This is a genomic window from Aquirufa sp. TARAVU-A1A (assembly GCF_054558675.1).
In genome coordinates, this window is record NZ_JBPXKP010000002.1 from 229,960 (window position 1) to 428,010 (window position 198,051).

The 198,051-nt window shown below is 40.9% G+C and carries 155 protein-coding genes, 3 tRNA genes and 1 pseudogene (1 of these 159 only partly in view); 65 read left to right on the plus strand and 94 right to left on the minus strand.

Annotated features, from left to right (window positions below; all coding sequences use genetic code 11):
- The 6 genes from V7S75_RS03725 to acs all read left to right on the plus strand — a co-directional run.
- Positions 1 to 1,353, plus strand: partial view of a porin gene (locus V7S75_RS03725; RefSeq protein WP_459511477.1) — the 3' portion only. The gene continues 30 nt to the left of window position 1, outside the view; only the last 1,353 of its 1,383 coding nucleotides appear in the window; its start codon lies beyond the left edge, outside the window; it ends in the stop codon at positions 1,351 to 1,353.
- Positions 1,354 to 1,384: 31 nt separating this feature from the next.
- Positions 1,385 to 2,941, plus strand: a complete 1,557-nt coding sequence (locus tag V7S75_RS03730; protein WP_459511479.1) for an MFS transporter — start codon at positions 1,385 to 1,387, stop codon at positions 2,939 to 2,941.
- Positions 2,942 to 2,963: 22 nt separating this feature from the next.
- A complete protein-coding gene (locus V7S75_RS03735; RefSeq protein ID WP_316070235.1) occupies positions 2,964 to 3,182 on the plus strand; it encodes a DUF6814 family protein in 219 nt (72 codons plus the stop codon).
- Positions 3,183 to 3,440: 258 nt separating this feature from the next.
- Positions 3,441 to 6,011, plus strand: a complete 2,571-nt coding sequence (locus tag V7S75_RS03740; RefSeq protein ID WP_459511481.1) for an ATP-binding protein — start codon at positions 3,441 to 3,443, stop codon at positions 6,009 to 6,011.
- 1 nt (position 6,012) lies between these two features.
- Complete coding sequence (locus tag V7S75_RS03745) at positions 6,013 to 6,384, plus strand: response regulator transcription factor (protein ID WP_459511483.1); 372 nt, start codon at positions 6,013 to 6,015, stop codon at positions 6,382 to 6,384.
- A 12-nt stretch (positions 6,385 to 6,396) separates the two neighbouring features.
- The gene (gene acs / locus V7S75_RS03750) at positions 6,397 to 8,286 is read left to right on the plus strand and encodes an acetate--CoA ligase (RefSeq protein ID WP_459511485.1); all 1,890 of its coding nucleotides are present in this window, start codon (positions 6,397 to 6,399) and stop codon (positions 8,284 to 8,286) included.
- Positions 8,287 to 8,458: 172 nt separating this feature from the next.
- Here acs and V7S75_RS03755 read toward each other — a convergent pair whose 3' ends face one another.
- Together V7S75_RS03755 and V7S75_RS03760 are read right to left on the minus strand one after the other, a co-directional pair.
- Positions 8,459 to 10,132 carry a sodium/sugar symporter gene (locus V7S75_RS03755; RefSeq protein WP_459511487.1) on the minus strand — a complete coding sequence of 558 codons (1,674 nt, stop codon included), beginning with the start codon at positions 10,130 to 10,132 and terminating at the stop codon, positions 8,459 to 8,461.
- Positions 10,133 to 10,212: 80 nt separating this feature from the next.
- Positions 10,213 to 11,775 (minus strand): NFACT RNA binding domain-containing protein, encoded by a 1,563-nt coding sequence (locus V7S75_RS03760; protein WP_459511489.1) that lies wholly within the window; start codon positions 11,773 to 11,775, stop codon positions 10,213 to 10,215.
- Positions 11,776 to 11,798: 23 nt separating this feature from the next.
- Between V7S75_RS03760 and V7S75_RS03765 the strand changes: the two genes are divergently transcribed.
- The 5 genes from V7S75_RS03765 to V7S75_RS03785 all read left to right on the plus strand — a co-directional run bounded on the left by V7S75_RS03765 (position 11,799) and on the right by V7S75_RS03785 (position 15,318).
- The gene (locus V7S75_RS03765) at positions 11,799 to 12,392 is read left to right on the plus strand and encodes an IMPACT family protein (RefSeq protein WP_459511491.1); all 594 of its coding nucleotides are present in this window, start codon (positions 11,799 to 11,801) and stop codon (positions 12,390 to 12,392) included.
- A gap of 168 nt (positions 12,393 to 12,560) precedes the next feature.
- Entirely contained in the window at positions 12,561 to 12,734 is a 174-nt protein-coding gene (locus tag V7S75_RS03770) for a hypothetical protein (protein WP_459511730.1), read from the plus strand.
- A gap of 60 nt (positions 12,735 to 12,794) precedes the next feature.
- A complete protein-coding gene (locus V7S75_RS03775; RefSeq protein ID WP_459511493.1) occupies positions 12,795 to 12,950 on the plus strand; it encodes a DUF2442 domain-containing protein in 156 nt (51 codons plus the stop codon).
- Positions 12,951 to 13,021: 71 nt separating this feature from the next.
- Positions 13,022 to 13,849: a fumarylacetoacetate hydrolase family protein gene (locus V7S75_RS03780; RefSeq protein WP_459511495.1), complete on the plus strand. Its 828-nt coding sequence runs from the start codon at positions 13,022 to 13,024 to the stop codon at positions 13,847 to 13,849.
- Entirely contained in the window at positions 13,846 to 15,318 is a 1,473-nt protein-coding gene (locus V7S75_RS03785; RefSeq protein ID WP_459511497.1) for an aldehyde dehydrogenase (NADP(+)), read from the plus strand. Before V7S75_RS03780 ends, V7S75_RS03785 begins: the two co-directional genes overlap by 4 nt.
- Positions 15,319 to 15,449: 131 nt before the next feature.
- On the opposite strand, the gene clpB is transcribed toward V7S75_RS03785, so the two are convergent.
- On the minus strand, positions 15,450 to 18,050 hold the full coding sequence (clpB, locus tag V7S75_RS03790; protein ID WP_459511499.1) for an ATP-dependent chaperone ClpB: 2,601 nt from the start codon (positions 18,048 to 18,050) through the stop codon (positions 15,450 to 15,452).
- Between the two features lie 114 nt (positions 18,051 to 18,164).
- Positions 18,165 to 21,446 (minus strand): PAS domain S-box protein, encoded by a 3,282-nt coding sequence (locus V7S75_RS03795; RefSeq protein WP_459511501.1) that lies wholly within the window; start codon positions 21,444 to 21,446, stop codon positions 18,165 to 18,167.
- A 74-nt stretch (positions 21,447 to 21,520) separates the two neighbouring features.
- On the opposite strand from V7S75_RS03795, the gene rsmA reads away from it, so the two are divergent.
- The 4 genes from rsmA to V7S75_RS03815 all read left to right on the plus strand — a co-directional run bounded on the left by rsmA (position 21,521) and on the right by V7S75_RS03815 (position 24,533).
- Positions 21,521 to 22,303: a 16S rRNA (adenine(1518)-N(6)/adenine(1519)-N(6))-dimethyltransferase RsmA gene (rsmA, locus tag V7S75_RS03800; RefSeq protein ID WP_459511503.1), complete on the plus strand. Its 783-nt coding sequence runs from the start codon at positions 21,521 to 21,523 to the stop codon at positions 22,301 to 22,303.
- Positions 22,304 to 22,374: 71 nt separating this feature from the next.
- On the plus strand, positions 22,375 to 23,751 hold the full coding sequence (mgtE, locus tag V7S75_RS03805; protein ID WP_459511505.1) for a magnesium transporter: 1,377 nt from the start codon (positions 22,375 to 22,377) through the stop codon (positions 23,749 to 23,751).
- Between the two features lie 3 nt (positions 23,752 to 23,754).
- Positions 23,755 to 24,204, plus strand: a complete 450-nt coding sequence (gene dtd, locus V7S75_RS03810) for a D-aminoacyl-tRNA deacylase (protein ID WP_459511507.1) — start codon at positions 23,755 to 23,757, stop codon at positions 24,202 to 24,204.
- A gap of 2 nt (positions 24,205 to 24,206) precedes the next feature.
- Positions 24,207 to 24,533 (plus strand): nucleotide pyrophosphohydrolase, encoded by a 327-nt coding sequence (locus tag V7S75_RS03815; RefSeq protein WP_459511509.1) that lies wholly within the window; start codon positions 24,207 to 24,209, stop codon positions 24,531 to 24,533.
- A gap of 3 nt (positions 24,534 to 24,536) precedes the next feature.
- Here V7S75_RS03815 and V7S75_RS03820 read toward each other — a convergent pair whose 3' ends face one another.
- The 3 genes from V7S75_RS03820 to V7S75_RS03830 are packed head-to-tail and all read right to left on the minus strand — an operon-like array spanning position 24,537 to position 29,913.
- Positions 24,537 to 25,214 carry a hypothetical protein gene (locus tag V7S75_RS03820; RefSeq protein ID WP_459511511.1) on the minus strand — a complete coding sequence of 226 codons (678 nt, stop codon included), beginning with the start codon at positions 25,212 to 25,214 and terminating at the stop codon, positions 24,537 to 24,539.
- 1 nt (position 25,215) lies between these two features.
- On the minus strand, positions 25,216 to 26,895 hold the full coding sequence (locus tag V7S75_RS03825) for a TonB-dependent receptor (RefSeq protein WP_459511513.1): 1,680 nt from the start codon (positions 26,893 to 26,895) through the stop codon (positions 25,216 to 25,218).
- Positions 26,896 to 29,913 (minus strand): tetratricopeptide repeat protein, encoded by a 3,018-nt coding sequence (locus V7S75_RS03830; protein WP_459511515.1) that lies wholly within the window; start codon positions 29,911 to 29,913, stop codon positions 26,896 to 26,898.
- A 149-nt stretch (positions 29,914 to 30,062) separates the two neighbouring features.
- On the opposite strand from V7S75_RS03830, the gene V7S75_RS03835 reads away from it, so the two are divergent.
- Positions 30,063 to 30,500 carry an Lcl C-terminal domain-containing protein gene (locus V7S75_RS03835; RefSeq protein WP_459511517.1) on the plus strand — a complete coding sequence of 146 codons (438 nt, stop codon included), beginning with the start codon at positions 30,063 to 30,065 and terminating at the stop codon, positions 30,498 to 30,500.
- On the opposite strand, the gene V7S75_RS03840 is transcribed toward V7S75_RS03835, so the two are convergent.
- The 8 genes from V7S75_RS03840 to rpoN all read right to left on the minus strand — a co-directional run bounded on the left by V7S75_RS03840 (position 30,492) and on the right by rpoN (position 39,658).
- Complete coding sequence (locus V7S75_RS03840; RefSeq protein ID WP_459511519.1) at positions 30,492 to 31,535, minus strand: alkane 1-monooxygenase; 1,044 nt, start codon at positions 31,533 to 31,535, stop codon at positions 30,492 to 30,494. The two genes, V7S75_RS03835 and V7S75_RS03840, sit on opposite strands and share 9 nt — an antisense overlap.
- Before the next feature lie 32 nt (positions 31,536 to 31,567).
- Complete coding sequence (locus V7S75_RS03845; protein ID WP_459511521.1) at positions 31,568 to 32,725, minus strand: glycosyltransferase; 1,158 nt, start codon at positions 32,723 to 32,725, stop codon at positions 31,568 to 31,570.
- Between the two features lies 1 nt (position 32,726).
- Positions 32,727 to 33,629 carry a glycosyltransferase family 2 protein gene (locus V7S75_RS03850; protein WP_459511523.1) on the minus strand — a complete coding sequence of 301 codons (903 nt, stop codon included), beginning with the start codon at positions 33,627 to 33,629 and terminating at the stop codon, positions 32,727 to 32,729.
- A 57-nt stretch (positions 33,630 to 33,686) separates the two neighbouring features.
- On the minus strand, positions 33,687 to 35,597 hold the full coding sequence (locus tag V7S75_RS03855) for a hypothetical protein (protein WP_459511525.1): 1,911 nt from the start codon (positions 35,595 to 35,597) through the stop codon (positions 33,687 to 33,689).
- A 36-nt stretch (positions 35,598 to 35,633) separates the two neighbouring features.
- Complete coding sequence (locus tag V7S75_RS03860; protein WP_459511527.1) at positions 35,634 to 36,677, minus strand: acyltransferase family protein; 1,044 nt, start codon at positions 36,675 to 36,677, stop codon at positions 35,634 to 35,636.
- 76 nt (positions 36,678 to 36,753) lie between these two features.
- Positions 36,754 to 36,827 (minus strand) — tRNA-Arg (locus tag V7S75_RS03865).
- Positions 36,828 to 36,947: 120 nt separating this feature from the next.
- Positions 36,948 to 38,159, minus strand: coding sequence for a PQQ-dependent sugar dehydrogenase (locus V7S75_RS03870; RefSeq protein ID WP_459511529.1), 1,212 nt, complete (start codon positions 38,157 to 38,159; stop codon positions 36,948 to 36,950).
- Between the two features lie 59 nt (positions 38,160 to 38,218).
- Positions 38,219 to 39,658 (minus strand): RNA polymerase factor sigma-54, encoded by a 1,440-nt coding sequence (rpoN, locus tag V7S75_RS03875; protein ID WP_459511531.1) that lies wholly within the window; start codon positions 39,656 to 39,658, stop codon positions 38,219 to 38,221.
- 101 nt (positions 39,659 to 39,759) lie between these two features.
- Here rpoN and asnS point away from each other — a divergent pair, with 101 nt between their 5' ends.
- Genes asnS through V7S75_RS03900 form a run of 5 tightly spaced genes read left to right on the plus strand, consistent with a single transcriptional unit; the run spans position 39,760 to position 44,898 of the window.
- Positions 39,760 to 41,190 (plus strand): asparagine--tRNA ligase, encoded by a 1,431-nt coding sequence (asnS, locus tag V7S75_RS03880; protein WP_459511533.1) that lies wholly within the window; start codon positions 39,760 to 39,762, stop codon positions 41,188 to 41,190.
- Positions 41,190 to 41,564 carry a diacylglycerol kinase family protein gene (locus V7S75_RS03885; protein ID WP_459511535.1) on the plus strand — a complete coding sequence of 125 codons (375 nt, stop codon included), beginning with the start codon at positions 41,190 to 41,192 and terminating at the stop codon, positions 41,562 to 41,564. The genes asnS and V7S75_RS03885 overlap by 1 nt, the downstream gene beginning before the upstream one ends.
- A gap of 1 nt (position 41,565) precedes the next feature.
- On the plus strand, positions 41,566 to 42,225 hold the full coding sequence (locus tag V7S75_RS03890; RefSeq protein WP_377974917.1) for a DUF4290 domain-containing protein: 660 nt from the start codon (positions 41,566 to 41,568) through the stop codon (positions 42,223 to 42,225).
- Between the two features lie 5 nt (positions 42,226 to 42,230).
- On the plus strand, positions 42,231 to 43,538 hold the full coding sequence (gene murA, locus V7S75_RS03895) for a UDP-N-acetylglucosamine 1-carboxyvinyltransferase (protein WP_377974919.1): 1,308 nt from the start codon (positions 42,231 to 42,233) through the stop codon (positions 43,536 to 43,538).
- Position 43,539: 1 nt separating this feature from the next.
- Complete coding sequence (locus V7S75_RS03900) at positions 43,540 to 44,898, plus strand: MATE family efflux transporter (protein WP_459511538.1); 1,359 nt, start codon at positions 43,540 to 43,542, stop codon at positions 44,896 to 44,898.
- A 204-nt stretch (positions 44,899 to 45,102) separates the two neighbouring features.
- Here V7S75_RS03900 and V7S75_RS03905 read toward each other — a convergent pair whose 3' ends face one another.
- From V7S75_RS03905 to V7S75_RS03920, 4 genes are read right to left on the minus strand one after another with little or no spacing between them, the layout of a single operon-like run.
- Positions 45,103 to 46,284 (minus strand): hypothetical protein, encoded by a 1,182-nt coding sequence (locus V7S75_RS03905; RefSeq protein ID WP_459511540.1) that lies wholly within the window; start codon positions 46,282 to 46,284, stop codon positions 45,103 to 45,105.
- 2 nt (positions 46,285 to 46,286) lie between these two features.
- Positions 46,287 to 48,203, minus strand: coding sequence for a prenyltransferase/squalene oxidase repeat-containing protein (locus V7S75_RS03910; protein WP_459511542.1), 1,917 nt, complete (start codon positions 48,201 to 48,203; stop codon positions 46,287 to 46,289).
- 5 nt (positions 48,204 to 48,208) lie between these two features.
- Positions 48,209 to 49,402: a hypothetical protein gene (locus V7S75_RS03915; protein WP_459511544.1), complete on the minus strand. Its 1,194-nt coding sequence runs from the start codon at positions 49,400 to 49,402 to the stop codon at positions 48,209 to 48,211.
- Between the two features lie 58 nt (positions 49,403 to 49,460).
- Positions 49,461 to 49,628 carry a hypothetical protein gene (locus V7S75_RS03920; protein ID WP_459511546.1) on the minus strand — a complete coding sequence of 56 codons (168 nt, stop codon included), beginning with the start codon at positions 49,626 to 49,628 and terminating at the stop codon, positions 49,461 to 49,463.
- A 272-nt stretch (positions 49,629 to 49,900) separates the two neighbouring features.
- Between V7S75_RS03920 and V7S75_RS03925 the strand changes: the two genes are divergently transcribed.
- Positions 49,901 to 50,173, plus strand: a complete 273-nt coding sequence (locus V7S75_RS03925) for a hypothetical protein (protein WP_459511548.1) — start codon at positions 49,901 to 49,903, stop codon at positions 50,171 to 50,173.
- Positions 50,174 to 50,318: 145 nt separating this feature from the next.
- On the opposite strand, the gene V7S75_RS03930 is transcribed toward V7S75_RS03925, so the two are convergent.
- From V7S75_RS03930 to V7S75_RS03960, 7 genes are all read right to left on the minus strand, one after another.
- The gene (locus tag V7S75_RS03930) at positions 50,319 to 52,022 is read right to left on the minus strand and encodes an ATP-dependent nuclease (protein ID WP_459511550.1); all 1,704 of its coding nucleotides are present in this window, start codon (positions 52,020 to 52,022) and stop codon (positions 50,319 to 50,321) included.
- Positions 52,023 to 52,431: 409 nt separating this feature from the next.
- On the minus strand, positions 52,432 to 53,739 hold the full coding sequence (locus V7S75_RS03935) for a glycosyltransferase (RefSeq protein ID WP_459511552.1): 1,308 nt from the start codon (positions 53,737 to 53,739) through the stop codon (positions 52,432 to 52,434).
- Complete coding sequence (locus V7S75_RS03940; RefSeq protein WP_459511554.1) at positions 53,736 to 54,263, minus strand: hypothetical protein; 528 nt, start codon at positions 54,261 to 54,263, stop codon at positions 53,736 to 53,738. The genes V7S75_RS03935 and V7S75_RS03940 overlap by 4 nt, the downstream gene beginning before the upstream one ends.
- Positions 54,253 to 54,996 carry a hypothetical protein gene (locus V7S75_RS03945; RefSeq protein ID WP_459511556.1) on the minus strand — a complete coding sequence of 248 codons (744 nt, stop codon included), beginning with the start codon at positions 54,994 to 54,996 and terminating at the stop codon, positions 54,253 to 54,255. The genes V7S75_RS03940 and V7S75_RS03945 overlap by 11 nt, the downstream gene beginning before the upstream one ends.
- 669 nt (positions 54,997 to 55,665) lie before the next feature.
- On the minus strand, positions 55,666 to 56,349 hold the full coding sequence (locus tag V7S75_RS03950; protein WP_459511558.1) for an ATP-binding cassette domain-containing protein: 684 nt from the start codon (positions 56,347 to 56,349) through the stop codon (positions 55,666 to 55,668).
- Entirely contained in the window at positions 56,318 to 56,560 is a 243-nt protein-coding gene (locus tag V7S75_RS03955) for a hypothetical protein (protein WP_459511560.1), read from the minus strand. Before V7S75_RS03955 ends, V7S75_RS03950 begins: the two co-directional genes overlap by 32 nt.
- Before the next feature lie 166 nt (positions 56,561 to 56,726).
- Positions 56,727 to 56,936 carry a helix-turn-helix domain-containing protein gene (locus V7S75_RS03960; RefSeq protein ID WP_459511562.1) on the minus strand — a complete coding sequence of 70 codons (210 nt, stop codon included), beginning with the start codon at positions 56,934 to 56,936 and terminating at the stop codon, positions 56,727 to 56,729.
- 860 nt (positions 56,937 to 57,796) lie between these two features.
- Between V7S75_RS03960 and V7S75_RS03965 the strand changes: the two genes are divergently transcribed.
- On the plus strand, positions 57,797 to 58,420 hold the full coding sequence (locus V7S75_RS03965) for a hypothetical protein (RefSeq protein ID WP_459511564.1): 624 nt from the start codon (positions 57,797 to 57,799) through the stop codon (positions 58,418 to 58,420).
- 350 nt (positions 58,421 to 58,770) lie between these two features.
- Here V7S75_RS03965 and V7S75_RS03970 read toward each other — a convergent pair whose 3' ends face one another.
- The 5 genes from V7S75_RS03970 to V7S75_RS03990 form a co-directional block, all read right to left on the minus strand.
- The gene (locus V7S75_RS03970) at positions 58,771 to 62,070 is read right to left on the minus strand and encodes a tail fiber domain-containing protein (protein WP_459511566.1); all 3,300 of its coding nucleotides are present in this window, start codon (positions 62,068 to 62,070) and stop codon (positions 58,771 to 58,773) included.
- Between the two features lie 48 nt (positions 62,071 to 62,118).
- The gene (locus V7S75_RS03975; protein WP_459511568.1) at positions 62,119 to 62,655 is read right to left on the minus strand and encodes a T9SS type A sorting domain-containing protein; all 537 of its coding nucleotides are present in this window, start codon (positions 62,653 to 62,655) and stop codon (positions 62,119 to 62,121) included.
- A 10-nt stretch (positions 62,656 to 62,665) separates the two neighbouring features.
- Positions 62,666 to 63,319 carry a hypothetical protein gene (locus V7S75_RS03980; RefSeq protein WP_459511570.1) on the minus strand — a complete coding sequence of 218 codons (654 nt, stop codon included), beginning with the start codon at positions 63,317 to 63,319 and terminating at the stop codon, positions 62,666 to 62,668.
- A 1,507-nt stretch (positions 63,320 to 64,826) separates the two neighbouring features.
- On the minus strand, positions 64,827 to 65,741 hold the full coding sequence (locus V7S75_RS03985; RefSeq protein WP_459511572.1) for a PorP/SprF family type IX secretion system membrane protein: 915 nt from the start codon (positions 65,739 to 65,741) through the stop codon (positions 64,827 to 64,829).
- 32 nt (positions 65,742 to 65,773) lie between these two features.
- A complete protein-coding gene (locus tag V7S75_RS03990) occupies positions 65,774 to 70,015 on the minus strand; it encodes a T9SS type B sorting domain-containing protein (RefSeq protein ID WP_459511574.1) in 4,242 nt (1,413 codons plus the stop codon).
- Between the two features lie 1,375 nt (positions 70,016 to 71,390).
- On the opposite strand from V7S75_RS03990, the gene V7S75_RS03995 reads away from it, so the two are divergent.
- Positions 71,391 to 71,987: a helix-turn-helix domain-containing protein gene (locus V7S75_RS03995; RefSeq protein ID WP_459511576.1), complete on the plus strand. Its 597-nt coding sequence runs from the start codon at positions 71,391 to 71,393 to the stop codon at positions 71,985 to 71,987.
- Between the two features lie 775 nt (positions 71,988 to 72,762).
- Here V7S75_RS03995 and lpdA read toward each other — a convergent pair.
- The 5 genes from lpdA to V7S75_RS04020 all read right to left on the minus strand — a co-directional run bounded on the left by lpdA (position 72,763) and on the right by V7S75_RS04020 (position 80,653).
- On the minus strand, positions 72,763 to 74,169 hold the full coding sequence (gene lpdA / locus V7S75_RS04000; RefSeq protein WP_459511578.1) for a dihydrolipoyl dehydrogenase: 1,407 nt from the start codon (positions 74,167 to 74,169) through the stop codon (positions 72,763 to 72,765).
- 45 nt (positions 74,170 to 74,214) lie between these two features.
- Positions 74,215 to 75,738, minus strand: coding sequence for a 2-oxoglutarate dehydrogenase complex dihydrolipoyllysine-residue succinyltransferase (gene odhB, locus V7S75_RS04005; protein WP_459511579.1), 1,524 nt, complete (start codon positions 75,736 to 75,738; stop codon positions 74,215 to 74,217).
- Positions 75,739 to 75,747: 9 nt separating this feature from the next.
- The gene (locus V7S75_RS04010; RefSeq protein WP_459511581.1) at positions 75,748 to 78,471 is read right to left on the minus strand and encodes a 2-oxoglutarate dehydrogenase E1 component; all 2,724 of its coding nucleotides are present in this window, start codon (positions 78,469 to 78,471) and stop codon (positions 75,748 to 75,750) included.
- A 251-nt stretch (positions 78,472 to 78,722) separates the two neighbouring features.
- Positions 78,723 to 79,616: a type IX secretion system membrane protein PorP/SprF gene (locus tag V7S75_RS04015; protein ID WP_459511582.1), complete on the minus strand. Its 894-nt coding sequence runs from the start codon at positions 79,614 to 79,616 to the stop codon at positions 78,723 to 78,725.
- Between the two features lie 20 nt (positions 79,617 to 79,636).
- Positions 79,637 to 80,653, minus strand: a complete 1,017-nt coding sequence (locus V7S75_RS04020; protein ID WP_459511584.1) for a DUF3667 domain-containing protein — start codon at positions 80,651 to 80,653, stop codon at positions 79,637 to 79,639.
- A gap of 37 nt (positions 80,654 to 80,690) precedes the next feature.
- On the opposite strand from V7S75_RS04020, the gene htpG reads away from it, so the two are divergent.
- Complete coding sequence (htpG, locus tag V7S75_RS04025; RefSeq protein ID WP_459511586.1) at positions 80,691 to 82,505, plus strand: molecular chaperone HtpG; 1,815 nt, start codon at positions 80,691 to 80,693, stop codon at positions 82,503 to 82,505.
- Positions 82,506 to 82,650: 145 nt separating this feature from the next.
- On the opposite strand, the gene V7S75_RS04030 is transcribed toward htpG, so the two are convergent.
- Positions 82,651 to 83,250 (minus strand): T9SS type A sorting domain-containing protein, encoded by a 600-nt coding sequence (locus V7S75_RS04030; RefSeq protein ID WP_459511588.1) that lies wholly within the window; start codon positions 83,248 to 83,250, stop codon positions 82,651 to 82,653.
- A gap of 93 nt (positions 83,251 to 83,343) precedes the next feature.
- On the minus strand, positions 83,344 to 84,876 hold the full coding sequence (locus tag V7S75_RS04035) for an OstA-like protein (RefSeq protein WP_459511590.1): 1,533 nt from the start codon (positions 84,874 to 84,876) through the stop codon (positions 83,344 to 83,346).
- Between the two features lie 57 nt (positions 84,877 to 84,933).
- Between V7S75_RS04035 and tilS the strand changes: the two genes are divergently transcribed.
- Positions 84,934 to 86,265, plus strand: coding sequence for a tRNA lysidine(34) synthetase TilS (gene tilS / locus V7S75_RS04040; protein ID WP_459511591.1), 1,332 nt, complete (start codon positions 84,934 to 84,936; stop codon positions 86,263 to 86,265).
- Positions 86,266 to 86,393: 128 nt separating this feature from the next.
- Here tilS and porD read toward each other — a convergent pair whose 3' ends face one another.
- From porD to V7S75_RS04080, 8 genes are all read right to left on the minus strand, one after another.
- Entirely contained in the window at positions 86,394 to 87,302 is a 909-nt protein-coding gene (gene porD / locus V7S75_RS04045) for a type IX secretion system protein PorD (RefSeq protein WP_459511593.1), read from the minus strand.
- Positions 87,303 to 87,323: 21 nt separating this feature from the next.
- Complete coding sequence (locus V7S75_RS04050; RefSeq protein WP_459511731.1) at positions 87,324 to 87,641, minus strand: DNA-directed RNA polymerase subunit omega; 318 nt, start codon at positions 87,639 to 87,641, stop codon at positions 87,324 to 87,326.
- 61 nt (positions 87,642 to 87,702) lie between these two features.
- Complete coding sequence (locus V7S75_RS04055; RefSeq protein ID WP_459511595.1) at positions 87,703 to 88,593, minus strand: outer membrane protein assembly factor BamD; 891 nt, start codon at positions 88,591 to 88,593, stop codon at positions 87,703 to 87,705.
- Positions 88,594 to 88,611: 18 nt separating this feature from the next.
- On the minus strand, positions 88,612 to 90,366 hold the full coding sequence (locus V7S75_RS04060) for an ABC transporter ATP-binding protein (protein WP_459511597.1): 1,755 nt from the start codon (positions 90,364 to 90,366) through the stop codon (positions 88,612 to 88,614).
- Entirely contained in the window at positions 90,356 to 90,517 is a 162-nt protein-coding gene (locus V7S75_RS04065) for a FeoB-associated Cys-rich membrane protein (protein ID WP_315575735.1), read from the minus strand. Before V7S75_RS04065 ends, V7S75_RS04060 begins: the two co-directional genes overlap by 11 nt.
- A gap of 2 nt (positions 90,518 to 90,519) precedes the next feature.
- On the minus strand, positions 90,520 to 91,323 hold the full coding sequence (locus tag V7S75_RS04070; protein ID WP_459511599.1) for an inositol monophosphatase family protein: 804 nt from the start codon (positions 91,321 to 91,323) through the stop codon (positions 90,520 to 90,522).
- On the minus strand, positions 91,320 to 93,419 hold the full coding sequence (locus V7S75_RS04075) for a carboxy terminal-processing peptidase (RefSeq protein ID WP_459511601.1): 2,100 nt from the start codon (positions 93,417 to 93,419) through the stop codon (positions 91,320 to 91,322). Before V7S75_RS04075 ends, V7S75_RS04070 begins: the two co-directional genes overlap by 4 nt.
- A gap of 1 nt (position 93,420) precedes the next feature.
- The gene (locus V7S75_RS04080) at positions 93,421 to 94,173 is read right to left on the minus strand and encodes an FKBP-type peptidyl-prolyl cis-trans isomerase (protein WP_459511603.1); all 753 of its coding nucleotides are present in this window, start codon (positions 94,171 to 94,173) and stop codon (positions 93,421 to 93,423) included.
- A gap of 231 nt (positions 94,174 to 94,404) precedes the next feature.
- On the opposite strand from V7S75_RS04080, the gene atpA reads away from it, so the two are divergent.
- The 7 genes from atpA to V7S75_RS04115 all read left to right on the plus strand — a co-directional run bounded on the left by atpA (position 94,405) and on the right by V7S75_RS04115 (position 101,332).
- Positions 94,405 to 95,985, plus strand: coding sequence for a F0F1 ATP synthase subunit alpha (gene atpA / locus V7S75_RS04085; protein WP_459511604.1), 1,581 nt, complete (start codon positions 94,405 to 94,407; stop codon positions 95,983 to 95,985).
- A 12-nt stretch (positions 95,986 to 95,997) separates the two neighbouring features.
- Entirely contained in the window at positions 95,998 to 96,876 is an 879-nt protein-coding gene (gene atpG, locus V7S75_RS04090; RefSeq protein ID WP_459511606.1) for an ATP synthase F1 subunit gamma, read from the plus strand.
- A 6-nt stretch (positions 96,877 to 96,882) separates the two neighbouring features.
- Positions 96,883 to 97,698, plus strand: coding sequence for a DUF2911 domain-containing protein (locus V7S75_RS04095; RefSeq protein WP_459511607.1), 816 nt, complete (start codon positions 96,883 to 96,885; stop codon positions 97,696 to 97,698).
- A 60-nt stretch (positions 97,699 to 97,758) separates the two neighbouring features.
- Positions 97,759 to 99,036 carry a GTPase HflX gene (hflX, locus tag V7S75_RS04100; RefSeq protein ID WP_459511609.1) on the plus strand — a complete coding sequence of 426 codons (1,278 nt, stop codon included), beginning with the start codon at positions 97,759 to 97,761 and terminating at the stop codon, positions 99,034 to 99,036.
- 126 nt (positions 99,037 to 99,162) lie between these two features.
- Positions 99,163 to 99,747: a Crp/Fnr family transcriptional regulator gene (locus V7S75_RS04105; protein WP_459511611.1), complete on the plus strand. Its 585-nt coding sequence runs from the start codon at positions 99,163 to 99,165 to the stop codon at positions 99,745 to 99,747.
- Between the two features lie 163 nt (positions 99,748 to 99,910).
- Positions 99,911 to 99,982 (plus strand) — tRNA-Arg (locus V7S75_RS04110).
- Between the two features lie 225 nt (positions 99,983 to 100,207).
- Complete coding sequence (locus V7S75_RS04115; protein ID WP_459511613.1) at positions 100,208 to 101,332, plus strand: GNAT family N-acetyltransferase; 1,125 nt, start codon at positions 100,208 to 100,210, stop codon at positions 101,330 to 101,332.
- Here the strand turns inward: V7S75_RS04115 and V7S75_RS04120 are convergent.
- The 5 genes from V7S75_RS04120 to V7S75_RS04140 all read right to left on the minus strand — a co-directional run bounded on the left by V7S75_RS04120 (position 101,322) and on the right by V7S75_RS04140 (position 108,857).
- On the minus strand, positions 101,322 to 102,707 hold the full coding sequence (locus tag V7S75_RS04120) for a 3-oxoacid CoA-transferase (protein WP_459511615.1): 1,386 nt from the start codon (positions 102,705 to 102,707) through the stop codon (positions 101,322 to 101,324). The genes V7S75_RS04115 and V7S75_RS04120 overlap by 11 nt on opposite strands.
- Position 102,708: 1 nt before the next feature.
- On the minus strand, positions 102,709 to 105,804 hold the full coding sequence (locus V7S75_RS04125; RefSeq protein WP_459511616.1) for an efflux RND transporter permease subunit: 3,096 nt from the start codon (positions 105,802 to 105,804) through the stop codon (positions 102,709 to 102,711).
- Between the two features lie 11 nt (positions 105,805 to 105,815).
- Positions 105,816 to 106,820: an efflux RND transporter periplasmic adaptor subunit gene (locus tag V7S75_RS04130; RefSeq protein WP_459511618.1), complete on the minus strand. Its 1,005-nt coding sequence runs from the start codon at positions 106,818 to 106,820 to the stop codon at positions 105,816 to 105,818.
- On the minus strand, positions 106,817 to 108,076 hold the full coding sequence (locus V7S75_RS04135; RefSeq protein WP_459511620.1) for a TolC family protein: 1,260 nt from the start codon (positions 108,074 to 108,076) through the stop codon (positions 106,817 to 106,819). Before V7S75_RS04135 ends, V7S75_RS04130 begins: the two co-directional genes overlap by 4 nt.
- An 85-nt stretch (positions 108,077 to 108,161) precedes the next feature.
- Positions 108,162 to 108,857 carry a 6-phosphogluconolactonase gene (locus tag V7S75_RS04140; protein ID WP_459511622.1) on the minus strand — a complete coding sequence of 232 codons (696 nt, stop codon included), beginning with the start codon at positions 108,855 to 108,857 and terminating at the stop codon, positions 108,162 to 108,164.
- A gap of 120 nt (positions 108,858 to 108,977) precedes the next feature.
- Between V7S75_RS04140 and V7S75_RS04145 the strand changes: the two genes are divergently transcribed.
- Genes V7S75_RS04145 through V7S75_RS04170 form a run of 6 tightly spaced genes read left to right on the plus strand, consistent with a single transcriptional unit; the run spans position 108,978 to position 120,322 of the window.
- Positions 108,978 to 109,703, plus strand: a complete 726-nt coding sequence (locus tag V7S75_RS04145) for a hypothetical protein (protein WP_459511623.1) — start codon at positions 108,978 to 108,980, stop codon at positions 109,701 to 109,703.
- Between the two features lie 5 nt (positions 109,704 to 109,708).
- Positions 109,709 to 116,497: a beta strand repeat-containing protein gene (locus tag V7S75_RS04150; protein ID WP_459511625.1), complete on the plus strand. Its 6,789-nt coding sequence runs from the start codon at positions 109,709 to 109,711 to the stop codon at positions 116,495 to 116,497.
- Entirely contained in the window at positions 116,487 to 117,260 is a 774-nt protein-coding gene (locus tag V7S75_RS04155) for a fibrobacter succinogenes major paralogous domain-containing protein (RefSeq protein WP_459511626.1), read from the plus strand. Before V7S75_RS04150 ends, V7S75_RS04155 begins: the two co-directional genes overlap by 11 nt.
- A 40-nt stretch (positions 117,261 to 117,300) precedes the next feature.
- Complete coding sequence (locus V7S75_RS04160) at positions 117,301 to 118,380, plus strand: efflux RND transporter periplasmic adaptor subunit (protein WP_459511628.1); 1,080 nt, start codon at positions 117,301 to 117,303, stop codon at positions 118,378 to 118,380.
- On the plus strand, positions 118,380 to 119,633 hold the full coding sequence (locus V7S75_RS04165; protein ID WP_459511631.1) for an ABC transporter permease: 1,254 nt from the start codon (positions 118,380 to 118,382) through the stop codon (positions 119,631 to 119,633). Before V7S75_RS04160 ends, V7S75_RS04165 begins: the two co-directional genes overlap by 1 nt.
- A 2-nt stretch (positions 119,634 to 119,635) precedes the next feature.
- Positions 119,636 to 120,322 carry an ABC transporter ATP-binding protein gene (locus tag V7S75_RS04170; RefSeq protein WP_459511633.1) on the plus strand — a complete coding sequence of 229 codons (687 nt, stop codon included), beginning with the start codon at positions 119,636 to 119,638 and terminating at the stop codon, positions 120,320 to 120,322.
- Here V7S75_RS04170 and V7S75_RS04175 read toward each other — a convergent pair whose 3' ends face one another.
- The 15 genes from V7S75_RS04175 to V7S75_RS04245 form a co-directional block, all read right to left on the minus strand.
- On the minus strand, positions 120,323 to 120,838 hold the full coding sequence (locus V7S75_RS04175; protein ID WP_459511635.1) for a T9SS type A sorting domain-containing protein: 516 nt from the start codon (positions 120,836 to 120,838) through the stop codon (positions 120,323 to 120,325).
- Between the two features lie 38 nt (positions 120,839 to 120,876).
- Positions 120,877 to 121,884: an acyltransferase gene (locus V7S75_RS04180; protein WP_459511637.1), complete on the minus strand. Its 1,008-nt coding sequence runs from the start codon at positions 121,882 to 121,884 to the stop codon at positions 120,877 to 120,879.
- Positions 121,884 to 123,968 carry a xanthine dehydrogenase family protein molybdopterin-binding subunit gene (locus V7S75_RS04185; protein WP_459511638.1) on the minus strand — a complete coding sequence of 695 codons (2,085 nt, stop codon included), beginning with the start codon at positions 123,966 to 123,968 and terminating at the stop codon, positions 121,884 to 121,886. Before V7S75_RS04185 ends, V7S75_RS04180 begins: the two co-directional genes overlap by 1 nt.
- The gene (locus V7S75_RS04190; RefSeq protein WP_459511640.1) at positions 123,965 to 124,426 is read right to left on the minus strand and encodes a (2Fe-2S)-binding protein; all 462 of its coding nucleotides are present in this window, start codon (positions 124,424 to 124,426) and stop codon (positions 123,965 to 123,967) included. Before V7S75_RS04190 ends, V7S75_RS04185 begins: the two co-directional genes overlap by 4 nt.
- Positions 124,427 to 124,428: 2 nt before the next feature.
- Positions 124,429 to 126,987, minus strand: coding sequence for a 3-keto-disaccharide hydrolase (locus tag V7S75_RS04195; RefSeq protein WP_459511642.1), 2,559 nt, complete (start codon positions 126,985 to 126,987; stop codon positions 124,429 to 124,431).
- 5 nt (positions 126,988 to 126,992) lie between these two features.
- The gene (locus V7S75_RS04200) at positions 126,993 to 128,249 is read right to left on the minus strand and encodes a Gfo/Idh/MocA family oxidoreductase (RefSeq protein WP_459511643.1); all 1,257 of its coding nucleotides are present in this window, start codon (positions 128,247 to 128,249) and stop codon (positions 126,993 to 126,995) included.
- A 217-nt stretch (positions 128,250 to 128,466) separates the two neighbouring features.
- Positions 128,467 to 128,964, minus strand: a complete 498-nt coding sequence (locus V7S75_RS04205; RefSeq protein WP_459511645.1) for a LutC/YkgG family protein — start codon at positions 128,962 to 128,964, stop codon at positions 128,467 to 128,469.
- Positions 128,961 to 130,304 carry a lactate utilization protein B gene (locus V7S75_RS04210; protein WP_459511647.1) on the minus strand — a complete coding sequence of 448 codons (1,344 nt, stop codon included), beginning with the start codon at positions 130,302 to 130,304 and terminating at the stop codon, positions 128,961 to 128,963. The genes V7S75_RS04205 and V7S75_RS04210 overlap by 4 nt, the downstream gene beginning before the upstream one ends.
- Positions 130,297 to 131,010 (minus strand): (Fe-S)-binding protein, encoded by a 714-nt coding sequence (locus V7S75_RS04215; protein ID WP_459511649.1) that lies wholly within the window; start codon positions 131,008 to 131,010, stop codon positions 130,297 to 130,299. The genes V7S75_RS04210 and V7S75_RS04215 overlap by 8 nt, the downstream gene beginning before the upstream one ends.
- A 1-nt stretch (position 131,011) precedes the next feature.
- Positions 131,012 to 132,295: a carbohydrate kinase gene (locus V7S75_RS04220; RefSeq protein ID WP_459511651.1), complete on the minus strand. Its 1,284-nt coding sequence runs from the start codon at positions 132,293 to 132,295 to the stop codon at positions 131,012 to 131,014.
- A gap of 1 nt (position 132,296) precedes the next feature.
- A complete protein-coding gene (locus V7S75_RS04225; protein ID WP_459511652.1) occupies positions 132,297 to 133,556 on the minus strand; it encodes a TIM barrel protein in 1,260 nt (419 codons plus the stop codon).
- Positions 133,557 to 133,561: 5 nt separating this feature from the next.
- Positions 133,562 to 135,640 carry a bifunctional aldolase/short-chain dehydrogenase gene (locus tag V7S75_RS04230; protein ID WP_459511654.1) on the minus strand — a complete coding sequence of 693 codons (2,079 nt, stop codon included), beginning with the start codon at positions 135,638 to 135,640 and terminating at the stop codon, positions 133,562 to 133,564.
- A 56-nt stretch (positions 135,641 to 135,696) separates the two neighbouring features.
- Positions 135,697 to 138,027, minus strand: a complete 2,331-nt coding sequence (locus V7S75_RS04235; RefSeq protein WP_459511655.1) for an alpha-L-rhamnosidase-related protein — start codon at positions 138,025 to 138,027, stop codon at positions 135,697 to 135,699.
- Between the two features lie 134 nt (positions 138,028 to 138,161).
- The gene (locus V7S75_RS04240) at positions 138,162 to 139,484 is read right to left on the minus strand and encodes an amidohydrolase (RefSeq protein WP_459511656.1); all 1,323 of its coding nucleotides are present in this window, start codon (positions 139,482 to 139,484) and stop codon (positions 138,162 to 138,164) included.
- A gap of 105 nt (positions 139,485 to 139,589) precedes the next feature.
- Complete coding sequence (locus V7S75_RS04245) at positions 139,590 to 140,513, minus strand: sugar phosphate isomerase/epimerase family protein (RefSeq protein ID WP_459511658.1); 924 nt, start codon at positions 140,511 to 140,513, stop codon at positions 139,590 to 139,592.
- A 75-nt stretch (positions 140,514 to 140,588) separates the two neighbouring features.
- Here V7S75_RS04245 and V7S75_RS04250 point away from each other — a divergent pair, with 75 nt between their 5' ends.
- A complete protein-coding gene (locus tag V7S75_RS04250; RefSeq protein WP_459511659.1) occupies positions 140,589 to 141,833 on the plus strand; it encodes a replication-associated recombination protein A in 1,245 nt (414 codons plus the stop codon).
- On the opposite strand, the gene V7S75_RS04255 is transcribed toward V7S75_RS04250, so the two are convergent.
- Positions 141,808 to 142,461: a thiamine diphosphokinase gene (locus V7S75_RS04255; protein ID WP_459511660.1), complete on the minus strand. Its 654-nt coding sequence runs from the start codon at positions 142,459 to 142,461 to the stop codon at positions 141,808 to 141,810. The two genes, V7S75_RS04250 and V7S75_RS04255, sit on opposite strands and share 26 nt — an antisense overlap.
- Positions 142,461 to 142,934, minus strand: a complete 474-nt coding sequence (gene moaC, locus V7S75_RS04260; RefSeq protein ID WP_459511662.1) for a cyclic pyranopterin monophosphate synthase MoaC — start codon at positions 142,932 to 142,934, stop codon at positions 142,461 to 142,463. The genes V7S75_RS04255 and moaC overlap by 1 nt, the downstream gene beginning before the upstream one ends.
- 83 nt (positions 142,935 to 143,017) lie before the next feature.
- On the opposite strand from moaC, the gene V7S75_RS04265 reads away from it, so the two are divergent.
- From V7S75_RS04265 to V7S75_RS04285, 5 genes are read left to right on the plus strand one after another with little or no spacing between them, the layout of a single operon-like run.
- Positions 143,018 to 144,154, plus strand: a complete 1,137-nt coding sequence (locus V7S75_RS04265) for a molybdopterin molybdotransferase MoeA (protein ID WP_459511664.1) — start codon at positions 143,018 to 143,020, stop codon at positions 144,152 to 144,154.
- A 6-nt stretch (positions 144,155 to 144,160) separates the two neighbouring features.
- Positions 144,161 to 145,177 (plus strand): dipeptide epimerase, encoded by a 1,017-nt coding sequence (locus tag V7S75_RS04270; RefSeq protein WP_459511665.1) that lies wholly within the window; start codon positions 144,161 to 144,163, stop codon positions 145,175 to 145,177.
- Between the two features lies 1 nt (position 145,178).
- Entirely contained in the window at positions 145,179 to 146,174 is a 996-nt protein-coding gene (locus V7S75_RS04275) for a PLP-dependent aminotransferase family protein (RefSeq protein WP_459511666.1), read from the plus strand.
- On the plus strand, positions 146,161 to 147,402 hold the full coding sequence (locus V7S75_RS04280; RefSeq protein ID WP_459511667.1) for a serine hydrolase: 1,242 nt from the start codon (positions 146,161 to 146,163) through the stop codon (positions 147,400 to 147,402). Before V7S75_RS04275 ends, V7S75_RS04280 begins: the two co-directional genes overlap by 14 nt.
- On the plus strand, positions 147,392 to 148,321 hold the full coding sequence (locus V7S75_RS04285) for a C40 family peptidase (protein ID WP_459511668.1): 930 nt from the start codon (positions 147,392 to 147,394) through the stop codon (positions 148,319 to 148,321). The genes V7S75_RS04280 and V7S75_RS04285 overlap by 11 nt, the downstream gene beginning before the upstream one ends.
- Here the strand turns inward: V7S75_RS04285 and lgt are convergent.
- Both lgt and V7S75_RS04295 read right to left on the minus strand, forming a co-directional pair.
- Positions 148,318 to 149,145: a prolipoprotein diacylglyceryl transferase gene (lgt, locus tag V7S75_RS04290; protein ID WP_459511670.1), complete on the minus strand. Its 828-nt coding sequence runs from the start codon at positions 149,143 to 149,145 to the stop codon at positions 148,318 to 148,320. The two genes, V7S75_RS04285 and lgt, sit on opposite strands and share 4 nt — an antisense overlap.
- A 43-nt stretch (positions 149,146 to 149,188) precedes the next feature.
- Positions 149,189 to 149,338 carry a hypothetical protein gene (locus V7S75_RS04295; protein ID WP_459511671.1) on the minus strand — a complete coding sequence of 50 codons (150 nt, stop codon included), beginning with the start codon at positions 149,336 to 149,338 and terminating at the stop codon, positions 149,189 to 149,191.
- Positions 149,339 to 149,530: 192 nt separating this feature from the next.
- Here V7S75_RS04295 and V7S75_RS04300 point away from each other — a divergent pair, with 192 nt between their 5' ends.
- From V7S75_RS04300 to V7S75_RS04340, 9 genes are all read left to right on the plus strand, one after another.
- Positions 149,531 to 150,706, plus strand: coding sequence for a PepSY-like domain-containing protein (locus V7S75_RS04300; RefSeq protein ID WP_459511672.1), 1,176 nt, complete (start codon positions 149,531 to 149,533; stop codon positions 150,704 to 150,706).
- Positions 150,707 to 150,771: 65 nt separating this feature from the next.
- Positions 150,772 to 151,347 (plus strand): hypothetical protein, encoded by a 576-nt coding sequence (locus tag V7S75_RS04305; protein WP_459511673.1) that lies wholly within the window; start codon positions 150,772 to 150,774, stop codon positions 151,345 to 151,347.
- A 69-nt stretch (positions 151,348 to 151,416) separates the two neighbouring features.
- Complete coding sequence (locus V7S75_RS04310; RefSeq protein WP_459511674.1) at positions 151,417 to 152,160, plus strand: NIPSNAP family protein; 744 nt, start codon at positions 151,417 to 151,419, stop codon at positions 152,158 to 152,160.
- A gap of 47 nt (positions 152,161 to 152,207) precedes the next feature.
- The gene (locus tag V7S75_RS04315) at positions 152,208 to 153,146 is read left to right on the plus strand and encodes a glycoside hydrolase family protein (protein WP_459511675.1); all 939 of its coding nucleotides are present in this window, start codon (positions 152,208 to 152,210) and stop codon (positions 153,144 to 153,146) included.
- Positions 153,147 to 153,152: 6 nt separating this feature from the next.
- Positions 153,153 to 154,181: a glycosyltransferase family 2 protein gene (locus V7S75_RS04320; RefSeq protein WP_459511677.1), complete on the plus strand. Its 1,029-nt coding sequence runs from the start codon at positions 153,153 to 153,155 to the stop codon at positions 154,179 to 154,181.
- A gap of 67 nt (positions 154,182 to 154,248) precedes the next feature.
- Complete coding sequence (locus V7S75_RS04325) at positions 154,249 to 157,299, plus strand: PVC-type heme-binding CxxCH protein (protein WP_459511679.1); 3,051 nt, start codon at positions 154,249 to 154,251, stop codon at positions 157,297 to 157,299.
- Between the two features lie 2 nt (positions 157,300 to 157,301).
- Complete coding sequence (locus V7S75_RS04330; protein ID WP_459511681.1) at positions 157,302 to 158,195, plus strand: hydroxypyruvate isomerase family protein; 894 nt, start codon at positions 157,302 to 157,304, stop codon at positions 158,193 to 158,195.
- A gap of 52 nt (positions 158,196 to 158,247) precedes the next feature.
- Positions 158,248 to 158,535, plus strand: a complete 288-nt coding sequence (locus V7S75_RS04335) for an autorepressor SdpR family transcription factor (RefSeq protein WP_377975076.1) — start codon at positions 158,248 to 158,250, stop codon at positions 158,533 to 158,535.
- 45 nt (positions 158,536 to 158,580) lie between these two features.
- On the plus strand, positions 158,581 to 159,084 hold the full coding sequence (locus V7S75_RS04340; protein ID WP_459511683.1) for a hypothetical protein: 504 nt from the start codon (positions 158,581 to 158,583) through the stop codon (positions 159,082 to 159,084).
- Here V7S75_RS04340 and V7S75_RS04345 read toward each other — a convergent pair whose 3' ends face one another.
- The 3 genes from V7S75_RS04345 to V7S75_RS04355 are packed head-to-tail and all read right to left on the minus strand — an operon-like array spanning position 159,085 to position 161,901.
- Positions 159,085 to 160,344, minus strand: a complete 1,260-nt coding sequence (locus tag V7S75_RS04345) for an MFS transporter (RefSeq protein ID WP_459511685.1) — start codon at positions 160,342 to 160,344, stop codon at positions 159,085 to 159,087.
- Positions 160,332 to 161,087: a hypothetical protein gene (locus tag V7S75_RS04350; protein ID WP_459511687.1), complete on the minus strand. Its 756-nt coding sequence runs from the start codon at positions 161,085 to 161,087 to the stop codon at positions 160,332 to 160,334. Before V7S75_RS04350 ends, V7S75_RS04345 begins: the two co-directional genes overlap by 13 nt.
- Complete coding sequence (locus V7S75_RS04355; protein ID WP_459511689.1) at positions 161,074 to 161,901, minus strand: MOSC domain-containing protein; 828 nt, start codon at positions 161,899 to 161,901, stop codon at positions 161,074 to 161,076. Before V7S75_RS04355 ends, V7S75_RS04350 begins: the two co-directional genes overlap by 14 nt.
- Positions 161,902 to 161,937: 36 nt before the next feature.
- Here V7S75_RS04355 and V7S75_RS04360 point away from each other — a divergent pair, with 36 nt between their 5' ends.
- A complete protein-coding gene (locus V7S75_RS04360) occupies positions 161,938 to 163,323 on the plus strand; it encodes a TolC family protein (RefSeq protein ID WP_459511690.1) in 1,386 nt (461 codons plus the stop codon).
- On the opposite strand, the gene V7S75_RS04365 is transcribed toward V7S75_RS04360, so the two are convergent.
- Positions 163,318 to 165,102 carry an ABC transporter ATP-binding protein gene (locus tag V7S75_RS04365; RefSeq protein WP_459511692.1) on the minus strand — a complete coding sequence of 595 codons (1,785 nt, stop codon included), beginning with the start codon at positions 165,100 to 165,102 and terminating at the stop codon, positions 163,318 to 163,320. The two genes, V7S75_RS04360 and V7S75_RS04365, sit on opposite strands and share 6 nt — an antisense overlap.
- A 133-nt stretch (positions 165,103 to 165,235) precedes the next feature.
- Here V7S75_RS04365 and nusB point away from each other — a divergent pair, with 133 nt between their 5' ends.
- Genes nusB through V7S75_RS04395 form a run of 6 tightly spaced genes read left to right on the plus strand, consistent with a single transcriptional unit; the run spans position 165,236 to position 170,651 of the window.
- Entirely contained in the window at positions 165,236 to 166,357 is a 1,122-nt protein-coding gene (gene nusB, locus V7S75_RS04370; protein WP_459511693.1) for a transcription antitermination factor NusB, read from the plus strand.
- A 2-nt stretch (positions 166,358 to 166,359) separates the two neighbouring features.
- Positions 166,360 to 166,656, plus strand: a complete 297-nt coding sequence (locus tag V7S75_RS04375; protein ID WP_377975090.1) for a YtxH domain-containing protein — start codon at positions 166,360 to 166,362, stop codon at positions 166,654 to 166,656.
- Between the two features lies 1 nt (position 166,657).
- Complete coding sequence (locus V7S75_RS04380; protein WP_459511696.1) at positions 166,658 to 167,104, plus strand: DUF1573 domain-containing protein; 447 nt, start codon at positions 166,658 to 166,660, stop codon at positions 167,102 to 167,104.
- Positions 167,105 to 167,108: 4 nt separating this feature from the next.
- The gene (yajC, locus tag V7S75_RS04385) at positions 167,109 to 167,408 is read left to right on the plus strand and encodes a preprotein translocase subunit YajC (protein ID WP_459494271.1); all 300 of its coding nucleotides are present in this window, start codon (positions 167,109 to 167,111) and stop codon (positions 167,406 to 167,408) included.
- A 1-nt stretch (position 167,409) separates the two neighbouring features.
- A complete protein-coding gene (coaE, locus tag V7S75_RS04390; RefSeq protein ID WP_459511697.1) occupies positions 167,410 to 168,834 on the plus strand; it encodes a dephospho-CoA kinase in 1,425 nt (474 codons plus the stop codon).
- Positions 168,835 to 168,872: 38 nt separating this feature from the next.
- A complete protein-coding gene (locus V7S75_RS04395; protein ID WP_459511698.1) occupies positions 168,873 to 170,651 on the plus strand; it encodes a DNA polymerase III subunit gamma/tau in 1,779 nt (592 codons plus the stop codon).
- Between the two features lies 1 nt (position 170,652).
- Here V7S75_RS04395 and V7S75_RS04400 read toward each other — a convergent pair whose 3' ends face one another.
- The 11 genes from V7S75_RS04400 to V7S75_RS04450 form a co-directional block, all read right to left on the minus strand.
- A complete protein-coding gene (locus V7S75_RS04400; RefSeq protein WP_459511700.1) occupies positions 170,653 to 171,909 on the minus strand; it encodes a glutamate-5-semialdehyde dehydrogenase in 1,257 nt (418 codons plus the stop codon).
- 25 nt (positions 171,910 to 171,934) lie between these two features.
- Positions 171,935 to 173,590 (minus strand): CotH kinase family protein, encoded by a 1,656-nt coding sequence (locus tag V7S75_RS04405; RefSeq protein ID WP_459511701.1) that lies wholly within the window; start codon positions 173,588 to 173,590, stop codon positions 171,935 to 171,937.
- Positions 173,580 to 176,612 (minus strand): BamA/TamA family outer membrane protein, encoded by a 3,033-nt coding sequence (locus V7S75_RS04410; RefSeq protein ID WP_459511702.1) that lies wholly within the window; start codon positions 176,610 to 176,612, stop codon positions 173,580 to 173,582. Before V7S75_RS04410 ends, V7S75_RS04405 begins: the two co-directional genes overlap by 11 nt.
- 35 nt (positions 176,613 to 176,647) lie before the next feature.
- On the minus strand, positions 176,648 to 177,634 hold the full coding sequence (locus V7S75_RS04415) for an NAD(P)/FAD-dependent oxidoreductase (protein WP_459511704.1): 987 nt from the start codon (positions 177,632 to 177,634) through the stop codon (positions 176,648 to 176,650).
- Positions 177,621 to 178,307 carry a (d)CMP kinase gene (gene cmk, locus V7S75_RS04420; protein WP_459511705.1) on the minus strand — a complete coding sequence of 229 codons (687 nt, stop codon included), beginning with the start codon at positions 178,305 to 178,307 and terminating at the stop codon, positions 177,621 to 177,623. Before cmk ends, V7S75_RS04415 begins: the two co-directional genes overlap by 14 nt.
- On the minus strand, positions 178,300 to 179,022 hold the full coding sequence (locus V7S75_RS04425) for an alpha/beta fold hydrolase (RefSeq protein ID WP_459511707.1): 723 nt from the start codon (positions 179,020 to 179,022) through the stop codon (positions 178,300 to 178,302). Before V7S75_RS04425 ends, cmk begins: the two co-directional genes overlap by 8 nt.
- Before the next feature lies 1 nt (position 179,023).
- Entirely contained in the window at positions 179,024 to 179,539 is a 516-nt protein-coding gene (locus V7S75_RS04430) for a hypothetical protein (protein ID WP_459511709.1), read from the minus strand.
- A 1-nt stretch (position 179,540) separates the two neighbouring features.
- On the minus strand, positions 179,541 to 180,797 hold the full coding sequence (gene clpX / locus V7S75_RS04435) for an ATP-dependent Clp protease ATP-binding subunit ClpX (protein ID WP_459511710.1): 1,257 nt from the start codon (positions 180,795 to 180,797) through the stop codon (positions 179,541 to 179,543).
- Positions 180,798 to 180,800: 3 nt separating this feature from the next.
- A complete protein-coding gene (locus tag V7S75_RS04440; RefSeq protein WP_377975112.1) occupies positions 180,801 to 181,508 on the minus strand; it encodes a ClpP family protease in 708 nt (235 codons plus the stop codon).
- A 132-nt stretch (positions 181,509 to 181,640) separates the two neighbouring features.
- A complete protein-coding gene (locus V7S75_RS04445) occupies positions 181,641 to 182,981 on the minus strand; it encodes a trigger factor (RefSeq protein WP_459511711.1) in 1,341 nt (446 codons plus the stop codon).
- Between the two features lie 66 nt (positions 182,982 to 183,047).
- A tRNA-Leu gene (locus V7S75_RS04450) sits at positions 183,048 to 183,132 on the minus strand.
- 222 nt (positions 183,133 to 183,354) lie between these two features.
- Between V7S75_RS04450 and V7S75_RS04455 the strand changes: the two genes are divergently transcribed.
- Positions 183,355 to 185,043 carry a sodium:solute symporter family protein gene (locus V7S75_RS04455; RefSeq protein WP_459511713.1) on the plus strand — a complete coding sequence of 563 codons (1,689 nt, stop codon included), beginning with the start codon at positions 183,355 to 183,357 and terminating at the stop codon, positions 185,041 to 185,043.
- On the opposite strand, the gene V7S75_RS04460 is transcribed toward V7S75_RS04455, so the two are convergent.
- Together V7S75_RS04460 and V7S75_RS04465 are read right to left on the minus strand one after the other, a co-directional pair.
- The gene (locus V7S75_RS04460; RefSeq protein ID WP_459511714.1) at positions 185,015 to 185,590 is read right to left on the minus strand and encodes a peptidylprolyl isomerase; all 576 of its coding nucleotides are present in this window, start codon (positions 185,588 to 185,590) and stop codon (positions 185,015 to 185,017) included. The genes V7S75_RS04455 and V7S75_RS04460 overlap by 29 nt on opposite strands.
- 102 nt (positions 185,591 to 185,692) lie before the next feature.
- Entirely contained in the window at positions 185,693 to 186,901 is a 1,209-nt protein-coding gene (locus V7S75_RS04465; RefSeq protein WP_459511716.1) for an MFS transporter, read from the minus strand.
- Positions 186,902 to 187,171: 270 nt separating this feature from the next.
- Between V7S75_RS04465 and V7S75_RS04470 the strand changes: the two genes are divergently transcribed.
- The 3 genes from V7S75_RS04470 to V7S75_RS04480 are packed head-to-tail and all read left to right on the plus strand — an operon-like array spanning position 187,172 to position 190,528.
- A complete protein-coding gene (locus V7S75_RS04470; protein WP_459511732.1) occupies positions 187,172 to 188,311 on the plus strand; it encodes a Gfo/Idh/MocA family protein in 1,140 nt (379 codons plus the stop codon).
- A gap of 6 nt (positions 188,312 to 188,317) precedes the next feature.
- Entirely contained in the window at positions 188,318 to 189,463 is a 1,146-nt protein-coding gene (locus V7S75_RS04475) for a Gfo/Idh/MocA family protein (protein WP_459511718.1), read from the plus strand.
- Positions 189,464 to 189,475: 12 nt separating this feature from the next.
- The gene (locus tag V7S75_RS04480; RefSeq protein WP_377975123.1) at positions 189,476 to 190,528 is read left to right on the plus strand and encodes a sugar phosphate isomerase/epimerase family protein; all 1,053 of its coding nucleotides are present in this window, start codon (positions 189,476 to 189,478) and stop codon (positions 190,526 to 190,528) included.
- 133 nt (positions 190,529 to 190,661) lie between these two features.
- Here V7S75_RS04480 and V7S75_RS04485 read toward each other — a convergent pair whose 3' ends face one another.
- From V7S75_RS04485 to V7S75_RS04515, 7 genes and pseudogenes are all read right to left on the minus strand, one after another.
- A complete protein-coding gene (locus V7S75_RS04485; RefSeq protein WP_459511721.1) occupies positions 190,662 to 191,087 on the minus strand; it encodes a hypothetical protein in 426 nt (141 codons plus the stop codon).
- A gap of 26 nt (positions 191,088 to 191,113) precedes the next feature.
- Positions 191,114 to 192,637, minus strand: coding sequence for a vanadium-dependent haloperoxidase (locus V7S75_RS04490; RefSeq protein ID WP_459511722.1), 1,524 nt, complete (start codon positions 192,635 to 192,637; stop codon positions 191,114 to 191,116).
- A 4-nt stretch (positions 192,638 to 192,641) separates the two neighbouring features.
- Complete coding sequence (locus V7S75_RS04495) at positions 192,642 to 193,526, minus strand: hypothetical protein (RefSeq protein ID WP_459511723.1); 885 nt, start codon at positions 193,524 to 193,526, stop codon at positions 192,642 to 192,644.
- A gap of 7 nt (positions 193,527 to 193,533) precedes the next feature.
- Entirely contained in the window at positions 193,534 to 194,634 is a 1,101-nt protein-coding gene (locus V7S75_RS04500) for a hypothetical protein (protein WP_459511724.1), read from the minus strand.
- A gap of 75 nt (positions 194,635 to 194,709) precedes the next feature.
- Positions 194,710 to 195,222: a hypothetical protein gene (locus V7S75_RS04505; protein ID WP_459511726.1), complete on the minus strand. Its 513-nt coding sequence runs from the start codon at positions 195,220 to 195,222 to the stop codon at positions 194,710 to 194,712.
- A gap of 17 nt (positions 195,223 to 195,239) precedes the next feature.
- Positions 195,240 to 197,189 carry a DNA primase gene (gene dnaG / locus V7S75_RS04510; protein WP_459511727.1) on the minus strand — a complete coding sequence of 650 codons (1,950 nt, stop codon included), beginning with the start codon at positions 197,187 to 197,189 and terminating at the stop codon, positions 195,240 to 195,242.
- A gap of 1 nt (position 197,190) precedes the next feature.
- Positions 197,191 to 197,925: pseudogene (locus V7S75_RS04515) on the minus strand (NupC/NupG family nucleoside CNT transporter); the annotation flags it as partial.
- Positions 197,926 to 198,051 lie beyond the last annotated feature (126 nt).

Genomic DNA, 198,051 nt, shown 5'->3' on the forward strand with positions numbered 1-198,051 from the left:
TTATTGCTGGGAAGTTTTGGATTAAATGCCCAAGGTTCCCAAGATTATGGCACCGGTTTAAAAATCAACTTCAATGACAAAGGTTCCAAGTATATGCGCTTTGTACTTTGGAATCAAATTTGGGCTCGCTCTATTGACAACAATCCAGGAACCCTTGTGAATGGTACTCCATCGGAAAGCACGATGGATATTAGCGCGCGCCGCATTCGTATTTTGGCATACTCTCAAATCTCACCGCGCTACATGGTTGTTTTACACTTTGGCGTCAACAATCAATCGTTCGTACAAGGTGGCGGATCTGCTACCTCGGGAACAGGCGGCTATGGCGCAGGGAAAAAACCACAAATGTTTTTCCATGATGCCTACAGTGAATATGCTATTAAATTAGCAACCAAAGAAAGCCCAAGTACGCTTTCCATCGGTGCAGGATTACATTATTTCAATGGAATCTCACGAATGACCTCAGCAAGCACGTTAAATTTTTTGGCGGTGGATGCTCCTATCTTCAACTGGCCTTTAATTGAGAATAGTGATCAGTTTGCCCGACTATTTGGCATTTATGCCAAAGGTAAACTAGGCAAATTGGACTACCGATTTAACATCAACAAACCATTTGCGACGAATTTAGCTCCCACAAATACTTCAAACGCTTCCGAAGCAGTTGCCGTAGATAATAATGGGGAAAGCCGGCTTTCCAAAGGTGGATATGTTAGTTACCAATTCTTAGACCAAGAATCAAACCTACTTCCCTATACAGTAGGAACCTATGTAGGAACTAAACGTGTATTCAATTTAGGTGCCGGTTTTTATAACCAACCAGAAGGCACGATTAGTCAAACGAATGGTATTAAATCCAAACATGCAATCAATTCATTTGCCCTTGATGCATTCGTGGATATGCCCATCGGTGACAAAAAGAAAAACATGGCCATTACTGCTTATTCAGCATTATATTTAAATGATTTTGGCCCAAACTATTTAAGAAATTCCGGAATCATGAACCCTGGAACTATTGATCCAGCATATACGGGCACAAAAGCGTTAGCTGGTGCGGGAAATGCAAGACCTTTAGTAGGAACAGGTTCTATTTGGTATACTCAAGCAGGATTATTGTTGCCTAAAAACTCAGATAGTCCTAAATTACGTGTACAACCCTTTGTAGCCTACACCTTAAAACAATTGGATGCATTGCCGGCCGCTGGTAGTTATTTTGATATTGGATCAAACTTCTACATCGACGGACACAATTCCAAAATTACCCTCCAGTATTCATCACGCCCTATTTATTCAAGCAAGGATAATATCAGTGATTATAAAGGAGAATTTGTTATTCAATTTGCCAACTACCTATAAACTTATTTTAAACCATTTAATTCAAAAAACTATGTCACAAAAAAAACAAAGCCTGGCGTACATCATTAGCGCCTCGTCTGTCGGCACACTCATTGAGTGGTATGACTTTTACATTTTCGGTTCCTTAGCAACTGTGTTATCGACCAAATTTTTCCCAACGGATAACCCGACCGCAGCCTTCTTAAATACCTTAGCGACATTCGCAGCAGGTTTTGTCGTACGGCCATTTGGTGCCTTAGTATTTGGGCGTTTGGGAGATTTGATCGGCCGTAAGTACACATTTATGGTTACGTTGATGTTAATGGGTGGCGCAACTTTTGCCATCGGTTTAGTACCTTCTTATGCAACGATTGGCGGCTGGGCACCCTTCATCGTATTGACTTTACGTTTATTGCAAGGTTTAGCCTTAGGTGGTGAGTATGGGGGTGCAGCTACCTACGTGGCCGAACATTCACCAGCTGAGCGTCGTGGATTCTTCACTTCATGGATCCAGACGACAGCTACGGTGGGGTTAGTTATTTCCTTGGGCGTCATTATGTTGACTCGTTCATCCATGAGCAAAGAAGCATTTGATGATTACGGCTGGCGCGTACCCTTCTTACTTTCCATCATCATGGTCGGCATTTCATTCTTAATTCGTCGCAATATGGAAGAATCTCCTATGTTTGAAAAGGCAAAAAAAGAAGGTGCGACCTCTACGAATCCATTGAAGGAGTCTTTTGGTAACAAATTAAACTTGAAATTCGTTTTGCTTGCCCTTTTCGGCGCAACCATGGGTCAAGGTTTGGTTTGGTATACCGGTCAATTTTATGCGCAAACTTTCTTATTGAAAATTTGTAATCTAGATGACATTCAAACGAATACCATCTTAGTGATTGGTTTATTGTTAGGAACGCCCCTATTCATATTCTTTGGTGCCTTATCCGACAAAATTGGCCGCAAAGGGATCATGCTCGCTGGTATGGCTATCGCTGTATTCGCCTATCGTCCCATCTTCGACAAAATGTACGAAACTGTTAATGTGAAGAACAAAGAAGTTGTTGCAGGTTCTGAAAAAATTGAGGAAACAAGGGCTTTAAATGCCAAATCTACCGTGGATTCACTCATTACAACAACGACAACGCGAAGCTATACGGATGGAGCTACATATAAAAAAGTAAGTAAATTAGTCGTATTAGCAGATAAAACAGCTGAAGCACCAAAAGCAGATGTGAAGGAAACAATTACCATCAATGACTCAGACAAATGGACATTAATTGGGATGGTATTTTTATTAATCTCCTTTGTAACCATGGCATATGGACCAATAGCTGCATTTTTGGTTGAATTATTCCCGACCAAAATTCGATATACATCCATGTCATTGCCCTATCATATTGGAAATGGTATATTCGGAGGATTGATGCCTGCAATTGCAACTTTTTTAGTTACGACGGCAAAAGACACAAACAAAGCTGCTGAAGAAGCTGGCCAAGTGGCAAGTTTCGCAAAACCCTATTTGGAAGGCTTGAATTACCCAATCGCTTTGGTAAGCGTATGTGTAGTTATTGGTTTCATTTACATCAAAGGCGACAAAAAACACGCCTAGCATCCTATAAAGAAAATTTAATATGAACGCGATAAAGAAAATTTTAGGCCTTGTTTGGATTGCACTAGGTGTAGCAGCAGGCATTTATTTAGTGTATTTCCAAGCACTTCCCTTGTGGGAAAAAGGAGGAAACGATTTAGTACCTGCGATTATATATACGTGTGTATTAGCTCCGTTAATTTCCATTGGAATGTCAGTTTTCGGATATTATTCTTTGACTGGCGAGTTTGATAACGTATAATCAACAAACAAACCGACAAGCGCCCTATCTAGCTCAATAAGCTAGGTAGGCGTTTGTTATATATTAGGATGCGAAATAACCAATTAATTTTAGTGTCGATTGTGTTTTTGGGTTTATTAAACTTCCCCATTCTCCATTTTTTTGATTCGCCAAAAAGCGTTTTCGGCATCCCTCTAATATACTTATACATCCTGGTAATTTGGATCGGTGCGATCGTATGCACAGGAATCATCTTAAACCGTAGATCTAAATAATAACATGGGCGTTTGGGAAATAGCCTTCTTGTCAATTGCTTATTTGGGCATACTTTTCCTTTTGGCTTTTTGGGCTGAAAAGAAAAAAGCGCAAAACAAAAGCTTGATAAACAACCCCCTCATTTATGCATTATCCTTGGCCATCTATTGTTCAGCATGGACATTTTATGGTTCCGTAGGACAAATAACGAGCAATGGACTCAGTTTTCTAAGTGTCTATTTGGGGCCTACCTTAGTGATGATTCTCGCATGGGGATTCGTTCGAAAAATGGTTCGAATTGCGAAAATTCATAATATTACAAACATTGCCGATTTCATTTCATCGCGGTATGGTAAAGACAGCAGAATCGGTTTAGGGGTGACATTGATTTCCTTATTCGCTGGGATCCCCTACATCGGTCTGCAATTAAAAGCCATCGCACAAAGTTTTGATTTAATTACCCAATCTACACCTAGCACTACATTTTATTTAGACCCTTCCTTCCTACTATTCATTTCGCTAACCCTATTTATTCTCGTATTAGGGCCACGTAAATTTGATTCTTCAGAAAAACATGAAGGAATGATTTTCACCATTGCGATGGAGTCAATCATCAAGCTTATAGCCTTTTTAGCCATTGGCATTTACATTTCCTATCAAATTTACCAAGGCTTGGATGCCACTACCCAACTTAATAACATTTCATTACCTAACATTTCAACAAATGGAGGATATGGAAACTGGTTTATCCAATTTATACTTTGTGGAATTGCCTTTTTATTTCTTCCCCGCGTATTTCATGTGGCAGTAGTCGAAATAGGTGAAGAAGAAAACCTCAAACAAGCCTCATGGATATTTCCACTTTACATGATGCTGATAAATCTCTTTGTTATTCCTTTGGGAATTGCTGGATATGCCTTATTGCATACAAGTGGGTTAAACTCGGACTTATATGTCCTAGGACTACCCATCTATTTTCAATCAAAGCTTTTAGCTTTCATCGTTTATTTCGGTGGATTTTCAGCCGCTTCGGGCATGGTCATCATGGAAACCATGGCGATCAGCTCTATGATTAGCAACAACCTTATCATGCCTTTATTATTAAAACAAAAAGGTTTTTTTAGTGATAATCAAAACAAACTAGGCTCAATTAATCAAAATATACGCCGGATTATGATTGTAGCGATTATGCTGTTAGGTTATGCCCATTACCGCGAAACAGAAAGCCTTGTTAATCTTGTATCGGTTGGGATGACTTCTTTTGTGATTGTGGCGCAATTTGCCCCAGCCACAATTCTCGGGATATATTGGAAGAAAGCTAGTCGGCAAGGGGCATTAGCTGGAATTTTAATTGGATTTACGATCAGTGCGGCTTTATTATTTCTACCTTCGTTCGGAATTTCTACGGATGCGTTTCGCATTGAAGGTTTGAATCCTGTTTCTAATGCCGCCTATTGGTCGATTACGTTCAATGTCTTAGCCCTTTATGCCGTTTCAATAATAAGTAAACAAAACGGAAAAGATGCCAACCAATCTTACCTATTCGTTGACGTATTTGAGTATTCCAAAAACATCGAAAACTCAACCATATGGCGTGGGAAAGCTCGATTAAAAGATTTAAAACAAGCACTTACCGGCTTCATTGGCAAAATCAATACGGAGCAAAGACTCAAACAAATTGCAAAAGCTAATAATCTGTCATTGAGCGAAACCTTTGCTGACCCTATCTTGGTTACGCAGACTGAGAAAATACTAGCTGGCTTTGTGGGTTCAACTTCTGCCCGACTAATTATTTCTGCCATATCCAAAGAAGAGCAAATCGGGATGCCAGAAGTAATCCACTTATTGCAAAAATCCAAAGACTTACAAGCTAGCAATGCTGAATTAGTCAAAATTGATGCACAAAAGAATGAATTCTTAACGACAGTTACCCATGAAATTCGATCTCCAATCACCTCGATTCGATCCCTTTCAGAAATCATGGTAGATCACGAGGACATTAGTCAAGAGGAGCGTAAAGCCTTTTTGGAAACAATCATTCAAGAATCAGACCGCTTAAGTCGGCTCGTCAACCAAGTCCTTGATTTGGAAAAATTAGCTGCTGGAAAAGTTAATTTTGATATGCGTTCTATTGATTTAATTGCAGTTATCGAAAAAGCGATGCTGAATTTTACAGCAATAGCCCAACACAATCAAGTTATAATCAATGTAGATGTTAGTCAAAAACGGACCCAACGACAAATCGATGGTGATTTTGAAAAATTGGTTCAAGTAATTATTAACCTACTTTCTAACGCAATAAAAAATGTGGAACCTGGCAAGGGGATAATTCAAGTTCGTTTGTATGAAAATGCCACACACATTTGCCTAGATGTAGAAGACAATGGGATCGGCATCGACCCGAAATATCATGATCAAATTTTTGAAAAATTTAAGCAAGTAGATAACCCTACTCGTAAAATAGACAGTTCAGGGCTGGGTTTATCCATTTCTAAAAAAATTATTGAAATGCACCAAGGAACGATTCATTTAGAGAGTTCTTTAGGACATGGAGCCAAATTTATCCTTAAATTACCCGTACAAAAAACAGCCTAATATGAGAATTTTAATCGCAGATGATGAGCCTGCAATATTGATGTCACTTGATTTCCTCATGCGAAAGGATGGGAATCAGGTATTTGTCGCTCGGGATGGAGAAGAAGCCATTCAATTAATCGAAAAAGAATTACCCGAGGTAATCATATTGGATATCATGATGCCCAAGGTGGATGGATATGGAGTATGCAAACAAGCCAAAGCGCTAAAACCCAACTATCAACCTGCAGTCGTATTCATTTCGGCAAAAATAGCTGAATCAGATATTGAAAAAGGCTACGAAATGGGTGCGGATTTATATATTCCTAAACCCTTTTCAAATCGCGACTTAGTCAAAAAAATAAACGAATTATACGAGAAACTAAAAAACTAACCTATAGAGAACATGAGAATTACATCATTAGCACAATACCATGAGGCCTACGCTGAAAGTGTAAATCACCCTGAGCGATTTTGGGCAAATATTGCCAACGAATTTGATTGGATTAAACCATTTACCAAAGTGTTGGATTGGAGTTTTGATGACTATTCTGTCAAATGGTTTGAAGATGGTCAAATGAATATTACTGCCAATGCGCTAGATCGCCATCTTAAAACTATTCCGGATCAGGCGGCCATTGTTTATGAACCCAACGAACCTGGAGATGAGGCCATCACATTGACCTACCGACAGCTGTACACGCGGGTTTGTAAATTCAGCAACGTATTGAAAGCGCAAGGGGTCAAAAAAGGAGATCGAGTATGTATTTACATGCCGATGATTCCCGAATTAGCCATTGCCGTATTAGCCTGTGCCCGAATCGGGGCGATACACTCCGTCGTTTTTGGCGGTTTTTCAGCGCAATCTATTTCGGACCGCATTAATGATTCCCTGTGCAAGATTGTTATTACAACGGACGGGGCGGTCCGTGGAAATAAAAACATCCCGATGAAAGAAACCGTGGATGATGCATTGGTTTCATGTCCTTTTGTAGAAACAGTCATTGTTAAAACACGCACCAAAACTCCCGTTGCTATGCTAAAAGGCAGAGATCTTTGGTGGGAAGAGGAAGAAGCCCAAGCTTCGTCAGAATGCCCTCCTGAGCCCATGAATGCGGAAGATCCATTATTCATTCTATATACATCTGGATCAACAGGCAAACCGAAAGGTGTAGTACATACCTGTGGTGGCTACATGGTTTATACTGCCTATACATTTGCCAATGTTTTCCAATACAATCCAGGTGATGTTTTTTTCTGTACGGCCGATATCGGTTGGATTACAGGTCACTCCTATTTGGTCTATGGTCCTTTATTGAATGGCGCTATATCTGTTTTATTTGAAGGAATTCCAACTTACCCTGATGCTGGGCGTTTCTGGGATATCATCAAACGTCATCAGGTCAATATTTTCTACACGGCTCCTACGGCAATTCGTTCGTTGATGGGTTTTGGCGACGAGGTGTTGGAAGGCAAAGATTTAAGTTCTCTGCGCGTTTTGGGCTCCGTAGGAGAACCTATCAACGAAGAAGCATGGCAATGGTACCATGAGAAAATTGGCCAAGGCAATTGCCCAATAGTTGATACCTGGTGGCAAACAGAAACCGGAGGATTAATGATTTCTCCCATTGCTGGGATTACGCCGTTGAAACCTGCCTTTGCCACACTTCCATTGCCAGGGGTCCAACCGATTTTAGTTGATGAAAATGGCAAAGAAATTGTAGGAAATGGTGTCAATGGAAACTTGTGTATCAAATACCCTTGGCCATCCATTATCCGTACGACATATGGCGACCATGAGCGTTGCAAGACAACCTATTTCTCAACCTATCCGGGACTTTACTTTACCGGCGATGGATGTATGCGTGATGAAGATGGCTACTACCGCATCACGGGTCGTGTAGATGATGTCATGAATATTTCAGGCCACCGCATCGGAACGGCAGAAGTTGAAAATGCAATCAATATGCACACGGGTGTCATTGAGTCTGCAGTTGTCGGATTTCCGCATGATGTCAAAGGACAAGGAATCTATGCCTATGTGATCTGCGAGCATCCAACGATCAACGATGAATTAACTAGAAAAGATATTTTGGCGACTGTAGCACGTGTTATCGGGCCTATCGCTAAACCGGATAAGATCCAATTCGTTACAGGTTTACCCAAAACCCGTTCAGGCAAAATCATGCGCCGAATATTACGCAAGGTGGCAGAAGGAGAATTTGGTAGCTTAGGGGACACATCTACGTTATTGGATCCGAGTGTTGTTGATTCGATTATTGCAGGGGCGCTATAGACGTTAGACGGTGGACATTAGACGTTGGACGTTGGAATGTAGAGACGCGATACTTCGCGTCTATTAGACATTGAATCTTAGACGTTGGACGTTGGAAAATTAAAATAAAAAAACCTCAGGAAATTCCTGAGGTTTTTTTGTTGACTAAAGTCTAACGTCCAAAGTCTAACGACTACCAAAAATAAGTATACAACATCAACAACATCATCACAATAATCACAGATCCCGCGATAAATGAAGGTGCCAATTTGAACATCTTCGCATCGATTTCCAAGCCTTTGGGATTGTTCTTCGATTCAGGATCTAGCAATGAGATGACCACCATCGAAGTGATACAGAAGGTAAATACCCAGCCCATACGATCAATAAATGGAATCACATACATGCCATCTGCATCTTGGAAAGACGAATAGAAGATCGAATCTGTAACGCCTGTCCAGGTTGGAATATACTTGGATACGACCGAGAATGTCACACCACCTAACAAAGCGAATAATGCTGCTTTTGAAGTCGTACGTTTCCAGAAGAATCCCATGATAAACAAAGCAAAAATTCCCGGTGAAAAATACCCTGTATATTCCTGAATAAATTGGAAACCACCTTTCTTATCGATGCCCATAAAAGGAGCAATTAAAATAGCGATGATGATAGCAGCAACCACCGCAAAGCGTCCAATGGAAACCAATTGTTTCTCAGATGCATTTGGGTTGATGTAGTTCTTATAAATATCCAACGTGAAAATAGTCGAGATTGAATTCGCCTTACCTGCCATCGAAGCAACTACGGCTGCCGTTAACGCGGCAAATGACAATCCTTTCAATCCTACTGGCAACAAGTTCAATAACACTGGGTAAGCATTATCCTTGCTCAAAACGCCATCTTTCATCATTTCTGCTTGGAACATCCCGTCTTTCCACAATAAATACGCCGCAATACCTGGTAAAACCACGATAATTGGCATCATCATTTTTAAGAATGCTGCAAACAAAATCCCGTTACGGGCTGTTGGCAAATCAGCTCCCAAAGCTCTTTGTGTAATGTATTGATTACATCCCCAATAGTTTAAGTTGACAATCCACATACCACCAATCAACACCGCTAAACCTGGCAATGAAGGATAATTTGCGTTGTCTTTACTGAAAATCATGTGGAAATGATCGGGCGCTTTGGTCATTAAATGATTCAAACCATTCATAACGCCTTCGCCTCCAAAACGTGTAGAAACTAAATTCAAGGCCAAATAAGAAGTAACCAAACCTCCTAAAACCAAGAAAACAACTTGAATTACATCGGTGTAACCAATTACCTTCATACCGCCTAGTGTGATTACAATGGCAAATGCCGACATCGCAATCATACAAACCGTGAAGTCTAATCCGGAAATCGTAGAAACAGCTAAAGCGCCTAAATATAAAATGGATGTTAAGTTAACCGCGATGTATAACAACAACCAAAAAACGGCCATAATCAAACTCACAGTGGAATTATACCGTCTATTTAAAAACTGAGGCATCGTAAAAATCTTGTTCTTCAAATAGATCGGCATGAAGAAAATCGCAACGATCAACAGCGTTGCTGCAGCCATCCACTCATAGGTAGCGATCGCCAAACCCATCTGAAAACCATCTCCTGACGTTCCAATGAACTGTTCTGCAGAGATATTTGATGCAATTAAGGAAGAACCAATGGCCCACCAGGTTAATGACCCTTCCGCTAAAAAGAAATCATTTGAATCTGTAATTTTTGACTTTTTCTTATTGTAGATCCAATAACCGTAGCCAGAAACGACAATGAAATAAAATAAAAATACGAGATAGTCGAGCAGCTGTAAACTGTGTGATTGCATAAAAAGTGGGTTTAGTTAAGGGTAATCTCTGCGAAAATAGGGTATTTCAGGAGAAAAGAAAAGGATTTAACGGAATTATACTATTCCCAATAATTCGGCCTAACCAATACAACCTCTTCCTCCCGATCGACAATCACTTGCCCAGGCAATAAATCCTTCGTCTTTCGAACATATTTTTTCGCGGTCACAATAACAGGACAAAGCGACTCAGTCGCCCGTTTAGAAAAATGCGCAGCAAGTTCTGCAGCCTTCTCAATCACATGTTTGGGCACCGTTTGCTGTTGCGGATTTCGAATAATCACATGGGAACCCGAAACATCCCGCGCATGCAACCAAATATCAAATTTCTTTGCATATTTCAGCGTCAATAAATCGTTATTCTTCGCATTCTTGCCCACCCAAATCGTCCAACCCGATGTCACAAATTGCTTAAATGGCAATTCTTCCGATGATTGCTTGGTCGATTGTTGGACCTTCAAGTATTGTAAATAAGGCTTCAACTCCCTACGAACCTGAGCTGCTTCGACGCCTTTTAGTTGGGTCCCTAATTCAATGATTTCAGCCTTTTTTCTGGCAATCGTAGCTTCCCATTGCGCAATTTCTTTGGAGAAATTCTTCGCCTTTCGATAGTAATTTTCGGCATTTTGAGGGCCCGACAACAATGGATTTAGTTTAATAGTAACCTTTCCTCCGTGGTAAAAATCATCTAGTTCAACCGACTTAGCTCCAGAGGGAATCAGGTGCAAAAAGGCCATTAAAATATTTCCAATTTCTTCAAAAGCTAAACTCGAATCACGTTTAACTTGCTGCTTTTCTAAACTTTCCAGGTAATGAATCGCCTTAAGGTGTAATTTACCTAGCGTTTCCATCAACAAAGATTTCTCCCGACGAAACTCCCCTACTGAATAATGCAAGGAATAAAATTGATTCAAAGCATCAAAAACATCCTTCGTTTGATAAAGGACTTCTCCATCATTTGGAAATAAAGTCAATGAAATTCCTTTAGCCGTCTCAACGATCGAAATCTGAGGTTCATCAAGCCATTGCAACGTTTGCTGCAAGCTTTTCCATTGACTTTCAAGGGATTGATTCGCATAGCCCAAACTTTGCAAATAATTGCCTCCCTCCTTTCCTAAGGTTGGGTACAATGCCATCCAATCCCCTTCGGCTTCTTGAAAGGCTTCAAAGGACTGATCGATCGTCCGATCCAATTGTCCTAAAGTCAAATCAAAGTCCTTCCCTAATCGTTTCTGAAATTGGCCTTGATGTTCCCCTACTTGAAAAAGGATTACATTGGAACGATTGCCAAATAATTTCAAAACCAAAACCTGTTCACCCAGAAAATATAAACCGATAGCACGCTCATTCTCAAAAACACGTACATCTTGCACTTCATGAAGAAGCAAATCCGAAAACAAATCCACGGAATTCCGACCGGCCCGTCGGAAATCATCCGGAAATTGCAAACTCGAAAACTGCGAACCAAAACTACATTTGATCCAAAAATCTTGTCCATTTTGCCTCTCAAATCCAATGACTAGCTCATCCTTTTCCTGCGAAAAACATTGCTTGAGCCGCGCATAGGTCAAAATTTGACGTAACTCCCGAGCTAAGATTCGTAGGAAAAAATGATTGTTATGCATAAATTGAATTTTTATTTGCAAGCATGTCCCTTCCTGATTCCTATCTTTCCGTTTCACAACCCGCCGAGGGACTCTACAAAGATAAAGGAAGTAAATTCATCGGATATGTATTTCCCGTGAAAGATGTCGAAGATATCAAGGAACAGATAAATTCCTTAAAGGAATTGCATCCGAAAGCCCGACATATTTGCTACGCTTACCGACTCGGTTTTACCCCCGAAGAAGCGCGTTCCAATGACGATGGTGAGCCATCAGGAAGTGCAGGGAAACCGATTTTAAATACGATTCTTTCCAATAATGTCCACTACACGATGGTTGCGGTGGTTCGATATTTTGGAGGAACCCTTCTGGGTGTACCTGGATTAATTCAAGCCTATAAAGAAGCAAGCCTCGAAGCCTTTGCTGCAGCCAACATCATCGAAATCGAACCGATGGACACCTACGAAATCCGCTTCAGTTATCCCCAAATGAATGAGGTCATGAAAGTGATCAAAAAATACCCCATTCAAATTGTCGAGCAAGAGGTCAATAATGATTGTTGGTATAAGCTTAGTTTCCCGCATCGCATCTCAGCGGAGGTCCAAAATGCATTTGAGAAAGCATTGGAAAACTTTTAAAATCAATCTATTGATAATCTAAATTGATTATCAGTTTTAAAAGATCAGTCGAACGATTGTTTGGTTTACTTCGAGCAAATCAAACGAAATGCCCACTATTTTTCGAAAAAAAGGCTGGAGAATATTTTTTTATTCCAACGAAGGAAATGAGCAAAGCATATCCATGCAATTAAAGGGGAATCGGAAGTAAAATATTGGATTAGTCAAAAATTGAATATGATATCCTATGCAAATTCATTTAATTTGAAACCAATCCAGCAACGAGAAATAGAAGAAATTTTAATTGAGCAATTACCTAGGATCATCAAAACTTGGAATATTTATTTCAACGATTACCAATGAAATCAAATCAAAAACACATTCGGGAAATTCGATTTGAGGGTGATATGATCATCATTCAAGGTGAAAAAAAAATCAATTAAAACGGCTTTAGCTACGATTTCTCAAAAATTGATGCACGCATCCACCATCGAACGAAACACTTTTGAAATTAGCCCTTCGGGAACTGGGGTACATTGGCCACTCATCGACGAAGACCTCTCCTTTCCAAATTTATAAGCCTTCACCCTTTTCCCTTCGACTTTCATTCAGTAGATTTGTTTAAAGCATCTCACATGCTAACTAAACCTATGAACTACTATAAAATTTACCTCGTCGATTCGGGTATCCAAATCGAAAATGCGTCAGGGCAATTGACCTCAGTCTTATCCGAAAATTGGGATGATTGCATCAATCAAGCTCATTTATTTCAATTCTGCGAAAAACAGTTATACGCAGGCAATTCACGCGCTTCCATTCAAACACCTATCGAATCTCAAGAGATTTGGGCAGCGGGTGTGACCTATTTACGGAGTAAAGTGGCTCGCATGGAGGAGTCCAAAGAATCCGGTGGCGATACTTTCTACGACAAAGTATATGACGCAGAAAGACCCGAAATATTCTATAAAGGCAATAAATTAAGAGCAGTAGGCCAACATGGCCTCGTGAGAATCCGTAAGGATTCCGCATGGAATGTTCCCGAACCCGAATTGACCTTGTTCATTAATCGGCAAAATCAAATCGCGGGTTACCTCATCGGCAACGACATGAGCTCTCGGGATATTGAAGGAGAAAACCCCTTGTATCTTCCGCAGGCCAAAGTCTACGACGCCTCCGCGGGAATTGGCCCATGTTTAGTAGTGACAGATAAACCCCTCGCTCCTGAAACGCTTATTTCGATGCGCATTTTCAGAGCCAAGCAAGAAGTTTTTCAAGGTGATACGACCATTTCCCAAATGAAACGTAGCCATGCGGAATTAGTAGAATACCTTACCCGCGAAATGAGTTTCCCACAGGGCGCTTATTTAATGACCGGAACATGCATCGTGCCAGACCCTCCTTTTACCTTACAAGCAAACGACGAAATACATATACAAATCGAGCCCATCGGCACACTGATTCAAACCGTACACCCATGAATTTAACAGGAAAACAACTCATAGGCTTTCAAACAAAAGCAACCGGTCACCGGAATTTTCAAGGGGTTCAAGCAGCTACGGGTGAATTATTACCTCAAGTTTTTACCGAATCAACGGTTGATGAAGCTAATGAAGCCTTACTGAAAGCCTCCTCGGCATTCAAAACGTATCGCAAAATTTCCGACGAAAAACGAGCGAGCTTTCTTAACGCCATTGCGGATGAAATTTTAGCCATCGGCGATCTATTAATCCAAACAGCTTGCGCGGAATCAGGATTGCCTGAAGCGCGTATCAGTGGAGAAAGAGGTCGGACGATTGGTCAAATTCAAGCATTTGCCAATTTCATATCAAACCCTACTTGGAAACGAGAAATCGTCGATGAAGCGATGCCAGAACGCCAACCGCTACCCAAGCCTCGTTTGGTCCAAACACAAATTCCCTTGGGGCCTACGGTGGTTTTCGGAGCGAGCAATTTCCCTTTAGCCTTTTCTGTGGCAGGAGGAGATACTTTATCCGCTTTGGCTGCCGGTTGTCCTGTGGTTTTCAAAGCCCATCCCGCTCATCCAAATACCTGTGATTTAGTTGGCCAGGCGATTCAAAAAGCGGCTCTAAAAACAGGCATGCCAGACGGAACCTTTTCCCTTTTGCATGCGCAAGGACATGAAATCGGTGGATATTTAGTCCAACATCCATTATCCAAAGCTGTGGCATTTACCGGTTCCTACAAAGGTGGGAAAGCGCTATACGACCTCGCGGTTCGCCGAGAGGTGCCTATACCCGTTTATGCCGAAATGGGTTCCATCAATCCCGTTTACATGTTTAGCGATCGAATTGCCTCGCAAGGCGAAGCTTTGGCAGATGCATTTAGTCAATCGATATGTTTGGGCGTAGGCCAATTTTGTACCAATCCTGGCTTGATTGTTATCCTCGAAAAGGATCAAGCGTTTTTAAATACTTTGGCCACGAAATTAGATCAAATGCCTTTGGGCACCTTCTTAACTACGGATATCAAAAAATCCTTTGAGCATGGTTTTACGACCTTAAATCATCATCCCGCTACACAACGACTAACGGCTTCTGATAGTCCGGCTCCAAGTTTATTTAGCACGAGCGTAAAAGAGGCATTAGCGTATCCTGAGGTGATGGAAGAGGTTTTTGGCCCTTGTACGTTAGCTGTTGTTTGTCAAGATTTAGCTGAGATGATTGCCTTTACGGAGCAGATGCCAGGCCAACTAACCGCAACCATTCAAGCGGAACCCATTGAGCTTACAACGTTAGATGAACTCATTGACGAAGTTAGCCAAAAGGTTGGGCGTATACTTTTAAATGGCTTCCCTACGGGAGTTGAAGTTTCCCCTGCGATGGTGCATGGTGGCCCTTTCCCAGCAACAACGGATGCACGAAGTACTTCAGTAGGTACCGAGGCTATTTACCGGTTTACGAGACCGGTTTGTTGGCAGAATTTTTAGGCATAATGTAGAGACGTGATACCTCGCGTCTATAAAAATAAAAAACCCCAGACTTTAGTCTGGGGAATCGGCGCAATGCGCCTCAAACTTTGGCAAAGCTTGAAGCTTTGCCAAAGAAAAGTGCCACTCAATTAAATCTCTACCACCACGTTCTCAAAGGTCAAATTGCCCTCCTTATCCACATCCATCAACACCGCGGATTCCTTCTGAATCTTGCCCGATAAAATGGACTTCGACAATTCGTTCAACACAACCCGTTGGAGAACGCGCTTCATCGGCCGACCGCCATACAAAGGATCAAATCCTTCTTTGGCTAATTTATCCAATGCCTCCTCGGTCGCTTCAATCGTGATATGTTGCTCCGCCAAACGATTCTGAATCTCCTTAAACTGAATGCTCAAAATCTTTCGAGCATGCTCCTGCGTTAATGGTTCAAACAAGACAACCTCATCCACCCGATTCAAGAACTCGGGGCGAACTTGTTGCTTCAACAAAGCCATCACCTCTTCTTTCGCCTCCTCCAACACGATAGCATTGTTCCAACCCTCCATTTGGCCTAATTTCTCTTGAATCAAATGACTACCAATATTCGAAGTCATGATGATAATCGTGTTCTTGAAATTCGCCGTCCGACCTTTATTATCGGTCAATCGGCCTTCATCCAACACCTGCAACAAGATGTTCCAAACATCTGGATGCGCCTTTTCAATTTCATCCAACAACACAACCGAATAAGGCTTACGGCGTACGGCTTCCGTCAATTGACCGCCCTCATCGTATCCTACGTATCCCGGAGGCGCTCCCACGAGACGCGAAACGGCATGGCGTTCTTGGTACTCCGACATGTCGATTCGAACGATTGCATTCTCGTCATTGAACAAATAGGATGCCAAAGACTTCGCTAATTCCGTTTTACCTACCCCAGTCGTCCCCAAGAAAATGAAGGATCCAATCGGTCTGCGTGGATCTTGCAAGCCCGCACGTGATCGGCGCACCGCATCCGAAACCAATTCAATCGCTTGATCTTGACCCGCCACACGCTTGTGTAACTCATCCTCGAGATGCAATAATTTCTCGATTTCCGTTTGCAACATTTTGCTCACTGGAATACCTGTCCACTTCGCAACCACCTCAGCCACATTCTCCGCCGTCACCTCTTCCTGCAACATACCATTCTCTCCCTGTGACTTCTCTTGTAAATCTTTCAATTTCTGTTCGGACTCTACCAAACGACCGTAACGTATTTCAGCCACTTTGCCATAATCTCCTTGGCGCTCCGCTTGATCGGCCTCCAACTTCAACTTATCAATCTTCTCTTTCTCCGCACGAATCGTATCCAAAACGCCTTTCTCGGATTGCCATTGCGCTTTCAAAGCATCACGTTTCTCCGACAAATCAGCCAATTCACGATTTAAGACTGCTTCTTTTTCCTTGTTATTTTCCCGACGAATCGCTTCGCGCTCAATCTCCAAGGACATAATCTTCCGCTGAATATCATCAATCGCCTCAGGCACGGAATCAATCTCCAAACGCATTTTCGCTGCAGCCTCATCCATCAAGTCAATCGCCTTATCCGGCAAGAAACGATCCGAAATGTATCGGCTAGACAATTCCACCGCCGCTATAACTGCATCATCTTGAATTCGCACCCCATGGTGTAATTCGTATTTATCTTTGATACCACGCAAGATAGAAATCGCATCCGCAACATCCGGTTCATCCACAATCACAGATTGAAAACGACGTTCCAAAGCCTTATCCTTCTCGATATACTTTTGGTACTCTTTTAAAGTCGTCGCACCGATCGCATGCAATTCACCACGCGCCAAAGCTGGCTTTAATAAATTCGCTGCATCCATGGCACCTTCTCCCCCGCCTCCAGCACCAATCAAGGTGTGAATCTCATCGATGAATAAGACAATCTCTCCATCAGAATCTGTCACCTCTTTGATCACCGCTTTCAAACGCTCCTCAAATTCACCTTTGTATTTGGCACCGGCCACCAACAATCCCATATCCAAGGACATGACGATTTTGGACTTCAAATTCTCAGGCACATCACCTGATACAATTCGTTGGGCTAAGCCTTCGACAATCGCCGTTTTACCTACACCCGGCTCACCTACCAACATAGGATTGTTTTTGGTCCGTCGGGAAAGGATTTGCAAGACCCGACGAATCTCTTCGTCGCGTCCAATCACTGGGTCAATTTTACCTGCCTTCGCTAATTCATTTAAATTCTTACCATACTTTTCCAAAGACTGGTAAGTACTTTCTGCATGTGGATCGTTCACTTTTCTATTTCCTCTTAGTTCGATGATTGCTTGTTTAAAATTCTTCGTTGTTAATCCGAGCTTTTTCAAGGCATCGGCCACGGAATCGTTTCCATCCAATAGGGATAAAAACAAAACCTCCACGCTCACAAACGTATCTCCAAAATCCGCTTTTAATTTATCTGCACGTTGCAAGGCTTGTTGCAAAGCATTGCTCGCATAGGCTTGATCACCTGATACCTTTGGATAGGTTTGTAAGATGGGACCTAATGCCGTTTGGATTTGGGAAGGATTCACGCCTAATTTCTTCAATAGAAATGAAGCGGTTTGGGTATCATCTTGTAAAATCGCTTGCAACAAATGCCCAGTCTCGATGGCCTGTTGGCCCCGCTCCTGCGCAATTTCTATCGCCTGCTGAATGATGACACTCGATTGGGAAGTATAGTTATTTGGATTCATGTGGTTAAAATATTTGCAGGGCTTAATGCAATTGAACAACCAAGAATAAATAACGGAAATTTTGGCGTGAATCACTGGGCTTCACACAAAGAAAATCGGCCATTATGGCACGTATTAGGCGAATCTGTCTGAAATCACCTGCTTAAAAGCAGCTAATGCTTCTTTCAATTCTACGATCTCATGGGGAAATTGGCTAAACTCACAGACCTTGGCCTTCAACTCAATTTTCTCACAAATATGGTGGACTTGCGCTGCCCCCAAAGTACCGGAATTTCCTTTCAGCGTATGTAATTCCGATTGAACACCTTTGCAATCATTAGCTTCGTATGCCTTTTCAGCCAAAGCAATCTGTTCCTCCGCTTCAGCAATAAATTCAGTAAGCATTCCCTCTACAAAAACTGGGTCACCTCCCACGGCATCAGAAAGCGATTTCAAAACCTCTTCATCCACCACATGATGGGATAGATCCAGGATAACATCCTCAGACGCATGTCCATCATGAACCCATTTCCCTACCATCTGAATGAGCTGTTGGGCCCTGATCGGTTTCGCTAAATAATCATCCATCCCCGCAGCCAAGAATCGCTCCCTGTCTTCTTTCATGGCATAAGCGGTCATAGCCACAATCGGAGGTAATTCGATAAGCGATTTTTTCAGTCGGCGAGTGGTCTCCATCCCATCCATTTCTGGCATCTGAATATCCATGAGGACTAAATCAAAATCAGTATCCTGCGATAAGCGATTAATTGCCTCTTGCCCACTCGTGGCTGTCTCCACCACACAACCGGCTTTCATTAATATTTGAGAGGCAACTTTCCGGTTGGTCGCATTATCATCTACCAATAAAATCCGTGCATGTACTTCCTTCAATGTACCAGATATATCAAAACGGTCAGCCTGTTGAATCGACGAGGCTTTTGAGGCATCACCGATAGCCAAACGTACGGTAAACCAGAATGTACTACCTTTTCCTTCCTCGGATTCAACACCGATTTCGCCTTCCATCATTTTACAGAATTCGCGCGAAATCGCTAATCCTAAGCCTGTTCCTCCGTAATTCTTTGATGTTGAATTATCCAATTGCTGGAAGGCCGAGAATAATTTCTTTAAATTTTCTGGACTGATTCCAATTCCGGTATCGGTCACACGTACCAACAAATCAACTTGCGTATCTGTCTTCTTCGCCGTTGAAACCGAAATTGTCACGGAACCATTCTCCGTAAACTTCAGCGCATTGGATGTTAAATTGGACAAGATTTGTAATAGTCGGGTTTCATCAGCCACAACCACCTTAGGTACATCCTCCGCGATGGAATAAGCAACCTTATTTCCTTTTTGATGTGCAATCGGGGTAAATAAAGCCATCAAACGATCCAATAAATCTTCGAATACCAAATCAGCCGGATGTAAAACCATTTTCCCCGCTTCGATTTTGGCTAAATCCAAAATGTCATTCAGAATATGAAGGAGCGTTTCAGATGATTTACGTATCGTTTGTAGATAATCTTGTTGGTCTTCATTCAAGGGCGAATCGCACAATAAATCCACCATCCCAATTACCCCGTTCATGGGCGTACGAATCTCATGAGACATATTCGCTAAAAACTGTTCCTTCACTTTCAAGGAATGTTCCGCTTGTTCGCGCGCTTCGACAAGTTCCTCTTGGTATTTCTTCAGATCCGTAATATCCCTTGCTATACCAGAAACCTCAGCGATATTTCCGCCAGATTGGATCGGATTTAGGTAAATCTCCAACCACTTTTGTTCGCCGGATTTGGTCGCAAGCTCTAATTCAAAGTGTTGCTTTTGCCCTCGGAAGGCTAGTTTATATTTATCTTCCAAAGGTCTTCGCTCATTCGGCGCAACCAGTTGGAAACCCATACTCTCCGTACTAAAATTCAATTGAGGTTTGATCTGCAATTGCTGCTCGAGCAATTCCGCGTATTCGTGATTAAAACTCGTCAACATTAATCGTTTATTCACCGACCACATCAAGTGGGAACTCCCCTCGAAAATGGCATTCAAACGAGCGGTTTCATGCGCTAATGCCTCTTCTGCCTGCTTACGCGCAATAGCCACAGCCACCTGGCTTGAGATAAAGTCCAATAACTCCAAATCTCGATTCTCGTATTTATTGGCCCGCTCATAGGACTTCACCCCAATGATTCCCGTTACCCGATCACCTATACGCAATGGAACGCAAAGCATAACTTTAGGAACGACACCATATAAATAAATCTTCTTCTCTTTGGCGAGTTGGTGAATATCATCATCATGCAAAATCAAAGGCTTATTCGCCATGATTGCATATTCGGTCAATCCATTTCCCAGTTTACGTTTGGTAAAATGGACACGCGAGTCAAAATACTCATCGATGTAATAAGGGAAATACAAATAGCTTTTGCCCGGATCGTATTGTGCGATGAAGAAATTCTTCACATCAATCACTTCACCCAATTGCTTGTGAATGTTCACATACAAATCATCCAGATTGGTCGAATTAATCGCTACCTGCGCAATGGATGAGAACAATTTATTTGCACGTTCCGCACGAACTTTCGCTGTTGAGTTATGTAAAATACAACGATAAGCCGTGGGAGCACCACGTTCAAATCGACATGTCGCAGAGCCCGAAACATAGAGTCGGCGACCATCTTTCCTTCGAAAAACAGCCGTAAACTCTGGCAATTCCTCGCCTTTACTCAATAAATCAAATTGCGCCTGGGTGTTATGTGCAAATTCGGGATGGAGTACATCTTGAATTTTCAAGTCACGCGCTTCCTCTTCGGAATACCCCATGGTTTCCAACCAGGCTTTATTGACAAACAGAAAGCGCCCTGAAACACCCGTGATTTGAATTAAATCGGTTGTATTATTAATTAGGTCTTGCAATTGGGCATTTGACCTACTTAAAGCTTCAGAAACCTTTTTGCGTTCGGTGATGTCTTCACCAATGATACTTAGGTAAGTTGTTTGGTCGGCTTCCTGAACGATGGTTGAGGCTACCTCCACCCATTTCATGGCACCCGTCTTCGTAATGTAATTTCGTTCTCGATCTTCAAATAAACCACCAGAAGCAATGGCTTTTTGGAATGATGCTCGGCGATCTTCAGTTTCTCCCTCAGGTAACAGGGTACCAAAAAAATCTTTGCCGTTTAACTCGCCTGCTTTGTAATTTAATAATTGATGGGTATATGCATTAGCAAAAACAATCGTCCCATCGAGCGCCATGATGATGCCAAATAATTTAAGGCCCGACATGGTTTTGATCAGATTCTCTTTCGAAGTTGTCTCGGAGGCAATGCCATCGTTGATTTCCAACACGTCCAATTGCTTTTTCAGTTCTTGAATTTCCTGAATGAGATCGTCCTTTGTCTTATTTGCCCAAGCAGCCATGGCTTTATTCCCTATTTTTGCTTAAATGTACAAAAAAGGGCGTAATTTCGCGTACCCTTAAGCCCCAAGAACACGTGCAAGTAAGAGCAAAAAAGAATTTAGGTCAACACTTTTTGAATGATTTAGATGCGGCCCAACGCATCGTGGATGGCTTGCAGGATTATGCCAACTACCAAAAAGTATTGGAAATTGGTCCTGGTATGGGCGTCTTGACACAATATCTGGTCAAGAAGACAGCATACGAAACCTACTTGATCGAAATTGATAAGGAATCAGTCGATTACCTACGCAAGAACTATTTAGAATTCACGGGACCTCGGTTGATCGATGGTGACTTTTTACGCTATCCCTTGGAGAACATCTTTGGCGATACCAAATTTGCGATAGTTGGTAACTTCCCCTATTTCATCTCTACCCAAATATTTTTCCGCATTTTGGAATACAAAGACCAATGTGTGGAGGTCGTAGGTATGTTACAAAAAGAAGTTGCCGTACGCTTAGCCGCCAAACCAGGCAACAAGGACTATGGCATTCTGAGCGTTTTACTGCAAGCTTATTACGATATCGAATACCTCTTTAGCCTCGGGCCTGAAGTATTCACTCCACCACCAAAGGTCAACTCAGGTGTGATTCGTTTGGTCAGAAACTTCAATAAGGAATTGGCCTGTGACCCAAAACACTTTAAGATGTTGGTCAAAATGGCCTTTAACCAACGAAGAAAGACCTTACGGAATGCGTTGCGAGCGATGCAATTACCGGATCATCCCTTATTAACGAAACGAGCGGAACAATTAGGTGTAGAGGAGTTTACTACCTTGACCAAATTATGGGAAGCCAACGGTTACCAAGGAGCATAAGAAAATAATATAGCCTTAACGGCATTTTGGGCAAAAATTCCGTAATTGCGGATCAATCTAATTAACTCATCATGGAAGAAATCAATGTACAGCACCTTCCGTTTGAGCTCACCAAAGAGTTCTTAGAAGAAATTCGCCAACTGATCACCGATCAAGCGAAAGATGAGATCATTGCCAAGATTGAGGATTTATTCCCTGCTGATATCACATCGATTCTCTATGAATTAAACGGGGAAGAATCGAAGTATTTGGTCCAATTATTGGATACCAAAATTGCCGCTGCGATTATCTCTGCCTTAGATACAGATGATCGCAAGAAGTTCTTAAAGAATTTCACTTCCAAAGAAATTTCTGAATACATCAACATTGTCGATTCCGATGACGCGGTGGATATCTTAAACGAACAACCTGTTCGTATACGCGAAGAAGTAATCGCATTATTAAAAGACCGCGAACAAGCACGTTTCATCATTGATCTCATGCATTATGATGAGGATTGCGCGGGTGGTTTAATGCAGAAGGAGTTAATCAAAATCAATGTTACACAGACGGTGACGGAATGTGTGGAGGAGATTCGCCGACAAGCCGAGGACGTTGAGAAGGTTTATTCGGTTTATGTAGTGGATGATGATGGGATTTTATTGGGTACTGTTTCGTTGAAAAAAATCATTTTAGCTAAACGGGGCTCCAAGATTCAAGATGTTTTCGAGGCAGATGAAATCGTTTCCGTACAAACCTATAGCACAGGCGAAGAAGTGGCGGATTTGATGCAGAAATATGATTTGGAAGCTATTCCTGTTGTAAATATTCAAGGCCGATTATTAGGTCGAATTACCATTGATGACGTGGTCGATTTCATCACGGAATCCGCGCAAGAGGATATTCAGGTGATGGCCGGTATCTCAGAAGACGTAGAAGAAGATGACTCCGTTTGGCTCTTGGTACGTTCTCGCTTACCTTGGTTGATCGGTGGCATGGTTGGTAGCTTTTTAGCTGCTAAAATCATCGACCGGTTTGATGATACGATTGCCTTATTACCAGCTATTTCAGCATTTATCCCTTTGATTGGTTCTACGGGTGGAAATGTGGGGATTCAATCTTCCTCACTCATCGTGCAGTCTTTAGCGGATAAAAGTGGTTTAGACACAACGCTGTGGAAACGTCTTCAAAAAGTCTTTGTCGTAGCTTTAATCAACGCCCTTATTGCAGCCATTTTTGCGTTCGGATGTTCGATGTTGATCGATAGCGGAGAAATCATGTTATCCATTACCGTTTCACTTTCCTTATTTGCTGTGGTCATGTTAGCTTCCTTGATGGGAACAGTTACCCCTTTGGTCTTGAACCAATTAAAAATCAATCCAGCAGTTGCATCGGGGCCATTTATCACGACGACAAATGACATCCTTGGGTATGGAGTTTATTTCTTAATTGTCTATTTCTTGTTGTAGGCAATGAGAGCAGTCATTCAGCGCGCAAGTTCAGCTTCCTTACACATCGAAGGCAAATTACATGCTTCCATTGGAACAGGATTTGTTGTGCTCCTAGGCATACATGTTGACGATAGCCCTGCTGATGTCGAATACCTCGTAGGAAAAATTCATGGAATGCGTATTTTTTCAGATAGCGAAGGAAAAATGAACCTTTCCTTGGAACAGGTTTCAGGCCAAATCCTATTAATTAGCCAATTCACCTTGTATGCCGATACCCGCAAAGGGAACCGACCTAGTTACTTAGCTTCGGCAAGACCAGAACAAGCAATCCCTTTATATGAGCTAATGATTGAAAAGCTTTCTACTGCCATGGGCGCCCCGATTCAAACGGGTGTATTTGGCGCGGATATGCAAGTTAGCTTATGTAACGATGGCCCTGTGACCATTATCATTGATTCAAAAACCAATTAACCATGACCTTAGAAGAAGCGCAAGTACAAGTGGACCAATGGATCAAAACGGTAGGAGTTCGTTATTTCAATGAGCTAACTAACATGGCAATGTTAACGGAGGAGGTAGGCGAAGTGGCCCGCATCATCGCTCGTCGCTATGGGGAACAATCTGAGAAGGAATCAGATAAAAATAAGGACCTAGGAGACGAAATGGCCGATGTGCTCTTTGTCTTAATTTGTTTGGCTAATCAAACGGGCGTTAATCTAACTGAGGCCTTAGCGAAAAACTTAGCAAAGAAAAGTGTCCGTGATGCAGACAGACATCACAACAATCCCAAACTCAAATAATAACTACTTACCTGCTGGTACTTGGCTATCCGAAATGCGTTTGCTCATGCTTTTCCCCTCTTCTTTGTTTGGAATAAAGGGACGAACCAAGGAGATCAAATCCAAGCTTGGATTCAATTTTTGAATCACTTCATGGCGAACATCAAATTCCGTTTCACCGGAAATTTGTTGGTATTCTGCATCCGAAATCCCATCATGCTGATTAGATGCATTTGAAAAAGATGCCAAATGTCCTAAGGTGCTGTCTCCCATCAATTTACCACCCTCCCAAGAAACAACAGACCCAGCATGCTTCCAGTTAAATCCTGATAAGGTAAAGTTCTTTTGGTTGATTGCTTGCACGGATTGAAGTGGCATACCCAACAATAAACCCGAATCCGTTTTCCATTCCGAAACGTTTCCGACGATCGTCACATCGACGATTTGACCATCCCGGTAATATACATACACCTGACGATTTGAATTGGGATATAAAATGGAACCGCGCAAGCTGTCATCGCCAATCACCCAGGTTGTATCAGCAATCAATGACTCTTTTCCATATTTCTTTTCAAGACCCGCCAAATCTCCACAGGCCAACACTTCATTCAAACTACGTGTAGGATTGACTTTTTCAGACGAATTATTCGAGCCACAAGAAAACAGAAACAGCCCGACAAAGAAGGAAAGAATGTATTTCATATTAGAAAGAATAAGCTAATGATAAGGTTGCATTTAAGCCTTGAACCTGATATTGATAATACTTTTGATAGTTTTTACCTAAGAGGTTATTGCCTGACAAACCGATATTCAAATTTCGTTTGATAAAGTAATTTATTTTCAAATTGACATCCAAAATATCATCCATCTGAATTAACTGATTTTTGACAGGTTCTAAGGCAAAAAGTGATTTCATCCAATACACATCAGGGGCAATCATGATTTTAGGAGAAATGCGCCAAGAGTTAATCCATGACAAACTGGTTGCAGGAACATGCGGTGCATTAAACTTCACACCCAATAACTCATAAATAACATGATTAAACTTAAAACTCGATGTAAACTGAGAAGTGAAATTCAGATTTAGGTTACCGGAAATCGTAGTGACTTGAATTTTCTCTAATCCCCCGCGGTATTGCACATCAAACTTATTGGGTGCCGTAACAGCATTGACAAAGAAAGGCAAGTCGGAATATTCAGCATAATCATATTGCGCTTCAAAGTCCACGACTTTATTCCCACCAATTCCTTTAATCCCACCATACACATGGCCAACTTGATTCGTATTCTTTAATTGACTAGGTACACGCATCCAAGGATTTTGCTTCAAGTAACTTTGGAATGAATTAAACTGCACATCGCCACCCACACCACCAAACAAGTGAATGTAATCTGAAGCGCCAAAATCCATCTGCAACATTGGAAAAACACTCGTCTTCTCTACTAAGGGATCATCTGATTCCGTCACAAACATAAAGCCAGCATTCAAACTAACGCGTGAGCTTTTATAGGCTAAATGAGGGTTTAAACGATACAAATTACGATTCCATTTTTGCAGGGTCGCATTGGGGATGAATTCAGAATAAATATAATCACCCACTAACTTGAATCGTAGTTTCTCCGACATCGCATGGGCATACATGCCATGGCCTTGGATGATACGCTCGTTCAATTCTTGAGGATTGGTTAACTGATCCGCTTGAATGCTCAACTCATAATCGGATGTAGCCGATTTCTTAGCACTACTCAGTTTACCTTTGGCACTCATCTGTGTATACGACGCTAAAAGATCACTAGCCTTTACATAGGAAGGTATTTCAGCTAAACCATAATAGTAATTAGAGAACATCTTATATTCCAATGTACTTTCCCAATAATTCACCCGACCTAAGGAACGGCTCTCCAAACGCGCTAGGTTTTGACTTCTCGCTGAATAATCCGCCATCACAGGACCAAACTGATTGGCATCATGATGCAAATACAAGCCTAAGAATTTATTTTCCTTCGCACTTTGGCTTACGTTAAAATCAAATAATGTATGCCCATAATTGCCTAATCCGAAAAGGATTGCATTTTTAAACTTCTCACCGTAAGCTGTTTTATTGTTCTCATCTGATCGCATTTCCTGGGGAGCCGGTGCCTCAATTTTAGGCAAAGAATCAATTGCCCAAGCAGATTCTTTTAATTTAACAACCAAAGGAGTCGATACAGATTGACCAAAAGTTTTCATGGGCAAATACGACCTGTCTGTAACTTTTAAATTCATGACCGCGCGCGTAGAATTCGGGATTGTAATCGTAGAACGATCAATACGCGATTCTTGTGCATAGGTAAGGTTAAGCAATCCAATCAGGCCAATAAAAAGTAAAATGATCTGCTTCATCTATTGAATTCCCTCCATTTTTTTCTTGGCTAATACTTTAATGGCATCATCCGACGAGTTGGCTAAAATACTTTGCAAAATCACCTTGGCTTGCGCATAATTCTTAAGTAGAACAAAATTATCCGCCATAGCTAGATAGGCCAAACCTACCGTTGCATCTGGTAAATGATAATAACGACTGTCGGCTTGAACAAACTGAAGCACTAGCCATTCATTGGCCTGTTTGTAGTCTTTTTGCAAAGCCAATACTTTAGCATAAGCCAAAGCAGCTTTGGCGCCAACTTCATCTTGATTAAAATTGACCGACTTAACAAACCATTGTTTTGCGATTTCATAGTCAACGGCATCCAAGCCAAACTGCCCAATTTCTAAGGCCCATTGACTTTTACGCAACGAATCAGAAGCATCTAAATCGTTCCAAAGCTGATTAAGTAAATCAAACTTCTTTTGTTGGCCGTATAACTGTTTCAATTTATCCTGCACATCAAGCATAAGGGTATCTTGAAAAGGCATATTGGCTTTTAAATCGACCAATTGACTGATTGCTAAATCCGAACGCTTTTGCTCTTCATAAATCAAAGCAATCATCCATTGGGATTTATTTGCATAGCTAACTCCTTGCTGACTACGCTTCAAGTAAATCAAGGCATTTCCAAAATCTTTGGTGTGATAAGTCGATACCCCTAACATATAATTCAAAGCATCTGATTGACCATAAGCCGGATATTCTTGAATCAGACGAACAAGTTCGGGAACAACTAATTTATATTTAGCTTGCTGGAACATCTCTGTACAAATATCAAACCATTGATCCGCTAAGCTTGGATCATCGCCATGTTGGCTAGCATATAAGTGATACAATTCCATCGCCTCGCTGTGTCGACCTGCTTTTTTCAATAATTCATTCGCACCAATGATGGCTTCTTTGGCGGAAGAATCCGTCGTAAACTTTCTTACAATTTGTACATAATCATCCATGGCTAAAAACCATTGATTTGTATTCTCATAGGCTTGAGCCCTTATCAATAAGAAAGGGGCAAAAAGCGGATTGGTAGTCGATTTTTCTTGGATAAATTGGCTCGTATTGCGAATAACTGCCGCATAACTTTCTGTTTTTTGCAAACGTGCTAATGCTACATTGCTTTGATAAAACATCTTATCCGCTTGTGGGTCATTCGGGAATTTAGCACTGTAAGTTTGATATACCTCAGCCGACTCTTTGAATTTCCGAAGGTTGAAAAGAATTGATGCCTTTCGTTCTAATAAGCTAGGTGCTTGAGTTGTATTCTGAAGAATGGCTTCATCGAAATATTTGAGGCCTGCAGGCAAATCTCCTTTCGCAATGGATAATTCAGCCAAATTACGTAAATCTTCCACGGAACGACGGCCATCTAATTTATTGGCTACATATTCCTCAAAATATTGCAAGGAACGATCGTACATCGTAATGTATGCGAAGGAATGTGCTAAACTCAAACGGATTCGCTGGCTTAATTCCCGAGAACCCGTAGGCAATGATGTCTCGGCAAGCAAAGGAACATACAATTTTATCGCATCTGAATTCTTATTGGATCGAGCTAACATCTCCGCTAATGCATAGCGCGCATACCATGCCATCTCGCGATTGACAGAAAAGTCTAGTGATTTCTTAAAGTAGGTAATAGCTTTTCGATCTTCCTGTTTATCATAAGCCTTTGAAGCTATTTGATAACAAGTGGCTTGATAAAGTTCCTGGAATTTCACTTTCCCCACCGGGAAATTCAACATGAAATCCTCCATGGATGACAAAATCGCTTGTTTCTGAAGGGCATCCACAGCCATAGAAACCAATAATTCTCCATGCTTATTTTGAGGAACGCGCTTTTGATACGCTTTAATTTCTTTAAGTAATGTAGCCCATTGCTGGTTTTGCTGCAGCAAACTTAAGTACATCAAATAAGACTCATCAGCCAATTCTTTATTGAAGGGCATCGAAGCAACTTCCTGTAAAGCCTGGTAAGCTAGATCCCATTTTTGTTGGTCGACTAAGATTAACGCCCGAGTTTTAGCCATCTCCTGTCCCAACGAATCCGTAGATTTGTCGAGCGAGGCTAATAAGTTAAGTGCCTCATCCAATTGCTTGGATTTGTACAAGGCAAAAGCGTGCTTGTAGCTTCGCTCACGCGTCATCATCGCAGGCGATTTTACTTTTACGACCGCATAGCTTTTGGCGGCATTGGCAAAATCTTGTTTCTGAAATTGCAATTCAGCAATAATAGAAGCCAAATTCCCAGAAGACTGTTGATATGAACTATCAGCTAAAATAGGCTTAACGTAACCAATTAAATCATTGTATCGATTTAGTTTCATGTAGGCAGAACTGATCCAAACGGGTGCCTCTGTGGCGTATTTGGGATCAGCACTAGCTAATTTAAAATCTTCGATCGCTTGTTCGAATTTTTCGGCATGAAAATGCATAACCCCAGCATAATAAGCTGCAGGTAAGGCATATTCATCCTCCGACTCAAATTTCAAGAGATTAAAAAGCGCTAAAGCTTCCTTGTACAGACTCGATTTGTAGTAGGAAACTGCTAGGTAATATTTATGCTCTAAATTCGTTTGAGCCGAATTACTTAAGTACTTAATTGCTCGCGCCCAATCCCCTGTTTCATAATAGAACACGCCGATTTCAGTAATCAATTTAGCTGAAAACGGACTTTCTGGGTGATCAGCCACGAACTTAACCGCTTGAATTTCTGCTTCAGGACGCATCGAATAAATCGAACACATCGCGATATAATATTCAACGATGGTACGCTCAGAATTTAATGAAGAAGGGCTTTCTTGTAAGGATTTTAGATAAAAACGGAATTCTTCTTGAGCAGCCGGAAAGTTATTCGAATCAAACAATAACTTAGCTTGACGAAAATGCTCATAGGGGTCTGTCAATTTGACCGTTTGCTGACCATGCATTTCAAACGGTTGAATAAAGAACACACTTAAGACTAAAACACTAAAATAAAATAATCGTTTTTTCATCTACGAAAAGATGTATATCTAGGGTTATTACAATAATACAAATTTTATTTCAAATTTATCTCTCCTTTCCAACGATAAAAATGCAAATTAATTTCCTCTAAGACATATTTTATCTAATTTTGGGAGATATTACCAACAAATAACATTCGATGACAATTCGTAACTTATTCATATTCAGTATCCTTTCTTTCTGTTTCCTGAGCACTTCAGCTCAAAGCCCTAACAAAAAGCTTCCATTGATTAAAAATGGCGGCTATGTAATTTTCGAAAAAAATGGACACGGGTTAATCGCGACCGTGGAGAACTTGGGTAAACTAGATTATAATGAAGCACAAAAAGCTTGCGATTCGCTCCAAACTGGCGGATTTTCAGATTGGCGTTTACCTACCAAAGAAGAATTTGAGTTAATTCACCCCAAATTGAATCTTAAAAAAGTAGGCGGAGGAAGCATTTTCCAATCTTCTTGGTATTGGACATCTTCAGAGGTGGACAAACAAAATGCTTGGACGCATAATCTACAAACCGGTTTACAAGCTTCCTATTTCAAGGACTTCAAATGCTTCGTAAAAGCAGTCCGTTCATTTTAATACTCCGTATTTTTTCATTTGTCGGTCCATCACCGCAAAATACACAGGTGGAATTAGCGCCAAAATCAACATACCCGGATAACCCGTAGGCATCTGCGGAGCCCCATCATGGTGACGCAGGATTTGATATTTCCGAGACGCTAAATAATGATGATCACTATGCCTGCTTAATTCGAACAAAAGAACACGTCCTAATAAATGATTACTGTTCCAGGAATGTTCAGGCTGAACACGGCTATACCGATTTGTTGAATTTAGCTGCCGCATTAATCCATAATGCTCAATATAATTCACCGACTCAAGCAGTAATATACCGATGCCTGCCGACATTAAAAAATAGCCCAAAGTAGCTAAACCCCACATTCCATAAATGCCCCAAAGCAATAGCGCCTGAAAAAGATGGAAAAGCAACATTTCATTTTGAATCGAGAAAAAACCTGCTTGTTGATTCTTTAAAATTTTATTGTTGATTCGCCAAGCGCTTAGGTAAGTCCCGGGAATCGTTTGAAAATAAAAGGCGAATATGCTTTGTCGGTATTTCGCTGTACTCGGATCATCTGGAGTACTTACATGCGTATGATGACCTCGATTATGCTCGATAAAAAAGTGCATATATAAACTCGTAGCGAGCAAAATTTTAGACATCCCTTGTTCTACCCTTTTGCTACGATGCCCTAATTCATGCGCTAAATTAATCCCAAAAATACCCGCCAATAAACCTGCCGTTAAGATTCGCCCCAAGCGATCATGTGCCGTAATTTCAGGCGAGGCAACATGATTTAAAAAAGAATAAAGACAATACAGATGCAAGAAAAAAGCCACATAAAGCACCCCATCGTAGAGCGGATTATTTTTTGCTGCCAGTTCATCCGATTCCGATAAATTTCCCTCATCTGCCGGCAAAAATAATTCTGCCAAGGGAATAAAAAGGAAGCTGAACAAGATGCTGCCCCAACAAGCAATACCTACTGAATGATAGGAAATCCAAGCGCCTGCAAATAATATAAAGGGGAGAAAATACTTGAGGATGCGCATAGCTAGTCTAAAATTTCCTCAATAATAACAATTTAAACTTGTTTTATTGCCATCATAAAATCAGACGCTACCCGCTCAATTTGATAATCAGCTAAAAACAAGGAACGGGCATTCGTAGCTAAGCGTTTTTGCAAATCCAAGTCTGAAACAAGTGTTTGCATGGCATGAAAAACATCCTCTTGTTTTGGCTCACAGATCATTGCCGCATCCGCCGCGAGTAATTCCGTCGCAAAACCAATACGCGTACTTAAAATACATGGTTTATTGTAAGCAAGCGCTTCCAATGCCGCGATCGAGAAACCTTCGGAATAACTAGGCAAAATAAACCCATCTGCTTGCTCTAATAAATAGGCCTTATTCGCACCCGTAACAACATCAAACAACGCGATATTTTGATGGGGATAAGTTGCCAACTTCCCAGCTAATGCATCCGAATAATCATCTTGAGGACCAGCAATGATGAGATGTACATCCTTACCATGCTGAATAGACAATGTATGAAAGGCTTCTACCAAAATATCAAGCCCCTTTTTCCGATTGATCCGACTCAAGAATAAAAACACAAAGGAAGACTTCGCTTTAATTTCCGCAAGTCGCTGAACAAATTCAGGTGACGGATTTGCATGGGACTCTGATTTAGGGTCTTCGATTCCGTTTGGAATAAATACGATTTTGGAACGCAAATCAGGGAATAAATTTAGGAGGATTTGTTCCTCTTCCCGACTAATCACATGAATCATATCAGCTTGACGCAAAAAGCGTTTTTGCATCAAATTCCACAACAACTTTTTTTTCCACGCGGAACGACTCCATGCATAAGGGTCTAAAAAGCCATGAACCGTAACAATTTTCTTGGCCTTATTGGGAACTAAGAAAGGCAAAAGCGCACCAAAGTACCAGAGACCATGGATGTGAACGTATTGAAAAGTATTACGATTTCGAATGAACCAGAAAAACAAGGACCATGAGAATTCGGAGAGAATTCGGGAAAAAGCACTCTGATTAAATATTTCCAGTTGGACACCGGGAGCGGTTGGATATGGGTGATGAGCACGATCCATGGAACTCGCGATCGTCACATCCATACCAGATTCTATTTGAAACCGGGAATGATTCAAAATGACACTTGCAGGCCCTCCTGATTCATAAGAATAGGAACACAAATGCAATAAATGTTCTTTTTGATTCATGCTAACAGTCAATCTTCCAATCCGACGTGATGATATTTTTCAGGCGTACGGGATCTTTTTGTGCGGCTTTTTCGGCTTCATAAATATTTACATCGACGAGTAAACGGTACCAAAGCCCTTGCATAAAATGAAACACCCAGACTTTCGGATGATCTAAAAAACCTAATTGGAATATAAAGCGAAATATAAAATAAGCCAATGCACGCAATCCCAGTGGCATTCGGTTGTAGAAACTATTCTTGGCCGCCCTTTTCGTATGCGCTTGGCTATTTCCTGCCGCAGACAAATCCGTTGTATAAGAAAACTGATATTTTTGATTTAATACGTCGGCAGCTTCTCTACGAGCATAATTATTGTGCTTCGTTACCCACCAGTGAATCGAATTAAGATTTTCATCCACGACATGTTTTGAAAAGCGGATGGTTTCCCCTTGCGATAGCACGATATGCTCATCCATCAAACGTTGTTCACAGGCCCCCATTCCAGTACGCCAAAGTCGCAACAAGTGAATCGGATAAAAACCACCGAAACGAATCCATTTACCTTTAAACAATACCTTACGCGTAAATTCGATTCCCGAAATACGAGAAGAAAGTCCACCCAATTTGAGCTGAATTTCTTGCTGCAACTCCTCCGTCAAATATTCATCCGCATCGATTCGCAGGGTCCAATCCGTTTGAATTTGGGCTTCCTGAATTCCCCAATTCAGCTGTTTGGCATAATTATTTTCCCATACATGGGAGAAAACATCAGCCCCTAAATCTTTGGCAATTTCGATGGTACGATCCGTGGAGAGAGAATCGATGATGCAGATACGTGAGCAAACGGATTGCAAGCTTTTTATGCAGCGAGCAATGTGTTTCTCTTCATTAAACGTCAAAATGATTGCCGTAATTTGGTTCATGCACCTAGAATTTCAACAAATTTACCATTAGCCCGTGGATTCACAAGGCATTTATATTTATTCTATCTTGTAGTAACGATGCGTGACAAGTATTTCGGTTTTGAATCCTCCATGAAAAAATTGCCCCTCGCTAAATTTAATTGATTCCAACGTGTTGGATGAGTCGGCTTGTTGCGTATAGAAAGCTTTGGCTTGTGCTAAATTCAAAATCAAGCTATTGGACCAAAATCCTTTTTTCATCAAATTAGGGGCAAAACGAACGCGTTCACGATGCTCACCTGAAGTTAGTTCTGCCATTAATTGGGGAGGCTGAAACAACAGGTTAACAAGATTCCCTTGGGAACTATACGCGGGTTCAAAGATACTTTCGCGCAAATATCCAGCTTGCAAAACCCCTAGTTTAATCGGCTGACCCAATCGATGACTTGCGTACCGCGTATAGACCAAACGAAGTTTCCGATGATTGGGTTTGTGCGCAAATAGCAACAAAGAATCATTCGAATCGACAATCTCATAATGCTGCAACAAGGCTTTTTGGGTGAAAGATTCTTCCGCCCAAGGATACTTCAAACTCGATTGCTCCAATCCATAAATGATAAATTCGGGCGCTTTCTTTGAGATAAAAAAGACCTCGTTCAAACTATCCAAATAGCGATCTCCAGCCAAATAACTCTGAAGCGTAGGTCGAGGTGCATAATTCAGGTGATTCGAATTTACCCATGAAATCTCAAAGGGAATGATATCGACAGAATGCCCCGAAATCTTTCGGAGAAATGAATCGGGCAGTTTGGGCCCGCTTGCTCCTACTTCACGTTTACCTTGAAAATAATTGGCTAAAATATACGGACGGTATTTGATTCCGTGCCAGATTCCAAGTGGTGTGAATCCAACCAAAGGCACATAAACCCATGCATACAAAGCAAACAAAATGGGCATGAGCCATAAGTATAAACGCTTCATGCTTAGCTGCTCCGTGAAAGCATAAATCAAGATGCACACATAAGTCATCAATTTGATATATGCCGTAAAATGCCCAGAATCAGCCCTCACAAAGCTATATTTCAACAAAACGAACGATATCCCGAGTCCTGTTGCCAATAAAAAGTATTCAGACCATGTTTTTCTATATACATTCAATACGAAGTATAAGGTGATTATTACCTGCAAAATGAAAATGCCATAGGTTAAGGCGGTCAACTTCTCGAATGCGTCGGGGAAGACGGACATGCCCGCATTATAATTGGCAATAATATGTAAACTCGTAGTCACATACAGCAGCAAATCCGTATTTAGGTAAAAAGCCCAAGCCATTAGTAACAACACAAAAATGCTGGCAATCACCAACCCCCTATACCAGGCTAGCCTTTTTTGAATAAGCATCACGACAATTAATCCTGCCAAAAATGCCCAAACGATAATTCCATAATTGGCTTTCGTAAAAAAGATTATGCCTAATAAGAGAAAAGATAGTGCGAGCGAAAAAATTCTTTTCCACTCATTTTCAGCATATAGTGCCACAAAACCATGATACATCCCCAAAAACATCCACAGAAATGCCGTAGTTTCCCCAATCATTTCAAATGAACACAAGTTGAAGCAGAACAATAAAATCAAATGATAATATTTGGCCTGTTTCGGAAAACAAGTTGCATGAAAATAAATGAGATTCAGAAAGAAAAAACCATCATAGCACAATTGCTTCCAGGCAGGCACATGAATGGGCAGTCGGTAAATATACGAGCCCAACGGCCCATAAGTAAACACAAAGTCCTTTCCCCAGACACCTTGTTTTTCGCGCAATAAATTCAATGCAATCTGCCAAGAAGGATCTAAACCCAAACCCGGCTCTTCAAACAAGCGCAAGTAAGGGAAAGTAAGATATACCAGCACAAACGCATACAGCCAGAAATGCCAGTTCCGAGTTACTGGTTTTTGAAAAAATTCGATGAAGGAATTAGTGAATTGCAAGGAAAATAGTGAATTAATATGCCAAATAAATGAAGTTTAACGAGTTAGCCTAAAATAAGAACCTAATCTACGAGTTAAGTAGTTATAAATTTGATGGATGAGCAATGCATAACCTAGACAAATTACAATTTCCACCAAGAAAATTAGAGAGGGACTCGTGAAATTTGAAATAAAATAATGGGAACGTCTAATGACTAAATAATGTGAAATGTAAATCTCATAAGAAATAGGCGCAATCCAAGTAAAGAGCGAACCGAATACCACAAAACCATACCAATTTAATTTCTTCCATTGCATAGCGAAAAATAGGACAATCAAGGAAAATGCAAAATGCCTTAATTCCAACAATGGATGAATTCCCCAATGACTGAAATCTCCCATCGAAAGCGCGTTCACCAATAATATTAGCGTAATGCCAAAAACAGGCATAAGTTCATTTTTTAACTGCATGATGGAAATAGGCTCTCCTTGAACATATAATCGTGCAGCTGCAACTCCTAACCACCAAATGCAGAAATACATCAATTCCCGATTTACAAAATTGGGATAAATTACATAGGTCAATGCAGCACAAATACTTACAGCACCGACAATCAATGACGCATGATTTTTCCCATACTTATTCAACGGAAAAAACAACATATAAAACCACCATTCGTAGGACAATGACCATAAAGGTGAATTTCCCATGAAGGGAGCTACGATCACATGTGGTTTTAAAGCGGGTAAATCTTGAAGCATCAATAGGTTACCAATCATATCCCATGATTTTAAATCCATCGAACGCCATAAATCCCCCGAAACATATTCAACACCAAAAACTAAAATCAGCGGAACATAAATCCGTAAGAATCGTTTATTAAAATAGGTTTTGAATGATTTATCCGGATTAAAAGAAAACGAGTAGCCAATAACAAAACCCGAAAGTAAAAAGAACAAAATAACTGCCTCTTGCCCAAACCTAAATACCCAAGTCAAGTCATAGCCCAATAATTCAACATGCGGCAACATGTGATGAAAGACAACATAAATTGCCGCAAATCCTCTAATTGATTCGAGTTTATTTAATTTATTTTTCATGCGAAAATGAAATCATCCCCTGAAAAAAATGCTAGGAACAAAAAAGACCCACACGTTCGTGCAGGTCTATAATCAGTGGTCGCGTAGGGATTCGAACCCCAAACCTTCTCATCCGTAGTGAGATGCTCTATCCAGTTGAGCTACGCAACCATTGCCCTTTCGGGACTGCAAAGGTAGAAATAGTTTTTAAAAATCGAAACAATCAATCGAAAAAAAATATCTGAACAAACGCCTTGGCAATCTAAGTGTATCGTTCACAAGCAATTGCTCCTATTTTTTAAATTGAATCCGATAGATACTTCCCCCTAAATCATCACTGACATACAACGAACCATCCGGTCCTTCCGCCAATCCACAAGGTCGGTGTTGAATAGGTCCCGTCGGTTTTGCCAAATCCGTTCCAGCAAAATTATCTGCAAATATCTCCCACTTCCCACTTGGCTTACCGTTTTTAAAGGGAACAAAAGCAACAAGATAGCCTTTCTTCAACTCAGATGATTGACCATGAAAGGCAATAAATGCGCCTTGTTTATAACGCGCAGGAAATTGATTCCCTTGATAAAACAAGATATCATTCGGCCCCATGTGAGCTGGAAAAGCGACCACAGGGTTCAACGCTTTTTCACCTCCCGTTTTCTTTCCATCACCGCCATATTCTGGAGCAAGCATTTTCTTGTTTTGTTTTTGGTCATAATAAATATAGGGCCAACCGGCATCATCACCTGCCTTTTTGAATTCATACATGGCCTCAGCAGGTAATTCCTGCGATTGCTGGGGTGTATAATATTGCGGATAAAAATCGTGGAATTGTCCACGGCCATGGGCCATCGCAAAAAGACTCTGTGTTTGTGGATTCCAAGTAATCCCTACCGCATTTTTCAATCCCGTGGCATAACGTACACCATCTTTGAATCCTTGATTTAATTTGTTCGCATCAAATTGCCAAACTCCACCTGCTGAATCTAAGATCGCACAAGGATTCATGCCTTGGCCTGTGCCAGGGACCCGACAAGGGTCATTCCAAGATCCGATCGTTATATAAATATGTTTTTTGCCTTGATCGAAAACAAATGGTTTGGCATTATCCCGACCATGATCAGGTAAACCATCGACGATTGTTTCAGGTTTGTTAAAATCTGCTACCTCACCTTTTGCATTAAGTGCATAACGGAATACCCCTTTATTCGATGAGGCATATAAATAGTCCCCATCAATCATGATGCCAGTTCCTGAATAGGAAGCAAACAAGGTTTGTTCATTAAAAACGCCATCTTGATCGGTATCTTTCAATTGGACGATTCCATTTCCATCTTTTAATTTGGATAATTTAGCATACACATGCCCTTGTTTCGAAACGGTGATATGACGCGCAGAACCTTGATCTTTGGCTATTTCCGTGACACGGAATCCCGAAGGGACTTTAATTTCTTGAGCTAATAACAAGGATGGGACCAACATGCCCAGGAGCAATATACTTTTCATGAATAAATAAGGTTTAGAAATCACAAGGTAGTATAAATTCACAAAATACCTATGTGTCCTTATTCCATTTTCCTTCGAAGTCGGGCTACTGGAATCCCCAATTGCTCGCGATATTTAGCGACCGTTCTTCTTTTTACCACAAATCCCTTTTCAGCCAATAAACCTTCTAATTCCTCATCCGAATAAGCATGTCCTGCGGGCTCATGCTCAATCAATTCGCGTAAAATATTCTTTACCTCGCGGGTTGAAAAGTCCTCGCCCGACTCATGTGTAATCCCTTCAGAAAAGAAATACTTTAAGGGATACATACCAAAATCCGTTTGCACCGACTTAGCTGAAACGACGCGAGAGACCGTCGATATATCCATTTCAATGACTTCGGCGATTTCCTTCATGCGAAGTGGCTTGAGTTTCGCCTCATCACCCGACAAGAAAAAATCGTATTGCTGAGCTACAATACTTTCCATCGTTTTCAACAACGTCCCCTGTCGCTGTTGGATCGCTTGAATGAACCAAGACGCAGAATCCAGCTTATGCTTGATAAAGGTCACCGCTTCCTTCACATCTTTCTGTTGCTTATCCCCTTTAGAATAGGTTTGTAGCATTTCTTGAAAGGACTTACTCACGCGTAATTCGGGAGCGTTCTTGCCATTCAATTTGATATCCAATTTCCCGTCCGACTGGCTCACAATAAAATCGGGTTGCAAAAAGGGTGCCACCTCCCCCGCTTCGCTACCCCCTGGTTTGGGGTTCAAATGCGTAATAATTTTGATGGCTTGTTTCATCAATGCATCATCAACCCCTAATTTTTGTTGCAATTGACTATAATGTTTTTTCGAAAACTCATCAAAATATTGATCAATTAACCGAATTGCAACTTGTAAAGCTTGTTCGTCGGCGAAATGCTTACGATGCAACTGTATAGACAAACATTCCTGCAAATCCCTTGCACCGATACCCGCGGGATCTAATTGCTGGACTTTTAATAAAACAGACTCAACTTCCTGATAATCCGTCTCAAAACCAACCGTAAAGGCTAAATCATTAACAATACTTTCAATGTTTCGACGCAAATAACCATCATCCTCTAAGGAACCTATTAATTGTTCGGCAATGATGCGCTCCCGCTCATTGGTGATGACAAAACCAATTTGCATCAATAAAAACTCTTCCGCACTAGGTACGGTGGGCATCGGACGTTCCCGCATTTCCTCGTTGGGATCATAGGAATCCCCCGCCATTTTATAACCCGCATAATCATCTTGTAGATAATCATCAATGGCCATTTCATCATTTGCGAGGTCATCTACCGTCTCACGATCTTCCATTTCTTCCAAACGTTCCTCGGAAATCCCCTCCTCCAAAGCCGGGTTTTCTTCTAATTCCGCTTCAATCCGCGCGGCCAATTCGGCAGTCGGGATTTGCAACAACTTTATCAGCTGAATTTGCTGTGGAGAAAGTCGTTGCTGTTGCGATAAATTAATGGATAATCCTTGCATCAGCGTTGAAATTTAAATACAAAAATAATTGAAAAAATTCGGTTTTTTTGTGGTATTTTTGAGGCTTATTGCGCCCATTACAGGGCTATTGAGAATCATTTATGCAAATTAAAGAAATCCTTTCCTTATCCCCATCTAACCAAAGCCTTGTTATCAAAGGTTGGGTTCGTACCAAACGCGTTTCAGCCAATGTCGCTTTCATTGCCTTAAATGACGGATCCACAATTCATAACATACAAGGTGTTGTTTCTGATGGAGCTGTTTCAGAAGAAACATTGAAATTAGTTACAACAGGGGCATGTATTGCCATGACAGGTACGTTGATTCCTTCACAAGGACAAGGACAATCGGTCGAGTTACAAGTAAATTCCATTGAAGTTTACGGGATCGCTGACCCAGAAAAATACCCATTACAGCCGAAAAAACACTCCTTGGAGTTCTTGCGTGAAATCGCGCATTTACGCCCTCGAACGAATACGTTCTCAGCCATTTTACGTGTACGCCACGCGTTGGCTTATGCGGTTCACACCTATTTCAACCAAAACCAATTCTTCTATTTGCATACGCCTATCATTACAGGATCGGATGCAGAAGGTGCGGGTGAAATGTTCCGTGTAACAACTCTACCGGCTACGAACCCTCCATTAACTGAAGATGGAAAGGTAGATTTCAAAGAAGATTTCTTTGGTAAGGAGACGAATTTAACGGTTTCAGGCCAACTAGAAGGTGAATTAGGAGCGATGGCTTTATCGAAGGTATATACCTTTGGACCTACCTTCCGTGCGGAGAATTCAAACACAACTCGCCACTTGGCCGAGTTTTGGATGATCGAACCTGAAGTTGCATTTAATGAATTAGAAGACAACATGAATTTGGCGGAAGACTTCACCAAATTCTGTATCAAATACGCTTTAGACCATTGTGCGGATGATATCGCATTCTTAGAAAAGCGTTTATTGGACGAAGAAAAAACAAAGAAAAAAGAGGAGCAGTCGGAACTAAGCTTAACTGCAAAGTTGCGTTTTGTCACCGAAAACGACTTTGAGCGCATTACCTACACGGAAGCAATCAACATCTTATTGCAATCGAAAACCCACAAACAAGGTAAATTCCAATATCCTGTGGAATGGGGCATCGATTTACAATCGGAACACGAGCGCTGGTTGGTTGAAAAACACTTCAAAAAACCGGTTATTCTTACGAATTACCCGAAAGACATCAAGGCATTCTACATGAAGTTGGACGAAGACGGCAAAACCGTTCGTGCGATGGACGTATTATTCCCAGGCATCGGCGAAATCATTGGAGGATCACAACGTGAAGACGATTACGAGAAATTATTGCAACGCACCAAAGAAGTAGGTATCGAAGAAGAATCGATCTGGTGGTACTTAGAAACGCGTAAATTCGGATCTGCACCACACGCAGGATTTGGATTAGGCTTTGAGCGTTTGGTATTATTCGTAACAGGGATGAGCAACATCCGCGATGTGATTCCTTTCCCAAGAACACCTAAAACGGCAGAATTTTAATGTTTTTCAAACAGCTAAATCAAAGTATTGGGCATGCGCTTGATGGGATTGTTAATCTGATCAAAGAGGAAAGAAATGCCAAAATACATTTAGTTGCGACAGCCTTGGTGATTTATGTGGGCTTCAACATGGAATTTACCGCCCAGGAATGGATTTGGATTAGCCTCGCTGTGGCCTGTGTTTGGGTAGCGGAATTGATCAATACCTCGATTGAAAGGCTAACAAATTTGGTTTCTCCAGAACACCATCCTTTGGCCAAACAAGTGAAAGATTATGCAGCAGGAGCTGTTTTAGTAATGTCTTTATGGGCAATCCTGGTTTTTTGCCTGATTGCATTTCCGCATGTAGTGATGTGGTTAACATTTTCAAATTAATATGAAAGAATACGGATCGAGTGTACAAAAATTGGTCAATTACATTATGACCATCGCCGACCGCGAGCAACGTACTAAATATGCCTTTATCATGGTGGATTTGATGAAACAGATTCATCCCAACATGAAGGACAACAGCCAAGATTATTCCAAAAAGCTTTGGGACGACTTGTTTATCATGTCGAATTTCGAGTTGGATGTGCAAGGCCCCTTTCCTCCCCCATCACCGGAGTCGGTAGGTAAAGCACCACGCAAGGTTGCTTACAACCAACATCATTTGAAATTCAAGCATTATGGTCGTAATGTAGAATTGTTAATTCTTCGTGCCATTGCAGAAGAGAAATTAGAGGATAAAAAGATTTTGGTGGCCTACATCGCTCGTTTGATGAAAGGCTTCTATGTGACCTGGAACAAAGACACGGTGGATGATTCGGTCATTTGGCAGAACATCAAAGACATGTCGGAGAATCTATTAGGCAGCATCGTCGACGAATTATCTCAAGAGACTTTAGGTCATGCAAAAGTGGCAAATAATGCGCGAAACGCATACAATGCGCCAGAATACCCGAATAATAACAACAATCGGAACAATAACTTCCGGAAGAACAACTTCAGAAATAACAACAACAATCGTAATAACAATTACCGTAAAAATAAGTAAGATTTATGGCATCATTTAAGGTTACCGGTGGCCGCCGGATGAAAGGAGAAATTACTCCTCAAGGAGCAAAGAACGAAGCATTGCAAATTTTGTGTGCGGTGGTTTTAACAGCAGAGCCTGTTACGATTCACAACATACCGAATATCCGCGATGTCAACCAATTGATTGATTTATTGGGGGACATGGGTGTGAGCATGCGTCGTTTATCGGAAACCAGCATTGAGTTTGATGCATCTCAAGTGAACATTGATTACTTGGAATCTGAAACCTACAAGAAAAAAGCCGCTGCACTTCGTGGTTCGGTGATGTTATTAGGGCCAACTTTGGCGCGATTCAAAAAAGGACGTATTCCTTCACCCGGCGGAGATAAAATCGGCCGTCGTCGTTTAGATACGCACTTTTTCGGATTCATGAAATTAGGTGCGAAATTCAATTATAGCGCGGAAGATGGTGGAATCTATGAAGTAGATGCCTCGCAATTACAGGGAGCCTATATGTTGTTAGACGAAGCATCGGTAACAGGAACAGCGAATATTTTGATGGCTGCTGTACTAGCGAAAGGCACGACAACGATCTACAATGCAGCTTGCGAGCCTTATTTGCAACAATTATCGAAGATGTTGAACCGTATGGGAGCAAAAATCTCAGGTATTGGTTCTAATTTATTGGTTATTGAGGGCGTTGATGAGCTTCATGGTACGGAACACACGATGTTACCTGATATGATTGAAATCGGTTCATTCATCGGTATGGCTGTGATGACACAATCAGAAATCACGATTAAAAACTGCCAAATTCCTCAATTAGGTATCATTCCTGATGTATTTAAGAAATTAGGTATTCAAATGGAATTCCGTGGCGATGATATTTTCATCCCTTCGCAAGAGCATTACGAGTTAGAAAACTTCATCGATGGATCGATGTTGACCATCTCGGATCATCCATGGCCAGGATTTACGCCTGACTTGTTGTCAATTATTTTAGTGACGGCTATCCAAGCAAAAGGAACGGTATTGATTCACCAAAAAATGTTTGAATCTCGTTTATTCTTCGTGGATCGTTTGATTGAAATGGGTGCACAGATTATCCTTTGCGATCCTCACCGTGCTACGGTGGTTGGTTTCGATCGCAAGCAAACCTTGAAAGGCATTCGCATGTCATCACCAGATATTCGTGCGGGGGTTTCCTTATTGATCGCGGCGATGTCGGCGAATGGCACATCCATCATCGACAACATTGAGCAAATTGATCGTGGATACCAAAACATCGATACGCGTTTAAATGCGATCGGTGCAGAAATCGTACGTATTTAAGATGTCTTTATTTGCTAAGATTAAACAGACCGTCCAATTGGCCTTACCCATCGTGGTGGGCGAATTGGGCGTTATGCTTATGGGCCTTGCCGATACGATTCAGGTAGGCCAAATGTCGACCGGTGCCGCCGAAAGTTTAGGCGCATCCGGCATGGCGCATTCCATCTTTTTCACCATTGCGATTGTAGGCATTATCTGTATCCAAATCGTTTCCCCGATGATCTCCAAGGCCGTTGCCGAAGGTGATCAAACGGAATGTGGAAATTTACTACGGGCCAATTTACGCGTAGCGACCTTGCTAGGTATCGCGACAATTCTCATCACAGGAATCGTGGGATTGAATTACGATTTATTTGGTCAGACGGAGGCGAATAAAACCTTGACCCTACCCTTTTTGACTTTGATTTCGGTTTCGGTATTACCTATTTTCTGGTTTATCGCCTTGAAGAGTTTCATGGATGGACTTCAAAGGACCACGGTGGGAATGACGATTACAATTATCGCTTTAGCCATGAATGTGTTTGGCAATCATTTATTGATCAATGGCGTTTGGGGATTTCCGGCATTGGGCTTATTAGGTTCCGGAATTTCGACCTTGGTTTCTCGCTTATTTATGGCGGCCACATTAGCCATTTACGTGTTTACGCGGGATGAATTCAAACCTTATTTACGTAAGGGACATGTGCATGTAGTGAAAAACGTCTTAGAGAAAAACATCTTACGCATCGGAATTCCTTCGGGCATGCAGGGGTTCTTTGAAATTGCGACTTTCGGAATGGCCGTTGTCATGATGGGCTGGATTTCCGTGACGGCACAAGCTGCACACATCGTGGCGATCAACATGGCATCGATCACCTACATGATGGCGACGGGTATAGCCGTAGCTGGCGGAATTAATGTGGGAACGGCAATCGGCGAACGAGATCGTTCTGAAATCAAACGTTCTGGACATGCCGCCTTGATTTTATCGGTGATATTCATGGGCGTCTGTGCCTTGGTCTTTTTCTTCGGTCGGGAATATTTAGTTCGCGGCTATACGCAAGAATTACCCGTCATCGCGATCGCTGTCACCTTGGTGGTTTGGGGAGCGATATTCCAACTCTTCGATGGCATTCAGGCGGTATCCTTAGGCCTATTACGTGGCTTACAAGATGTCAAAATCCCAACGGCCATCACGGTATTCTCGTATTGGGGAATGGGCATTCCGATTTCCTATTATGTGGGCATTTACTTGGGTGTAGGAGCTGTGGGAATCTGGATGGGCTTGACGGCTAGTTTGGTGTGTTCATCGATCTTGCTGTCGTGGCGGTTCTATGCGCGGGCGAAGACGATAGATTTAGAATCCTTGAAAGTAGATTAGAATTAAGAGTTAAGAGGTAAGAGATAAGAGGTTGGAGATGAAAACTGTAGAGACGCGATACTTCGCGTCTTTTTTTTAACATATCAATACAGAAATAAATCAATAACCCCAGGTTTTAACCTGGGGACTAGACGCGAGGTATCGCGTCTCTACAAACATATTACAATATCTTTTTTATCATTTGTATTTAAAACGCAGAATTATTCACTTCATCAAAATTTTAACATATGACTTTACATTTCTAACAGCTAAAAATATAAGAGTGATTGGAATAAGTAATTCAAAAATTGACATAAAGGAAACATTAAAATTGCCTTTCTGTAAATTGATAAATAAAGAGACAATTCTATTAGGAAAAAGTAAAATTGAATCTTGATTCACAAACAAGACATAAAACAAAAATAATGCAAGAACTAAATGGCTTAAGATTGCATAAATAAAAAGAAAAAAATCTTTAGAATTCCATATCAATGGTTCTCCTAAAATTAACTTCCCAACATCATTTAACTTTTGAGAGGAATTTGTCATCAGGTTTGGGACTTCTAGTAAATCGGCTAAAATCCAATAGCCGTCACTTCTCAAAAAAGGATTAAGATTAAATAAGGTCCGAGCAAAAATGGTAATAGAAACGATTACAATCGAATTACTATTTAAAAGAGTTCCACATAAAATAACCAAGGAACAAAATAAAAGCTCAAAATAAACGCCAGCTAGATTTACTATAATTCTTTTGTGTTTGGGTAAGTGCCAAACCCCAGTTACATCAGCATAAAATACAGGGGTTAAAAGATAAAAACCGATTCCAATACCACCATGGTTTATACCAAAATAGCTGGTTGCAGTCGCATGGCCAAGCTCATGAAACAATAAACTCATCGTTGCAAATGAAATAAAAACTAGCGCACTTTCTGCCAAATTAAAATTTTGATAAAGATTAAGATTTGAGAATAAACTAATTGCCACTATGCTTAAAGAAAAGCCAACCAAAAGAATCCCGATCCATTTATCAAACAAAAAATGAAAGAATTTAACACTCTTGGAAACGGCGTTTTCGTTTAAAATCTGATAACTTAGTTTTAAATAAGATGGCTTTTGATAGGGTTTAATTGATTCAGCAAATCCTTTCAAAAAGCCATATTGTGCTAAAGAGTTATTTAATAAGTTAGCAATCGCATTTGGGTTAATTTCCCTTTGATATTTCTGATTAAAGTCAACACATATTTCTGTCAAAGATTTCTCACCATCAATAAGTAAAATTAGATTATAGGTATCCTGATTAATTTTAACATAATGCTTCTCCTGAGCACTACTCACAATATATGAGCTGTTACTTAACTTACTAAATTCTAATTCATCCGATAATTCTGGAATATAGTTTAATTCCATTTTCAAAATTGAGAGAGTGCTTTCAGAACAAATCCCGTTGTTAATGATCTACTTTTAAAAGGAGACAGTAATTTCGGCTTGATAAAATCTACCTCCTGCCACCCACCATCATTTTGCTGACAAGAAGATATAAATTCAATTGCTTTTTTCATGACCAAATTCTTTTCCTGTGAAATTTGACAATAGGCCATTAATGCTAAAGAAGTGGACAGTGGATCAGAACCATGTTTTGGTGAAAGACCAAATCCACCATCTTTATTTTGATTGCTTTCTAAAAATCTTATTGATCTATTAATTGCTATTGTATACGTTGACCCAAACAAAGATAGTAGCCTTAGGCAAGCATATGTACCATAGTAATCACCATGATACCAAGTACTTTCCCAAGAACCTTCTGTTTTTTGATGTTTTAAGATATAATCAATTGATTTTGATATTTGATGTTGATATTTTTCAAAATCATATAAATAAAGTGCGTAAACTAGGTTAGCTACAACTTCTACATCAGGACCTCTACCCCACCTTGTTTGATTAAAATAATCTTGCTTTTTCTGTAAATCTGATAAATTGTGATTTGGTATAATCCACGTTTCAATACCCCCATCTTCTGACGTGCGCTCGGTTAATGCAATTGTCAAAGGGTAAACACAGTATTCATTAACTAAATCTGGCCTATCAACATGAAGAAATAGTTGTATAATTTGTGCTAAATCATCATTATCAGCTGCAATTTCGTTGACACTGGGAAAGTAACTCCAACCACCAATTTCATCTTTGTTTCTATTTTCAATTAAGTATTCACATTCTTGAACTAAAAATGCTTTTATTTCTAAATTGTATTTACTCGAAACCGAAAATAAACAATCATTTAACATCGCTCGAGGGAAAATATCTGATTCATGTATTTGACTCGAATTTTCAAAACCATCGAGTGAACCTAAAAACATTCGATGCTTTAAATCAGGATAGTTGTCACAAAATTGCTTTTCAACAAACTCCAAACCTCGCTTTATTTGAATATTGGAAATTGTAGAATAATTAATAAATGAAAGAGCATATGTGGTGTTACTTTCTTCTAACTTATTACGGATACTATTCAAATAATGTACCAGTATATCTAAATCCTTACTAGCAGATTTTTGAGTCTGGAATACAATATCGCGCCATTCCCCAGCGGCGCTTATACTATCAATCGTATTAAGGGCCTTTTCAAAATGATTAATTGCTAATTCAAACAATTGTTGCGCAATCCCCTTAATGTAAAAGAGTTTATTTTGTGTAGAAAAATCAGACAATTGGGAATCAATAATTTGATTTTGAGCAAGAGTATAAACACCCCAATTAAATTGCCTATTTATAAGATCTTCTTTAAAATCATTTATGTCATCACATAACTGCAAACCAATTGAAAAATTTTTGTGTGACTCCATTAATTGTTCATAAACTTTATAGCTTTTTTCGCCTGATAAAATCCATAAACAATCAATAGCAATCTTACCGAATGCTGCTTTTTTTTCCGCTAGCTCACAATATGATTCATATGAAACTTCTGCTTCTGAATAGAGCTTTTTCTCAAATTTTACAGCATCAAAAAATTCAATTTTTCTTTGATTCCAAAGTCCCCAAAAAGTAGCATCTATTCCAAAAATAGAAGTTAAAATTTTGATTGATTCTTCTTGTAAAGAAAGGGCTTTCGTTAGAAACGAAAAATTATTATCATCAATTAAGCTATCTAACATCAATGTAGATTGATAATATAGATATCCAGCATCAGATAATTCTGAAATTAAATCTGGATCTAATCCTTCAAAATAAGCACTAAATAACCTGGGATAATACTGATAAAATTGATGAGAAACATCTGAAGATTTCAGTTGCTCTACTAATTGAACTTTTGATATTATTTCTGAAGTTTCCATAGCCCTTAGTCATCCTTAACTTTCGTATTTATGAATCTAATCTCCTCCTCAGTGAATAGGATCTTGGGATTATCTGATATTTTCTCACCTATATGTTCAAAAATATTTTGACTATTTAAATCGATTTTGAAAGATTTAGGAGGAATCATATTCCCTTTTTCAATCTTTGTTACATAAATATCAACCTGGTCTTCATATTTATTGGTTCTTCCCTGATAAATAGCCTCGGTGTTTATGTTTATATTGTATTGAGCGAGCCTCAATTTATTTTCTTCATTAACAAAAGACATAAGCCTCTGTTCATCGATATAATGTATTTCATACGGAGCGTTTGTTTTTTGGGATATCCCTCGATCAACACGATTTTCATAACTTTGACGGGTCTTCAATAATACGATAGCTCCAGTTTTTAAATCAAACCTAACTTCGCAATCACTAAATTTAGCCTGAAAATTATTTCTAGGTCCATTATTCTTTGCACTAAAATATACAGTTGAGGTTTCACTGTCCTTTTCAATACGTTCAATAATGATTTCGTCTAAAGAATTATATAAACCAGTCAGGTAATTGTTTAAAAGAAGTGAACTTAAAAAACTAGTAAGATCTATACCAAATCCTGTATCCAATTCCCCCTTTTGTACATAATCCGTTTCTCCAATACCTAATTGATTTTGAGCAAAAACAGATTTTTTTAGATTGCTATTATAGGTTTTATTCCACCATTTTAGATTAAACTGTAATAATCTAGAAAGTTTAGTGTTTACCCTTTGCGAGCCCTTGTAGGTACATTGATAGGTTCGAGGCCCATTTACGTAAAGTCTGTTAAAATTTTTTAATACAAATGCTATTTTGTCCTTTAATTCTAGATTATAAACTTTAACATCCTCTAATAAAACACTTTTGGACTCCAAGAAGACATCTTCGTTTTTAAATCTTTCAATAATAGTCAGAGCGTTATAAGCAATATGACTGAATTTAATTGAATCAAATTGTATGGGCACTTTAAATTTCCCGTCGGTATTTGAAATCGTTTCAAAAGATTGATTTTGCTTGTAAATGCTAACATAAACTGAGGAAATTGCTTCTTTTGTCTTCGAGTCCTTGATTGTCATTATAGAATTTTGAGCAACGAGAAAATACTGACTCAATAAGAATATGACCAATAAAGCTGTTTTTTTTGAATTGGATCTGTTATTCATAGTTTTGCAATATATTGTTAGAGCAACCTAAAACAGCTGCTCTAACAATAATTTAAATTTAAAATTTGTGGGAAGCACCAACGGTTATAGTTGTTTGTCCAGTGGAGGTATTAGTAGTTGAGGACGTACTGACAGCCCATTCCCCCATTTCAAATCTTTTTTCAAGCTCCTCAACTTGAAAAATTTGTAACATTTGTTCTTCTTGATTAGCTGATAAATTTTCCATAATTATTAAGATTTGTAATATTCCCTACTCGTAACTGGTTTTTCGGGATCCACCAGCACTACATTGTGCGATGTAAACCTAGAAATCTCAACGAGGCAAATCAATACCACCTAGGTAGTAATCTGGTAGTAATTTAGTAGTACATACTCAGGCAATCGGCGTATAAAAATGTAATTACTGAGGCACATTTAGCAAAAACCTTAAAAAAGCAACCTTGCCTTTGATGCCTAATTTTCGCATCACAACTCTTCGACGGGATTCAGGCGGTTTCTTTGGGTTTATTACGTGGCCTGCAAGATGTCAAAATCCCAACAGCAATCACGGTATTCTCGTATTGGGGAATGGGTATTCCGATTTCCTATTATGTGGGCATTTACTTGGGTGTAGGAGCTGTGGGCATCTGGATGGGCTTGACAGCTAGTTTGGTTTGCTCGTCGATCTTGCTTTCGTGGCGGTTTTATGCACGGGCGAAGACGATTGATCTCGAGCACTTACCATTGAGTAGAGACGCGATACTTCGCGTCTACCCTCAGACTAAAGTCTGAGGATTTATAATTTAAAAGCTCAAATTTTAACCTAGAAAAAAAGAAGCGAAGTATCGCATCTTTTTGGTATAACTATTAAAACAATTACAAAATTGCATATAGAATGAAAATTATAGGATATCATTTTATCTAAACTTTTTACTTCTTATGGAGTTTTCTTTAGGTGCTTATTTATTTTAGATGACAGTTTATAAAATTCACCAAAATACGAATCGTCGAATTTTATATTCTTTTTAAATTCAGTCAAATACAGCCATTTTAGTTTACCTTTCGCTGACTTACGCTCTTCCTTATCTTCTGATTGAAGTGCAAAAACTAATTCAGCATTTTCAGAACAAACCTTTGATCTAATAAATTCAGGCAATAAGCCCTCAATACAACGATAACCGGGCTTATCATAACCAATAAGGAAATAGTCAACATCTTCACGATAGCCAGCTTTGTCAAATTGGGATTTTACATTTCCAACTGCGTCTAAGTCTACTGTTACTATAAGTTTATTAAATCGCTCTTTTATAAATTTAAGCAAAACAGGGTTACTTAAAAATCCAAAACCTCCATAAGCATATAATTCGCCTTCAAACTGAAGTCTTTTTGTCCCATGATTCCGATCTCGAAGTAATTGGAAGTATTCTAAATCTGTTGTTCCTTCTAACAGAATTATATCATTATTTTGACTAAAAAATGCTTCTTTAAGACTTTCGAATTCTGGCCCAACCATACCTAAAGCAAGTTCAAAAGGTTCTCGCCAATTTTCATTTTCAACATTTTCAATTAAAGATTCTCTAGCATTATTCCTTAAAATATTTCTCTTTAAAAGTATGTTTGATTTGGGATTGTGATGGCTTAATAAATATGGGCTATGAGTAGTTGCTATAACTTGAATTTCTAACTCTTTGCTTAAATCTTGTAAAATTCTTCCAAACTCTGATTGAGCAGAGGGATGTAAAAACGATTCCGGTTCTTCAATTATAACTATTGGTGTAATTTTATTTGATTCGTCATCTTGATTTATTAAATTTTTTGCATTAAAAATACTACTTAAAATTAATGTCCTATTTTTTGTGCCACTTCCCCAATCATCAAGTGGAAGTTCAAAGCTTGAATCACCAAGTGAAATTTCGTATGGAATATTTTCATAGTCCATATCAAAACCGCTAATCGAAAGACTTACTTTATATCTTTCGTTTAGCCTTCCAATTAATTCTTGTAACTCTGATTTATGTTTTTGAACAGCCTTAGATAGTTCTTTGTTAATTTGGTTTACTTTAACCTCTATTGAATCCTTCGTTTTAATACTCAAACTATCTAACTGCCCGTGTTGTTGAGCCCTTCTAAATGGATTGATTGGCTGTGTCGAATTATGAAATAGTATAACCTGAGCATAATTAATTCGTCGTAAAATTTCTCTAACTTTATATACATCACTTACCGTCTTATCATCAACACAAATTTCAAATTGGTTTTCTTTAGGATTTGACGTCACAATAAACTTTATAATTAGAATGGAATCATTTACGTCAAACTCTTGTGGTTCATCATTATTGTCTTGCAAGAAAACATTTAGAAATTTAATTAGTCCAATGTCTCCTAGTTTATCAAGTTGAACTCGAACAGTAATTTCTATATTTTCTCTATTTGACTTTGATTTCCAAATAGGATAATCCTGATGAAAATTTATTCTGTGTCTCGGACCTATTGGCCTCTCAAATACATTTAATATAGCTCGAATTATATTTGACTTTCCAGAATTATTCTTACCACAGATAGCTGCATAGTAGTCATGAAATTCAATTTTACAATCTTCAAAAGATCGAAAATTCTTTAAATGAATGTCTTTTATTTTCATCTCTAAAATATTAAATTATACTACCAAAATCCCAAAATTATTATTTAAAAGGCTCCATTAGAATTCACAAGAATGGATTTAAATCGATTTAACCAATCAAAAGAAAAAAGTCTATTTTATCTCTGTTTCAATAAAAACTCATCATTTAATAAAAACAAAATAGACTCAATTAAACTGTTGGCATCACTAATTTTAAATATGCACAGTTAATTGTAAAAAAATCGGTGTGAATTACATAGCTGAATAACTAATCTAAAATTATTCAAATTTGGAATAAACCAAAATACCACCTAAGTAGTATTCTGGTGGTATTTTGGTAGTAGAACTTAACTCATTGCTAATTGTACGATCTAGAATCCTACGATTTTCAAATGAAACGAGTAAGTAAATAAGCTCAGCCTATCGAAAATTAAAATTCGAACTCTGACTTATAATCGATTCTAGCCTTCATTTCCATCAAATTTCGCTTGTAATAAGCTGAATCGCCTAAAATTTGATTAATCACGGATAAAATTTTGCATACAGGAGCATCTAGTGGAATCCTCTTGCCTAATTGATAATATTCAATTCTGGCGGCATTGCCATTTTGGTCAGAAAAGGGATTCAATGGCATCACAAGCATGGGGCATTTTTGATGTATGCCTTCCATCACGGAGTTTACACCACCGTGCGTGATAAATAGATCTACTTTTCCCAATAAATAGCATTGTGACACATTTTCCTCAATGCTTACATTCGTGGGTATAACTAGCTCCAAAGAAAGCTTTTCGCCTCCCAAACTAATCATAAACAAGGTATCAGGTTTCATTTTGGCTAATGAAAGCATCCTTTCAAAAAAGCCGTTTGATTTACCTTTAGAATGTTTAACATGAAGCGTCCCTAATGAGACATAGATCATATATGTGTACTTGGATCGAGCATAAATGAATAGAATATCATCGTCCTCGGGCACTACTACAGAATTACTATTAATAAATGACCCTAAATATTTTGTGGATTCACTTATCGTTAAATTCGGGAATTCCATTTCCTGGGGAAGCAAAACAAATTTCCGAAGTGTACTGGATAAACCATTGATGGCGAAAGGATCGACTTTGCAAGCTACTTTACCTGAGCTTTTCTTACAATTTTTCCGAATTAATGATACGTCATCAAATCCTACAAATTTGATAAAATCAAGAGCCCACGAAAATAATCGTATCAGAATAAATCGAAAATTTACGAGTCGATTTTGAAATACCTGCTTAGGCAAATAGCTCGAAAATAATGCCGGGTAATGATTTCTAATTTGATCGTAAAATGTTGTTTGAAGCAATAATACTTCAAATTTGAATTCGTTTGGAATAGAATTAATCACAACCAAATCAGGCTCAAGCTGGCTATCTAAAAAAATATGGGAAGGCTTAACTTTTCGAATCCAAGAAACATAATCTTTTTTCCTTGCAGTGAAAATTGAATTAAGGACCCGATGAATCAGGCTATCCAAATAACCAGAAAATGTATTTGAAAAAAGTACATTTTCAATTCCAATACCAAAAGGAGAAGAATTGGGTTTTATCGTATAAAAGCCATGTTTCAAAACATAGCTTTTATATGTATCCTCAACGACAAAATAGGAGATAATCCCCTTCGACAATTTCAATTGTTTAGCAAATTCTAAAGCAGGATTTATGTGCCCTTTTGTATTAGATACAACAAAAATGGCACAGCTTTTCATTCGTTAGCTTTTAAAATATTGGCACCGAAAAAAGAAATTACTATTAAAATGAAAACTACAATTAAATAATTCTTTAGTAAGCTTTCAAATGAATAGCTACTTACAGCTTCATCATAGATAAAACTTAGATTTTCTGCTTTGTTTTCGATGACAATATCATGCTCTTCCTCTACCTTCTTGAGATTATTTTGCATCTCAGAAACCTTATTTGATGCTATCTTATTTTTTAAATTGACGTCGGCATACTGATGTAAATAGATCTTAAAAACGAATAAGACCAAAAATCCAACTTGATATACTTTTGAAAAATAATAAAACAGTGCTTGTCGGCTTTTATTAATCTCAATTTTCTTCAAATAGACTAATAAAGGCAAACTCAGCAATAAGCAGATGACAAGAATTATTGCAAGCAGAGAAATCGGAAAAAGATATTGTACGATTATCTCCAGGATAATCATCAAAATCCCTAAGACAAATCCAGTTTGAATAGAATGTCGAAATAAATTGAAAAGATTATTTCCCATGGTTCAATCGTTTTATGACGATATACATCGTACTCAACATCAATACAAGAAAATAGATGAAATGTATAGGCGGATGAATTTGAAAGAAATAAGGCTTAGTAAAATGACTATATAGATATTCAATGGAATAATTAGCCCAATTAATTGGGAGCCAATAAAAATCACCAAATGGAAGCATAAATACATTTACCAAATGGAAAACAATTAAAATCCATATAGACTTCAACGTAAAAAAAATAAACAGTAATAAATTATAGTAGATAAGTGTGATCAAAGAAACAATATAAATCCAATTAAAAAGAACGATATGAATTCTATATCCATCTAACCCTAAATGAGAATAGAAAAAAACTTTTCCTACTAAGAAAAAACTGAAAATCGTGCCCAATGATGCTAAAATCACACATATGGCCAGCAACTTAGCGTAATACTTTTGATTATATTGAACTGGCAATACTTGTAACTTTTCAAACATGCCATTGGATAACTCTACATGAAATGAATAGATAATTAAGGTTGGAACAAAAACATTCGTTAACACATAAAATAACTTCAAATCAAAACCTACCGCATTCAAGTATTGCACTTCAAATGAATCAAATGCAAATTGATAAATTTGGGAATTCATTAATGTAGAAATGAGCAATGTGCATAAAAGCATGAAAGTCAACATCAAGCCAACAACTTTTAGATTCTTGAAAAATAGAAATTCTTGAAAAATCAATCGAATCATACCTGTATGAATTAGCATTGTTTACTCAATTCCTTAATTAGTAAATTAATAGGTGCTATGTTATAGGACAACCATAAAGCTATTAGTAAGGTAACCGCAAATAATAATTTATTGGACCTTCCAAAATAAGCTTTAATGATAATGACAACGCAACTAATTACACTCCAATAAATACTGTTATATAAAAATGATAGATAAATGAATGTGCTCGTGAATGGCGATTTACCCCATTTAAAGTCCAATAATAAATAATCCCAAGCTTTTGAAACCTCAAACATAAATATTGCCGCGGCAATCAAAAAGAAAATCAAATGCACAATAAATGTTGAAAATGTAAGTTCCTTGAAATCTATTGGCAATAATTGAATACGCGCTTGATCAATTTCATCTAGTTGAAACCAAGTAATCATATTCGCTAAAAACAAAAGCCCAAACCCCCAATTAACAATTTTCAATATTTTAAGTATTGAGTAAAATTCGATGCTACAGTTTGAATGATCCTGATATAAATAGTAATGTTGACGATTTGAATAAAAGTCATTGATAAACAAAAAAATCACAAATGCAGTAATAAGTATAATTGCAACTAGCCTACTAAGCAACCTATGTCTCAAAATAATGAACTGAATCAACTCTAAAACGCTGAACAGGGACAAGACCAATTTTGAACTAATAAGCTTTCCCATCCTGGATAAATATTTCTTTAGATACTACATTTGAAAACACATCAGGATCATTCGTTGCAATGACAAATTGCATGTTTGATTTTGATGTATAATAGTCCAATGTCGCTAATAAAAGGCTAATTGTTTCCGAATCCAGATTTGCGGTAGGTTCATCCATAAAAACCAAATCCGGGGAATGACTCATTGCTAATACGATATCAGCCAACTTTCTCTTTCCTAATGATAGTGCAGATATAGGGAGATCTATGATTTGTTGTAAACGTAATTGCTCAACCAATTCATCAAATAAATTAATCTGAGCATCGTAAATCAAATCATAGATCTTAAAATTTTGTCTTAAACTCATATTGGAATAAGACAAACCTGTAGTTAGGCAAAACCCCATTTTATTCAAGTGCTCATTCCGATTACGCTTAGTTAATAATTGACCGTTAACATAAATTTGACCCGTCCTATAAGGGACTGAATCAATCATTGCATGAATTAATGTTGTTTTACCAGAACCATTTTCTCCCTTGATAAGTACAAATTTATCAGAGTCATCAATCAACAATGATGGAACGGAGAGAACAATTTGATTCTTTAAGTGACCAACTCGTAAATCATGCGCGTGTATATTCATGTTATTAAATAAATTACCACCAAAATTGTGTCCAAAACGCTTCATATCCGTTGTTACAAATCAAATGGAAACGTTGATACGTAAATGAGATAAATCCGAAATTAATCGTAGCCGTTCCAGCACTCGTGTTCTTACAGGTAATCGTAACATTTTCCAATTCGCCACCATCAACTGTTGGGGCACCGTTTTGTCCACGAACAACAGACGCTATTAATAGAAGTAATAATAGCGAAATTTTCTTGAATAAATTTTTCATAATTATTTTGTCTAGAAATGCCCTACTCTTCATTGGTTTTTCGGGATACACCAGCACTGGAATGTGCAACATAAACGTATAACTATCATTAATGCAAGTCAATACCACCTAAGCAGTATTCTGGTAGTATTTTCGTAGTACTCCCGCCTCCTAAAAACCGAATATCCTATAATTGCTGCGGCACATTGTGCAGAAAACGCAAAAATTCAACCTTCCCTTTAAGCCCTAACTTTCGCATGACATTTCGTCGATGACACTTCACTGTCGACTCCTCTATATTCAAGTGATTCGCAATTTCTTTATTTGACATTCCTTCCTTGGCTAGGCAAACAATTTTAAATTCTCTGATAGACAATGGCGCTGGATTGAATTCCATAGAATTTGTATTTAGGGGGTAGGTATTTAAAAAGAATATGAAACTAAAATTTGGGAAAGATTCAAATGATCGAATTCGTTGGATTTCTAATCATGTGGACAGAAGAAATGCCGGTGGAATAGGTAGGCTCTTTCCGACAAGCATTCAACAGAAACAATAACATAGCCCAGAGAAAGTAAACAGACATTTTTACCATGATTGAATTGTATTTATTGAGTTACCCACACCACAATCAAGCTTGTCTATAGCTTTGCATTTCGAAAACATCTGAATCAATTGTCAAATTGAACAAACAAGTGTTTAAATAAAAGCACTCAACCGCTTAATAGGCTCTTTTAGGCAGAAAAGGAGCACAACATCCGAATAAGCCTTACTCGAAAACAGCTTTCCAACAAGTTCCAAATATAGGCTTCATAGCTGTATCATGTTATTCGATAATCGAATTCTTCGAAATCAGCGCAAGAAAAGCATGCGATTGACAGAGGTTTCGATGCTTGTTAATAGAATATTTCAAATTTCTAGAAGCCCGATTTAATACTAACAAAACAGTATTCCTCCCAAGAGCCATCCAGCATTAACAAACGCCAAAAAAGGTGCGATATGCTAAACAGCTTTACTTGTTCTCAAATTGCTCCTTTTGGCAATAAAGCAACATATCTAGGTGCTCAAATAACAGATTCAACCTAAATATTCAGCATTTTTGAATGGTGCAATTCTAGGCTTGATACTCCCAAACGAAATAAGGCAAAAACGATCGATTTGGCGGATTCTTAACAGAATATTTGCCTCTAAACGATTCATCCAAAACACAAGGAAGAGAATACATCTGCAATACTTCTAGCTGGAGCAATGACTACCTTATGAACTATAATAAAATTCTTCTTTTACTCATTTCGCTTGCCGTTCTTTCCTGTAAACATGCTGATTCCTTTACCGAGCCATTACCAGCACAGGCAAAAAACTTAACTAAATTTCCAAAGAGTTTACAGGGTGAATATATAAATCCTACTAGTAAATCGACATTAACGATCAGAGACAATGCCATTTTGATCAATTTCACGTTTGATATGAAGGTTCCTTTCGACCAGCAATTATTTAGTTCTTTCCAAGCCCAAGACTCAACAAATAGCAATATCTATTACAAGCGTGAAGGAGATAGCCTAATAATCAGAGAAATTATTCTTACCGATACACTCTTTCGATTAAATCATGCAAACATATTAAGAGCATCAAAGGGATTATATTTTTTGAATAAACATAACCCAACATCAACTTGGGAAGTATTTAAAATTAAACTACACCATAAAAATCTAACAATTAGTAAAATCATCCCCGTACACCCCACCGACAGATTCATTAAAATAGCAAAAACGCTGAAAGACACCGTTAAACTTTTCGAAATTTCAACGGAAGATCGAATCAATCAAGAAGCTAGTGGGCCTGGAAAAATTCAAAGTGAAACGTATATTATTAAATTAAGGTAAAGCTAAGTTACAAGCACGATAAGACTGCAATAAGGACAGATTATGGGAAAGAGATAGATCCAAGCTTCCCTCTACGTTAGCGTACTGCATGAATATATTATTCTTAATCTTGGCGTACGCATTTCAATTTACCTCCAACAATATAAGTATCAAGTGCGTTACAATTGATATTTTGATAATCACGTACAGCCTCAGCATGCCATTTTAGAGATCATTTCCTCTTAATCACATAATATCAACTCCCAAAGAAGTTAATAGCTTGGCCATAAAAAGAAGGTGTCCGAGTTAATAAACTAATTCGAACACCTTCTTTATAAACCTTACTCACAAACCGTACTCAATTAGTAACGCTATTTTGCTAATAGCTTTTCCAAACTCTTCTCTAAAGCTTGTATGCGATCAGCCTGTTGGCTAATTTGTTGCTTTAGCTTTTGGTTATTTTGCCCCTGTTCTTGCAACGCTTTGGTTAGCAAAGGAATCAAGGATGTGTAATTAATCGACATTAAACCGTCTTTACCTTCACTTTGTGAGACAACATTAGGTAGCACCTTTTGAACCTGCTGAGCGATAAAACCAAACTCATCATGGACTGAATAATTGGAATCCGTTAAATTAATTTTCTTATCGTAAGAAACAGGTAATAACTGATTGATCAATTGGTTGGCATTCGTCAGCGGCGTGATGTTAGTTTTTAAACGTTGATCGGAAGTGACATTAAATGCGGTAGCTTCTATTGCACCATAAAAATAATTATTGGTTGTGGAGCTGTTCCCAATGGCAACCGTGTTTTGACCTCGACCAACAGAATTATTGCCAATGACAATCTCATTATTTACAGTTGCCGAAGGAAGGGCAAGACTACCTATATAAATATTATTACTTCCCGTTGTTGCAGTAGATAGATACCCCGCTTGGAATCCAATACCAATGTTACCACTTCCAGAAGTGTTGTAATATAATGCAAGCGCTCCTAAAGCTACGTTATTATTTCCTACGGTATTGTTATATAGAGATTGAATTCCCGTAGCAACATTGAAATTTCCTTGGGTATTAAAAAAAAGACTTTGAACACCATATGCGCTATTTTTAAGACCTATCGTATTGCTAGAAAGTGTCTGATACCCTGAAGCTACATTATGAATCCCTGTAGTATTATTTCTAAGTGTTTGAAAGCCTATGGCTTGATTAAGACCTCCCGTCGTATTTAACGAAAGTGCTGAAGTGCCGAAGGCTAGATTTGTAGCTACACTAGAACCACCTCGACCAATGTTAACACCATTAATCATTTTATCAACCCCTCCAAGCTCTTGATTTGCAGTATTATTCACAATTCCTGAAACACTTGAACTCGCTGGAACAATGGCTGTTGTCAATGAGGCTGCAACAAATGAAGTTGTAGCGATCTGAGTAGAATTATTTCCAGCAGTTGCCGTAGGAGCTGTAGGTGTACCTGTTAACGCAGGCGAATTTAATGGTGCTTTAGCAGAAAGACCCGGAACTGTGGGCGAAGTTGCCGTACCACCAAGATCTCCCGCAAGTTGGATTTTACCAGTTGATGTTGTGCTTGCATCGGGTGTTGCTCCACTTGTTATGGCTGTTGAAACAAATGAAGTTGTAGCAATCTGAGTAGAATTATCTCCCGCTGTAGCCGTTGGTGCGGTAGGTGTACCTGTTAACGCAGGCGAATTTAATGGTGCTTTAGCAGAAAGACCAGGAACTGTAGGCGAAGTTGCCGTACCACCAAGATCACCCGCAAGTTGGATTTTACCAGTTGATGTTGTGCTTGCATCGGGAGTTGCTCCACTTGTTATGGCTGTTGAAACAAATGAAGTTGTAGCAATCTGAGTAGAATTATCACCCGCTGTAGCCGTTGGTGCGGTAGGTGTACCTGTTAACGCAGGCGAATTTAATGGTGCTTTAGCAAAAAGACCCGGAACTGTGGGCGAAGTTGCCGTACCACCTAAATCTCCCGCTAACTGAATCTTACCAGTTGATGTTGTGGTTGCATCGGGAGTTGCGCCACTTGTTACTGCCGTAGTTACGGCTGTTGAAACAAATGATGTTGTAGCGATCTTTGTAGAATTGTCTCCCGCTGCAACCGTTGGAGCAGTAGGAGTTCCCGTCAAAGAAGGTGAATTCAGTGGTGCTTTAGCAGCTAGGCCAGGAACTGTTGGAGAAGTTGCCGTACCTCCTAAATCTCCTGCCAACTGAATTTTACCAGTTGATGTTATAGTTGCATCGGGAGTTGCGCCACTTGTTACTGCCGTAGTTACGGCTGTTGAAACAAATGATGTTGTAGCGATCTTTGTAGAATTATCTCCCGCTGCAACCGTTGGAGCAGTAGGAGTTCCTGTCAATGCTGGGGAATTAAGTGGTGCTTTAGCTGCTAATCCAGGTACCGTTGGATTTGATGCGGTGCCTGCTAAATCGCCCGCTAATTGAATTTTACCAAATAAAGTTGTTGTAGCATCGGGTGTTGCGCCACTTGTTACTGCTGTAGTTACGGCTGTTGAAACAAATGATGTTGTAGCGATTTGGGTCGAATTATCTCCCGCTGTAGCCGTTGGAGCAGTAGGAATTCCCGTTAAAGCAGGTGAATTCAGCGGTGCTTTAGAAGCTAGACCAGGAACTGTTGGCGAAGTTGCCGTACCTCCTAAATCACCTGCCAACTGAATTTTACCTGGCGATGTTGTTGTTGCATCGGGTGTTGTAACGCCAGCTACTCCAGAAGTTATTTGAACATCTACATAGTCCTTTACAGCTTTGACACTTGGGTATCTGATATCTGATGTAGCATCAGCTGCAACAGAAATAGATTTATTCGAAATTTGCTCGGAATTAGCATTTTGAGTAGTTAGCAAATATTGAATATTTGAAATTTGATTATTAGCATTATTTGCTGTGTTGAGGGCATTATCTGCAACTTGCTGAGCATTATTTGCAATGGAATGTACATCAACAATTCGACTACTTTGTTCGGTCAATTGAGAGCCAAGCGTCGTTATATTATTTTTAAGTGTGTCTATTTTTTTAGTAGAAACGACAAAGTTGTTCTCTGCAATAATTTTGTTACTTTCAATGGCTTGGTTGGTTTTAGCTAAAGCGGTATTCAACGGATCTAAGTCTTTAGGAGCCAAAAATTGAGCGTCATTTTGAAACTGAGAAACTTTGGTAGGAACGCCTCGAACATTAGCATATTCCGTCGACTCGGCAAACAATGCGTAGGGCGAATAATTCAGCGATTGCGTGCTAACTGCCTTGTAATTTGTGCAGGCATCATAACTAACGCTAACCTTAAGGCTCTTAATCGCCGCATCCCACTTTATGCTATCAAATGACTTGAATGTCCCTTGACCCGTGCTAATTCCATTTCCGATGGATACGCTCACAAGACCATATTCATCAGTAGTTACTTGCTGAGTTTCTTCATAATCTGTAACCCCAGACTGCCCATTTAGCAAGGCAAACTTAAGACAAACCTGTGCCTTGAATAACGGTTGATTAACAAGGCTCTTCCCAGGAATTTCCACCGGTTTAGGATCCAAAATTACGGCTTGGTAATTTAATGTTTTACGAACGCTACTTTGCGCTTTTACAGCGCTGTTACAAGCAAATATTAATATCAAACAAATGAATAGATTGGATTTCATAAAATGGTTAATTGAAGTGATTTTGTAAAAGTTTGAACTATTCTTTTTTTAATTTTCTTTAATAAAATGTATGCTTTTGTAGCCCCCTAATTGGTTGACTTGCAAAATATAAGAACCGGATTTAAGCTGCTTAATCTGATCTATTTCCAGAACACTGCTACTTTGTGGATAGACTTTTTCCCAAACAATTTGCGCCATAAGGTCCGTAATTCGAAGGATTACCTCGGTGGCACTTGGGCTAGACAAGCGAATCGTTGCCAGATCATAGACCGGATTGGGGAACAATTCCACCGACCACAACTTTTCTTCTACAATAGTTAATGATTGGGTATCTCTTGAGGTTGATTTACTAAACCCGAGCGGCTGTTTGAAACCTTGTCGGAAAACAGCCCCTTCCCTTTGACTTGTTCCTGATACAATGCTGGATTGACCAATAATTTGAGCGAAGTAATTCCCCCCCAACATTTTCCCTCCGCCAGCTGACATGGTCTGCTGGATGATATACTGACTGAAGGCCTGTGTAGTTGTTGTAAGTAAAAAAAGCAACAAACACGCCCTAATACATTTATGTGGTAATTGACTCAATTTTCGCATATTAATTAACATTCCATCGTAGACCAATGGCAAGAATATTGGTTTGAATATTGATGCTAGCACCTGAGCTAAGCTTCGTATTTAAGGTATTTTGAAATTGGTAACCAACTGACGCAATGAGCTTGTTGTTAAAGCTTTTTTCCAAACAAACTCCAGCTCCAGCCATCAGTTTAAGGTTGTTGAACTGTGGATCTTGCGTTAAGTCGCTGTAACTATTTTGAACAAGTTGGTTTCCTTGAAGTATTTGATTAACACTACCAATCGCTTGAATATTAATATTTGTTCCAAATGCCACAGGTATTCGATACCCTACATTTGTTTGCAGACTAGCAAAAATTGATTGATAGGAAAATGCTGCTTGTTGAATATCGCCTACAGCATTATAGGCTAAAATGCGTACACCTAAATCGTAATTTAAACACCGAGCTAAAGAAATTTTGCCCCGATTAGTTGAGTCCTTTTTAACTTCATCCCAATGCAAGGATAATCCAACCATCGATCCTGCGCCAGGCTTTAAGCCAGTTACATCATGACCTTGAGAATTGCTAAACTTAAAACTTGAAAGCACTTCACCAGCTTCAAATTTGATGCCTTGTGCTGAACCAGAAATTCCGATAAGAAAAAATAAAACAAGTAAGAATAGAGTTTTTTTCATGTAAAAAGTATTTATAAAATATATCAACCGTGTATTCAAATTTTAATTACCACTTGGCAACAATAATATTGAGCTAAGAATTAAATAGATAAAAGCCACACATTTGACGGACAATTATCTTTAATAGTTTTCTCAAACCAGTAAAATGGATTTAGCCACTTCAACCTTTCGACATGTTGTATCCGAAAGATTCTGATATGGTTTTGCAAAATTATGGCAATAATAAGTTGATATAGGCACCAGAAATAGCACCTAAGTAAGCCGCAGATAAAGAATAGCAAACAATCGCTCGAAATCTCTGAGTGGATTTGATTGAATTTAACTCGAAACAGAGCGCTCAATTAGAGTGAAAAAATTCTAAAAAAATGCACCTAAAACGAACCAAATTTGAGAAAAAATATTCCACAAAACACTAACTATCAGCATATTAATAGCATTTTAGAAAAAATAGCTAAAATTGAATTTGAATCAAAAAAGATAGCGCTGTTTATGCTTAATCTTTTATAAAAAATTTCAAATAAAGTAGGAAAAATTTCATTTGTCACTTTTCAGCCAAAGGGAGCAATTTCCAGAACTCAAAAAGCTAATGACTACCAATAAATAAAGGCATTTTGAGGAGAAATAAATCCTTTGGACTGTTTACATGTTTCCAATTAGAAAACTATACTAATATGGAACAATATATTGGGGCAAATATGGGATAAATGGAATGAAAACAATCTGAATATCAAGAAAAAACATATACTTTTTCCCAATGAATTAAAAAGATTTCATTAACTCACATCAGCGATGAGAAGTTGTTTACGAACCTGAAAAAAATGGAATTAGTAATTTAAAATCCCACATAAATCATGGGTTTTAATGTCCTGGAATCGGACAAAATCAAATGGCGCAATGGAGGAATTTGAATTTCTATATGAGATGATATTTGTTGTAGCCATAAAAGACACAAACCATCAATACCACATGGGTGCTTATTAAAAAAATGTTTTATTAACTAGATGCCTTAAATACTTATAAATTTATGTGAACGTATAAGTCATGCTACAATTCCATACACCAAAATTCATACGAAAAGCCTCGTAAATTTAAATGAGCCATCGATAATACAATTTGAAGCTACATTAACAAGTAATGAACATGAACTGGAGAATGTAGAATCAGCGAGCTTACAAGCATTCACGTCAATAAGTGAAACCCAAAAAGGTAAGTTAGAAATACCAAGTCAATTTCAATTTGATGTACATTACGAGATATGATTGATCAATCTAATATTGGAAGCACCCTCTACCCTTTTTGTCTAATTCATTATTACCGATTGAAAAAATCTCAAGCCTAAATTCAATCCCAAACGATTTGAATTCTTCTTTCAAAGTACACCTAATCACTGAATGATGCACTGATAGCCAAACAGCCATTGATATACGCATTACCTTGAGAAATGGCGTATTAAAGCGATGAATTCATCAGCTCTTTGATAATAAATAAATGGCTAGCTATCGAAAAGCTATTTCTTAAGAGAATATCGTAAGGCAATTTCATGTGATTGCAAATTAACCCGGCTTGCTTGTGTGGTAGGCATTTCAAAAACATACCCTACGTACAGGCTTTTGGAAACCTTAATTCCTGTTCTGACACCCCAACTATCTTGGTAACGATAATTAGAACCAATATCAAACTTACCTAAAAAGTTAACCAACACGTTCGCATCCCAACTAACAGGAACACCTGCCCCTACTCGAAATAAAGCACTTGGATATATGGATATAGTTGGATTTGCCTCTATTTTAGTTCCTACCATACCATAAAAGAGAGCTACATCTTTAAATCCTGGCCCCAAATCATAACGTAAAACTCTGGGTTGAGAAACACTAATAAATAACCCATCACCTTTAGCAATTTTAATTCCCCATCCCGTATTAAAGGTATAGATGGAACGATTAACATAATTGGGATCTCCTTGATCATACAAATTCGTCTCATTAAAATTTAAGGCTAAGTTGGTATACCCTAGACGGAAACCGCTCGATAGCACCCATTTTTCAGTAAGCTTAGCATGATAAGCATAATCTAAACTCAACGAAGTAATTTTAGTAGGACCAAATTGATCTAACATTCCGTTTGCACCAATACCACTTTGCTTACCAATTTTAAAGTTTCCAGAAAAAATATAAGTACTTGGTGAACCCTCAATTCCTTCCCATTGTTGGCGATTCATGAAAATAAATTCACCCGTCCTTGTACTTCCTGCATGAGAAGGGGAGATAACTTGAGGATTAAATCGATACATCGAATATCCTGGCTCTAATTGTCCAAAGGAATTAAATGACAATCCTAAAAAAAGGAGGGAAACAAGAGCCACATGGCTCTTGATCCACTTCAAACAATCTACTCTCTGATTAAAAAAATATATATTTTTCATTTACAATTGACGTTTTAAGTACAAAATTGAATCTATTTCAATCGATTAATATATAGATATGATTTATATGCTGGCGTTTTTCCTTTATAATCGATTATGTATAGGTAAGTTCCATCTGGCAAATCACCACCACTCCAATCATTTTGGTAATTGTCTTTTTCATAAACAACACTTCCAAATCGATTAAAAATCGTTAAGGTATTCGGTTGAGCACTTAGGATCCCAGGAATAATGAACGTATCGTTTTTCCCATCACCATTCGGTGAAATACCTTGAGGAACAAAGGCTGGACATTTATCTGCATCTAATCGGTTGGGAATTCCATCCTTGTCGCAATCCACTAAACCGCTAATATTCACATTATCCTCATCTTTATCCAAAATTCCATCATTATCGGTATCGCTATCAAAATAATCATAAATGCCATCCTTATCCGTATCCAATGGATTCTTAGGATCTGGACCCGTTTCTACTAAATCGGAGGTTCCATCGTTGTCAGAATCTACATCTCTAAAGTCGGCAACTCCATCTTTGTCCGTATCCATCGGTGTTGAGCTAGGACCTTTCTCGATATTGTCTGATAATGTATCGCCATCAGAATCCAAATCTCTAAAATCTGGTAATCCATCACCATCAGTATCCACAGGTAAAGAACTTGGCCCTTTCTCAATGATATCTGAGATACCATCATTGTCAGCATCTAAGTCACGGTAATCTGGCAAACCATCACCATCAGTATCTACAGGAGTTGAACTTGATCCTTTCTCAATAAGATCTGCAATTCCATCGTTGTCTGAATCTAAATCTCTAAAGTCGGCAGTACCATCGCCATCCGAATCGGCAAGCGTCGCTGAAACACCCTTCTCGATCATATCTGAGATACCGTCGTTATCAGAATCGAGATCTCTAAAGTCAGGGGTACCATCTTGGTCGGTATCAGCGGGTACCGCTGTTTGTCCTTTCTCGATCATATCCGTGATGCCATCATTATCTGAATCTATATCGCGGTAATTCGGCGTGCCATCAAGGTCGGTATCTACAGGAGTTGAATTTGGTCCTTTCTCGATGAGGTCTGTAATACCATCATTATCTGAATCTAAATCTCTAAAGTCATAAACCCCATCAGCATCCGTATCCAAAGGCGTATTTGGGATAATTCCTGCTTCAATTACATCGCTGATGCCATCATTATCTGAATCCAAATCTCTGAAGTCAGGTGTACCATCATTATCTGTATCCACTGGTATAGACGGATCAGTACCTGCTTCTTTTGCATCTAGGATACCATCGTTATCAACGTCTATATCTCGGAAGTCAGACGTACCATCTTGATCGGTATCAATCGGTTTTTTAGGATTGTTACCCGCTTCAAATGCATCTGGAATGCCATCGTTATCAGAATCTACATCCAAAAAGTCAAGAATTCCATCTTTATCTGTATCAATTGACGGATAACCTGGGTCTTGTTGGGCACGGTCATCATAGCCATCATCATTATTATCGACCCGACCACAATTTTCACATAAATTCAAGCCTTCGTATTGATCTGTAATACCATCACCGTCAGAATCTAAATCTAAGAAATTAGGTTTTCCATCGCCATCCATGTCACCGAATTTCTCCACCGAATCAGAGATACCATCGCCATCGCTATCTCCATCACGGTAATTGGGATGCTGGTCACCATCAGTGTCTCCTGCAGATTCAATGCTATCTAATATACCATCACCATCAGATTCTAAATCTATGAAGTCAGGCGTACCGTCATTATCCGTATCAGGTACAATCATCGAGTTCGCTGTATAATTAGCTCGAGCTTCCTCCTTATCCAAAATATTATCTCCATCGGAATCAAAATCCAAGTAATTTGGTGTGCTATCGCCATCTTGGTCTTGCGCTGTTTCACGAATGTCTAAAATACCATCACCGTCCGAATCTAAGTCAATGTAGTTGGCACTACCATCACCATCACTATCAATACCACCTTCTGCGATATCACCAATCTGATCGTTATCAGAATCTGTATCTAAATAATTAGGTATACCATCGTTATCAAAATCTGGGCAATTAACACCGACAGAACACTCCAAACCGTTTAAAATTCCATCATTGTCACAATCTTGGTATCGGAAAATTTCATATTCTGGAGTACCATTTGCAGGAACTGATCCAGACCCTCCTAAACAAAAATTCAACGGGGCTGAATCTGATCCATTGACAACACCATCACCATCACAATCTAAATTCCGCCATGTAGATGAAGTATTTGCAATAACTTGACTAGTGACTAAATAACTACAGCCGTCGTTTGCATTTGTTCCGTCAGAAGCTTCCTGCGCGTCAGATACTCCATCGCCATCAGTATCGATAATAGGTTGTGATGCTATTGTTGCTACAACGGATGATCTGGAAGCAGAAAGACAACTTGCTGAAATGATTCTAGCCTGAGCATAAAAAGTTGTTGTTGAACTAATACTAGGGGTCGTAAACGACGTTCCAGTGGCAATCGAAGATCCTCCACTAGAGACAGAATACCAATCTACTACTGCTCCAGAAGACGCAGTAGCCGCCAAGGCTACAGTGCCCGTTCCTGTGCGAGCGTTCGGCGTAGTTCCTGTTATTGTTGGAATGGCATTTACTACTGCGGTTATTATTTGAGAACTCCTTGTTGAGGAACCAATTGAAGCAACTGTAACACGTCCTGAGGCTCCATTGATAGCTGAATTTGTAAGCCGTATATAAACAGTCGTATTCGCTACTGTCCCTGATACTGGAGGAATTGATAAAAAAGGCAAATACCCAGAACCAGCGGTCAAAGAAACTTCAAAACCGGTAGGAGGTGTAACAACAATATCATTTGTCAACATGCTACCGGAAACAGTAAAGCTTTGAGCAGCGGAGACAGACCCAGCACATGAAGAAAATAGCGAAAATCCAAAGCCAACATTATTGACGGTTGGCGTAGGCGTAACAACCACTTCGAAAGGCCTAAAAGAAGAAACACAACCCGTAAGACTATTATTTATACGAATTTCAAAATCATACGTATTAGGTAAGCTTGGAGGTATGGTAACATAGAACGGGAATGTAGAAGTTGACTGATTACTACCTGGATTAAATCCTGGCAAAACACGCGCACCTGCAATTACAGAAAATGTATCCCCAGAAGTCAATCCAGAGATTGGAATTTCAAAATAAGTAGCTGATGAAGAAACACTAGGTATAGTCCCTAAAACAAAATTTATCGGATCGTGTAAAATACTAAATTCATATTGTCCTATTTCATTGTTAGAAATAGCCATGAGACCTCCCCCGCCTCCACCTGCATTAGTTACATTAATTATTGAATTAAGTCTACTATTACTAGCCGGCAAACTAATTGAGCTTGAAACTGCCGGGTTATTATTTTCAGCAACATTATATCCAGCTGGCGAGGTAATACTTACAGAATTCGTTGGAATTAACCCTTCGATTGTAAAATTTTTTGTAGGAATATCAGTACATGTGGTAAAACCCGTTGAGGTGATATTAAGATATGTTGTATTAAAATAAATTGCCTCATCCAATTCAACAGATCTTCTCTCAGAATCACGTATCGGATCTTTCAAACTTATAATTTCTGAATATTTCCCCACATTAACTGATGTAGGCGTTGACATACTGGCATCTCCAATACAATCCCAATTCGTACCGGAAGGATCAACAAGGGGGGCAATTGAATACATTGCCAATATATTATTCCTCAAGGCAGGATTTCTTAGTGTGCCATTAGACCTCAACAATCCATTTTGATACATAACAGATGCCCTAATTGCATTAGAGGCATTCCCTCCTAATAAATTAAATGAATTTGGAGCAAGGCCCCATAAATTATTAGCGTTAGTAATATGGTTATTAAATATGGGTCCAAAATTATTATCAAAACTAGCTACAAGAAATACTTGACCATTTTTATCAATAACGGGATCGGAAACCAAAAACTTACGATTAAATGAAGTTAAAGTTGCAGAAAAATCAATGGTAGGTTTATCATTCAACAAATTAATTTCCCCATCAACAGCAATGGTTGGCTTGTATTGATTTGCGCCGTTATTTACCAAATGATTTCCATTGCCTGTTTGATCATACCAGGTATTCACATATACAAAACCCGTAGGTGTTTCACTTAAATATTGACCAAACGAAATCACATCGCCTACAACATAAGCACTTCCACCTGGATTAATTACAGTTGCATCACTATCAACCGATAATTCATCATTCCTATCAAACAAGATGTCACAAACGAATCCATCAGCACGAGAAATACGTATTACCGGATCACGATAACCAGGAACAATTTTCCTAATTGAATAGGCAACATTAAGATTGCGAATATTAATACCATTAAATGTATTTTGTGAAAAAAGATTAAACGTTGTGCTTAACGAAAAGGAAAAAACTAATAATAAAATAAAAGAATTAAACCTCGAAAAAGATAGGCGTCGATAGAACTGTTTCATAGAGTTTAAGATGGTAACAATATTTTTAGATAAACAAAAATACCACCAGGCTACCACTTAAAATAACTCAAGCATAAGATAAATGCTCCATTTGAGTGAAATGAAACAAAAAGCCATAAAAGCAAAAAGTAATTCCTATACCAACAAAATCCCAAACCAAGCAAAAAACACCTAAAATCAAACTATACAGGCTATTTAAAGGTAAATTGTTTGCGTTTGAATAGAGAAAAAGTAAATCACTTTTATAATGTCCAATAAAAAACAAAAAATGCTCTCTTTGGCGGTAAAAGAGCAGCGATTCGTAAAAAAGAGAAATAGTAGGATTAAAAATATTGAAATTTGTTTAGGCTAATTCCAAGCACCAGAATTTATAATTCAAATTATATAAGAGGGGTTTACAATTCATCAAAGAATTATACAAGAACGATTCCGATTATTGTTTGAAAATTCACATGCATTATCACGTAAAATGGCAAAGCATATTTTTAATTGCAGGCGATTACAAATGCTAAAGAAAACAAAGGAAGAAGCCTAAACGAATTGAATATTCAAACGAAAAGTATTAAATCAAAACAAACGAATTAATCACTTAAATTTGCATTCAGTCCACCTAATATAGTTCGAAAAAAAATTATAATACTTCATGACAAGCCTCTTAAAATTAAATCAATTATTAAATTCTAGATCTGAGTACCTACAAAATGGAAAGAAAACTAATTTAAGGTTCCTGTTCCTATTCATTATTATCAACAGCATTTATGCGACTTTACTTCAAGTACAACATTTATATAAATTCGACGATAACCTACATAAGTGTCTTATAAATTTCCCGCTGTCATTTTTAACGGGACCGATTATCTACTATTATTTCCGTGATGAGATATTTAAATACGAACCACTAAAACTAAGTGACCTTTATCACTTCCTACCACTGGTAATCTATTTCGTATATATAGGTGCGATTAACATTGAAATAGTCAATTACAAATTCAAGTTTAAATCAACGCTGGAAATACATTCGATATCGTCAAGTTCGTTTTTATATTTAATCCGTATCCTACAAATATTTACCTATTTTACAATTGGACTAATGCATTGCTACAATCGATATGGGTTAAATTTCATAAAGAAGAATAAACTAGCTTTATTGAGTCCATACATTTTAATTTATTTAACACTAATATCGCTAGCTTTTTATCCTCAAGTATATTTTTTGTTTCTTGGCCAATTTGATGTAGAATATAGCTTTACCCATTCTATGGCGATTATAATTTTAATTGGATTTACCATTCGTCTTACTGTTGATCGATTTCCACATATAGCTGAATCAGTTCAAATAATTATTCAAGATGAAAATAATCAACTAACCAAATTCAAAAAAGAAATAATCCTTACGGATCATCAATTAAAGATTTATTCCAAAATCATTAATCAATACATTAGCACGAAACCCACAAGAGACACAAAATTCAATAAGAACCAATTGGTCTCGGCGGTATGTTTACCCGAATACTTAGTGAATTGCTATTTTAATCAACACCTTGGAACATCATTTGGCAATTGGAAAACAAATCAACGAATTATTGATGGAGTTGATTTAATTCAACAAGGATTTCTAAAGTCAAAAACAATTGAATCACTCGCAAAAGAAGTTGGATTTTCTTCTCGTTCTAGATTTGTTGAAGCTTTTGTTAAAATTCAAGGATGTACTCCTACCGATTATCATGCTCAATATTTTAAATAAAATAGTAGCGAATAACTCTTATCTTCTGCTTAATAGTTGATTTCCCTATAATTTAACTAATCATTAACAATAAACGCATGGAGCAAAGCCCCATGCGTTAGCGCACTCCTAGTTCTAAATTATATTTTTTTTAAAACCGTACAACCCAAACAACCTTAATTTTACATAGCTAAATAAGCTCGATTAATAGTATAGCTTAAAATCATTTTTTAATTATCAAATAATTCAATCGATTAAACCATTATTTTCATCATCTCTTGAATTCATTTTATATAAAACCAACTTTTTAAACATAAGTACGTCAAAACGAACACATTCTGATTCTAGCTCAATTTGAAAGCTGATGCGTCGATAAAATAGTATAAGGAGTATTATTGATACTACCTGCAAAAACGAAATAAGAAAAATTAAATAAATCATCGTATCCAAATTAATTTGTATCAATTATCACTTGCAATTTTCACTCGTTCAACAACATGACAAAAATTGAATATTACATCGATTAATTTTTCATTTCGATTTAAAACAATGCTCCTTTAGGGACAAAAGAGACAAAATAGAGGGAATGGATGCTGTATTCGCACATTTTATCATTGTAAAGACGCGATGATCTTTTTAATTCTTAGTGTGAAGCCTAGGGTAATAAATTAACCCAAGGTTTTAACTTGGGGACTAGATGCAAGGAATCGCGTCTCTACAAAACAAAAAAAGACGCGAAATAATCGCGTCTCTTCAAAATCAAAAAAAAGACGCGAAGTATCGCGTCTCTACAATTTTACGAATGAATGGATCTCTTCGCCGTCGCAGCCAAGCAAGCTTCCTTCATCGCCTCCGTGTAGGTCGGGTGCGCATGTGACATACGAGCCACATCTTCCGCAGATGCGCGGTATTCCATCGCAACAACCGCTTCCGCGATCATATCCGCTGCACGCGCACCGATGATGTGAACACCCAAAATCTCATCCGTATTTGCATCCGCCAATACCTTCGCCAAACCATCTACATCGCCCGATGCAATCGCACGACCCAATGCCTTGAATGGGAATGAACCTTCTTTATAAGCGATACCCGCCGCTTTCAATTCCTGCTCCGTCTTCCCTACCGAAGCCACTTCTGGCCACGTGTAAACTACGCCTGGAATCAAGTTATAATTGATATGTGGTTTTTGACCCGCAATAACTTCCGCTACGAATGTTCCTTCTTCTTCCGCTTTGTGTGCCAACATCGCCCCGCGGACAACATCACCAATCGCATAGATACCTGGAACGGATGTTTGAAGCGTATGCTCATCGACAGCAATCCGACCACGCTCATCAGCTGTTAAACCTGCCGCAGCTAAGTTCAAGCCTTCCGTATAGGGACGGCGACCAATGCACACCAAGCAATAATCTCCTTTAATTTCAACATCTTTACCTGATGCATCTTGTGCCTTCACGGTCACTTCCTTGCCTTTCACAGCTGCCGAAGTAACTTTATGAGACAAGTAAAAATCTGCGCCTAATTTGGCAATTGACTTTTGTAATTCCTTTCCCATCGTCTTATCCATCGTAGGAATCATGCTATCCGCAAATTCCACAAATGAAACTTTCGATCCCAAACGTGCATATACGGAACCTAATTCTGCTCCAATTACGCCAGCACCAATCACAATCAAATGCTTGGGAATTTCCTTCATTTTCAAGGCTTCCGTCGACGTAATGATACGCTCCTTATCCACCGGAATGAACGGAAGAATCGTAGGCTTAGAACCCGTTGCAATGATGATGTTCTTTCCTGAAATCACTTCCGAAGAGCCATCTTCTTTGGTCACTTTAACGGTTTTGACAGAATCAAAAGATCCCAAACCATGAAAGGTCGTAATCTTATTTTTCTTCATCAAATACGCAATTCCAGCGTTCAAATTCGAAACCACACCCGCTTTGCGCTTGATCATTTGGTCCAAATTTACTTTCGGCTTCGCGATTTCAATGCCATGCTCTTGGAAACTATGCACCGCATTGTGATAATGCTCGGATGAGTCCAACAACGCTTTGGAAGGAATACATCCTACGTTCAAACATGTTCCACCCATCACGGAATATTTTTCCACGATAGCTACTTTGAAACCCAATTGGGCCGAACGAATTGCCGAAACATATCCTCCAGGACCCGAACCAATTACGATAACATCAAATTCTTGCATAAGGCGATTGAAAACGAATAGGCCCCGCAAGGCCTATTCTGGTAATTAAATATCTAACAATAAACGAGCTGGATCCTCTAATAGTTGCTTTAAGCGAACTAAGAAACTTACCGACTCACGGCCATCGATGATGCGGTGATCATACGATAATGCCAAATACATGATTGGACGAACAACGATTTGACCGTCAACAACCACCGGACGCTCTACGATATTGTGCATACCTAAGATCGCTACTTGTGGTGCATTGATGATCGGCGTTGAAAGCATCGATCCAAATACGCCACCATTCGTGATCGTAAATGTTCCGCCACTCATTTCTTCCAAACTCAATTTATTTTCACGTGCTTTCCCTGCTAAACGAACCACTTCGGATTCGATACCTGCCAAAGACAAGTTCTCCGCAGAACGAATCACGGGAACAACTAAACCTTTTGGAGCAGAAACCGCAATCGAAATATCGCAATAATCGTGGAACACGATTTCATCGCCATCGATCTTCGCATTTACCGAAGGGAATTCCTTCAAGGCAACGCAAACCGCTTTCGTGAAGAAGGACATAAAGCCTAAGCCTACGCCATGTTTCTCCTTGAATTTATCTTTGTATTTTCCACGTAAATCCATGACCGGCTTCATGTCCACCTCGTTGAAGGTTGTCAACATCGCCGTCTCATTTTTCACAGCCACCAAACGACGGGCCACTGTTTTACGCAATGAACTCATTTTCTCACGACGCGTTCCTCCTTGTGCCACTGCTGGCGCAGCCGCCGGAGCCGAGGCTGCTGGTGCAGCCGCCGCTGGTTTTGAAGCTGCCATCGCATCTTCTTTCGTGATACGTCCACCTACACCTGAACCCGCAACGGATGCTGCCGCAATTCCTTTTTCATCTAATATTTTGGCTGCTGCTGGCGAAGGATGTCCTGCCGCATAATTTGCATCTGAAGCTACTGCTGCTGGAGCCGCTGCGGGTGCCGGAGCTGCCGCAGGTGCTGCTGAAACGGAACCACCTACGGTGATTTTAGCTAGCAAACCTCCAATCGGAACAACAGAACCCGGCTGAGCAATCACCTCTAATACGCCTGCTGATTCTGCTGGCAATTCGAAGGTCGCTTTATCCGACTCTAATTCGCAAAGAACTTCATCCAAGGCAACTACATCCCCTGTTTTCTTGTTCCAAACCGAAACGGTTACTTCTGAAATAGACTCACCTACCGCTGGAACTTTAACTTCCAATACGCTCGTTGGGCCTGCTGCAGGTGCTGGTGCTGCTGCGGGTGCAGGAGCGGCAACGGCTGCTGGAGCTGCGTCTGCCACGGTTACGGATGCTGTTGCACCGCCCGCTTCAATCGTGCAAATAATCGCACCGATCGGCAAAACATCGCCTTCTTTTGCCACAATGTGCAAAATACCTTCAGCCTCAGCTGGCAATTCAAATGTTGCTTTGTCCGACTCTAGTTCGCACAATACCTCATCTAATTTCACGTGATCGCCTTCTTTCTTGTTCCAAGTAGCAACCGTTACTTCCGTGATTGACTCGCCCACAGCGGGCACTTTCATTTCTATAGCCATAATATTCGATTATTCAAATGCTCTGTTTATCAATGCTGCCTGCTCCTCTCCATGCACCTTCAAGAATCCTGTCGCCGGTGAGGCCGATTTCTTACGTGCGACTAATTTACTGAAACGTGACCAACCAAACTCACGAATCACATACGACCAATAGCCCATGTTTTCCGGTTCTTCTTGCACGTAGAATACCTCAGCTGATTTGTATTTCGCTAATTCTGCTTCCACTTGCTTCGTTGGGAATGGATGCAATTGCTCCAAACGGATAATGGCAACATCCTTACGCTTGTCTTTTTCTTGACGATCTAATAAATCAAAATATACTTTACCCGAACAGATCAACACGCGTTTTACTTTCGCTTTGTCGGCAAATTCATCTCCAATCACTTCTTGGAAAGAACCCTTCGTAAAGGCATCCAATTTCGAAACGACTTTGGGATGACGGAAAATTGACTTCGGAGACATCACCACCAATGGCTTACGGAACTCCCAAGTTAATTGGCGACGTAAAGCATGGAAAATATTGGCTGGTGTTGTCAAATTGGCAATGACCATATTATTCTCCGCGGCTAATTGCAAGAAACGTTCCGGACGAGCATTTGAGTGCTCTGGCCCTTGTCCCTCGTAACCATGCGGCAACAACATCACCAAACCGTTTTGGGTGCCCCACTTCGATTCGTGTGAAGAAACGAATTGGTCAATCATCGTTTGAGCACCATTGGCAAAATCACCAAACTGAGCTTCCCAGATAACCAAGGCATTCGGATTCGCTAAGGCATAACCAAATTCATAACCCAAAACACCGTATTCCGACAACAATGAATTATAGATTTGCGCTTTTTCCTGCTTATCCGAAATATGATTTAATGAACTGTAATTCTCATTCGTGTTCGCATCATGCAATACAGCATGACGGTGTGAGAAGGTACCACGTTGTACGTCTTGTCCCGACAAACGAACTGCTTTGCCTTCTACCAATAAAGAACCATAAGCTAATAATTCAGCCGTAGCCCAGTTTAATTCGCCTTTTTCAAAGAAAACTTTACGATCAGCAATTACTTTTTCAATTTGTTTCAAAGCCACGAAGCCTTTTGGTAAGGTTGTGATGGCTTTCGCTACCTGATCAACGGTCGCTTTTGAAATAGCTGTATTAGGCGATTTTTCGAAATCTTTTTCCGTTGAGTAACGTAATTCTGACCAAGCATTATCCAATTTCAATGGAATGTAAGGAGGACGAACTTTTTGTTTCACCAAATCCAAACGTGCTTGCAACTCGGCTTTGAACTCAGCGTCCATTTGCTCTGCTAACTTTGCTTCGATTTCTCCTTGCTTGATTAATTTTTGCGTATAAATCTCGCGTGGATTCGGGTGGTTCGTAATGTTGGCATACAAGGTAGGCTGCGTAAAACGAGGCTCATCTGATTCGTTGTGTCCATTCCGGCGGTAACAAACCATATCCACAAATACATCACGGCCAAACTCCTGACGGAATTCCGCAGCGATACGCGAAACGAAAACAACAGCTTCTGGATCATCTCCATTCACGTGGAATACCGGTGCGTCAATAATTTTGGCAACATCCGTGCAATAGATCGCTGAACGTGCATCTTCAAAATCCGTTGTAAAACCTACTTGGTTATTGATCACAAAGTGAATCGTTCCACCCGTTGAATAACCTTTCAATTTCGCCATTTGAGTCACTTCGTACACGATGCCTTGGCCAGCGACCGCCGCATCTCCGTGAATCAAAATGGGCAATACTTTCGAATAATCACCATTGTAATGTGCGTCTGCACTTGCCCGACAGAATCCCTCAACTAAAGGATTCACCGCTTCTAAGTGAGATGGATTCGGTGCTAATTTCAAAGAAATTTCGCTGCCGTTTGGCGAGATGTGCTTCGAAGAATACCCTAAGTGGTATTTCACATCACCATCGCCATGAATTTCATCCGGCACATTTCCTTCGAAACCATCAAAGATCGCTTCATAAGATTTGTGCATGATATTCGCCAATACGTTCAAACGACCGCGGTGCGCCATACCAATCATGGCTTCTTTGACACCTAAGTCGGCAGAGGTATTAATAATCGCATCCAAACCCGCGATGGTTGATTCACCACCTTCAAGTCCGAAACGTTTTTGGCCTAAGTATTTTGTTCCTAAGAAATTCTCGAAAACGACTGCTTCGTTCAATTTCTGAAGGATATGTTTTTTCTTTTCAATCGAGGGATTAAAAGACAAAGCCTCTTTTTCAATTTTGTTACGCAACCATTCTTTGGTTGCTACCTCACGGATATACGAATATTCAAAACCGATAGTACCCGCATATATCTTGTGTAAGGCATCTTGAATTTGACGCAAGGTCGCAGGTCCGATTCCCAAGAAAACACCCGCTTGAAAAACCGTATCTAAGTCAGCATCAGTAAGCGCATAATCAGTCAAACCTAAACGTGGCTGGCGATCTTTACGCTCACGAACTGGATTTGTCTTCGACAATAAATGCCCACGAGAACGGAATGCTTTGATCAGCGAGATAACCGCCATTTCCTTTTGAACATGCGCAGAATCTGCAGCATTGCCCACCGGCGCATCTGTTAACCAGGTTTGTGAAAAATCGAATCCCTTAAAGAAATCTCTCCAAGAGCTATCTACGGAATTGGGGTCTTGTTTATATGCTTCATACAAGTCGGCGATGACCTGTGTATCTGCATTGGCAACGTAGGAAAATGGATCCATAATGTAAAATTCTAGCCGTCGACTAGAAAAAGTTTCAAACGTTATTGTTTTGGTTTAGGTAAATTTAATTCTCGCGAAAAAAATCCTCGCAATTTAATACACTCTCGGCAATAAAACCCAACAATTCGCAGGTTTTTATACCATATAAGAGCACAAATTTCTTTGGAAAAAATCCTATTTATTCATGCATCAAAAAATTCTTTATTTATTACAATTATATCCTACCAAAGTCAAAGAAATCCCATAATTACCTAGGGCCGAAATTCTGCAATTTTTCCGTTGCCCAAATCAACTTCGTAACGAATGAATAATTGATGAAAACCCGCACGCTCTGTAGATGCGCTCGTTCCAAATCCCGCAGGAAAATAGGCAGTTGATTCTCCTAAAAAATCATAGGCATATCCCACCCGAAAATTCTTTCCCATGGCCACTTCTAAACTTCCTAATAAAGCCTTAGAACCTAGTTCAGAACCGGTTTCTTGATACCAAATTCCTAGACCCAACTTTTCTTTCATCCAAAACACCGCATAATAATCCGCTTTCATGGATTCTTGTTGGTTTCGAATAACCGTCCCCAACTTTAAGGTATGTTGGGAAACATGTAAGATATATTGCCCAGTCAGATACAAAGGCTTATTTAAAGACCCATAACTCGATTCAAAAGAATTAGAAGGCGAACTAAAACCCAATTGAAAATCCCCGCGTTCATACTGCAGGCCCCAACCGTAATGACCACCCAGGACACTCGTGCCACTTTTACCAATGATAGGATACTGATTAACTCCCACTTCCACACCTAAACGAAGATGATTCCCCCTTCCCCATTGAACGTGCTTCGAGCCAACTGCCGCTAAACCTAAATTAGCTGCAATTCCACCTGAAGCCAAGGCATAAGACTGATCCGTATTATAAGCCAAAAATCCAATGCCCCCTTTCTCTTGAGCAATGGGCATGTCAAAACTAAAGTATTGTTGGGACGATGCCGTATTCGTAATCCCACCCTGAAACAGCGGCTTTTTTCGATAAATCCCCGTCATTGAGGCGACGCCTTTGGCACCTGCCATGGCGGGATTGATACCCAAGGGCATAAAGGGATAAACCATGCGCAGGGATTCTTGCTGGGCGAAAACGACCGAACTACTCAATAAAAGCAGGATTAGAATTCTCACAGGCTAAAGAAAGAAAAGATCAGTAAACCAATAAAAATAAAAGCCAATAATATCTGTTGCATCAAAACCGCAAAGGCATAATAAATCATTGCCTTAGGCCAGGTTAATTGATAAAAGCGTTTGAAAGCGAATAAATAATAAACAAACCAAGCAAAAATCAACCATCCGGAAATTTGGCCAACTACAGCCCAGGAAGTCAACAATTTTACAATTCCAACGACCTCTACGAAGAAAAGGGTAATAAAATAACTGGTAGCCATGTGCAAAATGAATATGCCATGATGCATATAGTAAAATCCTTTTCGTCTTATAAAAAGCAACTGTAAAATAAAAGCCAACAAGGGTAAAGCGATAAAAAGCAGGGTAGACATTTTGTGCAACATGGTATCTACAAGCGCCTCGAGTAAATCCTCCGAATTTTTATATTCATTACCGATCGCATATACCTGTTTGACTAATTTCTGTTCAAATTCAGAATCACGTTTGGCTACCGGCAATTTGTCCTGAAGTTTTTTGTAGTCTTCAAACGTTTTGGGATTTGCTTTTTGGTCTTGCATAAACCCATTTTTAAAAGCAATGACGGGGTCAGACAATTCTTTTTTACTCGAGTTTTCGGGTTCATGACTCAAACGTTTTTCTAGGGGATGAAAAACATAAAACAGACTAATAAAAAAGAAGGCAGAAGTGAATAAATAAAATCGAATGGGATGTAAATAAACAGTTCTTTTGCCACGTAAGTATTCTGAAGACAAATAACCTGGCTTTAGAAAGAGTTGTTTAATCGTCGTAAACAATTTACCATCGTAGTGAAAAATATCTTCAACAAAATGGATTAACAAACTCCAAAACGTCTCATGGGGCTCTCGATTTTCTTGGCCGCAATAGGAACAAAAACGATCATGTACGTTTTGACCACAATTAAGACAGGTTTGCTCTTGGCGTAGGGTTGAATGTGACATAAAATGGCTGACAATATGACATTCCGAAAGGTTTTGGATTAAGATTTGAACCATCGGATTCCAAATTTATGATTTTTAATCTCAATTAAACATGAAAGAAACAGGTAACATCTCCATTCACACTGAGAACATCTTCCCTATTATTAAGAAATTTCTCTATTCGGACCACGAGATTTTCCTTCGTGAGTTGGTTTCCAATGCGGTAGACGCCACCCAAAAAATCAAGCGATTGAGCTCTATAGGCGAATTCAATGGCGAATTGGGTGAATTAAAAGTGCAGGTAAGCTTCGACAAAGTCAAGAAAACAATTACGATTTCCGACAACGGTATCGGGATGACTGCCGAAGAAATAAAAAAATACATTAATCAAATCGCCTTCTCAGGCGCCACAGAATTTGTGGAGAAATACAAAGACCAAGGCGAGGACAAAGGAATCATCGGTCATTTTGGCTTAGGATTCTATTCCGCGTTCATGGTTGCCAAAGAAGTTGAAATCATTTCGAAATCCTATCAAGATGGCGCCGAGGCCGCACGTTGGATTTGCGATGGTTCAACCGAATATTCGATCAGTTCTGCCAAAAAGAAAACACGCGGAACGGATATCATTCTACACATCGCGGAAGATTCCGAGGAATTCCTAGAAGAATACCGCTTGAAATCGATCTTGGAAAAGTATGGCAAGTTTTTACCGATGCCGATTGAATTTCAAGAGAAAATCATCAATAATCCGAATCCAATTTGGACAAAATCTCCTTCCGATTTGACAGATGAAGATTACTTACAATTCTACGATGAATTGTATCCAATGCAAGAAAAGCCCTTATTTTGGATTCATTTAAACGTGGATTATCCATTCAACCTAACGGGTATTTTATACTTCCCGAAAGTGAAGAATGAAATGCAATTGCAGCGTGAAAAGATCCAATTATACAGCCGTCAAGTCTTTATCACCGACGAAGTTAAAGACATCGTTCCCGAATTCTTGATGTTATTGCACGGGGTCATTGACTCACCGGATATTCCCTTGAACGTTTCTCGTTCCTTCTTACAGGCGGATTCAAATGTTAAGAAAATCAATTCGTACATCACGAAAAAAGTTGCGGATAAATTGGCCGACCTATTCAAGGCTGACCGTGCGGCGTTCGAAGAGAAATTCGCGAATATTGGCTTATTCGTCAAATACGGAATGATTTCCGATGAGAAATTCATGGAACGCGCGACAAATTTTTGCTTAGTTCAAGATACGAATAACAAATATTACACGTTAGACGAATACGCTGAAGAGGTTCAGGCAGCACAAACGGATAAAGATGGCAACAAAGTCTATCTCTATACGACTGACGAACAACAGCAAGATGCCTTTATTCAATCCGCCAAACAAAAAGAGTACTCGGTATTACGACTTGATTCTTTAATCGATAGTCACTTCATTCAAGCCATGGAAGCGAAATTGGAGAAAACCCAATGGAAGCGTGTGGATGCAGACCGAATTGATAAATTAATCGACACAGGAATCAACTTAGAAGCTATTCTTAGCGATACACAAAAAGAAAGTGTCAAGAAGGTCTTCGAAGAAACCCTGAATGACAAACAAAAAGTCGTAGCTGTTGAGGCCATGTCACCAGACGAATTACCGGCCATTGTAACCCAAAATGAGTTCATGCGCCGCATGAGTGAAATGTCGAAAAACGGCGGTGGCATGGGTATGTTTGGGGCGATGCCTACGACATATAATATCACGGTCAATGCGAATCACCCGTTGATTGGTAAATTAGCTAGCTTAGAATCTGAAGAAGAGCAAAAAGCCTTGGCGAAACAAATCTCAGATTTGGCATTATTATCGCAGAATTTGTTGACAGGAGCTGATTTGACGGCGTTTATTAAACGGACGATTGCTAATCAATAGTGTTGAGACGCGATACCTAAAGAGCCCCAGACTAAAGTCTGGGGTTACAATAATTCTTTTATAACCCTAGGCTTCAGCCTAGGGAGTAGACGCGAAGTATCGCGTCTCTACAGAACCTGGGTGGATCAACTTCCATCCAGGTTTTTTACATCCCTTTCCGAACAATGATTTTCTTTGTAGCGACCGATCGGCCATCTATCGACAATTGATATAAATACATCCCGGAAGCAAAATCGCGCAAGGAAATACGCAATGTTTTTTGATCACGGTCAAGAGAAAACTCTTTTACTTGTTCACCAAGCACATTATAAAAGCCTAATCGCAAATCTTGATTACCTACAACTTGATAATCAATATCTAGAAAATCACTCGCTGGATTAGGATATGCATGCGAAACTTGAATTCGATCATTGAAGAATAAGTAATTGGGATTGTTGCTATTCTCTTCGACCAATTTACGGTCTTGATTCTGCCCGACAATATTAGTGGTGGATGCTTTCGCAAAACTCGACTTCATGATTTGTGTGAGGTATGAATTCTGCTTTAAATCAAGGTTTGTCTGCAAAGCAGGATTCACATGAAATGAACGTTTGGCCAATAATATGGGCAAATTCACGCGCTGTGCTGTTCGTTGAATACTTAGTCGAGATTTCGATTTCCCCTCATTTTGTGCATGCAAAAATACGGGGCTAAAAAAGCCAAGCAGTAATGCGAAAATGAAAATATGACGTATAGCTTGAATCATAAGAAATTCGAATATTCAAATGTAAGTCATTGTGGCTTAGAAAAAACACGTCAATAGGTAAACGGTCAAAATCCAGTGACAAAAAGCCGAATTTTAAGGTTTTTTAACAGCAGGGGCTTGCTGCACACGCTCCATCACCATCGGTAAAGTGATTTTTTCCTTTGACCGCCAATTAAAGCCATCCAAATACTCGAGCTCTTCCTTCCACTCTTTGGGAGGCACGAACTTGGCTTCAGGTTTCGTGATAAACGAGATTTTGTTGATTTTATTTTCTAGAAAAAAGAGATTCATCCGACTGCATTCGACGCGATTCAAGCCCGTCGTATTTTTCTTATCATCCACGACATAGTAAACGCTCTCTCCATTTCCATCCACTTGAACTTTCTTTAATCGGGAATCATCCGCAAAAAACACCCACATTTTGCGTCCCTTAATTTGATTATAATGGGATGCAGAATCTTTAGAAATCACAAAGGAATGACCCCGTAAACGCATCTCACGCATTTTTTGATTGGTCATGTACATCGAAACCGAATCTGCCTGTAATTGGGATTCATTCGTCCACAGCAAAGGCTTTTGGTAAAAGTGTATCACCGAATCCTTGGTGTCATAACCGAGCGAATCGCATTTCCCTGAGAAGTCCGATTTATAAATCAACACATGTTTGTAGGCATACAATTTCCGCGTTGAGTCCGTCTTATTTTGCATCGAAACCAAGGTATCAGCAGTCAAATACAAGGTATCTTTTTCGCCAATATTGCGCATTAGGGCATGCCCATAAACCCGTGTGATACCCGTTTTTCCTGCATAGCGACCATGATCACCAGTCAAAACAACCTTTTGTTTTTGGCTTAAAAATTCCACGCGTCCGCGCGCTACACCAATCTGTGTGGGGCTATCGTAAAACAAGGTATCAGCTGAAAGGATATATTCGTCGGTTTTAGCTGTAGACCGACCGGTAAAATTCGAAACTTTGGTCTGCGTATTGTAAAAGCCAGCATTCGTTAAAACGGTATCCTTCTTCGTGATAATTTCCGTAGGTGCTATAAAGTAGGCCTCTTTGGAAGCCGTATTGTATTTGAGCGAATCCGCTTGCAACTTACCACCTTCTTTATCAAGCACACGCACTTTTTGTTTAAATAGAAAGTTTTTGGTCACCGTATTATAGAATCCTTCACGGCTTGATAACGTTGATTTTTTATCAACAATCTTTGCACCCGAATGGTAAATAGCCATGCGCGAATTCAAATCGTAGTCCAATTTATTTGTTGTCAAAACGATGGTATGATCATCTAATTTCACCTTCCCAGAAATGAAGGCTTGCCGATTATCACCCATGTAAATGGCGGTATCACCCGTAATCGTAACCGTATCCGCTTGAATGATTTTCACATGTCCGTAAGCTTCCACATTGTTCGTCGAGCTATTTAGAACGGCTTGATCGCACGCAAGGGTAGTTGTTCCTTGACGAAGAAACACCCGTCCAATCAACGTTTTTCGCATAACTAAATCCTGCTGAATCCCATTGAGACTGTCGGCACGAATGACCTCCAACTGGCTTTGCGCGAGCAGGCAAGCTGGAAGCATCAAAAAGAAAAAGAGGAATAATCCGTATTTTTGCCGCATGTTCATCGCGAATCGTTAATTTCGCATCTTCAATTGAACGCGCAATTTACCAATTTTATGCTGGAAGATTTCATCCATTTTATCCAAAAAGAGAATTTATTTCAACCCGAAGACAAAATCCTAATCGCAGTTAGCGGAGGAATTGATTCAGTGGTTTTGGCCAAACTATTTTCGTTGGCAAAATTCAATTTTGGAATCGCCCATGTGAATTTCAGTTTGCGAGGTGAAGAATCACTAGCCGATGAGGTATTTGTAAAGAAATTTGCCAAAACGCTCAAAGTTGACTACCACAGTATCGTTTTTGATACCAAAGCCTTTGCAGAGAAAGAAAAGATTTCTACCCAAATGGCTGCACGATTGTTGCGCTATAATTGGTTTGAAGAAATCCGCCAACAAGCAGGATATCAATACATTGCGACGGCACATCATCAAATGGACAGTGCCGAAACGGTATTGATCAACTTAACGCGAGGAAGTGGTTTGGCGGGATTCCATGGCATACCCGTTAAAAATGGCCATATTATCCGACCGATGTTATTCGCCAACCAAGAACAAATATTCGATTTTGTTGTGGAGAAACATTTAGCATGGAGAGAGGATTCCTCCAATGAATCCACGAAATATCAACGCAATTTCATCCGTCATGAAATCATGCCCAAGTTTCAAGAACTCAATTCAACGTTCGATGAAACTTTAGCGCAAACAAGTGAGCGTATACGCGATATTGAATCCTGGATTCAAGAAGAATACGCGATGTGGCAAGAAGCAAATATTAAAAGCGACACGGCGAATAATTTATTTGTGCAATTAAACGCGAAGTCGGCCCGCGAAAAAGTCATGCAACAGCGCTGGCTTCAAAGCCTAGCTTTCAACGGTGACCAAATCGCTCAAATAACAAATCATCCAGCGGATAAGGTAGGTAAGATTTTCGAATCCCCGTTATATACATTGAACATCGACCGAAACCAATGGGTCTTAAGCCCCAAGGACCAGTCGGAATACAAACCTATCTTAGTTCAAGAAGAAGACGAAATCATCGACTTAGGTTCGCAGGAATTACATATTTATGTTGAGGAAAAAACGGCTGACTTCAAAGTCCCGACCGAAGCAAATATGGCATGTCTAGATGCTGATAGCTTAACATTTCCGCTTGAAATTCGTAAGACGCAAGAAGGCGATTGGTTTTGCCCGCTAGGCATGAATTCCAAGAAGCTAATTTCGGACTTCCTAACGGATAAAAAAGTAGCACTAAATATCAAGAAGACCACCTTATTAATGCTAAGCAAAGGTTCCGTGGCTTGGATTGTGGGTCACCGCATTGATAACCGATTCAAGATTTCGGATAAAACGGAGACCGTGATGATTTTTGAATTAAAGTCGAAATCCTAGCTTGCTTTGGCTGAGTGGGTTCCACAAACCTTTGGCAAACCTGGTACCTCTTACCTTTGGCAAACCTGGTTTGAGGATTGCCAAAGGTACGGGAGAAAAAGGACTTCATTTCCCTCAATACTGATAATCTACCTGATTAATTTTCGATAACTCTCTGTCCGAATCGGATCGAGCAAACTCAAATAGGCAAAGGCTTGTTGGCGCTCAGACACACCTGCCTCATCTAAAATTGAAAAGATCTCCTCACTCTTCGCATCAAAAAAGACACGAATACTCGCTGCACCTGGACGTATCTGATTGATCTGGCGAATCTGCATCAATAAATCCAAAATCCCCTTTCGTGCCTCATCTGGCTTATCCTTGAACGTATCCAAATACAAACGGTGGTAAGTATAATTCACATCACGCATCCCTTGGATTTGTTGGTTCATCAAATTCTCCGAAATTGCAAAACGCGAACGGATGTCGGTGGCATTCCCCCAACCTGTACCTGAATTTTGGGCCAAATTCGTCAAGTTTGCTAATTTCTGCACAAAGGCCTCTCCCCCACGCAAGCCCATCGAATCATAATGATAAGCCAAGGACAAATAGGCATAATAGGCCATCAATGAACTCAGATTATCAATAAAACTATTGTCGTTGTAAGTAATTGGCGTACCTAGTTGGTACTTAAAATTGAAGTTTTTGTCCACCATATTCAAAATGACTGTCTCATACGAGGTTCCAAAAACAGGACGTAAAACTTGAATACGCGCATTGGCCTCGAAATCACCTTGTGAACTTGCCTTGGTCAATAAAAGATTGATATTGACTTTGATCTTCTCTTCGGGCGCAAAATTATCATTGGACCAACGGCGGTTGGACAGAAAATCTTGAAGTGTACGCTGAAGTTCGGAATAAATTTGCGAGGATCCTCGCTGCTGATCGAGCTGTAATTGCTCAGTGTTAATCGTTACAGTTGCCTGTAGTTCTTGGGCTTTTGAGGCCCAAGAACCGAGACATAATATCGCGAATAAAAGTATGCGAATGGATTTCATATGAAATCAAACGAAAAAAGATTAGTTTTCGTCTGTTCCCTCAGTACGTGCTCTGAAATCTACTTTGTCAGCCAAAAACTCATCAATCGCAATGGCGCTTGGTTTTGGCATACGCTCATAGTATTTTGAGATTTCGATTTGCTCACGGTTTTCAAAAATCTCTTCCAAGTTATCTACAGACGAAGCAAACTCAGATAATTTACCTGATAATTCCTCCTTCATTTTGCTTGAAATCTGACGAGCACGTTGTCCAATAATCGAAATGGACTCATATGTATTACCTGTCTTTGCAGCAATTTTATCTACATCACGCGTAATGATTGATGGATTGGTTTGGATCTTAGACATCTCTTTGAATTTTAATTAAGGTTGCAAAAATAAGATAATTTTCTGAAATAAACTATTGAGGACTCGTGGTCAATTTTGACGTATTCGACTTCTCTTTTTCTAACAAAGCTTTTTGCTCAGCTTCTAGCTTGGCAATTCGTTCTACTTCCTGATTACTCTTATCGTACATCTTCTCAGCGGACTTTAAAAATGCACTCTGCGGATATTTATCCACTAATTCCAAATAGAACTTTGCCGCATCGGAATAACGCTCTTTCTGCTTAGACTCAATTGTACTATTGGCCAAATCAAACTGAGCCAATACTTTCAAATAAGCCATTTCCTCATTGTAATCTGAATCCGGAAAATCACGTTGAAAATTTGTAATCTCAATCACCGAAGACTTCAACGATGCTATATTGAATGGTGACGTTTTGTGATATAATTTAGCCTTTTCATAAGCTTTACGCTCCAACTTACGACGCAACTCCTTGATCATATTTGAGCATTCGTCTTTGAATTTAGTATCTGGATAATTGTTCAAATAACTCTGTAGCTCATTAATCGCAGACAAGGTACCAGTTTGGTCCAAATTGTAATTCGGCGAATCTTTGTACAAGGAAAATGCCGACATATATATCGCCTCTTCCGCATATTCACTGCGTGAGAAAACTTCATAGAATTTCTTGAAATGGGCATTCGCAACTGTGTAGTTACCTAAATTAAAATCACAATAGGCTTGGTAATACGTTGCCATTTCTTGCGTAGAATCTCCTTTCATCAAAGGAAGAATCTCATCAAACAAGATACTCGCCTTGTCAAAATCCTTCTTTTTATAGTAGTCTACAGCCGCCTTATACTTCACAGGCAAACTTGCACTCTTACGGAACTTCTCGAACTTACCACATGAACTCAAGCCGAGCAATGCAATAAAACCAACTAGTATATAATTTTTCAATTTCATAAGCCTCAAATATACGGATTAATTACGACTAAATTGTAAATGATACAATTGGGCATACAATCCTTCTTGCTTCAATAATGCCTCATGCGTTCCGCGCTCTTTAATTTCCCCTTTATCCATCACCAAAATCTGATGCGCATTACGAATCGTAGATAAGCGATGGGCAATCACTACCGCAGTCCTTCCTTGCATCAAAGTGGCAATTGCTTGCTGGATTAATCCCTCCGACTCCGAGTCAACCGATGATGTTGCCTCATCTAAAATAATAATTTTGGGATCATGCACCATTGCACGAACAAAAGAGATTAATTGACGCTGACCCACACTCAAAGTCGCTCCTCGTTCCATCACTTCATAAGCATATCCTCCGGGTAAGGACATGATAAATTCATGCACACCAACCGCTTTAGCAGCTGCTTCGATCTTCTTTTGCGAAATAGACTCATCACCTAAATGAATGTTGTAGGCGATAGATGCACTAAATAAAAATACATCCTGTAATACGACCGCAATATTCTTCCGCAAACTGTGAATCTCGTAGTCGGGTAAGGCTACCCCATCGATACGAATTTCGCCTTGTTGGCAATCATACATACGACCGAGCAAACCGATAATAGACGATTTACCAGCCCCCGTAGCTCCTACAATCGCCAAAGTTTGTCCCGCAGGAACTTCGAAACTTACCTGTTTCACAACCCACTCGGGTTCGTTATATGCAAAAGTCACCTCATCAAAAACGATGTCTCCTTTGACTTTATCAGCTAAAATCTTCCCATTATTCTGAATATAATCCTCAGAATCCAATAAAGTCAAAATACGCTCCGTCGAAACAATACCCATTTGCAGCGTATTGAAACGATCTGCCAACATCCTGATCGGTCGGAAAAAGAGATTAATAAACATGATGAAGGCTGTCAAGGTCCCCACCGTGATTTGTTCCTTTAAAATATAGGTCGAGGCCATCCAAACTACAAAACCAGATCCTACTGCCGAAATCACATCTGCGACAGGAAAATACACGGAATAAGCTAAAATACCCCGAATATTCGCGTCGCGATGTTCTTGATTAATCCGATTAAATTTGGCCAGTTCCCGCTTTTCGGCATGAAATAATTGCACTATCATCATCCCTGAAATATGCTCTTGCACAAAGGAATTCAAGTTGGCAACCGCAACGCGCACTTCATTAAAAGATTTTTTGATGTATTCTTTGAACACATAAGTAGAGAATACCATGAAAGGCACAGTCGCCAAGATGACCAAAGTCAAACGCCAATCTGTATAAAACATGACGCCAATAATCAAGAACAATTGCAATAAATCCCCCGCAATAGATGCTAATCCTTCGGAAAACACATCATTCAAGGTCTCGATATCCGACACAGTTCGTGTCACCAATCGACCGATGGGTGTGGCATCAAAAAAGGCTAATTTTAAATCGACGATTTTGGCATACAATTGAACACGAATGTCACGAATAACCGTTTGACCTAGATAGCCTGCTAAATAACTGGTAGAAAACTGTAATCCTGTTTGTGCGAAAAGCACGGCGATCATGATGAAAAACATGTGAAGCAAGTCGGCCATTTTATCCAAACTCACAAAATGATCCAGCGTGTACCGAATCATCAAAGGAATCACAGGTGACACCCCTGCCATGCACAAAATCAAGCCTACAAGAAACCAGAACCGAAATTTATAGGGTTTGATAAAGCCATAAATCCGTCGGATAATTTGCAAATCAACAATTTTTCCGCTTTCCTTATCTTTCAATGGATTCGATTTTATCGAGTGAGCTAGCTGCGCAAGTACCGCAGCCTTTGGCGCATTGACCCGCCGTTTTACCCCAAAATTGTTGATACACCAATCTACCTAAATAGAATAATGCCGCAGCAAATACCAAGAAGATGATTATTTGTTCCATGCTTAGTCAACAAACCATTTGGCCTGTAAAGTTCCTAAAAATTCATCAAATATAGGCCCTGCTCCAATTATTTCTCCTTCAAAGATCACAGCATCTCCCCCACTAAAATTGGTCACACGCCCACCTGCTTCCTCGATAATAATCTTACCAGCCGCCACATCCCAAGGTTTTAAATTAGCCTCAAAAAATCCCTCAAATCGACCGCAAGCCGTATAGGCTAAATCGATTGCCGCTGCACCCATCCGACGCAAGCCATGCGAGGTCCGCATCAATTCTTTGAGCAAAGCCAAGTAACGATCCTGATAAGAAAAATCGTAATAAGGAAATCCGGTGGCCAATAAACTCTTGTTCATGAAGGCTTGTTGGGACACCTGAATCACATGCTCATTCAAATAGGCTCCATGACCTTTCGCCGCATAAAACAATTCATCTCGATTAGGTTCATAAATCAGTCCTAAAACAGGTTGTTTCTGATAAATCAAGCCAACCGAAACGGCATAAATGGGCAAGCGATGCAAGAAATTTGTCGTGCCATCTAATGGATCAATGACCCAATAATAGCCGTCGCCCACTTCACTGTAATCGGAAGCAGATTCTTCAGCGACAAAACCCGCTTCGGGGAAAATCGCCGACAAACCTTCTTTCAAGCGAGCTTCTGCTGTTTGATCCACAAAGGAAACCAAATCATTTGTTCCTTTGTATTGGATATCTGATTCGCCAATGTTGTTCACCATGGATTGAATCCAAACACCCGTTTCACGCACGATGGGTTTGGCATTTTCCAGAATGACAGCTAAATCAATCATTTTACTTTGGCAATTTTATGCGCACCTGAAGAAATCCAATCGGATAAAATCTGTTGGGTTTCTTTTAAATATGCATCCTTTGCATGCTTATCTGCCGCTTTCTCCTTTTTATCTTTATCCGCAGCCGTCTCTTCCGTTCCCCCTAAAGCATCCATCACCGCTTGTGACTCATCCGGTTTTTTCTTTTGCTCATCCAATTCCTTCTTGCGCTTCTCCATATTCAAGGAAATTGAATTTTGCTCTTTGATTTTTTTCCAACGCTCAAAATCTTGCTTCAATTTGATCAAATCAGGTTTTGTCTTTAAACGAGTCTGAAATGCTGCTTGTAAATGCGCCAATGCCGGCGCCACAATCGTATTCGTAGGCGTATAAGCTGTTGTAGGAATCATATCCCATGGCAAAGCCGAAGGTTGCGAACTTTCTCCATATTCCTCCGCAGAAAACGCAGATGGCAAGGCAAAATCAGGACTTACGCCTTTGTGTTGCGTAGAGGACCCATTCACACGATAGAATTTCTCCAAGGTGATTTTTAATTGACCTACCGGATCTTTTTCATTCGCCATGTAATTATCTAAATCAATTACCGACTGCACCGTACCTTTTCCGTAGGATTGTTCCCCTACGATAATTCCACGCTTGTAATCTTGAATCGCGGCAGCAAAAATTTCAGATGCAGAGGCAGAAAAACGATTGATCATAATCGCCATCGGGCCATCATAAACTTGAGCAGGGTCGCGGTCGATTTCTTGGGAAATTTTACCGTCCGACTGCTTGCGTTGCACGACAGGCCCTTTCGGGATAAATAAACCTGTTAATTCGACAGCTTCTACTAAAGAACCACCCCCATTATTACGTAAGTCAATGACTAATCCATCAATTCCTTCTTGTTTGAATTCATTCAAGAACTTGCGGACATCTGCGGAAGTCGATTTAAAATCAGCTTCTCGTTTACGCGCTCCTTCGAAATCTCGGTAGAACATCGGAATTGTAATCAAGCCTAATTTATAACTTGACGCCCCTTGCTTGAAATTCAAAATTTCTTTTTTGGCTGTCTGCTCTTCTAATTTGATTTTCTCACGTACGATTCGAACTTCAGAAGTTGGCGAGCCAGTTACCCCTGAACCTGGTAAAATCTTCAAACGAACGACAGTTCCTTTAGGACCGCGAATTAATTTAACCGCATCATCCGTAAACCAACCAATCACATCCACAAACGCACCATCATCTCCTTGGGCAACTCCTACGATGCGATCTTTGGGATTAATTTGTTTAGACCGGAACGCAGGACCACCGGGAACTAAATCCTGGATGGTCACATAATCTCCTTCCAAACGGAGCGTTGCTCCAATGCCTTCAAAACTTTGGGCCATATCTTTATTGAATTCCTGAGCCGCTTTGGGAATCATATAGGAAGTATGTGGATCGATACTTTCCGTGTAAGCATTCATGAAAACCTGAAAAACATCTTCTGCACGCGTACGTGCCATGTATTTGGCAGAACGCTTGTAACGATCAGTCAATTCACGTACAGCCGTTGTATCCGCTTTGCCTCCGATTTTCCAATCTAGCAATTGACGCTTCACGTCTTTGCGCCAGTAATCATCCAATTCACTTGTCGATTTTGCCCAAGCAGCTTTTTCACGATCAGGTTGGTAGGCTTCATCGATGGTAAAATCCATCGGTTGTTTAATCACCTTGTCAACAAAGGCAAAACGCTCCAACATGCGTTTTTGATATAGATTATAAATCTGAAATGCAGACGTTAAATCTCCTAAATTCAATTGTTCATCAATTGTGTAGCGGTATTTCTCAACTTCTTCAATGTCCGAAGCAAGAAAATAAGCTTTGTTGGGATCCAAATCTTTCAAATAAGCATCAAAAATTTTCGAAGACAAGGAATCGTTGACAGGTACCTTCCGATAGTGGTAATTGCTCAAGATACCAAAAACCAATCGCTCCACCTTTCGTTGCGTATCCGTAGGTTGCAGGTCGCCTTGTTGGTAAGTTGCCACCTCCAATTTACCTTGTGTTTTCCCGTGAAGAAAAACGACAACTAAAAGTGATAGCGGGATTAATATCGGAAGTATCCTTTTCATGTTATTCTTTTTCGATTGCTAATAACTCAACTTCAAACACCAATGCAGAATATGGCTTGATTGTTTGACCGCCCCCACGAATGCCATAAGCTAATTCTTGAGGAATGAATAATTTAAATTTAGAGCCTACAGGCATTAATTGTAGTGCTTCGACCCAACCCGGAATAACACCAGAAACAGGGAATGAAACAGGCTCGCCACGTTGAACGGATGAATCAAACACCGTTCCGTCGATTAATGTTCCGTGGTAATGTGTTTTAACTTTGTCGGAGGCTTTTGGCTTAGGACCATCCCCCATTTTAATTACTTTGTATTGTAGACCTGAAGCAGTCGTGATGACAGAATCTTTGGTTTTATTTTCAGCTAGGAACTTCTCACCGGCGATGCGGTTTGGCTCAAATTGTTTTGCTTGCTCAGCTGCTTGTGCTTGTTGGTTTTTCATCATGAAATTGTTCATGACGCTCTGACATTCTTGTTCTGTTATTAATAAAGTACCTCCCGAAGTAACAGAGGCAAAGCCTTTTGCGACCATCTCCGGATTTAAGGTAACATTTTGAGATTTGAAGTTTTGCGCAACCAAGACACCCACGGCATACGAAACCGAGTCAATGGATGAGTTAAAAGGCTTGACAGGAACTTTCGAAACAGTCAGGGCAACTTTAGTTTTGGTTTTCGGCTTTGTTTGAGCGAAAGACGCGAAAGTAAGGCAAGAGATGCTAGCGAAAAGAGCCGCACGAAGAAATGACAATTGCATAGTTATCGATTTAAATCAAATTAAAGTTTCGAAGATACACGAAAATTGTGGCTCACTCAACAAAATTAACGCCATTTAACAAGGACAAATTATCCGCGAAATCTTTAATCTAAAAAAAGTCTTATGATTAAGCTCATTTTTTGACGAAGTTATGGGAATATTGAAATTTCCTAGCTAATTTTGCACCCGAAATTATATAGTCAAAAATTAAACTCTTCATAAAACTTTAGTATGGCATCAGTAAGACCAGATGAGGTTTCGGCAATTTTGAGAGAACAATTATCTCAAGCGAAAACTCAAGCAGAATTAGAAGAAATAGGCACTGTACTCCAAGTGGGTGATGGTGTGGCTCGTATTTATGGCCTTTCCAACGTACAAGCAGGTGAATTGATCGTTTTCGAAAACGGTTTGAAAGCCTTAGCCTTGAACTTAGAGGAGGATAATGTAGGAGCTGTACTTTTAGGTGACTCTAGCCAAATCAAAGAAGGCGATACCGTTAAGCGTACCAATTTAATTGCCTCTGTCAAAGTAGGTGATGGTATCTTAGGACGTGTGGTTAACACATTAGGTGAGCCAATCGATGGTAATGGACCTATCGCTGGTACTTTATACGAAATGCCTTTGGAGCGTAAAGCACCAGGAGTAATTTTCCGTCAACCGGTAACAGAACCATTGCAATCAGGTATCAAGGCAATTGATGCGATGATTCCAGTGGGTCGTGGCCAACGTGAGTTGGTGATCGGTGACCGTCAAACAGGTAAAACAGCTGTTTGTATCGATACAATCATTAATCAAAAAGAATTCTACGATAAAGGAGAGCCTGTATTCTGTATTTATGTAGCGATTGGTCAAAAGGCTTCTACAGTGAAGCAAGTTGAGCAAACTTTACGTAAAGCAGGTGCGATGGACTATACAGTTATCGTTTCGGCGACTGCTGCAGATCCAGCTCCAATGCAATTCTACGCGCCATTTACAGGTGCTGCAATCGGTGAATTCTTCCGTGATACAGGTCGTCCAGCTTTAGTTGTATATGATGACTTATCAAAACAAGCGGTAGCATACCGTGAAGTTTCCTTGTTGTTACGTCGTCCACCAGGACGTGAGGCGTATCCAGGTGACGTTTTCTACCTACACTCTCGTTTATTGGAGCGTGCTGCGAAAATCAACAATTCAGATGAAATCGCACGTAACATGAACGACTTGCCTGAGTCAATCAAAGGCATCGTAAAAGGGGGTGGTAGCTTAACAGCCCTTCCAATCATTGAAACACAAGCAGGTGACGTTTCGGCGTATATCCCAACCAACGTAATTTCGATTACAGACGGTCAAATCTTCTTGGAAACAAACTTGTTTAACGCAGGTATTCGTCCAGCGATCAACGTAGGTATCTCGGTATCTCGTGTGGGTGGTAACGCACAGATCAAATCCATGAAGAAAGTAGCAGGTACATTAAAATTAGATCAAGCACAATTCCGTGAGTTAGAAGCTTTCGCGAAGTTTGGTTCGGATTTAGATGCATCTACGAAATTAACGATTGATCGTGGTCGTCGTAACTTAGAGATGTTGAAGCAACCACAATTTGCGCCTCAACGTGTCGAAGAACAAGTAGCGATGATTTATTTAGCAACTACAGGTAACTTAGATACAGTACCCGTAGAAAAAGTTCGTGAATTCGAACAAGATTTCATTCAAGTATTACGTGCGACTGAAAAAGCTACATTAGAAGCATTAGGTCAAGGTAAATACGATGACAACTTAACCGCTACCTTGAAGCGTGTAGGTAATGAAGTAGCAGCTAAATACAAAGCATAAAATTAGAATACTATGGCTTCCTTAAAAGAAGTAAGAAATAGAATTGTATCCGTTAACTCGACGCAACAAATCACCAAAGCCATGAAAATGGTTTCGGCGGCTAAGTTGCGTCGCGCGCAGGATGCTATCCACCAAATGCGCCCTTACGCTAAGAAATTAGCGGAAATGATTGCAACGGTTTCTGCTCAAACAGAAGCCGGAGCTGAAAACCCATTTACAGAGGTTCGTGAAATCAAACGTGCATTAATCATTGTAGTTACTTCAGATCGTGGACTTTGCGGCGCATTCAATGCGAACGTAGGAAAAGCGACGATGGCATTGGTACAAGAGAAATATGCCGACTTGCACGCAGCTGGTCAAGTGGAGATTTTATCATTAGGTAAAAAAGGTGCTGAATATTTATCTCGTCGGGGATACAACGTGAACGAGGCTCATGCAGACATCTTCACACGTTTGAATTTCAACAACGTTCGTGAAATTGGTGAGGTCGTTTTAAATTCATTCACTGAGAAGAAATTTGATGTGGTGGAAGTAATTTTCAACTACTCAAAGAACGTTGCGACACAGATTGTTCAAACGGAGCAATTACTTCCTTTAGTAGCTGCTGAATCTGGCGAAAAAGCAAGTGCTGTGGATTACATCTTTGAACCATCAGAAGAGCAAATTATTTCCGAATTAATTCCTAAGTCGATCAAATTATCTATTTTCCGTGCTTTATTGGAGTCCAATTCATCTGAACATGGCGCTCGTATGACAGCAATGGATAAGGCAACTGATAATGCTGGGGAATTAATCAAGGCATTGAAATTAGAGTATAACCGTTCACGCCAAGCAGCCATTACGAAGGAAATCCTTGAGATCGTAGGAGGTGCGGAAGCTTTATCAGCCTAAAATAAGATGAAAAAAGTATTGATTTTGTGCTTGCTTGCGGTCAATGTATTCGCACAAGGTATTAAAACTCCTGCGCCTAGTCCCGGACAAAGCATCAAGCAAGACTTTTCTTTATCTTCGGTTGAAGTAAAATATTCCCGTCCAGTAATTAAAGGGCGTAAGATATTTGGTGATGTGGTTCCTTTCGGAAAATTATGGCGTACGGGTGCAAATGCACCTACGAGTATTACATTCGGGGAAGATGTTAAGATTGCAGGCCAGCCCTTGAAAGCAGGTACTTACCAATTGATGACGATTCCTTCTCAATTTTCTTGGGAAATCATCTTCAACAAAGGAACGAATGGCGTATTTAATTACAATCCAGCTGAGGACGTTTTGAAGGTAAAGTTGGCAACAACCACCCTAGCTCAATCGGTTGAATCATTTTCCATTCAGTTTGCAAATGTGATTGCCAACAAAATGGATTTGGTAATTTCTTGGGAGAAGGTAGCCGTTTCGGTACCTATCGAAACAGAAATCGATTCAAAAATTGCCGCATCCATCGAAAAAGCAATGGCGGCGGACACAAGACCTTATTTTGAATCAGCTTCGTATTATTTTGAGACGGGTCGTGATTTAAAGAAAGCATTGGAATGGGTTGGTAAAGCGGTTGAGGCAAATCCATCTGCTTATTGGATCTTGCATTTACAAGCAAAAATTCAGGCGAAGTTGGGCGATAAAGCAGGCGCCAAAGCAAGTGCTGAGAAATCAATCACCTTAGCCAAAGAAGGTAAGAACGAAGATTATGTAACCTTGAATCTTAAATTGATTCAAAGTTTATAAATTGAACTAAATTCGCATGAAAAGCCTTTCTTAACAGGAAGGCTTTTTTTAGCATTAGATATGAAGGAAGAATTAGGATTTAGTACGGGAGAAGAACAAGAAACAGCGGTACTCGTTGCGGTAACGACGCAGAAACAAAATGCGGTTCAAACTGCGGAATATTTGGCAGAATTAGCCTTCTTAGCATCCACCTCCGGGGTGGTGACTTTGGCAAGCTTTACTCAAAACTTAGCCAAACCAGACAATCGTACCTATGTGGGTAAAGGGAAGTTGGATGACATCATCGCCTATGTCATTGCCAAAGACGTGGACATCATCATTTTTGATGATGATTTAAGTCCATCGCAAGTGCGTAATATTGAATTGACGATTTCCTTATTAGGCAAAGAGATCAAAGTATTAGATCGAAGCTTACTCATTTTGAACATCTTTGCACAACGTGCTCAAACAGTTCAGGCGCGTACACAAGTGGAGCTTGCTCAATACCAATATATGTTGCCACGTTTAACTCGTATGTGGTCTCACCTTTCCAAACAACGGGGCGGTGTAGGTATGCGTGGTCCAGGTGAAAAAGAATTAGAGACTGACCGAAGGATCGCCAATGATCGTATTGCATTCTTAAAAGACAAATTAACGGCGATTGATAAGCAGTCGTATACCCAACGAAAACATCGGGATCGTATGGTTCGCGTTTCGTTGGTGGGATATACCAATGTGGGTAAGTCAACCTTAATGAAGAAATTAGCAAAGGCGGAAGTCTTTGCGGAAAATAAATTATTTGCGACCGTTGATTCGACTGTTCGTAAAGTTGTTTGGGATGGAATTCCTTTTTTATTAACGGATACAGTTGGATTTATTCGCAAGCTCCCTACCCTCTTGATTGAGTCATTTAAATCGACCTTGGATGAGGTGCGTGAGGCAGATGTGTTACTACACGTTGTGGATATTTCGCATCCCAATTTTGAGGAGCAAATTGAAGTAGTTCAAGGTATCTTAAACGAAATGGGTGCTGGAGATAAGCCCACGATTTTGGTATTCAATAAGATTGATCTTTACAAGGTGGAAGATGTGTTCTTTGAAGGTGCAGCAGTCGATGAGGATGGGAATCCAGAATTGACCAAAATGGAACGTGTTACGCGTTTCTTAAAACAATCGCACTGGCAAACAAACACACCAAAAACGGTCTTCATTTCAGCAGAACAACGTTCAAATTTGGCAGAGTTACGCGAAATGGTCATGGAAATCATTAAAGAAAAACATTTCCAGATATTCCCGAATTGGTTGGACACCAACCACTTGATGGGATATAATGATGGGGTGATACCGGAGGAGAGTTAAGAGGTAAGAGGTAAGAGTTAAGAGCTAAGAGTGAAGAGCTAAGAGTGAAGAGCTAAGCGTAAAGAGGTGTGAGTGGAATTTGTCAATTTAATGGTAAATTGCAATCCACATTTGTATACCCCGTTAATGAAAGTTGGAGATCGATTTTTATCAAGCGAATATTTCAAGCTTGGAAAGTCAAATCAATTTATCGATTGGTTTATCAAATTATGCTTTTCCAAAAAAATCAAAAAAGGCGAATTCTTATTAATCGAGGGAGACAAATGCGATAAAATCTATTATGTCGAGAAAGGGCTCATTCGTATCTTTAGAACGGATGAATCAAAAGAAATCACAACATGGTTTGCAAAGGAAGGAGATTTCTTGACTAACGCAAACAGCTTCCATTTTGACGCACCATCTCGAGAAAATTTTGAGGCCTTGGAAGATAGCGTCGTTTATGGGACAGATCGTTCAACTTATCAATTTCTGATCGAAAAATCATCTAGCTTTGCCTTGTTTTCTGTCCACGAGTTATTTTACAATTTGTGTGAATTTGAGAATCAGTGTGAATTTTTAAGAACATTAACTGCCAACGAACGCATTGAGTACATCAGTGAAAAATATCCCTTTTTATTAACACGAGTAAAGAAAAAATATTTGTCATCATTTTTGAATATCGAGACGACATATCTTTCAAAATTATTGACAAATAAAAAAACCTCAAATTAAAAATTCAAGGTTTTACTTACTCCGTGTTCTATAAATTTCTTAGCGAAATTGTGGACAAATCTACAAGCAATTCCATTTAGCAAACTTGCAATTTTACAAGTTTTACTAATTATTTCACCCCCATTAATTGCATGAGTTTAGTATCTTTACGCACCATTTTATTGGCGCTGTAGTTCAACGGATAGAATAGGCGTTTCCTAAACGCTAGATGCGGGTTCGATTCCCGCCGGGGCCACAAAAAAATAGACGTTGGACATTGGACTTTAGACATTAGACGTTAGACGTTAGACGGTTTGCTAAACCCAATTATTGTAGAGACGCGATACCTCGCGTCTAGAAAAATCATCAAAGCTACTTTCAACTAAATTAGACGCGAGGTATCGCGTCTCTACAAATATCAAATTCCTCTCCGGGAACAAAAACCCCTACTTTTCGGTTAAACCACTGAAAACATCTTGAATTGAATTACAAACATCACATATACCTTCATCCTACAGACTTACCGCAATCTTGGGATGCTATTGCCCAATCGAGTATTTTCTTACAAAAAGAATATCTTACCGCATTAACTTCATCTGAACCGGCCAATGTAAAAAATCGATTTATTGGCATTTTTCAAGATGAGCGCATGATCGCAGTCGCATTGATCCAACAAATCGATCTGAATCAATTAGAGACTTTTGGTACGCGAGATCATGGATTAAAAATCAAGCTAAGGGATTTCTTATTCAAAAACTTTGCAGGCAAATTAACGATTGTTGGGAATAATATGTTGACAGGCCAACACGCCATCGCTTGTAAAGAAGGAACTAATCCGAGTGGGGTTTTGGCCTATCTTAAAGAAAAAGTTTTATCAGAATTCCCAGGCCAACACATTCACATCCTGAAAGACTTTCCTGAGGAAGAACTTATCCATTTCCAACAAGCCATATTTGACAAAAGCCTAAAATTTACCTCACAACCCAGCATGTGTTTTAGCACAGAGACTGCGTGGACGAAGGAACAGGATTATATTGATGCCCTTTCCAAAAAATACCGAGACCAATACAAACGGGCACGAAAAAAGGCCGATGGGATCGAAAAACGCCAATTAAGATTGAGTGAAATCATCGAGCAAGAAGAACGAATTTACGAGTTATATTACCACGTGGCTGAAAACGCACCGTTCAACACCTTCTTTTTGGCAAAAAATCATTTCAGCTCCTTGAAAGAAAACATGGGAGATGCCTTTCGGTTTTTCGCCTATTTTGAAGCAGGGAATCTCATTGGGTTTAACACGCTTTTCCAACATGAGGATGTATTAGAAACCTACTTCCTGGGCTATGACCCAAGCATCCAAAAAGAAAAAATGCTGTATCTAAACATGCTTTACGACATGGTAGGTTGCGCCATTGTCAATCAATTCATGCACATTAATTTTGGTAGGACCGCGATGGAAATTAAAAGTTCCATAGGTGCTGTTCCCGTCAACATGTATGGCTTCATGGAGCATCAATACCCATGGATAAATCGCTATTTATCGAGCATTTTTCAATTATTAGAGCCCGAGGTTTCCTGGATTCAACGGCATCCGTTTAAGGATTAAGTTTCATTTCAGGAACCGGTTCGTGATAGGTAAGTTTACCAGAGGTTGCATGTTGAATTTCCGACAATGAAATACCCGGTGCTCGTTCAATTAATTGAAACCCACCCTCAGGCAAAATATCATAAACGCCTAATTCTGTGATGACGCGCGTCACACAACGGACTCCCGTGAGCGGCAGGTCACAAAAACTAACTAATTTCGATTTGCCCGAAGGCATCGTTTGTAACATGGCAACAATTACCTTATCCGCGGAAGCTACTAAGTCCATCGCTCCTCCCATTCCTTTGACCATTTTTCCGGGTACTTTCCAGTTGGCCAAATCCCCCCGTTCCGAAACTTCCATCCCACCCAAAATCGTCACATCAATGTGATTCCCCCTAATCATGGCAAAACTTTGTTCGGATCCGAAAACCGACCCACCAGGAGCAACAGTAATAGTTTGTTTACTCGCATTAATATAATCCGCATCTTCCGCCCCTTCTTCCGGAAATGGTCCGATGCCCAACAAACCATTTTCCGATTGCAAAATGACCTTCATGCCTTTTGGAATGTGATTCGCCACGCGGGTTGGAATACCGATTCCCAAATTGACATAATCGCCATCCTTAATTTCTTGGGCAAGACGCTTTCCGATAATTTCTTTCTTAAGATCTTCCGGACTAAGCTCCTTGATTTCTTCCGCATCCAATTGGTGCGTCAAATGCTCAATAGGCTTTTGGTATGCTTTCCCTTCAAAAATGCGATGTACATAAATGCCGGGGGTATGTATTTGATTGGGATCCAAGGTGCCTGCAGGCACTAATTCCTCCACTTCTGCAATGGTTATTTTTCCGGCCATCGCTACCACTGGATTGAAGTTTTGCGAAGTCCCTCGATAAATTAAATTTCCCTCCGTATCCCCTTTCCATGCTTTTACAAACGCATAATCCGCCGTGATGGCTGTTTCCAACAGGTATTTTTTACCATGAAATTCACGTGTTTCTTTTCCTTCCGCCACTTCCGTCCCCACGCCTGCTGGTGTATAGAAAGCAGGAATTCCGGCACCTCCACATCGAATCCGTTCCGCTAACGTTCCCTGAGGGACTAGCTCCACGGCAAGATGACCTTCCAACATCAATTTTTCGAACAAATGATTTTCCCCAATGTAGGAACAAATCATTTTCCGTATTTGCTTTTGAGCAATTAGTCGGCCTATACCAAAGTTTTCCAAACCTGCCTCATTCGAGATGCAGGTTAATTCATTGGTGCCTTTTTCTAATAAGGCAGATATAAGATTTTCAGGAACACCTGTCAGACCAAAGCCCCCCATCAGAATGCTCGAACCAGAGGTGAGATCCTTTAATGTGTCCGCAGCCAATGAGAAAACTTTGTTCATATTATTCGCTTTTTTGCTTCACCCAACGATATAAAGAAGGGATCAACAAAGGTGCAAAAATCAAGGTGCTGGTTAATCCGCCGATGATTACAGTCGCCAATGGGCGTTGCACATCTGAACCAATACCAGAAGAAGTTGCAGCTGGAATTAAACCCAAAATCGCCACAATCAATACCGATAATAATGAACGCATCTGTTGGGTTGATACGAGAGCCACTTCGTCCAAATTTCCATTTCGATTGAATGCCGAAACCAGAATAACACCCGCCATGACCGAAATACCAAATATGGAGACGAAACCAACACCAGCAGAAACATTGAAGTAATAACCTCTTAATAATAAAGCAATGATCCCTCCAGCCAAAGCGAAGAAAATACAACTTGCCGTAATTAAGGTATCCGTCAATTGATTATATAACATGTAAAGAAATGCGAAAACAAGTAATAGCGTCAGCGGAATACTAATTAACAATTGTTTACCGGCACGTTCCAAATTCTCATATTGCCCTCCTAATACGATTTCATACCCCTTGGGAATCTTAATGCTCCCGGCTATTTTTTGATTCAATTCCTTTACAAATCCCCCTTGATCACGACCTTCAATATTTGTTCGAACTGTGATCATACGCTTATTATTATAGCGATAAATATTCGTTTGCCCTTCCACAAAACTCACTTCGGCTAATTGATCCATCGGGATCAGTGTACCATTTACTGAAGGAACTAATAACTGTTTAATTTCATCGATATTATTCCGATACTGGGGCAAATAGCGAATGATAATATCATAACGTTTGGTTCCATCATATAAGGTGGAAAGATTTTTACCGCCTATCGCAGCTTCGATCATGTTTTGAATATCAGAAATATTGATTCCATAACGAGCTGCATTCTCCCGATTGATTTTGATCGCTAATTGTTCCTGCGTCCCTTCTTGTTCGATATTAACGGATTCACTACCTGGCATTGCACGAATAATCGTGGCAATACTGTCAGCTTTGGCTCGCATCATATGTAAATCTTCCCCGACGATTGAAACGGCCAAATCCGCAGCACTACCTGTAACAATCTCCATCACCTGGTCAATAATAGGCTGACCTGAAGAGAAACGAACACTGGGCAAAGCAACGGCTAAATCATATTTAATTTTTGAAACCAATTCCTTCTTCGTGATGGTCTTACTCCACAAATTATAATCTTTCAAGCCCACCAGAATCTCATTCCGATTAGCTGGAAAAGGATCTGTTCCATCATCATTTCTTCCCGTTTGGGTAATGACATAAGCGATTTGGGGATACTTGGCAATCACCGAACGAATCGTCGGCGCATATTTGGCATTCTCCTGAATCGTAATTCCCGCAGGGAAATTTCCCCGAAGGAAAATAGAGCCCTCATCGAGTTCAGGCAAAAACTCGGTACCCATAAAATAAGCAGACGACAAGAGCAAAAGCACAAGCGAAAAACCGATGAGCACTGTAGCTTTAAAGCGAGCAATCAACCAATCACTTGCTTTTTGATAAACTCGCTCAACCCACTCCAACACGATATTTTTGCGTTCTTTGACCGCTGGCGCCCCTTCGTTAAAATAACGACCATAGACAAATGAGATTAAAATGGGAACGACAGTTAATGCAGCCAATAATGAACCAACCACAGCAAATGCCAATGTCAACGCCATAGGAGAAAACAATTTACCTTCCACGCGAGTCATCATCAAAATAGGCATGTAGGCCAAAATGATAATCGTAACCGAGAAGAAAATTTCACGGCTCACCTCTTTGGCAGCATCAAGCGTCACCTCAATCACTCCTTTTTGCTTGTCTTCGGGATTCATTTTCCGGTAATGCCGGATGACATGTTCAACCATCACACAGGCTCCATCCACAATAATTCCAAAATCAATCGCCCCTAGTGAAAGTAAATTGGCCGGAATTCCAGTCAAACGCATTAAAATAAATGCAAAAAGTAATGAAAAGGGGATTGTTAATGCCACGACCAAAGCACTCCTTGCACTACCGAGGAAGAAAACCAATATAATAATGACGATGCTTATCCCTTCGAAAAGTGTATGTCCTACCGTTTCCAACGAATGATCGATTAAAAAACTCCGATCATACAAGGTTTTAATTTTAACTCCAGCTGGTAATTCACGCGTTTCTAATTCAGCAATTCGCTCCTTCAGTTTCACAAGTGCCTCACTGGGATTTTCATATCGTCTTAATAAAACAATTCCTTCTACTCCATTAGACGACTCACTATGATTCGCCTTAATTTGATAACCCAAAACGCCACTCGGCGGAGGAGGTGCCATTTCCACACTCGCGACATCACTGACAAAAATAGGAACGCCATTTTCCGACTTCAACACGATGTTTTTAATATCTTCATCTGTTTTAATCGCACCTAAACCACGTACGGCAAAACCCTGCCCACCTCGTTCGATTAAATTTCCGCCAGTATTTTGGTTATTGGCATTTACGGCCTCCTCGACATCGGAAATCGTTATGTTGTATTTACGAAGTTTGTCGGGATATGTTAATATCTGATATTGCTTTAAGGGGCCTCCAAAAGTAACAACGTCAGCAACACCATCCGTTTGAAGCAAATAAGGCTTAATCACCCAATCTTGTAAATCCCGAATTTGTGTAGGCGTATATTCAAAAGGCGCCTCTACAACATAGCGAAAAATTTCACCTACAGCCGTAGACAAAGGGGCTAATTCAGGACTGACACCATCCGGCAAATCCACTGAACTTAAGCGTTCCAATACTTGTTGGCGCGCAAAATAATCATCTGTCCCATCCTTAAAAGTCAGTTGGACTACGGATAATCCGAAGATTGTCCGACTGCGTCGATCGAGTACATTAGGCGTATTTTGCAAAGCGCGTTCGATGGGAACAGTTACTTGTTGTTCCACTTCTTCAGAAGCACGTCCGTCGTATTTGGCAACGATGATAACGTTCGTATCTGCAATATCTGGATAAGCCTCTATTTTGAGTTGCGTAAAGCAAAAATATCCAATGCCCATCAGCGCCAAACTCATGATGAGCATGAGCCAGCGGTTATGTAACGAAAACTGTAGCAGACGATTGATCATAATGGGTGGGCTTAATATCCGAAACTCAAACCTTTTAATTGAATGACACCGGAAGTAGCAATTTCATCGTCTACTTGAATGCCGCTTAAAATAATCACACGATTCCCGATTTGATGCCCGATTTGAACTTCTTTACGTTCGAAGGACAAGGGTCCTGATTTCTTGAAAACATAGGATTTCCCTTGAATGGTTACGAGCGAATATTTATCAATCGTCATGTGGTTCCCTTCTTTTAAACCAAATGAAATCATCGCAAACATACCAGCCTTCATTTCGGCATTGGGATTTTTCATTCGAATACGCAATTTGACCATGCGCGTCGCATTATCAACCACCTCAGCGACATCATCAATTAAACCTACAAACTTTTTATCTTGAAAAGCAGTAAACTGAATTTGACAAGTACTCCCCTCCTTCATGTTAGAAAATTGATTTTCAGGAATATCACAAGTCAGGTATACTGAACCAACGGGTGCATTTCTTAACACTTCTGGATGAAATCCTGCCGCCTCTAAAATGGCTTCATGCTCTAAAATGGCTGCCTTTTCATTTGACAAATTACTTTGTTCCGTAGATAAACCTGTTTGAGCATTCAATAAATCTTGTGCTGTCGAAGCACCATGTGCGAGCAAATCTTTGTAGCGAGCAACTTCCACTATTTTTTGTTGGATATTCACTTGTTGAATCCGCTTAATATTAATTTGATGCTGAATCAATTGCGTGAAGTTTCCCGAAAGTTCGGGATTATCAAATAAAATAATCGGTTGAGATGCGCCAGCATGTGAAGCTACAACGGTAGCAACAATTTTACCGGGGGCGACAAAATCAGCAACTATATTTTTTTGCTCCACTTGGGATACATGGAAAAATTCTATGCTTTTCGCATCCGAAAAGATAACTTCAGCCCCACCGTTTTTAACCGTGGTTTCTGGCATTTTATCATTTTGTGCTGCTTCTTTTTTCTCGCAAGAAATCAAAGACCAACAAAATACACTTAAGATTAATGCAATTCTCATTCGCTCGCTAGTTGGTTTATTTTACCCGTGGTAAATAAAAGTTGTATGTAGTTTTGTTTGTAGGCAAGTAGGATATCGTTGTATTGATGCTGGTTATCAAGCCAGCTTCTTTCGGCTTCTAAAAAGTCTATGATTGTTGTCCCACCCTTCAAATAGGCATATTTTACATTAGACAATATTTGTTTAGATTTATTCAACATTTCGCTAATGTGTGTAAGATTCTGCTGCTGACTTTTTAAACGTTGTACGGAAACAATAATTTCAGTTTTAATTTGCTCGGCTAAACCCGCAGCTTCGGCGGCATATTGCTCCTTTTGAATAATTGACTTTTGGATATCCCCTTGATTTTTATTGAAAAATGGAAGTGGCATCGTCGCATACAAACCAAAATAAGGAATTGAATTTTGGGGATTCCAAATAAACCCTAATTCAGGTTTGGGGATAGCTAAACTTTTTTGAAGTTTTACATTCGATGCAGCCGCATCAATCGTAGATTGAACGGTTAAGTAATCCCCACGATTCACAAAGGCAAACTGGATTAAGCTATCCAAATTTTCCGTCGAAAAATGAATAAAATCATCCTTTAGATCTACTTGGACGGGGTGATCGCTACCGAGCAAATTTTTCAGTTCAATACATTTGCTCGCTTCCTCTTTTTGAATGGATTGTTGCTGAATTAAATACGAATTGGCTAATAGCTCTGCTCGTAACAAATCTGTTTCCGTGATGACTTGATTCTTTAGACGTAATTTATTTATCAAAACCAGGCTATCTATATTTGATTTAGCCTCCATGACGATTTTGCCTTGTTTGCGTAAAGTCCAGATTTCCAACCACTTATTAGCAACATCAAAATATAAATTCCGCTCGTATTCGATGAGATTTTTCTCCGCGATATTTACATTTTTTTTGGCAAATTCGATTTTATTTTCGCGTTGACCTCCGACTTGAAATTGCTTGGTAAACTGCCACCAAACCTGCCGGTTTGCATTCTGATACCAGAACGAATTTGCAGGCATGTGCGTCGCGCTCATGAGCTGGAGACTTTGATTATTCAGCGTCGGATTTAATTTTAGCTGCGCTGTTATCACATCAGCTTGCGCTTGATCAATGTTTCGACGTTCGGACTTTAAAAGTAAATTCGATTGTTTGGCTGTGGCTAAAGCTTTTTGCAGACTAAATTCCTGCTGAGCCCAGCAAAGTTGGGATAGCAAGCAAAAAAAGCTTAGGTAATATTTAGTAGTGGTTTGTTTCACGATTTACTCGTTTGAATGGCAAATAGACTCAAAAATAATGATATAAATTGAAAAGAATAGACCAAATGACCTATTCTGGTGTTCATTATACGGGGTAGTCGGTAATTAATTCAACATTCGAATGCAACCAAAGAAATGAAGCCGGGCAATCCGTCGTAATTTGTTGGGTCAAAATTTGCTGCAAAGCCGCTTCTTTTCCCTTACCGGTTACCAAAAAAATGATTTTTTTAGTTTGTAGAATACCTTGCATTCCTACACACCAACCGAATGCAGGTTCAGCACCTTGGGATAAAGCTGGATCATGTTGAATGGTTGATTCTGCCAAAATCGCTTTGTGAAAACCCGCTTGTAAATAGGCTGCAGGTTCATTGAATGCTATATGACCATTTTTCCCAAGGCCTAGAATACAAATATCCATGGGGCTATTCGCTTGAATGTAAGATTCAATGCGTTGGATTTCACTTTCAGATTCCGCTGTATTTGGATCAAAACTTACATAGCGCTCTACGGGGATATTCAAGGGGCCTAGCAAGTGCTTTTGAAGGTAAGATTCGCAGGAGTCCGGGTGATGGGATGGAATTATTCCCCACTCATCCATTTTAATGACCCGCATCTGTTTGAACAAATCCTTTTCTTTTTGCATTTCCGCATACATACCCGTGGGAGACCCTCCGGTAGCGGCACAAAATAACAAATCTGGCTTTTTTTGAACTTCTTTTATGACGATGTCTGCAGCTAAAGCGCTTAATGCTTGATAATTGGCAACGCGTGTTATTCTCATTTCGAATTGTTTTCACTAAAATAACAGAATAGCCAAGATATAACAACGGATTATCAGTTTTCTGATATTTAATACCAATACATTTCACTATTTTGCATCATAATCTAGTTCTAATAAAATATGTTCGCACACCCAATCGCTCAAGCGATGAAGGGAAAATTGGCTATATCGCTGTTTTTCCTTGTCATCTCCTATGCAGCTACAGCCCAACAATGGAGTATTCAAGCGGGTACAAATCTGACCAGCTTTGATTTTAAAAATAATGCAGGGAATACGTTAACAGGCATTAAAGCTGGCTCAGGCAATATTTATTCGATTCAATATCAGCGTAAATTAGTAGACACCTCAGCACTCCTACTTAAATCAAGCCCAAAGGTTATTTATTTTAATCAGCACCCAGCGTTGGCGAAGTTGTTAGGGAATTTCAACTGGGGTGTGGAATTAAATCTCAACCAATATAATGCTGTGGGCGATGCAGCAAATGTAGCCTACAGCTACCAAACTGACTATATTGGCATTAGTCCATCCATTCAATTCACGCAAAAACTTTATCGAGGCTTGAGTATTCAGGCAACGGGTTTAGTTCAGATAACCCAGATTATTCATGGTAATCAATGGGTAAATAATCGATTCATGGATTTAAAAGATGATGTCCAATTTAATGGCATCCTAGGTTTAGGAGGATATCAAATTGGTCTCCAACAATCCATATCGGAAATCATACGAATTTCGATGGCTTATCGTCAGGCATCAAGTTTATCTAGTAAGGAAGCACAAGGAACACACTTATCCATACAAGCTTCGAGTATCGTATTTGGCATTACCATTCAACCACTAAGAAAATAATTCCGATGAAAAAGTATCTATTCATTTTACTTTGTTTTCAAATTGCCTTTTTGAGCAATGCCCAAACAAAAGGCATTCAATATCAGGCAGTTATTCAAGACCCTAGCCCCTATCAAATTCCAGGAACATTTATTCAAGGTCAAGCGCTTCAGAATAAGTCGGTCACCATTCGATTTACATTAAAATCGAATAATTTGATCGATTACGAGGAATTACACGAGACACAGACGGACGAATTTGGCTTGATTAACTTAACAATAGGTAGAGGCAAAAAATCTTCAGGAACTAATTTTGATCAATTAGTCTGGAGTGGGCAAAATAAAATACTCGTTGTTTCTGTCAAAATCGACGGTCAAGCGAATTTCCTTGAAGTGAGCAATCAGACGCTTTTATACAGTCCATACGCGCTTTATGCTGAAGCGGTCGAATACAAAAATGTAACCAATGCCCCCAAAGATGTTTCTCACTTTACCAATGATGTGGGATATCTCGTATCAAATGATTTGAAGCCATTAGAGAAAAAGATTGCAGATAATCAAACCGAAAATTTAAATACGTTTAACTTAATCAAGAATCAGCAAATAGCGCTTGAAACAAAGCTTAATGAACAGGGAAAACAACTGAATGAAACGGTCCAAATGACTCAGAATTTGAGTGCACGTATAGACCAACAAAATAATCAAATCAATCAGAACCAAACGACGCTAATTAATCAAATTAATAGTTTAGGTGGATCTTTTGAATCCTTAGGAAACAAGTCGGCCGCTACAGATTTAGGTAATACAAATCCGAGTAATCAATTGTACCCAAGCCAGCGTGCTGTCAAAACTTATGTTGACCAGGTGATTTCGACCGTCACGGTATCAGGCACACCGGATGCTACGAACTTAGCAGCGGGAAAAATAAAATTAGCAGGTGATTTGGGTGGTACAGCTAGTAACCCTACGGTACCTGGCTTAGCTTTAAAAGAAGATTTAAGTAATAAAACCTTAAGCATTCCAGCAGACGGAACTTCCGACCTAAAATACCCAAGTGCACGAGCTGTTAAAACATATGTTGACCAAGCCACACAAGGCATAGCATTGAGTGCCGACTTAAACGCCAAAGCAGATAAAATTTCCCCTGTTTTTTCAGGAACGCCATCACTTCCTACAGGTACTGTTGGGGTATTGCAAGGTGTGGGGACCAATACAAATCAATTGGCCACTACATCATTTGTCCAACAAGAATTATCATCGGCATCCATCAATTATGCGACCAAAGAAGATCTATCAAACAAATCAACTTCCACAGCCTTAGGGACAAGTAATACCTTATATCCAACCCAAAATGCGGTTAAGACCTATGTAGATAATCGATTTGGAGCAGTCGTGATTCAAGATGCAAGCTTAACAGACAAGGGAATTGTTCGTTTAGGCGGTGATTTAGCAGCTGGAACGAGTACCGCGGACAATCCTATTATTCGGGATAATGCCATAAGTACCAATAAAGTGGCAGATGCAGCCATTACCGATGTAAAAATCGCTGGTATTTCGGGAGGAAAAGTTAGTGGTAATATCGCAGGAGAAGCATCGAATGTATCAGGCACTGTTTTAACCACCCACGGCGGTACGGGCGTCGCAGGAACCTTGAACGGCTATGTGAAAGGTTTTGGAACATCTGCGATGCAAGCTGTTTCGTCGATACCTGTTGCAGACGTTACAGGGGCAGAAGCGGTGGCCAACAAAAGTACGAATATTGATTTAGATGCTCCATCCAATACCAAATACCCGAGTGTATCTGCGGTAAAGACCTATGTTGATACTCAAATTGCACAGGGAACGATCCCTGATGCGACAACGAGTGTTTATGGTAAAATCAAATTAGGTGGTGATTTAGCAGGAACAGGTTCAACTGCAGGAACACCCGTGATTTCCGACAATAGTATTAATAGCAATAAAATTGCGGATTTAGCCGTAACGAATTCCAAAATTGTGGGTGTTAACGGAAGCAAAGTCGCAGGTAGTATTCCTGGGAATTCAGAGAATGTGAATGGCATTATTAACACAACACATGGAGGAACAGGGGCAAATGGCACCTTAACGGGCTATATCAAAGGAAATGGAATCGCTGCGATGACAAGTAATACGACAATTCCTGTTGCCGATGTAACGGGAGCAGAACTAAGTACGAATAAATCTACGGCAACCGACTTAGGTAATTCGACACCAAGCGATCAATCCTATCCAAGTCAAAAAGCTGTTAAAAGCTATGTAGATGCTTCTGTGGCCGGGAGTGTTGGAACAGCAACGCAAAGCGCATTAAATCTAAAAGAAAACACAGCAAATAAATCGGATGGCAGTATTGATGCAAATAGTTCGATAGAATTCCCTACACAACATGCAGTTAAAATTTATGTCGAGAATAAATTAGCCAATCAAACCATTTCATTGGCTAATTTTCAGTCCATTAATCCTGATAAACTAATAGGAAATTTTGGAGTGACGACTGCGACGCCATCTGAAATCTCAACTTCTGGAACGGGAAGTGTAGTTCGAACAAACGGATCGACGCTTAGTAATGTACTTTTAAATGGAACGATCAGCGGAAATGCCATAGTTGCTACGACCAATGGTGGTTTAGGGACCGCTAGCTTAACATCCGGATATGTAAAAGCAGGAAATCCATTTTCTACGGTATCATCGATACCCGTTAGTGATGTGACAGGTGCAGTTCAAAAAGTCAATGGTTCACTTCCTGATGCCAATGGTAACATCGCACTTCGTTTTGGAACGACCTACACAGGAATATTTAATAATAGAAATTTCGCACCTGTGGTAAGTTCACCGATCAACAGTGATGTTTATATCGTTTCAAATGACCCTACCACAACGAATAATGGACGTACCTTCATATACGACGGCAGTAATTGGCAAGAAATTACAACAAATCAAGCAGCTTTGGAATCCAAATATGTACAATTGACAGGATCAACCATGAGTGGGAATTTATCATTTCCTACAGGAACAAAAATTCAACTATCCGATGCCCCATCTGCTTCCACGGATGTTGCGAATAAGGCATATGTAGATATTCAAATGGCAGCAAGCACAACTCCTGATGCTACAAGTATTGTAATAGGAAAAATTCGTTTAGCTGGCGATTTAGGAGGTTCTAGTTCAACAGCTTCTAATCCAATCATTTCGAATGGGGCAATTAACAATGTGAAACTTGCTTCAGGTTCTGTATCAGATGACAAAATAACAGGAACAATATCCGGAGCAAAAGGAGGGACAGGTGTAAATAATACTGGCAAAACGATTACGTTGGGGGGAAATTTAACAACAACGGGATCAAATGCTTTGACTTTCAATACGATTGGAACAACGAGTGTTTCATTGCCGATGAGTGGAACGTTAGCAACGTTAACTGGAACTGAAGCCTTGACAAATAAAAGTATTAATGGCTTACAAATGACGAGTAGTTTATCTGGATTTACGATCGCTGGAGGAACAACAAGTAAGACGTTAACAGTAGCAAACGATGCAACAGTATCTGGGACAAATACAGGCGATCAAACGATTACGTTAACTGGCGACTTGACAGGATCGGGTACGGGAGTAATTGCCACTACATTGGCAAACACGAATGTCGTTGCAGCAGTCTATGGCGGAAATGCTTTGATTCCACAAATTACGGTTGATTCCAAAGGTCGAATTACCAATGTATCAGAGATTCCATTGTCTAATACTACATTGGCAGGAACCATTTTAAATGATGGGAAAGTACTCATTGGAAATAGTAGCAACGCAGCCGTCGAAAGGAATCTTTCAGGTGACGTAACCATGAACAATACTGGTGTTACGACGATTGGAAATTCAAAAATCACCAATGGCATGCTGGCTGGTAATATTGACCTAAGCACGAAAGTAAGTAATACGCTACCCATCGCCAATGGGGGAACAGGTACCTCAAGTTTAACAAGCAATGCCCTGATGGTCGGTGGAGCAAGCATTGGATTTATTGCACCGGGAGCTTCAGGATATGTTCTGAGCTCAAATGGTACAAGCTGGTCGGCAAATGCCATCAGCAGCTTAGGCGTTGCGACGTCCGTTGGCAGTATAAATTCAAGTTCCTCTGCAAATGGCATGACACTTTTGGGAGGAGAATTAAAATTAAGCCCAGCGGATGCAAGTAATCCAGGCATATTAACTGCAGGAACGCAAACATTGGGCGGGGCAAAAACGTTTGCGCAAGACTTACAAATTAATCACCTGATGATAGGAAACGGGGGTGGTGGACTTGATGCAAATACATTAATAGGGAAAAGTGCTTTTTTAAGCAACACGACTGGATCGAACAATACGGCAATAGGTTATCAGAGCCTTACTGCTAATACGAGTGGAACAAACAACACGGCGATTGGGGCAGGTACTTTAAGCTTAAATACTACGGGAATTGGTAATACAGCGATCGGTCAAGGATCTGGCGTCAGTAGCGGTAATTTAAGTAATACGATTGCTATTGGAGCTGGCGCTGTGGTTAACTCAGACAATACCATTCAATTGGGGAATACGAGCATAAGTCGAATTAATACATCTGGAGCAATAAACGCAGGGAGTATCCAAAACACCCCCATCGGCTCTACGACTCCCTCGACCGGTGCTTTTACGAGTTTGAAAACGACAGGGACAAATATCAGTCAAGTCGTGCTGACAGATGCAAATAATTTATTGGTTTCAGCGTCAAATCTACCCGTAAGTTTGGGTGGAACGGGCGTGTCAACGATAGCATCGAATGGTGTTATGATTGGAAATGGAACCGGAGGAATTAATACAATTGTACCGACTGCCAGTGGACAGGTGTTGACATGGAATGGAACCGCTTGGGCAGCTATTATTCCTAGTGCTGTTTCGGTGGGAATCGTGGGGACTAGCAATGCCAATGGATTATCGATCACCAATAATGTATTGAGCTTAAGTCCCGCTGATGCCAATAATCCGGGAATTGTCACCACTGGAACTCAAATTTTTGGCGGAGCAAAAACCTTTGCTAGCATCACGAGTTCAGGCAACTTGAGTGTAGGCGGAAACTTAACAAATACCGCATTAACAGCTAGTAAAGTTGTATTCACGGATGCGTCAAAAAACCTAAGCACGAATGGCACTGTCGGGGTTTCTCAAGGAGGTACGGGGACAACAAACTTCACGAATGGAGGCCTAATTGTGGGTGCGGGAACCTCCGCCCTATCCAGCATTAACCCGGGAACTGATGGACAAATCCTCGTTTCACGCTTAGGCGTTTGGAATGTGGAGAGCGCATCTCCAACGGTTACTTTGGGAACGGTGAATGTAAGTTCTACGGCAAAAGGTTTAACGATAACAGCAGGAGGTGAAATCAGTTTAAGTCCTGCCGATGCGACGAATGCGGGTATTATAACAACTGCCGCACAGACTTTTGCTGGAGCTAAAACCTTTGCTAGCATTATTAACTCAGGAAACCTCAGTGTGGCTGGCAATCTGACAAACTCGACCTTGACAGCATCTAAAGTCGTGTTTTCGGATGCTTCCAAAGTCTTAAGTTCAATAGGGACTGTTGGGGTTGATCAAGGGGGTACGGGTGCCAATACATTTACAAGTGGTGGAATTATTGTGGGCAATGGTACATCTGCTCTTTCGACAATCAACCCAGGAACAAACGGCCAGATCCTAGTTTCACGCTTAGGCGTTTGGAATGTGGAGAACGCATCTCCAACGGTTACCTTAGGAACGGTGAATGTAAGTTCTACGGCAAAAGGTTTAACGATAACAGCAGGAGGTGAAATCAGTTTAAGTCCTGCCGATGCGACTAATGCGGGTATTATAACTACTGCCGCTCAGACTTTTGCTGGAGCTAAAACCTTTGCTAGCATTATTAACTCAGGAAACCTCAGTGTGGCAGGTAACCTAACAAACTCGTCCTTGACGGCATCAAAAGTTGTGTTTTCGGATGCTTTCAAAGTCTTAAGTTCAACAGGGACTGTTGGGGTTGATCAAGGGGGTACGGGATTAACTTCTATTCCGCTGAACGGAGTTGTTATTGGTAATGGAACGAGTTCAATCAATACCATCGTCCCTACTTCCAGCGGTCAAGTATTAACATGGAATGGAACAACTTGGGCTGCGACTGCCCCTACTTCTATTTCGGTGGGTTCCGTGGGGACAAGTACGATCAATGGCTTAACTATCAGTAATAATGTATTAAGTCTTAGCCCTGCAGATGCCACAAATCCGGGGATCGTGACTATTGGAGCCCAGACATTTGCGGGTGCCAAAACATTTGCAAGTATAACTAACTCTGGAAACCTCAGTGTGGCTGGTAATCTGACAAACTCGACCTTGACAGCATCTAAAGTCGTGTTTTCGGATGCCTCGAAGAATCTAAGTTCAACCGGAACCGTTGGGGTTGATCAAGGGGGTACAGGTGCGTCAACTTTGAGTAGTGGTGCATTGTTAGTTGGAAATGGAACCGGAGCTATCACCACACTAGCACCTAGTACAGCTGGGTATGTACTAAAAGTCGTAGGTTCAAGCTGGACGGTCAGCACCCCAGACCGCGATGAAAGTGATCAGTTTACTGCTACCGCAGGACAAACAACTTTTACCTTAACTCAAACTCCCGTTTCAAATTCAAAGGTGAAAATGTTTATAAATGGCATTCGGATTGATAAAAATGCATATACACTTTCTAGCAATACAATTACATATGTCCCAGCATCCAACAGCAGTTTTACTTTGGAGGCAGGAGATAGAATTCAATTTGACTATGCATACTAAACTATTTATCTATTTATTGATGACAGCCAGCGTTTGCTTAGGTCAAATGACTGCGACACCTAGCGGTAGGAGATCAACCGTAAGAAGTGAGTTTATCAACCGTGCGGGAAAAAAAAGCACTTTGGATGGAGTTTATACAACAGGTAAACTGAATATTTTACCTCCATGTACCAATTTGCTTGTCAATCATATTACGAGTAGAGGCGTTGCACCCGTAGCCAAAACGGTCACATACAACCTCGCCTATTCAACCATAACAGGGACAAATAAATGTTGGCTCCTTCAAAACCTTGGAGCCACAAACCCACCTGCGACCGCAACAGATAATACGGAAGCATCTGCTGGTTGGTATTGGCAGTTTGCAAGTAAAGTAGGTTACCGGTATACGACATCCAGAACACCGTCAACAACTTATCCGAACAGAACTTTATTAAATGTCGATTGGTCTCCCACGGAGGATCCCTGCACGATTGAGTTGGGGTCTGGTTGGCGAATTCCCACTTATGCAGAATGGCAAGCCGTAGAACTCGTTACTTCAAATCTAAATGCCCTATTTAACTCTGCTTTACAAATGCATGCGGCAGGATACTTATCAACTGGGGGAGCCATCACAGAAAGGGGGTCAACTGTCCATTATTGGTCAAGCGTTTCATATTCAACAACGCACGCCAGAGCCTATGTTATCCCAACTTTAAACGGAGCCTCTACGACCTCAACAAATGATAAAGATGCAGGATTTAGTGTTCGTTGTATTCGAGACTAAAATCATTTTTTGTCTGAGCGGAAAAGCTTAATTTAGCAAGATGAAGGCAAACGCATTATTCATTTTGGCTGGAATAAGTTTATTCGCTTGTTCAAAAAAGAAAGAAAGTATAAACCCAACTCGTGGAAACATTACTGAATCCATTTATGCATCAGGGACTGTAAAATCGGTGGATCAATACCAAGCTTACGTTTCCGTCAGCGGCATCATCGAAGAAATTTTCGTAAAAGAAGGTCAGATTGTTGACGTAGGGACTCCCCTACTTCGCGTATCCAATGAAACGCAGCGATACAATTTGGAAAATGCAACGTTGGCAGCCAATTTCAACGATGCGGCTAATAACCAAGGAAAACTCATCGAAGCAGAGGCACTCGTGCAGACAGCCAAGGCAAAGCTAAAACTAGATTCAAGCCTCTATGCTCGACAAAAAGCATTATGGACACAGCAAGTAGGTACGCGAGTTGAATTCGAACAAAAAGAGCTCAACTACCAAAGTTCTAAGGCCAATTTCCTTTCAGCCAACCAGCGATTTAAAGATCTGAAACGCCAAATCAATTTTAGTTCAGCGCAGTCCAAAAAAAATGTTCAAATCTCCGCAAGACAATCGGATGATTTCATTTTGAAAAGCAAAGTCAAAGGAAGCATCCTAAGTCTACTGAAAGAAAAAGGAGAACTGGTTAGCCCGCAAACTCCCATTGCAACCTTAGGAAATACGCAAAATTTCAAATTGGAAATGCAAGTGGATGAACATGACATCTTCAAAGTAAAATTGGGCCAAAAAGTTGCCATCACTTTTGATGCCTATAAAAATGAATATTTTGAAGCAAAAGTGACCAAAATCGCATCCATCATGAACGAGCGAAATAAAACTTTTCTAATTGAAGCTGAATTCACGAAAGCTCCACAAAAACTATACCCCAATGTGACATTTGAAGCAAATATTATTCTAAAGTCAAGAAATAATGTGCTCATATTACCTCGAAATTACATCAAAAATGACTCAATCATTACCTTAGCAGATGGGAATAAACGAGTTGTCAAATTAGGGTTGACTGATTTCCAAAAAGCAGAAATTTTAAGCGGATTGAAGCCTAGCGATCAAGTGATTAAACCAGAATAATGAATATCAAACTAATCATTCAGGTATCCATTTCACTTCTATTAGCTAGATGGAAACAAACTTTGGTGGCAGCCGTAGGGGTTACTTTTAGTATCGCGATGTTTGTGACGCTCCTAGGTTTCATGAATGGCCTAAATGATTTATTGGATGGCTTGATTATGAATCGAACAGCCCATATTCGCCTCTATCACGACATTAACGTTTCCAAAACCCAACCCATCGATTTACTTTCCCCGAAAACCAAGAACTTCGTTCATTCTGTCAAGCCTAAAAACCAACGCCTTGAAATTTACAACAGTGGCCAAATTATGCAGGCTATTAAACGCGACGAGCGTGTACTTGGCGTTGCTCCCAAAATTAACGCACAGGTATTTTATAATGTTGGGAGTGTTGATTTGACAGGTGTCATTAACGGTATTGACCCCGATGAAGAAAACAGATTATTCATGTTTTCTGATTACGTAACATCAGGCAATTATTTGGATTTAAAAAACATTCCCAACAGCATTATATTAGGAAAAGGAGTCGCAGATAAAATGGCCGCGAATCTAGGAGATGTGGTTCAGGTCACAACCAGCAAAGGCGAACGAATGCAATTAAAAGTTGTAGGATTTTTCCAATCTGGCCTTCAAGATTTAGATCGCGTCCAAAGTTATTGCTCCATTAACACAACCCAAAAACTTCTCGGTGTTTCCAATAATTATATCACGGATATTCAAGTCAAACTAAAAGATATCTTACAAGCACCTTCCATGGCAAAGGAATATCAACGCTATTACGAAACGGATGCGATTGATATCCAACAAGCAAATTCGCAGTTCGAAACAGGAAGTTCTGTGAGAACTATCATTTCCTATGCCGTTGGTGTAACCTTATTGATCGTAGCCGGTTTCGGGATTTACAATATTCTGAACATGATGATTTATGAAAAAATGGATTCCATTGCCATCATGAAGGCCATCGGTTTTTCTGGAAATGATGTAAACATGATTTTCATCTTCATTGCGTTAAGTATCGGGATTTTTGGTGGAGCAATGGGTTTACTTGTAGGATTTGGCATATCGAATATTATCGATAACATTCCTTTTAATACGGAATCTTTACCAACAATTAAAACCTTTCCAGTCAATTACAACCCCATTTTTTACATCATTGCCTCTATATTTTCCATCGTTACGACCTATTTCGCGGGTTATTTCCCATCCAGAAAAGCGAGCAAAATAGATCCTGTTATCATCATCCGCGGCAAATAAATATGGCACATATACACAAAGAAGTTTTACGGGCAAATCACATTTCCAAATACTTTCACGATCCGATGACAATCAAAGTTTTGGATGACATCAACTTCAGTCTAAATCAAAGTGAATTTGTATCTGTAATAGGTAAATCGGGATGCGGAAAATCGACGCTGTTGTATATCTTATCCACGATGGACACCGACTACAAAGGTGAATTATTCATTGATTCGGTTCTTATGGGAGATAAGAATGAAAAGGAATTAGCGCGCGTTCGAAATGAAAAAATCGGATTTGTTTTTCAATTCCATTACTTACTAAATGAATTTAGTGTCCTGAAAAATGTGATGCTTCCTGGACTTAAACTTGGTAAATACAGCGAAAAAGAAGTAGAACATCGTGCCTACGAAAAGCTAAAAGTTCTTGGTATTGAACACGAAGCCCTAAAAATGCCCAACCAATTATCTGGAGGCCAAAAACAACGTGTTGCTATTGCGCGTGCACTCATCAATGATCCATTATTAATCATGGGAGATGAACCCACAGGAAATTTGGACAAGAAAAACAGTGATATTGTTTTTAACACCTTCCAGCAATTAGCGGAAGAATTCCATCAAACACTACTGATTGTTACGCATGATAATGAGTTTGCCAACAAAACTTCACGCATCATTGAGATGCAAGACGGCAAGATTATCAATTAACTATTCTTTGACGATCGAAGTCACGAAGGGTTTTCCTTTTTGCAAAACATGTAAAATGTATTTGCCTTGACGAAAATTTTGAAACTCAGTCAAATTAATTTCTGAAATTTTCTCCGGATAAGTAGCCTGCCACATCGTACTTCCCACGATGTCATAAATCGCTACATAAGTAGGCATGGTGCTTTCAGCAGAAAATTCAATGCGAAGTTTATCTTTAAATGGGTTAGGAAAAACGGTGAAAGAGATCGGATTTTCAATCGCCATTTGAATCTTTAAACCCGAATTCTGAATACTTTTAGCAAGCAGGTTAGGCTGTTTAAACCCCTGTCTCATGGTTACTCCTGCCTGAACACTGGTTCCCGTTACGACACTAGATTGTCCTATAACATGCGAATAATATTTACCATTAATCTGTTGAGTGCCACCACCAGCAGCAATCGTCGAAGAACTAATAGATTGTGCAAATACACTCGAAAGTGAAGCACAAAAGACAAAAACAAGTATGTAAAATTTCATAGCGTCAAACTAGTTTGAATTAAAGTTACGAATTAATTCTAACCTGCGATATATTTCCCACCGGGTATTCTTCGTAAAATCCATACAATTAGCCCAGATATCAACAAACAGATAAATGCCGTCAAAGGAATACCAATACTCGGGTGCCACATTCCACCGTAGATTTTAATCTTAACCAAATAGAATAACACGATAATATGAACCAAATAAATACCGTAACTGTGCGAACTCACCCAATCACGAAACGCTAGAGTTCCCCGAATCGACCCTTCATAAGATTTAAACAACATAAATAATCCTGCCGTCGACATCACCACACTCGGCGAAAAATTCGCATACAACAAGCCATAAAACTTGCCATCTTCCAGCGATTGAAGATACGTTCCCTCCATCGTCCACAAAGTACCAAGGATGAACAATACCCATGCAAATACCCGCGAAACCGTGTAATTAGCGATGTAATAGCCCAAAACTAAATAGCCCAAATAGCCCGTGAAGTAGGGCAATTTAACCGGCAAACTCAGCCCCGGAAAATGTGGATTATCGAATAAGATGGTCACCAACCACATGCCTAAAAAGAATCGCAAATGGCTTTCAGATGCTTTTCTGACCCAAGCGCCTATGATTGGAATAAACAAATAGACACCTACAATCATGTAGATGTACCAGAAATGATAGGAAGCCCCTTCAAAATACTGTTTGAAAATCCATGAAGGACTAACCGATCGGCCACCCAGTCTAACTTGCCAATTGAATAGCGCAAATACCGTATTGTAAAATAAAAATGGAACGATGATTCGAAGAAAACTCTTCTTGAAAAACGAGCCTATTTCCTCCTCGCGGGGCAATAACAATGCACCTGATAACATCACGAAAATGGGCACCGCATAGCGAAATCCTCCATTATACAAATTCGCGAACCACCAAGCCGAATCAGGCGTTTTCCCAAAGCTCAATAAGACATTCGCAGCCGAATGAATCAACAACACAGCAAGTGTTGCCGTGACTCTTAAATTATCTAAATATTGAACTTTGGGATTTGCCATCAATAAAAGGGTTGTTTGTAGAATCGTTTTTTAGTAGCTGCATAAATTGCATTCGCAATCGAACCACCCGTTGGCGGCAATGCCGGCTCCCCTAGGCCCGTTGGGCTAATTCCATTATCCACAAAGTACGCATCTATTTTCGGAACTTCATTGCCCCGGATCATCCGATAGGCATTAAAATTCGTTGGACTTGTCACACCTGCTTGAATATTTAGTTTGGCAAACATCGCATGTCCCATCCCATCGATGATCGCACCTTTCACCTGATTTTCTGCCCCACTTAGATTAATCACTTCACCACAATCCGTCACGGCAGTTACCTGCGTCACTTGCGGCTTACCTTTTTTCACCTGAACTTCAGCGACCTGAGCCACATAAGAGAAATGTGAATAATACACACTAAATCCTTGGTGCACACCTGGTTTCTTTTTCCATTGCGATTTTTCAGCTACCTGACGAATCACTTCAGCAAAACGATCAGGTTCATAGGTAATCTTGCCCACAGGATTGGATTTCACGCGTGCCAATAAATCCAAGCGCAGTTGAATGGGATCTTTTCCGGCTGCTTCGGCTACCTCATCTAAAAATGCTTGCTCCGCAAAACCCAAGAAATTGGTAATCGGCGCGCGCCAAGGTCCCGTCGTGACAGCTGATTTCTGATCGACTGACTCAATCAACACATGGTCAATGGCTCCTACCGGGAAATTATCTTGGCGTGTCGAATTACCAGCATTCAAGCCTACACCACGCAAATAAAATGCCGTTATATTTCCATTGGCATCAATACCCGCTTTGAAATGATAACGGACAGCTGGTCGGTAAGTACCACCACCCATATCATCCTCCCGCGTCCACATGACCAAAACAGGTTTTTTAATGATACTCGACAATTCAGCGGCTTCTAAGGCGAAATCATTACTTAATCGCCGACCGAAGCCCCCGCCCATTTTACTCAACTCCACTTGAATCGTATTTTCGGGAACACCTAATAAGGTAGCTACGGCTTTTTGCGCTGGTTGGGGAACTTGTGTAGGGCCTGCCAATAAAACCGAACCCGGTTTGACTTCCGCGAAAAAGTTCATCGGCTCCATCGGGCTATGCGAGATGAAAGGACATTCGTAAGTCGCCTCGATTACTTTAGCGGCTTCTGAAATAGCTTTCGCGAAATCCCCATCCTTCCGTTGGACCGTCGCCTTATCCGACTTCATTCCCGCATCAAACCAAGCTTGATGGGTTTCGTTACTTTCCAAAGGGGCATCGGATCCATACGAACAAGTCAAATTTTGACGAGCCTGCATGATTTCATAGGTACTCTTGCCCACGATAGCCACTTTGTTTTTAAAGGAAACCACATCGATGATTCCCGGCATTTTCTTGACATCGTCAGCTGAGAATGATTTTAAAGTCGCACCAAACGGCGGTCGCACGATCTGGGCAAAAACCATATCAGGCTTACGAATATCAATCCCAAAAACAGGTTTACCCGTCACAATCGCTTGATTATCTACGCCACGTACACGCGTTCCAATAATCTTATAATCTTTACGATCCTTGTAAGTAACTGTCGAGGGAACAGGTATTTTGGCTGCTTCAGTAGCCAAAGAACCGTAAGATGCTTTCTGACCAGCAGGGCCTAAAACAAAACCTTTGGAGGTTTTACAAGTACTAGCATCTACCTTCCATTGATTCGCTGCAGCTTGCACCATCATCTGGCGCACCGTTGCACCCGCTTTGCGCAAACGCTCCCACGAGTGCTTCAAAGCTCCCGAACCACCCGTTAATTGGCGTTCAAAGTTTTGTGTATCTAGGTTCGCTTGCAACACTTCCACTTGCTTCCAGTCCACATCCAATTCCTCTGCGACAACGACTGGAAATGCGGTTTTGATCCCTTGTCCTATTTCTGGATTGGGTGAATATAAGCGAATTTTGCCTGATGCATCAATGCTCAAAAATGCATTAAATCTGCCTGGCTCATTGGCAATTGCCATCGCTGCACCTTTCGATTCAAACCAATCGAATCCCAAGGTAAACACACTTGTAAAGAGTGCTGTTTGTTGGATAAAATTTCTACGGCTCGTTTTCATTTTTTGACTTTTTTAGCGGCTAAAGCAACGGCGTCTTGAATGCGGTGGTAAGTTCCGCACCGACAAATATTTCCGGCCATTCCATCAATAATTTCTTGTTTCGAAGGATGTGGATTTTTCTTAAGTAATGCCGCAGCGGTCATGATTTGACCAGCTTGGCAATAACCACATTGTGGCACATCTAATTCATCCCAAGCTTCTTGGATAGGATGTTTTCCCGCAGGATCCAATCCTTCAATCGTGGTGATTTGCGCATTCCCTACAGCGGAAATAGGCAAAACACATGAGCGCATCGGTTCGCCATTTACCCAAACGGTACAAGCTCCACATTGGGCGATTCCGCAACCAAATTTGGTTCCTAACAAACCTACATGATCCCGCAACGCCCACAAAAGTGGCGTGTTGGAGTCAATGTCCAAGCTTACTTTCTTTCGATTAATCGTCAATGTAATTGCCATGACTATTTTTTCTTTTTAGTGATTTCCTTAATGCGTAAGTTCCTAAATTTCAAAGGTGACCCATGTCCTAAGAACCCAATATGACCTGTTTTGTTTAACAAACCCGGATGTTCTTTATGATCCGGCGTTCCGTCCTTAATGGCCTGCACAATGTCGCCATCTGTGATAACTTCTCCATTTAAAATTACTTTGATGTGATTTCCCTCGGCGATTACCTCTTCCTCATTCCATTCACCTACCGGTTTCAAGAATCCCTGTTTTGCAGGAATGATTCCATACACGGAACCATGATACTGATAAGGTTGTAATTTGGCATACATTGGGGAAGTATTATCCAAAATCTGCAATTCCATGCCTACATAGGCCGCATCGCCTTCGAGTGGCGTACGAATGCCTAAACCGTTGTTGGCACCGGGCGTCAACTGGAATTCAAACTTCATGTGAAAATCACCGAATTCTTTCTTCGTGTATAAATTCCCTTTGCCACCGCGTTTCGGATCCACCACCAATTCGCCGTTTACAGGCACATAATCCGTCGTATTTCCTGTCCAATTAAACAAAGATGACCCATCAAAAAGAGGCTCAAAACCTACTTCTTCAGGTTGATAAATCGGCTGAGGTACTAATTCCTTTACATAAATATTTCGGTAAACGATGTGATTTCCATGTGCTTGCAATTCGATCGCATCCTTGATGAAAATAGGTATTTTGCGATCCCAATAATTTTCCAAAATCACATTATCCACAACCATTTCCCCGTTTAAATACACCGTAACGCGTTCTCCACGCATGATTACCCGGAAGGTGTTCCACTCTCCTACGGGATTATCAGCTACTTTCGACGGATTCTTTGGATTGATTTGATTGTTGTACAAACCTCCAGAACCCACTTGTGCACCTACATTCGTACGGGCAATGTCCCAAATCTGTACCTGCGGTGATCCGCGCAAATAAAGTCCAGCATCTCCATCTTTTTCGATTTTCCAGTCGATCGTCAATTCAAAATCTTGGTAATCTTTGACCGAACATAAATTATCACCATGGCCTGTGAAGTGCAATTCTTCGCCTTGGGCCAACCAGCCTTTACGCATAATCGAATCTGCCTTGATTTGCTTCATAGCCAAGGTGTCTGCTGAAGTCTTTCTGCGTTTTACAGGATTGTCAACCAAACCTTTCCATCCGCGTAAATCAATTCCATTGTACATCGTGTAAAATCCACGACCCGGATTGCTCTTAATCACTTGGTCGCGAATCGCGGCATCGGAGATTTGCCATTGATTTTCCAATGCCCATTCCTTCGTCATGGTACCCTGAAATTCCGGATTGGCAACATACAAAGCAGCTAATCCATCTACGGCGATTTGCTTAATATTGGGTTCTTTTAGGCCTAAGTATAATGTTCGCATGGCCGACAAGGAATTGCATTTCGCCAAACCTTTGAAAATCTGCTCACGTGTTTCCAGATTCTGAGTCAAGCTTAACGCGTTTCGGTAACGCAAAACTTGTTGGTCTACATTCGCAAATGCTTTCCCATTAATCCGCACAAAAGCGCGCAAGGCATCTTCATTTGTCTTCCCTAAGACATACAACCAATCCAAATTAGCCACTTCTTGAACGAAAGGAACCCAATTCAATTTATGTTTGGCGGCTGTAGCGAATGCCGTAATTTTACCATTGCGCGTGCCATCTTTTTTGATCAATTGCGTCATGCAATTTTGTAGCGCTTTTACTTCATGGGGTAATTGCGCGATGGATAATTTCTCTGCAATCAGGTCAAAATCACCTAAATCCACCCATTTATCCAAAGCCTCAAAACCCGCAGCGCGTTCCGGATGATTCGATTGTACCGCACGCCAAACCAATGATTTCACCTCGGGCCATTGTCGGCCGCTACCATAGGTCAACAACACCGTTTTTTGTGCCGTGGACGCTTGATCATAAGAGTTTAATTTTTCTTTCAAGAAATTATTTGCCGCCAATGTAGTCATCAGGTCAGCGATTTTTTGCGCATCTACTTGATTCGTTTTCAACAAATCCCAAACAGCAGGCAATCCTTTTGCTCCTTGCACGTGAAGTTGTGCAATGATCTGTTCCGTTTTGAAATTCGAATTTTGAATGAGCGGTAAAGCCCAGGTTGCTTTGTAAGTCCCAACGGCGATAATGAAGGCTTTTTGATGCACTGCATCCCAAGATTTCAACGTGATGCTTGTTCGCGATTTAGCCAATAATTGCTTTAAAATAAAAGCGCTCACTTGCGGTTTTGAATTTGGATACTTCGCTAGCAAGATACTTTCATCTTGTTTTGCAATCAGTCCAATGATTTGACATTGCGTCGCTTCTGGAAGATCCGCTCGTAAAATGGCTTTTAATTCTTTGATGTTTTTGGCATTTGCCAAAATGAAGGCTTCTGTCGCTTGCGTGGGTTCGTAAATTCCTTTGCTCGCATAGGCAGCCGCTTTTAATTCTGACGTGGCACCTTTTGTGCGGAAATTCAATTGCTGCTCGCGGGATGATTGCGCGAGGGCTTGCCAACTAACTAATAATAAAACTAAATATTTCATGACGTTTAGAGGATATAAGGTGCGCGCATCGGCTGGTTAATGAGACTATTTGCTTCGGGATCGCCGATAAATTCTTGCTTGATCGGATCAAATTTAAGGTTGCGGTGCAAACGCATCGCGATTAAACCCATGTTGATGAGCGTACACGAGCGATGCCCATTTTCCTCATTCAAGGCAAATTGCGTCCTATTTTTCACCGAGCCCACAAAGTCCATTTGTTGGGCCGGTGGCTCCGGGAACTCAGCCAATTTGCGTTCCAAATCGGGAATGTCCGATTTAAAATTGCGATATAACTTTCCTTTTGGCCCTTCGATGTAAGCTACTTTCTCGTCTTTGGCTTCGCCATCGAGAACGATTTGGCATCCATCTGCATATGTATAGGTGATGCGATTGAAGATTCCCACTGCATCTTTATCTTGAACCGGAGCATCCACTTCGACATACACGGGGCTTTCGTTGTCTTTGCCCAACATATATTGAATCGGATCCATGTAATGTTGGCCCATGTCGCCTAAGGCTCCCCCATCGTAATCCCAATAGCCCCGGAAAGTTTGGTGAGTCCGATGAACGTTATAAGGCTTATATGGCGCTGGTCCGAGCCAAGCGTCGTAATCTAATTCAGGAGGTACAGGTTGAGGCGTCAAATCCGTTTTGCCCACCCAGTAAAATTTCCAATCGAAACCTGTGTGTTTGCTTACCGTGAATTTCAAAGGCCATCCCAAAAGTCCCGAATCCACTAATTTCTTCATGGGTTTCACGGGACAATTCAACCCATAAAAATTACCTTCAAAACGGAACCAGGTGTTTAGTCGGAAAATTCGACCATGCTGTTGAATCGCTTCTTTTAATTTCTGTCCTTCACCGATGGTTCGAGTCATCGGTTTTTCACACCAAACATCTTTTCCTGCACGCGCCGCATCTGCAGCCATAATGCCATGCCAATGTGGTGGAGTAGCTACGTGAACGATGTCTACTTCGGGCAACTGAATCATTTCCCGGTAATCGGAGAATGCCTTCACCCCTTTCTCAACTTTGTCTAAGCCGAGTTGGAGATTTTTCTTATCGACATCACACAAGGCAACAACGCGCGTTCCGGCATAGGGGATATGACCGCGGCCCATGCCGCCGGTACCGATGATCGCTTTAGTGAGTTGGTCTGAAGGAGCAATAAAGCCCTTCCCGAGTACATGTCGAGGTACGATGCTAAATGCCGCTAAGGAAAGGACGGATTGCCCGAGGAATTTTCTTCTGGAAACTGACATAATTGAATAGGTTTACGTCACAATATAGTGATTTTTTCGATAGACGCTGCCGGGGTCTGCGATCCCGGCAGCGTCACCCCAAACCACCGTTAAAGTACAGCAAATCAAACCAAATTATCAGCTTTCACGAAAGAAAATCAAGTTCCTGAATGAATAAACGGGTATCTTTCGCTTCGAAAATTTGACGCTGCCAGGGAGTCTACGACCCTGGCAGCGTTCAAATTCTGATAACGACGGTTAAACTTCGCGCACCGTGCGCACCGATCACGAGCGATTGCTCAATGTCTGCGGTCTTCGATGGACCGGCTAAAAACAAACCAAAACTCGAGTTTGGCATTTTTAATTCTTCGTATGCCGCATGCATATTCGGCACTATTTTAGAAACGTTGATCACTAAATGTTGGCAAATAAACGGCGCTACCCGATGCGGCATCGCCTCTTCGGTCAACCAAATCGCTCCATTTTCTGCGACCCCAAACTGCCCATCAATTTCCAATACTTCCACGTCCGCTAAACTCAAGCCATCCATAGTTTTGTCATACCGACGCCGACCAGGAAATAAAACTTCTAATTCCTCAGGACTCACCACGCGCGCACCCACCACCTCCAAAGAAGCCTTGAAATCAAAATCCTCCGATGCCCCTTTAAAATCGCCTGGATGATTCACTGGTTCGAGTGTCTCAATTTTCCCTAAAATATCTTCTCTAGCACTCATCGTTTTTTATACCATTCTTGAAAACTTTCCTTGGGTGCTTCTGGCATCTCCCGCTGTTTGTACCAAGGATTTAATCGGGAATTTAATGCTCCTGCGAATTTGCGCAGTATCGATCCGCCTAACCGATAAATGACAGGATTAGCTAACACGAAGGCCATTAATTTCATGCCTATCGTTTTGCCGACCGGCGCTAAACCAGCGGCCATCAAATCCTGCCGCCAAAACCACAATTGCTCATGAATATTAATCTTAACCGGACAAACATTGGAACAAGACCCACAAAGCGTGCTCGCAAAAGGCAAATCCGCATTGGCCTTTTTATCGATATTCGGGGCTAAAATGGAGCCTATAGGACCTGCCACCGGTTGATGGTAACTATGCCCCCCACTCCTACGATACACCGGACAGGTATTAAAACAAGCCGCACATCGAATGCATTTCAATGAATTCTTGTATTTCGGGTCTGCGAGTTGACGCGTCCGACCGTTATCCAACAACACGATGTGCATTTCCTGGCCCTCACGAGGTTTATGGAAATGCGAAGAATAGGTCGTGATTAATTGACCAGTAGCGCTTCTGGCAAGTAACCGTAAAAACACTGCTAAATCCGCTCGTTTCGGAATAATCTTTTCAATCCCCATGCAGGCAATATGTACTTTGGCTAAATGTGCCCCCATATCTGCATTTCCCTCATTCGTACAAACTACGAATTCGCCCGTTTCGGCCACAGCAAAATTCACTCCCGTAATCGCCACTTCTGAAGCCAGAAAATGCCCCCGAAGATGATGGCGTGCAGCCTCTGTCAAAAACTGAGGATCTTTATTGCCTTTAGGGGTACCTAAATGCTGGTGAAATGTCTCCCCTACATCCTCTTTTTTCAGGTGGATCGCAGGTAAAACAATGTGACTGGGTGCTTCTTTTCTGAATTGAACAATGCGTTCCCCTAAATCCGTATCGACGACTTCGATACCATTTTTGGCTAAATAATCGTTCAAATGACATTCTTCGGTCAACATGGACTTGCTCTTCACAAGCAATTGCGAACCCTGTGCAGCAATAATTCCATGCACAATGGCATTATGCTCCGCCGCATCTTTCGCCCAATGTACTTTAATTCCATTCGCTTGCGCTTTGGCTTCAAAGGCCTGCAAATAGCTTCCTAAATTCGCTAAGGTATGATCTTTGATTTGTGAAGCGTGTTCACGCAAGGCTTCCCATTCAGGTAAAACCTTCGATGCCTTATCCCGCTTCGCACGCACAAACCACAAGGTTTCATCATGCCAGTTGGTCCGTTCCGCATCCGAAATAAATTTCTCTGAAGCCTCCGCGTGACTAAGCATGATTCAATATTTCGACTATGTGTTTCACCTGAACTTTGGAACCTTGTCGGCGCAAAATCCCTTCCAAATGCATCAAACAAGAGGTATCCGCTCCTACAATATATTCCACCTCATTCGCATTGTGCTCCTTGATTCGATCTTGTCCCATCTTCACCGAAACGGCTTCTTCTGTTACACAGAAGGTTCCGCCAAAACCGCAGCATTCGTCTGTACGTTCAGGCTTTAATATTTCAACACCCTCCACGAGTCCAAGTAGATCTTCTAACTTCGAAAAAGGCTTTTCATTGCGCTCCGACATCGAACTTAAACGCAAACCGCGCTGCCCATGGCAACTTTGGTGTAATCCTACCCTGTGAGGAAATGATGCATTTAGCGAAGAAACGTTAAGAACATCTGTCAAAAACTCACAAATCTCATATACCGAATTCCGAATTTTCTCCGATGGATGATGCTCCTTCAAATGCAATACGCAAGAACCCGAAGGTCCTACGATGTAATCAAATCCCTCAAAATTATTCGAAAAATTGGTATCACAACCTTCTGTGGAGGATGAAAAACCTGAATTGGCCATCGGTTGGCCACAACAAGTTTGATCTTTGGGAACAATAACTTCGCAGCCCAGTTTTTCCAACAATTCCAAACTCGCCACCGCGACTTGCGGGTAGAATTGGTCAATGTAACAAGGAACAAACAAGGCTACGCGCATCCTAATATCGTTTCAATTGAATTAAATCTTTTGGGGTATCACCCGCATAAACCATCAAAGCCGCACCTAAAGCACTCGCTTGGGCAACTTCCGCGGCATACACCTCTATCTCTGGAAAGGCCCGCGTTAATAAGCGCATGTACCATTCGTTTTTGCTAAAACCACCGTCCACAAGCAATTGTTTGACAGGTGCATCTTTCAACAGCAAGTTCAGACTAAAGATTTGTTGGCCTACCAAATCTACCATGAATTGATCATACGCCGAAGCCAAATCTGTAAAATCAGCTAAATTTCGGGAGGCGAAGGCACATTCGAATACAGATGAAGCACTCGGTTTCAATTCAAAAACGGAATCGCTGAATTGACAATCCTTAAATGACCCACCAAAATGTTTCTCCATCCGATCCACTTGCTCCTCATGAAAATGTCCTCCAAACAGGCGAGATGCTTTGACCGGCTTTCCGTTTGGCTGTAAATAACACAAGACATCATTCGCTAATTCGTCGGAAGTCAAGGGCGAATCATTAAACGGATGCATGGCAATGCACCAGGTACCTGTCGATAGCAAAACGAATTCCTCCTCAACCGAACGCAAATAGGGAACTAAGGCCGCCGAGGAATCATGCAATCCCATACCGTAATGAATGCCGTCAATTTCATCAAAAGCAACAGAGGAAATGGGAGCTAATTTATCTAGAATGACAGATACCCAGTGATGATAATGACCCTTGTCGAAATCCCATAAAGCGGTATGACAACCGATGGAGGTAATCTCAGACAAGAATTTTCCCGTAAATAATGAAGATAGGTAATTAGGGAAATGTAGGGCTTGAAATACCTCAGGCCAAAATGCTTTGAATTGAGCAGCATACACCTGCAATCCCGAATTCAAATTCCCCAAGATGGGCGATGCCGTTTTACGGGCAAATTCCGACTCACCACCAAAATCCGCATAGGGAAATGGCACCGTAGCAGGTTTCAAATAATTATACAAAGGCGACACGGGTTCGCCCATGCGATCTACATAAACAAACGACGCACCATAAGCCGAGAAATTCAATCCGATTAATTCGAATTCGGGCATTTGGCAAATCTCTGTAAAGGTCGATATGATCCATTGCTGGAGCGCCGCTAAATCCTCACAGGCAAATCCATCTTCGTCCAAAATCTCCGCAAAACTCTGCTGTTTCTCGAACACAATCTCAAATGCGGTATTCCACAGAAAGACCTTTTTATTGGTCTTCCCGATATCAAATACGGCGATTACAGGCGTCCTCAAACTCATCTTACAATCCCGTCGCTACCGTTTTTGCACCACGTGCCTTGATTAATTGATCACGCAATTTCTCCTGACGGAACAAAGCGATCGGATCCAAAGCTCCACCTAATTCCAAACGGGCTTGTGCCACTAATGCGCGCACATCCGTACGGAAAACGGCCTGCAATATTTCTTGACAACGAACCACATCATTCGCTTCACGAGCTTCTTCTAAAGCTTTTCGATCCACTAATAAGGCTTGTGCATAAGCAATTTGAATGGCTTCCACGGATTGCAATAAATCCTCCAAAGGATCCTTCACATTGTGTGAAGCATCAATCATCCATCCTAAATCTTTGGCATGATTCATTCCTTTGGCATCCATCCCATCCACCAATTCATTGAAGATTAAGAACAATTGATATGGTTTAATCGAACCTGCCGTCAAATCATCATCGCCGTATTTCGAATCATTGAAGTGGAACCCACCCAATTTACCTTCCATTAAGAGAATGGAAACGATTTGTTCAATGTTGGCATTCGGCAAATGGTGCCCCAAATCGACCAAGGTTTTTGCCTGTGGCCCTAATTTATTTACCATGGAGTACGACGCACCCCAGTCTCCTACGGTCGTAGAATAGAAGTTCGGCTCGTAAGCCTTGTATTCTAAATACAAAGACCAGTCGGCAGGAAGCGCCGCATAAATCTCCCGCAAACTATCCACCGTGCGCTCATAGGCGTGACGGAAGTTTAATTGGCCTGGAAAACATGAACCATCCGATAACCAAACGGTTAAAGCTTTGGAACCGAGTTCAACTCCGTGCTTAATCACTTCAATGTTGTGATCAATCGCTTGTTTCCGAGTCGCCGCAGAAACATGTTGCAAGGAACCAAACTTATAGGAATGTGCTTGATCTGCTTGATCCTGAAAGGTATTTGAATTCACAGCATCGAATGCCAAACCGTGTTGGGCAGCTAGCGTGCGAATCGCCGCAGTATCCGTAGGGATATCCCAAGGAATGTGCAAAGAAATCGCACCCGAAGACTGATTTAAGGCATGCAACAAACCCACATCCGCGATTTTTTCTTCCAAATTACGCGGTTCGCCTCCGCCAGAAAAGCGGCCAAAACGGGTTCCTCCCGTGCCTAGGGCCCAAGAAGGAATCGCGATTTGAAAATCCTTTAATTTCTGTAAAATGCCATCTGGCAAGTTCACCTCAGATTTCAAGAAATCCAGACGGCGGGTATGTTGGGCTAATAATGCCTCGTTATGATTCGAAATATTCATGGTTCTTATCTTAAAAATCCAGCAGCAACACCACCATCTACGTTTAGCGCATTTCCGGTCGACTTATTTAATAAGCCACCTACGAATGCAAAACATGCGTTGGCAATATCATCTGGCAAAATAGATTCATTCAAAAGGGTACGTTTTGCGTAATATGCGGGCAATTCAGCTACCGTGATGCCGTAGGCTTTGGCGCGACCTTCGGCCCAGCCACCTGCCCAGATATTAGAATCTGCAATCACTGCATCTGGATTGACGGTATTCACACGGATATGATCTGGTCCTAATTCCGCGGCCAACAAACGGGTCATGTGTGCTTGCGCTGCTTTGGCACTTCCATATCCCACATTGTTCGGTCCCGCCACAAAAGCATTCTTCGACACGATGTTCACAATATCGCCACCCAATCCCTGCTTGCGCATCACGGCAATCGCCGCTTGTGAAACCAAATATTGCCCCTTCACTAAAATATCATATAGCTTATCCCAGTCGGCCTGCGTATGCTCCAAAATCCCTTTGGAAATCGAGATTCCCGCATTATTCACGATTAAATCCACCCCACCAAAATCCAAGCAAGCTTGCTTCATCGCCGCCTCAATCGATTCTTGATTGGTTACATCCGCAATGACTGTAGATACCACATCTTTCCCGAATAAGCTCACAAACTCTGCTTTCGCCTCCGCTAATCGATCCGAGTTCACGTCATTTAAAATTACGCAAGCACCTTCTTGAGCCATTTTTTTGGCAATCGCCTTACCGATTCCCCCACCCGATCCCGTCACAAATGCGACACGGCCGGACAAAGCTTTGGGCTTCGGCATGCGTTGGAGTTTGGCTTCTTCCAACAACCAATATTCAATATCAAAAGCTTCTTGACGAGGCAAGGAAGTATAAGACGAAATCGCCTCCGCTCCGCGCATTACGTTGATGGCATTCGTATAAAACTCGGCGGCAACGCGCGCCGTTTGTTTGTCTTTGGCAAAGGTAAACATCCCCACACCCGGGTATAAAATCACAACTGGATTGGGGTCACGCATCGTTGGGGAATTCGCATGTTTGCAAGAATCGTAATAGGATCCGTACATGATGCGGTAATCCTCAAATAAAGGCGTCAATGCCTCCACGGAAACATCCGACCCCAACACCAATGGCGAAATTTTCGTCCGCAAAAAGTGATCTGGGCAAGAGGTTCCTAAAGGTGCCAACCTATCTAAATCATTCGAATTGATAAATTGCAAGACACGCTCATCGTCGGAGAAATGACCCACCATCTGCACATGTGACGAACAAAATCCACGCAAAACGGGTGCTAACGCTGCAGCCTTAGCCGCTCTTTCTTCAGCAGAAAACGATGACATGCGCGCACCGCCAAAAACCGTTTTCGTTTTCGATTCAATGTAATCCGCACATTTTTCAATGACCTCGAGCGTATTTACATAACACGCATGAGATGTGTCGCCCCAGGTAAATAAACCGTGCGAGCCCAACATGATGCCGCGTAATTGGACACCGCGTGAAGCAGCCTCATCCAAGCAAGCTTTTAATTGCAAGCCTAGATCGAAGCCTGGACGTTGCCAACCCACCCAGCCAATTAATCCACCGAATAGGTCTTTGGTGATTTGCTCGCCATCTTTTGAGGCAGCAATCGCAATGGCTGCATCGGGATGCAAGTGATCGATGTGTTTGAAAGGTAAAAATCCGTGCAAAGGCGTGTCGATAGAAGGGGCTTTGGAAGACAAATCAAAAATGCAATGATTAAATAATTCCACCATCTCATCTTCGTATTCCAGACCGCGGTAAACATTCGTCAACGAACGTAAGCGATCCACGTACAAGGCCGCGCAGCCCGACTTCTTCAAGGTTCCGATATCACCACCGGAGCCTTTGATCCACATCACTTCGGTTTCAGAACCTGTCAACGGGTCTTTGTCTTGCAATTTCACCGAAGTATTCCCCCCGCCGTAATTCGTGATGCGTAAATCCGCTCCTAAAATATTCGAGCGATAGATGAATAGGTCGACTTCATTCCCTGCGAGTGCCGCTGCTTTGGCATCATCCCAAAGGTAAGATACGTGTTTGTACATGTTGCTTTTTTATTTTTTCCAAAACTACGCTTGCAAAAGCGCCCAACCGTCCTATCCTACCTAGGGATAGTCAATATATTTTTTCCGGCTTTTAGCGCATAACTTTTGCCCTTCCAAATAAATTGCCCACCAACTGTTCCCGGTAATTCAATGGAAGCGGCGCCCACTCGATAAGCAATTTTTATTTCCCCCTGCGGATGAGGTACCACACCTTCCACTTCTTTAAGCTCGCCTAGATGTGGTTCAATTTTTACTTTAGCGAAAGCCGGTGCATCAGAGTCTACGCCCAAAACGATGCGGAAAAATTCAATGTTAGGACTTGCGCCCCAAGCATGGCAATCCGATCTGGACGTGGAAATATCCGAGGTTTCCGCCCAAGTCGACAAGCCCATGTCGATGTTTTCTTTCCATTTATCAAGCCATTTCAGGTAATCATTTCCTTGACCAGCTTTCGTTAAGGCTAAGTGTATGTAGTATTTGAAGTAGATAGACGCAGGAGCTAAATCCTTGTCAGTCAGGAGTTTCCTTGACACCCCGCCAGCGTCAAAACCCGCCAAAATGGCAAGGGAATTTGCGTGTTGGGAAAATTTATCATGCACTTCCGTATCTGCATACAAACCTCTAGCAGCATCCCAGTATATTTTATGTAAAACCGGTTTTAATGCCTTCACTTTCGCCTCATAGCGAGCGGCCAATTCGGGATAGCCAAAATAACGTTCGATTTCAGCCGCATTTTGCAAGATCCATACATACTGAAAATCGATCACTGCCGAACGGCCAGAAGGCCCAACCGGAGCAATTCCCCGTGGCCAGGCATTCACCCAGTCGGAGAAAGTCCAATAAGGTACATTTTGCAAGGTTCCATCGGTTCCTTCGAAACGCGAAAAATAATCCAAAATCCCGCGCATGCCGGATAATTTGTTTTTCAAGAACGAAGGATCTTTTCCATAGCGTAAATAATCATGCAACATCCCGATGTACCATAAGGAGAAGGTCGGAATTTGCTGGTGCAAATCCGTCGGGTATCTGCTCAGCGTAATTCCTTCCGCTATTCTCGAATGATCCATGTGGTCCAGCGCCTGACGCACCAAACGCTCATCCCCCGCATAATACATGCTGACAAGCGCCTGAATCCGTGCATCGCCAATGTATTGCAATTGCTCATAATAAGGACAATCCATGTAGGTTTCCATCGCACATAAACGCGCGGTGCGAAAGCCTACGTCAAGCAATTGGGGAATCAAAGGATTATCCGTTTTCAACGCAGCTTTCGCCAGAAAAGGAAAACCCGTGAACACGCTCTTAAAATCCTGCAAAGTCAAAGCCTCCGCTTCCGTTTTTACGGTCAAACGCACATAGCGAAAGGTGCGATAGGTCATTGTTTCAAAAGTATGCGCGGCACCATCGGCAATAAGGCTATCCTTCCGACCAAGCCAGTATTTATCCTCAATATCATTCCGATTACCCTTATGATTCCCATTTTTCGTAGTCGTACTTAGCGGCTTCTTTTCGTATAAACCTTCGGCATAGGTAAGGCCGATTTTGGCATCCTTTCCTCCTGAAAACGTTAATTGCGGGTATGCATTTGTCAATACTCCTTGATCGATCCACAGATCAACCGAAGAATTCGCAGGTACCACGAGCGATTTCCCGTGAATCAGATCCCCCTCTCCTTTGCGAATAGCCGCAAATCTTTGCTCTTTTAATTCCATCGCCGGAATCGCGGAAGGATATAGCATCCAACCCCTTGAATCGATAGCCGCGCCTTTGGTTAAACCTGGACCTAAGGATTTCGCGGAAATGAAAGGCGACCAGGATTTGGCATATTCCTGTAATTCTCCTTGACCCGCCACATAATAACCTGGCACCCGAGGCTGCAACGGAGATACCCCCAGATTTTTAGCCACTTGCCAATTCATATTGGTGTTCAACGCGGCATAAGCCTCCTCGTCGGTCTGTAAAATAAATCCCGTTGCATAGGATATTTGGGCCTCTGGTTTTCCTTTTCCCTCATTCCAAACCAAGGCCTCCAAGGTATTTTCTCCCGACTTTAAATAAGGCGCGATGTCCAAGGTCTCAAAATTCCAGAAATACAAATCGCCGCGAGCAGGTCCAGCCGATACCCAAGTCCCGTTCACATATAATTTATAGCGATTATCGCCGGAAACGTGAATGAGACATTTGGCAGGTTTTTCAGGCAATGAAACCGTTTTCTGAAATTTGAATACCCCATAATCTTTCAAACCTAGCAGAGAATAAACATTGTTTGCATTCTCCGCATACGTAATCCAGGAAGCTTTCCAAGGTTTACGCCAAAGTTCAGGTTTTAGATTTTGTGCATAGGCCAAAGGGCCTGCCAAAAGGAGGAATAGAAGGAGTATTTTCATAGGTTTAAGTAGAGACGCGATTCATCGCAAATTAATTGTAGAGACGCAATACCTTGCGTCTAGAATAAAAATAAGACGCGAAGTATCGCGTCTCTACATATTTAAGTCGCAAGGCAATGCGTCTCTACATGATTTTATTTCTTTTTCTTCGGCTGCGCCATATCCATGTAATCCACAACCAAGCTACTCAAGGCTTTCACCCCTACTTGGAAATGACCTTCATCTAATTGAAAGTCTGGCGTATGGTGCCCTGCCACTTCATCAGCCTTTTTGTTATCCGGACGTGCTCCCAAGAAGAAGAAGAAACCTGGAACTTTTTGTTGGAAGAATGAAAAATCTTCCGCACCTGTATGTGCAGGAACAGTTCTAACGCGATCCTTTCCATTAACTCCTTGCAAAGTTGGCAACATCTTTTCTACCAATTGTGGATTGTTATACGTCACAGGATATCCTGTACCGATCGTCACATCAGCTTTACCGCCACCACTTTCAGCAATATTTGTTGCGATATCTTTGATGCGTTGGTGAACCAATTGACGTTGTTCTACACCAAAAGTCCGGATCGTTCCGATCATATGAGAACTTTCCGGAATAATATTTTGACGAATACCACTGTGAATGGCGCCTACTGTAACGATGGCAGGATCTTCCGTGATGTTCACCGAACGTGAAACGATGGTTTGTAAACCCATCACGATTTGAGAAGAAATAACAATCGGGTCAATTCCCGTCCAAGGATTTGCACCATGTGCTTGCTTACCTTTTACTTTGATATCTAATTGATCTACAGCTGCCATGGTAGCACCAGACTTGTATTCAATAACACCGTTGTCTGAGCCTGCAGAAATATGTAAACCAAAAATCACATCCACTTTAGGGTTTTCTAACACGCCTTCTTTCACCATCAACTCAGCCCCTGAAAGAATGGTTTCTCCCTTTTCGTTGTAAACTCCCTCCTCAGATGGCTGAAATATAAACTTCACAGTACCTGCTAAATTCGCTTTCTCAGATGCCAAAATTTCAGCCACAGCCATTAAAATTGCCACGTGTGAATCGTGACCACAAGCATGCATGACACCTGTTTTTTGACCATTAAACTCAGTAACCACCTTCGACTTAAAAGGAATATCTACACGTTCTGTCACAGGTAAACCGTCCATGTCGGCACGCAAGGCGACAACGGGTCCTGGCTTTCCGCCCTTTAGAATCCCAACCACACCCGTGTAAGCCACTTTTTCCTGTACCTCAATACCCAAAGAACGTAGATGCGCTGCCACGATACCCGCAGTGCGAACTTCTTGGTTTCCCAATTCGGGATGCTCATGAAAATCGCGACGCCAAGCGATGACCTTGTCTTTCAAGGCATCCGCTTTTTGCGCAATAACGGGTTTTAATGAGGACTGCGCAGACGCGAAAAACGGTGCTGCGAATAGGGCGATGAAGGTTAGTTTTTTCATTGGTAATTTTTCGTTTTTTCAAATCCCCCAGGTTAAAACCTGGGGTTAACATATTTGTAACCTCAGGCTTCAGCCTGAGGACTTGGGCAAACACCCAAAATCAATCTATTTATACCCCCAACCCCGCATGATGGCAATATTCTCCTTCATACAGTCAAGCGGTTGTAATCCTTGATAAGCTTCTTGTTCAATAATAAAGTGCTTCGTTCCGCCCTCTTTGTCGCCTAACTTCACCAAAGCCTTTACATCAATTTGACCTGATCCTTTTCCAAGAATCGTTGATTCAAAATGTTCATGACCTGTTTTGGCTGGCACTTCGTCTTTCACGTGCATGGAAACGAAACGACCTGGGAATTTCTTCATCACTTCGGCAGGAACTCCCCCACCATTGATCATATTACCTATGTCTAATTGTTGGGCTACGAGTTTCGGATCTGTATTGTTCAACATAATATCATACAACAATTCTCCTTCCAGTTTCTCCGAAAACTCAAAATCATGGTTGTGGTACCCGAATCGCATACCAAATTTGTTACACAATTCTCCCGATTTATTGAAGATATCCATGTATTTCAACAACAAGTTTTTATCCTTGCGAATCCCCATGTCGATGGATGGACTTATGACTAATTCCTGTCCCAAAACAGCAGCATCTTCCACAGTATATTTCCACAAATCAGTGAAATCATTTTTTGCGTCGTCCCAATGCAGCTTACCCATTACAGTATGTCCTGAAGGCATTTTAATTCCTAAATCATCGAGACGTTTGCGGAATTCTTTGGCCTCCCAACCGTAAAATTTGCGATTAACGTAATTAGCATGTTCTACATATTTATAGCCCATTTCTGCCAAAGCATTCAAGGTTGCTTGTGGATCCTTGCGCATATCATCGCGTACGGAATACAATTGAACCCCAACTAATTTCTTGTATTTAACGGCTGCCAAACTCTGCAAAGCAGGAGAAGCAAAAGCCAATGCACCTAGCCCAAAGGCCGAATTGCGCAAAAAGGAACGACGTGATGAATTCATAATTTCATAGGTTTATTTAGTTCTCCAAGCTACTAATTCTATTTCTAATTTACAAAATTCCCGTAACTTCGAAGGATGATGCAACCACTCGCAGAACGCATGCGCCCCACTTCACTTGAAGACTACATTGGCCAAGAAAAGGTCATTGGAGCTCATGCACCCCTACGCAAGGCAATCGAGGCAGGACATCTCCCCTCTTGTATTCTGTGGGGTCCTCCCGGGGTAGGAAAAACGACCTTAGCCACCTTATTAGCGGGTGCATTAAAACGCACAATCTACACGCTCTCTGCTGTACAATCTGGCGTAAAAGAAGTCCGTGAAACGCTCGAATTAGCGAAGAAAAACCGCATGTTTGAAGCGCAATCACCTATTCTTTTCATCGATGAGATTCACCGTTTCTCCAAGTCCCAGCAAGACTCCTTGCTAAATGCGGTCGAAAAAGGAATCGTCACGTTGGTGGGAGCAACCACAGAAAACCCATCATTCGAGGTTATTTCAGCCCTATTATCGCGTTGTCAAGTATATGTATTGGAGGCATTGAATGATGTGCATTTACGCCAACTCATCGATAAGGCCATTAGCACGGATAAATTATTCGCAAATAAAACCATCACGCTCACGGAAACGGATGCGCTATTCCATTTTTCAGGGGGAGATGGTCGGAAATTATTGAATCTCTTTGAATTGCTCATCACCACCGAAGGGGCAAATGAAATTGAAGTTACCAATGCGCTTGTCACTGAACGTTTACAAAAAAACTTAGCACAATACGACAAGGATGGTGAACAACATTACGACATCATATCAGCCTTCATTAAATCCATTCGCGGTTCTGACCCGGATGCGGCTGTTTACTGGTTGGCCCGCATGCTTGCAGGTGGCGAATCCTTGGAATTCATCGGTCGGCGCTTATTGATCCTCGCCTCCGAGGACATCGGTTTAGCCAATCCGAACGCATTGCTACTAGCGCAATCTTGCTTCGATTCCATCCGCGTCATTGGCAACCCGGAATCCCGCATTATTTTATCCCAAACGGTGATCTATTTGGCAACATCTCCAAAAAGTAATTCTGCCTATAATGCGATTAATAAAGCCATGGCTTTTGTGGAGCAAACAGGAAATTTACCCGTGCCTTTGCATTTACGCAATGCACCTACGCGTCTCATGAAAGATTTGAATTATGGGGCCGATTATAAATACCCGCATGATTATCCGGGAAATTGGGTGGAGCAGAACTACTTCCCTGAGGTCCCGTCGCGCCCCGTGTTCTACAAACCTTCCGAGCAAGACAAAATTAATCGTGGCACTCCATCAAAATAAGGGCGCCACTTTCGTAGGAAATTTTCACCATCCCATCTTCTCGCGCCTCATTGCTAGAACTTGTCTGAGTCCCTAGACGTAATATAGGATGGTTCAAATCGTATAATAAACCTGTCGATTTTACCTGAAACGCCTCCCCGTAAGGCATCAAGGAAATAGGTGTTTTGGCAGGATACCATTTTTCAAACGTAGGGGGTAACAAATAAGAGGTTGAATAATCATCGAAGAAGACAATCTTCATTCGCCGACCGTATCGCACCATCGAATGAAAATTATTCAAGGTATGATCCATGCGCTTTCCGGAAGCCCAAACCACATTCACAGCGGGATAACCTTCAGCCAACAAATATTCAAAAGCCTTCTCTAAATCGGTCAAATTTTGATCCGGTGTATGTACTTTTTTCAAGGGATAATCACTGAAATCCGTGATGTGTGTATGATCAAAATCGCCTAACCAAACATCCACTTTGATGCCCAATGAGATCACCCTTTCCAAAGCACCATCCAGAACAAGGACCGTTGGGGACCATTCTAATAATTGATCCAACATTTCCATTGAACACGCCTCCCCATTCGCAATGATCAGCGCGGGTTCTTGTTTTTCACGAATGATGTGATGCGAGGACATTAGGCTTTGAAGTCAGATTTACCACCCGATTTTGAAATCAATTTGGTCTCTTTGATGACGATTCCTTTGGAAACCGATTTACACATGTCGTAAACGGTTAAAGCAGCGACTGAGGCGCCAACCAAGGCTTCCATTTCAACACCCGTTTTAGCTTCTAGCCGACAAATGCATGTGATTACAATTTGATCCGCTAACACTTCTGTTTCAAACTTACAAGAATCTAAACCGAGTGGATGACATAAAGGAATCAAATCCGAGGTCTTTTTGGCAGCCATGGTACCGGCAATCACGGCCGTTTGTAGGATGCTTCCTTTCTTATTTTGCCAACCGGCTGCCTCGAAATGCTGGACGATTTCTGCACCTAAATAGACAATGGATTGCGCTTTTGCTTCGCGCACCGTTTCATTTTTGGAACTTACATCCACCATGCCGGGGGTACCATCGGATTGCAGGTGTGAAAAATCGATAGCCATAGCTGATTTGAAATTTAGAAGACAAAAATACGGGAGAATTAGCAAAAAATAGCGAAATTTAACAAATACGTAAAACAACAAACATGATCAGTCCTATTGAAGCAATTGCCCTATTAAAAAACATCACCATTCCATTTCGGACTGAGAAATTACCCTTAGCAAAAACCTTGGGCATGAATTTGGCTGAAAAAATTGTTGCGGACCGTGATTTTCCTCCCTTTGATCGTGTCATGATGGATGGTATTGCCGTGAAAGACATCACCGCTCCAACCTGGAAAATCGAAGGCATTCTATATGCGGGAGAACCCGTAAAAGCGATTAAAAAAATCGATGGTGCCATGGAAATCATGACAGGCGCAACGGCTCCCAAAGGAACGGAAGCGATCATCAAAATTGAAGATTTAAGCATCGAGAAAAAGATTGCCACCTACATAGGTAAAACACCCTTAACAAAGGGTCAATTCATTCATACGCAAGGCATGGATGCCAAAGAAGGGACGATTTTAGTTAAAAAACGCACAAAAATCGGACCTGTGGAAATTGCCATTGCGGCTACAGTTGGCAAAGCGCACATCGAAGTGGAATCAAAACCACATGTGCACATTTTCTCCACTGGTGATGAAATAGTAGGACTTCATGAAACGCCTGCGGTACATCAAATTCGGTCATCGAATGTCATGATGATGAAATCTGTCTTGTTATCAAAAGGCTTCAAAGCAAATTCAAGCCACCTACCTGATTCAGCTGAAAAGATCAAAGCGAATATCGATAAGGTCTTAGAATCCAATGACATTATTTTATTGTCGGGCGGAGTCTCTGCTGGTAAAAAAGATTTGATTCCAGGTGTCCTAACGGAAGCTGGTTTCGAAACAATCTTTCATAAAATTGCTCAGAAACCGGGTAAACCGATGTTGGTAGCCACACGCACCGACGGCAAAGTGGTATTCGCATTCCCGGGTAATCCGATCTCAACTTTAACTTGTTTTTGGGTCTATTTCTTACCTTGGGTATCCGGCGATTTCCCTGAATATGCAGAAAAAGAAATCAAGTTTTTACCTAAACCATCCGCAGAATTAGATCAGTGGATTCCGGTTGAAAATGGCGAAACCTTGGCTCATAATGGCTCAGGCGATTTGATCAATTGGTCAAAAGCCGATGGATTAGTTTGGCAAAAAGCTGGGCAAAAAGATACCAAATTGCCTTATATCCCACTTAAATAATCATGTATGGAACTCAAGCTTCATCAATTTGACTTACCGCTCAAACACACCTTTACGATCACACATGAATCGCGTGACGTACAGCCCACACTTATTGTGGAGTTAAGTTGGCACGGCAAAAGCGGATTCGGCGAAGCGACAGAGACCCCATATTACGGCATCACCATGGAAAAGATGGTGGCGCAAGTAGAAAGTATCCGACATTTATTACCCAGCGATATTCTTCCGCACCCGACGGATTTTTGGAAGTTGATTTCCAAAACTTTGTTGGACGACCATCCTTTCGCACTTTGCGCCTTAGATGTAGCCTATTGGGACCTTTGGGGAAAAACACATAATAAAGCGCTACATGAAATTTGGGGATTGGATATCTCTCACAACCCGATCACCGACTATACCATTGGAATTGATACCGTAGATGTCATGGTTTCCAAAATGCGGGAAATGCCCTTTCCTTTGTATAAAATCAAACTGGGCACGGATCAAGATTTAGAGATTGTAGAAGCCTTGCGCAAAGAAACCGAAGCTGTTTTCCGGGTGGATGCCAATACCGCTTGGACTCCTGAACAGACGATTTATTTCGCACCGGAATTAAAAAAACTGGGCGTTGAATTTATTGAACAACCCTTAAAGGCCGACAACTGGGAAGGCATGAAGCGCGTTTACCAAGAATCTGCATTGCCCATCATTGCCGATGAGTCATGTATTTTAGAAGAAGATGTAGCCAAATGCTCCGGATATTTTCATGGAGTTAATATCAAGTTAATGAAATGTGGGGGACTTACGCCTGCCCTGCGGATGATCAATCAAGCGAAAAGTCTTGGCCTAAAAGTCATGGTAGGCTGTATGACCGAATCGACGATCGGTTGCTCGGCCATCGCGCAATTATTGCCCTTATTGGATTACGTAGACATGGACGGCTGTTTATTAGTTGACGACCAAATCGCCAAAGGTATTACCATCGATTTTGGCACAGTACAATATGCTAATGCTCCTGGAACGGGTGCACAATTAATTCGTTAGTATGTCGTATCAAATCCAACAAAATCAAATCCCGGAGCGTCTCGTGTCATTCGAGGGAAAAGAATACCGTTGGCTTGGGGGAACGAATTATTTAAACATTGGCACCCATCCCCTCTTTCAAGAAAAACTACAGGAGGGTATTCGGATGTTTAGTCAAAATTGGGGTAGTTCCCGACTGAATAATTACCGCATGGATGCCTGGGAGAGTTTGGAGCATACGCTCGCCAAACGCTTTCAGGTCGAAGCCGCAGCCTTATGCAGTTCTGGTTTAATTGCTGGCCAAATAGCCCTGCAACACATCATGCAAAAATATCCGAATGCAGCTATTTCCTTAGCTCCCAAAACCCATCCAGCCTTGTGGAGACATCCACATAAACCGGCAGCGGGTTCATTCGCGGATTGGGAAAAAGATGCACAAATTCTCTGCATGGATGGTATCGGAGCTCCTTGGGTGGAAGAATTCTTAACAGGTTTTGAGCAAAATTTATCAGCCGACCAGACATTGATTGTCGACGAATCCCATCGTCTTGGAATCGTTTCCACGCAAATTCAAACACCGGCAAATTTGATTCAAACGAGTTCTTTATCGAAAGCCTTTGGGATTCCTGCAGGGATCATTTTAGGCAAAAAAGCTGATATTGACGCGATCAAACAAGATCCCTTTTGGGTAGGTGGATCGCCAGCAAATCCGGCCTATGTATATGCCTGTTTACATGCCCAAGAAGCCTATGATGAGCGGATCGAACAATCCCGAGTACTCGCTGAGGCGTTTACAAAAAATGTGATGCAGGTGAATTATGTCAAGGATTATCCAGCATTCAGTTCCGCGGACACGAAGCTTTTTGATCATTTAAAATCCCATGGATTTTTATGCAACCAATTCGCCTATCCTGACCCACAAGCTGCTCCTATTTGCAAAGCTATTTTACCCGCTTGCCTGCATGTTCAGGATATCGAAGAATTAAGCCAAGCCCTATTAACCTATGAAAAAGTTTAAACTAGTACTCTTTATGGGACTCTTTTCAACGTCACTGCTTCATGCCCAAGAAAATGTGATCGAGCAATTATTAAAGGCTAATCCCACTTATTTTAAGCATTTGACGGATAATCCAAGTAAATACCGTTTGCAGATTTTATACACGCAAATCGACCGAGATGCACATAACAAGGCTCAATTCACCACACATGCCTATCGGGTGGATGCCAATGAATATTTTTACCCTGCAAGTACCGTTAAATTAGCCGCAAGCGTTTTGGCTTTGGAAAAAATCAACCGGCTGAAAATCGATAAAGCAACAACATTCCATACCCTGAAAAATAGGCCAACGCAGTTGGAGGTCCTAACAGACACCAGCGCATCGAACGGCAAACCGAGCATTGAGCACTATATTAAGAAGATTTTATTGGTCTCCGACAACGAAGCCTACAACCGTTTATATGAATTTTTAGGCCAAAAAAAATTCAACAAAACCATGGCCTCCAAAGGTTTTGAGGGTGTTCGATTCACGCATCGTTTACAGACAAGCATTCCCTTGTTGGAAAATCAATACACGAACCCGGTGAAATTTGTGGATGAGCAAGGCCGACTTATTTATCAACAAAAAGAGCAGTTCAACAAGAAGCAAATCGTCTCCACGAATCCAATAATTTTAGGAAAGGGAATCATGAACGATTCGGGGCGCATCATTCCACATCCGGTTAATTTTAGCTTTAAGAATGCTTATCCACTGCAAGCCCAACATGATTTCTTGAAACGCTTGATGTTTCCGGCTTCCTTCGAGAAAAAAGACCGGTTTAAATTGAGTCCTGAAGATTATTCGTTTTTATACCGCTACATGTCGGAATACCCAACCGAATCCAAACATCCGAATTATAGTGCAGATTCCACAATTGGGCCAGCTTATTGCAAATTTTTATACTATGGAGGTGATAAAAAGGCGAACATGAATCCGAATGTTCGCATCTTCAACAAAGTAGGTGATGCCTATGGATTCTTACTTGATAATGCCTATTTCGTCGACTTCCAAAACAAGGTAGAATTTATGGTTACCGCAGCGATCTACTGCAATGAAGACGAAATATTCAATGACGACAAATACGATTATGAAACGGTCGGATTTCCCTTTTTTAAGCATTTAGGCGAGGTAATCTACCAACATGAACTTAGCCGACCGAAAACAAATCAACCTAATTTAGACTATTTGAGATTCAATTATGCGGATTAAAATCATTCTTTTTTGCTTGTTGGCCCACCTATCTTGGGCACAAAAAACCATCGGAATCGTAAACATATCAGTAGCGAACATTCGGGCGGAGGCTCGCGAAGGGGCCGAAATGAGTACACAAGCATTGTTGGGAACAGCCGTTCAATTGCTTGAAAAAGCGGCAACAAAAAATTGGTATCGCGTTCAATTGCCCGACCATTATCAAGGTTGGGTCGAAGGAAGCACAATTATTCGGATGGATAGCTCCGAATTTCAGGCATACCGCAAATCAGGAACGGAACTCATAATTACGGCTCCGTTCAGTAAAGTGTATCAATTCCCGAGTAGCAAATCGGAGATCATCAGCGAATTGGTGCAACATAACCGCTTAATGGCGATACGGAAAAAGATCGGATTTTGGGAAATTCGCATGGCTGATGGTGTCATAGGCTATGTTTCCTTGAAAGATGTGGAGGATTATTCGACATGGAAGAAATCGAATTCAGGGCCAACTGAAAATCGTATACTTCAGTCGGCACACCAATTGATGGGCATTCCCTATTTATGGGGAGGTACATCCATCAAGGGCATGGATTGCAGTGGGTTTACGAAATTAGTATTCCAGTCGAATGGCTGGATTATTCCGCGGGATGCGAGCCAACAAGCTCGCGAGGGGATACTCGTGGATAGTCTACGCAAATGGGAAAATTTAAAACCGGGGGATTTATTATTCTTTGGTGAAAAGAGACCTGACGGGACTAACAAAGTCGTTCACGTGGGATTATGGGAAGGTCGGAAAGCATATATCCATGCCGCCGACCGGACACGCAGAGCGAGTGTGGATTCACAATCCAAGGATTTTGATGCCTACAATTTGAACCGTTATTTATTCACAAAACGGATAAACGTAATTTCAAAAGAGGTACAAAAAATCGACTAGGCTTTTCGGTATGAATATGCTAGCACAATCACGCCAAACAACACGGCGGGAATCGATAAAATTTGGCCCATATTCAAGGTCAAATTATTTTCAAATGCGCTTTGGTTTTCTTTTAAGAACTCGTAGAAAAAACGAAGTGTAAAGAGCACGATCATAAAATAACCCGTCATTAAACCTTCTTGTGTGTCCTTTTTCTTTTTGGACCAAAACCACATCAAGGCAGCAAAAATCAACAAGCAAGAAAGAGCTTCGTATAATTGAGAGGGATGACGAGCTAGCACTAAATTGGGATCTCCATAAGGATTGAATTCTGTATCGCGTAAAAATTTAAAGCCCCAAGTTAATTCCGTAGGCTTTCCGATAATCTCCGAATTCATCAAATTCCCCATTCGAATAAAGAAGCCGCCCAAAGCCACAGCCGGCACAATCCGATCTGTGATGTATAAATAAGACATGCCTGGATTTTTGCGGGAGTACAGATAAAAAGCAATAAACAATCCAATGGAGGCACCATGGGAAGCTAAACCCGAAAATGGTGGCGTAATCATTTGGATGAAAAAACGCAGAGGATCCGCTTGCAACAGGGGGAATTCATAGAAAAAATAATGTCCGGCGCGTGCACCTACGATTGTCGCGACCATCGTGTACATCAATAATTGGTCCGCCTGTTCTGTTGAACGTCCCTCCTGCTTGAACATGTAATTCACAACACGAAAACCCGCCAAAAAAGCCATGGCAAAAAAGAAGCCATACCAGCGAATTGGAAATCCAAAAAGGTCAATGATTACGGGATTGGGATCCCAAGAAATAAAAGCTGTGAACATGGGCTTATCGAATGAAACCCAAAATTAAGAGAATTTTTAAGAATTAACGTGATACTTTTCGCACGAGTACTTGAATCGATTTTTTAATGACTTTGGCTGGATAAAGCCTTTGAGGCAACCCTAAACCAAACATGCTCTGCGATGCAAATAGAAATACGACGAGTATCAATAAGGTTCGTTGATGATTTTTCATAACACAAACATACAAATTAAATAGTACTATGCAATACAAGGTACTATAATTTAACAAAAAAAATAATTAATTCGTAGACTTGATAAGCCGGTTCGTCGATTGCAGCTATATAATTAGGACTTTGTTAAACATATTTGAATAAGAATTGCAAGCGATCTACGTTTAATCCCTGTTCAACTAAATTTAACAACCATGAAAAAGCTCATTCTATTTGCCTTTGCTAGTACAGCACTATTAAGTTCATGTATCAAAGAAAACGACGCAATTAATCCACAAGGATTTGCTGCAACCAATGCAGCTAATGTACCACAAGCAGTACAATCAACGATTCAACAAAGTTTCCCTACTGCAAAAGTTGCATACTCCGTAATCCAACCGAATGCTTTGTACGTGGCAGATGTAACAACTGCTACAACCGAAACCCAAATCGTTTTATCATCCAAAGGTGCTATTAAAGAAGCCTTTTCAAAAGTTGATTCAACGGCATTACCTGCGAGCGTCTTGACTTATCTATCTACTAATTTTCCGGGTTACGACTTATTGCATGCATCGCAAAAAACAACGGGTACACCGACAGGATTTCGCGTAGAACTAAAATTCAACAACGAATTCTATTCTGTACTTTTTGATGATAAAGGAGCCTATGTTTCTCAAACAACAGGGATGCCAGGCGGTCCAAAAGGAGGGAAAGAGAAAGGTAGCCATGGTCCAGCTGCTACTAATTTAGCATTGACAGATCTACCTGCAGCTGTGCAAACTGCGTTGACTGGTTACACGTTCCAACGAGCAATAGCGAAAATTGACGACAAGGGAGTGACTATTTACCATGTTCATGCTGATAAAGCTGGTGTATCCTATGAATTGGATATTGATGCAAGTGGTAAAATAATCTCAAGCAAAGAAATCCCAGCGAAACCGGTCATTACCAAGACGGACTTAACAAGTTTGCCGGCTGCTATCACGGCTTATTTAAATACGAATGCCGCTGGTTGGACACTAAAAAATGCCGTAAGTATCGCCGCAGACAATGTAACAATCCACTACCATGTAGTCGTTTCCGTTGCAGGAGTAGTTCAAACCTATATGTTTGACAAGGATTATAAATTAATCCAAAATGCAGGTAAAGGACCCAAAGACAACCCATTGCTTCCAAATTTCACAGTAACAGAAATTACCCAAGCACAAATTCCTGCAGCCGCAATTACCTATTTGAATACAAATTATGCGGGTTGGACTTTTACCAAAGCTCAAACAGTTTCAGCCGATACAACAGTGAAAGAATATGAAGTATTTATTGCCGTAGCTGGAAAAAATTACAAAGTTGAATTTGATGGAAATGGGGTTTTCCAAGGAGCCAAATTAAAGTAATCTATTCCTTATATCGAATGAAAAGGCTTGCTTCGGCAAGCCTTTTCTGTTTATTTTGGAACTATATGCAAGAAATCGAACCATCCTTCCAGTGGGAATCCCTATACAATGCGGCGCACGACCGCAAATCCCCATTTTATGGAAGGAGCTATTCACAAACTGAATACGAAAACGATATCTACGGCTATTATATTCATCCACTTTGGGATGAAATCGATTCTGAAACACTCTATTGCAAAATTCTCTACAGCGATTATGCGCAAGGATATTCCATCATCGAATTATTCGGCGAATGGAACGATACGCTACACAACGACATCATGTTGCTCAAAAGGCAAGTTATCGACCACTTGCTTGCCGGCGGTATCAAACATTTTATTCTGATCGGCGAAAATGTCTTCAACTTTCATGGAAGCTATGAGGACGATTATTATGCCGAATGGTTCGAAGAAGTAGAGGATGGCTGGATCGTAGGATTGCATTTCGCAGATTTTGTCGAACAAGAATGGGCGAAATACCATGTGGATTATTACATCAATTTTGGTGGAAATTTACAGATTCCTAATTGGCGTACTTTGAAACCAGAAATGATTTTCGCCTATTTAAAGCACGTCATGGCGAAGCGATTAGGACCCGCGTAAAAAAATAATGGAATCAGGATATTAATCAGTACAATTTCTACTACATTAGCCCTTAAACTAACATTTTCTATGAAAAATATCTTATTAATTTGCTTGCTTAGCATCTCATTTCTAGGCTTTGCCAAAAAGCCCGATACGCGCTATTTTGAAATGCGTATTTACTATTGCCACCCAGGCCGACTAGACGCATTACTGCAACGTTTTACCAATCACACAACGAAGATTTTCGAAAAACATGGCATGACGAATGTAGGCTATTGGATCCCGAACAACAATACGGAGAATGCCTTGTATTACATCTTAGCTTATCCTTCTCAAGCTGCGCGTGATTCATCATGGAAACATTTTGGCAGCGATCCTGAGTGGAAAGAAGTGGCAAGAAAATCGGAAGAAAGTGGCAAAATCGTAGCAAAAGTTACCAGCATCTTCATGAATGCAACAGATTTCAGCCCGAAAATCAAAGCATCTCACAGCGATGCGGACCGTACTTTCGAAATGCGCACATACACCGCTACTCCTGGAAAATTAGAAAACGTTCTGACACGCTTCCGCGACCATACCGTGAAACTTTTCAAAAAGCATGGCATGGACAACATCGCCTATTTCACAACCATTCCGAAAGACGGCTCTCAGAGCAAATTGCTTTACTTCATCGCACACAAAAGTGAAGCTGCCGGCAAGGCAAGTTTTGATGCTTTCCGATTAGATCCGACATGGATTTCGGTGAAAGATGCATCCGAAAAAGATGGCAAAATCGTCGAAAAGGTGGAATCAATCTACATGAGCCCGACGAGTTTCTCGACAATTCGATAAATGGTCGTATCTTTGGACGTGGTCTTTCAAACACCACGTCCAATTATATGCAGTGGATTAAACAAGGTCTTATTTATTGCCCCGACGGAAAGTCAACTTGGAACCAACGCGGGTATGCGCATGTCGTATGTGCAGATACATCTTACGAAGATAAAATAAGACTTTACTACTCGGCACGTGATGAAAAAGGACGTTGCCAAGCCTCATTCATTGATCTTGACCCAAATAATCTTGACAATATTCTCTATGTGCATCCTGAACCTATTTTGGATTTAGGTGTTCCAGGGACTTTCGACGATTGTGGCATTATGCCCACTTGGTTCATGCAAAACGGTGATGAAAAATGGCTATACTACATCGGCTGGACCGTACGAAACACCATCCCCTATCATAATGCCTTAGGACTTGCCAGTTCAATCGATGGCATACATTTTACCAAAAAATTCACAGGTCCAATCATCAGTACGACAGCCCAAGAACCTTATTTCAATGGCTCAGCATGCTTTTTGTTTCATGAAGGGAAATACAAGGCTTGGTATTTAAACTGTACGCATTGGCTGGAAGATCAAGGTCTCATGGAACCCTGCTACCACATTAAATACGCCGAATCCACAGACGGAATCGAGTGGAATCGAAAAGGCCAAGTGGCGATCGATTACCGCGATGCGGTAGAAGGTGGAATTTCTCGTCCATCCGTCATCATCGAAGATGGGATCTATAAAATGTGGTTCTCTGCTCGGGCAATCACCGATTACCGAACAAACCGCGAACGCTCTTACCGCATTTATTATGCGGAATCAAAAGACGGGATCCAATGGACCCGTTTCAATGAGCAAGTAGGGATCGATGTGAGTGATAATCCTGCCGACTGGGATTATACCATGATAGAATACCCGCTCGTGATTAATCACAAAGGCAAGAAAATCATGTTTTATAATGGAAATCATTTTGGTCAAACGGGTGTGGGTTATGCCATAATGGAATAAAAGCCGATGAATTTTTCACATTACGACAAACACCTTTTTCTCGGCTCGCAAACACCTAGCAAACCCAAAGTGAGTGTATGCTTTATCACGTATAAACATGAAGCATACATTTGGACAAGTTTGGATGCAATCCTGGAACAGCAGGTGAATTTCGATTATGAAATCATTATCGGCGAAGATCATTCACCAGATAACACCGCAGCGATAGTCCGCGAATATGCCACCAAGCATCCCGATAAAATAAAAGCGTATATCCGCCCCGAGAACATCGGTGCCAAACATAATTTTTTACATTGCTTTTTCGATTGTCAAGGTGAATATATCGTTCACATCGAAGGGGACGACTACTGGACTGATCCGCTCAAACTTCAACGCCAAGTTGATTTTTTAGACCAACATCCCCATGCATCTGCCTGCTTTCACAATGCTCAAATCATTTTTGAGGATGGGAGTAATCGGGAACCCGTTTTGATTAATCCCACCGACCAAAAACCTTGGATTGAATCCGCCGATTTCTTTCTAGAAAAAGAAACTTGGTTCATGGCTACGGCTGCCGTGATGATGCGACGAAAATTTGCTCATTCTTTGCCAGAATGGTTTTTACATTCAAAAAGTGGTGATATTCCACTCTATGTTATTTTGGCAGAACAAGGACCCATTGGCTATTTACCTGAAGTGATGTCCGTCTACCGAAAAAACGAGGGAGGAATCAGCATGACTGACCACGTACATTCCGAGGCATTCATTAAAAATCGAATATTTATGTATGCGCAAATCAATGCCTATACTAAATACAAATACAAAAACCTGCTCAATCCCATCCTGCAGGCCTACTACCTCATGCGCATGGAATGCCATGAAAATAAATCCTCTTGGACTAAAAAGGCATTTTATTTCAGCAAAGCAACATTGCTTAATCCTCCTAGCACATCGAAGGAATGGAAGGCTTATTTGAAAACAAATTTATTAAGTCCCAAAAACCTGTTGGCCTACCTGAATTTCCGTTCCAAATTGAATCAAATCATCAAACGATAAATTTGCATTTTTTGCCGAATTAAAAGACCTTTACAACAAAGCGTTTCGCTCAACCTATTTAATTCGCATGAAAAATTCTCTCCGTGGATCTTTGTCCATTTTCGGCTCATTATGCCTTTTGACTTACCTTGGAATTTCTTCATTCCAAAACAATGAACACCAACGCTGGGGACAAGCCCTTCTGGATTCCCTAAACGAATCGCAAAAACATGAGGCAGTAAATGCTTTGGCAGGCTTGCAGGTTGATTCCGAATTAGAAATCACAACTTTTGCGACGGAACCGATGTTGAAAAATCCGACCAACATGGACATCGATTCGCGTGGTCGGGTTTGGATTACGGAGGCATTCAACTACCGACCAGCCATCGCGGGCAATCCCACGAATCCCGCTGGAGATCGAATCATTATCCTGGAGGACACGAATGGTGACGGTAAAGCGGATCACGAAAAAACATTCTATCAATCCCCTGAATTAAATGCACCGCTTGGCATTGCCGTACTCGACAGCATGGTCATTGTGGCGCAAAGCCCCTACATTTGGCGCTTGTACGATGACAATCACGACGACAAAGCCGACCGCAAAGAAATTATGTTTCAAGGTATCGGTGGGGAACAACATGATCATGGTGCGCACGCATTTACTTTTGGTCCCGATGGAAAATTATATTTCAACTTAGGAAATGAGGGTAAGCAATTGCTCGATGCCAAAGGTAACCCGGTGCTTGACCAGGATGGTGACATCATCGGCCCCAAGAAATACAAACAAGGAATGGTCTTCCGTTGCAATGTCGACGGAACACAAGTAGAATGTTTAGGCCAAAACTTCCGCAACAACTTTGAAGTTGCAGTTGACTCATACGGGGCATTATGGCAATCAGATAATGACGATGACGGTAACAAAGGAGTCCGTATCAATTCCGTTTTCGAACACGGAAATTATGGCTACACGGATGAAATGACAGGCGAAGGCTGGTATGTTGCACGAACGAACATGGAAAAAGAGGTACCACTTCAACATTGGCACTTAAATGATCCAGGCGTTGTGCCAAATTTATTGCAAACCGGTTCAGGTTCTCCTACCGGTATTTTGGTCTATGAAGGGCAATTATTACCTGCCAAATTCCAAAATCAAATCATCCATGCCGACGCAGGCCCGAATGTGGTACGTGCATATCCTACAAAAGCACAAGGTGCCGGATATACAGCTAGTATCATTAATCTCGTGGAAGGAATTAAAGACCAATGGTTTCGTCCAGCGGATGTAACGGTGGCACCAGATGGTTCACTTTTTATCGCCGACTGGTATGATCCCGGTGTGGGTGGACACCAAGCCGGTGACCAAAACAAAGGTCGCATCTACCGGATATCACCCAAAAACACGCCGTATTTAGTCAAAAAATTACACCTTGATTCTCCGATGGGAGCTATTACGGCATTATTCAACCCAAATCTTGCCACGCGCTATTTAGGCTATAAAGCATTACAACGTTTTGGAGAAAAAGCATCGCAAGACATCGCTGCAGTCTATCAAAACGAAAGCAATCCACGTTTAAAAGCCCGCCTATTTTGGTTGTTGGCCCAAAGCTCCAATGGATTAAGCTACATTGATAAGGCACTCACGAATCCATCTGCCGAGTGGCGCATGATGGCCATCCGTGCCATGAAAATGCGCCCATTTGAAACTTGGAAATCGTTGGCTCAGCGTATTATACAGGATCCCGACTATCAAGTGAAACGCGAACTAGCCATCGCCTTGCACCATGTAAAAAACCCAGAAGCAGATGCGATGTGGGCGGCCTTAGCGAGCCAACATACCGGTGCGGACCGTTGGTATTTAGAGGCATTGGGCATTGGTGCAGACCGAGCGTGGGACTCACGATTATCCGCATATCTAGCTTTAAAACTAACAGATTCTCCTGCCTTCCGAGATATCATATTCCGTTCGAGAACGGCTTTAGCTAATTCCTATTTATTCCAATACTTGAAAGAAGCGAAGCCATTGAACGACAAATTGCGCTATTTCCGCGCATTGGATTTTATTCCCGGAGAAGAGAAATCGGCCTTATTGGTGCAATTAATAAACACAGAACTGAAAAAAGATGCAGCGGCCACTTTGGTAGCCATCCGTCACCTTTCGCCAGATTACATTCAAAAAGATGCTTTGGCACGCAAAACAGTCATAAGTCTTCTTCCCAAAAATGACATAGACGAATACACCAAATTAATCGAAAAATACAGTTTAGGCGAATTAAAGCCCGAATTGATAAAAATCATATTGAGTAATAAAGGTGGCCGACAAGCAGCCAAATCGCTTTATGCGTTAGGAGGAAATGATTTGATAAAATCAACGTTTAACCAAGGAAATAATGCAGTAAAACGTTCGATCATCGACGCGATTCGTTGGCAAGGCAACAAAGAAAGTGTCGCATTACTCAATCAAATCTTACTAAATACAAAGCTCGATTTAATTGTTCGTAAAGATGCGGCCAAAGGTATCGGTAACTCCTACCCTGCTGGTGAAGATTTTGTCTTGCAAGCCTTGAAGCAAAAGCAAATTCCCGCAAACCTGATTCCATCTGTGGTTGAATCGGTCAGTAAAGCCTGGCGCAAAGGGGTTCGTGTGGAAGCAAATACCTACCTAAGTGGCGCACAGAGTAATTCCAAAACGAAACATCCAGCATTGAATGAATTAATCAACCTGAAAGGTGTAGCAAAAAATGGAATTAAAGTATTTGTGGAGCAATGTGCCATGTGCCATCAAATCAACAATGAGGGCATTGATTTTGGGCCAAAATTATCAGAAATAGGCTCAAAATTATCGAAAGAAGGGATGTATTTATCCATTCTTCACCCGAATGCCGGTATTGGATTTGGCTATGAAACCTTTGAGATTACGACCAAAAAAGGAGATGTTTATCAAGGAATCGTTACCTCGAAAAATGAAACCGATATCATCTTAAAATTACCAGGTGGTGGCATTCAAAACTTCAAAACATCCGCATTAAAATCCGTAAAACAATTAGATAACTCAATGATGCCGGATGGACTCGCAGATGGTATGTCGACGAGCGAATTAACGGATTTAGTGGAATATTTAAGCACTTTAAAGAAGAAATAAACATGAATCGTCGATCATTTAGCCAATTAATGACTGCCGGAGTTTTAGGCACTCAAACACTTAAAGCAGGCACAACGAATGCTAATACATTTAGCTTAAACTATGCGCCGCATTTCGGGATGTTTGAACAACATGCTGGAAAAGATTACATCGACCAATTGAAATTCATGCATGAGATGGGATTTCGTGCGCTGGAAGACAATGAAATGATGGAAAAGCCTGTGGAAGTCCAAGAGAAAATTGGGGCAACCTTAGGCCGACTTGGCATGGACATGGGTGTTTTTGTGATCAAATTTCCGGGTTTTTTCGATAAGTCACACATGACTACCGGGGATAAAACTTGGACAGATATGTTCTTGAAATCTTGTAGAGAGGCTGTTGAAACCTCCAAGCGAGTAAATGCTAAATGGGCGACGGTAGTTCCAGGAAATTTCACGCGAAACTTACCCATGGGCATTCAGACAGGAAACGTCATCGAAGTATTAAAACGAGGCGCTGAGATCCTCGAGCCCCATAAGCTCACGATGGTTTTAGAACCGCTAAGCGACAACCCAGATCTTTTTTTACGCCATTCCGATCAAAGCTATATGATTTGCAAGGCGGTGGATAGCCCTTCTTGCAAAATCCTTTTCGACATGTATCACATGCAACGAAACGAAGGAAATATGATCAAGAACATGGATTTGTGCTGGTCGGAAATAGCTTATTTGCAAATAGGCGACAATCCAGGTCGCAAAGAACCTGGAACGGGTGAAGTTAATTATGCCAATATCTTCGAGCATCTGCGAAAGAAAAACTACCAAGGTGTTTTGGGCATGGAACATGGTAACTTCCGTCCGGGAAAAGAGGGTGAATTGAAACTAATCGAAGCTTACCGGAAAGCTGACCATTTGTAAATTTGGAAATCCAAGATATTAATTAGATATTCGCCTAATTATTTAATCAATTATGGAAGCAGCCTTCAAAGCCATTAACGATGTAACCCGAAGAGAGATTTTACAATTTCTCATTCAGGGGCCACAAAATGCAGGACAAATTGCCAAGCAATTTGACATGACTAAGCCCAGCATTTCGCATCATTTGGATTTATTAAAACAAGCCCAATTAATCGATGCCGTTAAAAAAGGCCAGTTTATCCATTATAGTTTAAATAAAAAGGGCTTCGAGTCGATCCATCAATGGTTTCAAGGTTTTGCCCAGCACTTTGAATTCCCTAAACCTAAAATCCGACTGTAATTGTTGGTTTGCCATTTTTAAGATAAATTCGTAAAAAATATTCGCATGAGCTCCAATCTGCCTTCTTCGTTTTCATTTCTTTCTAGCCAAACGCCACGTGATTTTGTAGGTCTTGGTGTCATCCAATTACCGAAACGTAATTTCTTTCAGTCGATTGGAGATTTTTTTGCAGCGAAGTCGGGGAAACAACGCATCTCCTTTCTTTTGCTAGGAGCGCATGAAATCAAAGTCGTACATTATCAAGGAGCTGACCTCATAGGCACCAGCGATATCCCGAAGAATCTGATCGAATCCATCGAGATTCATGCATCCAAAACTTCTGATGGTTTAGTGGTCATTTCCAACATCGAAGTGATCGAATGTATCTCGGTAAATGACAAAGGTGTGAAGAAGTTAAAAACGCACACATTCAATTTAATGCCTGCATTACTGGGCGAGAATACAAGTCCCGTGAATAAGGTTTCTGATATTGTTTGGGCACAAGAAAGCCGCAATACCATTTTAGAGACCCTAAAGGCGTGGAATACAAGTATTCAAGAAAACAAGTAATTAGGCCTCTGACGCTTTCTCAACATCCAGTTCCAACAAATCCTTCGATTTAAAGGCTACAATGGTGACTAAAAACAAGGTCACACCGGCACCAATAAGCGCAGAGGGTATTGTACCTAAGAATTTAGCTGCAACTCCAGATTCAAAGGCTCCCATTTCATTCGAGGTACTCACAAAAACACCATTAACCGAGGAAACACGCCCCCGCATCTCATCAGGCGTGAAAATACGCAAGACCGTTTGACGAATCACCACACTGACCGAATCGAAAGCACCCGTAAAAAACAAGGCTGTCACCGACAACCAAAAATTCGATGATAGCCCAAATACCAAAGTCGCTATACCAAAACCCGCGATAGCGAGAAGCAAATTCCGCCACGCATTTTTCAAAGGCGGAAAGTAAATTAAAGTAAGCATGGTAACGACTGCTCCTACTGAGGGAGCTGCACGTAGAATCCCAAGACCTTCGGCGCCAACTTTCAGAATATCTTCGGCGAAGATGGGTAAGATTGCAATAACCCCACCAAACAAGACCGAAAACAAATCAAGCGAAATTGCATACAAGATGATTTTCGTCTTAAATACATATTCAATTCCCTCGCGCAAACTATGCCAAATGGACTCATGAACTACTTTTTTCGGAGGCACTGGCCTATTTTTGATCAGAAACATGCATGACATAACAGCTAGCAACAATCCAATGACAATCCACAGTGAACCTGCTAATCCAGCATATGCATAAAGAAAACCAGCCATTCCAGGCCCTAAAATAGAACCCAATTGCCAGAAGGATGAATTCCAAGTAGCCGCATTGGCAAAGACTTCTTTAGGGACTAAAAAAGGATTCAAAGATGAGGCTGCTGGACTAAAAAAGCCTTTGGCAAGACCGATTAAAAAAATCACAAAATAGATTAAATAAATATGAAAATCAGTCTGTCCCTCACTCAAATGTGTCGCAGCATATAACAACAAAAAAGAACCTAAAATAATGATGGAAAGCGACCCCTGCATGATTTTCTTTTTGTCCCGATTATCTGCAAAATGCCCACCAAACAATACCAAAGAGATATAGGGCACCGCCTCAGCTAATCCAATTAAGCCTAATGCCAACGGGTTGTGGGTTAAATGATATAACTCATAGGCCAAAATTACCTCCTGAATCAGTAATGCCATCGTAAACAGCGTATTCCCCGTCACATAAGCACGAAATTCTGGATAGCGAAGCGCCTGAAACGCATCTTTTGTCTTTATAAATTGCATAGTAGGTAAATCAGTGGACTCGCAAATGCCCATTCGGCCCAAAGGCGCATGGATATCCAAGGCCTAAAATAATAAATCCCCGCATGAATCCCCCATATAAAACCCATAATTACCAAGATACTGATAGGCAAGCCGAGCAGACTCGCACAGAAAAGCCAACAAGGTAGTACGCATAATAAGCCAAGGACCCTTTGCCGCATCCCAGCCATTTCAATGGAAGTAAAAAGCCACAAATTTAAGAGCGCGACCAAAAACAAGGTTAATTCAATGGTGCCCAAAGGAATTGAAAAACCGTCCGATGAAATAGTCGGGATTAAAATCCCAAGACTGTAAATCAACGCAGTCCCTACCTCTTTTAAACCCAAAATGGAATCAAAAATGTTCTTCACCCAAGCAATCCAATACAACAAAACGGCAAGCAATAGACATAGACCTAGACCAATCAGTAAACGCTCCATCGTGAGCAATACAAATCCACTAAATAGCAAAACGAGGCCCATCCCCAGGAACAAAAGATTACGGAATTTCGCATGAAAAGCATGCAACTCATCCTTGGGTGCATTTGTAAGATTGTCGATTTGTCGATCCATCCCATAAACGAGAAAAACAGCAGCGGCTAATAAAGCGGAAAATTCCCAAGGAGACCAACGCCCTAGGACAACATGAAAAACCATGAGATGCATCGAAACAACTCCCAAAACTACATCCAAACTTAAAAAATGGAGTATTTTAAAAAAGCGCATTTTTCCGTATTGAAACTATGACTTCATCTCCAACCAGAATCTTCCCCATCGTAATCGGGACCATTTGTTGGCCGAAATACACCTTATTATCCTTTTGTCTAAATGTTGCCAAGGCCTTCAACATTCCTCCTTTATCAACCTGACCTGTAGCGGGTTCGACGTTAATTAGTTGGCATCGCGCACAAGGTTTTGCCCCAAACAAACGAACCGCATTTATCGAAATTTCTTCCCATGTATCCTCTTCAAAGGAATCCGATCCTTTGACGATAAGATTTGCACGAAAACGCAAAGGGTCATAATCTTGCCCATAAATCGTTTCAACCTGCTTGTAGGATGCTTCGGAGGCCAACAATATAGGCAAGGAATCCGCAAATGAACTTTGATTGGACCCAATGGTTTGATATTTTTCTTTGATGATTCGAGGGGATTCGGGCTTTTGCATCACCAAGCGAACTGGCTCTTCCAACAAATCAGAAAACCATTCCGACCAGCCCTCACCTACTTCAACTACTTGTAATGAATCATCCCAAAGTTCTGCAGCCATCGACTCTTTTAGGTCTGGCTTCGAAGACAGAACCTTTGACTGACCCGAAATATGATCTTGAACGAGATACCCACCCTCAACTAAACTCAAATTGAATCGAGTTAAATCCGGACGCGTTCGTTGGGTAATGAATTTCCCATTGGGGTCCACCAACATAAATCGGCGATCACCTACGAAGCCCGCGGCATCTACTAGCACTTGGCGAACAGCAATCGCGGCCAAGGATTTAATCGGGAATAGGTATAATTGTTTGACAAGAATGGAGCTCATACCGCAAATTAGGCAATTCAGCGCAAAATTCCCTACATGGTCTTATCGGTTCAGCCTTTCATTATGTGGGACAAAATCCTTATGTTTGTTGCTTATTATCAAAACCTATTCAATATGAAATCATTTGGCCTAATTAGTTTATTCATATTAATTAGTCTTTCGAGCAAAGCACAAGAAATGTTACGCTTGGAAGATGCCATCCAACAAGGTTTACAGAATCAATATTCCATTCAAATTCTAAAGAAAAAAGAGATTCTGGCGGCCAATGACAATAGTTTAGGGAACGCTGGTTTTTTACCTACAATCACAGGTACAGCCACAAAAAACTATACGATTTCGGGTTTAGACCAAGAATTTTTTGGTGGATTACGTGCGCCATTGGTGCAATCAGGAGTCAATTCAAACAGCGGAAATGCGGGTATCGCCATGGCGTGGACGTTGTACGATGGAAAAGGGATGTTTGTACTTCGTGACCGTTTCAAAGAATTGCAGAATTTAGGCACCAAACAGACAGAAACTTCCATCGAGAACCTTATCGCACAAATTAGCACCTTATATTACGATATCATTCGTCAGGACTTACGCGTAAACAACTTTCGCAAAGGCCTCGAAATCTCAAACGACCGATTAAAACTTGCCAAAGATCGTTATGAAGTCGGTCAGGGTTCCAAAGTTGATTACTACTCGGCTCAGGTTGATTACAATGAAGACAAAGCTTTATTATTAGCTCAAGAGCAATCCTATTTAAATACTAAAATCAGCCTCAATACCTTGTTGGTTCGCCCCCATTTAACAACATTCCAAACGCTTGCAGTCATTGATCTACTACCGAAATTAAATTTAAACGAATTAAAGGAGATGGCCTTGAAACAAAATCCTACCTTGATGGCGGCACTTGTTTCAAAAAAAATCAGTGATCTAGATACGCGTAATTTGAAGAGCCAACAAACCCCACAAGTAGACCTATTAGCGGGTTATGCTGTGAGCAATGTTTATAATGGGGCGGGATTTGGAGTACAAAAAGGATCGAGTGATGTATTCAATTATGGTCTACGCGCAACCATCAATATTTTTGACGGATATAACCAAAAACGCAGAATCCAAAATGCTAAAATCGCATCAGAAATTGCCCAATTACAAATAGAGGATACGAAAAATCAATTGATCGCAGCCATCGAAAGATCCTTTACTGCCTATGAAAATGCCTTGAATTTAATTGCTTTAGAGACGGAAAACTATACAATCGCGAAGCAAAACATTGACATTGCATTCGATCGCTTTAAAATTGGGATTGCAACTTCCTATGAATTGCGTGAAGTACAACGCAATGCAGTAGCGGCTGAAACACGCTTAATTGAAGCAAAATATGCGGCAAAATCAGCGGAGATCGAATTAATTCGTTTGAGCGGCAATCTATTATAAACCTTGCTCTTCGTTTAATTGTTGTTGGTATAAATCGAAATACAAGCCCTTCTTGCGCATTAGTTGCGCATGCTTTCCTTGTTCAACAATCACCCCATCCTGTAAGACAAAAACGCGATTCGCCAATTTGGCAGACGACACCCGGTGTGAGATAATCAAACTCGTTTTATCTTGCATAATCGACTTCAAATGCGTCAAAATCTTATGTTCGGTATGCGTATCCACGGCGGATAAACAATCGTCTAATACGAGCATCAATGGATTTTTTGCCAAGGCACGCGCTAAGGAAACCCGTTGTTTTTGGCCACCCGATAAGGTTACACCACGTTCGCCTAATATCGTTTCAAATTGATCCGGAAAATCCATGATGTTATCATAGACATCCGCAAATCGTGCAGCTTGCTTCATCGCTTCTTCACTTAAATCATCCTGACCAAAACGAATATTTTCTGCAATTGTCGTTGAGAATAAAAACACATCCTGTGGTACAAATCCCAAATGTGCGCGAACATGTTGGACATCCCAATCGCGCAATGGAATGTCGTCCAACAAAATATCGCCAGCCACCGGATCATAAAAGCGAGCCATTAACAAAGCAATCGTACTTTTACCAGAACCTGTAGTACCTAACAATGCTACCGACTCCCCCGCATTAATTTCAAGGTTAATATCCTTCAGCACTTCGCGATCCGTTCCGGGATAGGTAAAATGCAAATTCTTGAAAGTCCATTTTCCTAAAATGGGCTGCTTGATTTGTTTACCTGGAATTAATTCCGATTTTATTTCCAAAAACTCATTAATCCGTTTTTGTGAGGCCGCGGCACGCTGAATTTGAGAACTCGTCCAACCTAATGCAGTTACGGGCCAGGTCAACATAAACACATACATGATGAACTCGGTGATATTTCCCAAAGTCATCCGACCCGCCATCACCTCATTTGAACCCACATAAACAACTAAAAGCGTGCTAAAACCGACCAATAATGAGATCAAAGGTGTAAACAAGGAATCAATCTTAACTAAGTCCAAGGACTTCCGACGGTAATTCGCAGAGGCCTCCGTAAATGCGGCTAATGATTGTTTCTCACGAACAAACGATTTCAAGACACGAATCCCTGAAAAGGCTTCTTGCACGAAAGTAGAAATGGTCGACAATCCCGCCTGAATCTCCTCCGACTTTTTGATAATCAAGGAGTTAACATAGTAAATACTGAAAGACAAGATCGGCAATGGCAAAAGCACATACCACATCAGGGTTGTACTCACATGGTACATGTAATAAATCACGAGGGCAAAAACCGTAATCAAGTTCAAGCCATACATGATGCTAGGCCCTACATACATACGCACCTTACTGACATCTTCTGAGATACGTGCCATCAAATCACCTGTATTTTGCTTGCGGTAAAAGGAAAGCGGTAGCGTTTGGTAATGCGCATAAATCTCTTGTTTCATCTCGTATTCGATGTGGCGCGACATGACAATTAAAGTTTGACGGACCAAAAACAAGAAAACTCCTTTGATAAATGCCATTAAGACAATCAAGGCACCATAGTAAAACAAGGTACTCGCGAATACCTCGTAAAAAACGGATTGCATCGAAAATCCCTTGAAGAGGAAATAGACATCAATGGTCTCTGTCACCAAATCCAAGGCAAAACGAACCAACTGCGCGGGTACAACACCAAAAAAATTGGAACAAAAAGTAAACAGCATACCTAAGAGTAACAGCCATTTATATTTCCAGAAGTATTGATTCAGATGACTAAGTGCGCCCATGTATGGAATAAGTTGGCGTAAAGATAGGACCTTTCTAAATTAAAATTTGTAATTTTGTGTTTTACAAATCAAGAACGCTCTTTATTTTCGGATGGTTAACAGAAGACTACTACGGGTCAAAGCATTTCAACAAATGTATGCCTTTTGGACGCAGGAACGCGCGCAATACCAATTAGCCTTTGATGGCTTACAAGCGATTTTTCAACCAGATTTATCGTTGATGGTTGCCAAAGAAGAACAAACACCTCGTCTGGAGGGTTTGCGAAAACTAGCCGAAATTCAACTAACTGAATTTTTCCAAGGTGTACCCACTGAAGAAACGATTCCCGCAGAAGCACTCGAAGCGGCACAATCTGTATACCGTGTCTACCAAAATAACGTAGCTAAAATTGCCCGTGACATGCGCAAAAACATGGTCACGGAGGTCGAATCCATCTACAAACAATATTTAAAATTACTTTTCTATTTACAGAACCTCCCAGCGATCGGTCAATGGGATGAGCAAAGACGTTTATTGGAAAAGGCGATTAAGACATCACAAATTGCCAACAATAAAGTATTAGCGATTCTACCAAAATGGAAAGATTTGCAAGCAGCTTTTGCGGAAAACAACATCGGCTGGTCTGAAGATGAAGAAACATTGCTGAAAAAATTATTCCTTGAAGGAATTTTGCCAGACGAGAACTTTACTGCGTATTTACCTGAAGCAGGAAAAGAACTCCACAAGGATATCGAAATGGTCCAATATCTTTTGAAAAATTATCTGTTAAAACATCCGATTATGACAGCATATTTTGAGGAAAAAGATTTAAATTGGCATGTTAATAAGGATGTAATTAAAAGCCTAAGTACTAAAACTTTTAAAGTGGAGGCCTTAGAAGATTTAAGCTTACAAGCGCTTGCAATCCAATGGGATGAGGATAAATTATTCTTTGAAGAATTATTCGACTATTGCGTAGCAGAAGACAAATCCTTGACAACATGGGTGAATGACCAGACAAAAAACTGGGATTCGGAACGTTTGGCAACGTCTGATTTAATCATCTTAAAAATGGCAGTTGCCGAGATGATCAAGTTCCCAAGCATACCCGTCAAAGTGAGCATTAACGAATACATTGAAGTGGCGAAAAACTACTCAACTCCTAAATCTGGACCATTTATTAATGGTATTTTGGATGTCGTGTCAGTGAAGCTAATCGGTGAGAAAATTATACAAAAATCAGGTCGAGGATTAATCGACATAGCTAGTAAATAATTATGAGTAGATCATCAAAATCCTTTTGGGCATTTGTAGTAGGAGCTGCTACAGGAGCTGTGCTTGGTATTCTTTATGCACCGGACAAAGGGGAGAATACACGTAGCAAATTGTATTTCCAATTGAATAAATACCGTGAGCAATTAAAGCAATTGATCAATGACATCGTAGACGGAAAAGAAATCCCTGAAACAATGGCTAAATCAGAAGGCAAAAAAGTCGTGAATGATACGAAAATCAAAGCAGAGAAATTGCTAGAGGACGTAGAGAAAATGATGAGCCAAATCAAAGCAAAATAAGATGCTTCGTTTTTCGATTTGTTTAGGAGCCTTGGTTTTGTTGTTGGGATGTACCAACAAACAAAAAGAGTCATTGAGTGATGCTGAGAATGCTATCCCAATCGCTTTGCGTCCTTCGATTGAAAAACGCCCTCAAATGGTTTTTGACCAGCCTTTGGTTTATTTAGGTCGAATTACGGAAGGCGATAGCATTTCCTACACCTTCCACTTTCGCAATAAAGGAAACCTCCCTTTGCAGATTAGTTCTGTGAATTCCTCTTGTGGATGCACAACACCTAAATGGTCAAAGGATCTCGTACAACCTGGAAAAAAAGGTTTCATCAAGGTAACCTTTGATTCACACGGCAAGGAAGGGAAAGTTCAAAAAACAGTTACAGCTTATGCGAATACATTACCAGCCGACAACATGGTTGCGTTCAAAATAGAAGTTTTACCTCAAAAAAAATAGTCCTATGTTATTATTAGAAGCTAATCCACAAATCATGCAAATCGTACTTTTCGGCGGTATTTTTGTGGTATTTTATTTCTTCATGATTCGTCCCCAACAAAAAAAGGCGAAAGAAGCACAAAAATTTATCTCAGAATTAAAAACGGGTGATAAGGTCGTAACAATTGGTGGTGCGCACGGAAGTGTTGTTTCCATTCGTGAAAAAACGATTGTTGTAGAAGTAGATGCTAGCAAAGGAGTGCGCATGGTATTCGAAAAATCAGCTATCTCAAAAGACGCATCCTCTCGCTTAACCGAAGAATAAGATGAACGAACAAGGCCTGAAACCCTTTATTGGCATTACAGGCGGAATAGGATCCGGCAAATCAACGATTTGTCGGATTTTTTCTATCCTGGGAATTCCTGTTTTTGAAGCAGATGCACATGCGCGGAACATTTGCGACCATGACCCCGAAGTGAAAGCCGCCATTATCGAGGAATTCGGTCCAAGAGCCTATCTTCCAGACGGCAGCTATAATCGTCCCTGGATGAAAGGTCTCTTGCAAAAATACCCTGGAGATATCCAAAAACTCAATGCGATTATTCACCCCGCAGTACGCAAAGCAGCCGTACATTGGCTTGAAAATGCAGAAGATGCCCCGTTTTATTTATACGAGTCGGCATTAATTACCTCGCGAAATAAACCAGAACTGCTCAAACAACTCATTGCTGTGGCATGCCCACTAGATGAGCGAATTCAACATATTCAAAAAAGGAATAAATCATCTTACATGGAAATCATGCAGATGATTGACCTACAACCTCAACCAGAACAATACCTACGTGGCTCTGATTTCGTCATCCAAAATGGCAAAAAAGACCGCGTTTGGCCTCAAATCGAACATATTATGAAAACCTTGAGCTGTATCTTACTATTCATCTTACTAGGCTTTCAAAGCCAGGGACAAATCAAAGCCATGACTTTTAATATTCGCTTAGATACCGAGTCGGATGGTCAAGATCAATGGAAATACCGCGCGAAACATTGTGCAGAATTGATTCAATATCACCAAGCAGATATCATCGGAATGCAAGAGGCCTTTGTACACCAAATTAAAGACTTCGCAAAAGTGCTCCCTGGTTATGCCTGGTTTGGCAAAGGCCGTGATGACGGAAAAGAAGCTGGAGAGTTCTCTCCCCTATTTTACAACAAAGCCAAATTCAAACTCATACGCGAAAAGACGTTTTGGCTATCCGATTCCTGTGAAAAAGTAGGATTTGGTTGGGACGCCGCCTGCCGCCGCGTAGTTACTTGGGGTGAATTCAAAGAAATCAAATCGGGCAAGAAATTCTTTGTCTTTAATACGCATTTCGACCATTTAGGCAAGGTCGCTCGTAGAGAAAGTGCGAAACTAGTCCTCGCCAAAGTAGCCGAAATCGCTGGAAAATCGCCCGCCATCATCACAGGAGATTTTAATGCAACACCGGATGACGAACCGATTCAAATCATATTAGATAAGTCAAATCCAAATCGCCTTACGGACAGCGAAACCATTAGTACAGGAGGACATTATGGCCCTTACAGCTCATTCAATGGCTTTAAGCAGGAACAAGAAGGCAAACACATCGACTATATTTTCGTGAAAAATGGGGTCACATGTAGTCAACATGCGACGCATTCCGAGACATGGGCGGGACGATTCCCAACTGATCATTTTCCTGTCAGTGCAATCTTGCATTTACCCAACTAGCTTATTGGAATTTGCTCGCGTAAAAGTTAACTTGCAGTATGGAAAATTTCATTGTTTCAGCACGAAAATACCGACCTACCCAATTTGATTCGGTCGTAGGCCAAAGTCACATTACCACCACCTTAAAGAATGCGATTAAGTCAAACCATTTGGCACAAGCTTTCTTGTTCTGTGGCCCTCGTGGAGTAGGTAAAACGACTTGTGCGCGTATTTTAGCGAAAACAATTAATTGCGAAAACATCGGAACCGATGGTGAGGCTTGTGGCACATGCCCATCTTGCCAATCCTTCCAAGACAATACTTCCCTAACGATTCATGAACTTGATGCGGCGTCCAACAACTCGGTGGATGACATCCGTAACTTGATTGATCAAGTGCGCTATCCACCTCAACGTGGTCGTTATAAAATTTACATCATTGATGAGGTTCACATGCTTTCAGCTGCGGCATTCAATGCCTTTTTGAAAACTTTGGAAGAACCACCGTCCTATGCCATTTTCATTTTAGCTACGACGGAGAAGCATAAAATTTTGCCAACCATCCTTTCTCGTTGCCAGATATTCGATTTCAATCGGATTCAGTGGAAAGACATGGCCGATCATCTTGCTAACATCGCAGTAAAGGAAAATATTCAAGCAGAACCATCAGCTTTGGAATTGATTGCGATCAAGGCCGACGGCGGTTTGCGTGATGCACTTTCGATGTTCGATTTGAATGTCACCTTCTCTACTGACAATGCCTTACGTCATAAAGATGTGTTAGAGAACTTACACATCTTGGATAGTGATTATTATGTGAGCTTGACGAATCATTTGATCCAACAAAACCATGTAGAGACGCTCGTTTTATTGGACGAAATCATGCGAAAAGGTTTTGATGGCCAGCAATTCATCAGCGGTTTCATGGAACACCTTCGGAATTTACTTTTTGCCAAAGATCCACAGACCTTGGCATTGATGGAAATCTCCGACGAATCCCGCGCGAAGTTCAAGCAACAAGCCGAATTAACGAGTACATCTTTCTTGCTTTCTGCGATGAACATTTGTTCTACCTGCGAGAGCAATTATAAGTCGGCGAAAAACGCCCGACTCCACCTCGAACTCTGCTTGTTAAAAATCAATTATTTACCGTCTGTTTACCAACTCGCCACGGAGGGCAGTAGCGGAAAAAAGCCTGAGCCCCAAGCTAAAAGCGCTGGGGCCAAAACACAGCCAACACCTGTTACAGCAGCTCCAGCCATTGAAACAGTCACAGCAGCAGCCGTGATAGAAACGCCTGTTGTCACAAGCGAGCCTATAGCTCCACAGGTAAATGATGTACCAAAACCGGTTGCTCCCAGTCCCGCTGCTAGCCTAGGAGGCTTACGCTCCAGCAAGAGTGTGATCAAACCTAAAGCGCAGGAAAATGAGATTAAAGAGCAAGCTGTAGCGAACGATTTCAACAACCAAGACTTTGACCTTCCCAAATTCTTAGGCGTATGGAATGAGATCGCCCAAAAATACAAGGACGCGAATTTGATTAACAAATTTGTGATGATGGACCGACCGATCGAATTAGTCGGCACGGTTGCACACATTAAAGTTGAAAACGAAGTGCAGGTTCAACATTTCAATGAGCAATTGCGCATGGAGGTTTTGGGGACATTACGTGAACGCTTACAGAACTATGCCATTGACATCGTCTTGGATGTCACGGCTCAAACTGATGGAGACAAAAAACTGCTTTACACGCAGTCGGACAAATACGATTTCTTAGTCCAAAAACATCCTTTACTAGGAGAGCTAAAACAAAAATTAGGCTTAGACCACGAATTTTAGGCTAGCGAATTTGACCTGACCCCTGAATCACCCATTTCTCCGTCACCAATTTTTCCAACGCAAATGGACCACGGGCATGTAGCTTTTGGGTGGATATTCCAATTTCAGCACCTAAATCAAAAACGCCACCATCCGTAAATCGGGTCGATGCATTCCAATATACCGCAGCCGCGTCAACCGCCTGCAAGAATAATTGCGCTTCAGCAGCATCTTCAGTCACAATGGCTTCCGAATGACGCGAAGAGAATTGATCGATATGGTTCAATGCCTCGGCTAAGTCATCAACTACCTTCATCGAACAAGCAAAATCCAAGAATTCCCGACCAAAATCAGCCGATTCAGCGCGATGTAAATACGGATATTGAATGGCACTCAAGGCATCGAAAGCAGCCGATTCGGCAAAAATTTGAACCTTATATTGAATAAAATCGGCAGCAATCTTTTGAACGAAATCAGTTAATTGAGACCGATGCACGATGACGGTATCCAATGAATTACATACGGATGGCCGTGAAACTTTGGCATTTACTACGATCGGAACAGCCATTTCTAGGTTCGCGCTTTCCGCTACATAGGTATGACAAACACCGGCTCCTGTCTCAATCGTAGGAACTAATGATTCCCGACGAACCCGTTGGATCAAAGCATCCGAACCTCTTGGAATAATGACATCAATGTATTTTGTCGCCTGGAGCAATGTCGTCACATGTGCGCGATCCGTGGGCAAAAGACGCACGAGGTCTGTCGATAATTGTTGGGACGCTAAGGCTTGATGAATCAACCCCACCAAAACCTGATTCGTAAACCAAGCATCCGTTCCTCCGCGTAAAACAGCCGCATTTCCCGAACGAATACATAAGGCAGCGACATCAATCGTCACATTGGGACGAGATTCGTAAATTACCCCTACAACCCCTAATGGCACGGCAATCTTCTGCAGATGCAAGCCGTTTGAAAGCGTTTTATCGAGTAATACCTGACCAGATGGGTCTGGCAATGCCGCCACATCATGTAAACTCGCTGCCAATGCTTCGATACGAGCCTCTGTCAATAAAAGACGATCGCGCATCGGATTTTGAGAATCCATATTGGCCAAATCCTTGGCATTCTCAGAAATGATCGTATCCCGTTGTTCAATTAACAATTCAGCTAAACGATTTAAAACAGCAATTTTGGTATTGCTAGTCGCTGAGGCTAATTGGGTTGACGCTTTGCGCGTTGCAGCTAGTAAGGCTAATATATCAATGCTATGAGACATGAAACAAAATTAAATAAAGTAGAACTTAGTCCAAACTTTTAATGATTGGGAATCGGTAAAGTAGTTCATTATCCTTCAGGACTGTAATCACATAACGACCAGGTACTAGAGTCGAAATATCAAGCGGAATAATCAAGGGTCCTTTATTATGATGCCCCAATGGTCGGCTCAAAACAACGCTACCCAGCAAGTCGAATAATTCCAACCTAAGATTCGCATCTTCTTGCAGAGGAAACTCCAAATTAATCATTTGCCCAGCGGGATTGGGAAATGCTCGAATGACAGGCTCCTCCTGTTGGCCTAAAACAATCGTCGCATCCAACTTGGCTATCGCAGCATCAAGCCAAGTTATGCGTGCGGAAATCCAATTCTCCATCCAAAATAATTCCTCATTCGCATTATTCCCAACATAATAATTGGGCCAAACCTTTTTCCCATACAGCGGAAAACGGCCAAAATTACGTTGCATGGGATCTTTCAAAGCCACTGTAGTAGAATCCATAAATTTAAAAATCAATGGAGGATTCAAGGTGCTTTTCCGTAATGTATTCCAACGGCGCTTGACTGAATTCACAAAGACGGAATCTTTCATCAATTTACCCCACCAAAAAGGCGTTTGAAAGTAGTCGGGCGTCCCTTCAGTCAGCTCTAATTTATTATAAACCCAACCCTGAGGTAAATAACCATCATAATAATCCGCATTACCAAAAGACAAGTTATAATCCCAAGCCGGCCCCATGGTCAACTTCCCTCCTTTGGAATCTTTATCCTTATAAAAATAAGTACTCAATCGATAGCCATCTACGTTACGCGTCAGCTCATTCAATAAAAAATAATTCACAAAGGAAGGCATGTCCATCATCGAACGATAGCTTGTGGACGTTTTTAAGGGACTTTCTTCCTGCAAGCTTTTTTCAAAAGTATTGACGTAATTTTTAATGTAGGTGAATTGCTGCGTTGTTATATTCTCGGGCTTTGGATATTCAATTTGAAAAAATGTCTTTTCTGTTCCTTTTCCAGAGACATAGGCACTATTCCAACTGCGCGCGGTAGCACCACTCGTTTTATCGATTTTCACCAAATATCCTCCAGTCACCTCATCGCCTGCATTATCCGTAGGAGTTAAATCAGCAATATCCAAACGATTTCCCCCTTGCTTAATCTTCTCCATGAGGATATAAATGCCTTGATAAGCATCATTCAAAATCACTTCCACATAGCGTGTATTAGAATTTTTCAAGCCCATTTGACCTGCTAATTGCTGGGCTAAAACATCCCGCAAAAAAGTTCGATCATTGTATGAGGCGTTTAAAACCCAGTCTGATTCAGCTGAAAACTGGGCGATTGGCAATTTACTAGCAATCATGGCAAGCGAATCAGTCCAAATTTCAAATCCATAGGGCTTTTTTACCAATCCTGGTAGAAAATACCAGTCGCCTTGCGAAGAGCTTCCCCGAAATTCGATACCAGCCCAAAAACTAAAAGCAGGTTTATCAGTCAGCTGATTCAATTGGCCTTTTCCGCGATCAAACAAGGTGAATTTGGCTGGAATTTTGGGCTCATCGACAATCGTTGCCCCTTTGGTATTGATTTGTAAAATCGGCAGATTGGAAATAGATAAACTTTGTGCAAAGACTTGAGCTTGTACAAAAATGAAAAGAATAATCAGCCTAAAAGTCATGTCCTAAGGTTAAATAAGTGATAGGTGATTTTATTTCATCATTTTCTATACCATAGGCATAATCCAATTTGACAAAATAACCTACAACATTGGCTCGTGCACCTAAGCCATAACCAAATAAGAATGGGTTTCGAAAATCCGTGACGGTTGCTTGGAATGGATTTGTATTCCCTCCATAGGTGTTTGTATTAAATCCATTTGTCCGAGAAAAAGGAGTTGCGCCTGTCCATGCACTTCCCATATCAAAGAAGCCAAGCATCTGGAATGTATTTAAGAATTGTGACTTTGAATAACTAGGACCTAAAAGCGATTTCAACGGCATGCGCAATTCTACATTGACGAGCAAATGACTATTACCCGACAATTTATTCATTTTGAATCCACGCAAAGAGGTAGCAAAATCGCTCATAAAAACATCTCGCTGAGCAATGCCTGCCGTCCCTAAAGGATTCTCTTTATTCCGTACTTCGCGGTCTATAAACAACCAATTATCCATTCCGCCCAATAATGTTTGTGTGGCGGCATTTCCCACAGCCTGTGAACCTGAGATTCGCGTAGCTAAAAATAAACTATTGGAAATTTTAAGGTACTTGCGCGCATCTAAGGTAATTCGCGTAAACGAAGTTTGTTGAAACGACTTCTGAACCTCAATTCCAGTCAATAATCGAAATCCGGTCTGCAAATTCTCTGCAACATGAACTGTATTGTCAAATGTATAGGCCAACCGCCCACCCACATAGGATGATACATTTTCAGGGGTGCTTAAATTATATTGATCAATCGCCCGATTATTTGTAAACATGCCCGAAACACTTAGTTTACTCAACAAATTAAACGGATATACAGCCTTCAGCTCCACACGGTTGTAGCGGATTTTTTGCGCAAGCGATTCTGTTTCTTGGTCCAAAATCTTTCGGTCCACGCGCAATGTCCAATCAACCTTATTCGCCAAGTAATTGTACTCTCCCCACAGATCTACATTTTTAATATTAGCAGATACATAAGCTCCAACCTTAAACAAATGATTCTCCAATAAATCATTCATTTTCACATCCATACTGTAGCCTAAGCCGCGAATAGGATCAATCTTAAAACTACCCTCCGACCCATTAATGACCAAGGAATTTTGATAGTCCAACGGGCCAACTATTCGATTCGAATCCTTCCGCAGTCGCAAAGCTTGCTGCCGCTCAATCCTGGATTTCCGAACATCCGCTACCCGTCTATTTTCATCATTCACGATGTTTGTTGGCAAAACAGCCGCCGTATCTGGCAACATGGGGTACCATAAATAGCTCGGGATACTCACCAACGACTTCACATCATAAGTTTGAACTTGATCCGTCAATATCGATCGATTTTGAACCAACACCTGGTCTTTCCCCCAGCTAAACGCTGCCCAATCTCCGGATTTGATAATGGTTTGATATAATTTTTGATCACGACTATGGTAAGAAACTAGCTCATTTCCCGTGGAATTTTCATTAAGAAAGTAAATCAACGAATCCGCAATAGGTCGGACATTGTGAATAATCCCTTTATGCATAAATAATTCTTTGGCATTAGCAGGATCATCAGCACGCCAATGTTTCATCACAAGCATCCCCTTTTCTTTCAGGTAGGTACTGTCAGAAATTCGATCTGTCAAGTACACAAGATCACCGTCATTCCCCCACCAATGTGCTTCAGATTCCTGATTCGAATCTTGCGTGATGGCAGTCAGTCGGTTCCGACGAATATCGTAGATCCCAACATCAACTTGCCCAAGCTTTAATGAACGAACCAACATCCGTTGGGCATTCGAGTTCAATTCAAAATCTAAGAAACGAATATCCCCGAGATTTCGCTTGCTAGCAAGTTTTAGGTTCTGCTTATTCCATTGCAAAACATGAAGAAAGCTTTTCCCATCTTGATTGGCAACAATGTACAAATCTTGATTGGCGGCCCATTGGACTAATGGCATTACGCGTGTCTCTTTACGTAGTGGATCCTTCAAACCAGTATGGAATATTTCTTTCGTCACATTTCCTGTCAATGATTTTAACAAGAAACGGTATCTACCCGAATCTTCGAGTAAATACACAAACCAATTGCCATCAGGACTCAACTGAATATCACGCAGTTGTTCGCCTTGTGTTATATCGAAGGCTAATAATGTTTTTTTAGCATCATCTTGGACATTAACATCGTATTGCTTCGCCTCACTCACATAAAATTCAAACCATTCTTTTAAGAATTTCGCGATAGGTTTGCGCAGCGTACTTGAAATACTTGACTGTTCATTTCGAATAATGCGCGTCAGATTCACAATATTACCAATCTGATTTGCCCCGTAGGTTTTTGCAATATAAGACCAAATTGATTGCCCAATAAACTCAGCCTCTATGCCACGCGCCAAAACTGGCTTTCTAACCTTGTTCGCAACGACAACTTGGTACATGTACTGATTCATCTGTGCTGTTTCACCCGCAGCTAGATATGCAGCGAGACCCGAGGTGAACCATTCTGGAACGGATAACAAGAGTGAATTTTGCAAGGCATCTTTAATGCTTCCTCCAAACAAAATATCATGTAAATAAACTTGAGACAGCTGTTTTAGCACATTTAACTTATACTCCTGAAATTGATTTTGATAGGCAATTTCAATCCGAAATTTAGCGCGATTTTCCTCGGCAGCTTCCTGCGCGGTTGAGTAACTAATCCCACTATTGGACTGTGATAATTCATTTCCTGATGGGTAAACAAAGATTCGTGTCTTTTGATAAGGTGTATACGAAAGTAAATTCGTTATTCGCTGAAAATCAGCATCCAGAATTTGCAAGGTAGTTCGCGCTAACGCTTCATGCTTGCCAAAATAATAGACTTCAAAGTTTTGATTAGCTAAGTATTTCCAAGCAAATTTCTGATGTTGAATGCGCGTTTTATCCCAAGCGCGCTGGCTTGGATAAAAATCCTGAGCGTCCAATTGCTGAACAAATAGCAACGAACACAGGCCTAAAAAAAGCAAACGGAATAAGCGCATCCGGTATAATTTTACACGAAATCAAATTTAAGGATTTATACCGAAAATAAATGCGAATAGCGACGAATTGAAACTTCAGGTTCAAGTTCTTTCTCCCCCAAGATAGCTTGTACAAAGGAACGAGCAAAATAAGGACTTAAGGACACCCCTTTCGAACCAAATCCATTGAATATCCCTAGGTTTTCTGTAAGCATCCCTACAAAAGGACGACGATCCTGTGTAGCTGGCCTAATTCCTACATAGGTTTCCAATAGCTCATATTCAGAAACACCCATACTCGTTAATTTGGACATAAGCTCATCTCGGGAGGATGCCGTAGGAAATGGAGTAAATTCATCCCAACGGTAGGTTGCACCCACCTTGAACGCACCATCAGGTAAGGGAAGGATAAATCCATTTTTGTTTAAAATAGAATCACGAGTTGGTTCGTTGGAATGAAATCGAATTAATTCCCCTTTGGCTGGAAGGAATGGCAATTTATTCCAAATTGGATTTTGGGTGGCATGAAAACCTTCACAATAAATAACGGCTTCGAAATCATCAGCATCTTCTTCCTGAAATGTTCGTTCAGCAAAGATCCCTAAATTGGCAAAATAGCTTTTTGAAGATTCCAACAAACTAGCTGCATCAACCCATCCAGCTTGTTTTACCCAAACTCCTTCTTCCGTCCAATCCAAAAAATCATGGTTTATTTCCTGCTTTCGATCCATTAACCATTGCCTCATTTCTGCATTCGCAAAAGGACGAAACAAAAGCATTGGATAAAAAAAAGCCTTACCTAATGTAGCCTCTAATTGTTGATAAAAGGGAAATAGATAATCAAATAAGGCCTCAGCCATCCAGGTTTTTTCGAGTTTACGACCCGTCACAGGATTAAATATCCCGCCCGCGGCAAATGATGAGTTAAAATGTCTGGGCGAATCCCAAATCTCAAAAGGGATATTGGCCTGTAAGAAATGATGCGCGAGAACAGTTCCTGCGATTCCTTGTCCAACCAGTAAATAGGGTTTATTTGTTTTCACGTTTGACCCGTTCAACTTGTGCTAAGACAAAATCCACCTGCTCGTCCATGCTGCGGAAAGAGGTATCTAAATCAATTGCATCATCCGCACGCTTAAGTGGACCTTCTTCTCGATTGGAGTCAATCTCGTCTCGCATACGTAAATTTTCAATGATATCTTCTAAGGGCAAGTCCTCCCCTTTCTGCAACAATTCCAATTTTCTGCGTTGGGCACGGATATGCGGCTGCGCCGTCATAAAGATTTTCACTTCTGCGTCTGGGAAAACGACGGTTCCTACATCACGACCATCCATCACGATCCCCTTTTTCTTCCCCATCTGCTGCTGCTGAGCGACCATCGCCCTACGTACAATCGTAATAGCAGCAACTTGGCTAACCATTTCTGAAATATACATTTTGCGAATTTCAACCTCCACATTCTCCCCATTCAAAATGGTATCTGAGGCTTGTCGTTGTTGATTAAATTCAAACGTAATGTCTATATGTTTCAAGGCTTCTGCCACAGCTTCTTTGTTGGCCAAATCAACCTGATTCCGATGAAAATACAATGCTACAGCCCGATACATCGCGCCTGTATCCACAAATGCATAATGCAATTTGGCGGCTACGCGTTTGGCCGTTGTACTTTTTCCACAAGAAGAATAGCCATCAAGGGCCACGATAATCTTAGGCATGAATCTCGTTGATAAATTGATTAATCGCCGCATACGTTTCCTCAGGAGCTTCATAGCAACCTTGATGCGCAACGGCCGATAAAATTACGTATTTATGTTGGGCTTTCCCTTTCAAAACTTCTACAATCGAATCCGTGGGAATCAAGGGGTCTTTTTCGCCTAACACATATAACATCGGGATATTGGTAGACTGTACGAATCCGACCAAATCAGCTCGAACTTTCATGGCCAAAGTTGCAGCAACTAAACCTGCTTGGGAGATCGTAACATAACGATCAGCTAATTTTTCCATCAAATGCCGATGGGCGACCACAAATTCAGGGGCAAACAAATTCGTGACAAAAGAACGAATAAAGGTCTCAGAACCGTGTTCTTGTATGAAAGCTGCCGTTTTATCCCGTTGGGCTTGCTTTTCTCTTGAATCAGCAAGCGGAGTAGAATGCAACATCACAACACCTTGAATTCGTTCTGGAAATTGTTTGGCTATTTCTAAGGCAATGTAGCCACCCATGGAATGACCAATTAGAACGAAGGTCCCATTTTGTGGAAGGCTCTCTTCGATTTTTCGCGCATACACCGAGATACTTGAACAATCAGCCCAATCAGCGTAATTAGGAATATGTAAGGTCCCATCAGCAAACCGACCCGGAATAAAATCATCCCACATCTGAGCATCCTCGCCAAAACCATGTAAAAAAACCAGCGATGGCCTCATCCTAATAGGTAACCAAAAGTCCTACAATGGTGAAACATAAACCGATGAGCGCAGCGAGTCCACCAACAAAGCCTAAGCCGAAAACAGCTAAAACAACACCAATGGCCAATAAGGTCAATCCGATTTTCAATTGGGGGGCCCAGTTTTTGGGACCTTGCGGATTAGCCGTATACTTCTTGAAAGAAGCTTTCTGAACATAAGCCTTAACAGGAGCAGCATCCAATACGCGGTCTATATGTAATGCCGAAGATTCCTCTTGCGCTTTTGGAGCAACAGGTGCCGCTACCGCAGGCATAGACGCCTCGATGCTATTTTGTTGGACGTGATTGGGAGCAGGTTGATTTTTATTATTCGCTGGAGCAAGCTCATTCATCACACGTTGCTTTTCAACTTCGTTTACGGGTGCTTTTGCAGGCTCAGCAGATACAGCTGAAGGTGCGAAAGCAGCAACAGCTACCTTTTTCGCACAGGAACTAGCCAAAATCGCTAGAGTCAATAAAAATACGATCCTTTTCATGTTATGCAACAACTTTCATTTGGTGAAAAACAGTACGCTCAAACTTTGCTTTGGCATAATCTAAATCAATGGTAAAATCTTTGATTTCAGTCTGCGATGGAATTTCAAACATCGCATCTGTCATGATGGCCTCCATGATGGAACGCAATCCACGTGCACCTAATTTATATTGCATCGCTTGTTCCACAATATAACTTAACGCCTCAGGTGAAAAATGCAATGTGACACCTTCCATCGAGAACAATTTCTCATACTGTTTGACCAAGGCATTCTTAGGTTCTGTCAAAATCGACAACAAAGCCTTCGCATCCAATGGATTCAAGAAAGTAACTACCGGCAAACGACCCAATAATTCAGGAATTAAGCCAAAAGACTTCAAATCTTGCGCCGAAACATACTTCATAATCTGATCCTTCTCGAAGGAATCATGGAATGTATCATCGCCCGAGAAACCAATCGGACGTGCATTTAAACGCTTCGAAATATGGCGGTCAATGCCATCAAAAGCGCCTCCACAGATAAATAAAATATTCTCCGTGTTCACAGCGATCATTTTTTGATCCGGATGTTTCCGACCTCCCTGAGGTGGCACATTGACAATCGATCCTTCCAATAATTTCAACAAAGCTTGTTGGACACCTTCCCCCGACACATCACGTGTGATGGAAGGATTATCCGATTTACGCGCAATTTTATCAATCTCATCAATGAAGACAATCCCACATTCCGCTTTCTCTACATCGTAATTCGCCGCTTGAAGCAAACGCGTTAAAATGGTTTCCACATCCTCACCCACATAACCCGCCTCGGTAATTACCGTGGCATCTGCGATACAAAAAGGAACTTGTAATTTTTGCGCCAACGTTCGAGCTAAATAGGTTTTACCCGTGCCTGTTTCGCCAACCATCAAGATATTTGACTTTTCAATCTTCACATCATCCGCGGAAGCAGGCTGCATTAAACGCTTGTAATGATTATAAACAGCTACAGAAAGATGACGTTTCGCCTCTTCTTGTCCGATCACATACTCATCTAAATAGGCCTTCAAGTCTTTCGGTTTCACCAATTCAAATTGCTGCTTAGACGTTGAATCCCCCGATTTCACATCACCTTCGTGTATGATTTCATAGCCATTTTGAATACAAGATCCACAAATAGCTCCTTCAATACCAAAAAGCAATGGACCACCGTTTTGACTCTCGATAGCGGATTGACTTCGACCACAAAATGAACAACTAACTTTTTTATTACTCGCCATGAATTATACCGTACGGGTTAAAATCTCATCAATCAGACCATATTCTTTAGCCTCAGCCGCTTTCATCCAATAGTCACGATCCGAGTCACGCTCAATTTCTTCAAATGTTTTACCCGAATGTTTGGCTAAAATTTCATACAACTCCTGACGAATTTTAACGATTTCACGAGCTGTAATTTCAATGTCACGTGATTGACCTTGTGCGCCACCTGAAGGTTGGTGAATCATCACACGCGCATGCTCAAGCGCAGAACGCTTTCCTGCTGCACCACCTGCTAATAAAACAGCGCCCATCGAAGCAGCTAATGATGTACAAACAGTCGCTACTTCCGGACGGATGTAATTCATCGTATCATAAATCCCCAAACCAGCATAAACCGATCCCCCTGGGCTATTGATATACATGACAATGTCTTTTTTGGCATCCGTAGATTCCATAAATAACAATTGAGCCACGATAATATTGGCCATGTAATCATCCACAGGAACTCCCATGAAAATGATTCGATCCATGATCAAACGTGAGAATACATCGATTTGAGCGAAACGCATCGGGCGCTCCTCAATGATGTATTGTGTCATGTCTTCAATTTGATGCATCGGACGATCGCCGATGTGGTTCATATATTGATCTACAGCTAAACCGTTTAATCCACGGTGATGTACTGCATATTTACGAAACTCTTCTCCTGATAATTCTTTTGGATACATAGGATTCAATGTTTAAAAATCAAATTTAAAATATTTTGGCATTAAATACGCAAAACACAAATGTACGAACCTTAGTTCACAGAAAACCCCGCAAGGAGCGGGGTTTTCAAAAATATTGTGACAAATCGAAAATTAAAGCGCCGCTGCGATTTCTTTAAATTTCTCAACATCAATTTTAGTCGTTTTGTTTGGAATATTTTCCACAATCGCATTTGATACTTTGTCCGAGAATGCTTGATTGTACAAGTTCATAAAGTTATCTCCCTTCGACTTGTCGCTCAAATAACCCATCGCGATTTTCTCAATCATCTCTTCGATACCCGGTTGGTCAGATGATAAATAACCGCCAAACTGCTGACGTACCATATCTTTCGCCTTCTCAACGACCTCTGGGTAATCAACTTTCACTTCGAATTTCTCAGCGATTTCATTTTTGATTAAGTTCCAACGGATATCACGCTTCACATTATCAAAATCTTGATCAATTTGCTCCGGTGTAAATTTACCTTCGTTGATACGGATTAACCAAGTACGTAAGAATTCTTCTGGCAAATCAATTTTCACTGATTCTAAAATAGCTTTCTCTGCATCGATGCGTAATAAGTATTTCGCTTCGCGCGCATAATTTTCACCTACAATGGTTTCAACCTCTGCACGGAATGATTTCTCATCAGTCGCTTTTCCTGGTCCTAAAACCTTATCAAAAAACCCTACGTTTAATTCCGATGGCACTTGACGAGTAATATCTTCTACTACGTAAGAAACTTCACCTTTCAATTCAGCAACTTCTTCTTCTTTCTTTCCTGTCGCTAATGCCAAAGCTTTCGCATCAACAAATACTTTATCGATCGCAAATTTCAAGGTGTCGCCTTTCTTTGCGCCGATGAAAACTTTCTTTGATTTATCTTGAATCGCGTGCATTGGGATAGCCGATTTCTCAACCCAGTCACCTTGCGTAAACGTTCCAAAAACCAAGTCTCGGTCTTCTACCGACTCAGGATGCGTTTGCTCACCAAATTGCTTCTTCAAGTTTTCAATCGTCTCATCGATTTCTTTCTTGTCGGCCTTAATTTCATACGATTGAATCGCTTTCATCTTAGCTAAATCCACAGTGAAATCTCCGTGAAAACCTAAATCATAATGAAAGGTAAATTCTGTATCTTTTTCCCAGTCGATTGCATCTGCCTCTTCTACAGCTGGCAAGGGCTCACCTACTAAGTTCAACTTGTTTTCTTTGATGTAATCACTAACCGCATGGCCTAATTCGTGATTAATTTCATCCACTAAGGCTGATTGACCGTACAATTTCTTAATTAATGTTGCAGGAACCATACCTGGACGAAAACCCTTGATTGACGCCTTTTTGCGGTAGTCTTTCAATTTAGCCTCTACTTTTTCTTTGTAATCGGCCTCCGTTACAACAACAGTCAAACGACCTTGTAAATCACTTGCTTTATTGAGTGAAATGTTCATATAGAATTGTTTATTTAATCAATTAAAAAAAGCCCTCAAAAACCTATCGGTGTTGAGGGCTTGCCTTGGTACGGGTGGAGGGACTCGAACCCCCATGCCTCGCGGCGCCAGATCCTAAGTCTGGTATGTCTACCAATTCCACCACACCCGCGTAATTTGGACTGCAAAGGTAAGAAGCAAAATGTATTATTCCAATAGGCTTTCCAAAATAATCAAGGATTTATATGTAATTTCAAAGCGCTAAACCTAAGTCATGGAAACAGAATCGAAACAAGAGGTCCCCAATTGGTCAATTTGGTACATTTCGCTAGGCATTTTCTTGCTTGGCTTAATCGCATTCTTTTTAATTTTCAGCGCTATCTATCAATAAATCATGAATATAGCTGACTGGATTGTCATGTTAGGTACTATTGGCGGGATTGTCATGTATGGCATTTACCGCGGAAAGCAATCCAAACACTCCTTGCAAGGATTTCTACTGGCCGACCGCGAATTGCCTTGGTATCATGTATTGCTTTCTGTCATGGCGACTCAAGCGTCTGCAATTACGTTTTTATCAGCACCAGGCCAAGCCTACACGGATGGCATGCGCTTTGTGCAATTCTATTTGGGATTACCCATCGCGATGATTATTCTTTCTGTCACGTTTATACCTAATTACTACCGACTGAAAGTTTACACGGCGTACCAATTTCTCGAACAACGTTTTGATTCGAAAACCCGTATACTAACAAGTTTATTGTTCTTGATTCCGCGTGCATTATCGACAGGAGTAACCATTGCTGCCCCATCCATTATATTGTCCACTTTATTAGGTTGGAATTTATCCTGGACCAATGCGCTTACGGCAACGCTCGTAACTACTTATTGTATGTTGGGAGGTTCCAAAGCCATTTCATACACCCAAATGCTACAAATGTCGGTGGTACTTGCCGGCATGTTCCTCGCCGCAGTCCTTATCATTCACCAATTACCTGAGGAAATTGGCGTGCATGAATCCCTACTTATTGCAGGGAAAATGGGTAAGATCAACTTGATCGACTGGAAATTCGACATCAATAACCGGTATAATATTTGGTCGGGGATCATCGGTGGATTCTTTCTGCAACTTTCTTATTTTGGTACAGACCAAAGTCAAGTGGGTCGCTATCTTTCTGGCCAATCTGCCACCGCGAGCAAGAAAGGCCTATTATTGAATGGTTTGCTAAAAATCCCGATGCAATTCTTAATTCTGTTGGTGGGCATTTTTGTTTACATCTTTTATCAGTTTCAAGAAGCTCCGATATTTTTTAATAAGAATTCGGAGCGATTATGGAGCCAACAAGCGAATTACAAGCAAGTTAATACCGAACACCACCAGGTATTTGAGGCAAAAAAACAGCAGGAAATTGAATTGGTGCGGGCGATAAAATCGAATGATGATGTAAAGACTCACCAACTGCAAACATCCATACAAGATTTGCAAGGAAAGCAAAAGGAATTGAGAAGTCAGGCGGTGACGGAGATCAAAAAGTCGCATACTGAATTCGAGGAACAGGATACGAATTATGTCTTTTTACGATTTATCACGGACCATCTTCCTGTAGGAATTGTCGGCTTTTTAATCGCTATGATTTTGTTGGCCTCCATGGGATCTATGGCCTCGGCTTTTGGTTCGCTGACGTCCACGAGTATGGTGGACATTTACCAGCGCTTTATGCATACGGATGGCTCAAACCAGCATTATTGGTGGGTTTCTAAATTGATTACTATGGGCTGGGGAATTCTGTGTCTGATTGTAGCTCAATTTGCTGTCAATATGGGAAGCTTAATTGAGGTAGTGAATATCTTGGGATCCTGGTTTTACGGGACGATTTTGGGGGTATTTTTATGTGCCTTTTATTTGCCTAGGACGTCGGGGAATCAGGTATTTTGGGCAGCATTGGTTGCAGAAGCCCTTGTAATTTATGCCTGGTACATTGATTTGATGGCCTTTTTGTGGCTGAATGTATTGGGATGTTTATTGGTCATGGCATTCGCCGGCATTGCGAGCCTTATTCGTCCTTCAACAAAGACAGCGTAAACTTGACAGGAATAACCGGTTTTTCATCAAAAGAGCGTTGTTTTTGTATCGAATCGATGACAGCTAAGCCTTTCGTAATCTTGCCAAAAACCACATATTGCTTATAAAATCGGGCTGCTTGTTCCGTATTGGTGACAATGAAAAATTCCGTAGGAGAAGACGCTTTTTCCGGGTTACCTTCATCGTATCGCGCCATGGCAATCGTCCCGCGTTCAGGTGTCAGATGATCAGGATATTCCGCCGGAACTAAATAGGCCAAACGATCCGCAAACTCTCCCCCACCCTGCATGCCGATTTCATAGACATTCCGATAAAAATAGCGGTCGGTGAAATAACCCATCTTCACCAAGCGGACAAAATTAATGCGATGTAAAGGGGTTTCTTTGGCGAGGGTGATTTCAAAATTCCCAAGTCGGGTTTCGCCTAAAATCTTGGTTTCGGGATATTCCTTTTCTTGAGCGCGTAAGGCTTTTTCCACTTGAGATGGATCAACGTTGTAATTGGGTTTACAGGCAATCAAGAACAAACAAAAAAACAAATACCGCATAACTAAGCTTTGGCAAACCTTGGAGGATTGCCAAAGCTATAGGGAATTTGGGACAAAAAAAAGGGAGTCGAAGCTCCCTTTTTAAAATTATCAAGGAATTGATTAAGCATGCTTTGCTTTCTTTCCGAAGAAATACAAACCAGCAAATGCTACGATCAAAATCGATGGAAACAACACCATTTGTGCCATTGTCGCTTGACCAGCAGCTAATGCAACCGCATCACCAGTTAAGGTTTTTGACGCTTCAGCTGTATTGGAATCTAACCACTTACCGATGATCGGTTGGAAGATTGACGTTGCAAACATTCCCATACCACCCATGATCGAAAGACCAAAAGCACCTGTTAACGGAATATTTTCAGCTACATACCCAATCATTGTTGGCCAGAAATAACATACACCTAAGGCAAAAATAATTGCCGAGATATACACCATATTTCCCGTTGCAGAGCTCATCAAATAAACACCGATCGCAGTTAAAATAGCTGAAACTAAAAGTACGCCACCTGCATCTAATTTATGTACGATTGGACCAGCGAAATAACGACCCACGGCCATTAATCCCGTAACAATCGCTAAAATAATCATTGGACTTGCACCTGCTTGGCCCATGATAGGTCCAATCCATTGCTCTGGACCGAATTCAGAAATTGCAGTCAAGGCCATGCAAGCCAACATAAATAAATACAAAGGAGAAAGCATTGCTTTGAAGTTTTCACCTGTCGAAGCACCACCTTCCACTTTTGCTGCAGGGAACGCTTGACCGAAAAATAAATACGCATAGATAACCGCAGGAACCAAAATAGCTGCGATTTGCAATTGCCAGCCCATGTTAGCACCTGTCATATATTGTGATAAAAGTGTTGCAATTACGATACCACCTGGAAACCACATGTGGAAACGGTTCAACATTTTTGTCTTCTCTTTACCTTCAAACATATCCGAAATCATCGGATTACAAGCTGCTTCCACGGTTCCATTACCAAAACCAACAAAGAATGTTGATAATAATAAAGACCAGAAACCACCAGCAAAAATAGTCATCACTAAACCGATAACATGTGTAAAGAATGCAACCCAAATAATTTTCTTAGGTCCTAAGACATTGTACAAAGGCCCTCCAATGATCATGGCGATAGGGAAACCTAAAAACGCCATTTGGTTCACGTAGCCTAATTGTTCGTTGTCCAATTGAAAGTCTACACCCAATTGAGTTAAAACCCCAGCGCGGATTCCAAAAGCCATGGAAGTCGTGATGAGTGCAAAACAGGACGCCAAAAATAAACGATTGGCATTAACAGTTTGATTCATAATAGATTAGTTTTAGTTAAATGTTTAGAGAATTAGTAATCTTAAAAAAATTAAATTCAACATTGGAAAAATCGTACCAAAAAAACGAAAAGATTTTTGAATTCCACCGACAAACCCGATTTATTTTGAAAATTTTTCAAAAATCTGAGCCCTTTAAAGGGTAATTTAATCAAATTAAGCCCTATTTTTGTAACAATCTAAATCTATCAATATATGATCCAAGGTGGAACGTCCACAACCGCAGCGAGTCGGCGAGGAAGAAAATTAAAAATGGGCATGATCGGTGGTAGCACCGAAGCCTTTATCGGAGCCGTTCACCGCAGAGGTGCTCAATTAGACGGCGAAATTGAATTAGTTTGTGGGGCATTCAGCTCCAATCCCGAAAAATCCAAAGCAACAGGCGAAGCCTTATATCTTCCTGAAAACCGCGTTTATGGTTCTTATGAAGAGATGATACTCAAGGAAAAAGAATTACCCGAAGGCGAACGCATGGATTTTGTTTCGATCGTTACGCCTAATCACGTGCATTTCCCGGCTGCTAAAATGGCTCTGGAAAATGGATTTCATGTCGTTTGCGATAAGCCAGCGACATTGAATTTAGCTGAGGCAAAAGAATTGAAAAAGATTATCGAAAAATCAGGAATGATTTTCGCATTGACACATAATTATACGGCATATCCGATGGTTAAAGAGGCGAAACACCTCGTAAATTCGGGTCAATTAGGCGAAATACGCAAGATTATTGTGGAGTATCCGCAAGGTTGGCTAATCGACTTGGTGGAAGCTACCGGCCAAAAACAAGCTGCATGGCGTACCGACCCTGAGCGTTGTGGAGCTGCTGGAGCGATTGGAGATATCGGAACCCATTGCGAGAATTTAATTGAATACATCACGGGATTGCACATCACTGAACTTTGTGCGGATTTGACGATTTTCGTTGAAGGCCGCTTATTGGATGATGATGGCAATATCTTGTTACATTATAATAATGGTGCGAAAGGTGTTCTACATTGCTCACAAATCTGCAATGGCGAAGAAAATGACTTCAATTTCCGTATCTATGGAAGCAAAGCAGGCATTACTTGGCATCAAATGGAGCCCAATACCTTAACATTCCGCACACGCGATGAAGGTGCCAGAACGATTCGTACGGCTGTTGGGAATTTATCAGCGGCAACGAACGCACACTCTCGCCAACCGGCTGGACACCCAGAAGGCTATGTGGAGACATTCGCGAATATTTACCGCAACTTCGCTTTTGCGGTACGCGCACGATGGGCAGGCAAGCCGCAAGATCCCATGTATGATTTCCCAGGCATCGACGAGGGAATTATGGGGATGGCATTCATTGAGAACGTGGTTCGTTCAGCCAAAGACAACCAAAATAAATGGACAAAATTCGAAATTTAATAGATCATGACTAAAATTAAAGTAGGTATCGTAGGTACCGGATTTATCGGACCCGCACACATCGAAGCGCTTCGTCGCTTACCTAACATCGACGTTGCTGCATTGTGTGAAGTAAACATTGAGTTGGCAGAAGCCAAAGCAAAACAATTGGGCATCGGCCGTTGGTACACTTTCGAAGACTTATTAAAACAAGAAGACATTCAATGTGTGCACATTTGTACACCAAACTTCTTGCACTACTCGCAATCTAAAGCCGCTTTATTAGCTGGCAAGCACGTGGTTTGTGAGAAACCTTTGGCTAAAGATTTACATGAGGCTGAAGAATTAGTTGAATTAGCAGCGAAAACAGGTTTAGTGAATGCGGTTCACTTCAACTTGCGTTATTATCCTTTGGTACGTCAAATGAAAACCATGCGCGAGAAAGGCGATTTGGGTGAAATTTATTCAATCATGGGTAGCTATTTGCAAGATTGGTTGTTCTACAACACGGATTACAACTGGCGTTTAGAACCCGATAAATCAGGAGATTCTCGTGCGATTGCCGATATCGGATCTCACTTATTGGATGTCATTGAATACATCACAGGGTTGAAAACGGTGGAAGTAATGGCAGATTTCAACACCGTTCATAAGGTTCGTAAAAAGCCTTTGAAGCCAGTAGAAACCTATTCAGGCAAAATGTTGCAACCGGAAGATTATGCGGATGTACATATTAACACGGAAGATCATGCGAACGTATTATTGCGTTTCGACAATGGAAACCGCGGTTGTGTAACGGTCTCGCAGGTTTCAGCGGGCCGTAAAAACCAATTGAAATTAGAGATTTCGGGCTCGAACAAAACGTTTGCTTTCAACTCGGAGGCGCCAAATGAAATTTGGATTGGTAACCGTGATCAAGCGAACCAAGTCTTGATGCGTGATCCATCTTTGGCATATCCTGAAGCATCTGCCTTAATGACATTCCCAGGAGGTCACAACGAAGGATTCTCAGATACATCGAAGCAATTATTCAAGGAAGTTTACGCGGCAGTTGAGGCAGGTAAGCAACCAGAAAATCCTAAGTTCCCTACTTTTGCCGACGGATACCGCGAGTTATTGATTTGCGAGCGCATCTTGGATTCGACACGTGCACAAAAGTGGGTTAAAATCTAAACCATTAACAATATGAATACGATCAAAGGGCCAGCGATATTTTTGGCACAATTTATGGGAGATGAAGCTCCTTTTAATTCGTTAGATAGCATCACAACTTGGGTGGCATCTTTGGGATACAAAGGCGTGCAAATTCCATCATGGGATTCACGTTGCATCGATTTGCAAAAAGCGGCAGAATCTAAGACCTATTGCGATGAAATCGTGGGAATGCTAGCTGCCAAAGGCTTACAAATCACGGAATTATCCACGCACTTACAAGGACAATTAGTCGCTGTTAATCCAGCATACGATTTAGGTTTCGACGGTTTTGCACCGGATTCCGTCAAAGGAAATCCAAAGGCGCGTACGGAATGGGCGGTCCAACAATTGAAATATGCAGCTAAGGCTTCTCAAAACTTGGGATTAAATGCACATGCGACATTCTCGGGAGCTTTGATGTGGCACACAGTTTATCCATGGCCTCAACGTCCTGCCGGATTAGTAGAGCAAGGATTTAAAGAATTAGGTCGGCGGTGGTTACCGATTTTGAATACATTCGACGAGTGTGGCGTAGATTTATGTTATGAGATTCACCCAGGTGAAGACTTGCATGATGGCGTTACGTTTGAGATGTTTTTGGATGAGGTGAAAGGCCATAAGCGTGCCAACTTATTATATGATCCATCACATTTTGTGTTACAAGCTTTGGACTATAAGCAATATATTGATTTTTACCACGAGCGTATCAAAATGTTCCACGTTAAAGATGCGGAATTTAACCCAACGGGTAAGCAAGGCGTTTATGGTGGTTACCAATCTTGGATCAACCGAGCGGGACGTTTCCGTTCTTTAGGAGATGGCCAAGTGGATTTCAAGAGCATCTTCTCGAAATTAACGCAATACGGCTATGACGGTTGGGCTGTGTTAGAATGGGAATGCTGCATCAAGGATCCGGTTCAAGGAGCGACAGAAGGAGCACCATTTATCGCGAGCCATATCATCAAGGCAACAGAAAAAGTGTTTGATGATTTTGCAGGAACTGGCGCTGACGAAGAGCTGAATAAGAAGATTCTAGGCCTATAGTCTAAAATCGAATTATTCGATATTTAAATAAAAACCCCTTATTCGAACGGATAAGGGGTTTTTTGATACCTTAAAATAGAAAAAAGCGTAACGCTGCCGGGGTTTTTAACCCCGGCAGCGTTTACCCCCACCCTTAATTTTCCGAAAAAACATAAATAAACCAAGCCGCTGAACACAATACCACATTCTTGATAATGTACTGTCCCGTCAGCGTCAAGGCAAAAAAGGACTGCCACGTTTCATTGGGAAGAAACAAAACTGGCAAAAAAGTAGTAAATAAATGCACCATCATGATCCAAAATGCCCATTTGCTAATGCGTGGAAATAACCACAACAAGCCAATAGCACTTTCAGCAAGTCCTAGCAAAAACAAGAATTGCTGGATACTCATATAGGGTGATAAAGTAATATCAAACAGCTTTGTCACCAGACCCTCTGCCGGGGACATTCCGAAAATCTTCAAAGACCCAAACCAAACATAAACAATCGCAATCATCGCGCGATTCATCCATGCCGCTGCAACAAGTGCATGAAATCTATTTTTACTTATCGTTACCATAACTTTTATGTTTTAAGAAAACCAACTTATTGTGCCCCATCCGCATTAGCACGCTTCACAGCAAAATCGCCAATCACACGACCATGTTGGCCTCCCATCGTACAATCGATTCTGAAGTGAATCAACCCATATACCCTTGAATCCGATGCGTCTTGTGCAGAACCATAATATTTAGCTGAATTCTCTGGAAAAAATGAGCTTAATACTGTCGCAGCTGCATAGGAAAATGTCGAGTGACCGGATGTGTAACTCGGGAAATTGGGAAGTCCCACCGATGTTTTCAAACCAAATTGTTGGGGACGCGGGCTGTAGTAAAAGTATTTTGTTTCCCAACAAGCGATGCCAGCATCCATCAAAGCTGACCCTACGTATGCAAGCATACGAGCCATGCGTAATTCGGAGAACTTAGCCGAAACACCTGCATCGCAAGCATAACGATGCCAATGTCCTGGAGGTGTATAAGAACCAGGACCATCCGCCCAATAGTTGGCAATCGCAGCTTGTTCACGCGTTTGATTTTTTTGAATATCATTCAATTCTGCCAAATCTTTCTTAAACTCAGCCGTGTTTTCCAAATAAGGGATAACCGGACGAATGGACTCTAAGGTCTTGCGGTCAAAATTGATTGTACTCACGGCACCATAATTGGGCAACATCGGTGGACGAACTGGAGATTCCTGGCTTTTCCAGGGATTTACAAAACCCAAAGAAGTTGAGCGTGCAATTAAATCGGGTACTATCGCCTGATTATTAGCCGTACTCATCCCATCTGTTTTAGCTCGAGCCATCACTTTGGCAGCAACGCCAGCACCTAATGCTGCTCCCGCATCCACATCACTTCCCACATTTTTGGCAGCCCATATCACAGAATTCTTTGCCTCTGCTAATTTTTCTTTCAAAAAAGGACCCTCGCCAGGAAACATCGCCAACAAAATAACATAACTCGCTTGGGCCACCACCGCTTCTTCTGAAGGATAAGCAGGTACACCCGTTGCAGGCAACAAAGGTTTTATGGTGGCATCGATTTCATATGGTGCTTTGCGGTTGTATTGATATTTATACTTCCAAGCCGCTACTAAGGCATCATATTGGGCAATACTCAAATAAGCCAAAGCACGCGCCGTATAGGGAGGATTGGCAAATGGAAACTTAGGATCTGCCAAAGGATCCGCAGCATTCGGTACAGGATAAACACCCGCCGCATTCGATGCTGGCGGAACATTGTAACGTGCCGCTAATTCCCGACCAATCTCATTCCAGCGAAGAACCGCTCCTGCGCCCCAGTAATCAATAGCCTTTTTTTGTGCGGCCGTCAATCCTGGAATGACAATCGTTTTCAAGGAATCAATTTCCTTTAAATAAGCAGCGTCAGTCGCCAACTTAGGCACTGCAATGGCAATATCCGTAGGCGAAGCTACGATAAATGTCTTCCAAGATCCACCATTGATATCCACTTTGGCAGGGACATATGCCTTATAAAAAGCATCATCCACTTCCTTGCTACAAGAAAGCAATGTGAAAAACGCTATTATGCTATATAAATATTTCATCGAATTATAAGTTAAATTGATACAACAAGCCTAATGAAAGTCCTAAACTTTGACCCACGTTTTGGCCATCCACGACATAACTCATTCTGGCATTAACACCAATGTTTTTCGGCTGGTATTTCCCATAAACTCCCACCGTTGTCATCGTCATGTCATTCGTCATAAACGGCATGTCGTTCCTGCGGATATCGTCACCCTTGGTACATGAAAAAGTCTCTGCAAACAATTCTAATTGATTGTCTTTCTTCAAATATCCAATGCGCAAAGCCGCATCAAATGCATCCGGAACCGCTACCTGATTCGTTTGGTACATTTTATCCCCGCTTAAATAAGCATCCCGATCTGCCTTAACCTTCGAACGCATTTGATAAGCGATTGACCCATTTACATACAAATGTTTGGGCAAATCGTAGGTTATGATTCCGCGTGTGATCAAGGATTTAGCCCCTAAACCAATCGACATCGGCATGAAATCAGGTACATAATTTGATATAGGTGTACTAAAACCTACGACCCCATGCAAACTAAGTCCGTGTGTTGAATAAGCTTTGGCCTTCAACCAAATAGAGGCATCCTGAAAACCTTTTTGACCTAATAAATTACCTTGCGACGCATTCGTACGCACATACGGAACCACCGCGATTACATTGATTTTCTTCGTAATTCCATAGGCTAACATCGCAGTCATCGATTCCGTCGTCAAGCGACCGATGTTCTGATTCTCTCGGAACAATTGATTTTCCCAATAATTCGTCCAAGACGAATTACCATAAATCAAGGCGCCACAAGCCAACTTTTTATTCATGTAAATGCCATCGTGCGGCATTTGGCCCTTGGCAACAGGCAGAACAAAACAAAATGCCAATAATAGTATAATGAGGTATTTCATAAGCCGATTAGAAACGATGCGTTAAAGTCGCAGAAATGAAGTAATCTGCAAAAGCAGCATCTCCATGCTTGCCTGTTACCCAATCATTCGCACTCTTAATGCGATTACGTTGCGTCGCTACTGGTACAGATACAAATAAGGTATTCTTAGCAGTTGAGTAACTCAAACCTGGTTCCACAGAGAAAATGAAACCTGGACGACGGAAACCATCACTTCCACCTATCAAATCATAAGCTGGAATCCCTTCAATACGAGCTCCCAATGACGCACCAATTCCTGCTTTGGCAGAAACGATGTAATTCAATCCTAATCGGCCGGCATATTGATCAGCCACCGACATGTAATGAACCATTTCATCCGTTACTGCTTTATCCGGCGCTACGTTAGAAGCTGTATTTACTTTCTGTGGATTCGACATATAAAATCCATTGTAATAAAGTGAAGTACGGTTGAATAGCTGTTGGTACCCCTGAATTTCTAAATTGATACCTACTCCCCCATCACCTAATTGAATCGATTGATCCACGGCTTTCGTAATTGTATAATCCGTTCCATCTGACTTACGACGATGAAATTGATCTTGAACATTCCAATCACCCGTTGGCAATTTAATCCCCAATCCCAAAGAGAAATTCCCTTTCATGTGTTTGATTGGATCCAACATCCAATAAGACGCCGTGATACGCGCATCACCGATTCCATTGGCTTTTGTATTAAAACGCTTTTGTTCAGGGTTACCTGAAACGGCATTTCCATAATGCTCATACATAGAAGAACGGTCATTGAATGCTAGTGGTAAATTCAATGCCACCGATAAGCGATCTGTGATCGAATAAGTCACACCAAAATCGAAACCTTGTTGGTCATTAATTACATTCGTTCCAGCCGCCTCACGTGCTGGTTGATAATCAGCCCCAACAAAATGCTTGAAAGAGTGAAGGCTACGAAAGCCCATAGAAACTTGCCATTGGCCTGGGTGCATCATGGAATTTGAGTTTGCTCCAGTTCCTACTGAACAACTCATGTGACGAACTGCTACGCAACCTTGACCGAATACAACAGAAGAGATTACTCCTACGAATAGAAGTGATAATATAATTTTTTTCATTTTGCTTAAATTTTAAAATACACGTACGATTTCAAAGGTCCATAGACCTTCAAAATAAAAAAGTATCGAGAAAATTTAAACTTGCCGTGGAGGCGAAAAGAAATCGGCAGAAAATGCCAACGTAGGTAATGTTTCGTGAGATGGCGCTTGCTGGGTAGCAGGCCATTCCATAATATAAAGAACCCATGCAGACGCATGCGCACAATATTCTTTTACAAGGGTATTAATCAATTTAGATTTAGCAGGAGCTTTTTCTGGTTGGTCCGACATGTGTTCATTCACCTGTGCCGCCAAATCAAAGAAACGATCACGGGCATTTTGATCCGCAACCAACGTTGTAACGATTTTACCATCAATGACCTGTTGGTCCTTCATTTGGTAAAAATTATCTCCTTGACGAATCTCTCCGGAAACGGCTTGTGGAGCATCCCAATCTGTTTGATAGGGCAAAGAGATGGGCATTTCAACTACAATTGTTTCGCCAGCCTCAAAGGTATCCGTATCCTGCGCAATGAAACGCAATGCAAAGCCTCCCGCTTGATACAGGAGAATAAACAATAGCATTATGGAGAGGATTCTTTTCATCATAACGAGGCGAAAATACGCTATTTTTCGATAACGGTCCCCAATTCCTGGGAAATATTTTTCTGAATTTCCTTTAAATGAATGAATTCAAGCAATAAATCATTCATTTCATTCGGATCACCTACATATTGGTCCATGCGCTCCATAACATCTTTAATATGCTGATCATTGTAAACCTTACGCAAACGCAAAATATTCTTGTATGCGAAATCTTCTAAAAGCTCCTCATCCTTCTTCACTTTAATCTCATGTCGGTCCCGCCAAACGGTCGACAAAACATGTTTATCAGACGAAGCATCAATAGCAAATCGTTGAACATCTTCTTCCGGGTGATGCAAGTAAAAAGATGGCTCAGGGATAATGCCACGGCCAAATTCCGTGCGACATGTATCCATGATGCCTTTGAATAATGGTGTTTGAAAATGCACCTCCTCTAATTCATGTAACAGATATTGTAATAAGCTCACACCAGGCGCTTTTTCAGGACTTATTTCCAAATGGCCATAATTGACCAATAATCGCATACATTCCAATTCTTGGTAATAAGCCAAATTTTGAACTTCCACCGGTGCATCGACCTCAGGACCTGGCTCAAACAAAGCTTGCAACTCCGCTTCATTCTGTGGTGAAAGCGTTGGCATCGATTTTTGTTGCACTTTCTTCAAATGCAACTTATTCATTTCTGCCAAGAGCACATCCTCCTCCAAACGCATCAATTGCGAGGTCTTTTGGATAAACAAACTCCGCTGGATGGCATCCGGTATCTTTGAGATACTTTGCACCATTTCCTTAATCAATTCGGACTTCTTGAAGGGATCATCCCCCGCTTCCTTCATGAATAAATTCGCTTGGAACGAAATTACATCCCGTGCTTCTTTTTGAATGTATTCAATAAACGCCTCACTTCCGATGGAACGCACAAACGAATCAGGATCCTGCCCTTCTGGGAAGACAACCAAATTCACTTGTAAACCTTCTTCTAATATCAAATCCATTCCACGCAATGCCGCTTTGATCCCTGCGGAATCTCCATCATACAAGACCGTGACGTGGTTGGTAAATCGGCCGATCAACTTAATCTGCTCAATTGTCAATGAAGTACCCGAAGAGGCCACTACGTTTTTAATTCCCGCCTGATGCAAGGAAATCACATCGGTATATCCTTCTACGAGGTAACAAACATCTTTTTGTCGGATTTCATTTTTTGCCTGCGCGATGCCATAAAGGGTCGCCGACTTATGATATACAACGGTTTCGGGCGAGTTGAGGTATTTGGCTTGATTCTTCGCATCCGATTTTAGAATACGTGCCCCAAAGGCGATAACCTTTCCGGCTACACTGTGAATGGGAAAAATAACGCGATTACGGAAACGATCATATACTTTTCCTTCATCGTTTTTATTCGTAACTAAACCTGCTTTCTCGATGATATCTTGACTGAAACCCTGCTTAAGCGCCGTTTTCAAAAAGACATCCCAGCCTTCCGGGCTATAGCCTAAATCAAAGGCTTGGATCGTTGCGTCCGAGAAACCACGCTCTTTAAAATATGGTAGAGCGATCGACTTCCCTTCATCGGATTCCGTTAATTGTTTCTTGAAAAATTCTTTGGCATACTCTAAGATGATCAACAAACTCTCCCGCTCATTTTGGCGTAGGAGTTGGTCGTCCGTCATCTCCTCTTCTTGAATGTCGATGCCGTATTTTTTGGCTAAATGACGCAAAGCCTCTCCGTAGCCTAAGCCTTCAATATCCATGATAAAACGAACCGAATCACCCGCCTTACCACAACCAAAACATTTGTAAATACCTTTGCTAGGTGATATAGAAAAAGAAGGCGTCTTCTCTCCATGAAATGGGCAACAAGCCCAATAATTAGCCCCTTTTTTCTTTACCGTTACATAATCCCCGATCACGTCTGCCACGGCAGCCGTTTGCTTTATTCGCTCGACGGTTTCGGGATCAATACGCATATTACAATAATAAACCGGCTAATGTTGCTGATAAATACGAAGCTAAAGTTCCTGCAATCAAGGCTTTGAAGCCTAATTTTGCCAAATCGGAACGACGTGTTGGCGCTAATTCACCAATCCCTCCAATTTGAATGGCCACAGAAGAAAAGTTGGCAAAACCACACAAAGCAAAACTAGTAATGGCAATCGTCTTCGGATCTAATGTTGCTTTCAAATGCACCATATCTAGGTATGCGACAAACTCATTCACAACCATTTTTTTACCCATCAAAGCTCCCGCCACTTCTACATCCTGAGCAGGAACACCCATTGCAAAAGCGAATACGGAAAATACCTTTCCTAAAATCAAATTCATGGAAAGGGATGGCATGTTGATCCAAGAACCAATGTGACCCAAACCTAAATCGACCAATGCAATTAAGGCAATAAAACCAATCAACATCGCAATCACATTCAAACCGACTTTCAAGCCTTCACTAGCTCCTGCTGCAATTGCATCCACTAAATTCGCATGTGTTTTGATGATGTCCATTTTAACCATTCCTTCGGTCTCCGACTTCTCAGTTTCAGGGAACATGATTTTTGAAATCACCAAAGCACCCGGCGCGGCCATTAAACTCGCAGCTAATAAATAAGCGGCTGGAACTCCTAAAGAAATATAAACGGCCATAACACCCCCTGCGATACAAGCGAAAGAACCTGTCATGGATGCCATCAACTCCGAATTCGTCATGTTGAGTCGTCCTAAAATAGGTTGACAGTTTTAGATTGATTTTAAGGGGTCGGAGAATATATTTTCTTCGACTCTTTTTCATGAATAAAGTTAGGGGTTTTCATGTTTAAATTTAGGTGGGGTCTCTCA

Coding starts and splice junctions, on each gene's coding strand:
- V7S75_RS04065 (WP_315575735.1), bottom strand. CDS start 90,517: ATGGAACAAATAATCATCTTCTTGGTATTTGCTGCGGCATTATTCTAT.
- V7S75_RS04160 (WP_459511628.1), top strand. CDS start 117,301: ATGAAGGCAAACGCATTATTCATTTTGGCTGGAATAAGTTTATTCGCT.
- V7S75_RS04300 (WP_459511672.1), top strand. CDS start 149,531: ATGAAAAAGCTCATTCTATTTGCCTTTGCTAGTACAGCACTATTAAGT.
- V7S75_RS04495 (WP_459511723.1), bottom strand. CDS start 193,526: ATGAAATACCTCATTATACTATTATTGGCATTTTGTTTTGTTCTGCCT.
- V7S75_RS03905 (WP_459511540.1), bottom strand. CDS start 46,284: ATGGAATTAAACTATATTCCAGAATTATCGGATGAATTAGAATTTAGT.
- porD (WP_459511593.1), bottom strand. CDS start 87,302: ATGAAATCCATTCGCATACTTTTATTCGCGATATTATGTCTCGGTTCT.
- V7S75_RS03730 (WP_459511479.1), top strand. CDS start 1,385: ATGTCACAAAAAAAACAAAGCCTGGCGTACATCATTAGCGCCTCGTCT.
- murA (WP_377974919.1), top strand. CDS start 42,231: ATGGCATCATTTAAGGTTACCGGTGGCCGCCGGATGAAAGGAGAAATT.
- V7S75_RS04310 (WP_459511674.1), top strand. CDS start 151,417: ATGAAAAATATCTTATTAATTTGCTTGCTTAGCATCTCATTTCTAGGC.
- V7S75_RS04430 (WP_459511709.1), bottom strand. CDS start 179,539: ATGAAAAGGATCGTATTTTTATTGACTCTAGCGATTTTGGCTAGTTCC.
- V7S75_RS03745 (WP_459511483.1), top strand. CDS start 6,013: ATGAGAATTTTAATCGCAGATGATGAGCCTGCAATATTGATGTCACTT.
- yajC (WP_459494271.1), top strand. CDS start 167,109: ATGTTATTATTAGAAGCTAATCCACAAATCATGCAAATCGTACTTTTC.
- V7S75_RS04360 (WP_459511690.1), top strand. CDS start 161,938: ATGGTCTTATCGGTTCAGCCTTTCATTATGTGGGACAAAATCCTTATG.
- V7S75_RS03815 (WP_459511509.1), top strand. CDS start 24,207: ATGACCTTAGAAGAAGCGCAAGTACAAGTGGACCAATGGATCAAAACG.
- V7S75_RS04400 (WP_459511700.1), bottom strand. CDS start 171,909: ATGTCTCATAGCATTGATATATTAGCCTTACTAGCTGCAACGCGCAAA.
- V7S75_RS04280 (WP_459511667.1), top strand. CDS start 146,161: ATGAAAAAGTTTAAACTAGTACTCTTTATGGGACTCTTTTCAACGTCA.
- V7S75_RS04195 (WP_459511642.1), bottom strand. CDS start 126,987: ATGAAATATTTAGTTTTATTATTAGTTAGTTGGCAAGCCCTCGCGCAA.
- V7S75_RS04120 (WP_459511615.1), bottom strand. CDS start 102,707: ATGAACAAAGTTTTCTCATTGGCTGCGGACACATTAAAGGATCTCACC.
- V7S75_RS04245 (WP_459511658.1), bottom strand. CDS start 140,513: ATGAATTCATCACGTCGTTCCTTTTTGCGCAATTCGGCCTTTGGGCTA.
- V7S75_RS04490 (WP_459511722.1), bottom strand. CDS start 192,637: ATGAAATATTTATATAGCATAATAGCGTTTTTCACATTGCTTTCTTGT.
- V7S75_RS04440 (WP_377975112.1), bottom strand. CDS start 181,508: ATGTATCCAAAAGAATTATCAGGAGAAGAGTTTCGTAAATATGCAGTA.
- V7S75_RS03940 (WP_459511554.1), bottom strand. CDS start 54,263: ATGGGAAATAATCTTTTCAATTTATTTCGACATTCTATTCAAACTGGA.
- atpG (WP_459511606.1), top strand. CDS start 95,998: ATGGCTTCCTTAAAAGAAGTAAGAAATAGAATTGTATCCGTTAACTCG.
- V7S75_RS04475 (WP_459511718.1), top strand. CDS start 188,318: ATGACTAAAATTAAAGTAGGTATCGTAGGTACCGGATTTATCGGACCC.
- asnS (WP_459511533.1), top strand. CDS start 39,760: ATGCAAATTAAAGAAATCCTTTCCTTATCCCCATCTAACCAAAGCCTT.
- V7S75_RS04055 (WP_459511595.1), bottom strand. CDS start 88,593: ATGAAATTGAAAAATTATATACTAGTTGGTTTTATTGCATTGCTCGGC.
- htpG (WP_459511586.1), top strand. CDS start 80,691: ATGAAAGAAACAGGTAACATCTCCATTCACACTGAGAACATCTTCCCT.
- V7S75_RS03735 (WP_316070235.1), top strand. CDS start 2,964: ATGAACGCGATAAAGAAAATTTTAGGCCTTGTTTGGATTGCACTAGGT.
- V7S75_RS03980 (WP_459511570.1), bottom strand. CDS start 63,319: ATGAAAAAAACTCTATTCTTACTTGTTTTATTTTTTCTTATCGGAATT.
- V7S75_RS04445 (WP_459511711.1), bottom strand. CDS start 182,981: ATGAACATTTCACTCAATAAAGCAAGTGATTTACAAGGTCGTTTGACT.
- tilS (WP_459511591.1), top strand. CDS start 84,934: ATGCTGGAAGATTTCATCCATTTTATCCAAAAAGAGAATTTATTTCAA.
- V7S75_RS04230 (WP_459511654.1), bottom strand. CDS start 135,640: ATGTACAAACACGTATCTTACCTTTGGGATGATGCCAAAGCAGCGGCA.
- dnaG (WP_459511727.1), bottom strand. CDS start 197,189: ATGCGTATTGATCCCGAAACCGTCGAGCGAATAAAGCAAACGGCTGCC.
- V7S75_RS04170 (WP_459511633.1), top strand. CDS start 119,636: ATGGCACATATACACAAAGAAGTTTTACGGGCAAATCACATTTCCAAA.
- V7S75_RS03965 (WP_459511564.1), top strand. CDS start 57,797: ATGAACTATAATAAAATTCTTCTTTTACTCATTTCGCTTGCCGTTCTT.
- V7S75_RS03765 (WP_459511491.1), top strand. CDS start 11,799: ATGTCCCTTCCTGATTCCTATCTTTCCGTTTCACAACCCGCCGAGGGA.
- V7S75_RS03825 (WP_459511513.1), bottom strand. CDS start 26,895: ATGAAGCAGATCATTTTACTTTTTATTGGCCTGATTGGATTGCTTAAC.
- V7S75_RS04130 (WP_459511618.1), bottom strand. CDS start 106,820: ATGAGAATTGCATTAATCTTAAGTGTATTTTGTTGGTCTTTGATTTCT.
- V7S75_RS04035 (WP_459511590.1), bottom strand. CDS start 84,876: ATGCGGCAAAAATACGGATTATTCCTCTTTTTCTTTTTGATGCTTCCA.
- V7S75_RS04500 (WP_459511724.1), bottom strand. CDS start 194,634: ATGAAAAAAATTATATTATCACTTCTATTCGTAGGAGTAATCTCTTCT.
- V7S75_RS03915 (WP_459511544.1), bottom strand. CDS start 49,402: ATGAATAACAGATCCAATTCAAAAAAAACAGCTTTATTGGTCATATTC.
- V7S75_RS04105 (WP_459511611.1), top strand. CDS start 99,163: ATGAAAGTTGGAGATCGATTTTTATCAAGCGAATATTTCAAGCTTGGA.
- V7S75_RS03920 (WP_459511546.1), bottom strand. CDS start 49,628: ATGGAAAATTTATCAGCTAATCAAGAAGAACAAATGTTACAAATTTTT.
- nusB (WP_459511693.1), top strand. CDS start 165,236: ATGTATGCCTTTTGGACGCAGGAACGCGCGCAATACCAATTAGCCTTT.
- dtd (WP_459511507.1), top strand. CDS start 23,755: ATGAGAGCAGTCATTCAGCGCGCAAGTTCAGCTTCCTTACACATCGAA.
- V7S75_RS04455 (WP_459511713.1), top strand. CDS start 183,355: ATGAATATAGCTGACTGGATTGTCATGTTAGGTACTATTGGCGGGATT.
- V7S75_RS04020 (WP_459511584.1), bottom strand. CDS start 80,653: ATGGTTCAAATCTTAATCCAAAACCTTTCGGAATGTCATATTGTCAGC.
- V7S75_RS04465 (WP_459511716.1), bottom strand. CDS start 186,901: ATGAATCAAACTGTTAATGCCAATCGTTTATTTTTGGCGTCCTGTTTT.
- lpdA (WP_459511578.1), bottom strand. CDS start 74,169: ATGCAAGAATTTGATGTTATCGTAATTGGTTCGGGTCCTGGAGGATAT.
- V7S75_RS04425 (WP_459511707.1), bottom strand. CDS start 179,022: ATGAGGCCATCGCTGGTTTTTTTACATGGTTTTGGCGAGGATGCTCAG.
- V7S75_RS04075 (WP_459511601.1), bottom strand. CDS start 93,419: ATGAAAAGGATACTTCCGATATTAATCCCGCTATCACTTTTAGTTGTC.
- V7S75_RS03850 (WP_459511523.1), bottom strand. CDS start 33,629: ATGAACCAAATTACGGCAATCATTTTGACGTTTAATGAAGAGAAACAC.
- V7S75_RS04125 (WP_459511616.1), bottom strand. CDS start 105,804: ATGATCAATCGTCTGCTACAGTTTTCGTTACATAACCGCTGGCTCATG.
- V7S75_RS03840 (WP_459511519.1), bottom strand. CDS start 31,535: ATGCGCATCCTCAAGTATTTTCTCCCCTTTATATTATTTGCAGGCGCT.
- V7S75_RS04165 (WP_459511631.1), top strand. CDS start 118,380: ATGAATATCAAACTAATCATTCAGGTATCCATTTCACTTCTATTAGCT.
- V7S75_RS03835 (WP_459511517.1), top strand. CDS start 30,063: ATGACAATTCGTAACTTATTCATATTCAGTATCCTTTCTTTCTGTTTC.
- V7S75_RS04140 (WP_459511622.1), bottom strand. CDS start 108,857: ATGAGAATAACACGCGTTGCCAATTATCAAGCATTAAGCGCTTTAGCT.
- V7S75_RS04340 (WP_459511683.1), top strand. CDS start 158,581: ATGAGCTCCAATCTGCCTTCTTCGTTTTCATTTCTTTCTAGCCAAACG.
- rpoN (WP_459511531.1), bottom strand. CDS start 39,658: ATGCAAGGATTATCCATTAATTTATCGCAACAGCAACGACTTTCTCCA.
- V7S75_RS03930 (WP_459511550.1), bottom strand. CDS start 52,022: ATGAAAATAAAAGACATTCATTTAAAGAATTTTCGATCTTTTGAAGAT.
- V7S75_RS03755 (WP_459511487.1), bottom strand. CDS start 10,132: ATGCAATCACACAGTTTACAGCTGCTCGACTATCTCGTATTTTTATTT.
- V7S75_RS04030 (WP_459511588.1), bottom strand. CDS start 83,250: ATGATTCAAGCTATACGTCATATTTTCATTTTCGCATTACTGCTTGGC.
- clpB (WP_459511499.1), bottom strand. CDS start 18,050: ATGAATCCAAATAACTATACTTCCCAATCGAGTGTCATCATTCAGCAG.
- V7S75_RS03760 (WP_459511489.1), bottom strand. CDS start 11,775: ATGCATAACAATCATTTTTTCCTACGAATCTTAGCTCGGGAGTTACGT.
- cmk (WP_459511705.1), bottom strand. CDS start 178,307: ATGCCTAAGATTATCGTGGCCCTTGATGGCTATTCTTCTTGTGGAAAA.
- V7S75_RS04145 (WP_459511623.1), top strand. CDS start 108,978: ATGTTCGCACACCCAATCGCTCAAGCGATGAAGGGAAAATTGGCTATA.
- V7S75_RS03845 (WP_459511521.1), bottom strand. CDS start 32,725: ATGAATCAAAAAGAACATTTATTGCATTTGTGTTCCTATTCTTATGAA.
- coaE (WP_459511697.1), top strand. CDS start 167,410: ATGAACGAACAAGGCCTGAAACCCTTTATTGGCATTACAGGCGGAATA.
- V7S75_RS03885 (WP_459511535.1), top strand. CDS start 41,190: ATGTTTTTCAAACAGCTAAATCAAAGTATTGGGCATGCGCTTGATGGG.
- V7S75_RS03780 (WP_459511495.1), top strand. CDS start 13,022: ATGAACTACTATAAAATTTACCTCGTCGATTCGGGTATCCAAATCGAA.
- atpA (WP_459511604.1), top strand. CDS start 94,405: ATGGCATCAGTAAGACCAGATGAGGTTTCGGCAATTTTGAGAGAACAA.
- V7S75_RS04285 (WP_459511668.1), top strand. CDS start 147,392: ATGCGGATTAAAATCATTCTTTTTTGCTTGTTGGCCCACCTATCTTGG.
- V7S75_RS04485 (WP_459511721.1), bottom strand. CDS start 191,087: ATGGTAACGATAAGTAAAAATAGATTTCATGCACTTGTTGCAGCGGCA.
- V7S75_RS04185 (WP_459511638.1), bottom strand. CDS start 123,968: ATGAAAACGAGCCGTAGAAATTTTATCCAACAAACAGCACTCTTTACA.
- V7S75_RS04215 (WP_459511649.1), bottom strand. CDS start 131,010: ATGCGCGTAGCCTTGTTTGTTCCTTGTTACATTGACCAATTCTACCCG.
- V7S75_RS04270 (WP_459511665.1), top strand. CDS start 144,161: ATGGAACTCAAGCTTCATCAATTTGACTTACCGCTCAAACACACCTTT.
- odhB (WP_459511579.1), bottom strand. CDS start 75,738: ATGGCTATAGAAATGAAAGTGCCCGCTGTGGGCGAGTCAATCACGGAA.
- V7S75_RS04335 (WP_377975076.1), top strand. CDS start 158,248: ATGGAAGCAGCCTTCAAAGCCATTAACGATGTAACCCGAAGAGAGATT.
- V7S75_RS04235 (WP_459511655.1), bottom strand. CDS start 138,027: ATGAAAATACTCCTTCTATTCCTCCTTTTGGCAGGCCCTTTGGCCTAT.
- V7S75_RS03830 (WP_459511515.1), bottom strand. CDS start 29,913: ATGAAAAAACGATTATTTTATTTTAGTGTTTTAGTCTTAAGTGTGTTC.
- V7S75_RS04480 (WP_377975123.1), top strand. CDS start 189,476: ATGAATACGATCAAAGGGCCAGCGATATTTTTGGCACAATTTATGGGA.
- V7S75_RS04210 (WP_459511647.1), bottom strand. CDS start 130,304: ATGCTTAGTCACGCGGAGGCTTCAGAGAAATTTATTTCGGATGCGGAA.
- mgtE (WP_459511505.1), top strand. CDS start 22,375: ATGGAAGAAATCAATGTACAGCACCTTCCGTTTGAGCTCACCAAAGAG.
- V7S75_RS03970 (WP_459511566.1), bottom strand. CDS start 62,070: ATGAAATCCAATCTATTCATTTGTTTGATATTAATATTTGCTTGTAAC.
- V7S75_RS03935 (WP_459511552.1), bottom strand. CDS start 53,739: ATGAAAAGCTGTGCCATTTTTGTTGTATCTAATACAAAAGGGCACATA.
- V7S75_RS04395 (WP_459511698.1), top strand. CDS start 168,873: ATGGAAAATTTCATTGTTTCAGCACGAAAATACCGACCTACCCAATTT.
- acs (WP_459511485.1), top strand. CDS start 6,397: ATGAGAATTACATCATTAGCACAATACCATGAGGCCTACGCTGAAAGT.
- V7S75_RS04010 (WP_459511581.1), bottom strand. CDS start 78,471: ATGGATCCATTTTCCTACGTTGCCAATGCAGATACACAGGTCATCGCC.
- V7S75_RS04080 (WP_459511603.1), bottom strand. CDS start 94,173: ATGCAATTGTCATTTCTTCGTGCGGCTCTTTTCGCTAGCATCTCTTGC.
- V7S75_RS04380 (WP_459511696.1), top strand. CDS start 166,658: ATGCTTCGTTTTTCGATTTGTTTAGGAGCCTTGGTTTTGTTGTTGGGA.
- V7S75_RS04295 (WP_459511671.1), bottom strand. CDS start 149,338: ATGAAAAATCATCAACGAACCTTATTGATACTCGTCGTATTTCTATTT.
- V7S75_RS04150 (WP_459511625.1), top strand. CDS start 109,709: ATGAAAAAGTATCTATTCATTTTACTTTGTTTTCAAATTGCCTTTTTG.
- V7S75_RS04350 (WP_459511687.1), bottom strand. CDS start 161,087: ATGCGCTTTTTTAAAATACTCCATTTTTTAAGTTTGGATGTAGTTTTG.
- V7S75_RS04255 (WP_459511660.1), bottom strand. CDS start 142,461: ATGTCCTCGCATCACATCATTCGTGAAAAACAAGAACCCGCGCTGATC.
- V7S75_RS03890 (WP_377974917.1), top strand. CDS start 41,566: ATGAAAGAATACGGATCGAGTGTACAAAAATTGGTCAATTACATTATG.
- V7S75_RS03820 (WP_459511511.1), bottom strand. CDS start 25,214: ATGAAATACATTCTTTCCTTCTTTGTCGGGCTGTTTCTGTTTTCTTGT.
- V7S75_RS03960 (WP_459511562.1), bottom strand. CDS start 56,936: ATGGAATTCAATCCAGCGCCATTGTCTATCAGAGAATTTAAAATTGTT.
- V7S75_RS04095 (WP_459511607.1), top strand. CDS start 96,883: ATGAAAAAAGTATTGATTTTGTGCTTGCTTGCGGTCAATGTATTCGCA.
- V7S75_RS04200 (WP_459511643.1), bottom strand. CDS start 128,249: ATGTCAGTTTCCAGAAGAAAATTCCTCGGGCAATCCGTCCTTTCCTTA.
- V7S75_RS04505 (WP_459511726.1), bottom strand. CDS start 195,222: ATGATGAAAAGAATCCTCTCCATAATGCTATTGTTTATTCTCCTGTAT.
- V7S75_RS04320 (WP_459511677.1), top strand. CDS start 153,153: ATGAATTTTTCACATTACGACAAACACCTTTTTCTCGGCTCGCAAACA.
- V7S75_RS03900 (WP_459511538.1), top strand. CDS start 43,540: ATGTCTTTATTTGCTAAGATTAAACAGACCGTCCAATTGGCCTTACCC.
- V7S75_RS03955 (WP_459511560.1), bottom strand. CDS start 56,560: ATGAAAAATTTATTCAAGAAAATTTCGCTATTATTACTTCTATTAATA.
- V7S75_RS04250 (WP_459511659.1), top strand. CDS start 140,589: ATGATGCAACCACTCGCAGAACGCATGCGCCCCACTTCACTTGAAGAC.
- moaC (WP_459511662.1), bottom strand. CDS start 142,934: ATGGCTATCGATTTTTCACACCTGCAATCCGATGGTACCCCCGGCATG.
- V7S75_RS03740 (WP_459511481.1), top strand. CDS start 3,441: ATGGGCGTTTGGGAAATAGCCTTCTTGTCAATTGCTTATTTGGGCATA.
- V7S75_RS04470 (WP_459511732.1), top strand. CDS start 187,172: ATGGGCATGATCGGTGGTAGCACCGAAGCCTTTATCGGAGCCGTTCAC.
- V7S75_RS04070 (WP_459511599.1), bottom strand. CDS start 91,323: ATGATTGATTTAGCTGTCATTCTGGAAAATGCCAAACCCATCGTGCGT.
- lgt (WP_459511670.1), bottom strand. CDS start 149,145: ATGTTCACAGCTTTTATTTCTTGGGATCCCAATCCCGTAATCATTGAC.
- V7S75_RS03910 (WP_459511542.1), bottom strand. CDS start 48,203: ATGGAAACTTCAGAAATAATATCAAAAGTTCAATTAGTAGAGCAACTG.
- V7S75_RS04355 (WP_459511689.1), bottom strand. CDS start 161,901: ATGAGCTCCATTCTTGTCAAACAATTATACCTATTCCCGATTAAATCC.
- V7S75_RS04180 (WP_459511637.1), bottom strand. CDS start 121,884: ATGGCAAATCCCAAAGTTCAATATTTAGATAATTTAAGAGTCACGGCA.
- V7S75_RS04155 (WP_459511626.1), top strand. CDS start 116,487: ATGCATACTAAACTATTTATCTATTTATTGATGACAGCCAGCGTTTGC.
- V7S75_RS03950 (WP_459511558.1), bottom strand. CDS start 56,349: ATGAAGCGTTTTGGACACAATTTTGGTGGTAATTTATTTAATAACATG.
- V7S75_RS04225 (WP_459511652.1), bottom strand. CDS start 133,556: ATGAATATTTCGAATCATAACGAGGCATTATTAGCCCAACATACCCGC.
- V7S75_RS04275 (WP_459511666.1), top strand. CDS start 145,179: ATGTCGTATCAAATCCAACAAAATCAAATCCCGGAGCGTCTCGTGTCA.
- V7S75_RS04220 (WP_459511651.1), bottom strand. CDS start 132,295: ATGAGTTTGAGGACGCCTGTAATCGCCGTATTTGATATCGGGAAGACC.
- V7S75_RS04325 (WP_459511679.1), top strand. CDS start 154,249: ATGAAAAATTCTCTCCGTGGATCTTTGTCCATTTTCGGCTCATTATGC.
- clpX (WP_459511710.1), bottom strand. CDS start 180,797: ATGGCGAGTAATAAAAAAGTTAGTTGTTCATTTTGTGGTCGAAGTCAA.
- V7S75_RS04365 (WP_459511692.1), bottom strand. CDS start 165,102: ATGGGCGCACTTAGTCATCTGAATCAATACTTCTGGAAATATAAATGG.
- V7S75_RS04405 (WP_459511701.1), bottom strand. CDS start 173,590: ATGACTTTTAGGCTGATTATTCTTTTCATTTTTGTACAAGCTCAAGTC.
- V7S75_RS04305 (WP_459511673.1), top strand. CDS start 150,772: ATGCAAGAAATCGAACCATCCTTCCAGTGGGAATCCCTATACAATGCG.
- V7S75_RS03945 (WP_459511556.1), bottom strand. CDS start 54,996: ATGATTCGATTGATTTTTCAAGAATTTCTATTTTTCAAGAATCTAAAA.
- V7S75_RS04190 (WP_459511640.1), bottom strand. CDS start 124,426: ATGGCAATTACATTGACGATTAATCGAAAGAAAGTAAGCTTGGACATT.
- V7S75_RS04410 (WP_459511702.1), bottom strand. CDS start 176,612: ATGCGCTTATTCCGTTTGCTTTTTTTAGGCCTGTGTTCGTTGCTATTT.
- V7S75_RS04375 (WP_377975090.1), top strand. CDS start 166,360: ATGAGTAGATCATCAAAATCCTTTTGGGCATTTGTAGTAGGAGCTGCT.
- V7S75_RS03860 (WP_459511527.1), bottom strand. CDS start 36,677: ATGAAAAATAAATTAAATAAACTCGAATCAATTAGAGGATTTGCGGCA.
- V7S75_RS04175 (WP_459511635.1), bottom strand. CDS start 120,838: ATGAAATTTTACATACTTGTTTTTGTCTTTTGTGCTTCACTTTCGAGT.
- V7S75_RS03785 (WP_459511497.1), top strand. CDS start 13,846: ATGAATTTAACAGGAAAACAACTCATAGGCTTTCAAACAAAAGCAACC.
- V7S75_RS04240 (WP_459511656.1), bottom strand. CDS start 139,484: ATGAAAAAACTAACCTTCATCGCCCTATTCGCAGCACCGTTTTTCGCG.
- V7S75_RS04460 (WP_459511714.1), bottom strand. CDS start 185,590: ATGCGGTATTTGTTTTTTTGTTTGTTCTTGATTGCCTGTAAACCCAAT.
- V7S75_RS04345 (WP_459511685.1), bottom strand. CDS start 160,344: ATGCAATTTATAAAGACAAAAGATGCGTTTCAGGCGCTTCGCTATCCA.
- V7S75_RS04265 (WP_459511664.1), top strand. CDS start 143,018: ATGATCAGTCCTATTGAAGCAATTGCCCTATTAAAAAACATCACCATT.
- V7S75_RS04315 (WP_459511675.1), top strand. CDS start 152,208: ATGCAGTGGATTAAACAAGGTCTTATTTATTGCCCCGACGGAAAGTCA.
- V7S75_RS04330 (WP_459511681.1), top strand. CDS start 157,302: ATGAATCGTCGATCATTTAGCCAATTAATGACTGCCGGAGTTTTAGGC.
- V7S75_RS03870 (WP_459511529.1), bottom strand. CDS start 38,159: ATGAAAAGTATATTGCTCCTGGGCATGTTGGTCCCATCCTTGTTATTA.
- V7S75_RS03985 (WP_459511572.1), bottom strand. CDS start 65,741: ATGAAAAATATATATTTTTTTAATCAGAGAGTAGATTGTTTGAAGTGG.
- hflX (WP_459511609.1), top strand. CDS start 97,759: ATGAAGGAAGAATTAGGATTTAGTACGGGAGAAGAACAAGAAACAGCG.
- V7S75_RS04205 (WP_459511645.1), bottom strand. CDS start 128,964: ATGAGTGCTAGAGAAGATATTTTAGGGAAAATTGAGACACTCGAACCA.
- V7S75_RS03795 (WP_459511501.1), bottom strand. CDS start 21,446: ATGGCTGCTTGGGCAAATAAGACAAAGGACGATCTCATTCAGGAAATT.